Annotated in this window: 173 protein-coding genes, 1 tRNA gene, 1 pseudogene and 1 CRISPR repeat array (2 of these 176 only partly in view); of the genes and pseudogenes, 85 read left to right on the forward strand and 90 right to left on the reverse strand. The window is 40.7% G+C overall.

What is annotated here, in order from left to right:
* Positions 1-745, forward strand: the 3' portion of a protein-coding gene (locus tag TOL2_RS15065; RefSeq protein ID WP_014958181.1) for a sigma-54-dependent transcriptional regulator. It extends 617 nt beyond the left edge of the window; 745 of the gene's 1,362 nt are visible here — the last part of the coding sequence; its start codon lies off the left edge, out of view; the stop codon is at positions 743-745.
* A 115-nt stretch (positions 746-860) separates the two neighbouring features.
* On the opposite strand, the gene TOL2_RS15070 is transcribed toward TOL2_RS15065, so the two are convergent.
* The 7 genes from TOL2_RS15070 to TOL2_RS15100 all read right to left on the reverse strand — a co-directional run bounded on the left by TOL2_RS15070 (position 861) and on the right by TOL2_RS15100 (position 9,581).
* Positions 861-2,597: an aldehyde ferredoxin oxidoreductase family protein gene (locus TOL2_RS15070; protein ID WP_014958182.1), complete on the reverse strand. Its 1,737-nt coding sequence runs from the start codon at positions 2,595-2,597 to the stop codon at positions 861-863.
* Positions 2,598-2,619: 22 nt separating this feature from the next.
* Positions 2,620-3,786, reverse strand: a complete 1,167-nt coding sequence (locus TOL2_RS15075) for an iron-containing alcohol dehydrogenase (RefSeq protein WP_014958183.1) — start codon at positions 3,784-3,786, stop codon at positions 2,620-2,622.
* Between the two features lie 344 nt (positions 3,787-4,130).
* Positions 4,131-4,970, reverse strand: coding sequence for a formyl transferase (locus tag TOL2_RS15080; RefSeq protein ID WP_014958184.1), 840 nt, complete (start codon positions 4,968-4,970; stop codon positions 4,131-4,133).
* Positions 4,967-6,055, reverse strand: coding sequence for an ATP-grasp domain-containing protein (locus tag TOL2_RS15085; RefSeq protein ID WP_014958185.1), 1,089 nt, complete (start codon positions 6,053-6,055; stop codon positions 4,967-4,969). Before TOL2_RS15085 ends, TOL2_RS15080 begins: the two co-directional genes overlap by 4 nt.
* Before the next feature lie 56 nt (positions 6,056-6,111).
* Entirely contained in the window at positions 6,112-7,332 is a 1,221-nt protein-coding gene (locus TOL2_RS15090) for an MFS transporter (RefSeq protein ID WP_014958186.1), read from the reverse strand.
* A 25-nt stretch (positions 7,333-7,357) separates the two neighbouring features.
* Positions 7,358-8,509 carry a hypothetical protein gene (locus TOL2_RS15095; RefSeq protein ID WP_014958187.1) on the reverse strand — a complete coding sequence of 384 codons (1,152 nt, stop codon included), beginning with the start codon at positions 8,507-8,509 and terminating at the stop codon, positions 7,358-7,360.
* On the reverse strand, positions 8,502-9,581 hold the full coding sequence (locus TOL2_RS15100; protein ID WP_014958188.1) for an alanine racemase: 1,080 nt from the start codon (positions 9,579-9,581) through the stop codon (positions 8,502-8,504). The genes TOL2_RS15095 and TOL2_RS15100 overlap by 8 nt, the downstream gene beginning before the upstream one ends.
* Before the next feature lie 219 nt (positions 9,582-9,800).
* Here TOL2_RS15100 and TOL2_RS15105 point away from each other — a divergent pair, with 219 nt between their 5' ends.
* Positions 9,801-11,912 carry a methyl-accepting chemotaxis protein gene (locus TOL2_RS15105; RefSeq protein ID WP_014958189.1) on the forward strand — a complete coding sequence of 704 codons (2,112 nt, stop codon included), beginning with the start codon at positions 9,801-9,803 and terminating at the stop codon, positions 11,910-11,912.
* Between the two features lie 485 nt (positions 11,913-12,397).
* Here TOL2_RS15105 and TOL2_RS24325 read toward each other — a convergent pair whose 3' ends face one another.
* The 10 genes from TOL2_RS24325 to hisA form a co-directional block, all read right to left on the reverse strand.
* Entirely contained in the window at positions 12,398-14,308 is a 1,911-nt protein-coding gene (locus TOL2_RS24325) for a methyl-accepting chemotaxis protein (protein ID WP_014958190.1), read from the reverse strand.
* 15 nt (positions 14,309-14,323) lie between these two features.
* Positions 14,324-14,701, reverse strand: a complete 378-nt coding sequence (locus TOL2_RS15115) for a response regulator (RefSeq protein WP_014958191.1) — start codon at positions 14,699-14,701, stop codon at positions 14,324-14,326.
* Between the two features lie 218 nt (positions 14,702-14,919).
* A complete protein-coding gene (locus TOL2_RS15120) occupies positions 14,920-16,737 on the reverse strand; it encodes a sigma-54 interaction domain-containing protein (RefSeq protein WP_014958192.1) in 1,818 nt (605 codons plus the stop codon).
* An 89-nt stretch (positions 16,738-16,826) separates the two neighbouring features.
* A complete protein-coding gene (locus TOL2_RS15125) occupies positions 16,827-17,252 on the reverse strand; it encodes a TRAP transporter large permease subunit (protein WP_014958193.1) in 426 nt (141 codons plus the stop codon).
* Positions 17,249-17,593: a 2-oxoacid:acceptor oxidoreductase family protein gene (locus tag TOL2_RS15130; RefSeq protein WP_014958194.1), complete on the reverse strand. Its 345-nt coding sequence runs from the start codon at positions 17,591-17,593 to the stop codon at positions 17,249-17,251. The genes TOL2_RS15125 and TOL2_RS15130 overlap by 4 nt, the downstream gene beginning before the upstream one ends.
* Position 17,594: 1 nt before the next feature.
* Entirely contained in the window at positions 17,595-19,412 is a 1,818-nt protein-coding gene (locus TOL2_RS15135) for a thiamine pyrophosphate-dependent enzyme (protein WP_014958195.1), read from the reverse strand.
* Between the two features lie 134 nt (positions 19,413-19,546).
* Positions 19,547-20,506 (reverse strand): malate dehydrogenase, encoded by a 960-nt coding sequence (mdh, locus tag TOL2_RS15140; protein WP_014958196.1) that lies wholly within the window; start codon positions 20,504-20,506, stop codon positions 19,547-19,549.
* Positions 20,506-21,414 (reverse strand): malate dehydrogenase, encoded by a 909-nt coding sequence (locus TOL2_RS15145; protein ID WP_014958197.1) that lies wholly within the window; start codon positions 21,412-21,414, stop codon positions 20,506-20,508. The genes mdh and TOL2_RS15145 overlap by 1 nt, the downstream gene beginning before the upstream one ends.
* Before the next feature lie 336 nt (positions 21,415-21,750).
* Complete coding sequence (locus TOL2_RS15150; protein ID WP_014958198.1) at positions 21,751-23,250, reverse strand: hypothetical protein; 1,500 nt, start codon at positions 23,248-23,250, stop codon at positions 21,751-21,753.
* Between the two features lie 108 nt (positions 23,251-23,358).
* Positions 23,359-24,123, reverse strand: coding sequence for a phosphoribosylformimino-5-aminoimidazole carboxamide ribotide isomerase (hisA, locus tag TOL2_RS15155; RefSeq protein WP_014958199.1), 765 nt, complete (start codon positions 24,121-24,123; stop codon positions 23,359-23,361).
* 520 nt (positions 24,124-24,643) lie between these two features.
* Between hisA and ppdK the strand changes: the two genes are divergently transcribed.
* Positions 24,644-27,388 carry a pyruvate, phosphate dikinase gene (gene ppdK, locus TOL2_RS15160; protein ID WP_014958200.1) on the forward strand — a complete coding sequence of 915 codons (2,745 nt, stop codon included), beginning with the start codon at positions 24,644-24,646 and terminating at the stop codon, positions 27,386-27,388.
* Between the two features lie 51 nt (positions 27,389-27,439).
* Here ppdK and TOL2_RS15165 read toward each other — a convergent pair whose 3' ends face one another.
* Together TOL2_RS15165 and cfa are read right to left on the reverse strand one after the other, a co-directional pair.
* Complete coding sequence (locus TOL2_RS15165) at positions 27,440-28,411, reverse strand: NAD(P)/FAD-dependent oxidoreductase (RefSeq protein ID WP_014958201.1); 972 nt, start codon at positions 28,409-28,411, stop codon at positions 27,440-27,442.
* 65 nt (positions 28,412-28,476) lie between these two features.
* Positions 28,477-29,598, reverse strand: a complete 1,122-nt coding sequence (gene cfa, locus TOL2_RS15170; protein WP_014958202.1) for a cyclopropane fatty acyl phospholipid synthase — start codon at positions 29,596-29,598, stop codon at positions 28,477-28,479.
* 475 nt (positions 29,599-30,073) lie between these two features.
* Here cfa and TOL2_RS15175 point away from each other — a divergent pair, with 475 nt between their 5' ends.
* Both TOL2_RS15175 and TOL2_RS15180 read left to right on the forward strand, forming a co-directional pair.
* Positions 30,074-31,417, forward strand: a complete 1,344-nt coding sequence (locus TOL2_RS15175) for a sigma-54 interaction domain-containing protein (protein ID WP_014958203.1) — start codon at positions 30,074-30,076, stop codon at positions 31,415-31,417.
* A gap of 206 nt (positions 31,418-31,623) precedes the next feature.
* Complete coding sequence (locus TOL2_RS15180) at positions 31,624-32,001, forward strand: NifB/NifX family molybdenum-iron cluster-binding protein (protein ID WP_014958204.1); 378 nt, start codon at positions 31,624-31,626, stop codon at positions 31,999-32,001.
* A 167-nt stretch (positions 32,002-32,168) separates the two neighbouring features.
* On the opposite strand, the gene TOL2_RS25600 is transcribed toward TOL2_RS15180, so the two are convergent.
* Positions 32,169-32,882, reverse strand: a complete 714-nt coding sequence (locus TOL2_RS25600) for a cytochrome c3 family protein (RefSeq protein WP_014958205.1) — start codon at positions 32,880-32,882, stop codon at positions 32,169-32,171.
* A 203-nt stretch (positions 32,883-33,085) separates the two neighbouring features.
* Between TOL2_RS25600 and TOL2_RS15190 the strand changes: the two genes are divergently transcribed.
* The gene (locus tag TOL2_RS15190; RefSeq protein WP_014958206.1) at positions 33,086-33,430 is read left to right on the forward strand and encodes a cytochrome c3 family protein; all 345 of its coding nucleotides are present in this window, start codon (positions 33,086-33,088) and stop codon (positions 33,428-33,430) included.
* Between the two features lie 87 nt (positions 33,431-33,517).
* Entirely contained in the window at positions 33,518-35,437 is a 1,920-nt protein-coding gene (locus TOL2_RS15195; RefSeq protein ID WP_014958207.1) for a GAF domain-containing protein, read from the forward strand.
* Between the two features lie 121 nt (positions 35,438-35,558).
* On the opposite strand, the gene TOL2_RS15200 is transcribed toward TOL2_RS15195, so the two are convergent.
* Together TOL2_RS15200 and TOL2_RS15205 are read right to left on the reverse strand one after the other, a co-directional pair.
* Complete coding sequence (locus TOL2_RS15200) at positions 35,559-36,635, reverse strand: uroporphyrinogen decarboxylase family protein (RefSeq protein ID WP_014958208.1); 1,077 nt, start codon at positions 36,633-36,635, stop codon at positions 35,559-35,561.
* 175 nt (positions 36,636-36,810) lie between these two features.
* The gene (locus TOL2_RS15205) at positions 36,811-37,437 is read right to left on the reverse strand and encodes a cobalamin B12-binding domain-containing protein (protein ID WP_014958209.1); all 627 of its coding nucleotides are present in this window, start codon (positions 37,435-37,437) and stop codon (positions 36,811-36,813) included.
* 657 nt (positions 37,438-38,094) lie between these two features.
* On the opposite strand from TOL2_RS15205, the gene TOL2_RS15210 reads away from it, so the two are divergent.
* The 4 genes from TOL2_RS15210 to TOL2_RS15225 all read left to right on the forward strand — a co-directional run bounded on the left by TOL2_RS15210 (position 38,095) and on the right by TOL2_RS15225 (position 41,859).
* Complete coding sequence (locus tag TOL2_RS15210; protein ID WP_014958210.1) at positions 38,095-38,895, forward strand: methyltetrahydrofolate--corrinoid methyltransferase; 801 nt, start codon at positions 38,095-38,097, stop codon at positions 38,893-38,895.
* Between the two features lie 13 nt (positions 38,896-38,908).
* On the forward strand, positions 38,909-39,628 hold the full coding sequence (locus TOL2_RS15215) for a hypothetical protein (RefSeq protein ID WP_014958211.1): 720 nt from the start codon (positions 38,909-38,911) through the stop codon (positions 39,626-39,628).
* A 13-nt stretch (positions 39,629-39,641) separates the two neighbouring features.
* On the forward strand, positions 39,642-41,189 hold the full coding sequence (locus TOL2_RS15220) for an ASKHA domain-containing protein (protein ID WP_014958212.1): 1,548 nt from the start codon (positions 39,642-39,644) through the stop codon (positions 41,187-41,189).
* 106 nt (positions 41,190-41,295) lie between these two features.
* Positions 41,296-41,859: a DUF2889 domain-containing protein gene (locus TOL2_RS15225; RefSeq protein ID WP_014958213.1), complete on the forward strand. Its 564-nt coding sequence runs from the start codon at positions 41,296-41,298 to the stop codon at positions 41,857-41,859.
* Between the two features lie 203 nt (positions 41,860-42,062).
* On the opposite strand, the gene TOL2_RS15230 is transcribed toward TOL2_RS15225, so the two are convergent.
* The 4 genes from TOL2_RS15230 to TOL2_RS15245 all read right to left on the reverse strand — a co-directional run bounded on the left by TOL2_RS15230 (position 42,063) and on the right by TOL2_RS15245 (position 46,662).
* Positions 42,063-42,443, reverse strand: coding sequence for a DUF1667 domain-containing protein (locus tag TOL2_RS15230; RefSeq protein ID WP_014958214.1), 381 nt, complete (start codon positions 42,441-42,443; stop codon positions 42,063-42,065).
* Positions 42,437-43,672: an NAD(P)/FAD-dependent oxidoreductase gene (locus tag TOL2_RS15235; protein WP_198408341.1), complete on the reverse strand. Its 1,236-nt coding sequence runs from the start codon at positions 43,670-43,672 to the stop codon at positions 42,437-42,439. Before TOL2_RS15235 ends, TOL2_RS15230 begins: the two co-directional genes overlap by 7 nt.
* 10 nt (positions 43,673-43,682) lie before the next feature.
* Positions 43,683-45,152 carry an NAD(P)/FAD-dependent oxidoreductase gene (locus tag TOL2_RS15240; protein ID WP_014958216.1) on the reverse strand — a complete coding sequence of 490 codons (1,470 nt, stop codon included), beginning with the start codon at positions 45,150-45,152 and terminating at the stop codon, positions 43,683-43,685.
* 73 nt (positions 45,153-45,225) lie between these two features.
* Positions 45,226-46,662: a 4-hydroxyphenylacetate 3-hydroxylase N-terminal domain-containing protein gene (locus TOL2_RS15245; RefSeq protein WP_014958217.1), complete on the reverse strand. Its 1,437-nt coding sequence runs from the start codon at positions 46,660-46,662 to the stop codon at positions 45,226-45,228.
* Positions 46,663-47,240: 578 nt separating this feature from the next.
* On the opposite strand from TOL2_RS15245, the gene TOL2_RS15250 reads away from it, so the two are divergent.
* From TOL2_RS15250 to asd, 3 genes are all read left to right on the forward strand, one after another.
* The gene (locus TOL2_RS15250) at positions 47,241-48,374 is read left to right on the forward strand and encodes a succinate--CoA ligase subunit beta (RefSeq protein ID WP_014958218.1); all 1,134 of its coding nucleotides are present in this window, start codon (positions 47,241-47,243) and stop codon (positions 48,372-48,374) included.
* Between the two features lie 95 nt (positions 48,375-48,469).
* A complete protein-coding gene (gene sucD / locus TOL2_RS15255; protein ID WP_014958219.1) occupies positions 48,470-49,342 on the forward strand; it encodes a succinate--CoA ligase subunit alpha in 873 nt (290 codons plus the stop codon).
* Between the two features lie 42 nt (positions 49,343-49,384).
* Positions 49,385-50,491: an aspartate-semialdehyde dehydrogenase gene (gene asd / locus TOL2_RS15260; protein ID WP_014958220.1), complete on the forward strand. Its 1,107-nt coding sequence runs from the start codon at positions 49,385-49,387 to the stop codon at positions 50,489-50,491.
* A 157-nt stretch (positions 50,492-50,648) separates the two neighbouring features.
* On the opposite strand, the gene TOL2_RS15265 is transcribed toward asd, so the two are convergent.
* From TOL2_RS15265 to TOL2_RS15275, 3 genes are all read right to left on the reverse strand, one after another.
* Entirely contained in the window at positions 50,649-52,103 is a 1,455-nt protein-coding gene (locus tag TOL2_RS15265; protein WP_014958221.1) for an ammonium transporter, read from the reverse strand.
* A 20-nt stretch (positions 52,104-52,123) separates the two neighbouring features.
* The gene (locus TOL2_RS15270) at positions 52,124-52,462 is read right to left on the reverse strand and encodes a P-II family nitrogen regulator (protein WP_014958222.1); all 339 of its coding nucleotides are present in this window, start codon (positions 52,460-52,462) and stop codon (positions 52,124-52,126) included.
* A 253-nt stretch (positions 52,463-52,715) separates the two neighbouring features.
* Positions 52,716-53,813, reverse strand: a complete 1,098-nt coding sequence (locus TOL2_RS15275; RefSeq protein ID WP_014958223.1) for an NAD(P)/FAD-dependent oxidoreductase — start codon at positions 53,811-53,813, stop codon at positions 52,716-52,718.
* Positions 53,814-54,043: 230 nt separating this feature from the next.
* Between TOL2_RS15275 and TOL2_RS15280 the strand changes: the two genes are divergently transcribed.
* Complete coding sequence (locus TOL2_RS15280; protein ID WP_041279554.1) at positions 54,044-56,629, forward strand: hypothetical protein; 2,586 nt, start codon at positions 54,044-54,046, stop codon at positions 56,627-56,629.
* Between the two features lie 49 nt (positions 56,630-56,678).
* Here TOL2_RS15280 and TOL2_RS23740 read toward each other — a convergent pair whose 3' ends face one another.
* The 12 genes from TOL2_RS23740 to TOL2_RS15340 form a co-directional block, all read right to left on the reverse strand.
* A complete protein-coding gene (locus TOL2_RS23740) occupies positions 56,679-57,149 on the reverse strand; it encodes a hypothetical protein (RefSeq protein WP_014958225.1) in 471 nt (156 codons plus the stop codon).
* Positions 57,146-57,862: a DUF4198 domain-containing protein gene (locus TOL2_RS15290; RefSeq protein ID WP_014958226.1), complete on the reverse strand. Its 717-nt coding sequence runs from the start codon at positions 57,860-57,862 to the stop codon at positions 57,146-57,148. Before TOL2_RS15290 ends, TOL2_RS23740 begins: the two co-directional genes overlap by 4 nt.
* Positions 57,863-57,966: 104 nt before the next feature.
* On the reverse strand, positions 57,967-60,045 hold the full coding sequence (locus TOL2_RS15295) for a TonB-dependent receptor plug domain-containing protein (RefSeq protein ID WP_014958227.1): 2,079 nt from the start codon (positions 60,043-60,045) through the stop codon (positions 57,967-57,969).
* 312 nt (positions 60,046-60,357) lie between these two features.
* On the reverse strand, positions 60,358-62,409 hold the full coding sequence (brxL, locus tag TOL2_RS15300; RefSeq protein WP_014958228.1) for a BREX system Lon protease-like protein BrxL: 2,052 nt from the start codon (positions 62,407-62,409) through the stop codon (positions 60,358-60,360).
* An 11-nt stretch (positions 62,410-62,420) separates the two neighbouring features.
* Entirely contained in the window at positions 62,421-64,916 is a 2,496-nt protein-coding gene (gene pglZ, locus TOL2_RS15305) for a BREX-1 system phosphatase PglZ type A (RefSeq protein ID WP_014958229.1), read from the reverse strand.
* Between the two features lie 151 nt (positions 64,917-65,067).
* Positions 65,068-65,865: a hypothetical protein gene (locus tag TOL2_RS15310; RefSeq protein WP_014958230.1), complete on the reverse strand. Its 798-nt coding sequence runs from the start codon at positions 65,863-65,865 to the stop codon at positions 65,068-65,070.
* Positions 65,865-66,980 carry an AAA family ATPase gene (locus tag TOL2_RS15315; protein ID WP_014958231.1) on the reverse strand — a complete coding sequence of 372 codons (1,116 nt, stop codon included), beginning with the start codon at positions 66,978-66,980 and terminating at the stop codon, positions 65,865-65,867. The genes TOL2_RS15310 and TOL2_RS15315 overlap by 1 nt, the downstream gene beginning before the upstream one ends.
* 2 nt (positions 66,981-66,982) lie before the next feature.
* Entirely contained in the window at positions 66,983-68,131 is a 1,149-nt protein-coding gene (locus tag TOL2_RS15320; RefSeq protein WP_014958232.1) for a DUF262 domain-containing protein, read from the reverse strand.
* A gap of 45 nt (positions 68,132-68,176) precedes the next feature.
* On the reverse strand, positions 68,177-71,668 hold the full coding sequence (gene pglX / locus TOL2_RS15325; protein ID WP_014958233.1) for a BREX-1 system adenine-specific DNA-methyltransferase PglX: 3,492 nt from the start codon (positions 71,666-71,668) through the stop codon (positions 68,177-68,179).
* A 42-nt stretch (positions 71,669-71,710) separates the two neighbouring features.
* Positions 71,711-75,292: a BREX system P-loop protein BrxC gene (gene brxC, locus TOL2_RS15330; protein ID WP_014958234.1), complete on the reverse strand. Its 3,582-nt coding sequence runs from the start codon at positions 75,290-75,292 to the stop codon at positions 71,711-71,713.
* Positions 75,293-75,308: 16 nt separating this feature from the next.
* A complete protein-coding gene (locus tag TOL2_RS15335; RefSeq protein WP_014958235.1) occupies positions 75,309-75,920 on the reverse strand; it encodes a DUF1788 domain-containing protein in 612 nt (203 codons plus the stop codon).
* A complete protein-coding gene (locus TOL2_RS15340; RefSeq protein WP_014958236.1) occupies positions 75,917-76,552 on the reverse strand; it encodes a DUF1819 family protein in 636 nt (211 codons plus the stop codon). The genes TOL2_RS15335 and TOL2_RS15340 overlap by 4 nt, the downstream gene beginning before the upstream one ends.
* A gap of 280 nt (positions 76,553-76,832) precedes the next feature.
* Between TOL2_RS15340 and TOL2_RS15345 the strand changes: the two genes are divergently transcribed.
* Together TOL2_RS15345 and TOL2_RS24965 are read left to right on the forward strand one after the other, a co-directional pair.
* Positions 76,833-77,432: an LbetaH domain-containing protein gene (locus tag TOL2_RS15345; RefSeq protein WP_014958237.1), complete on the forward strand. Its 600-nt coding sequence runs from the start codon at positions 76,833-76,835 to the stop codon at positions 77,430-77,432.
* Positions 77,433-77,606: 174 nt separating this feature from the next.
* Positions 77,607-77,777 (forward strand): hypothetical protein, encoded by a 171-nt coding sequence (locus tag TOL2_RS24965; protein WP_158406125.1) that lies wholly within the window; start codon positions 77,607-77,609, stop codon positions 77,775-77,777.
* A 210-nt stretch (positions 77,778-77,987) separates the two neighbouring features.
* Here the strand turns inward: TOL2_RS24965 and nqrF are convergent, their stop codons facing one another.
* The 6 genes from nqrF to TOL2_RS15375 are packed head-to-tail and all read right to left on the reverse strand — an operon-like array spanning position 77,988 to position 83,749.
* Positions 77,988-79,199 (reverse strand): NADH:ubiquinone reductase (Na(+)-transporting) subunit F, encoded by a 1,212-nt coding sequence (nqrF, locus tag TOL2_RS15350; protein WP_041279555.1) that lies wholly within the window; start codon positions 79,197-79,199, stop codon positions 77,988-77,990.
* Between the two features lie 28 nt (positions 79,200-79,227).
* Positions 79,228-79,836, reverse strand: coding sequence for an NADH:ubiquinone reductase (Na(+)-transporting) subunit E (gene nqrE, locus TOL2_RS15355; RefSeq protein WP_014958239.1), 609 nt, complete (start codon positions 79,834-79,836; stop codon positions 79,228-79,230).
* Between the two features lie 9 nt (positions 79,837-79,845).
* Positions 79,846-80,478 (reverse strand): NADH:ubiquinone reductase (Na(+)-transporting) subunit D, encoded by a 633-nt coding sequence (gene nqrD, locus TOL2_RS15360; protein ID WP_014958240.1) that lies wholly within the window; start codon positions 80,476-80,478, stop codon positions 79,846-79,848.
* Positions 80,479-80,496: 18 nt separating this feature from the next.
* Positions 80,497-81,264: an FMN-binding protein gene (locus TOL2_RS15365; protein WP_014958241.1), complete on the reverse strand. Its 768-nt coding sequence runs from the start codon at positions 81,262-81,264 to the stop codon at positions 80,497-80,499.
* Positions 81,257-82,417, reverse strand: a complete 1,161-nt coding sequence (locus tag TOL2_RS15370; RefSeq protein WP_014958242.1) for an NADH:ubiquinone reductase (Na(+)-transporting) subunit B — start codon at positions 82,415-82,417, stop codon at positions 81,257-81,259. The genes TOL2_RS15365 and TOL2_RS15370 overlap by 8 nt, the downstream gene beginning before the upstream one ends.
* A 3-nt stretch (positions 82,418-82,420) precedes the next feature.
* A complete protein-coding gene (locus tag TOL2_RS15375; RefSeq protein ID WP_014958243.1) occupies positions 82,421-83,749 on the reverse strand; it encodes a 4Fe-4S dicluster domain-containing protein in 1,329 nt (442 codons plus the stop codon).
* A gap of 439 nt (positions 83,750-84,188) precedes the next feature.
* Here TOL2_RS15375 and TOL2_RS15380 point away from each other — a divergent pair, with 439 nt between their 5' ends.
* Positions 84,189-84,572: a hypothetical protein gene (locus tag TOL2_RS15380; RefSeq protein ID WP_014958244.1), complete on the forward strand. Its 384-nt coding sequence runs from the start codon at positions 84,189-84,191 to the stop codon at positions 84,570-84,572.
* 95 nt (positions 84,573-84,667) lie between these two features.
* Here the strand turns inward: TOL2_RS15380 and TOL2_RS15385 are convergent, their stop codons facing one another.
* Positions 84,668-85,198: a peptidylprolyl isomerase gene (locus tag TOL2_RS15385; RefSeq protein WP_014958245.1), complete on the reverse strand. Its 531-nt coding sequence runs from the start codon at positions 85,196-85,198 to the stop codon at positions 84,668-84,670.
* A 618-nt stretch (positions 85,199-85,816) separates the two neighbouring features.
* Here TOL2_RS15385 and TOL2_RS15395 point away from each other — a divergent pair.
* The 13 genes from TOL2_RS15395 (at position 85,817) to TOL2_RS15455 (ending at position 102,889) form a co-directional block, all read left to right on the forward strand.
* A complete protein-coding gene (locus TOL2_RS15395) occupies positions 85,817-87,097 on the forward strand; it encodes a (Fe-S)-binding protein (protein ID WP_014958246.1) in 1,281 nt (426 codons plus the stop codon).
* 34 nt (positions 87,098-87,131) lie between these two features.
* On the forward strand, positions 87,132-90,167 hold the full coding sequence (locus tag TOL2_RS15400; RefSeq protein WP_014958247.1) for an FAD-dependent oxidoreductase: 3,036 nt from the start codon (positions 87,132-87,134) through the stop codon (positions 90,165-90,167).
* 14 nt (positions 90,168-90,181) lie between these two features.
* Positions 90,182-90,613: a hydrogenase iron-sulfur subunit gene (locus tag TOL2_RS15405; protein ID WP_014958248.1), complete on the forward strand. Its 432-nt coding sequence runs from the start codon at positions 90,182-90,184 to the stop codon at positions 90,611-90,613.
* Positions 90,613-91,563 (forward strand): 4Fe-4S binding protein, encoded by a 951-nt coding sequence (locus TOL2_RS15410; protein WP_014958249.1) that lies wholly within the window; start codon positions 90,613-90,615, stop codon positions 91,561-91,563. The genes TOL2_RS15405 and TOL2_RS15410 overlap by 1 nt, the downstream gene beginning before the upstream one ends.
* 63 nt (positions 91,564-91,626) lie before the next feature.
* Positions 91,627-92,700: a 4Fe-4S dicluster domain-containing protein gene (locus TOL2_RS15415; RefSeq protein ID WP_014958250.1), complete on the forward strand. Its 1,074-nt coding sequence runs from the start codon at positions 91,627-91,629 to the stop codon at positions 92,698-92,700.
* Positions 92,697-93,542 (forward strand): FAD/NAD(P)-binding protein, encoded by an 846-nt coding sequence (locus TOL2_RS15420; protein WP_014958251.1) that lies wholly within the window; start codon positions 92,697-92,699, stop codon positions 93,540-93,542. The genes TOL2_RS15415 and TOL2_RS15420 overlap by 4 nt, the downstream gene beginning before the upstream one ends.
* Positions 93,543-93,615: 73 nt before the next feature.
* Positions 93,616-93,933 carry an IscA/HesB family protein gene (locus TOL2_RS15425; protein ID WP_014958252.1) on the forward strand — a complete coding sequence of 106 codons (318 nt, stop codon included), beginning with the start codon at positions 93,616-93,618 and terminating at the stop codon, positions 93,931-93,933.
* 21 nt (positions 93,934-93,954) lie between these two features.
* Positions 93,955-94,437, forward strand: a complete 483-nt coding sequence (locus TOL2_RS15430; protein WP_014958253.1) for a hypothetical protein — start codon at positions 93,955-93,957, stop codon at positions 94,435-94,437.
* An 87-nt stretch (positions 94,438-94,524) separates the two neighbouring features.
* A complete protein-coding gene (locus TOL2_RS15435; protein ID WP_014958254.1) occupies positions 94,525-97,599 on the forward strand; it encodes an FAD-dependent oxidoreductase in 3,075 nt (1,024 codons plus the stop codon).
* A 77-nt stretch (positions 97,600-97,676) separates the two neighbouring features.
* A complete protein-coding gene (locus tag TOL2_RS25810) occupies positions 97,677-98,447 on the forward strand; it encodes a hydrogenase iron-sulfur subunit (protein ID WP_014958255.1) in 771 nt (256 codons plus the stop codon).
* A gap of 220 nt (positions 98,448-98,667) precedes the next feature.
* Positions 98,668-101,379 carry a formate dehydrogenase subunit alpha gene (fdhF, locus tag TOL2_RS15445; protein WP_014958256.1) on the forward strand — a complete coding sequence of 904 codons (2,712 nt, stop codon included), beginning with the start codon at positions 98,668-98,670 and terminating at the stop codon, positions 101,377-101,379.
* Between the two features lie 20 nt (positions 101,380-101,399).
* Positions 101,400-101,894 carry an NADH-quinone oxidoreductase subunit NuoE family protein gene (locus TOL2_RS15450; RefSeq protein WP_014958257.1) on the forward strand — a complete coding sequence of 165 codons (495 nt, stop codon included), beginning with the start codon at positions 101,400-101,402 and terminating at the stop codon, positions 101,892-101,894.
* Positions 101,895-101,908: 14 nt separating this feature from the next.
* A complete protein-coding gene (locus TOL2_RS15455; protein WP_014958258.1) occupies positions 101,909-102,889 on the forward strand; it encodes a (2Fe-2S) ferredoxin domain-containing protein in 981 nt (326 codons plus the stop codon).
* Positions 102,890-102,988: 99 nt separating this feature from the next.
* Here TOL2_RS15455 and TOL2_RS15460 read toward each other — a convergent pair.
* A pseudogene (locus TOL2_RS15460) lies at positions 102,989-104,154 on the reverse strand (IS3 family transposase).
* 63 nt (positions 104,155-104,217) lie between these two features.
* Here TOL2_RS15460 and TOL2_RS15470 point away from each other — a divergent pair.
* On the forward strand, positions 104,218-105,183 hold the full coding sequence (locus TOL2_RS15470; protein ID WP_269764203.1) for an NADH-ubiquinone oxidoreductase-F iron-sulfur binding region domain-containing protein: 966 nt from the start codon (positions 104,218-104,220) through the stop codon (positions 105,181-105,183).
* Positions 105,184-105,700: 517 nt separating this feature from the next.
* Here TOL2_RS15470 and TOL2_RS15475 read toward each other — a convergent pair.
* The 7 genes from TOL2_RS15475 to TOL2_RS23750 form a co-directional block, all read right to left on the reverse strand.
* Positions 105,701-107,188, reverse strand: a complete 1,488-nt coding sequence (locus TOL2_RS15475) for a S1C family serine protease (protein ID WP_014958260.1) — start codon at positions 107,186-107,188, stop codon at positions 105,701-105,703.
* A gap of 194 nt (positions 107,189-107,382) precedes the next feature.
* Positions 107,383-107,682, reverse strand: coding sequence for a hypothetical protein (locus TOL2_RS15480; protein WP_014958261.1), 300 nt, complete (start codon positions 107,680-107,682; stop codon positions 107,383-107,385).
* 38 nt (positions 107,683-107,720) lie between these two features.
* Complete coding sequence (locus TOL2_RS15485; protein WP_014958262.1) at positions 107,721-108,461, reverse strand: hypothetical protein; 741 nt, start codon at positions 108,459-108,461, stop codon at positions 107,721-107,723.
* 18 nt (positions 108,462-108,479) lie between these two features.
* Positions 108,480-108,797 (reverse strand): hypothetical protein, encoded by a 318-nt coding sequence (locus TOL2_RS15490; protein WP_041279557.1) that lies wholly within the window; start codon positions 108,795-108,797, stop codon positions 108,480-108,482.
* Positions 108,784-110,139 carry a DUF4384 domain-containing protein gene (locus tag TOL2_RS15495; RefSeq protein ID WP_148278127.1) on the reverse strand — a complete coding sequence of 452 codons (1,356 nt, stop codon included), beginning with the start codon at positions 110,137-110,139 and terminating at the stop codon, positions 108,784-108,786. Before TOL2_RS15495 ends, TOL2_RS15490 begins: the two co-directional genes overlap by 14 nt.
* A 47-nt stretch (positions 110,140-110,186) precedes the next feature.
* Positions 110,187-110,528: a hypothetical protein gene (locus tag TOL2_RS15500; RefSeq protein ID WP_014958265.1), complete on the reverse strand. Its 342-nt coding sequence runs from the start codon at positions 110,526-110,528 to the stop codon at positions 110,187-110,189.
* A gap of 130 nt (positions 110,529-110,658) precedes the next feature.
* Entirely contained in the window at positions 110,659-111,480 is an 822-nt protein-coding gene (locus TOL2_RS23750) for a hypothetical protein (protein WP_014958266.1), read from the reverse strand.
* A gap of 141 nt (positions 111,481-111,621) precedes the next feature.
* Here TOL2_RS23750 and TOL2_RS15510 point away from each other — a divergent pair, with 141 nt between their 5' ends.
* The 17 genes from TOL2_RS15510 to TOL2_RS15590 all read left to right on the forward strand — a co-directional run bounded on the left by TOL2_RS15510 (position 111,622) and on the right by TOL2_RS15590 (position 130,942).
* Positions 111,622-112,380 carry a head GIN domain-containing protein gene (locus TOL2_RS15510; protein ID WP_014958267.1) on the forward strand — a complete coding sequence of 253 codons (759 nt, stop codon included), beginning with the start codon at positions 111,622-111,624 and terminating at the stop codon, positions 112,378-112,380.
* Positions 112,370-113,458 carry a flagellar assembly protein T N-terminal domain-containing protein gene (locus TOL2_RS15515; protein ID WP_041279558.1) on the forward strand — a complete coding sequence of 363 codons (1,089 nt, stop codon included), beginning with the start codon at positions 112,370-112,372 and terminating at the stop codon, positions 113,456-113,458. Before TOL2_RS15510 ends, TOL2_RS15515 begins: the two co-directional genes overlap by 11 nt.
* Positions 113,459-113,472: 14 nt before the next feature.
* Positions 113,473-115,479, forward strand: a complete 2,007-nt coding sequence (locus tag TOL2_RS15520) for a CsgG/HfaB family protein (RefSeq protein WP_014958269.1) — start codon at positions 113,473-113,475, stop codon at positions 115,477-115,479.
* Between the two features lie 8 nt (positions 115,480-115,487).
* On the forward strand, positions 115,488-117,500 hold the full coding sequence (locus TOL2_RS15525; RefSeq protein ID WP_014958270.1) for a fibronectin type III domain-containing protein: 2,013 nt from the start codon (positions 115,488-115,490) through the stop codon (positions 117,498-117,500).
* Between the two features lie 17 nt (positions 117,501-117,517).
* Positions 117,518-117,814 (forward strand): hypothetical protein, encoded by a 297-nt coding sequence (locus TOL2_RS15530; RefSeq protein ID WP_014958271.1) that lies wholly within the window; start codon positions 117,518-117,520, stop codon positions 117,812-117,814.
* Between the two features lie 48 nt (positions 117,815-117,862).
* Positions 117,863-118,534, forward strand: a complete 672-nt coding sequence (locus TOL2_RS15535; protein ID WP_014958272.1) for a response regulator — start codon at positions 117,863-117,865, stop codon at positions 118,532-118,534.
* Positions 118,534-119,940, forward strand: a complete 1,407-nt coding sequence (locus TOL2_RS15540) for a sensor histidine kinase (RefSeq protein WP_014958273.1) — start codon at positions 118,534-118,536, stop codon at positions 119,938-119,940. Before TOL2_RS15535 ends, TOL2_RS15540 begins: the two co-directional genes overlap by 1 nt.
* 73 nt (positions 119,941-120,013) lie before the next feature.
* Positions 120,014-121,432 carry a Do family serine endopeptidase gene (locus TOL2_RS15545; RefSeq protein ID WP_014958274.1) on the forward strand — a complete coding sequence of 473 codons (1,419 nt, stop codon included), beginning with the start codon at positions 120,014-120,016 and terminating at the stop codon, positions 121,430-121,432.
* Between the two features lie 57 nt (positions 121,433-121,489).
* Entirely contained in the window at positions 121,490-122,389 is a 900-nt protein-coding gene (locus TOL2_RS15550; protein ID WP_014958275.1) for an inositol monophosphatase family protein, read from the forward strand.
* Between the two features lie 56 nt (positions 122,390-122,445).
* Entirely contained in the window at positions 122,446-122,640 is a 195-nt protein-coding gene (locus tag TOL2_RS25615; RefSeq protein ID WP_014958276.1) for a hypothetical protein, read from the forward strand.
* 40 nt (positions 122,641-122,680) lie between these two features.
* The gene (ylqF, locus tag TOL2_RS15560) at positions 122,681-123,517 is read left to right on the forward strand and encodes a ribosome biogenesis GTPase YlqF (RefSeq protein WP_014958277.1); all 837 of its coding nucleotides are present in this window, start codon (positions 122,681-122,683) and stop codon (positions 123,515-123,517) included.
* Positions 123,514-125,586: a carboxy terminal-processing peptidase gene (locus tag TOL2_RS15565; RefSeq protein ID WP_014958278.1), complete on the forward strand. Its 2,073-nt coding sequence runs from the start codon at positions 123,514-123,516 to the stop codon at positions 125,584-125,586. Before ylqF ends, TOL2_RS15565 begins: the two co-directional genes overlap by 4 nt.
* Before the next feature lie 79 nt (positions 125,587-125,665).
* Entirely contained in the window at positions 125,666-125,947 is a 282-nt protein-coding gene (locus tag TOL2_RS15570) for a peptidylprolyl isomerase (RefSeq protein ID WP_332370613.1), read from the forward strand.
* 65 nt (positions 125,948-126,012) lie between these two features.
* Complete coding sequence (locus TOL2_RS15575; RefSeq protein ID WP_014958280.1) at positions 126,013-129,243, forward strand: YhdP family protein; 3,231 nt, start codon at positions 126,013-126,015, stop codon at positions 129,241-129,243.
* Between the two features lie 2 nt (positions 129,244-129,245).
* Entirely contained in the window at positions 129,246-129,734 is a 489-nt protein-coding gene (locus TOL2_RS15580) for a regulatory protein RecX (RefSeq protein ID WP_014958281.1), read from the forward strand.
* 16 nt (positions 129,735-129,750) lie between these two features.
* A complete protein-coding gene (locus TOL2_RS15585; protein ID WP_014958282.1) occupies positions 129,751-130,236 on the forward strand; it encodes an asparaginase domain-containing protein in 486 nt (161 codons plus the stop codon).
* Positions 130,237-130,519: 283 nt separating this feature from the next.
* The gene (locus tag TOL2_RS15590) at positions 130,520-130,942 is read left to right on the forward strand and encodes a PilZ domain-containing protein (protein ID WP_041279559.1); all 423 of its coding nucleotides are present in this window, start codon (positions 130,520-130,522) and stop codon (positions 130,940-130,942) included.
* Positions 130,943-130,991: 49 nt separating this feature from the next.
* Here the strand turns inward: TOL2_RS15590 and TOL2_RS15595 are convergent, their stop codons facing one another.
* The 5 genes from TOL2_RS15595 to TOL2_RS23755 form a co-directional block, all read right to left on the reverse strand.
* Positions 130,992-133,829 (reverse strand): M16 family metallopeptidase, encoded by a 2,838-nt coding sequence (locus TOL2_RS15595; protein ID WP_014958284.1) that lies wholly within the window; start codon positions 133,827-133,829, stop codon positions 130,992-130,994.
* Positions 133,830-133,837: 8 nt separating this feature from the next.
* Complete coding sequence (locus TOL2_RS15600; protein ID WP_014958285.1) at positions 133,838-135,778, reverse strand: peptidylprolyl isomerase; 1,941 nt, start codon at positions 135,776-135,778, stop codon at positions 133,838-133,840.
* A 247-nt stretch (positions 135,779-136,025) separates the two neighbouring features.
* Positions 136,026-137,906: a methyl-accepting chemotaxis protein gene (locus tag TOL2_RS15605; protein ID WP_014958286.1), complete on the reverse strand. Its 1,881-nt coding sequence runs from the start codon at positions 137,904-137,906 to the stop codon at positions 136,026-136,028.
* 259 nt (positions 137,907-138,165) lie between these two features.
* Positions 138,166-139,566, reverse strand: a complete 1,401-nt coding sequence (locus TOL2_RS15610) for a sigma-54-dependent transcriptional regulator (RefSeq protein ID WP_014958287.1) — start codon at positions 139,564-139,566, stop codon at positions 138,166-138,168.
* Positions 139,567-139,634: 68 nt separating this feature from the next.
* Entirely contained in the window at positions 139,635-142,061 is a 2,427-nt protein-coding gene (locus TOL2_RS23755) for an ATP-binding protein (RefSeq protein WP_014958288.1), read from the reverse strand.
* Between the two features lie 588 nt (positions 142,062-142,649).
* On the opposite strand from TOL2_RS23755, the gene TOL2_RS15620 reads away from it, so the two are divergent.
* The 12 genes from TOL2_RS15620 (at position 142,650) to TOL2_RS15680 (ending at position 162,668) form a co-directional block, all read left to right on the forward strand.
* Positions 142,650-143,114, forward strand: coding sequence for a chemotaxis protein CheW (locus tag TOL2_RS15620; RefSeq protein ID WP_051012569.1), 465 nt, complete (start codon positions 142,650-142,652; stop codon positions 143,112-143,114).
* A gap of 45 nt (positions 143,115-143,159) precedes the next feature.
* On the forward strand, positions 143,160-145,466 hold the full coding sequence (locus TOL2_RS15625) for a methyl-accepting chemotaxis protein (protein WP_014958290.1): 2,307 nt from the start codon (positions 143,160-143,162) through the stop codon (positions 145,464-145,466).
* An 84-nt stretch (positions 145,467-145,550) separates the two neighbouring features.
* Positions 145,551-147,920 (forward strand): ATP-binding protein, encoded by a 2,370-nt coding sequence (locus tag TOL2_RS23760; RefSeq protein WP_014958291.1) that lies wholly within the window; start codon positions 145,551-145,553, stop codon positions 147,918-147,920.
* Complete coding sequence (locus TOL2_RS15635) at positions 147,910-148,740, forward strand: CheR family methyltransferase (protein ID WP_014958292.1); 831 nt, start codon at positions 147,910-147,912, stop codon at positions 148,738-148,740. The genes TOL2_RS23760 and TOL2_RS15635 overlap by 11 nt, the downstream gene beginning before the upstream one ends.
* Before the next feature lie 38 nt (positions 148,741-148,778).
* Positions 148,779-151,949 (forward strand): response regulator, encoded by a 3,171-nt coding sequence (locus TOL2_RS15640; RefSeq protein ID WP_014958293.1) that lies wholly within the window; start codon positions 148,779-148,781, stop codon positions 151,947-151,949.
* The gene (locus TOL2_RS15645) at positions 151,946-153,625 is read left to right on the forward strand and encodes a response regulator (RefSeq protein WP_014958294.1); all 1,680 of its coding nucleotides are present in this window, start codon (positions 151,946-151,948) and stop codon (positions 153,623-153,625) included. The genes TOL2_RS15640 and TOL2_RS15645 overlap by 4 nt, the downstream gene beginning before the upstream one ends.
* Positions 153,626-153,650: 25 nt before the next feature.
* Positions 153,651-156,275 carry a hybrid sensor histidine kinase/response regulator gene (locus TOL2_RS23765; protein ID WP_232507954.1) on the forward strand — a complete coding sequence of 875 codons (2,625 nt, stop codon included), beginning with the start codon at positions 153,651-153,653 and terminating at the stop codon, positions 156,273-156,275.
* A 268-nt stretch (positions 156,276-156,543) separates the two neighbouring features.
* A complete protein-coding gene (gene fdnG, locus TOL2_RS15660; RefSeq protein WP_014958296.1) occupies positions 156,544-159,636 on the forward strand; it encodes a formate dehydrogenase-N subunit alpha in 3,093 nt (1,030 codons plus the stop codon).
* A gap of 16 nt (positions 159,637-159,652) precedes the next feature.
* Positions 159,653-160,366: a 4Fe-4S dicluster domain-containing protein gene (locus tag TOL2_RS15665; protein ID WP_014958297.1), complete on the forward strand. Its 714-nt coding sequence runs from the start codon at positions 159,653-159,655 to the stop codon at positions 160,364-160,366.
* Positions 160,367-160,604: 238 nt separating this feature from the next.
* Positions 160,605-161,480, forward strand: coding sequence for a formate dehydrogenase accessory protein FdhE (locus TOL2_RS15670; protein WP_014958298.1), 876 nt, complete (start codon positions 160,605-160,607; stop codon positions 161,478-161,480).
* A gap of 100 nt (positions 161,481-161,580) precedes the next feature.
* Positions 161,581-162,072, forward strand: coding sequence for a peroxiredoxin family protein (locus TOL2_RS15675; protein ID WP_014958299.1), 492 nt, complete (start codon positions 161,581-161,583; stop codon positions 162,070-162,072).
* The gene (locus tag TOL2_RS15680; protein WP_014958300.1) at positions 162,069-162,668 is read left to right on the forward strand and encodes a peroxiredoxin; all 600 of its coding nucleotides are present in this window, start codon (positions 162,069-162,071) and stop codon (positions 162,666-162,668) included. The genes TOL2_RS15675 and TOL2_RS15680 overlap by 4 nt, the downstream gene beginning before the upstream one ends.
* Here TOL2_RS15680 and TOL2_RS15685 read toward each other — a convergent pair.
* The 10 genes from TOL2_RS15685 to TOL2_RS15730 form a co-directional block, all read right to left on the reverse strand.
* On the reverse strand, positions 162,658-163,011 hold the full coding sequence (locus TOL2_RS15685; RefSeq protein WP_014958301.1) for a hypothetical protein: 354 nt from the start codon (positions 163,009-163,011) through the stop codon (positions 162,658-162,660). The genes TOL2_RS15680 and TOL2_RS15685 overlap by 11 nt on opposite strands.
* A gap of 3 nt (positions 163,012-163,014) precedes the next feature.
* Positions 163,015-163,494, reverse strand: a complete 480-nt coding sequence (locus TOL2_RS15690; RefSeq protein WP_014958302.1) for a MauE/DoxX family redox-associated membrane protein — start codon at positions 163,492-163,494, stop codon at positions 163,015-163,017.
* Positions 163,495-163,509: 15 nt separating this feature from the next.
* On the reverse strand, positions 163,510-165,207 hold the full coding sequence (locus tag TOL2_RS15695; RefSeq protein ID WP_014958303.1) for a rhodanese-like domain-containing protein: 1,698 nt from the start codon (positions 165,205-165,207) through the stop codon (positions 163,510-163,512).
* 23 nt (positions 165,208-165,230) lie between these two features.
* A complete protein-coding gene (locus tag TOL2_RS15700) occupies positions 165,231-165,821 on the reverse strand; it encodes a TlpA family protein disulfide reductase (protein ID WP_014958304.1) in 591 nt (196 codons plus the stop codon).
* 64 nt (positions 165,822-165,885) lie between these two features.
* Positions 165,886-166,614: a response regulator gene (locus TOL2_RS15705; protein ID WP_014958305.1), complete on the reverse strand. Its 729-nt coding sequence runs from the start codon at positions 166,612-166,614 to the stop codon at positions 165,886-165,888.
* A 10-nt stretch (positions 166,615-166,624) separates the two neighbouring features.
* Positions 166,625-168,544, reverse strand: coding sequence for an ATP-binding protein (locus TOL2_RS15710; RefSeq protein ID WP_041279562.1), 1,920 nt, complete (start codon positions 168,542-168,544; stop codon positions 166,625-166,627).
* Positions 168,529-169,743 (reverse strand): ABC transporter substrate-binding protein, encoded by a 1,215-nt coding sequence (locus tag TOL2_RS15715; protein ID WP_014958307.1) that lies wholly within the window; start codon positions 169,741-169,743, stop codon positions 168,529-168,531. Before TOL2_RS15715 ends, TOL2_RS15710 begins: the two co-directional genes overlap by 16 nt.
* Positions 169,744-169,876: 133 nt before the next feature.
* The gene (locus TOL2_RS15720) at positions 169,877-170,581 is read right to left on the reverse strand and encodes a hypothetical protein (protein ID WP_014958308.1); all 705 of its coding nucleotides are present in this window, start codon (positions 170,579-170,581) and stop codon (positions 169,877-169,879) included.
* Positions 170,582-170,658: 77 nt separating this feature from the next.
* The gene (locus TOL2_RS15725) at positions 170,659-173,868 is read right to left on the reverse strand and encodes a BTAD domain-containing putative transcriptional regulator (RefSeq protein WP_232507956.1); all 3,210 of its coding nucleotides are present in this window, start codon (positions 173,866-173,868) and stop codon (positions 170,659-170,661) included.
* Positions 173,869-173,993: 125 nt separating this feature from the next.
* Positions 173,994-174,692, reverse strand: a complete 699-nt coding sequence (locus TOL2_RS15730; protein WP_014958310.1) for a response regulator — start codon at positions 174,690-174,692, stop codon at positions 173,994-173,996.
* A 246-nt stretch (positions 174,693-174,938) separates the two neighbouring features.
* Between TOL2_RS15730 and TOL2_RS15735 the strand changes: the two genes are divergently transcribed.
* Entirely contained in the window at positions 174,939-175,820 is an 882-nt protein-coding gene (locus TOL2_RS15735; protein WP_014958311.1) for a hypothetical protein, read from the forward strand.
* 75 nt (positions 175,821-175,895) lie between these two features.
* Here TOL2_RS15735 and TOL2_RS23770 read toward each other — a convergent pair whose 3' ends face one another.
* The 3 genes from TOL2_RS23770 to TOL2_RS15750 all read right to left on the reverse strand — a co-directional run bounded on the left by TOL2_RS23770 (position 175,896) and on the right by TOL2_RS15750 (position 179,030).
* Positions 175,896-177,167, reverse strand: coding sequence for a hypothetical protein (locus TOL2_RS23770; RefSeq protein WP_148278128.1), 1,272 nt, complete (start codon positions 177,165-177,167; stop codon positions 175,896-175,898).
* A gap of 217 nt (positions 177,168-177,384) precedes the next feature.
* Complete coding sequence (locus TOL2_RS15745) at positions 177,385-178,116, reverse strand: transglutaminase-like domain-containing protein (protein ID WP_014958313.1); 732 nt, start codon at positions 178,114-178,116, stop codon at positions 177,385-177,387.
* Between the two features lie 32 nt (positions 178,117-178,148).
* Entirely contained in the window at positions 178,149-179,030 is an 882-nt protein-coding gene (locus TOL2_RS15750) for a FecR family protein (RefSeq protein ID WP_014958314.1), read from the reverse strand.
* Between the two features lie 233 nt (positions 179,031-179,263).
* Between TOL2_RS15750 and TOL2_RS15755 the strand changes: the two genes are divergently transcribed.
* From TOL2_RS15755 to TOL2_RS15765, 3 genes are all read left to right on the forward strand, one after another.
* On the forward strand, positions 179,264-181,531 hold the full coding sequence (locus tag TOL2_RS15755) for a CHASE2 domain-containing protein (protein WP_014958315.1): 2,268 nt from the start codon (positions 179,264-179,266) through the stop codon (positions 181,529-181,531).
* 17 nt (positions 181,532-181,548) lie between these two features.
* On the forward strand, positions 181,549-182,223 hold the full coding sequence (locus TOL2_RS15760) for a spermidine synthase (RefSeq protein WP_014958316.1): 675 nt from the start codon (positions 181,549-181,551) through the stop codon (positions 182,221-182,223).
* 63 nt (positions 182,224-182,286) lie between these two features.
* Positions 182,287-182,484, forward strand: coding sequence for a YwbE family protein (locus tag TOL2_RS15765; RefSeq protein WP_014958317.1), 198 nt, complete (start codon positions 182,287-182,289; stop codon positions 182,482-182,484).
* A gap of 49 nt (positions 182,485-182,533) precedes the next feature.
* Here TOL2_RS15765 and TOL2_RS15770 read toward each other — a convergent pair whose 3' ends face one another.
* A complete protein-coding gene (locus tag TOL2_RS15770) occupies positions 182,534-182,902 on the reverse strand; it encodes a cupin domain-containing protein (RefSeq protein ID WP_014958318.1) in 369 nt (122 codons plus the stop codon).
* Between the two features lie 287 nt (positions 182,903-183,189).
* On the opposite strand from TOL2_RS15770, the gene cas1 reads away from it, so the two are divergent.
* The 10 genes from cas1 (at position 183,190) to TOL2_RS15820 (ending at position 196,335) form a co-directional block, all read left to right on the forward strand.
* Positions 183,190-184,191, forward strand: a complete 1,002-nt coding sequence (cas1, locus tag TOL2_RS15775; RefSeq protein ID WP_269764204.1) for a CRISPR-associated endonuclease Cas1 — start codon at positions 183,190-183,192, stop codon at positions 184,189-184,191.
* A 1-nt stretch (position 184,192) separates the two neighbouring features.
* Positions 184,193-184,492 carry a CRISPR-associated endonuclease Cas2 gene (gene cas2, locus TOL2_RS15780; RefSeq protein WP_198408342.1) on the forward strand — a complete coding sequence of 100 codons (300 nt, stop codon included), beginning with the start codon at positions 184,193-184,195 and terminating at the stop codon, positions 184,490-184,492.
* A gap of 22 nt (positions 184,493-184,514) precedes the next feature.
* The gene (locus TOL2_RS15785; RefSeq protein ID WP_014958321.1) at positions 184,515-185,180 is read left to right on the forward strand and encodes a CRISPR-associated endonuclease Cas6; all 666 of its coding nucleotides are present in this window, start codon (positions 184,515-184,517) and stop codon (positions 185,178-185,180) included.
* A complete protein-coding gene (locus TOL2_RS15790; protein WP_014958322.1) occupies positions 185,177-187,027 on the forward strand; it encodes a TIGR02556 family CRISPR-associated protein in 1,851 nt (616 codons plus the stop codon). The genes TOL2_RS15785 and TOL2_RS15790 overlap by 4 nt, the downstream gene beginning before the upstream one ends.
* Positions 187,028-187,030: 3 nt before the next feature.
* On the forward strand, positions 187,031-188,023 hold the full coding sequence (cas7b, locus tag TOL2_RS15795; protein ID WP_014958323.1) for a type I-B CRISPR-associated protein Cas7/Csh2: 993 nt from the start codon (positions 187,031-187,033) through the stop codon (positions 188,021-188,023).
* A complete protein-coding gene (gene cas5b, locus TOL2_RS15800) occupies positions 188,023-188,733 on the forward strand; it encodes a type I-B CRISPR-associated protein Cas5b (RefSeq protein ID WP_014958324.1) in 711 nt (236 codons plus the stop codon). Before cas7b ends, cas5b begins: the two co-directional genes overlap by 1 nt.
* A complete protein-coding gene (locus tag TOL2_RS15805) occupies positions 188,720-191,122 on the forward strand; it encodes a CRISPR-associated helicase/endonuclease Cas3 (protein ID WP_014958325.1) in 2,403 nt (800 codons plus the stop codon). Before cas5b ends, TOL2_RS15805 begins: the two co-directional genes overlap by 14 nt.
* Before the next feature lie 48 nt (positions 191,123-191,170).
* Entirely contained in the window at positions 191,171-191,725 is a 555-nt protein-coding gene (gene cas4, locus TOL2_RS15810; RefSeq protein WP_051012435.1) for a CRISPR-associated protein Cas4, read from the forward strand.
* Positions 191,726-191,883: 158 nt separating this feature from the next.
* A CRISPR array of direct repeats spans positions 191,884-192,506; the repeat unit is 37 nt; unit sequence GTCTGAACGGCATATCCAGAAGAACAAGGATTGAAAC.
* 400 nt (positions 192,507-192,906) lie between these two features.
* Positions 192,907-193,458, forward strand: a complete 552-nt coding sequence (locus tag TOL2_RS15815) for a hypothetical protein (protein ID WP_041279565.1) — start codon at positions 192,907-192,909, stop codon at positions 193,456-193,458.
* Positions 193,459-193,644: 186 nt separating this feature from the next.
* Positions 193,645-196,335 carry an SNF2-related protein gene (locus tag TOL2_RS15820; RefSeq protein ID WP_014958329.1) on the forward strand — a complete coding sequence of 897 codons (2,691 nt, stop codon included), beginning with the start codon at positions 193,645-193,647 and terminating at the stop codon, positions 196,333-196,335.
* A 26-nt stretch (positions 196,336-196,361) separates the two neighbouring features.
* Here TOL2_RS15820 and TOL2_RS15825 read toward each other — a convergent pair whose 3' ends face one another.
* From TOL2_RS15825 to TOL2_RS15845, 5 genes are all read right to left on the reverse strand, one after another.
* Positions 196,362-197,210 (reverse strand): thiamine pyrophosphate-dependent enzyme, encoded by an 849-nt coding sequence (locus TOL2_RS15825; protein ID WP_148278129.1) that lies wholly within the window; start codon positions 197,208-197,210, stop codon positions 196,362-196,364.
* The gene (locus tag TOL2_RS15830) at positions 197,210-198,970 is read right to left on the reverse strand and encodes a 2-oxoacid:acceptor oxidoreductase subunit alpha (protein ID WP_014958331.1); all 1,761 of its coding nucleotides are present in this window, start codon (positions 198,968-198,970) and stop codon (positions 197,210-197,212) included. Before TOL2_RS15830 ends, TOL2_RS15825 begins: the two co-directional genes overlap by 1 nt.
* Positions 198,971-199,000: 30 nt before the next feature.
* On the reverse strand, positions 199,001-200,032 hold the full coding sequence (locus TOL2_RS15835) for an NAD(P)/FAD-dependent oxidoreductase (RefSeq protein ID WP_014958332.1): 1,032 nt from the start codon (positions 200,030-200,032) through the stop codon (positions 199,001-199,003).
* A 29-nt stretch (positions 200,033-200,061) separates the two neighbouring features.
* A complete protein-coding gene (locus TOL2_RS15840; protein ID WP_014958333.1) occupies positions 200,062-201,843 on the reverse strand; it encodes an FAD-dependent oxidoreductase in 1,782 nt (593 codons plus the stop codon).
* Positions 201,844-202,081: 238 nt separating this feature from the next.
* A complete protein-coding gene (locus tag TOL2_RS15845; protein WP_014958334.1) occupies positions 202,082-202,630 on the reverse strand; it encodes a hypothetical protein in 549 nt (182 codons plus the stop codon).
* A gap of 415 nt (positions 202,631-203,045) precedes the next feature.
* Here TOL2_RS15845 and TOL2_RS15850 point away from each other — a divergent pair, with 415 nt between their 5' ends.
* The 3 genes from TOL2_RS15850 (at position 203,046) to TOL2_RS15860 (ending at position 208,082) form a co-directional block, all read left to right on the forward strand.
* A complete protein-coding gene (locus tag TOL2_RS15850; RefSeq protein WP_014958335.1) occupies positions 203,046-203,903 on the forward strand; it encodes a YitT family protein in 858 nt (285 codons plus the stop codon).
* A 635-nt stretch (positions 203,904-204,538) separates the two neighbouring features.
* Positions 204,539-205,828: a PEP-CTERM sorting domain-containing protein gene (locus TOL2_RS15855; protein WP_014958336.1), complete on the forward strand. Its 1,290-nt coding sequence runs from the start codon at positions 204,539-204,541 to the stop codon at positions 205,826-205,828.
* Positions 205,829-205,988: 160 nt separating this feature from the next.
* Entirely contained in the window at positions 205,989-208,082 is a 2,094-nt protein-coding gene (locus TOL2_RS15860; protein ID WP_014958337.1) for a tetratricopeptide repeat protein, read from the forward strand.
* A 48-nt stretch (positions 208,083-208,130) separates the two neighbouring features.
* Here TOL2_RS15860 and TOL2_RS15865 read toward each other — a convergent pair whose 3' ends face one another.
* The 7 genes from TOL2_RS15865 to TOL2_RS15895 form a co-directional block, all read right to left on the reverse strand.
* The gene (locus TOL2_RS15865; RefSeq protein WP_014958338.1) at positions 208,131-209,177 is read right to left on the reverse strand and encodes an ABC transporter permease; all 1,047 of its coding nucleotides are present in this window, start codon (positions 209,175-209,177) and stop codon (positions 208,131-208,133) included.
* Positions 209,174-210,202 (reverse strand): ABC transporter permease subunit, encoded by a 1,029-nt coding sequence (locus tag TOL2_RS15870; RefSeq protein WP_014958339.1) that lies wholly within the window; start codon positions 210,200-210,202, stop codon positions 209,174-209,176. Before TOL2_RS15870 ends, TOL2_RS15865 begins: the two co-directional genes overlap by 4 nt.
* The gene (gene alaS, locus TOL2_RS15875; RefSeq protein WP_014958340.1) at positions 210,199-212,850 is read right to left on the reverse strand and encodes an alanine--tRNA ligase; all 2,652 of its coding nucleotides are present in this window, start codon (positions 212,848-212,850) and stop codon (positions 210,199-210,201) included. Before alaS ends, TOL2_RS15870 begins: the two co-directional genes overlap by 4 nt.
* A 26-nt stretch (positions 212,851-212,876) precedes the next feature.
* Positions 212,877-213,914: a recombinase RecA gene (gene recA, locus TOL2_RS15880; RefSeq protein WP_014958341.1), complete on the reverse strand. Its 1,038-nt coding sequence runs from the start codon at positions 213,912-213,914 to the stop codon at positions 212,877-212,879.
* 11 nt (positions 213,915-213,925) lie between these two features.
* A complete protein-coding gene (locus TOL2_RS15885; RefSeq protein ID WP_014958342.1) occupies positions 213,926-214,396 on the reverse strand; it encodes a phosphatidylglycerophosphatase A family protein in 471 nt (156 codons plus the stop codon).
* Positions 214,397-214,503: 107 nt separating this feature from the next.
* On the reverse strand, positions 214,504-215,712 hold the full coding sequence (larC, locus tag TOL2_RS15890; RefSeq protein WP_014958343.1) for a nickel pincer cofactor biosynthesis protein LarC: 1,209 nt from the start codon (positions 215,710-215,712) through the stop codon (positions 214,504-214,506).
* A 1-nt stretch (position 215,713) separates the two neighbouring features.
* Positions 215,714-216,853 (reverse strand): M20/M25/M40 family metallo-hydrolase, encoded by a 1,140-nt coding sequence (locus tag TOL2_RS15895; RefSeq protein WP_014958344.1) that lies wholly within the window; start codon positions 216,851-216,853, stop codon positions 215,714-215,716.
* Positions 216,854-217,362: 509 nt separating this feature from the next.
* On the opposite strand from TOL2_RS15895, the gene TOL2_RS15900 reads away from it, so the two are divergent.
* From TOL2_RS15900 to TOL2_RS15910, 3 genes are all read left to right on the forward strand, one after another.
* Positions 217,363-217,818: a hypothetical protein gene (locus tag TOL2_RS15900; RefSeq protein WP_041279566.1), complete on the forward strand. Its 456-nt coding sequence runs from the start codon at positions 217,363-217,365 to the stop codon at positions 217,816-217,818.
* A gap of 187 nt (positions 217,819-218,005) precedes the next feature.
* Positions 218,006-219,706 carry a PocR ligand-binding domain-containing protein gene (locus TOL2_RS15905; protein ID WP_014958345.1) on the forward strand — a complete coding sequence of 567 codons (1,701 nt, stop codon included), beginning with the start codon at positions 218,006-218,008 and terminating at the stop codon, positions 219,704-219,706.
* Positions 219,707-219,965: 259 nt separating this feature from the next.
* The gene (locus tag TOL2_RS15910) at positions 219,966-221,123 is read left to right on the forward strand and encodes a DUF2786 domain-containing protein (protein WP_014958346.1); all 1,158 of its coding nucleotides are present in this window, start codon (positions 219,966-219,968) and stop codon (positions 221,121-221,123) included.
* A 92-nt stretch (positions 221,124-221,215) separates the two neighbouring features.
* On the opposite strand, the gene TOL2_RS15915 is transcribed toward TOL2_RS15910, so the two are convergent.
* From TOL2_RS15915 to TOL2_RS15925, 3 genes are all read right to left on the reverse strand, one after another.
* Positions 221,216-222,826, reverse strand: coding sequence for a fumarate hydratase (locus TOL2_RS15915; protein ID WP_014958347.1), 1,611 nt, complete (start codon positions 222,824-222,826; stop codon positions 221,216-221,218).
* A 97-nt stretch (positions 222,827-222,923) separates the two neighbouring features.
* Complete coding sequence (locus TOL2_RS15920) at positions 222,924-224,225, reverse strand: malic enzyme-like NAD(P)-binding protein (protein WP_014958348.1); 1,302 nt, start codon at positions 224,223-224,225, stop codon at positions 222,924-222,926.
* Between the two features lie 63 nt (positions 224,226-224,288).
* On the reverse strand, positions 224,289-225,833 hold the full coding sequence (locus TOL2_RS15925) for an SLC13 family permease (RefSeq protein ID WP_014958349.1): 1,545 nt from the start codon (positions 225,831-225,833) through the stop codon (positions 224,289-224,291).
* 287 nt (positions 225,834-226,120) lie between these two features.
* Between TOL2_RS15925 and TOL2_RS15930 the strand changes: the two genes are divergently transcribed.
* The 4 genes from TOL2_RS15930 to TOL2_RS15945 form a co-directional block, all read left to right on the forward strand.
* On the forward strand, positions 226,121-228,628 hold the full coding sequence (locus TOL2_RS15930; RefSeq protein WP_014958350.1) for a PAS domain-containing sensor histidine kinase: 2,508 nt from the start codon (positions 226,121-226,123) through the stop codon (positions 228,626-228,628).
* A gap of 37 nt (positions 228,629-228,665) precedes the next feature.
* Positions 228,666-230,042 carry a sigma-54-dependent transcriptional regulator gene (locus tag TOL2_RS15935; protein WP_014958351.1) on the forward strand — a complete coding sequence of 459 codons (1,377 nt, stop codon included), beginning with the start codon at positions 228,666-228,668 and terminating at the stop codon, positions 230,040-230,042.
* A 240-nt stretch (positions 230,043-230,282) separates the two neighbouring features.
* A tRNA-Sec gene (locus TOL2_RS15940) sits at positions 230,283-230,380 on the forward strand.
* A 225-nt stretch (positions 230,381-230,605) separates the two neighbouring features.
* On the forward strand, positions 230,606-230,686 hold the 5' end (the start) of the coding sequence (locus TOL2_RS15945; RefSeq protein ID WP_014958352.1) for a hypothetical protein. Its footprint extends 174 nt past the window's final position; 81 of the gene's 255 nt are visible here — the first part of the coding sequence; its start codon is at positions 230,606-230,608; its stop codon lies beyond the right edge, outside the window.

Here is a 230,686-nt window from a genome sequence, read left to right on the forward strand (position 1 = left end):
TGCCACATTGCAGGAAGAATTGATCCGAAGCGAATTGTTCGGGTATTGCAAAGGCGCCTTTACAGGAGCCGAAGAATCCAGGACTGGCCTGCTGGGACTTGCTGACAAGGGAACCTTGTTCCTGGACGAAATCGGAGAACTCTCCGTGGGGGTGCAGGCTTCCCTGCTGCGGGTCATGGAAAATCAGACATTTCGACCCGTGGGGGATAAGAACGAAATAAAGGTGGATATCCGGTTTATCTTTGCAACCAACCGGGACCTTAAAAAATCGGTGGCAAAGGGAACATTCAGCGAGGCTCTTTTTCACAGGCTCAACGTGTTCACCATAAAAATCCTGCCGCTGCGCAAACGAAAAGAGGAAATCCCCGTACTGGTGGAATATTTTCTGGGCCAAATGAGTCACGGCACAGCCCCCTGCAAGGTTGCTAAAAATGCCATGCAGCACCTCATGGCTTATGACTGGCCCGGCAATGTACGGGAACTTCATAATGTCATAGAGCGGGGAATTATTCTTTCCGACAACAATATTATCACCGAACGCAGCCTGCCCCTTGAACTGCTTGAGACCATGGATGATATGGACACAGGTGTCCCGGGACAGTTTCCCAGCCTTAAAGATTTGGAAAAAAACCACATCATGAAAGTTCTCAAGCATGTGGATGGAAACAGATCCAAAGCAGCGGAAATACTTGGTATTAGCAGAAAAACCCTGTATCGCAAATTATTGGATGATATTGAACAATAAAATTCAAACCCGGTCAAACCGAATCAAAAACACAGGGGGATAAGAGAATCTCCATCCCCCCCCGGAACCAACAGCAATCACAGGATCAGTTTCATGACCTGATAGATGATCTGATTTAACCTACGGTAAATGTTTTTGCATCCTGAAGCTCGTCTTCGGTAAAGGTCCATTTTGTGTTATGGGGTGGAAAAGTTTGATTGAACATTTCAGGAAGCTGATCATCCTTTTTGGTGAATCCCGCCATGAGATTGAACTCATTTTCATTCTCCAGGATGGAAATTCCCAGTTTAACAACATCATCCGGTGTCAGGTCGATGTCATATTGAGCATTGAGCATGTCAACAATCAATTGAACGCCGTCTTCGCTGTCCAGGACAGCAAATGCAACAAACAGGCAAAGGCCTGCGGCATCAATTGCTGCAGTCGCAATCTGGAGGTTTTTAGACAATTCCACCTGATCATCATTTTTCAAAGGATCAATGGAACCGCCAACCCCCAGAATATTTGCTGTGACGCCATAACCGGCTGTATGGTCCGCCCCCATGGGCGATGTGGCATAGGTTACGCCAACCCCTTTTACAGATCTTGGATCATAAGCCGGCAATGCCTGGCGCTTGACCACGGGAACTCTGTCCACACCCAGGGCATCACCTGTAAAAGCCGCACCATTTCCAAGTATTTTGCCGTTGCCTGTGCCAAGGGCAATTTCTTTGATCAGTTCAATACAGGCCTTGCCGTCACCCCACTCAAGCAACCCGCCTTCCATTGCCACTCCCAGGGCCACACCCGTATCAATGGTGTCCAGCCCGTAATCATCACACAATCTGTCCATCATGGCAATATCATCAATTTCCCTGACCATGGTATGGGCTCCAAAGGCCCAAAGGGTCTCATACTCAAAGCCCGAGGTCAGATACTTGCCGTCTTTATCATGGTAAGCCTGGGAACATTTGATAACACAGCCCGGATGGCATCCTTCTGCAACAACACCCTGCCGTGCTTCAATGTTTTCAACCATTTTTTCGCCACTGATATCTGCTGCATGTTCAAACCGGCCTGTCCTGAAGTTCTTTGTGGGCAAAGCACCTGCCTCGTTGATAAGATTAACCAGCACGGCGGTTCCAAGACCCGGCAGGCCCTGGCCGGTTACCGGATGATTTTTTAGCAGTTCAACCCATTTTTTGTTGGCTGCCTTAAACGCTTCAGGATCTGCCTGGACAATTCTGTCGCATCCCTTGTCATCAACAATAATGGCCTTGATTTTTTTAGACCCCATTACCGCACCAAGCCCTCCCCTTCCCATGGCTCGACCAGGTCTTCCCTTGGGATCGGCCTGCTGAATGCTGGCGGCCTTTAAACGCTGCTCGCCTGCCTGGCCAATAGTCATAAGCCCGGTTTTTTTCCCGTACCGATCCCAGAGTTTCTCCATTACTTCATAGTTTCCCATGCCCGCATACTCATCAGCAGCAAGGATTTCAACACAATCTTTTTTTATCACGATCATTGAAAAAGTGTCATCATCAGGCTTGTCTTCCAGAACAAGAGCTGAAATACCAAGCCTTGCGAGTTTTTGTGAAACAAGTCCGCCTGAATTACTCTCTTTGATGCCATTGGTCAGGGGTGATTTTGACCCCACGGAAAGACGTCCTGAATTGGCGGCCGGTGTTCCGGTTAAAAGTCCGGGTGCAAAAACAAGTTTATTTGAACGGCCCAAGGGGTGACAGTTTGCAGGCACTTCATCCAGAACCATCTTAGAGGTCAAAGCTCTTCCCCCCAGACCGGCAAAAAAATCAGGAATGTCCTGAAAAACTGTTGTTTTGTCTTTGGTATTTATTCTAAGTATTTTACCCATAATCTTTACCTCTATTGTTCAATTATAACGCAGCCGTGTAAATACCCACAACATCATCCAGGGTAGGACGTCTTGGGTTGGTTGCTCCGCAGGCATCTTTTTGTGCATTTTCAGCCATGATCATAAGGTCTTCTTTTTTTACCCCAAGCTCTGTCAAATTTGCAGGGATACCCACATCTGCGGAAAGCGTCTTAATCGCGGTCAATGCTTTTTCTGCTGCATCCCGGACGGACAGTCCCGCGATATTTTCGCCCAGAGCAACGGCGATATCGGCATATCGCTGGAGGTTGGCGATAAGGTTGAATCTTGAAACATGGGGAAGCAGTATTGCATTGCAGACACCATGGGGAAGATCATAAAAACCGCCCAACTGGTGTGCCATTGCATGGACATGACCCAGGCTTGCATTGTTAAACGCCATACCTGCCAGATATTCAGCATAGGCCATTTTATCCCTGGCAGCCAGGTCATCGCCGTTGGCAACGGCCTGTCTTAAATTTTGTGCAATAAGCTCAATGGCCTTTATGGCACAGGCATCAGTGATTGGGGTGGCAATGGTTGAAACATAGGCTTCAACCGAATGAGTCAAGGCATCCATACCTGTTGCAGCTGTCAATGAGGAAGGCATCCCCATCATGAGAAGGGGGTCGTTAATGGCAATGTTGGGGGTTACGCGCCAGTCGACAATGGCCATCTTAACTTTTCTGCCGGTATCGGTGATAATGCAGAAACGGGTCATCTCGCTTGCGGTTCCTGCCGTGGTATTGACGGCAATAAAAGGAGGCATTGCCTTTGTGGACTGATCTACACCCTCATAATCGTGTATGGTGCCGCCATTTGTAGCAACCAGGCCAATGCCTTTTCCGCAGTCATGGGCACTTCCGCCACCCAGGGTGATAATCATGTCACACCCGCTCTTTTTGTAGAGGGCAAGACCCTCCTCAACATTTTTGTCTGTTGGATTTGGAATGGTTTCATCATATACAACAGTATCTGAATCCATCTCTTTTTTAATCATGTCACAAATCTGCTGGGTAAGCCCGGCAGCGGTAATGCCTTTATCCGCCACAAGAAAAGGTTTACTCACTCCAAGGCTTTTCATCTGGGCACAAATCTCTTTGTGCGATCCAACACCCATGAGTGTGACTGTAGGAATAAAAAATCCGTAAACTGCTTCTCCGTTTGCCATGTTACGCTCCTTAACTTAAGTTTATTTGTCAACTAAAAAAAACACTTGTTCAAACTTCATCGAGATTAATAGCAATATCAGGGCCATGGTATTTTTATTGGATATAAATTTATTTATTCGTTTTTATTTTTTTTTGGATAACAGCTTGAAATAAAAAGGCAATAATTTGAATAAAAAATTTAAAACTATTACCTTCAGCAGAAAAATTGGCCGGACTTCTTTCGAATTTCACGGCTGATTAGAGGGTCAATGTGACCCATTGCCGACATCGTGTTGAGTCAAGGAGAAACACTGTCATTAACAGGAGCGTCTGTTACAGAATACTGGAACATCAGGCCGTGTTTTTAATCGATAATAGTTTTGGAACACCATGTCACAGGGCTGAATCGGCCAAGCATGTCAAGATATTCCTGATTGTCTATTAATTTATGACCGTTCCCGGTAAATATATTGAATTCCTCAGAACCAGGGAAAGTATAATATCTTTTTTTCGACTCATCCTGTGGAAAAGTTTCAATTTTTTTTTGAATTTCATACTTTGCTAAAAATTGTTTAAAAAGATCAATGCCAAGGGGATATAATTGGCACATATGCCATAAAACAGATTTGGAATAATCAACCGGCATGGTTTTAATATCAACTATCGGACCAGTATCAATTCCTTCGTCCACAACCCGGTGCAAGGTACAGCCGACAGTAGCCTCTCCATTTAACATGGCCCTGAATGGAGCATATACGCCCCGGTATTCAGGTAAAGATCCCGGGTGTACATTGTATATACCGAAGCCGGGAATATCGATAATATTCTTCTTGAAGATAAAATCATTGCGAACGGATAAAATCATATCCGGATTAATGTTCCGGATATAATTTTCCCAGGCTTTGGAATTAATATCATCGGAAACCACAACAGGAATATGATATTTCTTTTTGATCTGATTAAAAGTAAGATATTCCGAAAAATATTCTTCTTTGTCATTTTTCTCAAGCAACGGAAATATCTGATGAACAAGCAAATCTCTTTCATAAAATATAAAATCGGCTGATTCCTTTACTTCTCTTTCTGCTGCTGTAAATTTATCACTGAGAATCACCGTGTAATCATGTGATTCAATATGTTTCAACAAATAGTTAAGAGCTATGCATCCTTCAAGATCACGCTTGATACAAATGATGATTTTCATAAAAAATTAAAATCAAAACGATAATCCGTCCTGATTTTTTTCCTGTTATATTCATTTTTAATAAAAATTTTTAACATATCATACACTGTACAGGATTGATATTTCTCTTTGTAAGCTCCGATAACTCCCCTTAAAGCCGGATCACAATTGTTCTCCAAAAAATAGATTTGTTTTGCCGGTGTAACAATAAAATCCATCCGTGACAAATTTCTGCAATCAACGTCTTTAAAAAGTTTTCGGGCAAAATCCTTTATCGATCCAATTTTTTCCTTAACATACACATCATGTCCGTCTGTTGCTGCCTTATATTTGTCCTGAGTATTTAAAAAATCATTTTCCGTAAAGAATTGTTTTACGGCCAGAATATCAACCTCACCATTTTTTTCCATGCAATAACAACCATATTCATCCCCCTGAATATATTCTTGTATAATGGCCCGGCGATCATACTCAAAAATATTTTTAGCCAGCTCTTTGATATCATCCTGATTCTTGTTGTTGCATTCAAACATCTTTACATAAATACTAGAACCCAGCGAATTGGGCTTTACAACAATTTTTCTGTCAGCAAATCCGGCAAAACATGAGTCCAGTTCTTCAACAGAAGAGATATAAGCCGTATCCGGAATTTTAATATCGGAATAATTAGCAGCAACGAACCGATCCATATGAAATTTGCTCTTGCATATATGAAAACTTAACGGCGTTCCAAACGTGCCTTTAATACCATAATTTTCAGCAATGCTTACAAATCGTCCATCCGTGCCGACCGGGCCGTCACACATCAGGTAAACAAATTCATTGTTTTCCCTGATCAGGAAAAAAGCATCAACAATGTCACAAGAAGCAGTCCTGCCGGGGTCAAAATAGAATGCTGCAGGTTTTTTTAAATCAACCGGCGACACCAGCACTCTGCCGTCTTGCAGTATATAGTAAGTGCTTGACACCTCAATTTCTTCATCAACTATAGATGACTGGATATCCATATAAAAGTTTTTAAAACTGAAAATACTGGCATCATGCTCTGTAGACTGGCCGCCAAATACAACAGCTATTTTTTCAGGATAGTTTATTTTTAATTCCATTTTAATTTCCATTTAGCATAAACAATTCAATTTTCATTCTGCAACTTAAATATTTCTTACGTTTCAACTTCTTTTTTTGAAACAAATACAAACAACAGGGTAAGGACAATATAAATTAAACCTATCATTGAAAGACCTTTTTCAATTTCTCCAGAGGCAAGTATAACGCTAAGCACAAGAGGCCCCAGTAAACACCCGATTCTATCTATTGCTCTATACAAGCTCATTGCCTGCCCGGCTCCGATTTCAGTGACGATGTTTTGCTGCAAAGCATATACGGTTCTTGCAGAGTGACCAATGGCTGCGGCAAAACTTAAGATAAAAATAACAAAAACAATTGCCCAAACCCCTTTAAAAAACAAAAAGCACAACATCCCTGATCCACCGATTAGGCCACTGATAATAATATAAATCCGCTTATCCTTAGTCTTATCCATAAGCGGGCCAAGCAAAGGGGAAATATAAATCATAAAAACCCCGTTTATCATTAAAATCCTTGCAATATTGGCCTGGGATGTCCCCATTCTGTCAAGGTAAATAGGGCTGATATAATAAAGGATGCCGATTAATGTAACAGCGGCGGGAAGACTTAACAGGACCAGCAGAGAAATGATATTTCTATTGGTCACAAACCTGAATATCAGTTTTAAGTTAGTTTTATATGACCTTGGTTTATTATTCTCCCTTATTTTTTCAGGATAATAATACGTCTTTTGCATAAATAAAATTGTGTAACCTATTGTGATCAGAGTAAAAAAAGCGGCCATGAAAAACACATTTTGAAATCCAAACCTTTCTGCCAGCATCCCTCCCACTGCGCCTCCACAAATACTTCCTGAATACATGCCTGCGCTCATTGTGGCAAACCCGGTTGTACGATTTTCTTCCCCTGTATTAGTGTATACAAACCCCATGTAAGACATGAACACAAGGCCGTAACCAAAGCCGTATAAAGCCCGTGACAAAATATACAGTTCAATCGAAGGTGAAATACCTGAAATAACCTGGGCTGATCCAGCCAGGAGTATTCCCCAGAAGTGGCTTTGCTGCCAGCCTTTTCTATCTATCCAGTATCCACCGACAAGAAAGGCAACAGTGGTAAAAAGCATGGAAATGGAAATGGGCATTCCCATGACATATGCTTTGGACAATCCAAAAATGGGAGCATATAAATCCTCAGCATACAGGGTAATGAATGATATCGGCAAATCTATTCCAAAACAGAAAAGAAACGCATCAGGTCTGATTAAAGAGTAAAGTTTTGATTTTTGTGTCATTACTGTTGAAATCCTGATTTCATTATCAAATAAAGATAAACATAAAAAAAAGCAGTTCTGTAATAAAAACTAATGAAATTAAAAGAACAGTAACACTGTCCATAATAATTTCAAATATTTTCTTTTGTATGGCAGACTTTGAAATCTGTATCTGTATATGCCCGCTGATCAATTCTTTAGATTTAAGAGTTCCTTGTAAAATCTGTTTTGATTCCATGTTATTTTCAATGGGGAAATCCTCATGTTTATCATATGCTGAATAGAGAAGTTGCATATCCTTATTTAAAACATTAATATTATCTATGTATGGAGTTGAATCGGCAATGGATTTGAGCCTTTCATCAATTTTATTCAGTTTGCAGATATTGATCCCGGCCGTTAAAAATTTTTCAATTTCTGTTGTTAACTGGTTTTGAATACCGAGAGTTTTCAAATGAATAATACCTACATATTTTTCATGAAAGTAAGTTATACTATAATAAGAATAAATCATCTGCCCTAAGCATAGAAACAAAAACAACAAGCAATACAAGCGTTTCCTCTGAAATCTCCCGGTACTAAAATCAAAAAGCCAGACCATGCTTGAAAAAAGCAGAACAGATACAACCAATGTGGTTTTTGCAAGCTTTTTTAAATTCCACTGTATTATTAAATTAAGAGGTTGTTTAACAAGTGATTCTTTAAAAGTAACATTGATCATCCCGGTAATTTCTTTTTTTTTGTCCCGGATTTCAAGGAAAATATAATACATACCGTTATGCAATTTTTTTTCAGTATTATACTTACATAGGATTTCTTTCCCTTGTAAATAATCAGGAATTAAATTTGACAGGATAACGGTATGAACTTTAGCCGAATCAAGGCTGTATAAGATTTCTCCACCGGGACGTGCAATGGATATGTCCGTAATATTTGAATTTTCCTCTTTAAATTGTTCCAATAACATATTTATCCCGTAAAATTCATGCAATTGTTTTCCAAATTTAATGGACAGTTCAATGGTTCTCTTGAGATTAACAGCAGCATCCCTGTATATGGAAATCACTGAATCCGTATACATCTTTTCAAAAGATGAAATACTTAAAATACCATTAAACGTATTTGCAACAATTAAAATACCTATTGCTATTACAAAAAACTTCCAGTTGTTTTTAAGGATATTAAAATAGTTATTCATCTGTCTGCTGTTTAAAAACAATACAGGTAAACGGGGAAATAAAACTTTGAAGCATGCTCATGTAATTCATTTTAAATTCTATAAAGTCACCTGGTTTCAAGTCTTCCCGGCTATCTGTAAAATCAATGACCGTATAATTGCTGTTAATACAGACAATATCCAAACCGACATTTACCGGCGTCAATCCTGCAGGATATGTGTCGGCAATGCCAAAATTCATTACGGCTCTCTTCCTTATTCCCGTATGCTTGAACTCAGGGTTGTATCCAAAGGCATTTTTACCAAGATTTTCAGGCAAATCAATTCTTTTTTCACTTGTTTCCAGCACATCACTTCTGAATATCAAAACATCGTCATACAAATTTTCATGTTTTTTATCAATGGTCGGGATATTGCCAAGAAAAATAGATTCGCCCAGCCTGATTTGATTGATTTTCTCCGGCAAAGGATTGGTCTTAAGATACTCCAGCATGACGGAACCGCCGACTGAAACGGTTTTAACCGGCAAGCTCAATTGCGTTTCAATCCGGGTTGCCAATTCCTGCAAAATATCAACATTCAAATGAGTTGGAATAATACCGGCACAGCACCCCAGATTGGTTCCGATTCCGGAAAAAACAAGCCGTAATTTTTTTATTTCATGTATCCGTTTTACCGTATCAACAACATTTTCAGGCAGGACACCTTCACGCAAATCACCTGTATCAACCATCAGGATAATATTGTGGGTTTTGTTCCGGGCAATCGCCACTTCATTCATCTTCTTGAGAACAGACAATTCAGAATTAAAACTGGTGCCAAAATACTGAATCATATCACCGAGTTCATGAAGGGATGGCAAAGATATAAAAACAGGCTTTTTTTGAAATACATTGTCGTAGTTTTTATTAACCGGCAGATTGGAGAATCCGATATTCTCAACCCCATTTGATATAAGTTCATGAAGGATAACGGAATCCAACCCCGGCCCCTTTAATATGCCTGTAATTTCAAGGCCCAGGCGATTACAATATTGAACTAAAAATTGTATATTATGTCTTAATTTTTTTATATCTATTGTTAGCTGACTCATAATTTTATTGCTATATCACAAAAAAAGTAAAAATTAATTGTTTTTACATAATATTGCGACGGCAAACTTTACTTTTTCTCAGCGTTCAAACCTTGTGAATCGGATAATATTGTGTTAGGAAACAGTCAATATTTTTCTTTTCTTTGTAACTATCTTGTATAACAGATATTTACAGAACAACGAATTTCAAAATTTTATTCGGTTCAGGAGGTATGTATCATGAAAGCATTAAATCTCAATTCCAAATTTATTTTATTTGCATTGTTAATTTCTGTTATTCCACTGGGATTTAGTTTGTTTCTATCAATTATGAACAATCAAAAAATGAGTTCCCTGTCAGTAGAAGAGTCAATGAAACTTGGGGATGCCGACATGACCCATATCGTTGAAAATGTTAATTCAATGTGCCTTGCACAAAATGGACTTGCCCAGGAAGTTATCAGCAATGCTCTAAAAACATCCCGTAATATTTTAGAATCAACTGGCAAGGTTACCCTTTCTATGGATGAAAAAGTAACCTGGAATGCTGTAAATCAATTCACAAAAACCGCAACCAGTATTGATCTTCCTAAAATGCTGGTTGGCGGACAATGGCTGGAAAAAAACCAGGACATGAACTCACCCTCAATCATTGTCGATAAAACAAGGGATCTGAGTGTTGAAACATGCACTATCTTCCAGAGGATGAACGAGAAGGGAGATATGCTAAGAGTTTGTACCAATGTACAAAAGCTGGATGGAAAAAGAGCCATAGGAACTTTTATCCCGGCTGTAAACCCGAATGGTTCACCCAACGCAGTCGTATCAACCGTATTAAAGGGAAATACATTTAAGGGTCGGGCATTTGTCGTAAATGCCTGGTACATGACAGCTTATGAACCCATTTATGATGATTCAAACAATGTCGTTGGAATATTGTATGTCGGCATCAAGCAAAAGACCCTTGAAAAAAGCCTGGTTGATGAAATTGTTAAAATCAAAGTAGGTCAAACCGGCCATGTTTATGTTCTCAATTCTAAAGGAGAATATATTGTTTCAAAAAATAACGAACAAAATGGACAAAACATCCTGGACACAAAGGATGGCGCAGGCAACTTTTTTATCCAGGATATTATTGAAAAAGCCCATGGTCTTGATGCAGGCAATACTGGCTCTCACAAATACTTTTTAAACAGAAATGAAAAACTGCCCCAGACTAAAATTGTAAAAATCAAATATTTCAAAGACTGGGACTGGATTATTGGCGTTGAAGCCTACGAAGAAGATTTTCTGGTGGTAAAAGATAAGATCATTAAATTGGGAAGACACTCAAACTATTTGTTTGTTATTGCTTCCGCCATTATTCTTGCAGCGGTAATGCTGGCTTCTTTTTTCTTTGCCAGAAGAATTACAAAACCGATTATGCTGACCACGGAAGGCCTGTATAGAGGAACTGATCAAACCTATCTGTCATCAACTCAGGTGTCGGATTCAAGTCAATCCCTTGCTGAAGGCTCATCAAGACAGGCTGCCTCAATCGAAGAAACATCCGCGTCAATGGAAGAGATATCCTCCATGACAAAACAAAATTCTGCAAATGCCTCTCAAGCCGATAATTTGATGATGGATGCAAACAAAGTAATAAATACAGCCACTGAATCAATGGAACAGGTTATAGCGTCTATGGATGATATTTCAAAAGCCAGTGAAGAAACCTCAAAAATAATAAAAACCATTGATGAGATAGCCTTCCAGACAAATCTTCTTGCCTTGAATGCCGCTGTGGAAGCAGCCAGGGCAGGCGAAGCAGGTGCCGGGTTTGCGGTTGTGGCCGATGAAGTCAGAAATCTTGCCATGAGGGCGGCTGATGCGGCTAAAAATACGGCGGAAATGATCGAAGGAACGGTTAAAAAGATCAACGCCGGTTCCATGCTTGTTTCTGCCACCAACAAGGCATTCAGCAAAGTTGCGGAAAGCTCTACCAAGGTCGGTCAACTTGTGTCGGAAATATCAAAAGCTTCCAAAGAGCAGTCAAACGGCATTGAACAGGTGACCAGTGCTTTTCAAGATATGGATAGAGTGATTCAGCAGAATGCAGTCGATACTGAAGAATCAGCCTCTGCAGCAGAAATAATGACCACCCAGACAGAACAGCTTCGTGAACATGTGGGAGATCTTGTCCTGCTAGTATCAGGAAAAAAAGATCAAGGAACTGCACTGAAGAACTACAGAGCAATAAAAACAATTTCTTCAAGGCCCGGCTCTTCCAAAAGAAAAAAAATTCTCCCTCGACGCCCTGAAAAAATCCGGGCGGTTAATTACCTCCCCGTTGACACTGATGAAGATTTTTAAGACGTTTACACAATTTTGAGCAAACTGCCACGGCCCAAGATCAAAAGTTATCCGGGTTGACCGGTTGAATCCATGGGCCGTTTGGCAAAAAATTTCACATAAAATCAATTTAATGAATTCTTTACATTTCCATCCAGCACCTCGCTAACAGACATGGCAAATTCTTTTTTACCGACCGGCTTCACCAGAATCTTGTCTATGCCCATGGAAGAAACCGAATGGGTGCTGATCTTCTCACTAAACCCAGTACATAAGATAATCGGTATATCAGGTCGAATTTTTTTTTAATTCAATATATGGGTATTATAAAATGTATGCAAACAATAGGTAATAACAAACAGAGCAATCGTAAATACCGATAACAGCCAGATTTTTTGTTTTTCCGTTGTTTTGAGCCTTATTTCTAAAATTGAATTTTGAGTATATTCCATTTTGTTATTAATCCCCATCAAGAAAAATGCTGATTTATCAACAATGCGTCGCGTCTAAAAATCTTTAAATTCATCCTCTTCAAAAGGGATAAGCTGTTCAGGTTTAACTTCATTTTTCAAAGAAAGCATGGCACGCTTTTTAACTGCAAATTCCTTTTCAGGGGCAAAAGATATGTTATGATTATTTTGAAATCCCCTTCCTGATATTCCTTTTGTTTTACCGGTAACAAGCGTGACAAGATCTTCAACATAATCCTTGAGCTGTTCTGCCTGGGCATTCATTTCTTCGGATGCAGAAGCCGACTCTTCGGCATTTGCCGCATTTTGCTGGACCACCTTGTCCATTTCACTTATGGCAAGATTAACCTGCTCTATACCATTGGCCTGTTCATCTGATGCGCCTGAGATTTCCGCAATAAGATCTCCGACCTTGACCGAGCTTTCCGCCACTCTGGCAAAGGCCTCATTGGTGCTTGACACAAGCTTTGAACCTTCACTCACTTTTTTGACAGTTCCTTCAATAAGTTCAGCTGTATTTTTTGCGGCTTTGGCAGACCTCATGGCAAGGTTTCTGACTTCATCGGCCACAACAGCAAACCCGGCACCTGCCTCACCTGCCCTGGCTGCTTCCACAGCAGCGTTCAAGGCAAGCAGATTTGTCTGAAACGCAATTTCATCTATGGTTTTTATGATTTTAGAAGTTTCTTCGCTGGCTCTGGAAATATCTTCCATGGAACGGGTGAGCTGATCCATGGATTCATTGGCTGTTTTTACGACTTTATTTGAGTCTTTCATCAGGGTATCTGCATGAATTGAATTTTCAGCATTCTGTTTTGTTATAGAAGACATCTCTTCCATTGAGGCGGATGTTTCTTCAATGGATGCCGCCTGCTGAGACGAGCCTTCTGCAAGAGACTGACTGGTAGAAGACACTTGGCCGGCAGCAGAGGCCACCTGACCTGCGCCCTCGCTCAACCCTTTAATAATGAAATTAACCGGACCGGTAATGCTTCTGGTAATCAAAAATGCAAATAATGCACTCAGTAAAGCCGCAATAGTGGCACCAAGAACTATAATTTTATTGGCAATTGAAATCTGATTTTCCATTTTTATTTTTTGATCAGCTCTTGCCTCCATACACAATTTATTGGCAGCCCTTGCGGCTACAACCATTTCAGCATCTATATTTTTTTGTTCTTTCATTATTTGTGCAAAAGTCTTAAAGGCTTTATCATATGCCTGTATTGCAGCAATAACAGCATTGATCTGTTCTATATTTTTATTGTTTTCAAACCGTGACTTCAAATCATTTGACAATTCAAATATCTTTACCAGGTTTTTATCAACACTATCCTTCCATTTGCTTTCTCCTGCAGATATGATGAACTCTTTCTCGTTTTTACGGCTATCCATAAACAAGTTGATCATTCGGCTGGCATCATCGGCCTTCTCAAGCCTGTCATCAATGACGTCATCACCTTCACCATTTTTTCTTGCTGCCGCAAGCTGCTGTTTTTGATCCGCCCGGATGGCCTCAGTCTGTGCCAAAGCCTCCCTTGCCCTGGACCGCATTTCTTCCATAGCCATAGCCTTTTGCCGATCTGATTTTTCATATTTTTTAAATGCAGCTGAATACATATTGACCTTTTCAATCACCTGGTCCATTTGATCTTTGTTGATTTGATTATTAAAATTGCCTTTTGTTTCCATAGCCTGCTCAACAAGTTTTTCAACAGTTTCTTCAACTTTGTTTATATAAGTTTCTCCACCACGAATAATATAATTTTTTTCATGCCGCCGGGCTTCCGAAATCGTTTTAACAATACTATTCATATCATCTGCCTTTTCCACCCTGTCAACAACTCCGGAAAGGCTTTTAAAACCGATAAAGGCAACTATACAAAGAAACATAAGAACAATGGCAAATCCAAACGCGATTTTTATCCCTAAACTCAAATTTTTCATTATGACACTCCTATTTTATATACTGATTTGCTGCTTAATATCATTTTTAATATGATCCAGTAATAATTTCAGATTTGCTGCTTCAATCGGCTTTACCATGTAGTATAAAATACCTTGTTCCCTGACTTTTTGTTCCAATTCGCGGCTGCTTTGCCCGGTCATGGTAACAATACCGATATCAGGATTCATGCGTTTAAATTTCGGGATCAAATCAAAGGCCATGTAATCAGGAAGCATTATATCCAAAAGGATAAGATCAAAATTTTTCTTTGAAAACAGTTCAAGAGCATCTTTACCGGTTTCTGCTGAATTTGTTCTGTATCCCCAACCGGATAATCTTTTTGTAATATAGTTTGTAACCTGAGGGTCATCCTCGACAATTAAAATTATCATAAAATCCTCCTTTATGTTTTAAAACACAGCAAAACCAATGCCAACAGGATATAAAATCGAATAACCACTTGAAAACAAAACTATAATATTAATTTTTGAGTACATAAGATTGAAATCAGAAAAAAATCCCATGTATCAGGACTGACACATAGGATATGAGGAAAGATATCTTAATATTCTGAAATTATTAACAAACAACAAATGTGTCAACACTGCAACTAATGTATCTGCATTAACCCATATTTGTTGATTTTTCTAAAGAGGGTACTGCGGGTGATGCCCAATTGAGCTGCCGTATTGATCCGGTGCCAGTTGTTCTTTTTCAATGTTTTTAATATGTGTTCTTTCTCACATGCTTCGACAAATTTGATTAAATCTTGATGCTCACTGCTGATCAGATCACAAGAGTTATCACTGTTTGTAGGCATATCATTCTTAACGTCTAAAAATTCAAACACACCGGTTGAAAAAAACCTGAGCAGCACGTTTTGAAGTTCCCGGACATTTCCGGGCCAGTCATAATTATAAAATTCACTTATTATATAATCAGGAACCCCGTCATATTGACTTGTTTTTGAAAACATCTGCGTAAAATGTTCCACAAGAAAAGGGATGTCTTCCTTACGTTCCCTTAACGGCGGTAATTTTATTGGAATGACCTGAATTCTATAATAAAAATCCTCCCGCATATTGCCCTTAAGCACTTCTTTTTTCAAATCCTTGTTGGTCGCGACAATAATGCGAAAATCAGCCATGCGTTTTTCATTGCTTCCAATTGGATTATACCCTCCTCCATCTATTGCCCTGAGCAACTTGGCCTGCATATTGAGTGAAAGTTCACCAATTTCATCTAAAAGCAGGGTTCCGTTATCTGCCAGATCTAAAAAACCATGCTTATCAATCACAGCACCTGTAAAGGAGCCTTTTTTGTATCCAAAAAATTCACTTTCCAACAAGGGTTCCGGAATAGCCCCGCAATTAATGGTTACAAAAGCATTATCCTCTCTATGGCTTAAATCATGAATGGCCTTGGCGACAAGCTCCTTGCCTGTTCCGGATTCACCAAAGACAGAAACATTTGCATCAGAATTGGCAGCGCTTAAAATCTGATCATATACATTCTGCATTGTTTTGCTTCTGCCGATAATATTTCTGAAACGGTATCTCTCTTTCAAAGAAGATCTGAGCAGAATATTTTCCTGGCGAAGCTGTTTGGTTTCCTCTATAGACGACACCTCTTTTTTCTTTTTTTCCGTCATGTCCCGGAGTGTACACAATAATGCACAAGAAGAGTTCCAGCTTATGACATTACGCTTCTCCTCCACCCATATTATTCTTTTGGTCTTGGAAACAAATTGGTATTCAATTGTATTTTGGACATCATCACTATCAGAAGTTATTATTGTGGATTTATCGTACTTGCTTATAAAATCACGGGAAATAAACCTGTTATATCTTTTACCAACAACATGTTCCGGCGAATCATAGCCTGCCATTGAGGAAAAAGCATTATTTGCAAACTTATACTCCCCGTCCTGAATGATAACTATTCCATCAGCAAACCGGTTGGTCAGTATTTGATATCGAGCCTCTATTTCTTTTAATTTTTTATTTGTTTGTATCCGTTCAATAATTTTACCCACTCTTTTGCAGACATTGTCAACGAGATCTTTTTCTTCTTTCTGGAAAGGGTCTTTATCAAGCGGGGATATTTCACGGGTATAATAAACTTCCAGAAATCCTATTTTTTTTCCCCCTGTATGTATTTGTGAAACCAATTTTAATTTTGTTGCTTTAAAAAACCTTGATTTATAGCTTATTCCATTAACACAAGCTGTTGCACAAGCGATGTCAGGATATCTAAAGCTTGACGGAACAATGTCAACCACAGATTGCATCAGATCGTCAATTGTAAGATTTTCAGTTTCAGCTACATTTGCTATGGAATACACGCAATGAAGCTCTTTAACTCTTTCTTTTAATTTTTCGCGTAATATTTTATTTGTCTGTTGATAGACAGAGACTTTTTTTTCCATTGTTTTATTATTTCCCAAAAGCCTTTTTTGTCAAGACAAGATAAGCGAAAAAAAACACTCTGATTTCAAACTTTTTTTAAGAGTTCTTTTTATTGTAAAAGTGTGGGCAAAAATGTAATGATCGCCGGAAAAATCATCAACAGGATAATACATAAAATATACGCCGGAAGAAAAAAAGAAACCCCCTTAAATACCTCTTTAAGCTCCGTTCCCTTGGCCATACCGGCAACGACATAGGTGGTTGCCCCGACAGGAGGAGTTACTGCACCCAAGGTTGTTACCACTGTAATGATAACCGCAAACCACACGGGATCACACCCGAGTTCTTGTGCCACCGGAAAAAAAATGGGAATGGTTATCAACAGCAGGGCCAGCGCATCCATAATAGCTCCGCCAACAGCATAAATCAAAAAAATAACCGCCAGCACAACTGTACCGGAAACCGGCAGAGATGCGACCCATGATGCAATATTAAATGGGATACGGGTCAGGGCAAGAAATTTTCCAAGTATCATGGCCCCTGCAATGAGCAAAAAAAAAATCTGTTTGACTCGATCCTGGAAGGACTGTTCACAACGCTGAATCCATTATCCTTTACCAGATATCCATGGTGATGAAAGGTCTCTTCTTTTAAGGCAATAAGTGCGTCAGCCTTTCCAGGCCGGATCAGCGGACCTGAAAAATCTCCAATCTTAAGATAGGAAATGACAATCCCGCCTCGCTGAGCCATACCATGTGTTTCCGATGTCAGCACCTTGTAATTTTCTGCCATGGCTGTCTCGGCCAGCAGCTTTGTGACAAACAGCACGCCCTGGCCGCCCAGACCACTTATTATGATTTGTTGTTCCACAGACATATTACCCCTCCTGATGATTTATAATAAGAGACCCTTTAGGGCAGACAAAGCTGCACACCCCGCAACCGCTGCACAGTGTATCATCCAGCGACACACAGGTTTCCTCCTGGTTCAATGAAAGGGCCGGGCATTCAAAATGGTTGACGCAATAGCCGCAACCATCACAGGAAGACTCATCCACAACCACCTTTTGAAAATCTTCTTTGAGGATTTTTTTGTCCATATTGAGCAGACACGGATATCTGGATATGACAACGGCAGGACCATTGTCCTTACAATAGTCACACGCTTGCTTGAGCAGATCAATCAGTTCGGGAAGCTTATACGGATTTGCCTGTTTACAAAAATTCACGCCGCAGCCTTGAACGATTTTTTCAATGCTCACCGAGTCACAGGCGTCTCCGGAAGCATCAAACCCCGATGCAGGGGTTGGCTGATGACCTGTCATGGCGGTTGTCCGATTGTCTAAAATCACAAGCACATAGGGTGTTTTTCGCACAACCGTTTCAATAAGGGCTGGAATCCCGGAATGAAAAAAAGTTGAATCGCCAATGGTGGCAATCACCTGGGGGTTTTTCTTATTGTTCTCATAGGCCAGGGTGAACCCGGAGGCCTGGCTGATACTTGCCCCCATGCACAGCACCGTATCCACTGCCCCAAGATTTATTCCCAGGGTGTAGCAGCCGATATCACTGGTGTAAATGCCCCTGGGCGCTGCTTTTTTAATGGCAAAAAAACTGGCCCTGTGGGGACAACCTGCACACAGGGTCGGACGTCTTCCGGCAATTGCAGGCGGTGTGATTTCCTGATAATCAAGATTGTAAAAAGATGCGATCAATTTTTCAATGGTCTCGGGGAAAAGTTCCCCGGCCCGGGATACAAACCCTGAATTTTTTCCTTTAACCTTTTTTTTGTCGGCAAGCTGCATCTCAATCACACCGGCGGTTTCCTCTATAACAAGGATATCTTCATAAGATTCAAGTTCCTCCATAAATTTCGTATGAAGAGGAAACGGCTGAAGAACCTGATACACCGGAATTTCAAGATCCAGGTCTTTTACAATATCCTTTGCACTGGCAGCAGCAACGCCTGAAACAACAATGGCTTTGCCTGATTTTTTTGCAGTGCCGCTCATAAGCGTCGGTTGAGTGGGATTCCAGGCCGCTATTTTTGAAAGTTTTTCTTCAAGCTCTTTGTGAAGGGTTAACCGGAATTTTGGCGTGGCAGCCCATCTTGCCGGATTTTTTTCAAATTCAGCTTCTTTTCTTTCATAAACGATGTCATCCATTTCCATGTTTTGACGGGTGTGACAAACTCTTGTGGTCGGACGAATCATCACGGGAATTTCAAAGGCTTCAGACAATTCATAGGCCAGGCCCACCATGTTCTCGGCCTGCATGGGAGAAGCAGGGTCCAGAACCGGCAGTTTTGCCATGACCGCCATGAGCCTGCTGTCCTGTTCTGTTTGAGAGGAATGGGGTCCGGGATCATCAGCGCTGATAACAATAAATCCGCCTTTAACGCCTGAATATACGGCACTCATAAGCGGGTCAGCCGCAACATTCAATCCCACCTGTTTCATGGCTACAGCGCTTCTTACGCCTGCCTGGCAGGCGGCATAGGCTGTTTCAAATGCTATTTTTTCATTCACTGCCCACTGGGCATGGACAGGAATATTATATTCTTTTTTAAAGGATACGAACGATGCAAGAATCTCGGAAGAAGGCGTTCCCGGATAGGCAGTTGCAATTTCGCACCCATTTTTGAGCAGACCGTATGCAAGAGCATCGTTACCCAACATCAGTTTTTGTCTGGTCATAATCTCCACCAAATTTAAATAATCAAATTTCATTTGCGTTTCTGCGGACAGTAACATTGCAGAGAATGAAATAAAAATCAAAGCTTTTTTGATTTTTTTACTTTTTGATCATCTTTAATTCAGTGGATAACACCCTATTCTGATGAATCCGATCCAAGCCCCGGCCGGTAAAAGCTTCTCAACGTCTCAACTCCTTTTTTCACCCCCAGGGCAGACTGGTCCAAAGCCTGTTTTTCATCCGGCGTCAGGTCCAGTTGAATAATTTTTTCAATGCCGTTTCTACCCAGCAGCACCGGCACCCCCAGGAAAACATCATAATAACCGTATTCGCCCCTCAGGTATGCAGACACCGGAAGCACCCTTTTCTCGTCCTTTACAATGGCCTCAACCATTTTGGCAACCGATGCGCCGGGCGCATAAAATGCACTGCCTTTTTTCAGAAGAGAAACAATTTCACCGCCCCCGGTACGGGTTCGGTCAATCAATTGATCAATGGTGGCCTGATCCATAAGCTCACTTACGGGGATACCATTGACCCTTGTATACCGTGACAGCGGCACCATGCTGTCACCATGCCCCCCCAATACCATGGCCATGACATCCCCGGGCCAGACATTGAGTTCTTGTGCAATAAAATACCTGAATCGTGTGGAATCCAGCACACCTGCCATGCCAATGACTTTTTTAAGAGCAAACCCTGACTCCTGAAGCGTTACCATGGCAATAATATCCAGGGGATTTGAAACCACAATAACAATGGCGTTGGGAGCGTATTCGGCAATGGCCAGGGATGCTTTCTTTGCAATCCCCACATTGATTTTCATCAAATCCATGCGGTCCATCCCGGGTTTTCTGGGAATGCCGGCAGTTATCACCACCACATCAGAATCAATAATATCCTTGTAATCATTGGTCCCCGAGATATGAACACTGTATTTTCTCATGGGTGCGGCATGAAGATAATCCAGGGCCTTTGCCTGGGGAAGGCCTTCAACCACATCAACCATGACAATATCAGCCAGATTTTTTTCTGCAATATAGTAAACGGCAGTTGCGCCCACATGGCCTGCTCCGATTATAGATACCTTATGCATTAGTCTGCCTCCTTTATGGTCTTGGCAATCAGGTCCGCAGATTTTTTCAACGTCTTTATCTGTGAATCTTTGAGCCGAGGTTGAATCACTCTTGAAATGCCTGTTTTATTGATCACACAGGGAAGGGATAAGGCTACATCCGAAATTTCAAACACCCCGGACAGGACATGGGAAACCGACAGCAACCGCCCGGTATCATGACAGATGGCTTCAGCAACTTCAGCAACCACGGCGGAAGGTCCGTAGTATGCTCCGGCCAGCCTGGCCAGGTCAACGATCAGGTTTCCGGCCTGCCTGGTTTTTTCAAATATCTCCTCCATCCGGTCTGATGATAAAAAATTATCCAGGGAGATGCCCGATACACTGCAGTAATCCTTTAATATAATCATATCATCCATGTGCCTGCCAATCACCTGGGCAGATACATTTTCCGTGGAAACCTTGAGTTCTTCGGCGATGAGAAAACGAAGCCTTGTGGCATCCAACACACCGCCAATACCCATGATCTGATTTGCCGGAAGACCGGAGATCCGGGCAAAAACCGTTGTCAGAAAATCCACGGGTTCGGTCACGATAATGACCTTGGTGTCAGAGCCTGTAATTTTTGATGCATAAACATCGATAATCTTTTTGTTTTCCCAAAAAAGTGCATCCCTTGTCATTCCCGGTTTTCGCACAGCCCCGGCAGTGATGATGATGATATCACAACCAAGGACGTCTTCGGGCCTGTCAGTACCTGATATTTGGGTACGATACCCCCGGATGGGGGCCGCTTCCATCATGTCAAGCGCTTTTCCCTTTGCCGTTCCTTTCCGGATATCATAAAGCATCACATCGTCCACCCCTTTTTCAGCCAAGAAAAAGGCAGTGTTTGCACCCACATTGCCGCTGCCGATAATTCCGATCATGGTATCCTCCTTTGCTGATTTACCTTAAAGGCCCACATTTTAAAACTCCACATTGATGAATGACTTGTCTGAATCTGATTAATTGAATGGAATCTTAGCTTTGCACTGAATTGTAACATACGACAATCAAATTCCATAATGCTGCTGATAATAAAAATTTTATTCGAAACAAACAGGAAAAGTCAAGAAATTATATCGGGTCCGGCTATTTGATTGCCGCACATCAAATAGCCGGATAAATTTATTTGGCGGGAGTACAAACCTTAAAATCAATGCACGCTCATCATATCACAAATCAGGTGCAGGCCTTTGAAATAAAATGTCTGCCCATTGAAGTTATGCGATTATGGTTGGGCTTAAAACTTTTTTTGCCTGAAGACATGTATAGCCGTTTTCATACAAAAAAGATTCAATTTGATCGGATATTTTAGATCCTTTTTTAATAATTCCCTGATCATGTAATTCAATAATCCTGAAGATCGCTTTTGACAAATAGGTAAACCCTAAAAATATTTTTTGGGCGCTTTTTTCCTTATTACCCAGAGTAACGTCACCTCTTTCGTCATAAATTGTCTTCAAATCCTTTTTGATTTGACTTACTTCATTATCATCTTCAGCCAATAAAACAGTACCATACAAGCAGAATTTAAATATAACTCCACCACCTTGTGCAGAAGACCCCAGCAGACTTTCCAGCCCCATAAAAGCATCCAGAACGGCATCCCGATCTGTCTGCGACACATAACTTCTGCCCCAATACCAAAATGCCTGTTTTAAATCAGGCAGTTGTTTAATTGCTTTCCGGGCTTTTTTCATTAATAGCTTAACTGAATTTAAATCTATCTCTTCAAAATTGTAAACCATGCCCCCACAGGTTCGGGTCTGCCTTCGAAAAACCCCATAAAAGCCGGCTGACAATCGATTGCCGATGGTGTCGTCATAAACAATCATGTCTTCTCTAAAACCGGTAATAGGCTTTTGCCCTGACATCAAGGCCCATTTGCAAAGATCTAAAGTATCACATATTTCATTTTCAATAAGAGTGGTTGCACGAACCTTTTTGTTGCCGATCTCATATGAAGTTTCAAGTAATTTAGGTAAAATGGAACCCGTAAATTCTATGAGAGCAACTTTTTCATTAAAACCATAGCGTTGCAGGTCAACATAATCGAATTTATCACGATGCTTTGAGATATAAATAAGCAGCTGCTTTGCTGAATACAGTTTTAAATAAATATTATTAGATAATTTATAACCTTTAAATTTTCCGGAATGATTCACATATAACAATGGGCATCTGGCTATATAAATAGTCTTTTGACTTACAATTTGCTCAACGATCTTATTTATTAAATTTATTTTTTTGGAAACCGGCAAATACCAAAGAGTTATGTTCGCATCTTTAGCCGCTTCATCATAGGCTTCATCACTTAAACTTCGTATTACAGGATTTTTAATATACTTTTCAAAAACCAAAGATTTCCAGGTGTTTTTATCCTGGTTTGAGTCTGTCAAAGTTATTTTAAAAGCACCTTTTTCCCACATATAGTCATAAAACTCATTTATCTCCCGTCCGTTTTCGGGTGCAATTATTTTTTTTGCTTCAATACGATCATAACAAGGAAAATTAAACTTTGAGATTGGAATATGAGTTGAATCAAGATCACAAATCCCATAAATTGTCTTTTCCACCATAGGCACTTTGATCTGTTTGTTTTTTAAAAACTCAAGATACCAGGTTATGGTTGTTTTAAGAATAATTTTAAGTTTTTCTTTTTCAATTTTCTTAAGCTTTATGTCAGGTAATGTCAGGGTATTTTCTTTTTTATTATTCATGATTAAATCTTTAATATCCGAGTAAAATCAATTTTTTTTATTTAGTGAACTATATGCAAATTAATTCAAAAGAGGCTGTTTACGAAAAAGAACATCCAAAGGATGAATTCAACAATTTTCCTTGTGCCATTTCACAACATCCTTATAAGAAATATCGCCCCCAAATATATCAAGAGCGCTACCAATGGTCAGATCAACCCTGTTTCGTCCCAAATGCTTAACTTTGTCAAGATCTGAAAAACGGTTTGCGCCACCCGCATAGGTTACAGGAATGGGAGAACAGGTTCCCAGCAATTCAACCAGATCTGTCTGGATTCCCTGCATCATGCCCTCCACATCAACCCCGTGAACCAAAAATTCATCACAATATGATGCCAGATGAATTATGGTTTCCGGGTTCACCACAACATCCGTATATTTTTGCCATCTGTCTGTAACTATCCAAAACTCTCCATTTTTTTTTCTGCAACTCATGTCAAGTACAAGATTTTCTTTACCAACGCAATCGACAAGGGTTTGAAGTTTTGCAAGGTCTATTTTTCCATTGGAAAACACATAAGATGTAACAATCACATGACTTGCTCCGGCATCAAGATATCTTTCTGCATTAGAAGGGGTAATTCCGCCGCCGATCTGTAATCCTCCGGGATAGGCTTTTAGAGCAGATAGCGCCGCATCCGTATTCCCAGGACCAAGAGATATGACATGTCCACCTTTCAGGTTGTCTTTCCTGTACATTTGTGCGAATTCTGAAGAGGCTCTTCCTGTTTGAAAATTGGTAACAGGAGACACCTTTTCCGATTCTTTCAGGGTCCCTCCGACAATTTGAACAACCTTTCCTTCCCGCAGATCAATACAAGGCCTGAATTTCATTATTTATTTTCCTTAAACAACAGAACTTTGAGTGTCGGTTAAATCTTAATACCCATTAATATTCATTTATATAAAAACGACATTTTTTTATTTGTACCATTTGGGTGGTCATGTACCGAGGTTCCAATCCAACAACTGAATTTAAAATCAAAACAGCCAATAAAAGGCTATTCATATCAAATATATTGTTTTTTGCAAGATCTATATTGTTATACAGGCAACAAAATTAGTTTTTTTCAGTTCCTTGCTTTATCCTTGACACAGAAATCCTGTCTTGTCATAATTCACCATTATTCCAATTCTTCCAATTATTCCAGTTTTTCCTTGTTGTGTATATTGATTAATATAGTTTTGTTTTCATGGTGTTGATGCTGAATCCAAAACGTTACCATGGGGAGCGACAATTTACTTTTAGCCTTATCCGGGACAACAAAACATAATATCCGGATACCTAATAATATCAATGATATGTATTTACAAGGGACTGGATTTTAAATAAATTTCTTTCAGGAGGTGATTTATGACAAAAAAATGGGTATACCTTTTTGACGAAATTGATGCAGCCCTTCAGTATGCCAATGATGACTGGGAAAAGGTTCGCGGACTCCTTGGCGGCAAAGGGGCGAATCTTGGTGAAATGACAAGGATCAATATCCCTGTGCCACCGGGGTTTACCATAACCACAGAGGCCTGTATTGCCTATCTTGATTCAAGCGGAACTTTCCCGGACCGGATGTGGGAACAGGTACAAGACGGACTTGCTGATCTGGAAAAACGGCTTTACAAAAAATTTGGTGACCCTGAAAACCCGCTTTTAATTTCCTGCCGGTCAGGCGGTAAGTTTTCCATGCCCGGAATGATGGATACCGTCCTGAATATCGGACTCAATGATCAAACCCTTGCCCGGCTCATCGCCATGAGCCGCAATCCCAGGTTTGCCTATGATTCCTTTCGTCGGCTTATCCAGATGTTCGGCAATGTTGTGATGGGAATTGATGATGCCCTGTTTGAGGATATCATTTCCAATAAAAGGTTACAGGCAGGGGTTAAGCATGACACAGAACTGGATGCCGACCATTGGAAGGCTGTTTGTGAAAAATTCAAGACTGTTTTCAGCAGGCAGTCCAGGCATCCTTTCCCAGAAGACCCGATGGAGCAGCTCAAACGCTCCATTGAAGCCGTGTTCAAAAGCTGGAATGGAAAAAGGGCCATTGACTACCGCAATGCCGCAAACATCCCCCACAACCTGGGAACGGCAGTAACCATTCAGGCCATGGTATTTGGAAATATCGGTAATGACTGTGCCACGGGCGTTGCCCTGACACGAAACGGTACCACAGGGGAAAATGTCATTGAAGGAGACTACCTGGTCAATGCACAGGGTGAAGACGTGGTAGCCGGCATCCGCCAGACCCAAAACCTCAAAGATATGAGCCGGGATATGCCCGAAACATACCATGAGTTTGAACGAATCGCAAAAAACCTGGAGGATCATTACCGGGAGATGCAGGATGTCGAGTTTACCATAGAAAAAGGAAAGCTCTGGATGCTTCAGACCCGGGACGGGAAACGAACTGCCCAGGCTGCCGTCCGCATTGCCGTTGAAATGACTATGGAAGGCATGATTTCCAAAAAAAAAGCTGTAATGCGCGTAACCCCGGAGCAGGTTGATTTTTTTCTCCATCCCCAGTTTGATCCCACGTCCTTGAAAAAAGCTGAACAAGATGGGAATAAACTGGCATCAGGATTAAATGTCTCCCCGGGTGCAGCAGTTGGCCAGGTCGCATTTGATGCGGATATTGCCCAGGCGTGGGCAACAAAGGAAAACAAAAAAGTGATCATGGTAAGACCTGAGACAAAACCCGATGATGTTCACGGCATGCTGGCCTCGGAAGGGATACTGACAAGCCGTGGCGGCAGAACCAGTCATGCAGCCCTTGTTGCCCGCCAATTCGGAAAACCGGCAGTGGTGGGCGTGTCGGATATTCTCATTGACATGAGCAATCGCAGCATGACGGTGAACGATCTTGAAATCAAGGAAGGGGACTGGATTTCAGTGGACGGAACATCCGGGGATATTTACCTTGGAAAGCTGTCCACCATTGTCCCGGACATTAAAGACCCATGGCTGATCAAACTGCTGTCCTGGGCAGACCAATTTCGTCACCTTGGTGTCTGGGCCAATGCCGATTATCCCGGGGATGCCAAAAGAGCCCTGGATTATGGAGCAGAAGGCATAGGCCTTTGCAGGTCTGAGCATATGTTCTTTGAAACAGAGCGGCTCCCCCATTTTAGAAAAATGATCATGACCGATTTCCCCCTTGAACGGCGGGAATCCCTGGAAGCCCTCCTGCCTTTTCAACGAGAAGATTTTGCAGGGCTTTTCCGGGTAATGGACGGCAAATCCGTTGTGATCCGTCTTATTGATCCTCCTTTACACGAATTTCTCCCTGATCATATCCAGCTTTTAAAAAATCTTTCCGACCTTAAACTTCAAATCCGTGACGCTGCCACTTTAAAACACCTGGATGATCTGCTCGAAGAAATCAGGGCAAAGGAAACATTGCTCAAACGGGTTGAAATCCTGCGTGAATCCAACCCGATGCTGGGTCTTAGGGGAGTACGCCTGGGGATTGTTATCCCGGAGCTTACATCCATGCAGGTCAGGGCTATTTTTGAAGCCGCATGCATGGTCATTCGTGAAGGCGGTTATGTAAAACCCAAAATCATGATTCCTCTCACCAGCCATGTAAATGAATTAAAACAGCAACGGCAGGTTCTGGAAGATGAGGCGGAAAAAGTCATGCACGAGCATGATATCCGAGTGGATTACAGCTTCGGGACCATGATAGAACTGCCCCGGGCCGCCCTGACCGCCGACCAGATCGCAGAACATGCTTCCTTTGTATCCTTTGGCACAAACGACCTGACCCAGACCACCTTTGGCATTTCCAGGGATGATGCAGAAACAGGATTTCTTGTGCAGTATATGGAGTCGGGAATCCTCCCTGAAAACCCCTTTGAAACCATTGACCGTGAGGGAGTTGGCAGACTGCTGCAAATCGCCATGGAAAAAGGCAGGTCTGTCCGACCGGATCTGGAATGCGGCATCTGCGGCGAACACGGAGGAGACCCCCAGTCAATACACCTGTGCCACGACTTGAAGCTTACCTATGTGTCCTGTTCCCCGTTCCGGGTTCCCATTGCCAGGTTGGCGGCTGCCCATGCAGCCATCCGGTCAGGCCGAGCAAAGCCTTCTATATAAGGATTTTTTGGGGATCATTAATGCCGGGAAACAACAAAAACTTTCCCGGCATTAAAAAAATTCTTTGTGAGACCTCTTGTTTTGAAAAATCATACCAGGCAGACTGAATTTTCCCAAAGATTCAACCCGGAACTCTTTTTTCTCGACAATGGCTTTTGCAGCCAGAATTCCACCGGCAATTGCCGCATGGATACCCTCTCCCATATCAAGTGTGGACAAACCGGCTGCATCCCCGATCACAAACACATTGTCCTTTTGACATTGGTTCATACGGTGGCGCAGATAGTAGGTATGACCTTTGGGCATTTCCGGAATTTTGTTGATCAATGAGAGCCTTAAAAGTTTTTGGGTAAAATATCTCCAATGATCTATAATGGTTGTGCCCTGTTTTTTCATTTTCAAAAATTTTCCGCCGATCCCGATATTTAACCAACCATTGCCCTTGGGAAGATACCAGGAATATCCAGGAAGTTTTTTGTCAAAAAACCAAATGTGGCATCGGCTGTCCTGGTAATCGCAAACATACTCTTGTTCAACTGCTGCAATCATAGACTTCATGGGTCTTTTTTCATCTTTGCTGAAAAAAACTCTGAACACTGGACAATGGGTGCCTCCGGCCCCAACAAGATATTGGCACCTGTATTGGTTATCAATAATATAAAAACCGTTCTTTTTAATGATTTTTTTAACTGTATGCGTATGCACAGGAACATTGGCCCGCTTCACCATCCAGTCATCAAATTCAACTCTGCGTATGGCATACTGACGTGTTTGAACCGGAATATGAACCCCGAACAGGTAAAAATGAATCCTGTCAACCGGATGAAGCAAAAAAGGATATTCCTGTTTTTTAAAATCAATGGCATTCAATGCCTTTGGGTTTATCCATCCGGCGCACAATTTGGAACGCGGAAAAGGCTTTCGGTCCAGGATAAGGATTTGTTCTTCTGCCTGCTTTAGTTTCCATGCACATGCAGAACCCGCAGGGCCTCCGCCGACAATAATTATTTTAGAATCTATCATTTGAATCTATTCTGTTAAACATATTCTGTTAAAAATATCAGTTGAGTCTATCATAGATGAAAATCTCAATTTATCCGGCGGTCCGGACGGGTCCTGCCGGGTTTGGTCATTACAATCTGCCATAATTGCATGCTTCGTGAACGGAATCCGCCGGCACAGCTTAAAAGATAATATGTCCACATCCTGTAAAACCGTTCATCGTATTTTTCTTTCAGACCTGGCCAGGCTTTTTTAAAATTCTCATGCCAGGCCATCAGGGTTTTATCGTAATCCTCACCAAAATTATGCCAATCTTCCACCACAAAAAGCCCTTCCATGGCTTTCCCCAGAAAAGCTATGGATGGCAGGGAGGAATTGGGAAAAATATACTTGACCGTCCAGGGATTGCAAATTTTACGGCTGACATTGCTGCCAATGGTATGAACAAAAGCAATGCCTTCATCCTTGAGCAGACGATTTGTCAGTTCCATATAGGCCCTGTAGTTCTTGTACCCGACATGCTCCATCATCCCTATGGAAACAACCCTGTCATACAACCCTGATGCGTTCCTGTAATCATCGAGCCGGATATCAACGGGCAGGCCCCTGCACTGTTTTTTTGCAAACGCAGCCTGTTCCCTGGACACTGTAAATCCAGTGACATGGGCATCATATTTTTGAGCGGCATACCGTGCAAACCCGCCAAACCCGCATCCAAGTTCCAACACCTTCATTCCCGGCTTCAGGCCGATTTTCCTGCATACCAGTTCCAGTTTGGCTTTCTGGGCCGATTCAAGGGTGTCTGCCGTCTCCCAATAGCCGCAGGTATACTGCATTCTTTTGTCGAGCATGGCCTGGTAAAGGTCATTGCCGACATCATAATGTTTTTGACCTACCATGAATGCACGATCAGGTTTCTGCAGGTTAATAATTCTGGCTTTTAAAATTTCCCATGTGGTGTTCCAGTCCTGACGAATCTTGTTTACAAGATCTGCACGAAGAATTTTATCAATAAACCTGTCAAGGGCTTTGCATTCCCACCATTGATCCATGTAGGACTCGCCAAGTCCCAGTGCGGCTTTGCTCAATACCCTTTGGTACAAATTATCATTTTTAACCTGGATATCATAGGGACGTGGCCCGTTAACCTTAATTCCCGCCATATCCATCAGACCATGAAAAGTATGTTTTACCTTATCATTATTCATGTCTTCCACCTTTTTTCCCAAATATGGATTCTAAAAATAATATAAGCAAAGATTTAATTGATCTTACTTGTTTAATTCTTTAATGACTCTGAATTATAGCATATGTATATAATCAATAACTAACTTTGGGTCAATAAAAGCATAAAAAAAAACAAAACCTAACCAAACGGCCCCAAAAAACAAAAAAGCTGTTTTAGAGATCAGCAGATAATGGACAGCAAGGATTTCAATGGTTGCAAATTTGCAAACATCGAAATTTTTTCCAACATAAACCCACCCCTGTTTTTAATTATTTTCTTTCATACTCTCATAAAAACAAAAGTCAACTGATTGTAAAATAAGCGGATATCTCCATAAAAAATAAAACAATATTTCTATTGCTTATAAAAACAAAAAGGTTAAAATGTATTGCAATATTGCAACCACTTGGTTAAAATACCGACTAATGAAACTAAAAAAACTTGGGCAGATATAAATGACAAATAAAAAAATATTCGGGCCGCTTACGGAAGATACCACTAAAGTGATTCTTGAAAGCATATCAGATGGTGTTTTTACAATAAATTACAACTGGGAAATCACATCGTTTAACCGGGCAGCAGAAGAAATAACCGGCATTTCGCGCAAGGATGCCATTGGCCGGCATTGCTGGGAAGTATTTCGCTCCAACATGTGTGAAAAAGACTGCGCCCTTAAAAAAACCATGGAGGACGGCAAGCCTTTTATCAATTCGTCCGGATATATTATTAACAATGAAAAGAAAAAAATTTCCATTACCGTATCCACATCTCTTTTGATTGATAAAAAAGGAGAAGTAATCGGAGGAGTTGAAACCTTCAGGGACAATTCCCTTGTTGATCAGCTGAGAAAAGAGCTTTCAACAAAATTTAAAATGGAAGATATTGTCAGCAACAGCGATGCCATGAAAAATATCTTTAACATTCTGCCCCAGGTATCTGACAGCGATTCTTCAGTTCTGATTGAAGGAGAGACGGGTACGGGAAAAGAGCTGCTTGCAAGGGCCATCCATAACATGAGCCACAGAAAAGACAAACCGTTTATTGCCATTAACTGCGGTGCTCTTCCGGACACGCTTCTGGAATCCGAGCTGTTCGGATACAAAAAAGGGGCCTTTACCAATGCCATGAAGGACAAACCCGGCCAATTTGCCCTTGCCGATGGCGGCACCATCTTTTTAGATGAAATTGGGGATACAAGCCCAGCTTTTCAAGTCAGCCTCCTTCGGGTTCTCCAGGAACATGAATTCACCCCCCTTGGTGCTTTGAGCCAGGAGAGAACAGATATCCGCATTATGGCGGCAACCAACAAAGACCTATCCGCTCTTGTCGCTCAAAATCAATTCAGGCAGGATCTGTATTATCGGATTAATGTTATCCGGCTTTCCTTACCACCTCTAAGGCATAGAATGGAAGATATTCCGCTTCTTGTGGATTGCTTTATCAAAAAAATGAACATTCACCAGGGGAAATTTATCCAGGGAACTGATAAAAAAGTTCTTAAGGCCTTTATGTCCCATGATTTTCCAGGCAATATCCGGGAACTTGAAAATATTATAGAGCATGCATTTGTGCTTTGCTCAGAGGGGCATATAAAGCTCAATCATCTACCCGGTTTTCTGTCATTGCCATCCAGTATCTCCAGCGAAAAAGACAACAATCCTGTCAAATCAGCACAGATAAAACTTATCACCGATGCCCTGGCACGCAATAATTATAACCGTAGTGCCGCAGCTAAAGACCTGGGTATCCATAAAAGCACACTTTTCAGAAGAATCAAGAAACTGGGAATGAGATTATAAGACTTTTTCTTTTACAATTGCAACGCCTGCAATTCAAATCGTCTTATTTATGCAACCCTTTTTATTATACAGGCTAAACCATTTGATTTGTTTTTTGGCTTAAGCTTTTGTTTTTTATGGTTATATGGCCAAATGCCACGTTTTTTTTTCATCCAGGCACATGCCTTGCAGTTCCTTAAAGCTTTCAGAACAAATGGAGGATATCATTGAAATTAGCCATAACAATCTGGGGAAACCGTATATCACCTGTTTTTGATGCTGCCGGAACACTGCTGGTAGCAGAGATTAAAGACCGGATGATCATAAAAAAAAAATATGCGTCTTTTAACCCTGAAACACCATCGGATCTTATAAAAACACTAAAAAAAATGAAAGTTTCAGTTCTTATATGCGGTGCTATTTCAACAAAACCTGCAGATTTGATTGTTGAAAGCGATATTAAACTCATCTCTTTTGTGACAGGAAATGCATTAAAACTTCTCGATAATATTGCCCAAAAACAAACCATTGAAAAAACATTTATGATGCCGGGATGCAGCAAACAATACTGCTGGCGCTACAAATCAAAAAAAATTCAGATTTAAGGGTACGGTCGGACTCTTCGTATAAAGGCCATGGCAGATCACTCTGCCACGACAAATAATTAAAGATATTTAATTTCAGCAGGTTAAAAGTTCTTTTATATAAAGTATTCCCGGATAAACCTCCGGTAAAAAGAACTGTGACAGGCGCGTACCAATATTCTTGATGCCTATTGCTTGGGATGACATTTTGTACAGGATACAGGTGCAGGTTCCTTGCCCTTTGGATCACCTTTTTCCTTGTTGTAATCCCTGTGGCAACCGATACAATTGGCATGAAGGGCTTCAAAATGATACCTGGCTATTTTTTCTTTTTTATCAAGTTTTTCACCCTTTATTTTTTTTGTCCCAGGGTGACAATCAATACATCCCTGTGGAATATCAGTCGCTTTTAAATCCAACGGATTTCCGGTTTCATCATGATGACAACTGCCACAGGCAATTAAATATTTTTCCACATGCTGCTTATGAGTAAATTGCACAATCCCTTTAGTGTGCTTTTCATACAAAGGATTATTCATTGAAATGATATCAATATTAGACTCAGTACCAGATTCAACTATTTCAGGCTTAATTGTTTCAGAATCTGTTTTTTCCTGAATTGATTGCTCTTTGATTTTGATTTCCAGGGATTGAACAGTTTTTTCTTCAGACGGGACATTGACAGGTTCAGAATGACTGGTCAAAGATTTTTTCACAATCAACTGATCTTCCACTGCCTTTGTTTTGTCTTTTTCATCAATATAAACTTTTGTCTGAGCTTTTTTTGATATTTTGTTATGTTTTTCAGTATCATGCAAAGAAATTGAGTAATAACTCAAAAAAAGAATGGAGATTAAAATAATCAAGAAAATAATATTTAGCCCTTTTGATTCACTGTTCACGTCTTCCCTCCTATTTAAAATATTTTAAAAAGTTTTTTATCCTCAGCAAATGCCTTTAACTTGAAATCAATTAAAAATCAAACAAATTTTTCTTTACACCACGGCCTGCAATTGATAATCAAATGCTATCCATACGAAATGGCTTAATTTTTTGATATCATTATTTTAACAGTACATTAATTCTAATGCGGATAGGATTGCTCATGAAACCATTAAAAAAAATCGTTATTCTTGTCAGTGTTATTTTCTTTAGCAGTATTTTCTGTGTGTCTGCACAAAATACCGGTAAAAAAACCATTCTATTAAACGGTGGTAAAAAGGGAAACATTAATTTTGAACATCATATGCACCAGGCTATTATCAATGATTGTTTGATCTGCCATTCTTTTTTTCCACAAAAACCAGGCTCCCTGGATGAATCAAAAGACAGCGGAACAATCAAAGCAAAACAGGTAATGAATACCGTCTGTATCAAATGCCACAGGGACATGAAAAAAGCCGGAAAACATTATGGGCCATTACAATGTTCCGGTTGTCATATCAAGTAGGCTTTCTTTTTGTCCTTTTTAACCTTTTTGTACTTGTTAAATTGTTGATACTTTTTTTAATGTTTTCAGTTTCCCCAAGGGAGGGTTATGGTTCAAAAACCCACATATGAAGAATTGCTGATCAAGATAGAATCCCTTGAAAAAGAAGTGCAAAATGTCAAAGAAGCCTATCAGGTTCAAACGGCTGAAAAAGAAAATCATCAAAGGTTTTTAAAATTTTTACCCTATCCCGTCCTGGCCAGGGATGCAAAGGAACGGGTCACCTATTTAAACCCTGCTTTTACCAAAACCTTTGGCTGGACATTAAAGGAGCTGAAAGGAAAAATAGGAAAAAATTATGTTCCTGATTCACTTAAAACCGAATTAAGGGACAAGATAAAAATGCTGCCATACAGCAAAAATGTCCTGCAATTCAACACCAAGCGGCTGACAAAAAATGGTGATATTCTGGATGTAGTCATTCGAATTGGTGTGGACAGAGATAAAAACAAAAATCCTGAGGGTGTGATTATTGTCCTAAAGGACGTGACCATGGAAAAACGGATCGACCGCAATCGCACGGCTATGAACCGCATCAGCAAGGTTCTCCCCCAATACCCGGGTTTAAAAAAGCTTCTTTTTTATGTGAATACCGAGATCAAAGAACTTTTAAATGTTGAGTGTGCCAATACAATTTTACTGGATGAAACTCAAAAAGAATTCTATTTTTTCAGTGTCATCCATGATGACCCGACAACACAAGAACATATTGAGAAAACTCGATTTGCAATGAGTGAACTTATGTCAGGCCAGGTCGTAAAGACAGGTAAGCCCATTATTGTTAACACCCCTTCCGACGACAGGCAATTATATCAATTAAGGAACCGGAAAATGGGATATAAAATAAAAAACTTACTCCTGGTTCCTTTAAAAAATAAAGACCGCATTATCGGTATACTGGCTGCTGATAATAAAAAAACAGGCGATTTTGATGAAACTGACCTGGAAACATTGAATACAATTTCGGCAACAGTTGCCCTCTCAATTGAAAATGCACGGGTTTCAAGAGAATTAAGAGAAGCTTATGAAGAATTAAAAAGCCTGAACCATGCGAAAGATAAAATGATCAGCCATTTGTCCCATGAACTGAAAACACCTGTAGCAATTCTTTTAAGCTCTTTTAAAATCCTTTCAAAAAGGCTGGCGGATCTTCCTGAAAAAACCTGGCAACCAACAATGGAAAGGGTTCAAAGAAACCTGGATCGGATTATTGGAATTGAAGGAGAGGTTTCTGATATTGTTGAAAAAAAAGATTTTTTTCAACATAAGATCTTTTCCCGTATCCTGGAGCAATGCCGTGATGAATTTGAATCTCTTATTGCAGAGGAAACCGGGGAAAAAGGGATAATTGCCAAAGTAAGCCGGAAAATTGAAGATATTTTCAGCAGTCGTGACCTTGTTGTCCAGGATATTTTTTTAAACAGGTTTGTTGAAAAAAGGATTAAAGCCATAAAACCTGATATGTCCCACAGAAATATCTCTTTGATTCCCCACCTCAAATCTTCTTCCCCGATTCGAATGCCTGTTGATCCCTTAAAAAAAACTGTAGATGGATTGATTCGAAATGCCATTGAAAACACACCGGATGGGGGAAAAATTGAAATTTTTGTTCATCAAAAAGGCAATGGCATGCAATTTGTGGTAAAAGACCATGGAATAGGGCTTACACAAGAAGCCAGGAAAAGAATTTTTGAAGGTTTTTTTTCTACTCAGGAGACCATGAATTACTCATCCAAAAGGCCTTTTGATTTTAATGCCGGCGGCAAAGGCGCTGATCTTCTGAGGATGAAAATATTTTCTGAAAAATATAACTTTAAAATTTCCATGACCTCACAACGCTGCCGGCGTATTCCAGAAAACATGGATACATGTCCAGGTTCGATACAAGAATGCCAGAATATTCCCGGACCTGAATGTGATGGCATGACAACGGTAACCTGTTTTTTTCCTTTCCCTGAAAGCAAATAAAATTTTATAACAGGACGAATAAACAAGCTGACCATGGCAGTTGTTCAAAAATCATCTAAAAATAAAACATACAGCTCACCCAGTCACAGGTGAGCCGTATGTTTTATTTTTTTTTCACCTGTTAATATCGACCGAATTGCTCGGCAGCATCCATCATAGCCATTACTTTTATGGGAGCGGCATCTGCGGGAAATTCACACCCCGGAGTCAGAATAAATCCGCCGGGATTGTCTTTGCCCTGTTCAATAGCCTCTTTGCATAATTGAACGACTTGTTCATATGGTTTTTCAAGAATTGCAATAGGATCAACATTACCACAAATAATATCATGATCTCCAAAGGCTTTGATCTGATCCGGAATTGATGTTTCAGGACCAAAAATCCAAATATATCTGCCGTGCCAATCGCATTCTTCTCTCATCTTGACATAGTAAGGAATATTTAAATTCTGATCTGCACATGGATGCATCAATGAGACACCAATGCCGAGTTCTTTTATTCTTTTGTTCACTTTTAAATTATAAGGATAAACCAAATCTTTAAATGTTACGGGTGAAATCATACCATTGGCTTCCAGTGGACCCGCCTGAAACGGCATACAGTGCTGAGCGCCGAATTTATTGACAAAATACTCCAGGGCATTGATAAACATATCGCTGACCTTGTCCATTAGCATATGCACCGCATCCGGCTCAGTAACCACCCAGGTTAAAAAGCTATTGGTTTCAGCCACCTGTGCCGCGGCTGAAAAAATACTTCCCGCCTGAAAACCGGCCGGCATTCCCATTGCAACACATCGTTCAGCGTTTCTGTCGGCAATGGCAAATCCCCCCGGCAGAGGGCCGTCAAAGGTTGGAACCTCCAATTTTTCAATATCTTCAAGGGTCTTTACGGGAGACTCAATAACATAAGGTGCCAGTTCACCACTTCCATCGGGCATACCCACTTTTCCGCCAAATTCCCAGGGGCCGCAGGCGGCATATCCGTAAAGAGGTGTTTGTTCATAACCATGCAGTCGCATACTGGCAAAATTAGCATCAAAGTAGTTGTCTCCGTCTGACCAGAACTCACCCGGGGGCATGCCCGCAATATTGGCTGCATATCCCTGAATAAAAGGAACCACCGGAACCCTGTCCGGTTTTTCCTGGCCCATTAATACCGCCATCATTCTTTCCGGTGGTGTCATTGATTTTGTCATCTTTGGTTCTCCTTGAATGATATGTTTAATGTTTCGGGTAGTCTGCATCCAAACAACTTAAGCAAAATTAATTCTATATTTTTTTATTTTTTCTAAAAAAATGATCAAACCATTTTACCTGGACACTGTTTTTTTCACCCGGATTCTCCCGTACTTGATTGTTTCATAACAAAAATTACATTTCCATAAGCCTTCTGGCAGCTTGAACTGCTTCCGGGCCATTTTCACCATACCCGCTTGATCCGATCCGTTCCGCAAATTCAATGGAAACAGGGGCACCACCCACCATGGTTTTAATGTCACTGACCTGCTCTTTCAGTTCTGCCACGATTTTTTCCATGGATGGCATACTGGTAGTCAAAAGGGAGGACAATGCAGCAATATCAGCATTGTTTTCCGAAATAGCCTTTACAAATGCTGCAGTATCATTATCCACTCCAATATCCACGACATTGAACCCTGCCCCTTCCAGCATCATGGCCACCAAATTTTTTCCCACATCATGCTGATCTCCCTTAACAGTACCAATAACAATGGTGCCTTTGGACTGGATATTTGTTTCAGCCAGGATCGGTTTTAAAACAGCCAGTCCATTTTTCATGGTCATGGCACCAATGAGCATCTCCGGTACAAACAGCGTACCCTCACTATAAAGCCTCCCCAACTCATCCATGGCAGCAATAAGTCCGTCCTGAATAATTTCGGAAACATCTGTTTCCAAAGCAAGTTCTTCTTGAACCAAACCTGCAATTTCCTTATGTTTAAAGTCCAAAACTGCCTGATAGATATCATTGACTGCCATCTTTTGCTTCTCCTGTTTATGCCCATTACTATTTAACGACCTTAATATTGAGGCAAATTCTAATCCTTAACCTTATTTTTTGTCAAGCACAATTACAAAAAAATAAGTTTTTTACCACAAATTTGACAGCTACAACTCGAACACATGCGCCAAAACCCCAGTAAAATAAACCATAATGCCACAACACAATCTTAAATGTACAATATAGTTTTAAGCACTCAATCAATTATTATCCAAATATTATTTTGAATCTTACAATAACCCTTATTTTTTCGAGCAGTATTCATAATAACATATCAATAAAAATCACAACCCTTGAAGTTATCCTATATTTTTTTATACACCAACAAAACAATATGCTATCAGCCTGTTATCCTTAAATTAATAATATTTCAAACATTACATGACATCTAAAAATACCAATATGTCTTTTTTTCAAACAACAAAAAAACTTGACAAAATTATTCTATATTGCTTGAATATGCCTCATAATAATATCAAATTCAATTCACTGACTGACAATTATTTAGTTTGATATTGGAGAATGTTCACAATTTTTAACAAATGAATTCAACCCAAAGAAGCGACAAGCAAAGCCTGTTAAATCCAGTAAAACTGCTGCCGTGAAGAATGGAATCAAAACAAGGGGTCATATAAATGTTTATCGTTATTGGAGAAAGAATCAATACCACCCTGGAACAAGTAAAAAAAGCAGTAGACAAAAGAGATGCTGCCTACATAACAAATGATGTAAAAAACCAAACAGAATGCGGTGCAACTTATATTGATGTGAACGCAGGTGCAGGAATAAGCCATGAAGAAGAAGACTTGAAATGGCTGATAGAAGTTGTACAAAAAGCCACTCACCTTCCTTTGTGCATAGACAGTCCTGATCCGAAAATTCTGGAAACAGCCTATGAGATGACTGACAAGCCTCCGATAATCAATTCAATAAGTCTTGAAAAAAACAGATTCAATGCAATGATACCATTCCTAAAAGGAAAAGATTGTAAAATCATTGCATTGTGTATGGATGATTCCGGAATGCCGAAAAATTCACAAGATATCATCCGTTGCGCAAAGACCATGGTTAAGGAACTTGAAGATATAGGAATCAAAAGGGATAATATTTTCATAGACCCCCTGATCCAGCCCATGAGTGTTGACGGCAATAACGGCACAATGGTTCTGGAGGCTGTAAGCGTGATAATGAAGGAGCTTAAAGGTGTCCATACAACCGGAGGGCTTTCCAACATATCCTATGGCCTGCCGAAAAGGAAAATAATCAACCGCAGTTTTCTTTTGATGCTTATGGCCAATGGATTTAATTCCGCCATAATGGACCCGACCGACAAAGATCTTATGGCTGCCTTAAAAACCGGAGAAATGATTATGGGAAATGACAATTTTTGTATGAATTTTTTAAAATCAGTTAGAGCCGGAGAAATAACAGCTTGATGTTATTTAAGTTATGAGCCGTTTCAATCCGCACCCCCAAGTTCTTAGTCATTTAAATGTTGCCATAACGTTAAATGATGTTTTAAAGCTGATTGAACCGTCAGGCCGTCACCCACAACTAATTGAAATCGCAGAGAAAACACTTGGTAAAGTTAAAACCATATGGAAACCAGCAGCCGTATACGGATGGTTTGAATTCCAACAGACAAATAGCGACCCTTTGTTATGCAGCCTTAAAGGCACTGATAGCCACAGCAATATCAGTCCAGGCTATGCCATTAAATTTTTGAGGCATGCCAGCCATTCACTTATATCTGTTTACACAGCCGGGCATGAATTTGAACTGCAATCCATAAAAGCATCCTCTAAAGGAGATTTTATGGAGGCTTATCTGATTGATCTCATTGGATTGCTAATTCTCAAACAAACAGAGCAGGTCATCAAAAAAATTGCCGAGAAACAGGCCCAAAAACTGGGATGGGGTGTAAGCCCCTTTCTAAGTCCGGGTTCAGTCAAAGGATGGGACATAGAAGATCAAACAAATCTGTGTTCACTTCTGCCCCTTGAACAAATCAATGTAAAAATCCGAAATGCTGTTTTATCGCCTTTTAAAACTGTTTCCTGTCTTATTGGTTTGGGGGTGGCATACAAAACAATTATTGTTGGAAGCACCTGTGAAGTTTGCACTAAGAATCATGACTGCCGGATGAAATTGATTCAAACTATAAATTAAGGAATTCATAAAATTGAATAAATATCATATCAACTTACTGCCCCATGGTAGACAGATCAACGCAAGATCAGGAAAAAGCATGCTGGAAGCACTCATGGATCAGAATATTTTTTTAAGATCCGATTGTGGTGGCAGGGGTACGTGTGGGAAATGCCGGATCAAAATTATTCCCACCAATGATCCGCCTGAATTTAAAGAAGCCTGTAAATTCATAGTTACAAAAAATACTGATATTGAAATTCCCGAATCATCCATGCTGTCATCCCATATAATCAGCAAAGCCCCGTTATCTTTGCCGACTGAGTTCAAAGACAAATTCAAAACCATTGACAAAAAAAACGAATATGGCATTGCCGCAGATATCGGCACCACAACCATTGCCATGTATCTTTGCAACACAGCAAGGGGCAAGACACTTTCATCCATCTCAGTAAAAAATCCTCAAGCCATATACGGGGATGATGTCATGAGCCGTATTGGCGCCATCTATCAAAAAAAAGAGAACCTTGCATATTTACAAAAAATCATTGTCAACGCAATGGAATGGGGGATCAAGAAACTTCTGGATTCGCTTGATTTTAAAGATGAAATGGTTTCAAGAATGGTGGTTGTGGGTAATCCCACAATGATTCATATTTTGGCTGGTGTTGACCCCAAATCCATTGGTCTCTCCCCTTACCACCCGGCATTTTATGATGCAAAAAATATTTGTTCAAATGATTTGAATTTTACTTTGAACAAATTTTCAATTCAGACATTGCCCCAGGTATCAGGTTTTATTGGCGGAGATATCCTTGGTGCAGCCATTGCAGTTGACCTTGAAAATCAACCGACCGGAACTTTGCTGGTCGATCTGGGCACTAACGGAGAACTTATGTTAAAGGCAAAAGACCATTTTTTTGCAGCGTCGTGTGCAACCGGCCCGGCATTTGAAGGGGCATCCTTGTCGTGCGGGATGCAGGCAGTTCCAGGTGCCATTAATCAGGTTAAAATCAAGAACAAAAACGACCTGCCTGAATATACATTTATCAACCCTTCACAATCTTTTGGATTAAAACCATCTGGAGTCTGTGGAACAGGTGTGATCAGTGCTGTGGCCCAGTTTTTACAAAAACAGATAATATCGGCCGATGGTGCCTGCAAAAAAGACATTCATTTTCCTTATGTTCTCGCCCCAAAAAGTTCATCTGCAAATGATTCTGACATTTTTATCACCCAAAAAGATATCCGTTCCGTCCAATTGGGAAAGGCAGCTTTGATTACCGGGATTGAATTTATCTTAAAGGAAGCAGGGCTTGATAAACCTGAAAAGATCATTATTGCAGGGGCCTTTGGAACATTTCTTGACAAAAAGGATATGATGACGTTGGGAATGATTCCGGTCATGGATCATGACAAAATTGTTATTGCGGGGAATTCAGCCGGAGCCGGAGCCGTAATGATCTTATGTGACAACTCTTTGCTTGATAAAGCAGCACAAATTGCAAACAAGGTTAAAGTTGTTGATTTTAACGCCAAACAGGACTTTCAGGACGTTTTTATCAAAAAACTTAAATTCTAAAAATTTAATATCTTTAAATCAAAAAGTTGTTGTTTTCTCAAAAAAATATATTTGTTTGTAATTATCCTGTTTGATTTTCAGAAAAAAAAAGATTACATATTGTCTCATGCTAAATAAAATAATAGAAAATAAAACAAAAATACACACTCGGGATATCCAGCTTGCCACATATCCCCATACCGATGGCCAGGTGATTGTTCACGGGGTCTTAAAAGACCAGAGATACACTAAAGTGTTTGATATCACAGGAGAAGTCAAAGAACCCGGAATCGTTCACCATCTGGATGTAAAACTGCTGATCAAACCTGATCCGCTTATGATAGAAGATGTCCAGGTACAGATGGTACATGTCCCTTTGTCCGAATGTACAGACACCCTTGATACTGTTGAGAAGCTCAAAGGTCTTGAAATAAAATCGGGATTTTCAAAAAGTATTCGGGATATCATGGGTGGGAAAAAAGGATGCAGCCATCTTTGCAATCTGATCATTGTGATGGGCCAGGAAATTGTCCAAGGCTGGCTGGCCCATGACAGAAGAAAAAAGCCATTGATTCCAAAAGATCTTGACAGTATCCGTGAAAAAAACTTTTTAATTGATTCCTGCCGGATGTGGACCCTGCAAGGCCCAAAAGTAAAAAGCCTTAAAAAAGCAATAGAATCAAATCAATAAAAGCAAATCAATCGGTTTGACAAAGATCCCCTGAAATTCATAAAAATAGTTTTTGGGGATCTTGGAATCGTTATTAGGCACCTGGACTAAAATTTCTTCTGATTTCAGCTTGTAAGAAGGCCCCTCAATCAGTGAAATTCCCTGCCATAAAGAGGAAGGAACACTTAGTAGTTCTTAAGCCTTAAAGCAGGTATCTGGTATCTTTAATTTACGGCAACAGACACATTTCTTGTGGCGATAATATTACAAGGCACACCTGCCGGATCTACAATGAGTTTATCCCCTATTTTTACAGGGGCCTTAACCGTCTTGTGCTTAATTGCCTCCATTACATCAAATATTTTGCCCAAAGGAATTGAAGCATCTGTTCTTACACTTACAAGCTCAAAATCCCCCTGGTCAACAACAACACTTGAAGCAATTGTCCGCATGGGATTTACAATTTCCTGTTTTGCCCACTCAATACCTTTGTCACAGGTACATCCGTTAACCTCCAGAACTTTTAATTCAGGTGTTTCTTCAATCAGTGCCTCTACCTGACAACCATTGGGACATACGATACAAACCAGATCTTTTTTTAACATTGAACACTCACCTCAAGTTTTTCTGCGTTTTCAATATTCTTTGCCTTGACCTTAACCCGGATCATTTCAGCAGGATGCAATCTGACCAGTTTTTTTCTTGCAACTTTTCTGTCCTTGTCTTTCACCATAATTGCCGCATTCTGCATTGGACGGGTAACCCGCAACGACAATGTAAAATCCTTTTTTCCACTGACTTTTTTGGGCAGTACATACCGGACATCCTGTTGTGTTTCAATGTGTATAAATGATTCTTCAGGCAAAGTCTTTTGATTTAAATATTGAACCGCACATTGACCTACCAGGGATGCCTCTTCTGAAACATGATCCACAAGGTCATGCACATGCAAAACATTGCCGCAGGAAAAAATACCCGGAATATTTGTCATATAATTATCATCTACAGATGCACCGCTTGTTGTAGTTTCAAGATTTACCCCGGCACCAAGGGAAAGTTCATTCTCAGGAATCAAGCCGACCGACAATAACAGCGTGTCACATGGAACAAACCGTTTTGTTTGTTCAATCATCTGAAAATTTTCATCAACTTGTGCAACCGTCACACCCGTGAGCCGCTCTTTTCCATGGAGTTCAAAAATAGAAGTACTTAAAAACAAAGGAATCCCGTAGTCGTTCAAGCATTGCTGGACATTTCTGGCAAGACCGCTTGGTGTTGGAAGCAGCTCAAAAACAGCCTCAACTTTGGCACCTTCCAGGGCCATTCTTCGTGCCATTATCAGACCGATATCTCCTGATCCTAAAATAACGACATTATTTCCAATCTTTATATTCTGAAGATTCACAAAATTCTGTGCGGCACCAGCAGTATAAACCCCGGAGGGCCGGGTTCCGGGCAAGGAGATGGCACCTGCTGTCCGCTCCCTGCAACCCATCGACAATATCACTGCTCCTGCTTGAATATTTACAAAGCCTTTTTTTGAACTGACACTGAGATTTTTATTTTTATCCAATGACAGCACAATGGTTTCAAGCATGACTTCAATACCAAGTTCATGAAATTCATCTATGAATCGCTGGGCATATTCAGGCCCGGTCAAGGCCTCCTTAAAAGTGTGGAGTCCGAATCCATCATGAATGCATTGATTGAGTATCCCGCCAAGGATCTTATCTCTTTCAATTAAAAGAATATCCTTTACCCCGTTTTTCCTGGCAGAAATCGCTGCAGCAAGACCTGCAGGGCCGCCTCCAATGATTACCAGATCACGTTTCATATGTTGCATCTTATACAAGTTCCTGACGCATTTTCCCTATAAACAATTGGGAATTCCTGCTGTTGAGTAAATAATCTTCAGGTTTATAGCCAAACTCCTTTTCCATGATCTGAACGATTCTGGGCAGGCAAAATCCGCCCTGACAACGCCCCATCATCGCTCTTGAACGATACTTGATGGCATTAATTGTTCTAACGCCCAAAGGATTGGAAATGGCATCCAGTACCTCTTTTTTGGTAATCTGTTCACACCGGCAGACAACTTCTCCATAATCCGGATTCTGGGAAACCAGATCTGCTTTTTGTTCATCCGGCAATTGGTGGAAATAACCGGTTATACCGGATTGAATACCGTTAAACCCGCCTTTTGGTTCCAATGTTAAAAGTTTTTCAACCATATCCTTGACCATCAGAGCAATGGCCGGAGATGAGGTAAGGCCGGGACTTTCAATTCCAACCAGGTTGATAAAGCCTTTGATATCATCACGGCTTTCAATAACAAAATCTTTAAACCCTCCAACTCCGGGTGGTGTCTGCTTGGCTCGTAATCCTGAAAAACTGCGGATAAAATCAGAAGTTGTCAGATTCGGCAACAGATCATGCCCCTCTTTTCTCAGCAAGGCCATGATATTGGCAGTACAGGCATAATCCTCGGGATCATCCTGGTATTCATTGCTAGGTCCTATGAGAATATTGCCTGAAACCGTATTGGTCAAATGGATGCCCAATCCTGCTTTTCCCTGGTGAGGTGCAGGATAAACAAGAACATTCAAAGTACCGTCCAGCCGTTTGTCCAAAATCAGATACTCACCACGGCAGGGATAAATTTTATACTCGTCTATGCCCAGCATGGTACAGATATCAGCAGAATAAAGGCCTGCGGAATTGATCAGCACTTTTGATCTGAACCGTTTGCCGGCAGCATTTACTTCAAACAGATCATCCTGCTTTTGGATGGAAGTTACGGCATGCCCCAGATAAAAATGACAGCCGTTTGCATGGGCATTTTCCGCCAAAGCAATGGTCAAAGAATACGGACAGATAATTCCGGTGGTTGGAGAATGAAGTGCCTTGATGCCGCCCACATTGGGCTGGATCTTTCGCATTTCATTTTTTTCCAGTATCTCCAGGCCGGGAACCCCGTTTGCAAGGCCTTGCTCCTTGAGCATATGAAGACTTTTGACCTCTTCTTCATCCTGGGCTACTGTTAATTTTCCCAAATAATTGATCTTTACCTTTAAATCATTGCAAAGATCAGCCATCATTGAATTCCCAAGCACATTTAAACGGGCCCTTAATGTTCCCGGTTTATAGTGAATACCCGAATGCAGCACACCGCTGTTTCTTGAACTTGTACCCATGGATACGTCAAGCTCTTTTTCAAGAACAGCAACGCTTATCGAATATCTGGACAATTCCCTGGCGATGGCGTTTCCAACAACGCCTGCGCCGATTATTATAACATCATATTGGTTTTCCATTTAATGCCGTCTATATCCTTTTGCTAAGACCGGCAAACACTGTTTGCCGGTCTTTTTATTATGATATAAAAACCTATCCTTCAATACCTGCAAGACGCAAAGCGGATCGCTTTTTGCTTTCAAGATCACTTTCCCTGAGAATTGTTACCCTGTGGGCTTCAGGAGATCCCCCGCCGTGAATATCGGAAATGGTATCGGCAGATTCCATAGCCATTTTTTCCACGAGTCGGAACATCTTGATTCTGTTTTCTACAGGAACACCTTCAACCGCCTTAAAATACCGTTTCAGCTTGGGACCAATCTCGGGATGCTCAAAATCCTTATCAGACGGCATATCCGCCACAAATCCACCGACAATATCAATCATAAGCCGAATACTTTCAGAAAGCTCTTTGCCTTCATGAATTTTGGAAGCATTGGATAAAATTGTATCAATAAAATAGGAACCTGATGCCTGTTGTTTTCCTTCATATGAAGATGCAAGACAGCAGCCGTAAAGTGTTTCCGCTCTGTGGATCATATCAATGACTTTTTGTTTGTGATGACCGACTTTTGAGGTTCCGTTGTAATCCATCAGTGTCAATGCAGCACCGATCATGCAGTCGATTTTGCCTGCCTTGCATCCGCCATGGCTCTGTCTGTGAAATGAAGAAAATTTGATCACCATATCAACGGCAAACTCTGTTTCACCGCACAGGAAAATTCTGTCATTGGGAACAAACACATTGTCAAATATCAACGTGGGACAATTTTTCGAATACCGAACGTTACCACAGTCAACCCCTTCAAGCTCACGGCCATCAAGGCTTGAACGACCAACAACATGGATAAGACCTTCGGCATCAGCAGGAACCGCAAATGCAACCGCATAATCCTCATCACCTTTTCTCATGGCACGGGTGGGTAGCACTATAATTTCATGGGATGAAAGAGATCCTGTCTGATGAACTTTTGCACCACTTACCACAATTCCGTCAGATCTGCGCTCAACAATCTTCAGGTACATTTCATCATCTGCCTGCTGGGTCGGGCCTTTGGATCGATCCCCTTTCAAGTCCGTAACCCCGGCATTTGCCGTAAGATCGTTTTTTTGCATGTACTTTAAAAATTCGATAAAATTCTGATTGTAGCTTGTGCCATGTTTTTGATCAACATCATAGGTCACAATTGACAAAGCCGAAAGGCAGTCAAGCCCGGTACAGCGCTGGTGGCAGGTTCCGACATGATTTGCAATAGCCCTGTTCAGCTTAACTCTGTGAACCAGATCATCAATTGAACCCGGCGGAAGGGTAAACCGGTTGACAGGCTCATTAATCAAAGGACTTGTGGTTATTGCAAGATCACGATATTCATCCATTTCGGCCACTTCATATGTCGCACCTGTCGCCTCAATGCCCGCCCTTAATCTTGGATTGTCTACAACGTCGGTAATTCGTTCACCAAACATATAAACAACAGGGTTTAGTTTTCGCAATGATTCAATATACTGATCTTTTGTCATAAGTCCCATAATAATTTCCTTCACTTTAAAAATTAATAATAATTTTATCTGATATGGAGTTTTGGTGATCTTGATAATAATGTTTAATATCAAGCCGAGAGGTTTTAGTTGGGTAAACTGAAGATAAAGAAATTAAATTTATACTAAATTCGTTCAATTTTTACAGTATAAAAATAAACAGCTGTTTTAAATAACATAATGCGATTTATTTTTAACTAATACTTAAATTCCAAAAACCACTATTCAACACGTCCATACATAAAATTTTTTTTGATCAACCAAAATAAAAAAATCGCTGAAAAACGATAGTAATTTTGCGTTGCCTGCTTCATTAATGCAAACAAAAAAATGGCTTTATTTTTTTTGCCTGGTGGCTCATCAAACCACTGTTCTTTTTAAAATATATTTTAACGACTTGTCAAGCGTTTTTATAACCACCTGATAATACATATTAAATATTGTCACGCATAATATTAACGATAATTTTTCATTGACATAACCCGTATTTTTTCTTAGATTTTTAAGTTGATTATTCAAAAAAAATATAAAATAAAATTCATAAAATTTGAATTTAACAGGAATTAATTATGAGATTACACGAGTATGAAGGCGCGGAAATTTTTGAAAAATTTGGCATACCGGTTCCAAGAAGAGGAGTCGTAAGAACTGTTGAAGGCGCCTTAAACATGGCGGATGAGATTGGGTATCCGGTTGTTCTTAAATCACAGGTACTTGTTGGCGGACGCGGGCTTGCCGGGGGAATCAAGATTGCCGACTCATCGGATGAACTTGAAATAATGACGGACGAGCTTTTGAATATGGAAATAAAAGGCTGTCGTGTCAAAGAGATAATGATCAGTGAAAAAGCAAATATTGCAAAAGAACTCTACATGGCCATCACGATTGACGGGTATTCAGGAAAACCCATTGTTGTTGTCAGCACTGAAGGCGGTGTCCATATTGAAAAAACCGCAAAAGAATCATCCGACAAGATCGCCTCGGCAATAATAGATCCAAAATTTGGATTTTACCCTTACCAGGCACAAAAACTTTTAAGGCAGCTTAATCTGTCCCCAAAACCTTTAACAGCCTGTTCCGACATCCTGGTGCGTCTTTACAAGGTGTTTGAAAAATACGAGGCCATAATAGCTGAAATCAATCCCCTTGTCATTTTAAAAAACGGTGGAATTGTGGCGGTTGACGCGGTTCTTGAAATTGATGACTCTGCCATGTTCAGACTCAAAAAATCCCTTTCATTGCCCAGTGAAAACCGAGCGGGAAATTCCCTTGAAAACAAGGGAAAAGAAATTGGGGTTACCTATGTTGATCTTGAAGGAGATATTGGATTGATTTCGTCCGGTGCAGGTCTGGGCATGGCATCAATGGATATTATCGGCAACAAATTAAAACCTTCAAACTTCCTTGAAACAGGCGGCGGTATAACAGCAGATCTTCTCTATAAATGCATGGAGTTGATCATGATGAAAGATTTGAAAGCCATCTTCATAAACATATATGGCGGCATCAATCCCATTCATGAAGGGGCTAAAGGGATTGTAAAATACATCAAAGAACATAATCTGACCATTCCTATTGTTGCAAAGGCTCTTGGAAATCACCAGGAGGAAACATGGGAAATTTTAAAATCCGGTGGTGTCCATGTTGTAACCGAAGCAGCGACTGAAACTGCAGTTGACAAGCTGATTGCCCTTCTAAAGTAATCGTCTGGTAACATAACAATTCAGCAAGACAGCAATTCGGCAAGACAATAATCTGCAGAACAAATGGACTGAAAAAATTAAATATAGAGGTAAAAATGAGTATTCTTCTTAATGATGATACCCGCGTAATTGTACAGGGAATAACCGGAAAAATCGGAAGTGTTCAAACCAAATGGATGCTTGATTACGGGACAAAAATAGTAGGTGGCGTAACACCGGGCAAGGGCGGCAAGACTGTTGAAGGTCTGCCGGTTTTTAATTATGTGGACGAGGCGGTGAAACAAACCGGCGCAAACGCCTCGGTCTTCTTTGTGCCGGCCATATTTGTTCTTGATGCTTTCCTGGAAACCGTTGATGCCGGCATTGACTTGATTGTCATAGTACCCGAACATATTCCGGTGCATGATGCAATGAAAATGAGGGACTATGCCAATGAAAAAAATGTCATAGCCTTGGGACCTACCACCCCTGGAATTTTATCTCCGGGTAAAGGGAAAATGGGCATCATGCCTGCTTCGCTTTTTGAGCCTGGCCGGGTGGGTGTCATTTCAAGGTCAGGAACCCTGTCTTATGAATTTGCCGGTATCCTTTCTGAAAAAAATGTTGGTCAAAGCACAGTTGTCGGCATGGGAGCGGATCCTGTTGTTTTTTGTAATTTACCGCAAATCCTTGAAATGTTTGAAAATGATGACGATACCGATGCTGTTATTGTTGTTGGTGAAGTTGGAGGAGAACAAGAAGAAAAAGCTGCTGATTTTATCGCCAATAATATGAAAAAACCGGTTGCATCCTTTATTGCCGGACGATTTTCCCCGCAAGGCAAAAAAATGGGGCATGCAGGTGCCATTGTCCGAGGGTCAGCAGGAACCTATGAAGGCAAAGTGTCCTCTTTTAGAAACGCTGGAGTAACCGTACTTGAATCTCCCATTCATGTGAATGACTGGGCTGAAAAACATAATTTAAGATAACCCTGCCCTTTACAGGGAACATTATAACCTAAGGAGAGGATAATGAAAAAAGTTGGAATTGTTGGTTGGCGTGGAATGGTTGGCTCCGTACTCATGGAAAGAATGATAACGGAAAATGATTTCAAACGCTTTACCCCTCTTTTTTTCACAACATCCCAGGCTGGTCAGCAAGCTCCGGATGTGGGCATCAAAACACCCCCGCTGGTTGATGCCTATGATATTGACCAGCTGCTGGACATGGATATTATCCTGTCCTGCCAGGGAGGATCATACACTGAAGAGATTCGGCCCAAGCTTGCCGCAAAAAACTGGGACGGATACTGGATTGATGCCGCATCCACTTTGAGAATGGATGATAAAAGCATTATCGTTCTGGACCCTGTAAACCGCAAGGTAATTGATAATGCTCTGTCCGACGGCATTAAAAACTATATTGGCGGCAATTGTACCGTATCCCTCATGCTCATGGCCCTGGGCGGGTTGTTTGAAAACAATCTGATCGAATGGCTGACTTCCATGACATATCAGGCAGCATCCGGTGCAGGTGCTAAAAACATGGAAGAGCTTGTGGCCCAGATGCAGACCATCGGCAATATGGCCTCTCCTGTTCTTGAAAACCCGGCCTCAGCTATTCTTGATCTGGACAAGAATGTCATCGAAACCATGAGATCCAATGATTTTCCCGTTCAAAACTGGGCAGTTCCGCTGGCTGCAAGTCTGATTCCATGGATTGACAGGGCAATGGACAATGGTCAGACAAGAGAAGAGTGGAAAGGATTTGTTGAAACAAATAAAATAATCGGGAGATCAGACAATCCCATTCCCATTGACGGTCAATGTGTAAGGATAGGGTCTATGAGATGTCACAGCCAGGCTTTTACCATTAAGCTGAAAAAAAATGTGCCGCTCAATGAAATCCAAGCCATGCTGGCTGAAAATAATGACTGGGTTAAAGTGGTTCCCAATTCAAAAGAAGACTCCATCAAAGATCTGACCCCGGCAGCAGTCACAGGGACATTGACGGTTCCTGTCGGCCGCATCAGGAAAATGAACCTTGGAGATGATTACCTGACTGCATTTTCAGTTGGAGACCAGTTGCTCTGGGGTGCGGCTGAACCGCTTCGCAGAATTTTGAACATTATTCTTTGATTTTAATTATTGTTTTACAGCATATTTTTTTCAAGCAAAGCAACAGATCTTGAAAAAGAAAATGTAAGCCAAAAGATAATATAAAATAAAAAACCTGTCACCTCATAATAAAAAAGGGTGACAGGTTTTTTATTGTCTTAACACCTCTTTGTCAGGTTTAAGTTTGCTTGATTAATTTTCCGGATGCAGAAGCAACAGAAACACCAGAAGCGCTATCAGAGCTATAAGCACAGGGTGCCTCCTTCTCATGCTTAGGACTGCCGGTTCCGCCAAAAATTCCCATGGTGCCGTGATTAATAGTGGTAAAATCAGGATATGCATTTCCCCCATGCTCTGTGGAATCCAGACCTTCCAATTCTTCTTCCCTGGATACTCTTAATCCTATTGTCACATCAATCAGTTTGAACAAAAGATAGGCCAAAGGGAATGTCCAGGCAAAACAGGATATGATCCCGGTTAACTGGACTGCAACTATTTTAAATGTCATGCCGTCCATATTAAAAATACCTGCGGCAAGTGTTCCCCAGGCACCGCAGACACCATGAACTGAAATGGCACCTACTGGGTCATCAATTCTGATCTTATCAAAAAACACAACTGAGAATACAACAATCACGCCTGCTGCGGCACCTATCATGATTGAGCTTGCAGGTGTCACATTGGCACATCCGGCAGTAATTCCCACAAGACCGGCCAGGGCACCATTCAAACTCATGCCGACTTCGGGTTTTCCAAACTTTATCCAGGATACCACCATGGCCATGATGGCACCTGCTGCTGCAGAAAGGTTTGTATTAACAAAAATCATGGCTATATCTTTGGATGCTGCAGTGGTTGACCCAGGGTTAAACCCGAACCATCCCAGCCAGAGGATGAAAACCCCTATGGCAGCAAGGGGTATGTTGTGTCCCAGTATGGGTCTGACTTTTCCCTCTTTGGTGTACTTTCCAAGGCGGGGCCCTAAAATCATGGCACCTGCAAGAGCTGCCCATCCACCAACTGAATGAACGACCGTTGATCCTGCAAAATCGATAAATCCAAGCCCTTCAAGCCATCCGCTTCCATTGAACAGGCTACCCCATGCCCAGCTGCCGAAAATCGGATAGATCAGCCCTGAAACTACCACGGAATAGATGAGATATCCTGAAAATTTGGTTCTTTCCGCCATGGCACCTGATACAATAGTGGCGGCCGTGGCGGCAAATACAGCCTGGAACATCCAGAATACCAGTACCCATGGGTCTTCGCCCACCTTGAAATCACTTAAAAAGAAACCGGATGTGCCGAAACAACCGGTCTCAGACACTCCAAACATCAGACCGAACCCGACAGCCCAATACACAATAGACCCCATGGAAAAATCCATCAAATTTTTCATCATGATATTGACGGCATTTTTAGCCCGTGTGAAACCGGTTTCAACCATGGCAAATCCGGCCTGCATAAAAAATACCAGCATCGCAGCAACAAGGGTCCATACATAATCCGCATGAGACTGCACCAGGGCAATGGCCGCTTTATTAGATGTTATGGTAGGTGCATCATCACCGGCCCAGACTACAGAAATTGAACATGCCAAACAACAAACAATTGTTAACGCCAACTTTTTCATTTTATTCTTCTCCTTTTCAACTATAATGCGTCGATACCGGCCTCATTAGTTCTGATTCGAATCACATCTTCAATGGGCATAATAAAAATTTTCCCGTCTCCGATCTTTCCTGTTTTTGCAGCGTCAATAATGGTTTTAACTACTTCATCAACCTGATCATCAGCCACAACAATCTTGATCTCGACCTTGGGAATAAAATCCGTCTGATATTCCGCTCCCCTGTAGATCTCCTTGTGACCCTTCTGGCGACCAAACCCTTTGACCTCTGAGATGGTCATTCCCTTGACATCAATTTTTATTAAGGCATCTTTTACTTCATCAACCTTAAACGGTTTAATGACTGCCAGTATGTTTTTCATTTTGCTCTCCTTTTATAATAATTAAAAAATCATTTGTATTTCTTTAGAGCAAAAGGAGTGCCACAATCAAAATGACAGCTATAAATAAACTTAAGTATTTAGAATAGAAGGATAATCAATACGGGAAAATCTTAAGAACAGAAATGAACTTAATAACATTTTTGTTGTTTTATCTACACAAAAATGTAACTAATTATTTAGATATAGTTATTTCATAAGGTCTTTTACAACAATTTTGCTATTTTTTAGATATTTATCGATTTTTTATTGCAGCAGCTTTGCCACAAAGAATTTGGGTGATGGTTTTTCCGTCTGCATACCCTTTTGAAAACCTTTTATGAACAAATGGAAAGGATACTGCCTTTAATGAAACGCCCGGGAACGTGTAAAACCAATTTGAACTTAAATCATAAACCCGCAAATCCGCCTGGATGGCTTTTAATTTTTCCCGATACAGATCCCTGGCTGACAATGCGTGCAGTTCTGATTCCAGGATGGCCCGGGCAGCTGCCTGCCCGCTTTTCACGGCAAAAAAGATCCCTTCTCCCAGCAGCCGCTCAGACAAACCTGCAGCATCCCCTGCAAGAAGAACTCTTTTTGAATCCGGTCTATACTTAAAGCCGCCCGTACAGATGGGATAACCTTTAACAGCATCAAGCCGTCTTGAATGAAGCTTTTCATCAGCATAGTCAAAAAGATGCTGAATCTGCAGCCTTGAATTTGAATCAACTGAATAATTCCCGATATTCACATGATCGTCTTTGGGAAAAATCCAGTAATAACCATTGAGAGACTTTGAAAAATCAAACTCCATGTGATACATGTCAGGCCTGTCGATCTTCACATCCGCCTCAATGGCAAATTGCTTTTGATAAAAACGGCCCTTTGAAACAAACCGCCGGACAATACTGTTGGCACCGTCAGCACCAATCAGATACGATGCCCTTAAATATTCCGAATCCGTATGGATTTCTACAAAAACCGGGGTTTCATTAATTGATTGAATCTTTTTTATCACCCTGAAATCCGCGCCCTTTTCCATAACCTTGTTTAAAGAAAAAAGATCCAGATCTTCCCTTTTGGTCATATAGCAAAGCGTGTTGTCATCTTTGATAAAAAATGACTTTTTATTATGCGGACTAATTTTGACGGTGCTGCATTCTCTTTTTACCATGGAAGAGATATCATACCTGAACAGATGATATCCCTTGGGTGTAATCCCGCCGGCACAGGCTTTTTTCCTGGGAAATTCATACTTATCCAGAATCAGCACCTTCAACCCTTTTAATAAAAGATCAAAAGCAGCCGCTGTTCCGGCAGGCCCCGCCCCTATGATCGCAACATCAAACATGACCTTTTCTTATCAGTTCTGAAATTCAAAAACAAGAAAACCCTGTAGAAGCCGGAAAAACAAAAAAAATCTATTAATATTTGATTTAAAATCATCGAAAATAGCCGTATTAACTTGCATTAATTCTCTTAACTTTGCTATCTTGACTCTTATTTTTATTGGCTAAAAACAGGTAAAATTAAACTCTTAAAAGGCTTGTCAGTGAGAATTTGCAACTGGCCGGAAAACTTATGAACGCATCAATTCCTCAAATAAAAAGCCGGGAAGATCAAAACATACTGTCAATGTTTCGTTCCAATCTAAAAATCCTTGAAATAATTTTAACAAAAAAACTTATTTCAAAAGGACAATATAAAAGCATTAGAACTATTTTAGAAGATGCTGTTAAACGAGGACAGCAATATACAATTGATAAAGCCCTTGAGTCCCAGAACTTCATTTCTCCACAGATCATTATCAAAGAACAGTTTAAATACAATCAGATTATCATAAAGCTTGCCCAACAACTTTTAAAAAATACGCTGATTCAGAAAAAAAACATTGAACAGGAAGATGAAGACTCTTTTCAAAAAAAGCTATCTGAACAAAAAGTTATTTTTTCAAATCTGCTCACGCAAATCACTGATGATTTTTTACAAAAAAGGGTTAAAAATATTGATATTATACTGCTTGAAACCGGACTGTTGGAGGCATCACAACTTGACTTTCTTCACAATGGCTTAAAGCATCTGGAAATCAAGGCCATGGACCGAAAATTCGGTGAAATAGCTGTAAAAAATAAATTTGTCACAAAAGATATTATCGACAAAGCCCTTGTTGATCAAACCCGGCTTTATCAAAAAAACAATAAAAATCATATCATTGGGGACATTCTGGTTCATAAAAAAGAGATGACCCCTGAAACCCGAGATGAAATTTTGTTGCTTCAAAACAGAATATTGGAAGAGGATTGGGAGGAAACCCTCAGATCCATCTGCCAATCAGCCATTGAAGAACAGGAAAAAAACGCTGTTTTTGGCGTGCTTGTTGTTAAAGAGAACTTAATGAATAAAGAAAAAATCAAAGAGGCTTTAAAACTCCAAAATTTAGAAAGAGAGGCTTATAAAAAGAGATATAGCGGCAACCCGAATAGCAAGAACCAAAACCCGGAACAAATCAACAAACCAAGATGGATAGGAGATATCCTTGTCGAAGATTTTGGTCTTTCTGAAAAAGACCGCAGAAAAATTGTTAAAAAACAAATGAAGACCAAAATTGAAATTATCAACCTGAAATTAGGAGGGAATATAAAAGACGCCCAGCGGGAAATGATTAATCAGCTGGATTCTTATTTTCAGCTGATCTATTCAAAAAACAGAATACAGGCGTATCTGCAAGTCAACAAAGAAATCCCCAGTTCAATGACAACAAACAATATAACACTCTGGTTATACAATAAAAAGATCACCTATGGTATCATCACCAATGCCATTCACAAGTTGCTTGAAAACAAAATCAAACCAGGCGAAAAAATAACCGTTGCCAGGGGAACCGAACCAATTCCTGAAAAATTTATCCCAAAAATAAATTTTACCTCACCAGACGCTCTGGATAACACACAAACATTTCCTCCCATTGTTTCAAAAGATTCAAATCTTCTGACACTCATCCGAATTCCGGGAGAATCAGGATTCAATGTCAACAGAAATTTTGTCATAGCTCCAAAAGGGGTGCCTGATATTACCAAAGGTTCCAATGTCATCAAAAAAAAAGATTCGTTTCTGGCAACCTGTGATGGTGTGCCGAACATTTCAGATAAAGGTGTTATTTCCGTTTCTCCCACTATCGTTATCCCGGCTGATTTATCCTGCGACAACCCTGCCATAAACCACGACTGCGATGTTGATGTTCATGGCATTGTAGACAAAAATGTCAAAATAAAATGCAGAACACTGACCGCTGATATTTTTAAAGGGCATGTTGTAACCAGTGGTGATGTGATAATAAAAAAACAGGCCGTCAATGCTGAAATCATTTCCCAAGGTTCTGTAACGATACCCTCGGTTCTCAACAGTACGGTGAATAGTGAAAAAAACATCCTGATAGAACATTCCAAATCAACGAACAGCACATCTTATAATAAAGTATCGAATTCGATCATTTCGTGTAATAATTTTTGTATTATCACTAACTCAAAATTACTTTCATCAATAATTCGAGCAAGAAACAAAATAATTCTTAGAAAAACCTTATTTGAGAGCAACTGCAAATTGATTGTAGGTGATTCTGTGGAGGTTGTCTCCTGCAAAACAAAAATAGAAAAGATTAATGCCACAATACAGGAATGGAATAGTGACATTAAAGTCATCCAGGAAAAGATGCGGGTTTTATTTGAAAACCTTGAAAAAAAAGACACCTCAGAAATTGAAAACGAAATCGAATCCATAAGCAAACAATCCCAAAAATCAAAGGATGATATGGACAAAATCCTTGACCTCAAAAAGACCAAAAGAAAATTAGAAAAAGAGTCAAAAAAGAAATATGATGAATATGGAGATCTGTTTATTGATATGTCAAACAGCATTTCTTCTTTAAAAAAGATGAAAATAAGCTCTGAAAAAGAAAAAGCGGAGCTTGGCAAAACCATATTGGCCTTGTACAAAGAAGACAAAAATATTCCTGTCATAGATGCCCAAAAAGCAACCCTTCCCAAAGGCTTGATTGTTCAGTTCAGGCATACCAATTGGAAACTTGATGCTGATTATACCGGATTTGTTTTAAGAGAAGACTTTAACGAAAAAAAACAGCAGTATGAAATAAAAAAACACCGATGGTAAAAACATTTCAGGCCAATTCCATACAGTTCATATGGAATTGGCTTCTGCGTTATTTATTATGCCCTTTCCAGGTTTGCAATCCCCAGAAAATGTTCAGCAATAAACTTAAGCCGAAAAATATTCTGAGCCACATGGAAGATTCGGCAAAAAGATTTTTTTTGTTTTGCATTACGTTGGGGGTCTTTTCACCAGGAACTGCTAACGGATTTACTGTTATTGTTGTATTCACAGCGTGCCCCATACCGTCATTGACTTTAATGCCCCACATTCCAGGTTTGTTCGGACAGAAGGCAAACCGACCCTCTTGATCGGTCCGGCCGTTTTGATATTCAACCTCCTTGTTTTCCGGGCTGAAAATCAGCACTTCTGAATAGCGCATGGGTTCTTTATCCGAATAAAAAAATTTTGCTGCAATGACTTGTTCTTCCATGACAAGAGAGTAGTCTGTGCCATGGGCAGCAGCCACGGCCGGCAAAGCCAAAGCAAATAAAACGAAAAATAAAAAAGTAAAAGTTTTCATGGTGTTACCTCAAATGTTAAAAAAGTCATAAACCTCAAAAAATCCAGTTCACTGTTGTTTTCAGCAGGAACATTGTGCCTGGCATAAAGCAGTTGAACTCCTTTATCTTTTAAATTGATTTGAGCCACACCGTTTTTATCGGTTTTAAACTCCTGTCCGCCCCTCATAATAATGGATGCCCCTGCCAGAGGATTGCCTTCATACAAAAGTTTAACAGAAAGCGTTTCACCTGGTTTTGCTCCAATTGGATCACTAATTGGAACCATTTCAAATTTTAATCCCAACGGCTTTTGATTCAAACTGGACGGCAAGAACAGGGTTTTTGAAAACTGTGTTGAAAAAAATGCACTTACAACTTTAAAACCGGCAGATTCAGCCTCCTGGCGGTTCATAAGTTTTTTACCCCTGGTTGTATTGACACGATGTCCCCATTTGCTGACAACACTGGCCATGGCAGCCGGTGTTTCAGTTTTGAAAACCACCTGCTCAGTCTCGTTGACCCGGTCAATGGATATTTGTTTTTCATTTTCGGCATACGCTCTGATTTCCGTGACACAGGCAGGATTATAGATGTCTGTCCGTTGCGTAATCATACCGCGCTTCACTGTGTAGCAGCCATTATCGCCTGCCTCAATCCATAAATGATGTGCATGGGATGCGACTGCAAAAAACAGTATGGAAAGCATTATTGTCAATGTTAGTAATTTTTTCATAAATTTAACTTCCTTTGTTTTTGAACTTTTTGATCAAACAGATTCCTGCCGCAACCGGTTTGGCAAGAATCCATTGATAGTTAATTGGTTTTTGAAAAAAACATTTAAAACTCGAATTTTAAACCACCCGAACATATGGTTCCCGGAGCAATGGCCTCATTGTCCACGCTGTCAAAAATATTCTCCACATTCAGGTAAACCGTCATCCCGTTAAAAAACCGGCGGGAAACACTTATATCCGCGCTCCAGAAATCGTCCGTATCCTGGGTAATTTCATCCACATTGTAGTATTTATCAATATAGTAATTCAATAGCAGGGTGGCATTGAAAAGCTCTGGATTCTGATAGGTTACGCCAGCGTGAAATTTGTGTTTGGGGTCATTGGTCAGATACTGTCCTTCTTCAAATGAATTGGCCTCATTTTCCTTGATTTTTGAAACATTCCAGGTGTAATTTGTGAAAATTGATACATTGCTTGCCGGATACCAGTTCAACTCCGCCTCAATCCCGTGCATTTCAACTTCGCTGATGTTGTCCAGAACGTATTCATTGTAAGTTTTACCCCCTTTCTGATAGGAGTTTGTCAGCCGGGTGCCGATATAATCACTGGCAAATGATTGATAAAATGTCAGGCGGCCCTGGAGCTTTTCCAGCAGCATTCTTTGTACACCGATATCATACGCCCATATCTCTTCGGGTTCCAGTTCAGGATTGGCATGCCGAAATGATCTGCCTCCACTTCGCACATGTACCTTGTAAAGCTCAAACAGGCTCGGCGCACGAAACCCCTTGCCGCCCGAGGCACGCAGAGTGGTTTTATCATCCAGGTGATAAGTAATGCCAAGTTTCGGTGAAAAGCTGCTGTCTTCATCTGATCCGTACTCGTTACTATAAGCCTCACCAGCATCCGGGTCATCATCCCAATTGGCACCGTCCCTGGTTTTAATCCAGTCATAGCGGGCACCCATATTAACAATCAATTGCTTTTCCATAAAATTAATATCCATATTGGCAAAAGGAGAAAGTTGCTGCTGGACGCCTTTTGCCCCTTCATCCCTGTTGCTGCCGACAAACTCGTCGTCATAATCCCAGCAAACATTTTTAAAAGCTGTTCCCAGGGTAAGCTTTATGCTGTCACTGATCGGCAGTGTGGTCTGCACGTCCGCACCCCATGTTGATGAAGGCGCATCTTCTCTGCGAAGAAGCGTTGCAAAATTATCCTTGGAACTGTCCTGGTAAGCGCTTTTGTCAGCCCGGTTGTAATACAGCAGCCCCTTAATGTCCATGTTGCCGCCTATTTGCCGGGTATAATTCATTGAGTACTGATTCAGTTGAAGTTCATCATAAAAAAATTGCCGCCCCTTACCGGTTTCATGATCATAATACAAGGCGGCAAAATCCAAACTTGAGACATCATCCAAATCATAGCTCACCTTCCCGAAAACTTTTCCGCTTTCCCTGTGCCTTTTGATCTCGTAGTCTTCAGGATCTTGCGTCATATAAAAACCGTCTGACTCCTCATACCCGCCGGCAATCAGCAGGCCGAAATTATTTATTGTCTGGCTGTGAAAGACATGGCCGGCATAGGTGTCTGAGGTGCCAGCCTCGGCCCGGACAGAGGTCTTGCGATTGATTTCGGATTTTTTGGTGATAATATGAATCACCCCGCCGATTCCTTCTGATCCATACATGGCAGACGTCGGCCCCCTGACAATTTCAATGCGCTCAATGGCCTCCTTGGGGATGTGTCCCCAGGCCACCCAGGCAATGGAGTTGTTAAAATTATCGTTTTGCGGCACACCGTCAACCAGAAGCAGAACCCTGTTTCCGCCGACACCGCGAACGGTGATGGGATTTGAAACCCCGCTTGTCTGTGTTGCAAAATGCCGGGTATTGTAGACCCCCGGAACGATGCGAATAATGTCTTCCACCCGCTCAAAAGGCGAGGCCATGATTTTTTCTTTTGAAAGCACTGTGACACTTTGTGCTGCGTCACTGACCAGTATTTCATTTCGGGTTGTGGATACCACGATTTCATCCAGGCTATAAATTTTTTCATTTTCAACGGAATCTCCGGCAAAAATAAAAACCGGAAAAGCCAGAAGGCCTGCAAGTAAAAGAATAAAATTTGATAAAAAAATTTTATTCCGGGTGGCCGCCTTTGCAAAAAAGATTCGGGGCATATATTCCTCCATTTAATTTTGATAGAAGTATTTGTTACATTGTCTGTTTTTCAGGCGGCTGTCTTTTCCCATAAAAAAAAACCACCAATCCAGTACCGGTTCACCGGGACACTGCCTTCGTGGCTTTGTATTTTTATGATGCTGCTTTATATTTATTTACACTGTACTTAAAAATATATCATCTTCATGATGATGCTTGGCGCATATTAATAAACCATTATTTTTTGTCAACCTGTTTTTTTATCATGCAAAAACATTTTATAATCAAATTGCTTTTGTTCTTATTTTTTATTCTTCCGCAATCCTTTGATATCAGCTGTCAACTCTCAAATAGGTGATCTCAAAAGCCTTGCAGGATCTATATTGCTGAAGCCGGTTGCTCAGGGAGAACGAATCATTCATTTCATAGTGCTGAAAAATATCAAGGCCCCGGTCTAATAGGATTTTCCAGCCATGGTCGGTAACAATATGCCGCGCATGGAGGATCTGGTTTTCATCAAATTCCCACGAAAATCTAACTCCGGCTATGGCGCAATTCTCCTGGATCTTCATGAAATTTTCCACCTGCTGCGGGCCTTTGAATTCATCTTCCGCCGTTATCAGGTGGACTTTCACTTCATCGTCTTTAGGTTTGATCTTGGCTATGGTTTCAAGAAACTCCATGAAGTTTCTGATCTGATAAAAAATACGGATATATGAATCTGTCACTGTTATTTTTCTGGCACCCTGGAGATACTGATCAAAGAGCTTGTCATATGTTACGCCACGTTGATTTTCTTGCACAATGACCTGTCTTTCTTTGAGTTCGGATAATTTTTCCTTGGCAGCGTCTTGAACATTGGGCTGCTCAAGTTGTTGCGGATCAATTTCAGTTTCAGATTCTTTGTCTTGAAACGAACCAAAATACTGAGGATACTCTTCCTCTTCAAGGCTCTTCACATGGATGGTTTTTCCACCATCATTGCAGGTGTATGCAAATCTTACAGCAGCATAGGTGGAATCAATTTTCATCAGTTGGTCTTTCACCCTTTTTCTGCCTTCAATTGCAAACTGCAGCACCTCTTTTATCTCTTTTTCAGTTGCCTCTTTGTGAGGAAATAAAATTTTCATCATGCCGGAAAAGGTTTTATTTATACCGTCCTTATCCCTGGTTGAAATATCGCTTACCAGGTTAAAGTGTTGAGCATACAGGTCTGAGTAATCATGGTTTCTGAGTGACCTTAAGATTTCAGCAAGATAGTCCACTACAAATCCATATCCATTGGAAAACATCTCTCCACGGATAATGTCCACTTCCCAGCCGGGAAGGTAAAAGTGGATTCTATCCAGGAACGCTGAATCATAATACTGTTCCGGCAATTCATCAAAGAGATCCGTGTGCTTGAGCATATACGGCAAAGTATGCCGGGTGTTTCCAACAAATACCATGGATGCTTCTGCACCGATGGTCTCCACCCCCCGGGAAAAGGATTTGTTGGCCATGTAATTTTTCATGATATCCACAAGTGCTTTGTTCACTCTTTTTTTCTTACCTGCAAACTCATCAAATGCAACTATATCCCAATATCCTACAAGGCCGATTTTACCGGAATTATTGTTTACAAACAACTTGGGTACGGTGATCTCTCCGCCTGATATCAGGATACCATGGGGAGAAAAGTCGGAAAAGACATGCGATTTGCCTGTCCCTTTTGGGCCAAGCTCAATCAGGTTATAATTTCGTTCACAAAATGGTATCAGACGGACCAATTGCAGAAGTTTACTTCTTTTGCCCAGCTTTTCAGGGTTAAAACCGATACTTTGGACCAAAAGGTCTATCCATTCATCCGTGTTGAACTGTTTTCTTGCGGCAATATAATTATCATAATTAAAATGCGAAAGCTGGATGGGTTTGAGTTTGTTGATGATCCAGGGTGAGGTTGACTTGTCCTCGAAATGTTCATACTCCATATCCACAATGGTCCAGACCCCGCTGACAAGAAGTTTGGGATGTTTTTTTACCGTATCTGAATCAACTAAAACTTTTTTGATCCCCAGATTGGCAAAAGATGCTTCATATACATCTTTTGCATCATTAAGGGCAACACTGACTTTATCAATAATCTTATGACGGCCTTTCTCCCTGATAACAGACTTGATCAATCCTGATTCATTCCGATGAACATAGTGCTTTCTTAAGACATCTTTAACAGTATCAATCCCTGTTTTGATGCTTTCTTCATCTGCCGTGGCACAATACTGCCCCAGCAGATATTCAAGAACATAGGAAGGAACAATGGCGTTGCCTTTGACTGTTTTAACCAGATCTTTTCGAACAACGAGTCCTGAAAAATGTTCATTTATCTTGTCATCAAGCGCTGTCATAATAGTTATCCCTAAAAGTCAAAATCACTGGTAAATGATCTTCTTATCACATAACGTGCTGATTTATATTCTTTAAAGTAAGCGGTTCCCGGCTCCTTTTCTTCAAGGCGCAAATAGACCTCCTGTTCATTCTGGTCATCAGCCTTTTGGGTCAGGACAAACCGTATTTTTAATTCTCTTTCTCTTGGATTTTCAGAAGTGAATTCAAAGTTCAGATTGTGGCAGTCTGAAACAAGATCGTTATTTTTTGAATAGATCCCGGCCCGCAATGATCTTGATTGAACTTTATCCGTAACCGGCTGAGCCTGATAAAAAATTACTGCGAACTGGCCGGTGGTTATAAACGATGTAGATCCGCTAAAGATATCAATACCCACTTTGGAGATATCACTCGTCCGTTTTTTATGGATATTGATGACAGGAACAACCACTTCCTGCAATGTTGCCCCCCCATGAACAAACCTGGAGCCAGACCCTTTTAACCGTAATCTGTTAATGGATTTGGGTATCTGGATTTCCATATCACCTTCAATACCGGCTTGTTTTGCAGTAAAGCATTTCATGCCGGTACTCTGTGGCAAGTCTTTACCAAGAAGGAAACGCCTGTCACGATGCAACGCCTCTATGCCGGAGATATCAGTGCCAAGAAAATCACTGTCTTCAAGCACCCGATCCTGATAGATAAACCCATGATCCGAAGTCACTAAAAGATTGGTGGCATTGGCTGAAACCAGTTTCTTTATAATTTTTATTAACGCCTCAAGGGTATCTTCAGCCGCATTAAAAACCCGGCCTTCCGACTCTTTTTTGTCTCCGGTGTCATCAATCAGATTGTGATAGACATAAACCACATCATGTTCCCGAAACAGTTCTCGGCATTCGGTTTTATTCATTCCCATGAGTTCATCCGCTCTCATGGCCCTGGCTGCTCCGCTTACAGCATTCTGGAGAATCTTTGATCTGTTTTCCGTGCCTTGAGTGCTTTTCCCGTCCACAAAAACTGTGGTTGAATGATTGTCTGAAAACCGTATGTCCTTGTTGGGCAACAAAGATGCCATGCCCAACTGGGTGAAGCTGGGAAGTGTGGTCAGCATTGGGGAGATTTTGGCATCAAACCTGTCTTCCTGTCTGATACGGCTGAGAAGTTCATGCCCGATTTCATACCGCAGGGCATCTGAGATAATAACAAACACTTTTTTTTTGTCGTTAAGAAAGGGGACCACCTGTTGCTGAAAAAAGTGTCTTTGAAATTCTATACGGGTTTTGCCCCAGCAGTCACATTTATCAACCTGATTCTGCCAATTATTATTGACCGTCAGCAGATAATTATTGGAATACATATTTTCAACCTTATCTGAGAGCGCCTTGAGCATTGAGACCTGGCCCGATTGTCTGGTATGGAAAATATATTTACGATAAAGCTGATCAAGGCGATACCAATAATTGGCATACTTGGTTAGCCCATCATCCATGGATTCGATGGCAAATTCAGTCTCATCCAGAAATTTGATGAACCGTGCCCCATAATCAATGGCCTGGTAGAGAGCTTTGTATGTTTTGTACCAGTGACTTAACTTTCTTTTTCTGATTAAGCGTTCCCGGTCACCGGATGAAACAGTCTGATCCACAACACTCTTGACCAGATCGCTTAATATTTTCAGATCCACAAGTTCAAAGTAATCAATCTCCTCAAGAGACGCGATGTCTCTTGTCTGAAGATCTTTTTCAATGGCCAGGATATCGGCACATTCTTTTGATAATGTTTCAAACGCCTTCTGATGTTTAACACTGTCTTTCCAGCGTTTGAGAAATACCAATGCATCAGGAACAAGATTTGAATCATTGCCCAGACTCATGTCGTAGCATGATTTAAACAGCCTAATCGTAAAATCCTTAATCCCGGGTGAATCAGATGTATAACCAAAACTCAATTCCAGCCGGTTCCACAAAAATGCGTCAAGACCACTGTTTTCAATAAGCTTTAGTTTCTCATCCTTTTTAACGGCAGATTCGGAAAGAAGATTTTCAAGAATATCATCTAGCCGTGGCTCTGATGCTGCACATACGGCAAGCATCTTTATCCTGACAGCATTTTGTGTGTCATCGGACGCAAGGATCTTTTTTAATTTTTCTTTTCTTTTAGCGGCGTTAAAAAACACAGCATGATCATTGACAATATCGACAAATTCAATGCCCAGACCAAGTTCATTAAGCCGGAGGGCTGACTGGTCTGCCCTGAATTCTCCAAATGCCAGTTGAACATCTAAAAGCCAGTTGTCCAGATCTGAAGGGGCCTCTGCTTCATGGTATAAAAGAAACTTCTTGTCCGGTTCTTCCCGAAGGATTCGATGCTTGACCCTGAACTCGTTATTGTTCAATTCAATTTTTTCAATGTCTTGGAATTCAAGTTCTTCATAATCTTTGCGTAACTCTTTTTTTGCATCGTACCAGAAGACAATTCTGTGTTTTTTAAATATTTTTTCAAGGGATTTGATTATCTGCGTCATCTTAATCCTGTTAAAACTTTATAGGTTCATTTAAAGGTTCAAAATCAGCACTATTTTTGAACCTTTAAATTCTTATGCCCTGTGCCTTTGTACTTTATCTTTGGTTCTTTTTTAAATTTAAATCTTTATGAGTACTAACCTTCTGATATTATCATTTTTCTTTAACTCTGCTGCTTTCATCGGTAAAATTAAGCTGTGTCAGTTTCTTTAATTTTTTGTCAGAATTACATTCAGAAATATTGTCGTTTAGTAATTTAAGATTATTCCAGAGCTGGTTATAATTTGCCCTGTTGATTGACAGGTTAGTAAAATTCTTTTTACAGTCATTGCAAAAAATCAGGTTTGAAAACTCAATATTCCTTTTATCCCAAAGAAGAGTACCCTTTCTACTGCTCTCTTTTCGCTGTTCTTGAAGCTGCTCAAAATGCCTTTTCCAATGTTCAACCCTGGCTGCATTTTTTGCAACACATTTTTTTTTCTCTATCTCTCCATTTTCATCAATTGTATCCCACAATAAAGCGATCCCTGACAAATCCCAAAGATCACTGCTTAAAAAACTGACGGCGACCGCATCAAGCATAAATGCAGCACCAAGGGAAGGCGTTTTGACTGTATTATCTGATGCCAGACAGAATTCCGATAATTTGAAGTGGTCAACACAATTAATATCGTCAATGGGGATTTGAGGGATATCTGTACTGGATATCAGGGATTTAATACGCATGGAATAATCCCTGTCCTGGTTTTTTATCCATTCCCGCAGAAAATAGTTATCAGACAGCAGAATGTTATACCAGTGGCTGTCAAATTGTTCACTCACACGAATGGGACTGACTCTGGCTTGAAATGCAACTTTAACAACCTGAAAAAAGTGAATCAGGTGGTTATTCGCATCAATTTTTGTTTTAAACGGGAGAGATTCTTCATTAAGGATCAGAAACTCATGCATCACAGATGCCCCAGCAACTTATCAAGATTCTTATCCCATTCATCGAAAAAACCTTCAGGCCATTCATCCAGCCTTCCATTTTTATCAATAAAGGGTTGTATCATATCGATTGTATGTTCAATATTATTTAATTGTTTGAAAAAATAAAAAAGTGATATGTTTTCAGGCTCAATTAATTTAGTCAATACCGCTATCCTGGCACCGTTTAAAAAATGATCACTATGGGTCTCAACAATAATCTGTACCCCCTCTTGAGCAGCCCTGGCCATAAGCTTTGCCACTGCTGACTGCCCTGCAGGATGAAGATGAGCTTCAGGATTTTCAATAATTATCAGATCTCCCTTTTTTGATGCAAGTATGGAAGTAACGACCGGCAGAACATATGTTAACCCGAATCCAACATTCTCCGGTCTGAATTTTTCAGTATACCCTGTTCCGGTTTCAAACTCGTAATGAAGACTTGCCTGATTTATATCTTCAATTACATTGGCAGTAATTTTAATTCCCGGGGTAATTTCAGACATCCAGGCATCCACCTGGGCAAGCAGGGTGGCACTTTTGGCTTTTTCATGTAGTAACTTTTTATTTAAAAGCTGTTTTGCACCATTTTCAAAAAGATAGTGGGCAGTATATTCACCATTGTTACCCAGTGAATTAAGAGTTTTTACATCATATTCTGAAACCGGATAACTGTTTTTTGGGCCGGTTCTTTCTGCTGCCAGATATTGAAAATTATCAGAAAACAAAGCTTGTGAGAAATCAAATTTGTCAGGTGTCAGTTTATTTATTGGTTGTAGATTAGATTTGCTTTTATAATTAAAACTGATATCAAGGTTTTTCTTATCTTCCCATTCAAGAACAAAAGAAAACATCTCGTTTTCCGCATCTATGGATAAAGCATCTTTTCCCTTTCCGACATTTATATAGCTGCCGTTAAGCAACAGCCCCCTGTCTGTTAAAACCTTCTGTTCAAAAGACTGCCTGAGCAGAAGCATAACCTGGATTAAAGATGATTTACCCATGCTGTTCAAACCTGAAACAAGGGTCAGGTTACTTAAGTTTAGTTTAATATTTTTAAGAATTTTATAGTTCTCAATGGTTATGGAGTGAAGCATTTTTATGCCTCCTTGACAATAGATTGAACGACCTCATTTACTTTATTGAAACGAAGTTTTACATTATCAGAATATGTAGTAGAAACAGTTATTGCATTATAAAACTCAATGTTATTCAATAAATTTATAAATTTTTGAACACTCTTTTCTTTTCTTGCTTTTAAAATTTCTCTTTCATCATAGGGCAGCAAAGAAAAAACAGTGGTAACAACTTCAAATAATGCCCTGTTGATCATCTTTTTTGACTCTTTTTTAGCAAGGGATTTTCTAAATGCATCAGCTCCAAACAGTTCCCAAGAGAGCATGACAGCATTTTTAAAATCATTTTTTAATGTATCCAATACCTGCTGATCAAGGGTTCCCAGGGTCTCCATGGTATTATTTAAGTGTTTTATCATGGGTTCTCGGTATTGGTTAAAATCTGTAAGTCTGAATGAGACAAATCTTAAAATCAACTCTTTATCCAACATCCTTCTTGAAGAAGCCATGACACACTCTTTAAAATACTCAGCATCGGCAATACTGCTTAAAAAAATTGAAGCCTGCCCATTATTTGCATTCTGGCTTAATGCATGTCGAATTTCCTGGGGATTCAGGATAAGCCCCCCGGTATTAATACGGTAAAAAAGACTGTATTTAACATTTTTTGGAGTTCCAGGCTTTATAAGATAGAGAGTAACAGGAGCCTCTTCAATTCTACGTTGATAAGCTCTTGGCAGATCTGAATATTTTTTAGTATCAAGTTCTTTTATAAATTCAAGCCCTTTAAGCTTTAAGGCATTATCAACAACAAACTTCTTAATGGTTGAAAGCCGTTGAAGTCCATCTACAACCACCCACTTTTCATCTATTGAAGCATCAAAATAGAATGCAGGGATCGGAAGTTTGATAAGAAGTGATTCAATCAAACGGCACTGAATTTCATTTTTCCAGAGATTTGCAGTTCGCTGAAAATCAGGATTAAGATCAATCTCATCGTGTTTCAACCTTTTAATCAAATTATCCATAGTTGTCTGCTGTATCTGGATATCAATTTGTTTGGGATCAAAAGGTTCTTTTAAATCAGCAATTTCATTGTCAAGATCTTCCTGTTCTTCTATATCAAACTCCATTGTATCCTTATCCTGCAAGATTGTTTTTATCTCTTCCATATTTCATTTGTTCTCCCACAATAGCTTATGTCTTAAAACTGCATATCAACTCAACCCTGCAATTTTTTTAAGCGCTTTACCAAACTTTGGGTAGTTTACCTTTACTCCATCATCAAGGTCAATTTCTATCTGTTTTGTCGCCAGGGGATAGAGGATATCCCGTTCATATTCATTCACCTCATCCAGCACCTTTTTGATTTTTTCGATCTCTTTTAAGGCCTTTGTTTTTTCTCCTTGAGAAGCAGATGTGCTGATACTGATATTTTCAAGGTTGTCTTTTCTGGCAGCCAGCTTGGTTCTAAACTCCCTGAGGTAATCATTGAGGATTATGGAAACCGTATCCGGCCTGTATCGGTGCATGTAGATCAGGGCATTGAAGCTGCCCTTTGGCGATGAAAACATCCAGTATATGGGGCGTTTTTTGTACATTTTCACATGATAGGTGTAAAAATCTTTGAGAAAGAATTTTCTGATATCCTTGCCAATGGCTTTTTCAATAAACTCAAGGTTTTCCGTGTAGTGTTCTTCTCCGAATGTTACTTTTAAAAATTTTTTGAATCGTTCGGCTATGTCATCTGTGAACCAGTCAACGTCCATGATTGGGATTACGTTGTCATCGTCTGGGATAAATTTTGGTTCGGGTATTTTTGCAAGGTAGTTTTCTATCGTTTCTCCTTGGTTTGCTAATACCAATCCTTCTCGATCCAATGAATAACGGCCAAACATGCAACCTACAGAATATGAAATAAACTCTTTAATGGTGTCTGATAAGAGCTGTTTTTCAAGAGCCTTATCGCTTTTATTTTCACCATAACGATAATATGGATTACAGGTTAAAGAAATCTCCGATATTGGCACATTTGATGACAACTCATTCTGCAATTCATACTCTTGAAGTAGAATTCGATTATTCTCTTCTTCAAGTTTTTGAATTTCCACTGTTATATCTTGCCACAAAGATCTTAATTTTATGTAAGATTTTTCTATTTTAGTTGATAAAGGATAATTTGGAATAGAAAATTTTATTGACTCTTTTTCTCCACAAATCAAAGGTAAACATTTAAAATCCCAAGATGTTTCATAAGAATCCCAATCAAATTTTGATAGTTTAATACATCTTGCTATGATAAATTCAATATCTTGCTTTGTTTTTTTAAATGGTAATTTTGCTACTTCACCGACACCATAATGTAAGGTCGGATTCATTAAATCCATATATTGTTTGGCCACATGAGAACAAAGTAACCCAACAACAATTTTTGCCTCTCTACCGCTTGCAACGACAATTGATCCTGTATTTTCAAACACAGAGCCTGATGGAAGATACCGTGCCGCAAAAAAAGATGTACTTATATCACTCCATGTAACACCTGATTTAAAGTAATGGATTGGACTTCTTACAGTAGATCCTGAGAAATTTTTAATTTCTTCTCCATCATCAGCCCAGTTAATAACACTTTTTCTATTACCATACCATTTTCTTACTGTTCCTCCATCATTGTGAGGGAACCACTTTAGTCCGTTAAATTTTCCATTTTGCGCTGTAAAATTTATGTGCCCAATTTGGCATTCAAACCAGTCTCTTACGAATCGTTTCTTATCTCCCGAGGTCAAACCACTTTTTACATGAAAAATATCTCCCAGCTTGGGCAAACTAAATCCATTTAGAATATTCTCACTAGCCCAATAAGCCAATTGTTGCCCAGGGATTTTATAAAAAGCTTTAATTGATTTATTGAATAGTAATTCACCGCTATTAGCGTTCTTCTTAAAAATATTTTTTTTTTCAAGTTCATTGCGACCTTCAATGAGCCTTAAATATGAACCATTATAATCGATCAAATTTGATTTTTTTATAACAAAGGCCGTTGTTGAAACTACTTCACCGCCAATACTGTCAAAACCTCTTGCTCCAATATGCGCCATTGTTAATAGTGGATAATGAGTAATTACATTTTTACGAAATTTTTCAAATGAAGTTAAAAACATCCAACTGTGCATGGTTATCATGGAAACCAAGCCTTTCCCAAGGCTCATATCTATATTACGTTCGATAAACATCGCACATAAATCTGCCCTACTGTTTGGGTAATTATCCTTAACCCAACGTCCTAACCGACTATTCATTCCTTTGCCCATATACGGCGGATTAGCAACAACAACATGATATTTAGGGCTAAGATAGTCTGCCTGTTTTAAAACTTTCAAAACCCTCTGATGAATACTCTGAAGAAAAATATCATCAGATACTTTTTTCTCGTCTAAAAGACTCAATACATCAGGGATATTTGTTAATTCAGGACGAATCAATGAACCAAAATTATCCGCTTCCTCAAACTGATACAGTAAAGTTGAAAGATCCATGGTAAAAAGATCAGGGGCAACTGCATCCATATAACTTTTAACCTCATGCTCTTTAAAAGACACATTTTCAAGGACACAAATATTTGGCTGCACATTCTTTTTAAAGAAACGACGATACTTTTCTCTTGCTTTCATAAACAATGCAAAGGCTGCAAGCTCTCCTGCCCGTTCATCAATCTCAATACCGTATAGATTATTTTCAAGAATGAGCTGTGGAATTTGAGGGGCATCATATCCTTGTTCTTCATAAATGGCATAAAGAATTTCAAACGCATACACCAGCATGTGACCGGAACCGCAGGCAGGATCGCATATTTTTATCTCTTCCGGAGATTTGATCACAAGAAAATCTGTTTCTTCCTGCTCCGGCTTAATATAATATTCCATTTTATCAACAAGCCTGGAGTCTGGATGATTCAAAATCCACAAGCGTCCAAGAGAATTTTCCACCAAATACCGGACAATCCAGTTGGGTGTGAAAAGCTGTGTGGCTGCAGGAATATCTTCCGGTGTCACTTTTTTATTTTTTTTAAGCCCGGCAAACACCTCATCCTTTTTTTCCGAGATATAAAACTGGTACAGCCAGCCAATCACTTCAACATCAGCACAGGCCTCTTCGGACAGGGCTTCACGGGTAGCGGTCAAGATTGAACTGTCTGACAACAAATCATCGGGCATCAACAGTTCTGTAAAGTCTGCAATCTTTTCAAACAGGAACGGCATAATGCTGTTGTAATCGTTACAGACTGCGACCAGCAGCATCCGGTATGCTTCCTGCTGTGGCTCCGGGCTTGGAATGGTTTCATTGAGCAGGCCAAACACTTTTTCTTGATCAATTCTCAACCCGTCATCAATATTGCCCTGCTTGGCTTCCATCAAGATTTCCGGCTGGGAGAACCCCCGGGCAGGTGATACCACACCCATGGCGGTATATCTGTTTGCATCCATGAACCTTAATGCGCAAAACCGGTTGAACCAGATGTAGGCCACTTTTTCTATTACCTGGTCGCGGGATGTCCGGGAGATTTTTTTTTCAAGATCTTTTACGGCTTTTTCCCGTTCTCTTCTGGCCGCACTATTGGTATCCAGCACGATGGACAGCTTTGTTGCAACCATGTCTATCAATTGTCTTCGCGCATTCTGTGCAAATTGTTTCAGCTTTGATGTGTTCAATTTTAATCTGCTCCGTCAGGATCTTCTGCTATTAAATTCGTGTCAAACCTGTACACGTTTTCCAGCGTTTATTTCCCGGATAATGGCTTTTTTGAGTACGGACAAATAGTCTTCTACTTCAAATTCATTTTCAATCCAGGCTTTGGAATAATTCACTTCAATTTTTTTGATACCCACCACTTCTTTGACAGGTTCATTTTCTTTTTCTTTTGGCTTTGCCAGCCCTTCTTTTATTTTTCCTTTTCCAAGGCAACTGTCTTCAATAGAAGTTTCATAGTCTGTTTGATCTGATTTGGACGGTTTGGAATCAGGTGATGCCGGTTTCGGTCGGCCAAGGTAACTCAGCTTGCTTAAGATGTTATTGTATTCATCATCTTCAAACCGGCGCAGGGCGTCACTGATCATGGCGATCAGGGTCTGATCCTGCAGTGTCTCAAGTTGTGTTTCAAAAGGTTTTTTCAACTCATCCTGAAGGCTGGCAGACAAGCGTATAAAATCTTCCATGCCGATCATTTTATTGAGCAGGCTATTGATCTTGTCAATTGCCACCTGTCGGGTTGTTTTAAGTTTTTCATCCAATTTATCAGACACTGTTTCAACCAGGGATTTAACCCGACTCATCTTATTGTTTTTGTAACAACTGCTATCCTTTAATATGGCAAGAATCTGGCCGGATTCATCCCCGTCAATATAAGAAAAATTATGCTCCTGGCGCTTTAAAAAATTGACGGCATCATCATAGATCGTTTTCAAGGGGCCATTCATGAACCTTTGAATAGGATCAACTACATCTTCTTTCATATCCAGCAGGCTGTCTTCAATTTTGTGCAAATCGGTTAAAAAGAAAGTATAGGGTTTTGCCTTGAGTTCTTTGAGTATTGCTGTAATTTTCTCCAACCCGGCCAGGAATGGATATTTATGGCTTTTGGCAACAAGCCCTGACAGTGACTCAATTTTTTCTTTAATGGCTTCTGTTGTTTCTTTGCCAAGCGCTTTTGCTTCTGTAGAGGATGTCGGGCTGTCAAAGAATTCTTCGTAAAATTGTTTCAGGCTGCGGATCTGGGCTGCGGTAAAATCATTTAAAGGTTCAATGATCAGGTTTGAATGGACATGGGTATTTAACAATGCTTTTTCAAGCTGGTCATCTTCAAGGATATTACTGTCAAAATTCAACTCCACCTTTCCTGCTGCACAGAGTTTGGCTGCGATGCACAAAACAGCGGCATAATACCAGCCGTAGGATTTTTTCTCAAACCGTTCAATAAGGCTTTTGACCGTGGTTCTGATACCGTTTTTTTTGTTGGCTTTAACAAATGACAGCATCTCCTGTTCTGCTTCACTGAGAAGCGTTACATCATCACCAAACAGATTCCCGCTGTCCTTCAGGCATTTGGAAACATAGCTTTCAGTATAGGTAAAATCTTTAAGCATCTTGAGATTCGGGTAAGTTCTGACAATCAGGTCATGGAATCCTTTTATGATTCTTGCCTGCGGATCTGTACCGCCGATATCAACCAGATTGGCATTGATAAACAATTTTGCTTTACCAAGAAGGTTTTCAATATGCTGTTTAAGATCGTTATACCGTTCCTGGTTCTGTAAAGTTTTGTCTGTTAAGATTCTTTTGATGGATTCTTGCTGGGTGGTGGAGATGTTTTGGCGGATATATTTATTGGTTCTTTCATTCATCAGAAGATCACGCATCATGCGTTCATCCGGGGGCATAATCACCAGAAGCTCATCTCTTCCGGCCGACTGCATTTTCAGGACTTGTTCATTGTCTGCATTCTCATTAAAGGGGCTTATGACATGGACGCTCAGTTCATGTTCCCGTCCAAACAGCTTGTCATCCATCTTTCTTGAAAATGGATAGTCCTGGCCATTTTGGTCATATCGTATCTTTCGCAGTTTTATGATGGTGTCAAAAACGATTTTATACAGGTGGTCATCTACAGCAGAGGCTTCAATGTCTGTGTTTTTTATTTCTTCTTCAACATCCTTTTCTTCATCTGTCAAAAATTCAAATACCTGGCCGTTTCTCCGGATATATGTCTGCTGCTCAAGAAGGTTCAATGCTTCAGTCAGGTTCTTGTTCAAATGCCCCATGTCCTTGTTAAATTCATCCAGCATCAGAACCGTAAGGTTTCTTTGTGTGGCCCTGAATTCTTTAATGTATTTTACAAGAAACAGTGCCTTGAGAACCTGTACTGCAAATTTATTGTCCAGATGTCTTTCAGCAAGCTGTATGGATCTTTGGATCTGGGCTTTTAAGGCACTTCTGATTCCTTCAAACATGAGATCAAATGTGGCAAGCCGGCCCACTTCATAGTCTGAAATGTGAACCGCCACCTGCTGAAAAACCCCGAGCATAGACCGTTCTCCAACAGACCTGTGCTTTCCTTCAAAGGCGTTGTGCATGGACAGATTCTGGATGGCTGTCTGAAATAAGATGAACTGATACGGTATAAAAGGATATGTATGGATAAAGTGGTCCTGATCTTTAAAATTTCTGTATAGCTGGGCACCGTCTGCAAAATCAAACAGGGTTTTTAAATTATTAACCTGATCATCATACACTTTGGACAGTTTATGAATCCCGGTATCATTTTTTTGCAGCAACCGCTTCCGGATAACTTCAGCCACATCCGCACTGGTCAGTTTCATCCTGTTCTCAAATCTGGCCTGGATTTTTGAAAAGTCGTTGCTCTGCTGCTTGTTCATTTCACCGACAAGTGTATTCATGTCCTCCTGAGCCGTCACAATGATCCAGGCTCGCCCACGGCTTTTGGTTGCAAGGCTTTCTGCTATGGTCTGAAGATTGGTCATCAGCTTGACATTGTCCGCAACATATTGGCCGACTTCATCCACAAAGAAGTTTAACCGGAAATTGGTTTCCTGCGTTTCAATATAGCTGTTAACCTGTTCGGCAAAGTCTTCAATGGACAGACTGTAATCACTTCGATATTTATCAAGTATAGCCGTGACCTCTTGACCGGTTACGCACTGGTATGCTTCGTCAATATGGGCTGCCACACGTTTGGCCCTCATCCTTCCCCATTCCCAGTCTTTTGAGGACGCTGTTTTAAAGGCATCTTTAAATTTATCCAGCAGGTTGTCCCGGTCAAGTTCTCTTTCAAACTGGGCAATATAGGCCTGTTTCCCATAATATCCGCAGGATTCGTCAAATACTTTTACAAATACCGCCACCAGCGCATCTATTTGAGTCTTGCTGATCACATCCGCCTTTTGATCAATATTGAACAGGATGCTTTTTGAAGGAATGCTGACAGCTTTTTTCAGGTCACCTTTAAGGATCTGATTATCGCCGCATTTGGGAAGTATAATGTCCAGTACTTTTGCCCCTTCAACCTCACGGTTTTCCATGAGCAAGGCCAGTATCTTCAGCAGATGGGACTTGCCGGACCCAAAGAAACCGGATATCCATACGCCATTTGCTCCGTCATAGTTGTTATATGCGTCAAGAAAGGATTCCAGGCGCTTTTCAACTTCATTGGTTAAAACATATTCTTCAACTTCAAGACGCAGGCTTGCTTGATCATCTGCCTTAATGACACCTTCTATGGATCTGTCTACCGGTTTTTCAAATATGGTTTTTAATGCCATTTTCAAGTTCCTTAAATCAAATCTCGCAGTGATATATATTGAATGCTCTATAATATTTGTCATCGTGCAGCCTGCCAAACAAATCCAGGGATGCGCCTGATTCCAGTGAATGGGTATATTCCCCCGGAAAAAACATGACCATGGGGTGGTTCTTGACTGTGCTTTGCAAATTATTCAAAACATTATGAGACCGGATATAGGGGTATACTTCACCTGCACCGGACATAAAAACAACATCGTGATCTTGTTCTGTTATGGTTTTTGCGATTGCAGGCACCAACACGGTTTCAATATCCAGAATGGACTGTAACTCTTCTTTTAACTCATCTTTGGTCATCTTGGACTCTTCTTCCAGATACCATTCCCAGTCACCATTTTCTTTCAAGATCTCAACAGATATGTCATATAAATTGATCTCCAGAACCTGAACGCCGGTTTGTGACAATTTGTTGGTCAACTGTTTTAGCATCCTTTCCATTTCAACAGCTTCGGAAGGTCGATATGGACAGATAAAAAAAGGAACTTCATTTCCAAGTCCCTGTTTTTTTAAGAATCGATCACTGCTGATCAGTGTCTGAAGATGTTTGAATCTTTCCGGTATTGGTTGTGTTTGCGTATCAACAGTCATTTTATAAACTCCTTGAAATCTGTATCTGAGACCGGCAGTACAAGATATATCCCGGATTTGTCAGTGAACAAAGCCCTGGCAACTCGTTTGGTTAATATTGCGGGCAGTATTATGTTCCTCTCTGATGTGATCTCCGCTTGCCGGAGTATTCTGAAAAGAACCTGTTTGAGTTTTTTTTTTGTTGAGTCTTTGAGCTTTCCCAGATTTTTGTGCCATTCAGCTTTGGTGTCAAAAAAAATAGTATAGTCTTCGTCTGTTATAGAATAGTTCATGAGTAAAAACTTTTCCCGAATTACTTCAACAGCAAAATCACGGATAAAATCATACCGTTTACAAACTGAAATCCAAAGAATCTGGAGTTGCTCCTGCCTTGAACCGTCGTGAATTATTTTTAATTGTTCCGAAGAAAGATTTTTTAGACGGGAGAGTACTTCACGGCATATCCTTTCAAGAGAATTGCTTGTCCTTGCCTGGAATAGGTTGGTTTTTAATATTTTTTCCCGGACTTTTGCCCAGTCTTTAATTTTCAAATATAGCTCTGCTGCTGAGACGGATTCTTGATAAAACAGTCCTCCAACGGTAAAAGACATTCGATATTTTGGTAATGAACCGTTTTTATTATGTAACCCCATTGATAAAAAATTTCATTCCCCTTTCTAACATGCAACCCAGAATCAATTGATACATCCTTTGATTCAACAACTTGAAATCCGTAGGTGATCCTTTCTGAAAAAGTCAAAATTGTCAATATCTATTCCCTTATAGTTTGATTAAGGGCGTCCCTCTTTTCCACAGAAATAAAAATGTTTATATTGTTGACCTTTTTATGTAAAGTGGAATAAAGGATAGGAAAGCGGAAACGATCATCAATTGAACCTTAACGCAAAGCACATATGGAAAGGAGTGATCATTATGGTAGATTTCTGCAGTAACATCCGACCTAATACAGTCGGAGACAGGCCCCAAATTCATCCTTCTGCCTATATTGACCCTGCGGCTGTAATTGTCGGGAATGTCCACATAGCACAGAATGTTTTTGTAGGTCCAACGGCTGTCATCCGGGCAGACGAACCAGGACCGGACGGTAAGGTCTGGCCCGTCACAATAAACGCTGAAACAAATATCCATGACGGGGTGAATATTCATGCTTCAGGAGGAAGCTCGGTTGAAATAGGGTCCCGGGTTACTTTGGCCCACGGTGTAATCATCCACGGACCGTGTACCATCGAAGATGAATGTTTTCTCGCACTTCGGGTCACGGTTTACAATGCCGTTTTAAAAAAAGAAACATGGGTTGGCCTTGGCACAATGATTATGCATGTGACGATTCCTTCCTACACCATGATACCTGCCGGAACGATAATTCGCTCCAAATCAGATGCTATCTATTTCCGGACTGTGAATAAAAAAGAATCCAGATATCACCAGGCCTCTTTAAATGCAACTAATAATTTACGGGAGGGGTATCTGGCACTTGCCAGGGGAGAAAATTTGAAGGATTTAAAAGAATAATTGAAAGAGCATAACCAGGATAGATGTGGCAGCGTCAAAATCCTTTTCTGCTACATCATTAATTAAGCACCGTACAAGGGTGATTCTGTTCTCCAGAGAAGCGGCTGCCACTTTTTTTCTGGCTATTGAAAGCATCGGCTCTGCCGGATCAAAACCGGTAAAAGACCAGTCTCAATGCTTACTCAGTTAAGCGGGGACAACCGACTGCCGGAACGGTTCAGAACAAGAGCCCTGGTATCCCTGGGAAGCCGAATACGGTTCCGGTTAAAACTGGAACCGTATACCAGAGAAGAGCTTCTGGATTACATGGATTACTGGGTGTGTCCCACCTTTTACATAATATGATCGTCTCATTCAAAAAAGAAGGTTCAAAATCAGCCTGAAATCGAATTTTATGAAAATTTGATCGCTTTTTTACTCTTGGAGTGATGTATAGCAACCCTTTTTCCGGATCGCTCTCAATCAAAAATCATCTGTTTTATCAGCAATACCCATCCTTTGGCAGCAGGCCTTATAAATGTGATTAAAAAAATTTAATAAAAAATTGTATATTTTCTAGAATTTATCGAAAAAAATCATGTCGTCTTCCACGCCGAGATCGTAAAGCATATTGATAATGGCATTGATCATGGGGGGCGGACCGCAAAGGTAATATTCTATTTGCGTGGGATCTTCGTGTTTGCACAGATAGGCCTCGCACAGATGGGTGTGAATGAACCCTGTCATGCCGGTCCATCGGTCTTCTTCATCCGGGTTTGAAAGGGCGACATGATAGGTGAAATTATCGTGCTGCCGCTCAAGATCCTTGAAAACATCATCATAAAACATCTCTTTTAAAGATCTGGCTCCATACCAAAAAGATATCTTTCGTTTGGTATGAATTCCGTCCAGCTGATGAAGAATATGGCTTCTTAAAGGAGCCATACCTGCACCGCCGCCGACAAAACACATTTCATTGTCCGTCTCCTTTGCCATAAAATCGCCGTATGGACCGCTGACAGTTAACTTGTCACCGGGTTTCAGACCAAAAACATATGAAGAGCCAAACCCGGGCGGGATGCCTTCCGTACCCGGCGGTGGTGTTGCAATTCTGACATTCATCATCATGGTTTCATTATCATGGGGAGGATTGGCCAGAGAGTAAGCCCTGAATCCCTGTTTAATACCCTTTGCAGTTAGTTCCAGGAAATTATATTTTTTCCATTCACTCACATATTTGCTTTCAATATGAAAATCCTTGAAAGTCAAGTCATACTCGGGCACGTCAATCTGAACATAGGCACCAGCCTTGAAATCAATGGGGATTTCGGGTTTAATGACCAGCTCTTTGATAAAGGTAGCTACATTATGATTTGAAATGACCGTGGCATCCACTTTTTTAATACCGAATATGGACTCGGGTACTTTAATTTTAAGATTATTCTTTATTTTCAACTGGCAGGACAAGCGCTTTCCGGCAAGCTTGTCTTTCCTTGTCAGGTGGGCCAACTCCGTGGGAAGAATACTGCCCCCGCCGTCAGTGACCTCACACTTGCACATACCACAGGAGCCTGAGCCGCCACAGGCTGACGGCAAAAAAATCTCTTTTTGGGACAAAGCAGATAAAAGTGACGGGTTACCTGAAATCTTGATTGGCTCATCTGTATTGTCATTAATTGTGATTTCAAACTCACCCTTGCTGGTCACTTTTGATTCAACAAATAGCAGCACAGAGACAAGAATAAAAATAACACCTGAAAAAACCAATATGCTTAAAAAATACAACACTTTTCGCCCTCCTTTTTCGCCCTGTCTGCTAAAGGGTGATCCCTGAAAACATCATAAAAGTCATGGCCATGAGTCCAGCAATAATCATGGTGATGCCGAATCCGTCAAGCCCTTTGGGAACATCTGAGTATTTGACCTTGTTTCTGATAGCGGCCATTGAGACAATGGCCAGCATCCAGCCGGTTCCCGAACCTGCCCCGAATACAATTGATTCTACAAATGTATAATTTCTTTCCACCATGAACAACGAGGTTCCAAGGATGGCACAATTCACTGCGATCAAAGGCAAAAACACTCCCAGGGTGACGTAAAGCAGTGGAGAATACTTGTCGATTATCATCTCAACAGCCTGAACAAATGCGGCAATAACGGCAATAAAGGTGATAAATTTTAAAAAACTCAAGTCAAGATCGGGAAAACCTGCCCATGCCAATGCGCCAGGGGCCAGAAGCCCGTGATAAACAATCCAGTTAATGGGGCTTGTCAGCGTCAAAACAAAAATAACTGCAAATCCAAGGCCTGTTGCGGTATCAACATTCTTTGAAACCGCGATAAAAGAACACATCCCCAGAAAATAAGCCAGAAGAATATTACCGATAAATACGGAATTGATAAACAGACTGAATAGATCACCCATAGCTGATTCCTACCTTTCTTCCTTTGATATTCCGGGCAGACTGTTTTTCAGCCAGACCAGCAAACCGATAATAAAAAAAGCACCAGGTGCCAGCACCATCAAACCCATGTTCTGATATCCGGCATCAAATATGAATTGCGGAATAACATTGAATCCGAAAAATTTACCCGACCCTAAAAGCTCTCTTAAAAACGCTACACAGACAAGAACCAGGCTGTAGCCCAGTCCGTTTCCAAGCCCGTCAACAAAAGAATCAAGCGGTTTATTGGCAAGGGCAAAAGACTCTGCTCTTCCAAGAACAATACAATTGGTAATGATAAGCCCTACAAAAATCGACAATTGTTTGGAAATATCATAGAAAAAAGCCTTCAAAATCTGGTCGGTGACAATAACAAGGGACGCAATAATGGCAAGCTCTGCAATGATCCTGATATTGGACGGAATTTTTTTTCTTAAAAGAGAAATCAGCAGGCTCGAAAAGGCCGTGACCAGTGTCAAGGCAATTCCCATGACAATAGAAGTCGACATTTTGACGGTAACGGCAAGGGCGGAACAAATACCTAATATCTGGTAGGCAACTGGATTCTCCTTCCATATGCCTTTTGCCAGGATTTCCTTATAGCTTGTTTTTTCTTCCGACATTGATACTATCCTTTTGAGTTATTTTAGATCCTTTGGGTTCATATCCTTTGGGTTTGTATTTTCCGATTGCGCGTCTTTTTTGGTTTTAAGCTGTCTTTGCCTGAAGGTAATGGATACGGGATCATAAGAAACCAGGGTCTTTTTTATGCCTTCCGACAAATATTTACCGGTCAGCGTCGCCCCTGAAATCCCGTCCACATAATGCTCCTGCAGATCCCTTGGAAGATCTTGCGCCTTTCCCTTGGCAATGCCCACGGAAACAAATTGATTCTGCGCGTTTAATATTTTTTTGCCTTTAAAATTTTTCCTGAACCATGCGCTTTCTATCTCGCCGCCAAGACCTGGAGTTTCCGAATGGCTGAAAACCGAAAATCCTGACACGGTTCGACCATCGGGTTCAAAGGCAAGATATCCTTGTATTTTTCCCCATAACCCCCGGGAGTTGATGGGAAGGATATAGCCCTTTATGACCTCGTTATCCACATAAAGATACAGGCTCAAGGAATTTGAAACATAGGTTTCAATAATCTGTCCTTGCTTGTCCACCATAACCTCTTTGATGTGGGCATCATACAGACTGTTGATCTTTTCTTTAGAGATTTTTTTTGTGCCGATCAAATCAACGGATTTAAGGATATTGGTTTTTCGATCCAGTTCCATGTTGACCATTTGAAATCCTTTTAACCCGACTGCGGCAGCCGTGATCATCAGACTGCAGATGACAGAAAGCAGCAGGGCAAACAAAATAACATTCTTTTTGCTGTTTTTATCTGTTTTCTCAGACATTTGGTATCCTTTTTGATGCAATATATTTAATCACGATATGATCCAGCAAAGGAGCAAACACATTCATAAAAATAATGGCAAGCATTATGCCTTCGACAAATGCCGGATTGGCAACCCTTATGGTAACGGTCAAAAAACCGATAAGAAATCCGAATATCCATCTTCCAGGATTCGTGCCGGGCGCACTGACAGGGTCTGTGGCCATAAACGAGATACCGAAAAGAAATCCGCCTGCACAAAGATGGTACAGCGGACCGGCATCAGCCCAGGAATTAATGCCTCCTGGAATCAAATAAAAAATAACGGCTGTCACAATTAATCCGGCAATACCGCCTATAATAATTCTAAAGTTGGCAATCCTGGTGATGATAAGAAACAGGGCACCGACAAGACAGCATGCAGCTGACGTTCCGCCGATACTTCCCGGTATCAGGCCCCAGAAAAGACTGGATAATGTGTATCCTGAACCAGCCAGAGCAGTTGTTATTTTTTCACCTTCCGGGGCTAAAATTGCCAGGGGGGTCGCCCTGCTGATACCATCTACAGAATTTGCAGCCGCCACCCAGACATCACCGGAAATGGAGATTGGGTATGAAAAATACAAAAAAGCTCTCCCGGTCAGGGCTGGATTTAATATGTTCCTGCCTGTACCGCCAAAAACCTCTTTGCCGATCACAACACCGAATGAAATCCCTAATGCCACCTGCCATAAAGGAATGGTGGCCGGCAGGGTCAGTGGAAACAAAAGCCCTGTGACAAGAAGCCCTTCACTGATCGAATGCTTGCGGATGGAAGCAAACAGGGTCTCCCAGAAAAATCCCACAGCATAACTGACAAGGATAATGGGAACTACATATCGGGCTCCTAAAAGAAACGCATGGAGAATTGTGTAGGATTCTCCGTTGGCAATACCGATCTGATACCCTGTATTGTACATACCAAACAAGGTGACCGGAAGCAGGGACAAAATAACAAAACTCATATACCGTTTCAGGTCAAGGCTGTCCCTGACAAACGGCGTATGCTTGTTTTTGGATGACGGTAAAAAAAAGAAGGTTTTTGTGGCATCAAAAAGCGGTTCCAGCCGGTTGAATTTTCCCGAACCTGTAAAATGCTTTGCGCTGGAATCTATCAGTTTTCTTAACGGATTCATAACCTATTGTTTATCCTTGTAATGAGAGTCCATTCCATCGGACAAAATTTTTGTCAATTCTATTTTTGAGGGACAGGCATAGGAACACAGGCCACACCGGCAGCAATCCAGAAGCCCGTAACTCAAGGCATCTTCAATATCATCGCTCATCAAAGCCTTCATGATAAAATTGGGCATCAGGTCAACCGGACAGATTTTGGTGCAATACCCGCAATTAATACAGGCTCTTTGCTCACCATGAAGGGTGCAGTCAAGATCTTTAGGAGTACGGGTCAGACAGGATAAAAATGTTTTGGACACCGTGGGTTTGGTTAACCCGGGTTGAATAAACCCTAAGAATTGCTCTTTTTTAGGGTCAGGAATAAGGTTCAAGGTAGTATCAAAAAAACCAATGTGGGATTGGGGATCAACTGATCTGCCGTTGAACCGGCCCGTTGTTATAATATTGTTATCCTCTATGCGCCCCACAATATTTTTAACGGATGTACCCTGACGAATAATGATATGGGGTTTTTTATCCTTTGGCCGGGTAACGGTTACCACCCTTTTCACAGGATATGTACCGGTTAAAAGAAATTTTACCACCAGTATAAGGTGTTCTGCTGAAATGCACCAGGAAAGGTTATCTTCTTGGGATGTTTTCAAATGATAAAGAACCACACCCGGATCCCATGCAGGATAAAAATCGGGAACCGTATGGGTGATATGTTTTTTAAATCCATTCAATCTTTCCAGGCTGCTTTGCCTTGAAGTCACTATGATCTGTTTTGAAAACCGTTTTAAAAGTTTTATACCCAGTTCAAAGGTGACTGTTTCATTTTCAAGCACCGCCCAAGGCTCAGGGGAAAAAGGATCATTCCCGTTTAAAGAAACAATAATCATGGGTGGTTCATGGGTTTGGCAGGCTGTATCTTTTGAGGGAAATTCCCGGAAACACTGCCAGAGACCGCCTTGCTGAAGCTGCTCTATGATTTGGGGTATACCAATTTTTTGAATACTATCTGAAGACAAGGGGTCAAACCGGATAAACTCATCTTTTTTTTCAAGACAAATGACAACTTCTTTTAATCGCCGTCTTTCCCCGAAAACAATCTGCTTGACAGTTCCTGTTCCAGGTGACACATAAACAACACTCGTATTGCGTTTATCGCAAAAAAGTGGAGTCCCTGTTTTTACAGGATCATTTTCCTTTACCAGAAGTTTTGGACGGATATACGGGATATCCATTGCTGATAAAGCTATGGTTTCAGGTTCCGGCATATGAATAATACTCAGATCCGGTATCCCGGCAAGCTGTGTTTTAAATCCTTTTGAGAGTTTGATATGTTTCATGAATCAAAAGTCCGTTAATAAAAAATTACGTGATTGTAAAATGATTCACCATTTTGTACTATTTGAAACGATGCAATGCCGGAATGTTGCAGTCACAACCTCTGACGCAGCCGTAAAACTTGATCTATAGTCCGGACACCTTAGTTTGACAGCCATTTCAACATCCTTATCCCGAACGATTGGGCGACATGGATTTTAATTTAGCACAAATGACTTCAGGGTACAATCCGAATAATGCATGTACAGATCCGGCATTAATTTTTAATCTTGATTTTCCCCTTAAGGTTTTATAAAAAAGTCTTACAATTTCACACAAAGATTTTCAATCTTTGTTGTAGGCAAATCTTAAATAAAATATCGGATCTGCCCGTAGCCGTCATTAAAAAATGATGGCTTATTATTTTTTGAAACAATTAGCCCAAAAAGGATTAAAATTATAATGAATCAAGCTGTATTAAAACAATTATTTACACAAGATTATCTTGACACGCTTCTACCAAAAGAAACCAGTGACAAGTTTTTTGAGGCACTTTATGGGGATGCATCAGATGGTGCATATGATATCCGGCTTGAATTCATCTCTGCCCATAACAAACGTATTGTTTTAGCATTCAACCTTATCAAGAGACCTGGAAAATGCCTGGTGTGCAGTCTGACATACGGTCTTCCCAATGTTTTTATCCGCCATCCTTTGATCAACATAAAGGGTATGATAAAAAAAATTGAAGAAAAAGGAATTAAAATAAAAAACTGGCAATTGGGCGATACTGAAGAAAACAGCAACTCACTTCATATCATTCCTTTTTTTCTGGACATGGAATAACGATCATTTTTTGACAAAAAAAGCCGGAACTGTGATGCACAGATCCGGCTTTTTTTTATACAGTGTAACCCTTTTACTTTGTAACAGGATTTTTTTCAGGCTTTGGGCAGCTTGGGAAATTGTTTTGTGATAATTTTATTCCACTCATCCAACTGAGGTTTCACCTGTTTGAACAGTGAACCGACATTTCCTTTAATGGTTATTTTATCAATGGTATCACCCTGGGCAATGCTGTCCACAACTTTCTGGTCTTCATCACTTTCAACCACACCAAACACCGTGTGCATGCCGTCAAGATGAGGGGTCGGGCCATGTGTGATAAAAAACTGGCTGCCGTTTGTTCCAGGTCCTGCATTTGCCATTGAAAGAATGCCGGGTTTGTCATGCTTGAGGTCTTTTTTAAATTCATCTTTAAATTTATAACCAGGATCACCCATTCCTGTTCCGTATGGGCATCCGCCCTGGATCATGAAGTCGGCAATAACACGATGAAATTTAAGGCCGTTATAATATTCTCTTTTTGCAAGATTTGCAAAGTTACCGCAGGTAAGGGGGGTCTGGTCGGCAAATAATTTTATATTTATCGTACCTTTGCTTGTTTCCATAATCGCTGTTAAGTCAGGCATATTTTCTCCTTTTTAATAACTGCCACAGGCAAATTTGGTTTTTTATTTAAGATTTGCCCGCAACTAAAATTGAAAAGTCTTCTTATATTTTTTTGAAGACTTTCATATAAAAAAATAAATCTGGCTGAAAATTAAGGATTTGTTTTTGTTTGTCAAATAAAAAAAGAGCGGATTAACCGGACAGGCGAATCCTCCCGCATCTTGTTGCAGTTTTAAAAAAAAAGCTTTAAACCTTTTGTTAAACGCATAAACTAATCATCAAAAACAATATATGTTATTATATATTTCTATAATTACGACTTAAATGATTTATATTATCAATTTGCTAAATCCAAAGCTTTTTTATATTCAAACGAGGATATTAATGTTCAACATGCTGGCTGTGCCATTCAAACGAAAGAATTTGGCAGGCCACACAATTTTAACGGAGAAAAAAATGCGCCACTTTCCCAAAAAACACTGAGTGTTTGAAATAAGCACTGCCCGTGCCTGGCAGATGCAATTGTGTTTTGGGGAAGCTGTGACTGCCTTCTGATCAATATTCGGCATACAATTGGTTCCCCCTTACAGGTTCATGGGTTTTAAATTGAACTTAATTCATCCTTGGAGGGATATATTATGCTGGATATACTGCAACTCAATAAAAATAATAATGGAATCAGGCAAAAGGTCAAAGAACTGGTCCCGGACGGCAACTTAAGTGCCTGCCTGACCTGTGGTGCCTGCTCAAGCGGCTGCCCTGCCACGGGCCTGATGAGTATGGACCCCAGAAAATTTTTGCGCATGGCTGTTTTAGGCATGGATACAGAACTGGAACGCCATCCCTGGGTATGGGCCTGCACAATGTGCAACCGGTGCTATGATGTCTGCCCCATGAAACTCAACATTCCTCAGCTTGTTTTTTACCTGCGCTCCCAGTGGCCCAGGCAAGAGCGGCCAAAAGGAATTTTAGGCTCCTGCGATCACCATATCAATTCAGGGGGCGGTGCCATGGGTGTTCCGCTTGAGGATTTTAAATTCACCGTGGATGACCTGGCCGAAGAGTGCCGGGAACAGGAAGGATTTGAAGATCTTGAGGTGAGTATAGACCGGGAAGGCGCCTATTTTGCCCTGAACCAGAACTCAAGAGAGCCGGTAACAGAACCGGACGAACTGCTCCCCTTATGGAAAATCCTTCACAAAGCAGGTGCTGACTGGACCTATTACTCAGAGTACTGGGGCGGTGAAAATTATTGCATGTTTCTTGCCGATGACCCGTCCTGGGAAAAAATCATCCGTGCCCAGGCTGAACATATCGACAACCTGGGGTGCAAAGTCTTTGTAAACACCGAGTGCGGACATTCCTTTTATGCTGTCTGGAGCGGACTTCAACGCTTCAACATCCCCCACAAATTCGAGTTTCGACACATTGTTGAATACTATGCCCAATGGATTCGGGAAGGCAAACTTGATGTCAATTCAGACTGGAACAAAACCGGCATCAAATTTACGGCCCAAGACCCGTGTAATGTGGTGAGAAAATCCCTTGGTGACCGGTTTGCAGATGACTTGAGATTTGTTGTCAAACAAGTTGTGGGAGAAGAAAATTTTGTTGAAATGATGCCGGGCAAATCCAACAACTACTGCTGCGGTGGCGGTGGCGGTGCCCTACAGGCAGGATACACCGACGAGCGAAGGCAATACGGAAAAACCAAATTCGAACAGATCATGGCAACAGGTGCCACTTATGTGGTTACCCCCTGCCATAATTGTCATGCACAGATTGAAGACTTAGCCCATGCCCATGACGGAAACTACCACACGGTTCACTTGTGGACCCTGATCTGTCTTTCCATGGGGATTCTTGGTGAAAACGAACGAATCTATCTTGGACCTGACCTGGCAGAATACGGACTGTAAAACCAAAAAACAATTTTTCCAAGGAGAATTTCATATGAACTCCAAACATCCCCTTGGGTCGGTCCTTGTTGCCGGAGGCGGCATTGCCGGAATCCAGGCCGCCCTTGACCTTGCCGACTCGGGATTTTATGTATACATGGTTGAACAAAGCCCTGCCATAGGCGGGGTCATGGCCCAACTGGACAAAACCTTTCCCACTAACGACTGTTCCATGTGCATCATGTCACCCAAGCTTGTGGAAGTGGGAAGGCATATCAATATCGAACTTGTCACTCTGGCATCCATTCTGGATATCCGCGGTGAAAAAGGCGATTTTATGGTGGATATCTTCCAGAAAGCCAGGTATGTCGACATGGACAAATGCGTGGGCTGCGGTGCCTGCGTGGAAAAGTGCCCCAAAAAAGTGGACGACATTTACAACGAAGGGCTGATCAAGCGCAAGGCGATTTATGTTCCTTATGCCCAGGCTGTCCCGTTGAAATATGTTATTGATCCTGAGAACTGCATCAAACTGACCCGGGATAAATGCGGTAACTGCGAGAAAGTCTGCCCGGCGGATGCCATCAATTATGAAGACACGGACAAGACCCATACCATCAATGTGGGTTCTGTGATACTGGCACCCGGTTTTAAACCTTTTCATCCGCAAGATTCTCTTGTTTATGGATGGGCTGCCTCAAAAAATGTGGTGACCTCCCTTGAATTTGAGCGCCTGCTTTCAGCATCCGGCCCCAACCAGGGCCACATTGTGCGCATGTCCGACCACGAAACCCCAAAAAGCATTGCCTGGCTGCAATGTGTTGGGTCCCGTGACGTCAATCAATGCGATAATGCACATTGTTCATCTGTTTGCTGCATGTATGCCATCAAGCAGGCCATCATCGCCAAAGAGCATGACCCGGCATTATCATGCACCATTTTCTATATGGACATGCGAACCCACGGCAAAGGATTTGAGGCCTGCTTCAATGAAGCAAAAGACAAGCATGATATCCGGTTTGTCCGTTGCAGGGTTCATTCGGTCAACCAGTCCCTGGACAACCCAATGCAAACACTTGTCTATTTTGATGATGAAACAGGCGAATTATCAAGAGAAGAAGTGGATATAGTCGTCTTGTCCGTGGGCATGGAAATTGATAAGAAAACCAAAACCTTTGCCGAAAAAATCGGAATTGAACTTACAGACCAGGGATTTTGCAAAACCCAATCTTTTACTCCCACTGCCACAAGCCGGGACGGTATTTATGTGTGCGGGGCCTTCCAGGGGCCCAAGGACATTCCGCAATCAGTGATAGAAGCCGGTTCAGCCGCCCTGTGTGCCGGAACTGCCGTGTCCGAAGCCCGGGGCAGCCTTGTGAAAACCATTGAAGAAATCCCGGAAAGGGATATCACAGGTGAGGTGCCCAGAATCGGTGTATTTGTCTGCCATTGCGGCATTAATATAAGCGGCGTGGTGGATGTACCTGCTGTTCGGGACTATGCTGCTGCCCTGCCCTTTGTGGAATTTGCCGATGACAACCTTTATTCCTGCTCACAGGACGCTCAGGAGATTATCTCCGGTATCATCCGGGACAAAAATCTTAACCGGGTGGTCGTGGCCGCCTGCAGCCCCAGAACCCATGAACCGCTTTTCCAAGAGACACTTGCCTGTGCAGGCTTGAACAAATACCTGTTTGAAATGGTGAACATCAGGAACCACAACTCCTGGGTTCACAAGGATAACCCTGAGCAAGCAACCCAAAAAGCCATGGACAGCGTTGCAATGGCCGTATCCAAGGTGGCGCTTTTTGCGCCGCTCAAAGAAGAAAGCCTTTCCATCAACAAAGGGCTTCTGGTCATTGGCGGCGGTATTTCCGGCATGACGTCAGCATTGTCCATGGCAAACCAGGGCTTTAGCGTGGATCTTGTGGAAAAAGAAAACCAGTTGGGAGGACAAGCCCGCCATATTTTTAAAACCTCAACCGGTGCTGATGTTCAAGAGGCTTTAGAGATCATGCGTTGTTCCGTTATGACCCATACAAATATTCAAGTACACCTTGAAACCCAGTTGTCCGAAGTCAAGGGCTTTGTGGGAAATTTTACAACCACGTTGACCACGGATTCCGGCGAAACCGTTGTGGAACACGGAGCCGCCATAATTGCCACAGGAGCGGCCGAATACAAACCCGACGAATACATGTACAAAAAAGATCCCAGAGTAATGACCGGTCTGGAGCTGGACAACGGAATCATGCAGGAAAATCCAGGCATCATGACTGCAAAAACAGCGGTATTCATCCAATGCGTGGGATCAAGACAACCGGAAAGGCCCTATTGTTCAAGGATATGCTGCACCCATTCCATTACATCCGCTCTTCATTTAAAACAAATCAACCCAAAAATGGACGTATATGTTCTGTACAGGGATATCCGCACCTATGGCGAAAAGGAACTGCTATACCAGGAGGCCAGAGAAAAAGGCGTTATTTTTATCCGGTATGATCAGAACAACAAACCCATGGTCACAAAAGGCGACAAACACCTTGATATTGTTGTAACCGACCACATCCTCAAATCCCCTGTTCTGATCAAAACCGATCTTCTGGTATTAGCCAGTGCTGTTGTGTCCCGCCGGGACGACGCCCTTGCACAAATGTTCAAGGTGCCCATGGACAGTGACGGTTTTTTTGCAGAAGCCCATGTCAAACTGGCCCCGTCAAATTTTGCCGTGGACGGGGTATTTTTGTGCGGGCTTGCCCATTATCCCAAACCCATTGACGAATCCATTGCCCAGGCCCAGGCAGCTGCTGCCGGAGTAAGCCGGCTTTTTGCCAAAACACAGATCAAAACCCTTGGCAACACCGCTGCCGTAGACACAACCATCTGTAGTTCCTGCGGAGTCTGCATTGAGGTGTGCCCCTACAATGCCCCCTTCTTTATTGAAGAAGGTCGGGACCAGGGAAAAGCCGCTGTAAATTCCGTGCTTTGCAAAGGATGCGGAGTGTGTGTGGCCTCCTGCCGCTCGGGAGCTTCAGGGCTCAAGGGATTTGAAGAAGAACAGATCATGGCCATGATTGATCATGCCTTTTAACCGGAGCTATTAATATGAAAGAATTTGAACCCAAAATCATCACTTTTCTGTGCAACTGGTGCAGCTATGGCGCTGCCGACTTAGCCGGTGTCAGCCGGTTCCAATACCCCGCTAACATGAGAATCGTCAGGGTTCCCTGCTCCGGCCGGGTATCTGCAAAAATGATCCTCTATGCAATCCGCAACGGTGCGGACGGCGTCTGGATATCAGGATGCCATCCAGGAGACTGCCACTATATTGAAGGCAACTATTATGCCCGGCGCAAATTTACCCTGCTCAAGGAACTGCTGGAATATACCGGACTTGAACCCGGACGGCTGCAATTTTCATGGATTTCCTCGGCCGAAGGAGTCAAGTTTGCAGACATAGCCCGGCAGGTGATTGAAGAGATCACACAATTAGGCCCTGCCTGCCACCTTGTCAAAACACTTCCCGAGGTGGCCTGATGAACAAGATAACCCAGAATATCAGAACCCTGGCAAAACAATTGCTGGAAGAAAAAACCGTGGACAGTGTCATCGGATTTCAACAGGCAAGTCTTGCCCACATGACCCGGCCTTTTATGGCAAAAACCATTGAAGATGCTCAAGAGCTTGTGTTTAACTGCAACTGCCGCATGAACCTGACCAACTATCTTTCCGGCTTGAAAAACAAGGTAGGTATTGTTGTCAAAGGGTGTGACAGCAGAAACCTGGTCACCCAGCTTATTGAAAACAGAATCAACAGGGATCAGCTGTATATCATCGGAGTTCCATGCACCGGGCTTGCAGATAAAACAAAGCTGCTCAATACGGCAAAAGGCCTGGACATCGTGTCTGTGGAAGATGACAATGATACCATTGTGATAAAAACAGACAATTGTTCAATGTCCATTGAGAAAGAGGAGATACTGCAAGACAATTGCAGAACATGTATCCGGCACAACCCGGTTATCCATGATGTACTGGCAGGCCCGGCTGTCCCGGAATCCGAAATTCAAGACCGGTTCAAAGATGTCGAAAAAATTGAAGCTTTAAACCCTGATGATAAAAAATCCTTTTTTGAAGACCTGCTTGATACTTGTATCCGCTGTTATGCATGCCGGGACGCATGCCCCCTGTGCTATTGTCCCACCTGTTTTGTGGATGAATCCCGGCCCCAGTGGGTGGGCAAGACAACAGACCCTGTGGATACACGGACCTATCATCTGGTCAGGGCCTTTCACGACGCCGGTCGGTGTACGGACTGCGGGGCCTGTGAAGCAGCGTGCCCCATGAATATCCCCATACGAGTCTTTACCCGGAAAACCATAAAAGACTGTGTTCAGTATTTCGGGGTTGAGGCTGGCATGGATGAAACACTGCGGCCTGCGCTGGACAAATTCAGCCTGGAAGATCCGCAACCTTTCATCCGGTGACGGATTTTTACATCTACAGTCTTGCCAAGACTTTAGAACCATATCAGACATAAAGGATATATCATGGAAATGATCAGCATACATAAAACCAACCTGGCAGAAGCCATGGCCAAAGCCCAGAAGACCTATACCCTTGCAGGCCCGGTAGCAACCCTGCACGGCTATACTTTCAGAGAGCTTGAAAAAGGCGAACCCCCGGATTTTAACTATACCCATACCTATTTATCCCCAAAGGCAGTTGTTTTTCCCCAATCCGAACTTTTGTTCCATTTCAAAGGAACAAGCATGGGGAATATACCTGCCGGTCTGTCCCAGCCGCCCATAAATTCCCCTTCCAGGGCGGCTGTGGGCATCCGGCCCTATGACGCCAAAGCTATCAGGATGCTGGCGTACAATTTTGACACCACTGAATTTCAAGACCCCTATTTTATGAACCATTATAAAAACCTGACCCTTGTGGGGCTGGCTGAAAAAAATCCAGACCCTGCCAATTTCAGCACCAGCTGTGGAACAGGCCCTTTTGATGAAACGTATCTGGATATTTTGCTGGTGGATACAGGAGATGAGTTTACAGGAAAAATCCTTACCCCAAAAGGCAAAGCCTTTGCCGATACCGCCGGTTTCACACCGGCAGATCCGGGCATGGCTGAAACAATCAATGCATTAAAACACGAGGCTGAGGCAAAGATTGCATCCAATCCGGCCTTTTTACCCCAAAAAGTCATGGAAAATTTAAAAACCATTGCAAACTTAGAAACCCTGGACCTGTACAATGCACCGATATGGGAAGATCTGGCCTTTGGTTGCATCAACTGCAGCACCTGCACCTTTGTCTGCCCGACCTGCTGGTGCTTTGACATTCAAGATGAGACAGACGGTCAAGAAGGTGTCCGCATCAAACTGTGGGATTCGTGCATGTCCGATCTTTATTCAACCCATGCTTCAGGCCACAATCCAAGGGAAAAGGGGTGGCAGCGCTTTAGAAACCGATTCATGCACAAACTCAAATATTTTCCCGACAAATACGGCCATGGAGTTATGTGCGTGGGATGTGGCAGGTGTATCAGTTCCTGCCCTGCCGGTATTGACATCAGAACCATAAGTCAAACCCTGAACCAGCTGGAGGCGGTCAAGTGAAAAATCCATACAAACCTTTTCCGGTAAAAATAGAAGACATTAAAACAGAAACCCATGACAGGTCCCTGAAAACTTTTACTTTTATCTTTGATCACAAAGAAGATGAAAACGCCTTTTCCTATACACCCGGTCAGTTTGCCATGCTGTCCATCCCCTGTGTGGGAGAAATCCCCATCGGCATTGCCTCGGCTCCCTGCGAACAAGGTGCAGTAAAATTCACCGTGTTTAAGACCGGAAAGGTAACCTCTTTTTTGCACAACATGAAAAAAGGGGATGAGATGGGCATTCGTGGTCCCTTTGGCAATGGGTTTCCCTTAAAAGAGATGAAAGACAAAAACCTGCTTATCATCGGCGGAGGCTTTGCTTTCACCACGCTGAGATCCTTGATAAAAACCCTGCTTCAACCCGGTGTACGCAAAGATTTCAATCAGATTGACGTGGTCTATGGAGCAAGAAATCCTGGCATGCTGCTTTACAGGGAGGAGCTTGCGGACTGGAACAAAAGAGATGATATTCACATGCATATCACAGTGGACACAACAGATGATGAAAACTGGCCGTACCATACCGGTTTTGTCCCGACGGTTGTGCAAGAATGTGTTCCGAGAAATGACAATAACACCATGGCCATAGTCTGCGGCCCGCCGGTCATGATCAAATTCACCCGACCGGTTCTCACAGACCTTGATTACAGTGATGAGGAGATTCTCATGAGTCTTGAAAACAGGATGAAATGCGGAATCGGCATGTGCGGCAGGTGCAACATCGGCAAAGAACTGGTGTGCAAGGACGGCCCTGTTTTCACACTTGAAGAACTCAACCGGACACCCGGAGAATTTTAATCCAATTGAACAGACAAACAAACAAAATTAAAGGTCTGTTTGCCCTTTTAACAAATCAAAGGAGATACTCGATATGATCACAGTCAGCAAATCAGCACAAGAACAGGTAAGTGCATATTTCAAAAACAACCAACAAGATCCCCAGCCGATAAGAATTTTTGTTACAAGCACCTGCAGCGGCCAATCGCTTTCCATGGCCCTGGATAAGGTAACCCCGGAAGATTCGGTTTTCACACATGAAGGGGTGGATTACATAATGGAAACATCGCTTCTGGAACAGGCCAAACCGGTTGAAGTAGAGTATACGGGAACAGGCTTTAACATTACTTCAAAACTTGAATTAGCCGGTGGCTGCGGATCTTGCGGCAGCAGCGGCTCCTGCTGCGAATAAACCGTAAAAGGGGAAAAAATCATGATCGCAAATATACGGGTACATTCAAAAGTGGAAAAAGCCATACAACAGATGGCAAATCAGGACAATGCCCCGAAAATAGCCGCCTTAAGAGCCCAAAAAATTATCGATACCCTGATCAAAGGCTGCCGTATCTCCCATGTTGGAAAATTTTCCAGGAAAAAGGATCTGCGGATAAAAAACGTGTTCAAATTCAACCTTGGAAAAGGGTATCGGCTGGTAAGCATCAAAGAGCAGGATATCTTGTATATTCTGTTTATCGGTGACCATGACCAGTGCGATCGGTGGCTTGACACATACAGAAAAAAAAGGCCCCATAAAATACCTATTCCCTTAAACATATATGGTGTTTCAAGTCTGAATAAAAACAACCCCAAAAAACTTGATTACCAGGATATAAAACATGATGACGCAAAATATTTACCTGAAATCACACAAGAAGATCTTCGAAAAGTATTCTGCGGCATTGTAAGTAATTCCTGATTCTGAATACGATAAAAAAATCAAATCCAGGCATTGGCAACACAATGCCTGGTATCGTACCCCAATCAATTTAAAAAATGGTGAACTATGGAAAACATATCAGTTAAAAAAAATTTTGGCGACGTAATGGTCGTTGGCGGAGGAATCAGCGGGATTCAGGCATCTCTTGATCTTGCCACTTCAGGATATAAAGTGTATCTGGTTGAAAAGTCACCCACCATCGGCGGCAAGATGGCCCAGTTAGACAAAACCTTTCCCACCAATGACTGCTCCATGTGCATTGAATCTCCCAAGTTCCTTGAATGCAAACGCCATCCCAACATAGAAATCATGACCTTGACTGAAATTAAAAATGTTGAGGGAAATGCAGGAGATTTTAAGATAACACTGATCAAAAAACCCAGATACGTTGATGAGGAAAAATGCACTGGTTGCACAAGTTGTACGGAATATTGTCCAATTGAAGTTTCAGACCCTTTTAATCAGAACATATCGAAAAACAAAGCTGTTCATATGTTCTTTGCACAGGCAATTCCCCTTACTCCTTATATAGATGAAAAATGTGTTTACCTTGACGGTGAACGGTGTACCATCTGCCTTGGAATCTGTAAAAATGACGCCCTGGATTTTAACCAGGCACCTGAGACCATAGAAGTCCATACAGGAGCCATCGTTCTGGCCTTGGGCATTGAGCCTTTTGACCCCATGCTCAAAAACGATTACGGATATGGAATAATGCAGAATGTAGTAACCAGCCTTGACTATGAGCGGCTGTTATGCGCCACAGGGCCTTATGAAGGAGAAATCCTGCGCGCTTCCGACAAAAAACATCCCCACAAAATTGCCTGGATTCACTGCGTTGGTTCCAGACGGGTCACCCCCGGCGACAACAGCTATTGTTCCGCAGTCTGCTGCACCTACACACAAAAGCAGGTGATTTTAACCAAAGACCATGATGAGAAAGTTGAATGCACAATATTCCATAACGATATACGCTCCTACAGCAAAGGATTTGAACGATTTTACCAGAGAACGGAAGATCTTCCAGGGATTCGCTTTATCAGAAGTTATGTCTCTGTTGGAAGAGAAATTCCGGAAAGCAAAAACGTAACTCTCAGATACGCAACTGACGAAGATGGCGTTAAAGAAGAGGAATTTGATATGGTGGTATTGTCTGTGGGGCTTGAGCCGCCTGCAGATTATAAAGATCTGGCAGACAAATTCGGCATTGAACTCAACGCCCACGGATTCTGCAAAATAAATCCTGCCAACCCCATTGAAACAACCAGGCCGGGCATTTTTGTAAGCGGAGCTTTTCAGGGTCCCATGGATATTCCTGAATCGGTTTTCACCGCCAGCGGGGCCTGTTCCCAGTGCGGAGAACTGCTGTCCTACAGAAAAGGCCGGCTGTCCAAAGAAAGGATATATCCGGAAGAAAGGGATATCACGGGAGAAGAACTTAAGATTGGGGTTTTTGTATGCCATTGCGGTGCCAACATCGGAAGAATTGTCAATGTCCCTTCAGTGGTTGAGTATGCCCTGACCCTTCCCAATGTTGTCTATGCACAGGAACAGCTCTTTTCATGTGCAACAAATTCCGCCCAGGAAATAACAGACATGATAAAAGAAAAAAACCTCAACCGTGTAATCGTGGCTGCCTGCACCCCCAGAACCCATGAACCTGTATTCCGGGACACTTTGAGGGAAGGCGGTATCAATCAATATCTTTACGACATGGTAAACATAAGAGAACATTGCTCATGGGTACACTCTAAAGAGCCGGAAGAAGCCACTCAAAAAGCAAAGGATTTACTCCGGATGTCCGTATCACGGACCAAACACCTGGAACCGTTAAAGGAATTTGATCTGCCGGTCAACAAGGCGGCAATAGTTGTGGGCGGCGGTCTGGCTGGCATGACCGGTTCTCTTAGTCTTGCCAACCAGGGGTTTGAGGTTCACTTGCTGGAAAAGGACTCCCAATTGGGGGGAATGGCCCGGCGTCTTCACACCACCATTGATGGAATGGATGTTCAAGCCTATATGAATGATCTGATACATCAGGTTTATCAAAATCCCGGAATCCATGTGTCCCATGAGACTGTCATCAAGGATGTTGAGGGGTATGTGGGCAATTTTGTCACCACGGTGGAAACAGAAGGCAGAATTAAAACCATCAAACATGGTGCAGCAATCCTTGCCACAGGTGCGGCCGAATACAAGCCTGACGAATACCTTTATGGACAAAACGACCAGGTACTCACCCAGCTGGATCTGGAAGAAAATATTTTTAAAAACGATGAGCGGCTTACCAATGCCGAAAGCCTTGTGATGATACAATGCGTGGGCTGCAGAAACCAGGAACGAAATTACTGCTCCCGGATATGCTGTACCCATGCAATAAAAAACGCCCTGAAATTAAAAGAAATAAACCCTGAAATGCAGATTTATATTCTGTTCAGGGATATGCGAACATATGGATTTAATGAAGATTACTACAGGGAAGCGGCGCAAAAAGATATACGGTTTATCCGTTATACTCAAAAGGACAAACCCGTGGTGGAAGCTGTGGATCAAAGCGGCCAGCCTGTTTTAAGAGTAACCGTTCCAGATCCTGTTTTAGGCCGGAAAATTGAATTGGACGCAGACCTGCTTGTTCTGTCCGCTGCTGTTATTCCCCCGGCAGACATTGAGGATGTATCCAAATTATTCAAGGTGGCGTTAAGCCCAGAGGGATTTTACCAGGAAGCCCATGTAAAATTAAGACCTGTCGACTTTGCCGCAGAAGGCGTTTTTCTTTGCGGTGCAGCCCATTATCCCAAGCATATATCCGAATCCATTAACCAGGCATATGGCGCAGCCGGGCGGGCTGCAGTGCTTCTCTCACAAGACACGGTCACGGCATCCGGTTCTGTTTGCGAGGTGGATGAAGACAAATGTATCTCCTGCGGAGCATGCATCACAGCCTGTACCTATGGTGCCATACAATTTCATGACACCCCGAAAGGCAAAAAGGCCGAGGTTATTCCTGTTCTGTGCAAAGGGGATGGTCTGTGTAATGCAAAATGTCCTGTGGACGCGATCTTTCTAAAACATTATACTGATGAGGAAATTTTGCATCAGGTTGACGCTCTGTTTTCAAATCCTGAGACGGCAATTGCCTGACAAAAAAGGAATCAGCCATTCCAACTAAAACAGGCAAACTTAAACAGGCAAACTTAAAAAAAGCAAAGGAATTCAAAATGAATAGACAAAAAAATATTACGCCCAGGATAGTCGGTTTTTTATGTAATTGGTGTTGTTACGGAGGAGCGGATCTTTGCGGTGTATCCCGGTTTCAATATCCCCCTTATCTGAGGGTTGTACGATTAATGTGTTCCGGCAGAGTTGATCTGAAATTTATACTACGAGCATTTTCCAATGGATCAGACGGCGTGTTTGTGGGTGGTTGCCATTTGAATGACTGTCATTATAATCCAGAGGGCAATTATGATGCGTTAATCATGTCCAAAATATGCATAAAACTATTGGAACATATAGGGATCAACCCTGAAAGGTTCAGGCTTGAATGGGTATCTGCAGGTGAAGGAATCCGTTTTGCAGATATCATGAATGAATTCAGCCGCAAGATAAAGCAATTAGGGCCTCTTGGCACAAGCGAAGGAATAGACAAAAAAGAACTGGCATTTAAACTCGAAGCTGTTGGAAAAATGATTCCATACATTAAACTTTGGGAAAGAGAGCGCCTGAGAATACCTGTCAGAAGTGAAGAAGCATATGATAATTTTTTTGCCGGCAAAGATCTGGACAGATTGTTTGATGAAACAATTGCAGACAAACTGGCAGTCAGCCAGATCATGCTGCTCTTAAAAGACACTCCCCTTTCAACAAACGATATCAGTGAAAAACTGCGCCTTAATCCATCAGAGATATCCAGGCACATGATCAATTCATCACGGCATGGCATGGTAAAATATGATACGGCAAGCAAATGTTATCAGCGAGTCCAGTGATAAATGGGTTTACCAAAGAATTTTGGTAAAGAAGACTATTAGGAATAAAGTCTTGTCGAAGTCAATGGCTGGACAAAACTCGTTAAGGAATGCTTTGCCTCACGCTCAACATCCTATCTGCAGGATGCGTTTATACTGACCCAGTCTCTTTCATTTCACTTATACCATTCCGCTGTTGGTTGGAGGTGATAAAACAACAATTTGACAGGACATGTATTTTATGAAAACAAAACAAACCATTACAATTAATGGAAAGGTTTTCCCCTTTAAAAAAGAAGAAACAATCCTGGAGGCGGCAGAAAGAAATGAAATTTTTATTCCAACACTCTGCCATTTGAAAGGAACCACCCCCACGGGTGCCTGTAGAATCTGCATGGTTGAGGTAAAAGGGGCCCGCAGCCTTGTGGCATCCTGCGCTGCCCCCGCTGAACCTGGAATGGAGGTAAAAACAGAGTCAAATGAAGTAATCCGGTCCCGAAAACTGACCCTGGCCCTCATGCTTTCGTCGGGATACCACGACTGTCTTTTGTGTCCGGCCACAGGAAAATGTACCCTCCAGGCCCTGGCCTATCGCTATAATGTCAACGGACGACGTTTTGAAACTTCAAAATCCCGTTATCCCCTGGAAAATATCAATCCATTTATCATCCGGGATTTTTCAAAATGTATTCTTTGCGGCCGGTGTGTCCAGGCCTGCAATGATGTTCAGGTAAATAATGCCATTGACCTGGGATACCGGGGAGTTGCAGCTAAAGTGGTAACTGCCGGGGACAGAACCCTGAAGGATTCAGACTGTGTTTTCTGCGGAGAATGTATCCAGGTCTGCCCGGTAGGAGCCTTATATCCCAAGGATGCCCTGCACAAGCCCAGATACGGGGAAACCGAAAAAGTCAGAACCACCTGTAGTTATTGCGGGGTGGGTTGCCAGATGCACCTGCATATAAAAGATAACCGGGTCCAACGGATCACCGGGGCAGATACCGCTCCAAACAACGGCAGCCTGTGCGTCAAAGGCAGATTCGGATATGACTTTATCCATTCAGAGGAAAGGCTTACCCATCCTCTGATCCGTGAAAAAGACGGATTTAGAAAAGTCAGCTGGGATGAGGCCCTCAAAAAAATTGCGGATCATTTCACGAAAATTAAACTCCAGGACGGACCGGATAAAATGGGAGTGCTGGTTTCAGCAAGAATGACCAACGAAGACAATTACATTGCTCAAAAATTTGCCAGAACGGTCCTGAAAACCAATAATATCGACCATTGTGCCCGGCTGTGCCATGCATCCACAGTTGCCGGCCTGGCAGCATCTTTTGGCAGCGGTGCCATGACCAACCCCATTGCCGACATTGAAAATGCAAGGGTCATCCTGGTAACCGGGTCCAATACCACGGAAACCCACCCGGTACTCTCCGGTTTTATCAAAAGGGCCGTAAAATTCAACAAGGCCAGGCTCATTGTGATTGATCCTCGGCAGATCACCCTGACCCGATTCGCAGAAAAATGGCTCCGGCCGGAACCGGGAACCAATGTCGCATGGATCAACGGTCTCATGCATGTGATCCTCAAGGAAAATTTACATGATCCCGATTTTATCCGGCAGCGGACTATTGACTTTGACAAGCTCAAGAAAAGCCTTGAACCTTATACCCCTGAATATGTTGCATCCCTGACCGGAATTAAGGAAAAAGCCCTGATTGAAACCGCCCGAATTTATGCAGCGGGAGCACCGTCCAGTATTATTTACTGCATGGGCATTACCCAGCACTCATCCGGTACCGACAATGTCAAGGCCCTGGCCAATCTGGCCATGCTTTGCGGCTATATGGGGATTGAAGGCGGCGGCGTCAACCCGTTGCGGGGACAGAACAATGTTCAAGGAGCCTGTGACATGGGCGGTCTTCCCAATGTTTATCCCGGATACAAGCCCGTAACAGACCCAGTTGTCAGAGCTGATATGGAAAAGGCATGGCAGGTTGCCGACCTTTCCCCCATACCAGGAATGACGGTAACCGAAATGATCCCGGCAGCCGCAGAAAAAAAGATAAAATCTCTTTATATCATTGGTGAAAATCCCATGGTTTCAGACCCGGATATCGGCCATGTAAAAAAATGCCTGAAAAATCTTGATCTCCTGGTTGTTCAGGATATTTTCATGACTGAAACGGGAAAATTGGCTCATGTAGTACTGCCTGCAACCTGTTTTGCTGAAAAAAACGGCACTTTCACCAATACGGAAAGACGAATCCAGCGGATCAGAAAAGCGGTCTCCCCGCCGGGAAATGCCTTGGGGGACTGGCAGATTATCTGTAGGTTAGCTGGACAAATGGGAATGGGCATGAGCTATAAAAACAGCCGGGAAATCATGGATGAGATCGCTTCGGTCACTCCGTCCTATGCCGGGGTGACCTATGAACGGCTTGAAGAAAAAGGAATTCACTGGCCCTGTCCGCAAAAAGATCATCCGGGCACACCAATTTTGCACCAGGAAACCTTTACCAACGGCAAAGGTGTTTTTCACGCTATTGAATTCAGAGTACCGGCGGAAGAAACCTGTCCGGAATATCCTTTAATATTGACCACCGGCCGTCTACTTTATCAGTATCACACCGGCACCATGACCATGAAGACGGCAGGCCTGAATGAAATTGCTCCTGAAAGCCATATCGAAATTTCATCTGAAGATGCTCAAAACGCTGGTTTAAGAGATGGAGAAATAGCAGAACTGTCTTCAAGACGAGGGATGGTAACTGCCCGGATAAGCATTTCCCCAAAAGCGGTTAACGGTACTGTTTTCATGCCTTTCCACTATGCCAGGGCTGCTGCCAATGTATTGACCAACACAGCTTTGGATCCTGTTGCTAAAATACCGGAACTGAAAGTATGTGCCGTAAAATTGCGCAATATAAAACCCAGTAGCATAATTTATTAAAAATACGGAGCAAAATCCATATGAATCTTGAAAGATACCATTGTCATGAAGATATCACTGAAATAATGTGGGAAAAAATTGATATTATCATTGAGACCTATAAAAACACGCCGGGTGCGGTGATTACTGTGTTGCGGGAATGTCAGAATATTGTCGGTTACCTGCCGTGCGAACTGATTGATCATATTGCAGCCGGCATGAATCTGCCCGGAAGCGAAATTTTTGGGGTGGCATCCTTTTACTCTCTTTTTTCACTGACACCCAAAGGGCGACATACCATCAAGGTCTGCACCGGCACAGCCTGCTATGTAAAAGGCATCCGGGAATCCGTCTCCAGAATCGAAAATGAATACAACCTTAAAGAAGGCCAGACAACGGATGACCAACGTTTTTCCCTGGAATGCGTACGATGCCTCGGGGCCTGCGGCCTGGCCCCGGTCATGGTTGTAGGAGATGATACCCATGGAGACATAGCAGCAGAAAATGTCATTAAAATTTTGGATGATTACAAATAAAAAAGGCCATACCGATGAAAAGACTGACGGAAAAAAAGCTGACAGCTCTCAGGGAGAAAAAAAAGAAGCAACAGTCGGCTACTGAACGGAGCAAAGTTTTAATCTGTGGCGGGACCGGCTGCCATGCAACCGGTTCTATTGCTGTTAAAAATGCCCTGACAGACGAAATCAAAAAAAAGAGCCTGTCAAAAAAAGTTGATGTCATTGAAACCGGGTGTAATGGATTTTGTGCCCTTGGTCCTTTAATGGTTGTGGAACCTGATGGCATCTTCTACACAAAACTTTCCTGTGAAGATATCCCTGAACTGGTTGAAGAACAACTGATGAACCACATCACTGTGGACCGCCTTTTGTTCAAAGATCCGATCACAAAAAAGCGAATCGCAAGACAGGATGACATTGCTTTTTTCTCTCACCAGATGCCCAGGGCACTTAGAAACAAGGGCTTGATTGATCCGGAAAACATTGACGATTATATTGCTCAGGACGGGTATCTGGCTCTTGCCAAAACACTCAACAAAATGAGTCCGGAACAGATTGTGGATGAAATGAAAAAATCCGGCATCCGGGGACGGGGAGGTGCGGGATTTCCCACAGGCTTGAAATGGGATTTTGCCCGGCAAAGTAAAGAAGAAGTTAAATATGTCCTGTGCAATGCAGACGAAGGTGATCCAGGAGCTTTCATGGACCGAAGCATTCTGGAGGCAGACCCCCATTGTCTGCTGGAAGGAATGACCATTGCAGCCATAGCTATACAGGCTTCTAAAGGCTATATTTATTGCCGAACCGAATACCAGCTGGCCATCAAAAGATTGGAAATCGCTATTACCCAGGCTAAAAGTTATGGACTGCTGGGAAAGGATATCCTGAATACAGGGTATAGTGGACCCCAATGTCAAGACAGTTTTTCATTCAATTTAAGCGTCATTTTCCATTTTGAAAATGTTCGTAATTCTGTGTCACGGTTCGGCGTTCAGATTTGCTTCGGCGACTAGCGGAAGTGGAAACCAGGCCCTGAGAATGGGCACCCCAAAATCTGCCCGTCGGAAGGTGTTGGTTTCCGCTGGAGCGGGTTTTTCGGTACATCGTTTTCATCATCCCACCAACCTCAACTGATTTTTACCATAATATATTTCGGCTGGCGTTTGCCCGTTAAAACTCTGGTGAGGTCGTTCATGGTTGTAAAAATTGAAATATTTTTTCAAGGACTTGCGCAGCTGCTCAACGGATTGAAATTCGTTTACATAAATTTCTTCATATTTCACGCTGCGCCATAGCCGTTCTATGAAAATATTGTCCATACACCGGCCTTTCCCATCCATACTGATTTTAATGTCCTTATCTTTCAATACTTTTGTAAACTCGTGACTTGTGTATTGAGATCCTTGATCCGTGTTGAATATATAGGGGGTCCCATGACATCGCAGTGCCCTTTCCAGAGAGGATATACAAAATTCCTTGTCCATGGTTATAGAAAGTTCCCAAGAGAGGACATAACGACTATGCCAGTCCATGACCGCCGTCAAATAAACGAAACCACCAGAAAGTGGGATATAGGTTATATCCGTAGACCACACCTGATTTGATCTGGTTACATCAAAAGTTCTCAAAAGATATGGATACACTTTATTTTGGGGATGAGCCTTACTGGTATTCGGCTTCGGTGCAATGGATTGAATTCCCATTTTCCGCATCAATCGCTGAACCCGTTTTCGGTTAATCTTATATCCTTTGCGTCTCATAATATTGCGCATTTGGCGGGTACCATAGAACGGATGATCAGTATATTCAATGTCAATGAGTTTCATTAGCTCAAGATTTTCAGGCGTTTCCTGTTCCCCCCGGCTTTCACGGTAATAGCTGGAACGAGGCAGTCCTATCAACTCACATTGCCTTTGAATACTGATTTTAGAGTGCTTGGATTGAATTCGCTGTTTTTTTTCTTCAATACTCATTAAAGGTGTCCGGTGTTTTTTTTTAACCAATCCAGTTCAACCTGGAGTTTACCAACCGTTTGATAAAGACAGTCTCGCTCAATTTCGGCTTCTTTGGTTTGTTTTGCCTTGCTATTGCCAAAAACCAATGGCAGGGCTTCTATGGCTTCCTTTTTCCACCGATTTACAAGACTAGCATGAATGCCGAACTCAGAGGCTATCTCATTGACAGTTTGATTTCCTTTTATGGCTGCCAATGCGACCTTGCTTTTTAATTCTTTACTGTAGTTTTTTCGTTTCAAAATATCCCCTTTCTGGACTGTTATATTTTATCTTAACACATTGTCCAGTTTTCGGGGTCCACTATAGGGTTTAACTTTGATATTGAAATATACCAGGGAGCCGGTGCCTTTGTTTGTGGTGAAGAAACTGCATTGATGCGCTCCATTGAAGGAAAAAGAGGGATGCCCAGACCAAGACCCCCTTTTCCGGCACACAAGGGGTTGTGGGAAAAACCCAGCATACTGAACAATGTAGAAACCTTTTCTAATGTACCCCAAATCATATGGAACGGCGGTGACTGGTATGCAGGTGTGGGAACCGAAACCAGCAAAGGCACCAAAGTATTTGCCCTTTCAGGGGATGTGAACAATATCGGTCTGGTAGAAGTACCCATGGGTACTACTCTCAGAACCCTGATCTATGACATCGGCGGTGGTATTCCGAACAAACGCAAATTCAAAGCCGTGCAATTGGGTGGTCCCTCGGGAGGCTGTATTCCCGAACATATGCTGGACACCCCTGTGGATTATGAGGAAATCTCAAAAGTCGGTGCTATCATGGGATCAGGCGGGGTCATCGTAATGAACGACCGGACATGTATGGTCGATATGGCCCGCTTCTTCATGGACTTTATCCAGGATGAATCCTGCGGCAAATGCACCCCCTGCCGGGAAGGTACATACCGTATGCTGGAAATTTTAAATAAAATATGTGACGGAAACGGACAGCCAGAGGACATCACAAGCCTTGAAGAACTTTCCCATGTGATCCACCAGAGCGCTCTTTGCGGTCTGGGCCAGACAGCGGCTAATCCGGTACTTTCCGCATTGCGGTATTTCAGGGAGGAATTTGAAGCCCATGTTAATGAAAAACGCTGCCCTGCAAAACGTTGCTTGGCCCTGCTTAAGTTTAAAGTAGATCCTGATTTGTGCAAAAAATGCGGTCTCTGCTATAAAAGCTGTCCAGCAGATGCCATTGAGTGGAAAAAGAAAGAAAAGGCCTTTATTAACCAGAATAAGTGTATCAAATGCATGAGTTGTTTTAGTAAATGCAAATTTGATGCAATTTTTTAAGCTATTCGCCTTGTAGTCTTTATGGCAGTGTCTGCGCCACCTATCTCTCCAATCATGATAATAATGAAAACTTCAAGAAAAGATTATAGTGACGGTAAAAGAACTGATACTCACTGAAAAATATTTTTCAATTAAACAGGACAGTTCAATTGAAAATTTTCGGAAAAGGGATAAAATGCAATCAGTGCAAAATCAACCTGCATCCAGATTAACACTTATTGAATTTTGATTCCATTTTTATGCAAAATAACTGCCACGGGCAGACCTGGTCTTTCACCTTGGTTTGCCCACAACAAAGATTGAAAGTCGCTGTTTGGATTTTTTGAAGACTTTCATATAAACTTCTAACATGTTAGAATCAAGACTCTTTCATTTTTTTGTCGTAGCAGCTCAATCTGCTATTGCCGTTAGTGGCTTTTGGAATCATTATACAATTGATTGAGAACGGTTAAAACCTTTTTGTTTCTGGCTCTTGTCAAGGTTAAGTTAAACTCAATTAACACTGTTAACAAAACCATTATAATCCAGCAGATCGATCAGAAAAAATTTTATATTTTTTAAGTATCCTGTTATCAGCTTCTTTAACTGCATGGCTGTTAAGGATGATTTTAAATCCTTTGATATCTTCAATTACATGATAGTCACCATTCCAGGTTTCAAAAGCTGATACCAGGTCTTCCATGACATTAATTTTTTTGCCGTTTACCTTTGAGATGATTCCATTAATAAATTCATGGTAGCCGACATTTACTTCATCTGCCAGAACCTGCACCAGCAGAACAACCTCTTTTCTGTCCTGCCGCTGTTCTTCATTATAAAAAAGATTCAGCAACTCTGTTGGTGCATTCAAATAAAAATTATTTGCTCCACCGTATTCATAAAGATAATTCAATGATAACACTTCAAAAACCAGTCCGCCTATGATGTAAAACCTTGGTTCAGTTTCATATTGTCTGTAGGGGACAAGCCTACAGCAGTGAAGAGGTTTTGATAAAGTCAAATTTATGTTAATCCGTTTTCCTTTTCTTAGCACCAATAGCGAAATTTTTTCGTTAATTTGTTTTTGTTGCAGTGCAAATCCAAGATAGGTCCGCTCTCCTTTTCTAAATTCGATCGTGCCGTCATTTTCAATATTATAATGATCAACTTTCAACAGCACGTCTTCTGACTCAAGTATTCCTAAAGCCGGGGAATCAGGGAAAATTGAATTCACCAGAACTCCTGTATCGGACTGTTGCATTTGATAATGATTTCTCATATCGGAATTTTCAAGTTTCTGCATGGAAACACCTAATTCCGGTATGCCATCAAGTCGACCATCAACAATATCCTCTAAAAAACGTTTGATCCCCGGCACTGGAATCATGTAACCGATATTCTCTATTTGTTCACCAAAGGCATTTTGAAAAGCGATTCCAACAATTTTTCCATTTTTGATAACAGGCCCACCGCTGTTGCCGGGGTTGATTGAGGCATCAAGCTGGCATGCAAGCAGATAAGCTCCACTGTGTTTGTATTCTTTATGCTCGATTCTTGAAATAACCCCCCTGGTTATGGAAAGTTTATCTCCACCTTCAGGGAATCCATAAGCAAAAACCTCTTCTTTGATTCTGGAAAATTCACCAAATTCAAGGGGGGTAATTTCATTGAAAAAAGTTTTGTCCTTAATCCGAAGTAACGCCAGGTCACTTTTATGATCAATGATATCAACAACAGCTGTGTAACGTTTGGCCTGACCTGATTTTCGTACCTGCAAAAAAGTATTGTTACAGACTACATGGGCATTGGTGAGAATTCGGTTCCCTTTTATAATAACGCCGGACCCGTGACGTGATTGCAGCCCTTTCATCTGCCATGGTTCGTGATAATTGTATTCATTATATACGACATAAATTTTAACCACAGTATCTTTTTCCTCAGCATGTGTTATCCCTACAGTAATCAATAAGAATAAACAAAAATAGGTAAAAGCTTTTCTAAAAAAGGCATAGTATATTTTTTTCATGGATACAACAAACCTATAGCAATGGCAAAAACGGAATGCTTTGAACTGCAACGGGCAAATCTGATATTTTATTCAGATCTGCCCAAAACAAAAATTGAAAGCCTATGTGTAAATTTTTTAAGACTTTCATACAAAAAAAACGAAAGGAATAATAAAATAAAAAATTAATGAATTTAAAGACCTATAAAAGCCCATTATTTCATGCTGGTGAAAGTTTTTTTAAGATTATTTGTAAATATAACAGACTCCTTATCTTTAGAATACTTAAAGAAACGACTGTAAACGGTTTTTGTTTCGCCCGTGGCAGTATCTATAACAAAAGCCCCCACCAATGAGCCATTATCAATGGGTGTTGCCCATGAAGACAGTTGAAACCGACCGTAATTTGGAGGTGGTGGTGCTTGGGTAGACCCGATAAACAAAAGGAGTATGAGAACAGCAAAAACCCCCATAAAAAAGAATTTTGTTTTATAATTAACGGAATAAGCTTTCATAAACACAGTCCTATCTTAAAATTTTGAATTGATCTTATTTATTTTTTAACCTGGGCAAAATCATCTTCATAAGCTCCAACACCTTGAACTTCAATGGATTCTTGATCAATGCCCAAATCCCTGCCAAGGATGGTAGATGCTTCTGTAACGTTGAGTTTCATATTTATAAAAGCATCTCCGGTTTCTTCCCAACCGTAATCCACAACTTCCGCCAGGTATAATGTCGCCAGCAATTTTGTTTTGATGATATCTGATTTTAACAGGTAATTTTCAACACTGGTTTTTGATTCCACATTCATTCCAACCAATCGCCTGGTAAGTTCTCTGTATCCGTCTATTTCAGCAACCCTCAACGCAGCAAGGGGGCCGGCGTTTGCCGGAGTTGAGGTGCCGTATCCAACTCGTCTGAAAACTTTGTTCTGCAAATTCATTTCGTCACCGTCAATATTGGTAATGGAACTGAGTTGTACACTTGCGGCTACTTTGGCAATATCTTTTTTTGAATCATATTCTATGTTCTCGTATTTTATTCCGCTGATAAAAGCCTCTGTTTTTGATTCGGTAACACTTTCATAATTTGCAGCTACCATGTTTTCAACCGATTCCGTAGCGCGGATTTTAAGACCGTAAATAGATTCTACCAAAGCTCTGGATGCTTGCATTTTTGCTGCCATAATGCTCATCAGTCGTTTGTTTCCAGCCCATGCTGTGGGAACACAAACAAAAACAATTAAAATAAGTGTTAATGCAAAACTAAAGATTTTTTTTTCTGTACTCATTGCTTAATGCCTCGATAATCATTTAAGGGTGTCGGGGGGTCTTAATCTTTTTTTGTCCGAAGGTGTTATTTCTATGTTTTTTTCAAGAATGGTAATATTGGGTCCTGTTTTTTCATTTTCAATAACAGTTGCCTTGAATTTTATTTTGCCGGATTTCGGAATTTTGATCTCCTGATTAATGATAACTTTGTTGAGAGTGTTGAGTTCCTCAACTCTTTCTTCAACATGTTGCTTATTACCTCCCCAGACATCAGAGGTAATACAACATGTTATAGCCGAGAAATTCACCATGACGGCAAGAATCAGGAATAAAAATTTTTGTTTACCACTCTTCATCGCTTATCATCCTGCCTATTCCTGTCGTTTTTTGCCTCTTCTTTGCTTGGGCGGTTGGAGCGGCAGCAGCTTGGGAGCTTTTGTCAGGCTGTTTTGATACAGTAGGTGCAACTGATGCTTCTGGTGCTTTGTAACTGGCTGTTTCCTGTTCCTGGACAAGAGTACTGGCTGTTGCCACTTCATCCTGTGAATCGGACTGCTGTTCCACCAGTATTTGAGTGTTCAGAAGATTTCGCCTGGCCAGCGTTCTTTCATCAATTGGAATTCCAGTATAAATATTTACAAAAGTATCCAAATCAATTGTTTTGCTGCCCATGGCAAAAGAAGGGGAAAGCTTTTGAAGAGCCATAACCGTTGGATTGTCTAATTGACCTGAGAGTTTTAGATCATTGCCATAGAGAAACATCCATTGCTGAACCGTAGAAATCCGTTCTTCATCGTTCAGGCTGTAGTAGTATCGATTGATCTGTTTTATCACCACAGGGTCGGGATCTGAATCATCACCAAGGAGTTTCCAATATGGGAGGACAAGATATTTTCCAATCATCTGTATCATGCTGACTTCTACCAGAACACGAACGGCAGCATGGCGACCCTGAACTTTTTTAATAGACCCTTTTCTTCCAAAAGTTGGACCAAACAATGTAATTCCCAGTTCTTTTTCCCTCAACGCCTTATGGACTTCCATACTGTTCACGGTATTCATTCTTGGAATGCCTGCCAGAGTTTTAAAGTCAAGCATATTAAAATCCAATGTAATTCTTGCAGTTCCTTCTTTTCCGCTGTTACCATAATCAAATCCTACGGTGTTGGCGGGTGTCCAGCTGGGTGCATTGGTAAAAGACGCTTCAGCACCGATATCGGTTCCATCTCCACGGGTAGTGAGTCCCCTGTCAAATTCAGTAATTCCACCGCTGACAACAACTTCCGGAATAAGCTTTCCTTCAAAATTAGAGTAACCCGTGACATTCATGTTTTGGATATAAGCAGGATCATAAGGAATATAGAGTACATTTCCCCCGATTGAATTCAGTGTGCTTTTAAGAATTTCCGTTATATCACGGGGGATTTCACCACCAGTTGATCCTGATGTGCCTGTATTGTCTCCAACCGGATCGCTTTGAATCCTAAGTTCCCCTGTGGCATAAATTTCTGTCATCAATCCTAATTCGTTAAGTGTTTCCGTATACGAGGTGAGCTTTACTTCGGGTTGTGATTGCTGAAGTGTAACATCAACTTTTGCAGGGTCAACCGATACGCAGGAAAACATTGAAAAGCAAACACAACTCAAAAACAATCGGCAAACTAATTTATAACAGAATTTAGCATTTATCTTTGTCATAGTCGATCCTTGGCTTTTTAATTCTCTCATTCTCTTAAGTCAAAACGCTATTCAGCAATCAGTGTTTTATCACCCTTGCTTTCATCAATAATAATAATGTCGCCCTTAACATTGCTGCCGGCCCCCATAACAACACTATTCATGTTGGCATCTCCGCTTCCGGATGAGGTTCCGTTAGCTCCACCGCTTTTTTGGCGGACAAGGGCCCTGCTTTTTGCATTCATTTTAATAAAATTTATATTTCTGTCTTTTTTACCAAGCTCATCCCATTTGTTTATGGAATCATCCGTATAACTTGACATCCCATCATCAAGATCATTGCACCATGCATTGCCGGCAAATAATACAAGAGACAACAAAAGAAAGATAAAAATGCATATATTTTTCATGGTTAATAGTTCTCCCTGTTAAGTGTTATATAACCCTATTATATGTGCGAATAAATTTATCATTTCCGTTCCGGGATGACACATGTCTGAATATAACATTTGTCATCCCCGTATATGGCAAATTACAAGGTTATTCGATTTCAACAGATCCCATGTTGGCGGTATTGCCTTTTCCAATGGCAATGTTAGCAGCATCTTTTACATTGGACTGGTTGATAACAGCACCCTTAACAGCGGAATTGTTAATGTTTACAGATCCCATATTAGCAGTATTGCCTTGTCCAATGGCAATGTTAGCTGCATTTTTCACATTGGATTTATTAATAACAGCGCCTTTCACAGCGGATTGTTCAATATTCACGGAACCCATGTTGGCTTTATTGCCTTGTCCAATAGCAATATTAGCAGCATCTTTTACATTGGATTGATTGATGACAGCACCTTTTACCGCAGATTTTTCAATATTCACGGAACCCATGTTGGCTTTATTACCTTGTCCAATGGCAATGTTAGCAGCATCTTTTACATTGGACTGGTTGATAACAGCACCCTTAACGGCGGAATTTCTAATATTTACAGATCCCATATTAGCAGTATTGCCTTGTCCAATGGAAATGTTAGCAGCATCTTTTACATTGGATTTATTAATAACAGCCCCTTTTACAGCAGACTGTTCAATGTTCACGGTTCCCATATTGGCTTTATTGCCTTGCCCAATGGCAATATTAGCAGCATTTTTCACATTGGATTGATTGATGACGGCACCTTTTACAGATGAATTTTTGATTTTTACAGATCCCATGTTGGCTTTATTGTCTTCTCCAATGGCAATGTTCGCAGCATCTTTTACATTGGATTTATTAATAACAGCCCCTTTTACGTTTGAACCGGCAAAGGATATACTTGTCAGAACAAACAACCCGAAAATAGTTAACGCAATAATCTTTTTCATGATGATTCGCCTCTCCTTAAATTTTAAAATTGAAATTAATTACTTTTACCATTCTTATTTATATGCTATGTGCTATGTGCTTATAATATAAATTGATGAGAGATTGCAAATAAAATTTATGAGGAATTGCAAATAACAACGATGAAACAACATACAATTTTCACAATATATGCCTTTTCAGTGACCCTGTTGACAGTTTGGTGTTCTGTTTTTGTTATCCCAAACTGTGCATTTGCCATGAATATAGTCATCAACAAAGATTTTGTTGAAATGAACCGGAGTGATGGTAAAATTTCTTCAGGGACAACCACGAATTGTATTGTGGGGAACGGCTTGCTGAAAAAAGAGAAAAGAGATCTGTCGTTTTTTAACGAAATCAATATCAACGGGACTTTTGATGTTAACATTGGATTACAAAAAAAACAGTCAGTTGAAATTTTATGTGATGAGAATCTTCTTTCCCAAATATCCACTCGGGTTTCAGATGGCGGCTTGCACATTAATACCATAAAATCAGTTTGTCCCAAATCCGGATTGACAATTAATATTTTCTTGCCAAATCTTGAGTCCCTCAATTGTAGTGGAGCCAATAGCATTGTTGTTGAAAACATGAATAATGATCATTTTTTTCTCAAACTGGATGGCGCAAATGATGTCCGCATCTCCGGAAAAACGCATCAATTTAATATCGAAATTCTGGGGGTCGGAGATCTTCATGCAAATCGTTTGCAGGCTGAGACCGTTACCATAGAGTCACAAGGCTCAAGCGATGCCTACGTTTATGCTTCAAAAAGGCTGCAGGTAACTTTGATGGGTGCAGGGGATATTTATTACTATGGGGAACCGGTGCAGATCGATTCCCGGATTGAGGGTGTGGGGGATCTGATAAATGGTGAGTAAGCTTAACATGAGACTGTTTTGTGTATTGGTCATAACAATTGTGGTGATACCATTGCACCTGTGGGCAGGAGAAAGAGTGACTGCTAAAGGTATGAGTTTTTTTGAAGAGGGCAAAGAGACCATAGCCAGGGAAAAAGCCTTGGATGAGGCCAAAAGGGCAGCTCTTCAAAAGGTTATGGGAAGTTATATTAATTCAATGACTGTTGTTGATAATTTTCAACTGCATGAAGATAGAATTATCAGCCATTCGTCAGGATATGTTAAAAATGTTACCGTGATTGATGAAAAAAAAAGCAGCCTGGGAACCCTTGAAATTACTATCCAAGCTGATGTTGAGTCCGCCGATGTTAAGGATGACTTGCAACGGTTTCAAGATATGTTGAGTTGGCAGCGCAATCCAAGGATCAGTATTGTTGTTCAACCTGGTATTGTAAAAAAATATTTGCCGGCTGCAACTAAAGCTGCCAACATCTTGACGGGCAAGCTTCAGCAAGCGGGCTTTAAGGTGCTTAAATTTTCTGAACAGACCCGGAACAAGGTAGGGCTGCTGGTGGGACTTACACTTGAACAATCTGTAAAGACATCAGACTATCAGGGAATGTCGATTTCATTGAATGAAATAGGTTTGACTGCTGATATGTTCAGACCTGGAGATCAGGAAATTCTTGCTTCGTCAAGCGCCATCCGGTCCATTCCAGGTGAAAACAGCCTTACTGTACTTGATAAAGGTGCCCGGCAGTGCATTGATGCCATTTGGAAAGAATTAAAAGATAAATTGCTGCTGCAGTATGAAAAAGAACTTTACAATGATCGCGATATTTATCTGACATTGAAAAATCTAAAATCGCAATCCAAAGCCATTGAAATCCCTGAAATTTTAAAAGCCGGTATTACAGGGGTTAAGGGATGTTCTCTGTTAACATTCGATGGGAAAAAAGGTGAATATAACCTGCAGTTTCGCGGACGTCCCGAGCATTTTATCAATGAGCTTGAGATGTCCTATTTTCAAAATACAGGTTTTCAGTCAAAAATTGAAACATATACGGGAAACAGTATTGTATTATTAATGTTAAATTAGTTTTGGAGGTATCCATGGGCAGGAAGATTAATCGTTATAAACTCATTTTTGCAGGTCTTATTACAATTTTTATTCTCGGTTGTCAAACCGGTTCAAAGCATTACGAGTCAGCAATGCAATTAAATGAGGCGGGTAATTACAGCAATGCAATTGCTTATTTGGAAGAAGCGATAAAACTTGAACCGAATAATCAAAAATACATTGCAGCTCTTGCAGATATTAAAAACAGCCGAGTAAATATCCATCTTTCCAAAGCCATGACCTTGCTGGACTCTTTACCTCTTACCATAAATTCCCTGTCAGAAGCAAAAAACTCAATATCAAAAGCCCGGGAAATAGATTCTGAAAATAATAAAGTGAAAAATATTTCAGAAAGATACTCTAAATTAGAAGCATCTTTTTACAAAGAAATTAAAGAAGAATATCAAACCATAAAACAGAACATGACTTCAAATGAATGGGATTCAGCTTATTTTAATCTGCAGCAGCTGCAAAGCAGATTTCCTTCTTATGAGGATACTTTCCAGTTAATGTCAATCACTATAGATAAAGGTGCTGAATATTTTTATAAAATAGCTAAAGACAGCCTTGTTAAGGATAATCTTTCCAAAGCCATTGAAAATGCCAATAAGGCAATTGCTTTGAACATGGATTATGCCCCGGCCAGGGAGATTCTTGATCTGGCCAGGGAGAGGGATAATTTGAAATATTTTGTGCGCAAAGGGGCTAAAGCGGCATCTATCAAAAACTGGGATGCTGCCATTTCCTATTATAAACGTGCCCGTGAATACGAGCCTGACAATAAGGAATTGGAACAGCTGGTTGATCAGGTTTATGTTCTTGCGTCGAAATATTATATTCAAAAGGCTGGTCAGAACATTGATCATGGATATTTATTGAGGGGGCTTGAAAGTTATGAAAAAGCTGTGGAATATGCCCCTTCAAAGGATAATTATTCCCTTCAAAGTTTTCGCCAGCGATTTTCACAACTGGCCGGCAATGCCGCCAACATGTTTCAGAATCAGGGGAATTTTGGTTCTGCATGGTATTGGTATAAAAAAATAGAAAACATGAATAAAAATTATCCTGATATTTTTTATTCAATACAAAAAATGGAAGATGAAATCAATGCCAGGATTAAAAAAGCCATTGCCGTTTTTGACTTTGGCAGTCCGTCAGATTACAAAGATGCCGGGGTTATTGTTGCAAATAATTTAATTACCTATCTTTTTAATTCGGCAAGCAAGGATATAAAGATTCTTGAGAGGGAAAACCTAAAATCAATACTGGAAGAGATGAAGCTTGGTCAAGTAGGTGTGGTTAATCCCGATTCTGCACAGGAAATGGGAAAAGTTTACGGTATTAACGTCGCCATTATGGGAAGTGTTTTACTTTATAACGTGGAATCATACCAGACAACTGGCAAAAAAACCGTAAGGTATAAAACCGGCACAAAAATTATTGATAATATTGATTATTTAAACTGGCAGGCAAAAAATCCTGTGCCGTCAAAAGAACAGATAGCCACAGCTCCTCCTGCCAAGATAATCGAGGATGTTTTTACGCAAAAAGATTATGAAGTATCACAGCATAAAAAAAATGGCTTTGTTCAATTATCATTTAGAATTGTTGATGTTGCAACCGGTGAAAATATTAAAGTCGATACCATTGAAGTTAAAAAAGAAATTGTTGATGAAGGCAGTGCAGGGCTGGCTGAGGCAAATATCAAGTATGATCCCCTTGAAATTACTACAGATATAGACCTGCTGCAGGATCTTACAAATACGGCAGTCTCCGAGTTGGGCCGGGAGGCTTTGAAACCCTTGCAGTATATGGAAAAAATTTATTTTGACACCGGCGAGAATTTTTTAAAACGGCGCAACACCATTGACGCAATTGAAAATTATATCAATGCGATTTTTGATGAAAAAATGAAAATGATTTCAGGTTCACCCATCACGGCGGAATCAAACAGTAAAATTCATGATATCTTTTATAATTTTCAAATCTCTGAAGGATAATCATAGAAATGCATCTGATTAAAAAAAGAGCCTCCTGTTTTTTTCTGACTGTTTTACTGTTGAATTCTGTGGGAATATCTTGTGCATTCTCAGAACAAAGTGCCCTTGCAATTTTTAATTTAAAAGCAGCCAGCATTGATGCCATGGGTTATAATAATGAGATAATATATAATTTAATCTCAGCCCTTGACAAGGAAGGGTCGATCACTGTTATGCCGATGCGTGAAATGCAGGAAATGCTTTTTAAAAATGGTGTTTCACAAAGTGATGACAATTCCCTGGTTTTAAAGGCAGGGAAAGTTTTAGGCGTCAGATATATCTTTTTTGGCAGTGTTGAAAAAAAAAAATCAGATGCCATTATTCATTCTGTTTTTAAGTTAATGGATCTTCATTCAGGAAGGGTTGTATTGAATGAGAAGGCTGATATTGTAGGAAGGGACGGTATTCGAAACAGGATGTCACTACTGGCTAAAAATATCGGCTCTGTTATAAATAAAAATATGAGCAGTGTTCCCGGACCCGGATCATTGGATTATTCTTCCACCTCACTTAACATACCGACTGTTACCATTTCAAATATCAGTGCAAAACCATCCCGAAAAGGGATTATATTGTCCTGGAGTCATGATCCTTCAACAGAAAATATTACTGGTTACCATATTTATCGTTCGGAAAATGCTGCTGGGCCGTTTCAGTTCATAGGAAAAGAAATTAAAACCGAATTTAATGATGAAACCGTTGCAAAGGACAAAAAGTATTTTTATCGAATCGGCCTGTTATTATCTTCAGGCAAAGAAATCAGGAGTAAAAAGGTTGCCATGGGGATAAAAACTTCCAAAGCAATGCCGTTTTCTCCTTTGATTATCAAAAAGACAGGGTTTGCCCAAAGAACCGTGATTGAATTTATTCCTTCAATATTAAATTCTAAGGGAAAATTTACAATCAAACACTATAAAGTGTACAGAAAAAAGGGAACTGGTGAATGGCAGCTTATCAAAACCATCAATAAAAAAAATTCTACGATGAATTACAATTATACTGTGGAGGATACCGTTGGCTTAAAAGACAATACGACTTATATCTATGCGGTGTCCAGTATTGCTGATAATCTGGTTGAAAGTGATCTTTCAGTTCCGGTTGAGATAAAGACCATGGAATCTCCTGAACTTTTCCTTGTGAAGGATAATTTGTTAAGACGCATTGATCTTTCATGGAAGCCTGTAAAAGGTGCAAAAGCTTACATCCTCTACAGGAAAACAGGTGATGAAGACTGGAAACAAATAGATAAAATTGACTGTAATAAGCCCTGCACATATCAAGACAAAAAAAATAGTATTGACGGTACCCTATATCAATACAGATTGACTGCATTTGATGGCGTAGGGCAAACTTCTCCGGTTAATAAGGTACAAGGTACTACCAAGGCGTTGATTGATTTTCCACAAAATTTTAAAGCTCTGGACGGACTTGTAAAACAGGTGAAGCTGACATGGGATAGTGTTAAAGACAAAGATGTCGGAGGGTACACCATCTATAGAAAAACTGCTGGTGAAACTTTTGAAAGGATCGCTGAGCTAAAGGGTTATAAAACCAATAATTATCTGGATAAAAAATCAGGGCTGCAAAAACTTTTGGATGGAACCGAATACACCTATTACATCACAACCTTTAATTTATTCAAAGTTGAAGGCAAACCTTCTGAAACAATAAGTGCCCGGACAAAATCAATACCGCAAAAGATAAGGGGGATTTCCGTGAAGGGACAAAACGATTCAATTGTTCTTCAGTGGGAAAAAAATTTTGAGCCGGATATAAAGCATTATACTATTTTGCGAAAAAAAGGTAATATGACCTGGATCAAAATAAAAGAAGTCGGATCTGAAATACTGGAATATATTGATCGTGATTTAAAACCAGGGCTTGAGTATCAATATTCAATTTTTGCAACGGATATTGATAATTTAAAAGGTGATTACTGTGAAAGCAGTAAAATTTTAAGCCCTTTACTCTATGATAACTAAACTATCAAAGGTTTGATATGAAAAAAACTGTCAGCTTTATTTTTTGTTTTTTATTGATTAGTTCTTCCCTGGCGTTATCTACAGATTTAAATTCAACACCGTCTGATAAAACCGGAAATTATGAATTGTATAATGGGGTTTACCACTCCGCATTAATTCAAAAAAACCAGTCAACCAAGTTTTTAGAACAAAAGCTTTTCAGGATTAATACTACAACAGGAGAAACATGGATGCTCATTGATGTTATGAAAGGTGGGGCAGATATCAAGTACTGGAAAAAAATTACAGATGGGTATCCTGTGGACAAAAAGTGATTTTTTAAAATCAATTATTGGATTTGTTTTCCTGACAAGAGGGCCATTATGAGAATTCTTGTTGTTGAAGATGATAAAAAAATTGCTGAATTTGTCCAAAAGGGACTCAAATCATCAGGTTTTGCAGTTGATCATGCCATAACAGGAAGCCAGGGGTTTGAAATGGGGTTTGATGAACCCTATGATGCCATGATTGTTGATATAATGCTGCCGAAAATGGATGGCATCTCCTTGATAAAAAAGTTACGGGAACAAAAAAATAATACGCCTGTAATTATTTTGAGTGCCAGGGACAGGGTGGATGACAGGGTGAATGGCCTTCAAGCCGGCGCTGATGATTATCTTACCAAACCCTTTGCTTTTTCAGAACTTCTTGCAAGGATACAGGCCCTTATCCGACGTGCCGGAAATATTGCGGATCCAGTGAATCTTTCCTATGCTGATTTAAGCATTGATATCCTGAAGCGTCAGGTAAAACGAGATAACAAGCCCATAGAAGTTCAGCCTCTTGAGTTTTCTCTTCTTGAATATTTGCTGCGTAACAAGGAACGGGTGGTTTCAAAAACCATGATCATGGAACATGTCTGGAACTATAATTTTGATCCCATGACCAATGTTGTTGAAGCGCGAATCTGCAGGCTGAGAGATAAAATTGATAAAAACTTTGAACCCAAATTGATTCATACGGTAAGAGGTGCGGGGTATGTACTCAAAGTTTAATGTGGTATAATATTTTTAACACAATAGCATTCAGATTAACTCTCTGGTTTACAGGAATTTTCAGTATCTGTTCCAGCTTTGCGTTTGTTTTGTTTTATTTTCTTGCCACTCAAACCCTTCAGACTCAAATTGATCAGGAATTGTTGGATAATGCTGCTAAATTTTCTGCCGTTATTCGCAGAAACGGGTTGATGGGTGCAAGAGAGCTTGCTGTTGTAGAAGCCCAGGCAGCCGGTGAAAAAATGATCTTTTTCAGACTTGTCTATCCAACCGGTGAAGTCTTTGCCTCTTCTCACATGTCTTATTGGAAACATGTGCATGTCAGCAAACATGTGTTACAACGTCTTATCTCAAATAAAGATAATGTTTTTGAAACCGTTCGTGTTGCATCAACCCCCAAAAAAGCCAGAATCCTTTATAGTTATGTTGCAGGAAATGCCATTTTACAAACCGGAATTGCAATGGATTCTTACATTAAATTTTTATCAGCCTTTAAAAAGGTTTTCATCAGTGCAATGGGATTTATCATTATTTTTTCTGCAATTTCCGGCTGGCTTCTGGTTCGAAAAGCCTTGTCCGGTGTAACGGCCATCACAAAAACCGCTCAAAATATTACCGGCAACAATCTTGACGCCCGGGTAAAAGGAACCGGCAATAAAGATGAGCTTGATCATCTGGTAATAACCTTTAATTCAATGCTTGACAGAATAGAGGAACTTGTAAAAAGTATCAGGGAGATGAGTGATAATATTGCCCATGATTTAAAAAGTCCGATTACGCGAATCAGGGGGTTTGCCGAACTAACACTGATTCATGAGGAAAATCTGGAAGACTACCGGACCATGGCTGCCAATACGATTGAAGAAACCGACCGTCTTTTGGATATGATCAATACCATGCTGGTAATTTCAAAGGCTGAGGCCGGGGAGGAGGATTTTGAGTTTAAGAAAACCAATCTTTCTCTAATGGTTAAAGAAGCCTGTGATCTTTTTGCTCCCCTTGCAGAAGACAAGCATATTGAATTTTCTCAAATCATCCAGGACCAGATCTTTATTGTTGCAGATATTAGAATGCTGCAAAGGGCGTTTTCCAACCTGCTGGACAATGCCATTAAATACACCCCTGAATATGGAAAAATAACTGTTATCACATCTTTAACAAATAATGAGGTGTCCATAAGAATCGAAGACACAGGAATCGGTATTGCACCTGAGTATGTTGAAAAAATATTTGAAAGATTCTACCGGGCAGAGTCCTCCCGAACAAGTGCCGGAACCGGGTTGGGCCTGAGCCTTGCCAGAACAATTGTCCGCCGGCATAAAGGCGATATTCGAGTTGAAAGCAGCCAGGGAAAAGGCGCTGTTTTCGAGATGAGATTACCATTTAATAATTTTAAGGTCATTTAATCGTCATATTTATGTGTTATTATTACAATCAGTGGAAAAAAATATTAATGTTAATAATTTAAGGGAGGGTATTATGAAACAGATAAATAAATTATTGATTGCCGTTATTGTGTTTGGCTTATTAAATACGCCGGTCATGGCTAAAAACAGTCATTCAAATATCAGGATGGTGCCGGCAAGTTTTTCAGAACTTGCCAAACAGGCAAAACCGGGGGTTGTAAACATACAGACCGTTAAAAATATTGAAGGTGGCGGAAGGGTTTATAAACATTTTTTCGGCCAGCCATTTGGTGGAAACAGAGATATGTTTGATGAATTTTTTGCTCCTTTTTTTAATCAAAGACCGGAAAACAGAAAAGAAAGCAGCCTTGGTTCAGGTTTTATTATCAGTAACGACGGTTATATTGTAACCAATAATCATGTGATTAAAGATGCAGATAAAATAAAAGTTATTTTGCATGATAAAACCGAGTATGATGCAACAATAATAGGGAATGATCCCATGACGGATCTGGCGCTCATTAAAATTAAGGCAGAAAATTTAATGCCCTTAAAATTTGGAAGTTCCCTGGAAGCTGAAGTCGGGTCATGGGTGGTGGCTATCGGCAGTCCATTCGGACTGGAACAAACTGTAACGGCTGGGATTATCAGTGCAAAAGGAAGAATTCTTGGCTCCGGGCCCTATGACGATTTCATTCAGACAGATGCTTCTATTAATCCGGGTAATTCAGGTGGACCATTACTGAACATTGATGGTGAAGTCATCGGGATCAATACAGCAATTATCAAATCAGGCCAGGGCATTGGGTTTGCGATTCCCTCGGACCTGGCTACGGGTGTCATTGATCAACTGACGGAACAAAAAACGGTTTCACGGGGCTGGATGGGGGTGGCGATTCAGAATGTCACTGAACAACTGGCAGAATATTATGGCATCAAAGAAACCAAAGGAGTATATGTTGCCAAGGTATATGAGGATGATCCCGCAGATAATGCAGGGATAAAAGTCGGTGATGTTATCTTTCAGATCAATGATAAAAAAATTGAATCCTCCCGGGATTTGACCTTGACCATTGCTGCATCATCTGTCGGTGAAACAGTTAAAGTCAAGCTGATACGAGATGGTAAAGAAAAAATGATCAAAGTTAAACTTGGCAAAAGACCTGAACAAGATCCTGACAAAGCAAAAATAATGGATGAGTATGACTCGTTTGGGTTCGGGTTGAAACAGATGGATTCAGATATGGCAAAAAAATTGGGTTATCCTGAAGATATCAAAGGACTTGTTGTGACAGACATAGAATCCGGCAGCCAGGCCTCAAAAACATCTGTCCGTCGTGGAGACCTGCTCATGGAAGTTGACCGCTACAAAATTGACACCATTGAAGACTATACTCAGTATTTAAAAAAAATAGCTGCGGGCAGGACGGTTCAGCTGCTATTCAGAAGAGGTAACAGCCATGTCTTTGTTGTGAGTTTTGAAAAATCATAGCTTAGCCATACAAATGGTCTTTTATTTAACGGCATTCCTTCCTTTATGATGGTCGGAATGCCGCAGATAATCGCATATAGAAAAGAAAGAAACGAGTATTGCAAACATATTGGGAATGAGGTGTTTGCCTTTGAAAAAACCGGACTGATATGCCATAATTCAAAAATATTAAATTTCAACAAATCGGATGACACATTGATATTATTTTTAAAAGATCTTATTAAACAGGCAGGCGCTATCTGCATTAAAGAGCAATCGCTTTTAAAACCGGCTGATGTAAAATTTAAAAACAAAAAAGATTTGGTAACCATAACCGATAAAAGGGTAGAAGACTTTATTGTCAAAAAGATCAGGACAAAATATCCTTCACACGATGTCTTGGGTGAGGAAACAGGCAAAACAAATTTTTCTTCAGATTATCTATGGATCATTGACCCCATAGACGGAACCACCTCATTTTTTCATCAACAGCCTTTTTACTCCGTCAGTATTGCCTTGCAGTATAAGGGTCAAACCATTTGTGGTGCTGTTTATGCGCCACGTCTGGATGAATTATTTTATGCAGACAAAGACAAAGGTGCTTTCTTAAATGATTGTCCAATCAATGTTTCAAAAACAGACCGGCTGATTAATTGTGTTATGGCAACAGGATTCGCATGCTTGAGGGCAAATCTTAAAAAAAACAACCTTGAATATTTCAACAAGATTGTTCCCAGGTTAAGAGATATTCGACGGTATGGTTCTGCAGCCATTGATCTTTGCTATGTGGCATGCGGCAGACTTGACGGATTTTGGGAGATGAATTTAAATATTTATGATATTGCAGCAGGGGTTTTTATTGTTGAACAAGCAGGTGGTAAAATCTGTGATTTCAAAGGCGAACTTAATTTTCCCGAACAGGGGATCGTGGCAACAAACAAATATATACAAAACAATCTACTTGAAAATTTCAAATAAATCCATACCTTGTGAAAAACAATGTGCCATAAAAAATGCTTTATCACTGGAGAACCATGACCGTTTTATTTTCATTTATTTTTATTTCCAGTCTTATTTTAGGATTTGTCTATGGGTGGTTAAAGCACTTTTCAGGATTTCAATTGCTTATCCCTGTAATTATTGGAGGATTCTTCGGCAGTTGCATGGTTGCAATCGTATTCACTTATCTGTATTTTACTCATGTTGAAATCAAAAAAGATAAAGGCTAAAAGATAAAATTGACCCATCTAAAAAAGAGAACGAAATAACATGACAATTCAATGGTTTCCAGGACATATGCTTGAAACGGAAAACCTGCTTAAAAAAGTCATATCTAAAGTGGATGCTGTTTTGGAAATTTTAGATGCCAGACTGCCGCAGGCAAGTGCCAACCCGTTCGTGAATAAAATCTGCAAAGGCAAGTTCAGATTAAAAGTGTTGAATAAAAATGATCTTGCAGACCCTGAACAAACAAAATTATGGCTTGATTATTTTGAAACAGAAAAAAAGGTTCCTGCTGTTTCCATATGCGGGACTCAAAGATCCCAAACCTATGCTGCATTAAATTATTGTGTGAGTCAAATTAACAGAAACAGGGCCAGAAAATTGAAAGTAATGGTGTTAGGTATCCCCAACACAGGCAAATCAACTATTTTGAATTCTCTGGCAGGCAAAAAAATTGCAAAAACCGGAAATGTACCTGCAATCACACGACACCAGCAAAGAACCAGCTTAAACAATAACATAGATATCTATGATACACCCGGAATATTATGGCCGGTGATAGAGCCAAAGCAAAAAGCATATATCCTGGCAGCAAGTGGTGCAATATCTGATACGGCCATTGATTATACGGACATTGCATTTTTTGCAGCCACGCTTTTAATAAAAAAATACCCTGATTTATTGATGTTGCGATATCCTTTCCTGGAAACTTTGCCAGAAGATGAAATCATGCTGATTGAAAAAATCGGTTCTGCTAAAGGATGTTTGAAAAAAGGCGGTATAGTGAATTTACAAAAAGCCTCCGAGGTATTAATCCGTGAACTTAGGTCCGGTAAAATAGGAAAAATAAGTTTTGAAACACCAAAGGATATTGAATTATGACGATTAAACCCATAAAAAATAATTATCTAATAACTTTATTCCTTTTAAAATATTTTTTATCCGTACTCATCCTTTTATCATATTCATCACCTGTGTGGGCAGACATTGAAAAACCCATCAAACCAAATTTCGAACACGCTTCTCAATGCATTAAAATAGTACGGACACTTGAAAGATATCATTATCTTGAAAAAAAACTTGATGATAATATGTCATCAATTATTTTTGACCGATACCTGAAACGACTTGATCCCGGCAAATTATTATTCACCCGGGAAGATATTCAATCATTAAAAAAATATCAATCCCAGCTGGACGATGACCTGAAAAGAGGGAGCCTGACTATTGCTTTCAAGATATTTAATTTATACATGGAGCGGTCCAGACAACGACTTGAATACATTTCTTCCATGATACCAACATGGGAAAAAAATTTTGATTTCAGTAAAAATGACTCCATGATCATAGATAATGACGTGCGCAAATGGGAACCCGACAGCAAAGCCCTTTATTCTTTGTGGAGAAATGATCTGAAAAATCATATTATTACGATGATTCTGGATGATCAGGAAAACGCTTCAATCACTGAAACGCTTGATAAGACATATTCAAGCCGTCTCAAACGATTATTGCAAACCAACTCAAATGATATTTTTCAAATTTTCATGAATAGTGTTACCATGGCTTTTGATCCCCATACGCAATTTTTTCCTCCCAGGGCTTCCGAGGATTTCGATATCCACATGAGTTTATCGCTTGAGGGTATTGGCGCGGTTCTTCAAAACGAATATGAATATACCAAAGTTGTACGCTTAATTCCCAAAGGACCGGCTGACAAATCAAATTTACTCATGCCCGGTGATAAAATTATTGGTGTGGGACAGGGAGAAACAGGGGAGATTAAAGATACAATAGGACAAAGGATTGACGATGTTGTCAAACTAATCAGAGGTCCCAGGAACACAGTGGTACGACTAAAAATCATACCTGCTAAAAAAAGCAATTCAACCCGGACAATTAAAATAAAAAGAGATCAGGTTAAATTAGAAGAACAATCTGCAAAAAAAAACATCATAACCCTTGATCACAACAATCACCCATTGAAAATCGGTGTAATTGAAATTCCCAATTTTTATATTGATTTTAATGCATTTTACAGAGGTGATAAAGATTATAAAAGCACAACAAAAGACGTTAAAAAATTACTTGTTGAACTAAAGAATGAAAACATTGACGGATTAATCATTGATTTGCGGGACAATGGCGGCGGTTCATTAAAAGAAGCCAATGAACTGACAGGACTTTTCCTGAAGTCAGGCCCAACAGTACAAATTAGGACAAAATACAGGATTACGCGATTATATGATGATGACCCAACCATTGAATATTCCGGCCCTCTTATCGTATTAATCAATCGAATGAGTGCATCGGCTTCCGAAATTTTTGCCGGTGCCATTAAAGATTATCATCGGGGCGTGATTGTCGGTACAAGAAGCTTTGGTAAGGGAACTGTTCAAGAATTACAGCCACTTGGAAAAGGCAAATTAAAACTTACCAGTGCAAAATTTTATAGAGTTTCAGGCAAAAGCACTCAAAATCTTGGGATTGTACCGGATTTGAGTTATCCGCAACTCTATAAGATTGAAGATACGGGAGAAAGCTCTTTAGAAGGTGCCCTCCCATGGGATACAACAATCAAAACGTCATATAAAGCCTATCGGTCGCTTCAATTAATGAATGAGAAACTGGATACCGGTTACCAAAAAAGATCGCTTAAAGACCCAGGTGTAACTTATCTTAAAAAAAGAATCGAAATTGCATCAAAAATAAATTCTCAGACCTCCATCTCATTAAACCTGGATGCCCGAAAATCAGAAAAAAAACTGTTCGAGCAATCAGAACTTGATGTTGAAAACAATTATTTGATATCTATCGGCAAAGCACCAATAGAAAAATTCGATCCTGAAACTACAAAGATAAATGACTTCAAAGAAATTATGATGAATCAAACCCATCTTGTAATGGCGGATTTTATTGAGCTTTCCCATGATTTTGATTTTTCATGGTAATTGTTATATCTTGATAATTATAAAATGATTTACTACACTCAAAAAAAGTTGACATTAACCAGAATAGATTAAAGGAGAAATGATGGCAAAAGCCAGCGCCAGGCACATACTCGTAAAAGATGAAGCATTTTGCAAAGAACTTATTGATAAAATAAAGAATGGTGAGGACTTCGAAAAATTGGCCAAAGAACATTCAAAATGCCCTTCAGGAAGAAATGGTGGAGATCTGGGCGAATTTGGCCCAGGCCAGATGGTTCCTGAATTTGATACGGTAGTTTTCAATGAAGAAGTCGGCATAGCTCATGGACCTGTTAAAACAAATTTTGGATTTCATATCGTTGAAATCACAAGCCGCAGCTGACAGGCTATAAAAAACCGAACGGCCCAGGGTTTATGTTAACCTGTGCCGTTCGATTAATCCGTATAATGATAACTTCTCTGAAAATTGGAATTAAAAGACCGGTTTTTTACGGCATTGTCTTAATTCTTGTTCTATTATTCTCCTCTCTTTTTACAGTTAACCGAGTCATCAATACCTCTTATATTAAAAATAAAATATCTTCTTTCATATATCAAAAAACAGGCACCCGGATTGATGGTTCCAGATTTTTTATTACCGTCTTTCCACAACCAAGCCTGACCATAGATAAGTTTAGTTTCAATGCCGACAATAAAACTGATATCAACATTAAATTATTAAAATTAAATTTCAACAGCCAGGCTATTTTTCGCGGTAAAATCAATATCAGCCAGATCATAATCAGTCAGCCTGAAATTAAAATCAGCACTCCCCAAAAAAATCTCTTCATGATACCAATTGATTTTTCGGTTTCAACACATACTCAAAAATTAAAAAAAATCTTTGATTTTTTACCTGAACACCAGGATGCTGTCAAAATTACGTTCAATAATTTCTCATCTTCTTATTTTAGACGGATGGATGGATCAATATATCTGTCTAAAAAAGACGACACCATTTTACGAATAACCATAAAAGATATCAGATTCAAATCTTATGATATTTATAACGCCTCTTTTGATCAAAACATAAATGTGGATTCCATTGAGCTTGATCAGTTAAAAACTATTGTAACGCTTAATTCAAAGGATGAAATCCAAGGACAATGTAACTTCATTGCCCCAAAAATAAAGTCAAAAAACAAAAAGATCCTTTTGGATTCAGACTTTATCGAGTCGGTTTTTAAATTGTCTGATAATTTTTATCAAATTGATACCCCTTCGTTCAAACTCAATTATCCTAATGGGTCTGTGGCAATTTATTTTGCAAACGATCAAATCAAAAAAAAATCAAACATACACTTTATTGGAACCAATATTCATATCAATAAGGCAAAAGAGATGTCATTATTGTTTTTCAAAAACAATAAGATCACCCGAAGTTTGTTTCAAATTCTGAATAACGGCAGAATTCCCAAAATTGATGTCTCGTTTCAAGGCAATGGCTTTAAAGATCTTTTTACCGGGAACCACTTAAAACTTAAAGGAACGATTGACAACGGTCTGGTACATATTCCGAAAACAAATTTGGTTGCCTCACATGTGTTTGGGGATGCCCATATTCAAAATGGCATTCTGGATATCAATACAAACAAAGCAGTTATTCAAAGTTCAGTCATTGAAAAAGGACGTCTCAGCGTCGACCTTTTAAATTATGAGGATCATCCGTTTCAAGGAGAGTTTTTACTTGACGTTGATCTTACAATGATGCCCCAAACCTTGATATCCCTTTTACCCAACACACTATTGGCCAAAGAATTATCAATGGTTCATGATGTAAAGGGGCGATCAAAAGCCAAATTAAATCTTTCTTTGGAAACAATGTCCCATGATCTTAAGGTTCAAATCACTACAGCTGATTTTTCTGTCACAGGCAATTATGATCGGATTCCAGGTGTTATTGCCCTTGAAAACTTAAGGTTTGAATATAAACCTGATAACATACGCCTCAATGGTCTCACAGGGATGATAAACAACAGCAGGATTTATGATCTGAATACGGTGCTTGATTTTAAGGATCAAGCAAGGATAAGCATCCGGTCAGGCTCTGGTATAATCAACCTGGAATCAATGATCCCCTGGTTGATGTCCTATAAAAAAACCAGAGAGATGCTTTCTTGTGTCAAAAACGGAGGCGGTAAGCTACAAATCACCTCAATGGATCTATCCGGCCCCATATTAAAACCGGACCAATGGAAATATAATATTACCGGTAACGGTTTTGGAATTGATATCACAACACAGTGGAATCAGGACCAAATAGAAAACCTGTCCTGCCAATTTCAGGTATCGGATAATTTTTTAAATTTAAAAAAAATTCAAGCGACAATAAGAAACCTGTCGTGGATGGAACACTTTATTAAAAAAAAACATTTTGATAGTATTTTGGTTCCATTTGATTTGGAAAACGGCTATTTTCATACCGGCACAAAGCAATCTTTTTTCAAAAGTAATCTTAACTTCACGACAGGACCTAAACTCTATATTGATCTAAAAGGTAAAACCCTTGATTTATCGGCCTTAAATACCATTACGTTTCTTGAAGAAGGAGTCTCAAACGCTTGTATAACGTTTAATCACAATACAGAAAAGCCCTTGTTTGATTTTAATGGGATTTTAAATACAACAACATTAAACAAAATTGTTATACCGGACAGTTACTGGGCAAAAAAAATCAATACCCTAACTAAAGGGCAACCCACATTAATACATACGGATAAAAATTCCAATTTACACATCATCACCCGGCAAATAAATCTAAATTCACCCCTGTCTCACTTCGGGACATTCCCGTTATACAATCGTCTGTTACCAGCCAAGCCAATTTATTTTAAAGCAGATAGACTGGTTACTGAGAAACTGACCTTTACACAAATCGACACCAAGGTTTCTTTTGAAAAAGAACATTTACACATCAACTTGAACACCGCTTTCTTATGTGATTTAAATACAAAAGGGTATATTAATTTAAAACAAGAGTGCATCGAAGGTGCCTTTTCGTTTGAGGCCCATAACAAGGCCAATATTCAAGATCTATTGACCTGTTTTCTTCAAACAAATGACTTGATTGACGGTCGGTATTCTTTAACCGGTAATATTCTGTTGGATAGTCCTTCAAAAGACGTATTAAATCAATTAACCGGTTCATTCACATTAACTGCTGAACAAGGGCGCATTTACAAATGGACACTTCTTTCAAGAATTCTTTCTGTTTTAAATGTTTCAAAACTTTTCAAAGGGAAGATACCCAATGTGACACAAACAGGATTTGCATATAAAAATATTTCCATTGAAGCGGATATCAAAGACAGCAGAATTCACCTGACCAAAGCCGTAATTGACGGGAAAGATATGTTGCTGATATTCAATGGGTGGATTGACCCTGCAAAAGATCAAATGGATCTGACCTGTCTTGTTGCTCCGTTTAAAACAGTTGATCTTATTGTTGAAAAAATTCCTGTTATTAATACGCTTCTTGGCGGACGGCTCATATCAGTTCCGTTAAAAGCCACTGGAAAACTTTTTGATCCTGTTGTTACCCTTTTACATCCGTCTGCAGTGAGTGACGGCCTTATCAATATAATGTCCAATATTTTAAACACTCCTGTCAAATTATTGGATAAACTATCCAAAGAGTGATCATGAAAATAATGGATTCATTTTCCAATAATACTAAAAAAATCGGACCTCCTTTAAATATGGCGATAAAATACTTAGCCTATCAACCGAGAACTGTTTATGAAATACAAGAATACCTTAAAAAAAAAGGGATCAGTGAAGATTTTATAAAAAAAATTATTGAAATTTTATTGGAAAAAAAATATTTAGATGACAGGTATTTCGCAAAATTTTTTATAGAAACCAAGGCAAAACACAAACCAAAATCGAAATTCGCATTTCGATATGAACTCAAAAAAAAAGGGATCAACCCGTCAATCATTGACGCTGTTTTAACGCACTATGATGATCAGGATCTGGCATTAAAGTCGGTAAGACCAAAAATAAAAACATGGCACAGACTTGATAATAAAACATTTAAAAAAAAGATGATGAATTTTTTGCGGTACAGAGGGTTTAATTATGATATATGCCTGGCAACGCTGACCCATTTTATAGAATCAAGAGACTGAATGAAAGAGAGCCAAAATGGAAATTAAATTTATTGCTGTAGGCGGAACCATCGACAAAGTATATTTTGATTCGTTAAGCAGATATGAAATAGGAGAATCCAATATTAATGATATTTTAAAAGATGGAAGGATAAATTTTAAATACAAGGTGTCTTCCATATTAAAAAAAGATTCTCTTGATATGACGGATCAAGACCGGTTAATCATCCATCAAGCAGTACAAGCCGAAATTAATGACAAAATCATCATTACCCACGGCACTGACACCATGATTGAAACAGCAAAAGTGCTGGCCGACATTAAAAACAAGGTCATCGTCCTGACCGGTGCCATGGAGCCTGCAAAATTCAAATCCAGCGATGCAATTTTCAACATCGGTTTTGCTGTTGCCGCAGTTCAAACCTTACCCCATGGGGTTTATCTTGCCATTAGCGGCAAAATTTTTACACCTGATAATGTAATGAAAAACAGGATCTTAAAACAATTTGAGGAAAAAATGTAATTTTATAAGAAATAAAATACATACTTTTATAACTAATTTTTCCAAAAATGCATAAAAATTTAAATTACCTTTTGTATCAAGAATAAAACAAAATCCCATCACACTGCCCTGAAAAAAGCCAAAAACAAACTTTGATAAGCTTATTTTTTCTATCCCATATAAAATTTTTTCATACGATTTATCATACAGTCAACCAATGTATTTAAATGGCACAATTTATGCTCTAATTAATTTAAGAAATTTAAAGAAAAATTTAATATAGCTATAGCTATGAAAAAAGAGGATGCTTTTTGTGGGCAGAAAAAGAACCGTTGATAGACGAAAAAACAAAAGATACAAGGCTGAAGAAGGTGCTTACGCAGCCATAAGCCCAAATTCCAAAAAATTAGGACAGATAATTGATATCAGTATGGGCGGTCTTACATTCAAATATATTGATACAAATGCGGATGATAATGAGAATGAAAATCTTCCGGAAGAAAAGATCTTTTTAAGCAGCATGGGATATTATGTAGGCGATCTTCCTTTTAAGATTGTTTTAGACTATGAAATAAAAAATGCACCCTCATTCAGTTCAATGAAAATCAGAAAAATGCATGTACAGTTTACCGACCTAAGTTTTAAACAGCTTTTTGATCTGGATTATTACCTTAGAAATAATGTTTCCGGACAAATAAAGAAGCTGCCCCCGCAATACAAATCCTAATTCATATAACAATTGCCTTCCTCTTATAAATCCATTTAAAAATCAATTTTTATTGCTTATGAGTTTCCGGTTTAATGTAAATTATAGCGCTTCTATTGTTATTCAGATATTTTTTTGCAAGCAATATCAAATCATCCCTGGTGATTGATTTGTAGTCATCCGTCATATTTCCGGACCAATCAAATTTTTGTGGATAATTTGAAGCATTGGCCATGACGGAATTTAACCAGTAAGAATTGGTTTTTCTAAGAACTTTCAGATGATTTATAACCGGTTTTAAGGCAAGATCCATCTCTTTTTTTGAAATACCGTTTTCAGTTACGGCATTGATAATATCTTTAATTTTATTGAAAACGAATTGATGACTATCATTTTTTACACTGACAACCATATGCAGTATGCCATAGCCATTAAAGCTCATCGAGGGATCATTATACACATAAGGAGAATATGTTTCACCAAGTTCCTCTCTTATAACGATTCTCAATCTTTCTGAAAGAACCCTGGATAAAACAGATAGCCTGCGAGTTTGCCTGATATTCCAAAAATCATCTGTTGGGAATGCGACATGAACAACGCCTGTATTCATTTTTGTATCCATTTTCAGTTCAAGATGTTCACCTTCCGGGAAATATATTTTACCTGTATTGATTGATTTAATAGGAAAACTTTGTCTTTTTTGAATCGCTCCAATATAGGTTGAAGCAAGATTTATTATATTTTCAAAATCAAAATCTCCAATAATGGATATTTCAACCGGTGAACTTTTAAAATATGGAATCAACCAATCTTTAATATCATTCAGTGTATACTGATTAATCGTCACAGGCCGGGGCAACCCAAACCGGGTATCGTTTCCGGCAAGAAAAAGATCTCCTGTTGTCCGCATAATGCCTTCAGGTGTTCGTATGCGGCTGTCATACTGCTGTTGATACCTGGTTTTCGCTATATCCAGAGCTTCAACCCTGAATCCTGGATCATTAAGATAATGATAGATGAGTTGAAAAACAAGCTCAGCTTCTTCAGGGTTAGCAGACCCGGATAAAGAAAAATAATTTTCATTGATCTTGAATCCCATCGTGACCTCTTTGCCGGCAAGGGATTGGTACAACTCATCCGTATCAAGCTTTCCTAATCCGCCTGACTGAAGCACACGCTCAGTAAGTAAGGATAAACCCGGTTTTGAAACAGGCACTGATTTTTTTCCCTGGCCAAAACAAACCTTAAAAAGAATTTCATTTTTTTTAAAATCTGTTTTTTTTAAATTTAATCGAATATTATTTTTAAAATCAATAACCGTGATACCAAGATCTTTAACATTATCTTGCCTTGACTTGATGCCGTGTTTAGAAAACGGCAATTCAAGATATGGGAATTTCTTGGATTCAGGATCTTCATACCGTGTAATTTTATCGTTGTAACTGTTCTTATAAACATCAAGAATGTTTGCTTCAGGTGCCTGCGCTATATGGGCATTGCCTGATACAAGCACAAGCCGGTGATCTTTTGCCCATGTCTCTTTTAGCGCGTTATGGGCATCCTGCAATGAAATTGATTCAATATAGGGTTTTAAAAAATCCATTCTCTGTTTCGGAGATAACAGCAATCTTTTTTGATTTATAGCTGTCAAAATTTTTCTGGAAAGATCAGAACTTTTTTGTGATTCTGCAAGATTTTGCTGTTTTTCAAGCGAGGAAATGAAATCCGCCTTGACTCTATCCAGCTCCGTTTGCGTAAAACCAAATAAAAGACCCTGTCTCAAGGTTTTTTCAATCTGCTCAAGACCCTGTTTCCACCTATCGGGTTGACAAACGGCACTAATGGCCGATATTGAAAGGTGACGCAAATATTTTCCTGAAAAAACAGATGCTTCTGAAAAATCTGCCGTTTGCTTGCTGACCATTCTCGATAATCGATTCTGCAATATGGAATCTGCTATATGGTTTAACGTTCTTTTTTTCAGGAGATCCGGGGTTTGTGTTTCAAAAGGTTCCCAGGAAATTGTCTCAATTGTGATATCAGTACTGCCGGCTTCGGGCTCATAATGATAAAAAGGTTTTACCCCTTTATGTTCTTCCCATTTGGTTGATAAAGAATGTTTCAAAAAAAAAGTGCGGGGTTTGAGTTTGGAAAATCTTTTGGTTATCATGGAAAGAACCGTTTGCCTGTCAAAGTCACCCACAACAATCAACGCCATATTATCAGGCCGATACCACTGGTCATAATATGCGTTCAACAATTTTCGATCTGCTTTTTTTATGACACTGTCGATCCCAATTGGTAATCTTTCAGAAAACAATGAACCCGGCAGTTCAAATGCCAGTTTTTTTTTAAAGGTACGGTACGATACCGAGTCTCGTTCCCTTTTTTCCGCCATAATAATGCCGCGTTCACGATCAATTTCAGCATCCAAAAGAAGTGCCCCCTTTGCATAGTCCTGTATGACGACAAAGGCATCATCCATTTGCTGATAGTCTGCGCTGGGCAAAGACAGATCATAAACCGTATTAAAAAAAGAGGTATGGGCATTGGCATCCGAGCCGAAATCCATACCAATAGATTGGAAATATTCAATTAATTCACCTGGCTTATAATGTTCTGACCCGTTAAACAACATATGTTCCAGATAATGGGCAACACCTTGTTGCTCATTTGTCTCATGCATGGAGCCGGCAAAAACATTCAGATGAACGTTAACCCTGTCTTCTGGTTTGGAATTCTCCATGAGGATATATTGGAATCCATTGGAGAGTACTCCATAAACAATTGCAGGATCAGTTTGCATGCCGTTATCGGGATCAATAACAACATGTCTGGGGGTAACACACGAAGCTAAAAATAAAAATCCTAAAACAATAATTTTAAGAGTACTATTGCGCCTTATCACGATACCCTTTAATTCAAAAATTCAGGATCATAATTGATTTCACACTGTTTTTTTAATTCAGCCATCCATGCCTGAAACGATTGGGCCTGTTTTCTCCAGATAATTTCATCTTTTATACTGTTAATATTTTCTGAAATTTCAGATTCTTCGGGTAATTGTCGTTCTTTTAAACCGATAATACAAAAACCGCCTGAAGTTTTAATTATTTCAGGATAAATTGTGTTATTATTATTCAATGAAAAACTTGCCTGGATAAATTCAGGAGAATTACCTACTCCTTCGACATTGCCGTTTCTTATAAATAATTCCGTGGATTTAATGTTTAGTTTATGGTCATTAGCCAACTTATCCAATATTTTTTTTACCGATTTTTCTGTATCCAGTACTTTGGTGTCTGATTTTTTTATCTCAAGGGCTTTGGTGAGATACAACTGAGCATCTTCTTTTGCCCGTGCTATTTGCATTTTTGTCTTAAGCGCTTTTCGAACCCTGTCTTTTACAATATCAAGTTCCTGAACAACAGGATCAATCTTTTTAACCACCTTGATCAAATAATAAGAGTCACCAAATTGTTTTACATCACTGATATCATCCAGAGGAAGCTCAAAAGCAGCCCTTGCAAAGCCTTTATTATCAGCAATATTAATCCCTTCTCCAAGGATACTGAACTCTTTGGTTGTAATGATGTTTTGCTTGGCGATAAGGGCGACCTGTTCTAAATCGTCTCCGTCAATCACGGCATCAAATGCTTCCCCGGCTTTATCGTAAGCTAAATTCTGCAGTTTTTGTTGTTTCAGCTCTTTTTTAATTTTTTCCGAACTCTGGGCCAACGTTTTAGTGGAAGCATCAAATTTGGCTATGATTTTAATGATATGCCAGCCAAATCGAGTTCGCACAGGAGTACTTATTTCACCGGCCTTCATAGCAAAGGCCTTGTCAGCAAAAGGTTTCACCATACTTTGTTTTTCAAACACACCCAGGTATCCTCCGTTCTCTTTTGAAGGCCCTTCTGAATATTGTTTTGCAAGCAGTTCAAAATCCTGTCCTTCATCAACAGCCTTCACATATATTTCCCGGGCTCTTTTTTCTGTTGCCTTAACAACTTCTTCTTCGGCATCTTCACTGACTTTAATTAAAATATGCCTGGCTTCAATTTTTTGTGGTATTTTAAATTGTTCCGGGTTTTGTTCGTAATACTCTTTAATATCGGATTCTGTGACACTTACGGTATCTTTATAATCTTCAGGAGAAAATTTCAAATACACTGCCTTGATTTTAGGCTCAGATTTATATTGATCTTTATTTTCAATATAAGACGCTTTGATCTGGTCTTCATCCGGATGAATATCTGAATAATCTTTAGGATCAAACAGCAAATAATCAACTGCAATTTTTGTATTTTGAAATAAATACCAGTTCCTTGCTTCAAGGTCTGATACATTCACAGCACTCAGCACCATATCTTTAATCTTTTGCTGTCTGATTGAATTGATTTGAAGCTCTTCAAAAATTTCAGGATTCAAAGAATTCAAACTTAAGACTTTTTTATACTGCTCTAAATCAAATTTTCCATCTTTTTGAAATGCTTTAATTGAAAGCAGAGTTTCTTGAAGTTCTTTATCAGAAACATTAATCTTGAGTTTGTCGGCCTGGGCTAAAATTATTTTTTGTTCAATTAATGAATCAAGCGCCTGTTGTTTTACATTAAGTGCTTTCAGAATATCATCATTTAAATTTTTTCCAAATCTTGCCCGCATTTGATCAACAATCGACTTATATGCCTGCTGATACTCCTTTATGGTAATCGGGTCATCATTGATAGTTGCAATTGAATCATTTCTTTTTGTTCCGAATGATCCCACACCGAGAAACACAAACACGATAACAATGATCCCAAGAAATAATTTAATGATCCAGTTTCCGGTATTTTCACGCAAGTAACGCAGCATCAATATTCTCCTTAACTCTCCTGTAAAATAAAACTCATTATGATTAAACAAAATGTATTATAGTAGCTTTTCATAAAAGCCTGTGTCAAGATTATTATTAGGAGTGCGATCACCCCGGTCTTTTCTGTAAAAAGTATAATTGATATCCTTTTGCATTAGTATTAGTGGCTTTTGGAATCATTATACAATTGATTAAAACCTTCTTTGTTCTGACTTGTCCAGGTCAGGTTTTATATTTTATACAGGATTAAAAATCTTCAAACGACTCATTTTCATCAAAGGGTATAATTTGATTCGATTTGATTTCTTGTTTACTGGTAGCCGTTATTTTGTTTTGATTTAAGCCAATAGAATGAGATTTATAAGAAAAGAAGGGGGCTTTTTTTTTGTTTATCAAAACATTTGTCCTGTCTTCTTTGCCGCTCACCAAAAGAACAAGATCAGCCACATAATCCCTTAGTTGTTCTGCCTGGGAACTCATCTCTTCTGATGCGGAAGCGGATTCTTCAGCATTGGTGGCATTTTGTTGAACCACTTTGTCCATTTCGTAAATAGCGTTATTGACCTGATCAATTCCATCAGACTGGTCTCTGGATGCTTCTGAAATTTCAACAACCAGATCACCAACCTTACTGCTGCTTTCAGCCACATCCCTAAAAGAATCGCTGGTTTTTAAAACTATTGCTGATCCATCGCTGATTTTTTTTACAGTATCTTTAATCAACTCTGCCGTATCTTTTGCAGCATTAGCAGCCCGCATGGCAAGATTTCTGACCTCATCTGCAACGACGGCGAATCCTGCTCCGGCTTCGCCTGCACGAGCAGCCTCAACGGCAGCATTCAATGCCAGAAGATTTGTCTGAAATGCAATTTCATCAATTGTTTTGATGATCTTGGAAGTTTCTTCACTTGCTTTTGAAATATCATTCATGGAAAGAGTAAGTTGTTTCATTGATTCATTTGCCTCAGTAACGACATGATTTGCCTGTTTCATGAGACGGTCGGCATTGCTTGAATTTTCAGCATTTTTCTTTGTCATTGAAGACATCTCTTCTATTGATGCAGAAGTTTCTTCAATAGAGGATGCCTGCTGGGAAGAGCCCTCTGCAAGAGACTGGCTGGCAGAGGATACCTGAATCGAAGCTGATGCAACCTGGTTAGCCCCTTCTTCCATTCCGTTGATAATCCTGTTGATTGGATTCACAATTGACTGTGTAATTAAGAATATTATTGCTGCAATAATAATAACGCAAACAACACCGATAATAATGCTTGTGTTACGCATCTGATAAACCGGAGCAAAAATTTCAGCCTTGTCTGCTGTTGACGCAACTATCCAACCCAAATTCGGTTCTTCTGCAAATGCAACTGTTTTATTAACACCTTCAAAGCTATAGTTTATCAGCCCTTTTTTTTGTTTCAGCATTTGGCGGCCGAAATCATATTGACTGATATCCAGTGTTAATATCTTTGATTTATCCGGATGGGCCAGTATAATTCCCTCATTACTGCTGATATATGCATATCCTGTTTCTCCGACTTTTTCGGAATCAACAAATTCTTTTGTAAAATGATTCAAATTAATGGCTCCAAAAAGCACGCCTACTATGGTATTTTTTTGCTTAACCGGATAAGAGATGCAAAAGACAGGATTTCCTGAAACTTTGCTTTTGATTATGTCTGAAACAGATACCTTTCCTGAAAAAGCTTCTTTAAAATAACTCCGATTTGAGATATTCATTGATCCGATCATACCGGTTTCAGATGACGCTATAATCTTGCCCCCTGGACCAGCCAGGGCGATAAGTTCAAAAAATGTACTGTTCCTTTTGATTTTTTCCAAACGACGATTTGCTGTGCTTTGTATGCTCTCATCTTGTAATGATTGGTTCGCAGCATCTGTAAATATGGTTTCTTCACTGAAATTATTTAAATCATTTCTCCGTTCCATGATCCAATTGCCAAGTTGCTTTGAAATTGAACCGGATACATATTCCACCTGGCCTGCAATTGAATTTTCCAGGGCTTTGCTGGATTTCATGTATGAAACAACTGACATCAAAATCAAACAAAGTATGGTTGTTGTCACAGTTGGAATAAGAAATTTATATTTTAAGCTGAGTTTCATAAAAATTTTCCTTTAATTTGTTTTTATAATTTTTGTCTGAACCGATTGGTTTAAATTTTTTATTACTATGTACTCTCTTTGCTTTAGCCGTTTTATTTTCAGCTTGATTCCAATGATTATTATTTATAATTGTTTTTAGATTTTATTAACAGTAGTCATCAATTTCCCTGCCAAGGCAATAAATATAAAATCATTTTATATTGCAAGTGGTTACAAAATTTATCCAACCAGGCAGAATGTCACAAAAATATGACACACATTAAACTCCTTTTATATTATACTGTTGCAAGAGACGGTAAATATGACCTCTTGAAAGCCCGGATATCCGGCAGGTTTCCTTAATATTTCCTTGTGTGACCAATATCAGATTCTGAATATATGCATGTTTTGTGTTTTCAATATGATCTTTTAGCTTTGGGATGCTGCCGATTTTTTTTTTGTTTGGAAAAAAAGGTGGCGTGTGTGTGTTGGCTTTGTTTTGAGCTTTGATTTTATTTCTGATGTTAACTGCCCGAATATTTTCAGGCAGGTGATGAGGAAAAAGTGTTGTGCCGTCACCTGCCTCGCTGAAGACCAGATCTATTGTATTGAGAAGTTCCCGGACATTTCCAGGCCATTCGTACAATTTAAGTTCTTCTAAAAATTCCCGGGACATAGTACAATTTTTTCCGGAAAGATCTTTTTTGCTATTGAGATGATGTTGGGCAAGAATGATGATATCTTCTTTGCGGTCTTTTAATGGAGGCAGGTGAATATTCATGGAAAATAATCTAAAAAAAAGGTCTTCTCGGAATTTGTTTTGTTTCACCATGTCTGCTATATCACGATGTGTTGCGCAAATCAGCCTGAAGTCACTTTTAACTTCTTTTTTGCTGCCAATGGGTCTGAATATCTTTTCCTGAAGTACTCTGAGAAATTTTTTTTGAACATCTAAAGGGAGTTCACCCACTTCATCCAGGAACAGGGTTCCCTTATCAGCCATTTCCATTAAGCCTGTTTTATCAGAATCAGCCCCTGTAAATGCACCTTTTGCATGGCCAAACAATGTGTTTTCAACAAGATGTTCAGGCAACGAGGCACAGTCAACAACCACAAATTCTTCATGGAATCGTTTACTGTTGTCATGGATGGCCCTTGAAAAAAGCTCTTTACCGGTTCCTGTCTCTCCTGTGATAAGGACAGGAAGATCATTATGGGCTGCCGTTGAAATTTTATCCAGACAGTTTGAGATTAATCTGCTTTTGCCAATAATAGCTGCACAGTTAATCTGTTTTTCCGGGCTTTTTGCCTGTTTTTGCCTGCGATATTCTAATGCTCTTTCTAAAGCAAATTTAAAATCTCTATGGGATTCTCTTTTTGAAATATAATCCCAGGCGTTAGACCGCATTGCCAACTCTGCACCGTCAATATCTTCATCCGCCGTAATAATAATGATTTCCGGAGCCAATGGTCGCTGTTTTATGATTTCTATAGCGTCCAGGCCATTGCCGTCCGGCAAATTTACATCCAGAAAAACAATATCAATATATTCAGAAATTATTTTATCCAGTCCCTCTTTCAAAGTCAGTTGATAAGATGCGGAATAACCCATTCTATTAAAAACTTTGGATAAAAGTTTACATATCTGTTCGTCATCATCTATGATTAATACGTTAGGCATAATTTTTTTTATCTATTAAAAACAAATTAATCTCAAGAGTTTTTTTAATCTCCCGATGTTGTAAAAAGTTAGTATTCTTTGCTTTCATCTAAAACAGACCTTATCGTTTCTGTAAATTTCGATTTGATTATGGGCTTAAACAACAATCCTTTCACTCCGATTGACCTGGCTTTTTCCGGACTTATCCGTTCGCTGAACCCGGTACAGATGATGACAGGAAAACCGGGAATGATATTCATGATTTTATGTGCAAGCAGATCCCCTGTCATGTCCGGCATTGTCATATCCGTAATAACCAAATCAAACCGGTCAGGATTTGCTCTTATAAGTTCCACTGCCTTCAGGCTGCTGTCTTGTGTTTCCACCTTATATCCTAGACGTTCAAGCATTGTTTTTTCAAGCCTTAAAACCTGATGTTCATCATCCACCAGAAGGATTCGTTCATTTCCCCGGGCATGAATAATCTTTTCTGCTTGAGGGTCAGATATGAATCTTTGTTTGATAGCAGGGATATACACATCAAAGGTGCTGCCCTCACCCGGGCTGCTTGTTACCTTGATTTCCCCTTTGCAGTTTTTTACAATCCCCTGGACAACAGACAGTCCTATTCCGGTTCCCTTTCCCTTGGGTTTTGTAGTAAAATAAGGATCAAATATTTTTTCTAAAGTCATTTTGTCCATACCTGCTCCGGTATCACTGACAGAAAGCCAGATAAAAGGTTCAATGCAGGGTTTGCCACAAGGAATGAATGTTTCATGGAAGAGATCCGTTTTTTCTGAATTTTTAAGCTTTATGGTCAATGTTCCTCTTGAATCTTGTATTGCATGGTAGGCATTGGTAATTAAATTCATGGCCACCTGATGGATCTGTATCGGGTCAGCCAGAATCATCAGGCAATCAGGATCAATCTCTTTTTTGATTTTTATTGATGTCGGAATGGTCGAGCGGATCAGTTTTATCACTTCCTTGATAATTAAATCCGGTTTTAAAGGCATTAACTTTTGATCTGTCTGGCGGCTGAATGTCAGTATCTGTTTCACAAGATCTTTTGCCCGCCTTGCACCGATCAAGATTTCATTTACACTTTCCTTATACTGACTGTCCTGTGGAAAGTCTTCAACCAGCATTTCCGCATACCCGATAATTGGAAAAAGGATGTTGTTGAAGTCATGGGCAATGCCGCCGGCCAGCGCACCAATTGCCTCAACCTTCTGAAGTTGTTGAAGTTGTTTTTCCAGTTTTTTTCTTTCATGTTCCGCTTTTTTCTGATGGATTAAAATCATTACATTTGTAATCAATGCTTCAATTTGTTTTACGTCTTCTTTGGTATACTCATCGGGTTTGTTTGCCACGACTGTAATAAGCTCAATACCATCTTTCCCAACGGTTGGGACTGAAAGAAATCGTTTTATCCTCACATGGCCTTCGGGCAATCCTGATTTTTCTTCATGTTTTGCCGCATAATCATTTATGATGACAGGTGCTTTTTTTTTGATTGATTTTGACCAGAAACCAGCAGTTTTGACGGGAAATTTAATTGGTTTATCAGTTACATTGCACTCAATCATTACTTCCGGAGACATCGAATATAGAGTCATTTCACTTTCATCATGATTTAAAAATCCTATATAAGCATATGGACTATGGGTAATTTTTTCAATTTCCGCCAAGGCATAATCACATATTGTTTTTAGAGTTTCATTACCCATGCTGGCGATTTTCCAAAGCGCTTCCAGCCTTATTCTTAATTCTTGTTCATTTTTTTGTTTTTTGATAAGTTCGACTTCTGCCAGTTTGCGTTTGGTAATATCTTCTGTTATTGACAATAATTGGGGCGTACCCTCAAAAGTGATAATGACACCGCTATACAGGCCATAAAATATACTCCCGTCTTTTTTATGAAAAACAACCTCTAAGGCATTAACCTCTCCTTGCTTTATCAATAGCTGCTTTAGATGGTTTCGATCATCAACTGATATAAATCCCAAATCAGATGAGGTGGTTCCGATGGTTTCTTCCCTGGTGTATCCCGTGATCCTGATAAAATTTTCATTTACATCTATGAATTTGCCCTCATCTATCGTGGTGATTCCCATACAAATTGGACTTTTATAAAATATTTTAAAAAATTTTGGGGATGCATTGGACAGATTCTTTTTATGTTCCAGTTCTGTGGAATCTGTTGTTTTAACCGTTTTTTGTAATTTTTCAGAAACCAGGGCTCCGGCGCAAATGCCAAAAGTTATACCTCCATAGGCAGCAGCAAGTCCGACCAGAATGACTCGGCCATCCTTCATAATTATCGGCAGTATTTCAATATAGGTCATCACGCCGATCCCGGCGATTACTGAAAATGAGGCCCCCATGGCCATATTTTGAATGGTTGGTATTGTGGATTTGAGATGAGACCACAAAAATCCGAATAAAAAAGAAAAAGAAAAAAACAATGAAATTTTTGGAGAAAGACTTTTAAATAAGGCGCTTATAACATCCATGATGTTGTCCATTCTAAAATAATATATTCAACAAATTAGAATTGTTTTGTGATTAAAACCATAACTTGTTTGAATTCTAATTAGAGTATTTTCTCTTATCACTAATTCTACTTATTAGAAATAAAAATTATAAAAATATGGATTTGATAGGCAAAACTTCAAAACAAGGAGAGGAGTCTCATTTTTGTGACAGTCTCATTTTTACGACAAACCCTACAATTCAATATATAATCAATAAATTTAATATATTAACATTGCATATGACAATTCATGATGCAAATTGTCATATTTTTGTGACAATTTGTCGGGTTTGTTAAATTTTGTAATCAATTGAAATAAATCAGATTTTCTATCTGATTACTTTGGCATGAAAATTGAATTAGTTTGAATTGGTTTGAAATTGATTTAAGTAATTATTGATAAAATCAAAGTTTAAGTCAGAGTTCAACAATCAACATAAAAGAGATCTATGAATAAAATACTTATTCAATAAAATGCAATACAAACCTTAAACAGGAGAAAAAGCTTGTGGAATCACCGGGCAGTTTAAATCAAGACAATTTAAATCAAACAATTCAGACAAAAATCATGAAAACAGGCAAATATCTGACCTTTAACCTTGTGGAGGAAGAATACGGCATCGGTATTCTTAAAGTCAAAGAAATCATAGGGATGATGCCGATCACTTCAGTCCCCCGAACGCCTGATTTTGTCAAGGGTGTTATTAATTTAAGGGGAAAAGTGATTCCCGTTATTGATCTTAGATTAAAATTCGGCATGAACTCCATACCGTATTCAGACCGGACATGTATTATTGTTGTCGAGGTTGATTCAAATGACATGACTGTTCAAATCGGTATAGTTGTGGATTCCGTTTCTGAAGTATTAAATATTAGTGAAGCAGAGATAGAAGAAACCCCGGCCTTTGGAACCAGACTTGATACCACTTATATAATGGGAATGGCAAAGACACAAGGTGGTGTAAAAATTCTTCTGGATATTGATCATGTATTGTCAAATGAAGAATTAATGGGGCTTAAAAAAACTGTCTGATCATTTTTTCAGATCACAAAACAAATTGAAAAAGGAAAAATAAAGATGAAGAAATTTGGCATTGGGATAAAGATTGCTTTGGGATTTGGTCTGATAATCGCAATTTCATGCATACTTGGAATGATGGCCATTTGGAATATGCATAATGTACAGAATCAAAGCACTATACTGGCCCATGAGTATGTCCCTGAAGTTGATGTCGCGGTAAAAATAAGAGAAGCTGCCAATCAAGTAATGTTCGCAATGAGAGGGTATGGATTTACAGAGGATGAAAAATTTTATAAAAATGCCCAAAAAGCGACGATATCCTTAGAAAATGCTTTAGCAAAAGGCCGCGACCTTGAGGCACAGTCTCCTAATTTAAAAAAGCTAAAAAGTCAGCTTGAAGCTGCCACTCAAGCGTTTGATGAATATAAAAAACTCATTTCTCAAACAGTTGATTTTAATTCTGAGTTGGCAAAAAACAGAGAAACTCTTAATTCATCTGCTGAAAAATACATGAAAAACTGTGCGCAATTTCTGGACGGACAGAATACGGCATTCAAAAAGAACCTGACTGAACGTCAAAATAAAATCACAATTGTCACGGATGTTGTCGAGCAAGGAGCCCTTGCCAGGATTAATAATTTCAAGGCCCAGGTATCAAAAGATATGCAACTCATGAAAAAAGCTGCAAATCATATTCTTGAAACAAACAAAAAATTAGAGACCATAAGACCAATCACCCGTAAACCTGAGAATATCAAACAGATAAATGCCATTCAAACTCATGCAAAAAACTATGCTGAAGCCATGGAAGGATATATCAAAACAAATGAGACAAGATATCGCAGAGAAATGGATGCGGCTGCAGGTCAATATACCGAAAATTGTGAAGCATTCCTGAAAAGCCAGCACAACGCACTTACAAGGGAAATGCTGGAACGCCAAACCAAAATCAATTTAGCAAATGATATCATTGACCTTGGCAATATTACGCGGGTAGGAGTTTTTAAATCCCAGGCATTGCGCAGTCCCAGTATAATGGAAGATGCATTAAAAAATTTTCAAAAAATTGATGAAAAATTTAACAGTCTTCAACAGATCACCCGAAATGAAGCTGATCTTAACCGGATTAAAGAGGTAAGTACCGCAGGGAACAATTATCAAACTGCAATGAAGGATTTTCTTAACAACTGGCTTGAATTACAACAATTGGCAAACAAAAGAAATGTTGTTGGCTTATCGGTTATTGATGCCTGCAAGACAACTACTGATGCAGGACTGCAGGCAACGGACAAAGTTGCAAAAGACACGGTCTCTTCTCTTGATAATGCGTCGACAATGATGATTGTTGGCTTTATTGCGGCTCTTATGGTCGGTATAGTATCTGCTTTTTTTATCATCCGAGGCATTACACGCCCTGTTAACAATATCACCAAAGGCATGAATGAGGGATCAAACCAGGTTGCTTCTGCCGCAATTCAGGTGTCTTCTGCCAGCCAATCCCTTGCAGAAGGCGCTTCTCAACAGGCCGCAGCCATAGAAGAAACCTCTTCATCCATGGAAGAGATGGCTTCCATGACAAAGAAAAATGCTGAAAATGCATCCCAGGCCGATAATCTCATGAAAGAGGCCGGTAAATTTGTAAAAAGCTCCAATGACTCCATGGAGAAACTGATACACTCCATGGAAGATATCTCAACTGCCAGTGAAGAAACGTCCAAAATCATCAAAACCATCGATGAAATCGCTTTTCAGACAAACCTGCTGGCCCTGAATGCAGCGGTTGAAGCTGCCAGAGCCGGAGAAGCAGGGGCCGGGTTTGCCGTTGTGGCCGATGAAGTCAGAAATCTTGCCATGAGAGCTGCAGATGCAGCCAAAAACACGGCTGAACTCATTGAAGGAACGGTAAAAAAAGTAAATGACGGCTCCGAACTTGTGTCCACGACAAATAAAGCCTTCAGCCAGGTAGCTAAGGCTGCAGCCAAAGTGGGGGATCTGGTCACGGAAATATCAGAAGCATCCAAGGAACAGTCCAATGGGATTGAACAGGTGAACAATGCCATTGCGGAAATGGATAAAGTCGTTCAGCAGAATGCCTCAACTGCCGAGGAATCCGCATCAGCAGCTGAAGAGATGAGCGCCCAGGCAGAACAACTCAGGGATTATGTTGGTGACCTTGTTATGCTGGTAACCGGTGATAAAGACCAGACTATTGCGTTGCCGGACAAAAAACGGGTAAAAGCCATTTCTTATACATCGAATGCAATCAATGCAAAAAAAAGCAAACGCATTGGTCATAATCCAAAAGAAATAAGGCCTGAACAGGTGATAACATTTGATGAAGAGAATGCGTTTGAAAATTTTTAATTCTGTACAGCAAACAAAAGGGCAGGTATTGCCTGCCCTTTTAACTTTTAAATTTATGGTATTATAAATTATCGGGTTGCGACCATGAAAGGAAAGGATATGCACATCAAGCGCCATACTGATGACCTAACTGAAACGTTATCTATTCAATCATTTGAGGAGCTTTTTGATATCTCAAAGATACAGAATATAAAGGTTATACAGGATGCATTTACCAGACCTGAAGGATTATCAAACTGTATTCAATCCGATGCCGTGCTTGGAAAATCACACACAAAAAAATCTTCAGTCCGGCACTGCTTGAATACCGGACTATGGAATCCAGATACAAGTATCAATATCGATAAAAACCATATTGCCAAATGGCTGACTGATCAGATCAAAAATGATCACACACTCAAAATAAAAATAATGGCATATGTAAAACGATTTAGGGCTGATCAGGAAGAATTTAAAAAAGCACTTGAAAAATTAACCATAATGCCGTTGGAGCAGTTTGAACAAGTTAGCGAGTCCTTATTTTTAATTACAGATCAATTATCAGAACTGGCCTGTCAAAAATCAGAACTGAAAAAAATTGTATTAAAGCAAAAGCAAGCTGAAGATCAATTAAAGGTTTATAAAAACCATCTTGAAGAACGGACTGCTGAATTAGAAAAGGCCAATCAACTCCTGAAAAAAGAAATTGATCATGCAAACAAGATAGAAAAAGAACTGAAACAAAAAAATGAATATCTGTCCGTACTTTATGATACATCTCTTGGAATGTTCAGCCGTCTGAATTTATCAAAACTCTTAAACTCTATTATTAAAAGAGCATCCGATTTAACTCAAATACCGGATGGGTTCATACAAATCTATCACCCCTTGGAACATATTCTGGAGATAAAGGCTGGCTGCGGCAAGTATTCAGGATTAATCGGCAAAACCTTAAAGCCTGGTGAAGGTCTTTCCGGAAAAGTGTGGGAAACCGGGGAATCCATACTATTAAACGATTATCAAAACTGGATAGGAAAAACGTCTGATCCTCAATTTGATTTTGCCACATCCATTATCGGAGTTCCCTTAACATCAGGATCAAATATCAAAGGAACCATTGGACTAAGTCATCATGTAAACGGCAAAAAAATCGGACAGGAAACCACTTTCATCCTGGAACATTTTGCTGAACTTGCCTCCATTGCCATTGATAAAGCAAATTTGTTTGAAAGCATGAAAACAGAGCTTGAAAAAAAGACAATTCTTGAAAGCGAACGTCAGGAGATGGAATCAATGCTGAGGCAATCGCAAAAGATGGAGGCCATTGGTACGCTCGCAGGCGGCATTGCCCATGATTTTAATAATATCTTATTCCCAGTCATTGGATTTGCCCAGATGATTGATCAAGACCTGCCCTACGGCAACCCCATGAAAAGTCAAATCAAAGGAATTTTAAACGGAGCCTGCCGTGCAAAAGAACTTGTTCAGCAAATTTTAACATTCAGCAGGCAGACAGATAAAGAATATCAACCCCTCAGAGTACAGTTAATCATAAAAGAACTTTTAAAGTTATCAAGGTCAACCCTGCCTGCCAGCATAAAAATTTCCAATGATATTCCAAATGATGTGGGTATGATCATGGCAGATCCGACCCAGATTCATCAAATTGTAATGAACTTGATCACCAACGCCTTGCATGCAATGGAGGAAAACGGCGGAGAGCTTACGGTTAAACTCAGAGAAATTGATTTTGAAAAAAATACGGTTCCTTCACCGGATCTGGCACCTGGTCCATATATTTGTCTTGAAGTAACCGACACTGGTATCGGAATGGATGAAATCACAGTAAAAAGAATTTTTGAACCTTATTTTACAACCAAGGAAAAAGGCAAGGGAACAGGTTTAGGGCTTGCCGTGATTCACGGCATTGTAAAAGATTATCACGGGAAAATTATTGTTCAAAGCTCCCCTGATAACGGCACCTCTTTTTTTGTTTACCTCCCATGCCTTCACAACCCAAGAAATCAAATTGTTCACAATATTCAACCAAGCCATAAACTCAATGGCAATGAACGTCTTCTTGTCGTTGATGATGAAATCCCTATCACTATCATGCTTAAAAAGATACTGAGCTATTTTGGTTACCATGTCAGTTCTTACAGCAACAGCATTGAGGCCCTTGAGGCATTTCGCAATTCTCCTGAAAAATATGACATGGTAATAACGGATATGACCATGCCGAATCTCACAGGAGAAAAACTTATCATGGAATTAAAAAAAATACAGCCCGCCATTCCCGTAATATTATGTACCGGATTCAGCAAAAAAATAGCAGACGGCAGAACGATTAATGTTAAGCCGAATAAAATCCTGATGAAACCTGTATTAAAAGACGACCTGCTAACAAGCATCAGGGAAATTTTCGACAGCAGTACAGGTACGGCAATGGAGCAAATTCAATACCATGCGTCATGAATTTGAATCTATTCTTTGTTATTTAAATAAGACACACGGATTTGATTTTTCTGCAAACCGCTATTCCTCACTTGAACGGAAAATAAACAATAGAACTGCATTTTTAAAAATCATGGATGCTCAAAGCTACATCAGATATATTGAAGCGCATCCTGAAGAATTAATTACCCTGATAGACCTTTTGACAATAAACGTCAGCCGTTTTTTCCGTAATACCCTGACCTTTGAACTGATTGCAAAAAAGATGCTGCCGGCAATGATTGCAGAAAAAACAAAAACCAAAGACCTCTGTCTCCGGGTCTGGTCTGTCGGCTGTGCCGAGGGTGAAGAACCTTATTCCATAGCCATTCTGATAAATGAAACAATAGAAAAAGAAAAAAATGAATTTGATGTCAATATTTTTGCAACTGATGTTAATCAAAAAATATTACAAAAAGCCCGGGAAGGCATCTATCATTTTGATCAGATTAAAGATATTAAATATGGACTATTATGCAAATATTTTACCATTAAGGATGACACCTATATCTTGAGTCCAAAAATAAAAAAAATGGTCGATTTTTCTTTTTATAATGTTATTGATCCCAGGACATATGTTCCACCGGAAAGTGTGTTTGGAAACTTTGACCTGGTTTTGTGCAGGAACCTGCTGATATATTTTAAGGCAGAACGTCAGTCTATTATTTTTGACAAGCTGATTCGCTCCCTTTCGCAAAAAGGCTGCCTTGTATTGGGCAAGGCGGAAAAAATGCCTGTCAAATTTAAAAAATATTTTTCCAAAGAGAATAATTATGGTCATATTCATCTAAAATATTCCTAACAAAAGATATTCCAGAATGCATTAAAGGAGCCTCAATAATGAATCTACTGAACAATCTCACCATTAAAGCCAGGATGCTTCTGGCCTCTGCCGTGATGGTCGTTCTGTTTATTGTGTTTAGTGTGATATCAATACACCAAATGGGGGTATTGGGCCAACTTACATCAACATTATACAATCACCCCCTTAAAGCCTCAAATGCGGCACTCAAGGCCAAGGCAGGAATCATAAGCATGCACAGAAGCATGAAAGATCTGTCAACCGCTCCAACCCCACTGGAAATATCCCGGGCAAGTCACATCGTACAAACAGAAGAAAAAAAAGTGTTTCAGGAACTTTTTACCATTAAATCACTTATACTGGGACAGGAAGGAAAAAAACTGGTTGAAGAAACCATAGAATTATTTGCAGGATGGAAACCCATCAGATTAGAAGTAGGAGAAATGGTTTTTGCCGGAGATACGAATGGTGCCAACAGGATAACCCGTGGAAAAGGAGCCGATTATGTTGCCCGTCTTGAAAGAAAAATGTCAAACCTTACATTCTGTGCCTTTAACAATGCCGACGCGTTCATGAAAGAGTCCCAAAAAATTGAAAATACTATATTAAAACAAACTGTTTTTTTTGTTTTAATTCTGATTCTAATCGTTTTGACCATTAGCTTTTTTATCGTTACAAGTATTGTATCAAGCCTGTCAGACTTAAAAGATACGATGATAAAAACCACGGAAACAGGAAAACTTATAAAAGCTGCGATCAAAGGAAACAATGAAATCACGGAAATGTCCAAACACTTTAACGGGCTTGTTGAAAAGCTCAAAGGCCAGTTTTGGCATAGCGAAGGCCGCAACATCCTTAACCGTGAGCTGTCAGGAGAGCTGACCTATAACCGGATATTGATCCAAAGCATAGAATATACTGCCCGATATGTGGATGCCTGCGCCGGGGCGCTTTATATTTTCGATAAAAAAAAGGCGGTGTGCGAACTCAAATCTTCTTATGCACTTGTTGAAACCAAACAATTTTCCAAAAAATTTAAGTTTGGGGAAGGCATTGTCGGCCAGGTGGCATTGGAAAAAAAACCTATTCTGCTGAAAAACATTACCCGGCAGGATGCCCTGGGACAATCCGGAACATTGTGCGAAAAGCCTTCAAGCATATTTGTCCTGCCCCTTTTTTATGAAGAAACTCTGCACGGGGTTCTTGAAATCGCATCCTTTGAAGAAATAAGCCGGATAAAAAAAGAATTTTTAATATCAGCTTCTAAAATCATTTCCGTGGTTTTGCATACTGCCTCCCAGAAAGAGCAGATAAAAAGTCTTTTGGCAATTTCCCAGGATGCCAATGAAAAATTACAGGTACAGGCTGAAGAATTGCAGGCACAAACCGAAGAATTACAGGCCATGAATGAAGAATCCCGGCAACAGTCAGAAGAACTCAGAGAGCAAAACCTGGAATTAGAAGCTCAGCAGCAGCAGTTGGAGGAAGCCAGTCGCCTGAAAAGTGAATTTTTATCCAATATGAGCCATGAACTCAGGACACCTTTAAATTCGGTCAATGCATTATCCCGTGTATTAATTTTGCAGGCAAAGGAAAAGCTTTCCAGAGAAGAAGTCAATTTTCTTGAAATTATTGAGCGTAACGGAAAACATTTATTATCCCTTATTAATGATATCCTTGACCTTTCCAAAATTGAGGCAGGGAAAATGGACATCAGCTTGAACCATTTTTCCATAAAAAACCTTATTGAAAATATCATAGAAGGAGTAGAACCCCTTGCAAGGGAAAAAAAATTAAAATTACTAAAAAAGCTGCCTGAAGATCTTCCTGAAATGGAAAGTGATGAGTCAAGAATCTTTCAAATATTGCAGAATATAGTGGCAAATGGAATAAAATTTACTGCACAAGGCAGCGTGATTATATCTGCCGAAAAGAATAATGATAATATCTGTATAAAAGTAAAAGATACGGGAATCGGCATGTCAGATGCAGATATAATGCATATTTTTGATGAATTCCGTCAGGTGGATGGCGCTTCAACCCGAAAATTTGAAGGTACTGGGCTGGGGCTTGCCATTGCCAACAAAGCCGCTAAAATGTTAGGCGGCAGTATCAGTGTAAAGAGTGCAAAAGGCCGGGGCTCAACCTTTACCATAAACCTTCCAGTCAAGTATGCGGAAGCAAAAAATATCATGGACTCCATAGAACCATCTGCTGCCACACCAATTGTAAAAACAGGTATCAAAGCAGACAAAGCCTTTAAAATACAAGGCCAAGGCAGCTTTACACATAAAAATCAAAGACCAAACATACACATGGCCAATGACATAAAAGCTCAACCTGAAGATGTAAACCGCCATAAAATTCTTTTAGTGGAGGACAATGATGCCGCAATCATTCAGGTTAAAAAAGCATTAGAAACCATTGGACTTGCTGTGGATGTAACCCGAGGCGGGCAACAGGCGCTTGAATATATGGTGAATACGATTCCCGACGGGATTATCCTGGATTTGATGATGCCGAATATTGACGGTTTCAAGGTTCTTGAGAGCATCAGGGGAACCCAAAAGACAAAAAACATACCTGTTTTAATTTTAACGGCAAAAGATTTGACAAAACAGGATTTAAAACGGCTCAGTTCCAATAATATTCAGCAACTTGTACAAAAAGGGGACGTTGACAGGGAAGACCTTCTGCATAAAGTAAACCTTATGTTTGAAGATAGTTGTGCGCCCTTAATTGCAAAAGAGGAACTTACCCCTGAAAATTTTACAACTGACGATTTTACAGATGATGCATTCTGTTCTTTAGAAAAGACACAGAATGTGCCTGTAATTCTTGTGGTGGAAGATAATCTTGATAATATGACAACCATCAAGGCTATCATTCGTGGAGAAAAGACCATAATAGAAGAGGCTTTTGACGGCGAACAGGGATTAAACAAAGCAATGCAATTAATTCCTGATTTAATTTTATTGGATATTTCATTACCAAACATAAATGGGTTAACAGTGGTTAAGAAATTAAAAAACAATGCAAAGACAAAACATATTCCGGTTATTGCCCTGACAGCCCAGGCCATGAAAGGAGATAAGGAAGAAATAATCCGGGCGGGTTGCGATGATTACCTTGCAAAACCCATTGATCCGGAACAACTTCTGGAAAAAATCAAAAAACGGCTTTCAAAAACAAATAAGGAGATCGCATGAGCAAGGTATTAGCTATAGATGATAACCCGGATAATTTAATATCTGTGAAAGCATTACTGAGATTATTTATTTCCGACTGTGAAATTATCACTGCAACATCCGGTAGAGAAGGAATACGAAAAGCAATATCAGACCAGCCGGATACCATCCTTCTGGATATTCACATGCCTGAAATGGATGGATTTGAGGTGTGCCGCAAATTAAAGATTTTACCCAAAACCGCCAACATACCCGTTGTGATGCTGACCGCTGTCAAAACCAACACTGAGAACAGGATCAAAGCCCTGGAACTGGGTGCTGATGCTTTTTTGACCAAGCCGATCAATGAAGCGGAACTGGCAGCCCAGGTAAAAGCCATGCTTCGAATTAAAAAAGCTGAAGACATTTTGCGCAAAGAAAAAAAACAGCTTGAAGAGATCGTTCAGCAACGAGTGAATGAACTTGTCATTACAAATGAACAACTGCGAATAGAAATTTTGGAAAGAAAAAAAGCTGCGCTTGAAAAAGAAAAATTTGAGAAACAACTTCAACAAGCCCAGAAAATGGAGGCAGTTGGTGCATTGGCAGGTGGAATTGCCCATGATTTCAACAATATTTTGTTCCCATTAATCGGATTTGCAGAACTCTTAAAAGAAGATATTCCCCCCTCAAGCAATCTTAACGAATCAGTGGATGAAATACTGCACGCTGCCTCCCGGGCAAAGGATCTGATAAAACAGATTCTGTCGTTCAGCCGGCAAATGGACCAGGTAACAACGCAGACAAAAATTCAAACTATTTTAAAAGAAGCCACAAAACTTTCAAAATCCATCATCCCTTCTACAATAACAATTACACAGGACATTGACAACAATTGCAAACCTGTTTTAGCGGATCCGACACAAGTACACCAATTAATCATGAATCTTGTAACCAATGCTTTTCATGCCATGCAGGATTCCGGAGGCATTTTGTCTGTAATCCTGAAAGAAAGGCCGTTCACTGCCTCCCCCCTTTCAGGCAGAAATATTTCTCCAAAACGGTTTGTCTGCTTAACCATTAAAGATACCGGTGTGGGTATGGATAAAAGTATTTTAAACAAAATTTTTGACCCCTACTTTACGACCAAAGGATTAAACAAGGGTACAGGGCTTGGATTATCTGTTGTCCACGGTATTGTGAAAAAATTAAAAGGAGAGATTATCGTCAATAGCATACCAGGTAAAGGAACTGTATTTGACATTTATTTGCCGGTTTATCAAAAAGAAAGCACTGATACTTTAGAATTCCCTAAACAGGCATTGCCAAAAGGAGAAGAAAGAATTTTACTTGTTGATGATGAGGCACCTGTTATCAAAATTGAAACCCAAATGCTGGAACGGTTGGGATATCATGTCATCTCAAAAAACAATTCTTATGAAGCTCTCTCATTATTTTTATCACAACCTGATAATTTTGATGTAATCATAACTGATATGACCATGCCGGGATTAACAGGCAAGCAATTGTCCCAAAAAATACTTGATATAAACCCAAATATTCCCATTATCATGTGTACCGGATTTAGTGATAAAATAGACCAAAATTCTGCAGAAAAAATGGGTATCAAAGCTTTATTAAAAAAACCGATCCTATTATCAGATTTGGCATATACAGTCAAAAATATTCTAAAAAAGACCAAAACCTGTGCAGCATAATAAAACCAAATTTTTAATGGGGATTTTGCTTTTCATTGGCCTTTATATTGTCAGTGCAAAAAACTATCTGTTGTTCCATACTCTGGCCGAGCTTTTTTCAACCGCCGTCATCCTTGGAATGTTCACGCTTATCTGGTATTCACGGTTTACCATTAAAAATAAGGCCTTGGTATTTTTAGGAATCGCTTATCTGTTTGTTGGAAGTATTGATCTTTTCCACACACTTTCCTATCAAGGGATGGGAATCATCGATAAAAGCTGGGGAGCCAATCCTGCAACCCAGCTTTGGGTTGCAGGAAGACTTATGGAAAGCATCAGTTTGCTCTTGTTTTTACTTTTCTTTAAAAAGAAAATAAACATACCACTGATTGCAGGGATTTACTTTCTGATTACAATCGTCATACTGAACGCTGTCTTTTTATTGAAAATTTTTCCGGATTGTTACATTGAAGGTATCGGACTTACTCCATTTAAAAAGACAATTGAATACATTATCTGCATCATCCTCATCTGCACATCAGGCTTGCTTTATAAAAAGAAAAAAAATTTTGCTCCAGATATATATGTACTTTTTGCCGGGTCATTGATTTTAACCGTTTGTGCTGAATTGTCATTTACATTTTATATCAGTGTGTATGATTTTTTCAATCTGATGGGCCATTATTTTAAAATCATTTCATTTTTTCTGATTTATCTTGTTTTTGTGAAATCAGGATTACTGGCGGCAGACCAGGCATTGATAGAAAGTGAAAATCATTACAGAAAACTTTTTGAAGGATCAAATGACGGGATTATTCTGTTTGATTTTAACGGCAACATAATACGAAGCAATTCAAAGATACAGGAGCTGCTGGGATACTCTGAAAAAGAATTTTGTCATCTGCAGATCAAAAACATTCATCCTTCATCAGAATGGGACATATCCGACAAACAGATAAAAAATGTAATTGATCAAGGCAAAACAAAATTTGAATCCAAATATCTAAAAAAAGACGGAGCCATTATTGATGTTGAGGTCAGCGGAAGCGTTATTGACCGAAAAAAGAAGCTTATCTTAGGCATTTTCAGGGATATCACGGATCGCAAAACAGCGCAAAAAAAACTATGGGAATCAAATGAACTTTTTAAAAAAGTATTTAACAGTCAAATTGATGCCATATTTGTATTTACTGCGGGAATGCTTAGGATTGCTGTTGATTGTAACAAAGCTGCAACTGAACTTTTCGGGTATACGAAAAAAGAAATTATCAACAAACCCGCCGGCAAATTTCATGTAAACGAATCTTATTTTAAAAATTTTGAACATCAATTATATTCCGAGACAAACAAAACAGGCGTTTTTCAACTCCATGACTATTATATGAAGAAAAAAGACGGAACGATCTTTCCCACAGAACATACGGTTCTGGAAATAAAAAACGATTCAGGCAAAAGAACCGGATGGATAAGTATTGTCAAAGACCTTACCGAACAAAAAAAGATGCTGGAAGAAAAAGCCATTTTGGAAACAAAACTTCAACACGCTCAAAAAATGGAGGCAATTGGTACTTTGGCAGGAGGTATTGCCCATGATTTTAATAATATCCTTTTCCCTTTGATCGGTTTTGCGGAAATATTAAAAGAAGATATTCCCAAAGAAAGCCCTTTACAGGAATTAACCGACGAAATCATGACAGCATCGCTTCGGGCCAGGGATCTTGTAAAACAGATCCTGACCTTCAGCCATCAAATGAATCAGGAGATTACCCCCTTAAAAGTGCAATTAATTTTAAAGGAGGTGATAAAACTGACAAGTAACATATTCCCTTCAACCATAAATATTGAGATGGATATTGACGATACCTGCAAAAAAATTCTGGCAGATCCGACCCAGATCCATCAACTCACCATGAATCTGATTACAAACGCTTATCATGCCATGCAGTCATGCGGCGGCACCTTATTTATATCATTGAAGCCGGTAAAATTTAAATACGACACAATCCCGACTGCTGATTTTTTACCGGGTGATTATATCTGTTTGAGTATTGAAGATACCGGTTCAGGGATAAAAGAAGAAATTATGGATAAAATTTTTGACCCCTATTTTACAACCAAAGGTGTCGACAAAGGAACTGGACTTGGATTATCCGTTGTTCATGGAATCATAAAACAGTATAAAGGCGAAATTATGGTTGACAGTATACCGGAAAAAGGAACCTGTTTTAAAATTTATCTGCCTGTAATTGAAGAAACAGAAGAAACAACTGTTAAACCAATACCCAGAAATTTACCCAAAGGGACGGAACGTGTTCTTTTGATTGATGATGAACCCCCTGTTTTAAAAATAGAAAAAACAATGCTTCAGCGGCTTGGATACCATGTCGTGACGGAAAGCAACTCAGCAAAAGCCATAGACTTATTTAAAACCCAATCTGACACCTTTGATCTGGTTATTACAGACATGACCATGCCGGAAATTACAGGAGATATGCTGTCTAAAGAAATAATAAAAATAAAACCGGCGATCCCGATTATTATCTGCACCGGGTTCAGCGAAATCATCACTGCACAAAAAGCCCGTGAAATCGGAATAAAAGAATTCTTAAAAAAACCGGTTGTCCTGTCTGATCTGGCACTGTCCGTGAGAAATGCTTTAGAACAAAAATAAAAGCCTAAAAAAACTCAAGACAATTCATCTAAAAAGATATCAAGTGTCAACGCATATCGCGACGAAAAAAACTTACCAGGACACACCGGAATTGTAACCTTTTTGTAACCCCCCTGTGCTATTAAAATAGTACTGCCTCGGGTAGATATGATATTTCAACTGCCAAGAGCAGACGTGGTATTTCATCTTTTAAAATCGAATATTTTTCAAAAACTGATGCAATAACGGAAAGATTCTTAATTCTACAATTTTCAAGGAGGCTTTTTCGATGAAACTCAACAGACGAGACTTTATCAAAATTTCAGGAGCCACTGCTGCCGGAGTTGCCGTCAGCGGTCTGGGATTTGATCTGTCACAGGTCAAATCCCATGCCGGCCTGCTGAAAACCCAGTATGCCAAGGAAAGCACAACCATCTGCTGCTATTGTGCAGTGGGATGCGGTGCCATTGTCCACACCAGCAAACGGGGGGACGGCAGGGTTATCAATATTGAAGGTGACCCTGACCATGTCATCAACCGGGGGGCTTTGTGTTCCAAAGGCTCATCTTTGAAACAACTCACGGAAAATGAAAACCGCCTGACCGAGCCTATGTACCGGGCACCCTACTCAAACAAATGGCAGACCGTTTCCTGGGACTGGGCCCTGAACACCATTGCCAACAGGGTCAAACAAACCAGGGATATGACTTTTGAAAAAACCAATGCAAAAGGTCAGACCGTCAACAGGACAACCCGTATCGCTTCTTTAGGATCGGCAGCCATGGATAATGAGGAATGCTGGATCTATCAGGCCTTGATGCGATCATTGGGCCTTGTCTATATCGAACACCAGGCCAGGATCTGACATAGCGCAACTGTAGCGGCTCTGGCAGAGTCGTTCGGACGCGGTGCAATGACAAACCACTGGATTGATATCAAAAACAGTGACTGTATTCTCATCATGGGCAGCAATGCTGCTGAAAACCACCCTGTCGCTTTTAAATATGTCACCCAGGCCATGGAAAACGGAGCAAAACTGATCAATGTTGACCCGAGATTCACACGGACATCTTCAAAGGCGGATATCTATACCGCCTTAAGATCCGGAACAGATATTGCCTTTCTGGGCGGCATGATCAAATACATTTTAGACAACGACCTTTACAACAAAGAATATACGGCAGCCTACACCAATGCCCCCTTTATTGTGGGAAAATCCTACGGATTTAAAGACGGGCTGTTTTCAGGGTATACAAAGAATGAACAAGGCCCTGCCCTGGGAAGTTACGACAAATCCAAATGGGCTTTTGAAATGGACAACAACAAGGTTCCTAAAATGGACCGAACTCTGAGTCACAAGCGATGTGTGTTCCAGCTTTTGAAAACCCACTACAGCCGGTATGACATTGATACGGTCTCCAAAGTTACCGGAACCTCAAAAGAAGATCTTTTAACTGTCTACAAAACCTATGCACAAACAGGAAAAACCGGGACAGCCGGAACCATCATGTATGCCATGGGATGGACCCAGCATACTGTCGGGACCCAGAACATCCGTACCATGGCCATAATCCAGCTGCTGCTGGGCAACATGGGTGTTGCAGGCGGAGGTGTAAACGCCTTAAGGGGAGAATCCAATGTTCAGGGATCTACGGATCACTGCCTGCTGTGGCATATCTGGCCGGGGTATCTTAAAACCCCGCAGGCTTCCAATGACAGCCTTGAGGCCTACAATGACAAATGGACGCCCAAAAGCAATGATCCCTTGTCCGCAAACTGGTGGAGCAATTATCCCAAGTATTCGGTGAGCCTTCTCAAATCATTCTTTGGAGAAGCCGCCACAAAATCCAACCAGTTTGGTTACAACTGGCTGCCCAAAGTTGATGACGGTGCTGTATACTCCTGGTTTGATCTGTTTGATGCCATGTATAAAGAAGAGATCAAAGGTTTTTTTGCCTGGGGCCAGAACCCTGCATGTTCAGGCTCAAATGCCTCAAAAATCAGGAAAGCCATGGAAAATCTGGACTGGATGGTCAATGTCAATCTGTTTGATAACGAGACAGGTTCTTTCTGGAACGGCCCGGGTACAACTCCTTCTAAAATCAAAACAGAAGTATTCATGCTTCCGGCAGCGGTTTCCGTTGAAAAAGAAGGAAGCATCACCAATTCCGGCCGCTGGATGCAATGGCGGTATCAAGGCCCCAAGCCTCTTGGTGACAGCCGTCCTGACGGAGATATCATTGTTGAACTGGGTCATCGCATCAAAAATGCATACAAAAAATCAGGCGGTGTATTTGAAGAACCCATCGTGAATTTAAAATGGGATTATGACACCAACGGCGTTTATGATCCCCATAAAGCAGCCAAACAAATCAACGGGTATTTTATAAAAGACACGACCATTAAAGGCAAAAAATTCAAAAAAGGCACCCTGGTCCCCAGCTTTGCCTTTCTACAGGCAGACGGATCAACATCTTCAGGCAACTGGCTGTATTGCAACTCATATACGGAAAAAGGAAACATGTCCGCCAGGAAAAGCCAAAAAGATGCACCCAACAATATCGGACTTTATCCCGAATTTGCATGGTGCTGGCCGGTGAACAGGAGAATCATCTACAACAGGGCCTCGGTTGATCCCAAGGGACGTCCCTGGGACGAAAAAAACTGGGTCATTAAATTTGCCGGCGATGAAAAAGGCGGCAAATATGTTTCCCAAAAATGGATTGGAGATGTGCCTGACGGCGGCTGGTATCCCCTTGAAAACCCGGACGGCTCCAAACGCTCTGATTCCAAACTGCCTTTTATCATGCAAAAACATGGTCATGGACAGATCTTTGGCCCGGGAAGGGCTGACGGTCCTTTTCCCGAACATTACGAACCCCTTGAATGCCCGGTGGAAAAAAATTATTTCAGTTCCAGAATGGTCAGCCCCACGGCAGCGGTTTACAGCACAAAGGCGGATACTCATGCCACCTGTGACCCAAGATTTCCGTTCGTTGGCACCACCTACCGGGTTTCAGAACATTGGCAGACAGGGCTCATGACCCGGCCCCAGGAGTGGCTCATGGAACTGCAGCCAAATATGTTTGTGGAAATGAGTGAAGAACTGGCCAAGCTTCGGGGAATTAAAAACGGGGAGAGGGTAAAGGTCTCAAGTGCCAGGGCAAGCGTTGAGTGTACAGCCATGGTGACCAAGAGATTCAGACCCTTTAAAATCGGATATTCGACCGTACACCAGGTGGGAATTCCCTGGCATTATGGCTGGCGATGGCCGTCCACAGGGACGGAAGAAAGCGCTAACCTTCTGACGCCTCCGGCCGGGGATCCAAACACCAGGATTCCGGAAACCAAGGCCTTTATGGTCAATGTGACAAAACTTTAAAGGAGGTGATGACGATATGTCTAAATCAATTTTTATAGATACAAGCATCTGTTCTGCCTGCAGGGCATGCCAGGTCGCCTGCAAGCAATGGCATGATCTTCCTGCTGAAAAAACAGTCAACAGGGGAACCTTTCAAAACCCGGAAGATCTCTCTTTTTCTACTTACAAACTTGTCAGAATGAATGAAGAGATGATTAACGGGCGCCTTGAATGGCTGTTTTTTCCGGATCAGTGCCGGCATTGTGTGGATGCCCCCTGTCTTGAAACCGCATTTGATGAGACAGCCATCTATCGAGACCCTGCAACCGGAGCAATTTTATATACAAAAAACAGCATAAAGCTTGATGCCGAGGAAATCATTGGATCATGCCCCTATAATATTCCCAGAAAAGCCGGGGACGGCACCCTTGCAAAATGCGACATGTGCAATGACCGGGTTCATAACGGCCTGAAACCAGCCTGTGTAACTGCCTGCCCCACAGGGGCCATGATGTTTGGGGAAAGAGAAGAAATTCTTGAATTTGCCCAAAAAAGACTGGGTAAAGTAAAACAAAAATTCCCAAAAGCCATGCTTTTGAATCCAGATGAGGTGAATGTGATCTATCTGGTTGCGTTTGCTCCGAATCTTTACTCTGACTATGCCGTGGCAAGTGCAAACCGAGGCGGTTTAAGCCGCAGTGTCGCCCTTCGAAAAATGATGGGGCCTTTTGCCCGAATGATGAGGGTTTGAATTGATGATGCTTGTTTAAACCGCTGATAAAAATCTAACCGGCTGAAATTTTTATTATGCCCGGGAGAACCTTAAAAAAGATTTCCCGGGCCTTTTCCCAACTACCACGGGCAGACCCGGCCATTTTTTATAATAATCTGGTCACCCTGGTTTGCCCACAATAACCTAAAGGGCTGAAACCAAAACATGAAAGTGCTGTTTGGATTTTTCAAGACTGTCATATAAAAAGGAAACGGACATGATAACCATAGAACAGTTGAAACACTCTTCCGACCTGATCAAAAAAACAAGGCCTGCTTACCAGCCGATTCTTGACTTTTACAGCCAGGTTTTTATCGCCCAGGAGCAAAGCCGTCAGGATATTGTGTTACCCCCTGTCGTGATTGATCAGGATCTGCTGAAAATAAAACAAACAAATAAAATGCCGTTAATTGATCAGTCAGAATTTTTAATTGATTCAAAAGCAGCCGGACAATTGTTTGATAACATCTGCGACCTTGCTGTTGACTTTGCACCAAAACTGTCAGCCAATGCCAAATTCCTGAAAAAAATAGATCTGGCACACTCCTATCATCTGAACACACTTTTTTCTGTTATCCTGAATAACCAGAGTTCAACCCTGCATGATCTGTCAAGGCTTTGGAATATACCCGAACATGAACTTATATTTTTCGGGTATAGCGCTATTGCCCCAAGTATCTGGATTTGCGCAGAACAGCTTGAAGCCTATCTGATTGATATGCCGGACCCTCCGAAAGGGTACTGCCCCATCTGTGGCAATTATCCGGATATGGCCTTTCTGGACAAGACGGGCAAACGGCATTTAAAATGTTGCTTTTGCGACCATGAATGGGAAACAAAACGCATGGGGTGTACTTTTTGTGAAAACAACGACAATAATATGCAGCATTATTTTTTCAATGATCAGGAAAAAGAGTATCGGGTAAACCTGTGTGACCATTGTCACAATTATATTAAGTTAGTTGATTTAAGACAAATGGACCGCACATTTTATCCAAAACTTGAGCAGGTCACCACACTTCACCTTGACATGAAAGCCAGGGAAAACGGATATACAAGTTACGGAGTACTATCCAATGATGGATCTAATTAAGCATTTTTTGTTAATAAAAACCGCCTTTAAATGTCAGTTGATTATATTTTTCCTGTTATCATGGGGGCTTATTTTTCCCGGGCAGGGAGGCTGTAGGGCTATGGACAAAACACTTGATTTCACCCTACCCTCCCCGACAAATGAGACTCACAGGATCTATCTTGGACTGTTGAATGACAATCGGTTTTCCCTGGGACAAATCAAAGCGGAGATTGTCATCATTGAAATTTTTTCCATGTATTGTCCAATATGCCAGCGTGAAGCAGACAATGTGAATACCATGTTTAATCTGATTCAAAACAGCCCTGTGCTGAAACAAAAAGTCAAATTGCTGGGCATTGGCTCAGGCAATTCAACATTTGAAGTTGATTTTTTTAAAAACAGATATTCCATTGAATTTCCCCTTTTCAGTGATCCTGACTTTTCCATTCATAAAAAAATTGGCGAGGTCCGAACCCCCCATTTTTTTGGGGTAAAGATAGAAGCAAATGGAGAACATACCATTTTTTACTCTCAATCCGGTGAGGTATCTGATCCTGAAAAATTTCTCAAAACCCTTTTAAAAGATTCAGGTTTAAAACAACAGCCATGAACAGTAAAAAAACATTCATTGTTGGTATCCTTATCTTGCTTATCGGGTATAGTACATCCGCCAACACAGGGTCTGTAGCCTATGGAAATAAAATCTACGACCCTGGAAAATTAAAACCCGTGGACAGCCGGTTAAAGGTAAAAATTGGAGACAAAGCTCCTGATTTTGTATTACCCTCCATCGCAGGAAAACCAGTGCGCTTGAGCAGCTTTCAGGGGAAAAAAAACCTGATGCTGACCTTTATTCCTGCGGCCTGGACCCCGGTCTGCTCAGATCAATGGCCCGGATACAATATTGCACAGGATTTGTTTGAACAATATGATACACACCTTCTGGGGATCAGTGCAGATAATCTGCCCACCCTTTTTGCCTGGACCCGGGAAATGGGAGGACTCTGGTTTGAAGTATTGTCGGACTTCTGGCCCCACGGTGATGTCAGCAGTGCCTATGGAGTGTTAAGAACAGACGGGATGTCGGAACGGGCTATTTTCCTGATTGACAAAAAAGGAATCATCCGGTTTATTTATGTGGATGATATTAATCGCCGCCCTGATCTGGGAATGATTGTAAACCAACTAAAAAAACTCACTTTTTAAAGCGAATTTTCCCCATACCCGGCAAAACAAACTGGATGCCAGTCTCATCAATGGTTCCTTCAATAACCCCGCCGGACCTGGTATGCAGGCGTATCTTGTTTCGGTGCAGATCCCAGCGGAATGCGGCATTATCAGTGTCAATGGACCAGAACCCCTTGCCGTCAGCCAGAAGTTCCAGGCTTGCCGTTACAGAACCGGCTGTGTTTGTGTTAACTGCGGTATATTTGCCCACCAGTTTTTCTCGCTGACCACTGCACCCGCAAACAAAGGCGGTTATCACGAAAACCGATATTAACAAAACCTGTATTAACCTGATATATGAATTCATAACATTACCCGGCATAACTTAGATCTCCTTTGCAAACCAGTCAAATTTTCTTTCCATCCGAAATACAGCATCATAAAAAAAAACATGCACTGCCATGGCGACCCAGATAAGATCCCTTGCCAGGGTAAGCCAACTTATGGCATCGTCCATGGTATGAAAGCAACCACAACTTATGGGGGAATCTCTGAGCAGGTTAACTGCTATGCCCACGGTAAACAAAACAAGAAGTGATCCTGTAACTGCAATGGCGGAACGGACCCGAATACCGCACACCAGAAGAATACCGCAAATCAGTTCAATCCAAGGCATGACAATGGCCATAAAATTCACAGACCAGTATGGTGCAATACGATAACCTGCAATAGTTTCGGCAAATTCAGCAGTATAATTAATTTTGTACATACCGGCATAAATAAACAGACCTGCAATATAAAGCCGAAACACCAGTGCCAGCCAGGGATGCGTAACAATGGTCTTCGCAGATACACATATATTCATGGTTCCACTCCCATCCTATTTTTTCTCCCACTCCTTGATCCCGCCAGGAAATACAACGACATTTTCATGTCCTCTTTCCAAAAGATTGAAAGCCGTTTCCTCGTCGTACCTGCGGCTGATATTGCGGCCATACACCACAATGGGACGGGTAACGTCAGTCTGACTGAACCGCATCATATAAATAAAATCAAACAAAGACGGAGGCAGGTTCTGTGCCCCGGCAATGTGACCCTGGTTGAAAAATTCAGCAGGCCGGGCATCAACAAAAATGGCCTGGCTGTTTTCAAACAATTGACGGGCCTGATCAACGTCCACATGTACCATTGCCGGACGAAGCCATTCTTTAGGAATAACATTGATGCGGCCCGGGCTTGCAAAATTATACACCAGACCCAGAACAATGCCGGCAATGAGGATCAATACAATATCCCTGCCGGAAACCTTCCAGGATTGTGCCATTGCCTTTGCAATGGCAGCCTTGATATGCTCGCCGGCTTTTTCAAGCCTGGCAATGGTACGACTGCTGTCAGAGAGCGCTTTAATGGTATTTTCCAACTCAATATTCTTTTGTTCCTGTTCCAGATGAAGGCGTTGAATGGTTTCAAAAGACTTGCTGTTTTTGAGAAACACCAGAAAATTTTTTGCAAAAGCCAGAAGCAATTCGCGCTCTTTTTCACCGTACGGCACCTGTATTATCCGGTGGTCAAGGCCAATAACCCCCATGGCAGGTTCATCCACTTTAAAAATAAGACCAAGGGCTATTTCAGGCAAAAACGGCTTAAAGCAATCCATTTGCTGACGGGATAAAACAGCGGCCTGCATCGGTTCAAGCTGCAACGCCCGGTTAGAGGCAAATGCATGCAACATACCCGCCTGAATCTTTTCTTGCAAAAATTCTGTTTTTCCAGGCAGGTCAAGGTTACGGCAGGTCGAATAAGCTTTTCCCAAAGCTTTGTCAAAATAATAAATATATCCCCCGCCTGCACCAAAAATCCCCAGCAGCACCATCAGGAAAGAATCTATAATACCTTTGCTTTGTTTGAGTCCACTGAGTTCATTAAAAATATCATTAAACCCGGAAAGACGAAAAAGCGTTCGATCCAGATCTTTTTTGGCCTTTTCCACATCATGGGCCAGGTCCACTGCCCGATCCTCGGCTTTATCCAGATCTGCTTTCAATTCCTGCATCCTGCGCCGGATAGCAAGGGATTGCAAAGCAATAATCATAGTGTCGGTCAGGGTCAAACAAAAATTGAGTTCATCATCCTCATAAGTATCACTGATAATTTTGGGACCCAGGCCGATACTCCCAAAAATATCTTTGCCCATGCGCCAGCCGACCAGGATTTGAATCCCGATATCCGTCAATTGAACCTGATGGTTCTGATCTGCTTCCATAATACGAAGATCCGTCTGAAATGGGTAGAAAGTGGTTTGCAGCAAGGAAAAATACTGTTGGTTAAGAAAATAAAAATTATTTTCAACAAAGGCAATTGCTTCAGCATCAATTCCACGGCTGACCATTTCAACTGTTTTTTCCTCAGAACTGTTGATACATGAAAAGCCACAAGTGACTCCCAGGGTGCCAATGGCAGTCAAAAGGGCTGCCTCGATTATTTTTTCCTGGGAGTCTATACGGCTGAACTCCAGGCGCGCATCACAAATGGATTTACGATAAAAATGCCGTCGGTAACCTGATGATGAACCGTTCATGCTTCAGGCTCCTGTTTTTTTCTTTATTTTTTGATGACCGGTGTTTTGTCTGCCAGTTGTTTAAGCGTGGCAAACAAACCGTCCATGTCCTGAATAAGCCCCAGATGAGCATAACGAATCTGTCCGTCTTTAGTGACCACAATGGTATATGGAGTAAGCGGCTGGTTCAGTTTTTTATGGGCATTAAATTTTTCATCCGGCAGGACCGGGTATGGAACCCGTGACGTTTTCATATAATACGCCACTTCCATGGGCGTAGCACCGGCTGAAATACCCAGAAATTTTATTTTCCCGGACAGGTCGGCATTTTTACTGATCCTGTGAAACAATCTGTTGATGTGGGGTCTTTGTTTGTGGCACACAGGACAATAAACACCGATAATCTCAAGCACTATAACGGCTGCATCAATATCCTGAATTAAAAACAAGGATTTTTCACCAATGCCCAGATATGCACTGTCATTTTTCGAGACAGGAGCCGTCAGACTCATTTCCGGCAATTTTTCACCCTGTTTCGGCGGCGTACCGCAAAAAACGTTTTGCGGCTGCAAGGCAAAAAAAAGTACCAGAATCAAAAAAACGCATATTTTATTTTTCCTACAAACCATGAACATAATTGCCTCCATTATAAAAACCCCAGAAACTAAAACCAAATACCCAGAAACTCAATACCCAAAATCACCCGGCCGCAAGATATGATGTTGCATCGGCTTTGCTGGTAAAAACTTTGGCAAACCGGGTGATACCCACCATTTTAAAAATCTCCTGAAAATTTTCAGAAATACCTGAAACAGCCACTTTCTGATTCTTTTTTTTGCTTTTGGAAAGCAATTGAATCAAAACGGCAATGCCCGCACCATTGATGGAGGTGTTTTCATTAAAGCTCAGCATGATATGGGCTGAATCTTCGGCTCCTGCCTGGTCATATGCCGCCATCAGCTGTGCTTCCGCCGCGGCATTGATATTTCCCATAATTTTGATGATCCTGATGTTGCCCTCCATATGGTATTGAGCAAGCGGAACAATGGTTTTTATGAGGCTAAGCCTCTCCTTTGCCCTGTGCAGTGCAGCATCCAGAGCAGACCGGCTGATGGGCTTATTGATAAAATCTGTGGCCTCGTGATTCAAGGCATCAACTGCCAGGTCCATGTCCCCATGACCGGTCATAATAATCACTTCGGTTTCCGGGGCTTGGCCTTTGATTTTATCCAGAACTGCAAACCCGTCCATTCCGGGCATCTTGATATCTGTAAACACAATGGCAGGCTTTTGGGTTTCAAACAATTTTATACCCTCCATGCCGTTTTCAGCCAGCAGCACATCATGTCCATAGGCCTTTAAAAAAAGCTTGAACATATTGAGAGTTGGTTTATCGTCATCAATTACCAATACTTTAAGTGGTTTCATTTATATTGCCTCATGTGGCTGCCGGAAAACTTAACCGGAATGTGGTTCCCTGCCCCTGAACGCTTTCGATGTTGATCTTGCCCTCATAATCCTCAACAATACCTCTGGAAATGGACAGTCCCAGCCCCATTCCCTCACCCATCTGTTTGGTTGTAAAAAAGGCCTCAAAAATCCGTTCATTTAATGCAATGTCAATACCGATCCCCGTATCTGAAACCGCTACAATAACCTGATCATCCCTGGCATATGTTTCTATCAGGATGCGGTTGTCATCATCCGGCACACCTGTTTCCAATTTCTGGTTGATGGCATCCCTTGCATTGGTAATCAAATTGAAGATCACCTGTTCAATGCGGTTATGATGGGCAAGTATGGGAGGGATATCATCGTCTATTTTAAGTTGAATATCAATATTTTGCAACCGAAGCTGTCTGCCTATAATGTCTATAACATCTTGAACCGGCTTGTTAATGTTGACCTTTTCCTTTGTAAAATCCGCTTTGCGGCCAAAATCCCTGAGACGGCGGATGATATCAACGGCCCGGTCAACCTGGCTGCTGACCTCTCTTACGATCAACAGCAGATCCTTATCCGGGATCTTCTCTTTTTTTTCAATCATCATGTCAATAAATTCATTGCCCATTTTGATGGCGTTTAAGGGCTGATTCAATTCATGGGCAATCCCTGCGGACATCTCCCCCAGGGTGGTCATTTTACTGGCCTGAATAAGCTGGTTATCCTTTTCCACCATCTCCGTGATATCAGTTGTGGCCAGAATAAGCGCATCTTTTTCCTGGTATCTGACAGGGCATGCATGGACATTCACATAGAGAAGCCCCCCCCCTTTTTTGTTGCATTGTACCTTGGAACCTACAGTGGTGATCTTTCCAGCATTCTGTGCCTGAAAATCAGCCTGATGAACCTTATCCAAATCTAAAGATCCAAGATCAGTAAAGGTTTTTCCAATCAACTCTTCTTTTGTATATCCATAGGTTGCTTCAGCACTTGGATTGGCGCTGAGAACCCTTAAGGTTTCACGGTCAAGTACAAAAATGGGATTAGGGCCGCCTGCAAAAAGGGAACGGTACTTGTTGTCTGACTCCTTAAGTTTCGCCTGTGAATCCATGATGCGGTTGGTCATGTTTACAAATGAATTACTCAGCTGCCGGACCTCATCTTTGACACCCGTATAATAACCTCTGCATTTATCACATTGCTCCTGTTTGTCCGAAAATTTATCTGCGATCTTACGGCTCAAAGTTTGTGTAATATCAAAGTTACCACGACTGATCTCATCAGACACCTTGATCAGCTCCGTAATGGGCCGGGTGATATATTTGGACAGGTGATGACTGATAATGAAAAACAAAATGGTCACAGCTGAAACAAACCCCAGAAATGTAGTGCGCAGCTTTCCGATGAGCTGGTCAATGTGTTGTTTCTTCAAACCCACATGCACCGATCCAATGCGGTAAATACCTTCGGTTACCGGCACTACGACATCATAGACATACTTGCCGGTAAGGCGCAGCAACTTGACATCATAAGATTTTTCCGGCCCGACAGGGTTGACATCGAGCAATTCAGCAGGAAAGTCAGTGGTAAAAGTATGGGCAAGAATCTTATCCTGCTTGTCTGTTATATAAACATAACCCACAAGGTTTTTTCGCACACCCAGCCGGGCATCGAAAATCAGGCTGATCAATTCGGGAATATCCTCGGTTAAAATGTAGCCCCTGCTGCTTTCTGCAATGCTGTGACCAATGCCCAAACCCCTCTCCTTAAGCTCGGAGGTCAGGCTGGAAATAAGAACCCATCTTGTAAAAAGGGCAATAAGAACGCTGATCAGCAAAATAACAGTTGTAGTGAAAAAGAAAATTTTGTTCTTCAGATTTGTGTTTTTCACGCTGTTGATCAATCGTCTAACCATACAAATTTCCCGTTTTTCAGGTATGTAAAGTACACCCTTTCCAATCCCTGGTGATCTTGAGAATTAAAAGACAATGGATTGGCAATTCCCAGGTCAAGCTGCCGTATCGTTTCAATGGCATTGATGAAATTTTCACGATCAAGATCCCTTCCGGCCCGTTTTAGTCCTTCCACAAACACTTTTGCATTAATATAGCCTTCCAGGCTTACAAAATTGGGGTCATCCAGGGGGTAGTATTTTTTGAGCAGATCAATGTATTCTCTTGCACCCCAGAGAGTTTCATCAGCCTTGGACACTTCAGGCGGTGGAACCACCTGAGTCACTATGATCTGTTCATCCGTATACCCCAGTATCCTTGCCAGCTCATCAGCCCCCACAAAGGAAACATTATAAAACACAGAAGAAAACCCCTTTGATCTGGCCAGCCGAATAAATTTGGCACACGGCTCATATGTACCGATCATCACAACGGCCTGAGCTTCTCTGTCCATGATTTTTTCAAGACCTTCTTCCACATCCAGGGTGCCCCGAATATATGAACCCGTTGCAACCGGCACCAGCCCGTAAAGTTTTAACGCGATTTCAGTTCCTTTTAATCCGTCAAAGCCGTAAGCATCATACTGATAAAACACGGCTATTTTAGACAGTTTCATTTTTTCCACCAGATGTTTTACCGCAGCACCGGTCTCCTGGTAATAGGATGCACGCACATTGATCAGATACCGTTTAAGCGGCTCCCTTAGAGCATTGGCCCCGGTAAACATCCCCAGAATCGGAATTCTTGCGTCCTCCACCAGTGGAACAATCTTAACCGTAGTGGGGGTTCCCACATATCCGAACAGACAAAAAACCTTATCCTGAACAATGAGCTTCTGGGTATTGGCGACGCAACGGGGGGGATCATATCCGTCATCATAGGCGATGAGCTTGATTTTGCGTCCGTGAATCCCCCCATTGTCATTCACATGATTTAAACAGGACAAAGCCCCGTGAAGAGTTTGTGTGCCAAGATATCCGGCATGCCCGCCAAGGGCCAGTGATGATCCGATGAGTATCTGATCACTTGTCACCCCGGATGTTCGGTAGGTTGTCAGCCGTGGATCATCGCTATCCGAACAGGAATAAAAGAAAATCGACAGGATAAAAACGATTCCAAAACATATGATTCCAAAATGTGTTATAGTTTGTTTGTTTTTCACAAGGCTTCGATCCCCCTTATAGGTTCCGTATTATACCATGTAAAAGAAATTTGGCAATGTTTGCAATAAAAACATCCTTATACAAAGCTATTCTTGCTTCCTGCTCACTTCGAAACCCAACACCCTTTAACGCCTATTTTTTACGATAATATTTTAAGAAATCAGGGTCTTTTTCAATAAAAATCCGGGTCGTCATACTGCCTTTTGTGATACCGTTTGTTGCAGTCGCTGTGATTTGATGCTCCCCTACAGACAGGTGAACAGCTATCTTGTTTCCTTTTCCCAGTTCGCCGTCAACAAGACTTTTCCAGACAATGCTGTCGGAAAAATCACCGGCAACCGACAGGGCAACCCCTTCAAGAAGGATGGGCAAATCAGATGTATTAAAATACTGGCCGTATCTGGGAGTCCGTATAAAAACCTCGGTTGAATTGTCGTCTTCAAGGCTGATGTCTTTGGATAATTTCATAAATTCATCAAAATGAATCTTTGGAATAAACTCCAGTTTTTTCTTCAAATAGTATAACCGTACCTGTTTTTTTATTTCAGACAGATTCTGATAATCAGATTTTTCATAGGCATTGAATTTTTTTATGATTTCAATAGCCTTTTCATACTCTTTTGCGTTGTATAATTTCAGCAAACGATTGTATTGATCATCTATATTTGCAATAAATTGCTGTTTTAATCTTTGAGTTTCAATCTGTTGGGTTTGCTTTTTTATTGATTCAGCTCTTAAATCAATGATCAGTCTGAACACCAAGGCAAATAAAACAAAAAAAAATATGGCTAAAATAAACACAGTTTGAATGAAATACGATTTTTTACCGAACAACATAAGTTTTATCAACACCCTTTATTTATTTAAAATTCTGTGTAGTCTAATGAATAAGATTTCATCCGTAAAGAATTTTTTTATAAGGATTTTATTTTAAAATAAATGCCAACTGTCTGCTCATCCGGTTCTGTTTCAAGGTCTTTTTTTAATAATGACCGGCATTCTTGAAACAGATCAAGTGCCTTGTTTTTCTGACCTGAATCTGCATAAAGAATCATCAGGTTCTGGTATGCCGGCTCATAATATGGCTCTTGCTCAAGAAGAAGCATCCAGGTTTCCACGGCTTTTTCAATTTGATCCATCTCTTCATGAAGCATGGCTTTTTTTTGTAAAAACTCATTGTATTTTGATTTAAAAAATTTTCTTTTCAAAGAGATCCATTCCAGATATGGTTCTTCGGCAAGATAATCGCCATTATAAATTTTAACTGCTTTTTCATACAGTTCCAGTGCAGTTTTATACTGGTTGTTTTTTTCACTTTCCACGGCCTCGGCACCAAGGGCCATAAACTCATCAACATCCAGCGTTACAAGTTCAGGATCAAGAGACACCAAACCTGCCTTTTGAATAATATAAGAATATCCGAATTCTTTTCTGGTATTGGGTTCTATTGCTTTTCGCAAACGATGAAGGTTGATTTTAAAATTTTTATTTCCAGCCTTTGGCGAAGCCTGGGGCCACAAATCATCAATCAGAATTTCTTTTGGAATATCCCTTGAGCCATGAAGAACGATTGATTTGAGCAGCAAGATGGGTCTTGTTCCTTCAAATACTTTATTGTCCAGTACTTTATTGTTGCTTAAAACATTAAATTTTCCAAGGGTTTCTATCCTGATTCCAGGCAAAAGCCTTTTATATAATGGTTTTAAATTTAATGGCTTGAAACTTTCAATAACCCCGGAGTTATGACCTTGATCACCTAAAGCCAAAACCTTGTCAATTCCTTCAAAAATCCGTACTGGATCACAATTTAAAATCAAAGACAACACATAAGACTCAAAAGATTTTATTTTATCATATGCTATCATCAAAAGAAGTGCCTTGATCAACAACTGTTCACTGATTAAAGGAAAAAACAGATATCCGTTCAAAAATGCTTTTTTAAGTCCACAGCTTAAATATTTAAAAGCAGCCATAGGCTCATTGCTATGCCAGGATATCAACCCCATAACAAAACAGGTTTCACAACAGCTCAAATCAGACAAAATTTGCTCGAAATATTCCATAGCCGGAATCAAAACTTTGCCGGCTGCTTTAAAATCCCCTTTCCCAAAAAGGATTATCCCTGCCAGTTGCTGTGCCAGAAAATGATGAATATCTCCTTTTTTTACCGGATCAAGTTCTCTTAAAGCACTTTGGATCTCTTTTTCCGCCAGGACAAATTTTTCTTCCTGTAAAAGACTTAAGGCCTTGATCCGGTGGGCAATGCCTTTATAAAAATCATTTCCTTCCAGGATTGAAAAATCATTCAAATGTTCTGTCATCTGACGTGCATCATCAAACCGCTTTGTGTAAACCAGATGCAGGGCTTTGGCTTCAACAAATCCCGGATAAAGAAAAATCAATCCGAATTTCTCTATATCTGCTTCAGACCTTGCCAGCAACTGCCTGGCATGCTCAAACCTGCCGTTTTTAAGGGCAAAATTGATATCAACAATGCTTTTCAGCGCCCTGTATTCAGGATGACGGCCTTTATTTGTCATTTTTTTTGTTTTTAACAGCATTTGTCGTGCATTTACAAAATCCCCTGCCTGAACATATCCGAATGTCATGGTAATGGATGCATTGAGTATCAGGTCAGGATGATTGATCTGCCGACCCAGAAGAATGGCATTTCTACAGGCTGACACCCCTTTGGGGATATTTCCGTCACCCGCGATATACCCCAGGCCGATCTGTTGCCACAAAAGGGTTCTTGCCCACGAATAACGATTTTTTTGACAAACCTGCCGAAGGTATTTTTCTCCTTTTTTAATCCATGTCAAAATCATATCGGATGGTTGACGGACAAACACCGCAGCCTCAATGAGATATCCGACAGACAACATCATACCCCGCATATCATGGAGCTGCTCAAACAACACAAAAGCGCTTTGAAAATCCCTGATATTTTTCTTTCCGCCCTTGATTCGCCGGGTCATGGTTTTAAAAAATATCAACCATGGATCATGTTGTACCATTTTATCCGGAATGTGGCAGATCCAGTTTTCAAGACTTGACATCTTCCCGTTAATCACATAATCCGTGCCTTTGATCTTAATAATACGAACAATATCTGAAAAAGCCTGTGCTTCAATAAAATAACTCATTGCCTGTTCATGGTCTTTTCTTTCCCAGAAAAATTGTCCGGCTTTCTTATTAAGCATTTTACAGGCTTGACTGCCCTTTTTCCTTAAAAGATCCTGCAACAAAAAATCCCTGAACAGGGTATGGTATTTAAATTCCGGCATACTGCCGGCTGATTCGATTCGCTGGATAAACAGATTCCTTTTTTCAAGTTCAGTTAAAATTTCCAGAGCGTTACAGGAGCCAAAAACATGTGTCACCACCTCAAGATCAATTATGTCCAGGATGGATGTTTTCATTAAAAACTCCTGAATCGGTTCAGAAAGGGAGTCATAAATCTCCTGGGAAAAAAAGTTAAAAACTTCCGATGATAACTGATCAGGAAGGTGTTTCAATTGTTTAAACTGTTTTATTGATTCCGATACCAGGGTAAGTCCTCCGGCCCAGCCATCCGTAATTTCTTGAATTTTTTCAATATCAATGGCATCAGCCCTGGGTTTACCGGAAAAAAACAATCTGGTCTCAACAAGGTTAAAGGCCAGATCCTCATTATCAAGCACAAAGATATGATGATCCATCTTAAGACGGGGAATATTAAAAGGCGGCATACTCCTGGACAAAAGAAAAAATTTTAGTTTTTCAAACCTGCTGTTAAGAATGACCTTGATCAGTTGAAAACCCGAGGATGTCTCATCAATGGATTCAAAATCATCCAAAACCATAATCAATGGGGAGCAAAGCTCTTGAAACATAATGGACAAACCTTCAACATGCCTTAATACACCCTTTTCCGTTCCAAGTATGCTGTTGGAAATACACATGCCCGTTTCCCCTTTGTTGAATCCGAATCTCTGCTGGATTCCCCCGGCAAGTCGATCAAACAATTTGGTATGGTCACGGTCATCCGATGAAAGGTGAAACCACAAAACAGATCCGGGTGACTGTTGAAGATAAGAAGCCACAAGGGTTGATTTTCCCTGGGCAGCCTGCCCTGTAATCAAAAAATTCTGCTTATGAAAATTTTCGTCTAAAAGCAGGAAAAGTCGATGTCTCTTAACAGCATCTGGAATATAAGGAGGACTGTATCGGGTCATCATGATATACCTTTGAACTGATTCATTTGAACCTATTCATTTGCCTGGACCTCTTTAAGGGTTGCCATCTTGTCAATCCCGGCCATCTGAAACACCCACACATAATTGCAGGACAGATTTTCAATAATGACGGAAACCTTGTTTTGCTTTAAATTTCGCACAACCTCCATTAAAAGGGAGATACCGGAACGATCAATAAAAAAAGCGTCATCGAGTTTCAGGCAGACCGCTTTGACATCATCAAATGATCCGGTTTTAAACGCCGAAATAAAAGTTTTTTCTGCTGATGCCGTCAGCCTTCCTTTCATAAAAATGGAAAGGTATCCGTTCCTTTTTCTTTCTGAAAATTCAAAGGGCATGTTTCGGGGCATTAATTTTCTTTTTTCTGCCCGTGCCAGGGCGGAATTTAATGCCTTTCTCTCAACCGGTTTGTTGATAAAATCCGATGCATTCAGGTCAAGAGCTTCCAAAGCCTTTTCCATATCTCCATGGCCGGTGATAATAATAACTTCAGATTCTATTCCTGTCTTTTGTATCCGGCGCAGCACTTCAAGGCCATCAATTCCCGGCATCTTTATATCTGTAAACACGATCTCAGGGGAAATCTCGGCAAACAGTGCCAGTCCCTTTTCCCCGTTTTCTGCCGTATAGACCTCATATCCATAGGCAGTCAGGAAAAGCTTAAACATCGAAAGGGTTGGTTTTTCGTCATCAATGACTAAAATTTTCATTTTCTTTGCCTTTGCTTCATCTTTGCATGATATTTCTATTTACATGGGCTGGTGCAGAAAACGAATCAATATATTAGAATCAAACCATAAAATAGTGCCGCAAGAATGTCAAACCCTCAAACCGGTATTTGCATTTAATCTCTTTTCCAGTTTGAAACAAAATTTGACGGGGACAAATTTAAAATCTGTCCCCGTTCCGCTATTCTAAACTTGTAAATTTACAAAAAAACCAGTAAAAAATTGATCATGAATAGAACAACCGACATAAGAGACAGGGCCTATTTATCCGGAAGCCAGGTTCAATCGCTGAACTTTATAAAGGATTCAGGCCGCTACATATTCCGTAAATTTTACCGTTCAGGATTAAGATCTCATATTTTTGAAGTTATAAGGGCTGAAGATGTTCTCAAGGAAACTCAAGGTGAAATAACAAATGGCATAAGGCTGTTTCCCAGGGCCAAGCCTCTAAAAATATTCAGGATATTACGAACCCGGTTTAAAAATAAAGCTGCTGTTTTTAACGAGATAAAAAAATATAACCTGCTGTTTAAATTTATGGGTCCCGAGCTTATTGCACAATCCGAAGAATTTATTGTTGACTATACAGGCACGGGAAAAAGCCGGATTATTCTGTGCGGACTTCAGGAATATATTGAAGGTGAAATACTTGACCCCTGGAGAATATTTGGCAAAAACTACTTAATTGATTTGTTCAAATCCACACAAACCGATGAATCCCAAAATCAGGCAGTGGCTCGAAAAGCCCGGAATAATATTGCGAAATTTGTCAAACGGATACGGCATATGATTGATGATACACGATATATTCCCGACCTTGCCGGCATCGGCAACCTGATATTAACCCGTGATGGAGATCTTAAACTGGTTGACATTAATAATATTGTTGAGATCAAACTTGACGACAATATCCTTATTGATGACAAAGGATATCCGTCCTGTGATGTATCAGTTGAAGTTCTGTCAATCCTTGAACGGAATATTCTTCAAAAAGACATACAAACAAATGATCCCCTTTACCGATTTTTTTTGTCATCAGAAAGAAAAAAAAAGGTAAAGGCGCTTGAAAAAAAATTTTATAAAAATCTGGAAAACCGTTTGCTATCTTAATGCTGATCAAGAGATTCTTTTTTGGGCACTCTTGCTTTTAGCTATATGTTCACTCATTGAAGGTTTCCATGACCTTCAGCTTTTTTTATGCATGATTTTTTTTCCCTCTTCTTGAATCTGCTTTATCGCTTCTTTGAGTTTTTCTATCCTTTGTTGCATCTTTTCCAGAAAAGTATAAATGGTAACCGGTTCCGGTTCTTCCCGGGATGACAGTTTAATTCCAATAAAAAACGGGTTGATATTTAAACTTTTGGCACGGTTTGCTTGCATGGAAATAAAGGATTGTGGTTCAGGGCGGGTTACGGACAATCTTTTTTCATCCTCTTTTGTATGGGCTGCCATGTCAAGCTGATAGATATAATGAACTTCTCCGCTCTCCTTTACATAAACACCTGTCTGGTTGAGTTCTCCTTGCAGGCGGTTCATGTCATCTGTAAAAGAAAACCCGGTTTTTAAAGAATGCAGTGATATGGCACCGATTCCAGCCTGTTTCAGGCTGATCATCCTGTAGTCTCCTGCTTGATCTGGAGTCCATATGGAAAGCCTTTCAAACACCTCGTCATTTTCATCTATCCACATGTTGCCGTCCTTGTCGAATTGTGCAAGTTCGAAAAAACCGTTTCCTGTTGACGGGCCGAAAAGTTCCGTGCCATCGTCTATTTTTCCGTTCATATCATGATCCAGTGCCAGAAATCCGCTGCCTTTCTTAAGACTGGCGATATCTTCTGTTTCTCCATCCGCATTCAGGTCAAAGGAGAACAATGTATCGGAAAATTCCGGGGGACTTCCGTTAAACGTGATCACAATGGGATCGATCAAGGGATTTTTCATGATCATCTCTGATGCTGATTTAAAGCTTCTTTCCATCTGAAGTTGTATGTTGAAATTAATTTCACGACCGTCTTCTGTTCTGATCATCCCTGATGAGAAAAGAGTTGCCTCTTCTTTTTCAAAAAGAGTATTCACTTCCCGAAAAGTTACTTCAAGTGGTTGACGAATAAAATTTTTAGAGGGCGTGGAAATAGACTCAACAGCCTTTATGGAAACATCGCTTTGAGTGAGACTGCTGACCATTGAGGCAAGAATCGTTTTTTGTGCCGGGCCTGGGTCTTTTCCATTTTTATTTAAGGGAATACGGCTAACCAGGGATTCACCTGAAAGGCTGAAATATTTTGCAGACATATTGAGATTGCTTGCCGTTTCAGAAATGCTAACCCGGTCTTCCACCAAAAATCCGTTACTGCTCAAATTTTTTGAGGCACCCGGCAGTCTGCTCTGTTTAACTGTTTGCTCCCTTTTAAAACTGCGGGAATAATCCATGTTGATAGCGAAATCCGTTATTTTCATATCATCTGCCTCCCATGTTTGAAATCTGTCATAAACTGCCACGGGCAAACCTGATATTTCTTCTTGATGTGCCCACAACAAAACATGAAAGTCGCAGTTTGAATTTTTAAAGACTTTCATACAATGAAAGATATGTTATAAAAAACAGTTGATTTTATATCGGCTTTTAAGGGAATAATCTTAAAAAAAACGCTACGCGTTTTGATGTAAACTTGGATTATCTCAAATCAAATTCCAAAGCAAACGCTTGATAGAGCTGAATGACATCAGATAATTTTTTGATCCCCACATCAAAAAAATCCCTCACCCGAATGACAAAGCACTCTTTTCGGGGAAAATTTTTCAGATCCGTATCATAATCCTGGTAAAGAATACAGTACACAGGATCAAACAGATACCACTCTTTTTCCAGATACAGTTCAATGAATACATGCCCACTGGGAATTATCAACTCATTGGTTTTATAAGCTGATATCCAATCCATATTCACTGTTAAAACCATCCTGGCAGGTATTGCCAAAGCCCTGAAAAGCGCCACCTCCACCACTGCAAAATCAGAACATCCCCCCAGAACACCGTCCTTAAAAATTTCATCGGCTGTACGCATAAAGGCTTTGTCGAGATACCAATTGTCAAATCTAAAATTATACCAGATATAATCAATCGCTTTATGAAGCAATTCCCGCCGTTTTTGTCCTTTGATCTGTTTTTGACCTTTGATACGGTTACATGCCTGCCGGATCAAAGAGGTTTCCCTGGTTTGCGGCCCCTCTTTGAGCCAAAATATTTCCCGGGCACAAAGCGGATGGTCATTATAAGCAAGATACTCCAAAGAATTCGTATGGCCCGCCGTATCAAGGTGCCCACATCCTGTTAATAACCATAAAAAAATGACCGGAAAAACAATCGAAATTCCCCGGTCATTCATGAACCTGGCTTTATAAAACATTTTTTATCAGCAAGATTTGTTTTGATAAAAATTTAAAATCGATTAAACTCCGGCGGCATTGACAATATCGCAAGTTCAGGACCAACAGTATCCAGCACGCCGTCAGCCTCGGTTTCTCCGATAAAGATAGCGCTCCCCGCAGCAGCCCCTTCAATGGCTCCGGCAATGGATAAAGGGCCTATGATGGTTGTTCCGCCAATAGTGCCGGTCAGCCCGACAGTTGATGCGGGACCCGTAAGCACGGTTGTGATTAGTTTTTCAGGAACTGATATACGGGACTTCTTTGCCGGACTAACATAAGCTATGAACCGTCTAAAGGCAGATGTCACCTTGCCCTCTTCTGCCGGGGCCACGGAAACAACAAAATCGGTTCCCCTGACACCACATACTGCTGTCTTTGTTTTGACGGTAAAATCAGGTTTTCCTGATATTTTTTTAACAATAAACCTGGCACTGCCCCAAATCAAATTCATTACAGTAGAACGTGTATTTAAGATCGAAGAGTATTCTGATTTGGTTATGGTTAATTTAGCCTGAGGTGCCAGCGACAATACACTTTTATCATTCATTAACGCATTAACACGAGATTTGGGAAATGTGATCAATGTATCTTTAGCAACCAATGGATGATCATTTTCCAATCGATATGCTGTTTTTTGCCCAAAATGAATCACATACGCCTCTCCCTGGACTTGCTGAATCTGTCCGACTTTTTCATTTTTTCCCTCAACAAAATCGGCACTAATGATTACATCTTCCGAAATAAGAGGTGTATCAGGCTCATATGATTTAAATTTTTCAAGCAATTTATGACCCGATTCCGCACTGCAAACAACAAAGATCCCAAACAGCAAGAGCATTACCGGAATCAACAGGCAACACACAATCGCTTTTTTTTCAATTATCGTCTCCACGGAGCCTCCTTATTATAATAATATCAACATAAAAACAAGCACCGGCTTCAACCAAAATCAATGATGCATAATTCAACGTACTTAGTTCAGAAATACTCCATATTGTCAAGAACAATAAGTCTTTACATATTGACTTCACAAAACTTCTCCACTATACGAATGCTTTGGGAAAACTGTTGAGACAGACAATTATTGTCATACATCCGCCTGTTCAATTTTCGGAGACTGGTTACATGAATTCCAGATTAAAACAAATTTTTATCCGAATCCGACCGTTTGGTATTGCACTTGTTGTTGTTGTTTTATGTATCCTGGCCATGTCCCAGAAATTTTCTTTTTTCGAATATATGGAATTGAAAACCATTGATTTGCGATTCCAGGCTAGAGGGAATATTCTTCCCGGCAATAACATAGCACTGGCAATGATTGATGAAAAAAGCCTGACACAGGAAGGCAAATGGATGTGGCCGAGGTCTAAATTAGCAACGGTTGTAAATAAATTATCAGAGGCCGGTGCAGCTGTCATTGCCTTTGATATCGTTTTTTCAGAACCGGATGAAAAAAGTCTTTCAAAACATATCCATCAAATTGAAAAGATTTTGACTGAAAAAAATATTAAAAACAATGCCCTTTCCGGCTATTTGGAAGAACTCAAATTAAGTACGGATAATGATTATCTTTTAGCCCGGGCCATCCAACAGTCCAAGTCCAAAATAGTATTGGGTTTTTTTCTCCAGATGGAAGCACGGGAAGTCAGCCACCTTAAAGCCAAACAATTGAATTTACTACAGGAGCTTGCCCATCCTGCAACTTATAAAATCATTAAATACAACAACATAAAAGCAATGGAATACCCATTTTTAAAAGCTGTTGCCCCCCATGCCAATATCCGGCAGATATCCTTGAGTTCGCCCTATTCCGGTTTTTTTAACATAGTTCCCGACCAGGACGGTGTGATCAGAACATTGCCAACCCTGATCAAATTTCGTGACGATATGTACGCCCCGCTATCCATTAAAATATTGAGTGCTTATTTAGAAGAGGAGCCTCAGGGAATTATAAGCGATTACGGAATCACCTCTTTTTCAATTGGTCAACAGATTGATTTTCCCACAGATGAAAAAGGAATGCTATACATCAATTATAGAGGCGGGGAAAAAACTTTTCCCCATCTGAGTGTTACCGATATTTTAAATAATAAGATCGACAAGTATGCAGTGAAAGACAAAATAATTATTATCGGGGCAACAGCCGCCGGTATTTTTGATGAGGTCAGCACACCTTTTGATGCTGTCTATCCAGGGCCGGAAATCCATGCAAACATTATTGACATGCTTTTGAACCAGGACTATTTGTATAAGCCGGAATGGCTTGATATTTTAACAATTTTCACCATGATTGTTTTTGGGCTTGGCATTGGTATTCTCTTACCAAAACTCGGTGTTTTGGCAGGTGCCTGTTCCGCTGTCGGCATCTTTAGCGGCTATATCCTTTTTTGCCAATATCTGTTTACAAGCCATGGATGGATTTTAAATATGGTTTATCCTCTGGCGGTTATTCTAATCATATATTCCGTCATGACTGCTCACACTGTATTTATTGAATCCGGCCAGAAACGGTTTATTAAAAATGCCTTTTCTACTTATTTGGCACCGGCAGTTGTAAAACAATTGATGGATAACCCCGACACTTTGGTCCTGGGAGGTGAAAAACGAAAAATAACCGCTTTTTTTTCCGATATTCAATCGTTTACCCGTATCAGCGAATCATTACAGCCCGATGAAATTGTTGCATTGCTCAATGAATTTTTAACGCAAATGACGGATATTATTCTGAAACATAACGGCACGGTCGACAAATTTGAAGGGGATGCCATCATTGCCTTTTTTGGTGCGCCGGGTGAGGTGATCAACCAGGAAGAAACCGCATGCATAGTCTGTTTAAAAATGCAGCAGCGGTTATCAGAACTCAGGAACAAATGGAGAGAACAAGGCAAGCCAGAACTGCACATGAGAATCGGTATGGACACAGGGACTGCGGTTGTCGGCAACATGGGGTCACAAAACCGAATGGATTATACCATGATGGGTGATACCGTTAATATTGCGGCCCGTCTTGAAGGAGTCAACAAGATGTATGGCTGCTACACTCTTGTCAGTGAAAATACATATATCCCGGCTGCGGCCAATAACGCTGTCTTTGGACGGGAAATAGACTCGGTTTTGCTGATGGGCAAAGAAAAGCCCATTGTCATGTATGAACTCATTGGATTTACAGATGATATTGATGACGATACAAAAGCCATGGTTCACCATTATTCAAAAGCATTGCAAGCCTATAGGAAACAGGAATGGAGTACAGCCATTGCTCTATTTAAAAAGGCATTATCAATATTTCCAGAAGACAAACCGAGTTTGACCCTGCTTCAGCGTTGCCGGGAATTAAACGCTTTGCCGCCGTCCAAAAACTGGAACAGCGCCTTTAAACTGACATCCAAATAAAAAAAGGAAAAACAGATATGATCCCATGGGAAGAAATCGACCGGGCAAAAGTCCCCGGACAAAAAGAAGATGTTACACTGCGCAAGAGAGGCACGGAATTCTCGATCCGAACCGCAGAAACAGAACTGATGAACAGCCGACTCCACGGTTCTGAAGAGGCACTGGCTGAACTCACCTGCAGCCGTATCCGACAAAAATCCGGCCTGAAAATCCTTATCGGAGGTCTCGGCATGGGCTACACACTGGCGGCAGCACTTGAACACTCAGGGCCGGATGCACTCATAACCGTATCTGAATTGATCCCGGCTGTGGTCGGATGGAACCGTAAATATTTAGGGCACCTTGCCGGAATGCCTTTGAATGATCCACGAGTGTCGGTTAAAGAAGAAGACATAGCAAAAACCATCAGAGAAAAAGAATCCTTCTGGAATGCCATAATTTTAGATGTCGACAACGGACCCGAAGGGCTTACCCGAAAAGCCAATGACCTGATATACGGAAGGGCCGGTCTGGAAAAATCCTTTCGGGCTCTTTGCCCCGGAGGTATCCTGGCCGTCTGGTCTTCCGGAGCAGATGAGGCATTCACCCGCAGATTGAAACAAGGAGGATTCAAAACAGAAACCTTAACCACACGAGCCCGCAAACCTGCAAAAGGCAGCCGTCATACAATCTGGCTTGCAAGAAAACCCTGAATGAACTATACCCTGATGTATACCACACTATTTTGAGCCATAAGGCTGGAGGAGAGATATAAAATGAGTACCGGAACAAAAAGAGCTGATATCATAGCCGGCCTGAAAGTTTCCATTGTATTAAAACAGGACCAGAGAACCGGGAAGCTTACCCAGGGAATTGTCCGGGATATTCTTACAAAATCTGCCACACATCCCCACGGGATAAAAGTTCGCCTGGAAAACGGCCAGGTGGGAAGGGTCAAAACCATTCACACCTGACCTCAAATCAATGTTTTGAAAAAAATCAAAAACACCGCCTGATTTTTAATTACAGGCCGTCGATGCCGACAGGTTGTTTCACAACGGTTAACAGCATTTTAAACCGGGAACAGGCACTGACGGAGTGAGGGACATTGGCTGGCATGACCACTGACTGTCCTTTTGATGCCTTGATTTTGCTGCCGTCAATATTTATCAGGGCATCGCCATCAAGTACTTGAATCATTGCATCGCCGGGTGAGGTATGGGCACTGATCTCCTCATCCTTGTCAAAGGCAAACAAAGTTATATTGATATGGGGCTTGCTTGAAAGGGTTCGGCTTACCACTCTTCCTTCTTCATAATCCACCAGATCAACCAGGTCAACAGGCGTTGAAAAAGGAATGTTCTTGATTAACCGGGTATCTTTATCGGTCATGATGATCTCCTGTTTAAAAGTAAGATGTTTCTTTCGTGTTTTAAGTTTCATTGAATATAATCATGGTTCAGTAATCTTGCAAATGTTTGTCTTTGCTGTATATCACCAGCCACTTCTGCGATGTTAACCGCGACGAATTGATTTGAAACGATTATTTTGGTTGACTTCCATTCATGATAGAAGGATTATGGCTGAAAATTCAAAGTAAGAATTGTCTCACAATCATAGCTCATAGTCAAAAAATGTGAAATTGAGCGAAAACAAGGAGGCCTGCCATTCAAGTCGTTATAAATTCACCCGGCACTATGATCAAGCAAAAGGATGAAATTTTTCGCTTTCAAAATAAGGAAAACAGACTGGATCTTTCACCCATGAAGGTTGAATCCATTATTATTTCAAACAAGGCAATGATAAGCACCCAGGCGATATCACTCGCCCTTGAAAATAACATTGACCTGATTTTTCTGGATCATTATGGTTTCCCCATCGGAAGGGTATGGTTCTCAAAGATGGGATCAACCGCCATGATTCGCAGGCAACAGCTTGAAGCCGCCAATAATGATCAAGGGCTCAGGCTTGTAATGGATCTGGTAAAACAAAAGCTGAATAATCAGATCTCATTTTTAAAAAAACTCAAATATGCCAGACCTGAAAAAAAAGAATTATTCCAGGCCCCTGTTCACACCATCCAGGGGTCGCTTGACGCCCTGGAACAGGATTTGCCGAATCTTGAGGATTCCAGGTCGTTGATCATGGGGCTGGAAGGGGCGGCAGGGCGGGCATACTTTTCCTGTTTATCAAAAGTCATGCCTGAAAAATACCGGTTTAAAGGCCGTTCAAAACGCCCTGCGTTAAATCCTTTTAATGCGGTTTTAAATTATTGCTATGGAGTGCTTTACAGCAGGGTTGAAAAAGCCTGTATCATTGCCGGTCTTGATCCTTTTGTGGGATTTATGCACACAGACAATTACAATAAAAAATCCATGGTGTTTGATCTGATTGAGCCGTTCAGGATTTTTGCAGACCAGGTGGCTGTTTATTTTTTTACCGGCAAAAAAGCCAAGGATGACTATTTTGACATGCAATCCCATTCCTGCAGCCTGAATACCAAGGGAAAACCCATGGTGATTGATGCTTTGAACCGGCATCTGGAAGAAAAAGTCCGGTATCGCAAAAGAAATGTAAAACGAAAACACCTCATCAGCCATGAAGCCCATAAACTTGCAAATATTCTTCTTGAAGACGAGGGGCTTGAACATCCGGACTGGCTGGATATAAAGGAGTTTTAACATGTCAACAATGCTTGCGTGGATCATGTATGATATTGCCTCCAACAAAACAAGGGGCAGGGTAGCCAAACAATGTAAAAAATATGGTCTGACACGGTTTCAGAAAAGCATATTCCTGGGCAAACTGGATATCAACCGGTTTGATGAACTCGCACAGATGTGCCAGGACGAGATAGATGAGGAAACGGACAGTGTTTATCTTTTCCCGTTCTGCCAGGATGATTTCAGACGCATCCAGGTTCTTGGCCAGGGCTTTGATAAGAAGCTGGTCAATGATGAGATTTTGTCTAAATTTTTTTGATCGATAACAGGGTAAAATTTAAATGAAAAAAGCAATTCTCTATTTTAACAATATCAAGCTCAATTCTTCCCAAATTCACAAATTGCGGGGATATGTGGGTAATGTGTTTGCCGAACATGACTTGATTCATAACCATGATTCTGTAACCGGGAAAAGTATCTACCGTTATCCCTTGATTCAGTTCAAAATAATAGACCATGATCCGTGCATCATTGCCTTGACTGAAAAAGCGGTTCAGGTTTTTACTGAAATATTTATGACCTTGGATGAAATTGTTATTGATGGAAAAGTCATCCCCATTTTTGAAAAAGATTTGAAGGTGGAAAGCGTGGAATTTGGTTTTTCCAGTGAAACCTTCATGTATGAGTTTGTTTCACCCTGGGCCAGTTTAAATCAGAAAAATTTTAAAATATTTATCACCCTTAAAACCGAGACAGAGAAAACTGAACTTTTGAAGAGGATTTTGATTGGTAATATTTTATCCATGTCAAAATATCTTGGGGTGCATCTGGAAAAAGAACAGCAGATACAAACCAATCTTCAACTGAAACCGGCAAAAGTGATACTCAAGGGAAAACAAATGATGGGCTTCAAAGGACTATTTAAAACCAATTTCAGAATTCCGGATCACCTCGGACTTGGAAAATCCGTGTCCCGTGGTTTTGGAACCATAAGGAGATTGATATGATAAAAGCCATTGCCGAACTTGGCCGGTATGCCAAAGAAAATAACCCTGAAATGACAGCTTTTGATATCTGGCTTGAGGATTCCTATGATAACGGTAAATATGACATTGTATTTTTTGTTGTGTTGAAAAAGGATAATGAGCAGTCAGATTGGAGATATAAAAAAATTGATATCAGCGAAAACGGTAAACACTTAAAAAATAAATTGATTTATAAGCGGGGATCTCCAAGGGGAACTGATAAAACCCCGACGGCAAAAGTTGCTAAAAGTATTGCCAGCACCTTTCGTCAAAAAATAAAAGCCTGGTTTGAATCAAAAAAAGAGGCATCATTTCTCAAAGATTCGGAAAAAGAGTTTTTAAATCAAGTTTTCGAGTTGCTCTCCACCGATGAAGAGCGGATCATTAAGGATCTTGAAGCGCAATACGAATTAATTGATGCAAAAGGGGTTGTGCTATCATTACAGTTTGTTGAGAATTCTGATTTAAAATATATCGGTGATTTTGATTTCTTCTCAGGGTTTATTGTACAGGAAAGCAAAGCTGCTTATAAATTTTCAAAAACATTTAAAAAACATTCATTTTCCAATGATAAAGTTTGTTCCGTTTGCAATAATTTAAAACAAGAGGTTTTCGGTTATTTCACGTCCTTGGGGTTTTATACGGTGGATAAGCCCGGTATGGTCACTGGTGGATTCCGTCAGGATCTAAGCTGGAAGAATTATCCGGTATGCCTTGATTGTGCCCTTGATATTGAAAATGGAATCAAATTTAAAGAAGAATTTTTTGATTTCAGGTTCTATGGATTCAGATATTACCTCATCCCTACAATTATCAATGACAAGGGAAAATTTGAGATTATAGATGCCATTACTGACTACAATCCGGATCAGAAAATAAACAGCAAATCAAAAGAAGCAGTTCTAAACCCTGATGAAGAAGTTTTTGACCTTTTAAAAGATTATCAAAACCATGTTCACTTTAACCTGTTATTCTATGATAAACCCAATAAAGGTGTCTTCAGAATTCTTGAAAACATAGAAGAAGTGCTTCCGTCAAGAATCAGGTTGTTATACGAGACAAAAGAATATGTGGACGGTCTGTTTATATTCAAGAATCCTGAAAAAGACGGCAAAAGGATTTTCAGGTACAGTTTTGGAATATTAAGGGATTTTTTTCCAAGGGATAAAATTCGCGGGAATCATGATAAAGATTTCCTTCAAATTGTTCGTAAAATATTTTCAGGCTTACCTGTCCAGTATGATTTTCTTGTTACCCATATTATGCGGGCGATCCGAAACCGGTTTGTGAATAACAATAATTACTGGTTTCAAGCCTTAAGCGGATTCATGATGTTAAATTATTTTTACAAACTTGGCTTATTAAATTGTTTTAAAGGAGCAGATAATATGACACCAGATTTTTATAAGTCTTTTGAAATCAGGAAAACAGATGATTATGAAGAAAAAGTCGATGGATTTTTTGATCAGTTTAATGATTTTTTTAAGACCAATGAAAAACGGGGGATTTTTCTTTTGGGTGTATTAACCCAATTATTATTAAATATTCAAGAAAAAGAAAGAGGTTCTACACCCTTCAGAAGCCAATTAAAAGGTCTTAAAATGGATAGCAGTGATATTACGGGCCTTTTGCCGAAATTGGTTGAAAAATTGGAGCAATATAAAAAAAACTATTATATGAAATTGGAAAAATTGATTTCAAAATATTTTATTTCATCAGGTGACCATAAAAGCTGGAATCTTACAATAGATGAAATGAATTATGTTTTTGTCCTTGGAATGAACTTATCTAAATATTTCAAAATTATAAAAGAGCAAAAGGAGAATTAGAATATGTCTGAATTTAAAAATAGAACTGAATTACTGTTTCTGTATGATATTGAAAACGCCAACCCAAATGGTGATCCAAACGATGAGAATAAGCCGAGGATTGATGAGGAAACCGGAAAAAATATTGTAACAGATGTCCGTTTGAAGCGAACCATACGGGATTATCTGTTTGAAAAGGGTAATGATATTTTTGTTCAGGAGAAAATTTACGATGACGACGGTCATATCCAGGATGCAAAGCTTAGAGCTGCGGACTATCTTCCGGATGATCCGGAAGAATTGTCCCAAATGTCTGCGGAACAGCAGAAAAAGGAAATTTCAAACAATATTTTAAAGGACTGCATTGATGTAAGGCTTTTTGGCGCAACAATTCCTTTGGATCTAAAGGTGAAAAAAGGAAAAAAAACAGACAATGTATCAGGCTCTCTGACGTACACCGGTCCTGTTCAATTCAGAGTAGGCAAATCTTTGCACTCAGTAAAACTGCAATTTTTCAAAGGCACGGGTGCTTTTGCATCAAAAAAGGATGTAACTAAAAAAACATTCAGGGAAGAATATATGCTTCCATATTCCTTGATTGGATTTTATGGTATTGCAAATGAAAATGCAGGAAAACATACCAATCTGACTGAAGATGATATCATGCTTTTAAAAAAAGCAATGTGGAATGGCACCAAGGGATTGATCTCAAGATCAAAGTTTGGACAGATGCCCCGTTTGCTTCTTTCCATCCGTTACAATGAACCGGATTTTTTTATCGGTGAACTGGATAATCTTGTTCACTTGAAATCTGAGGTCTTTGACACGAAGATACGCAGACCTGAAGATTATATTATCGATATTTCAGAGTTGGTCGGTAAAATTGAAAAAGTGAAGGATAAGATACATTCCATTTCTTTTATAGTAGATGAAAAAATGCAGTTTAGTTTAAAAGGAGAAAAAGTAAAGTTGTCAGACCTCGGCAATTTTACGGACGAAGCAACTGAGGTGCTGTAATGACAAAAGTGTTGGTGTTTAAGCTATGGGGGGACTATGGTCACTTTAAGAAGTTTTATACAACCACCTCTCCGTTGACTTTTGAATTTCCCCCGCCTGTTACAGTTTTAGGAATCGTTTCTGCCATTATCGGCCTTGACAAAGATTCTTATCTTGAAAATTTTATAGACCCGACAAGGTGTCACCTGGCAATCGGTTTGGAGCGTCCGGTTAAAAAAGTCCGATGGACTCAAAACTTGATAGATACAAAAAGAAATTTCTGGAAAATTCATAATAGAACGCAAATTAGAACCGAGTTTCTAAAAGATCCGGGGTTTAAATTTTTTTTCTCACACAAAAATCCTGAAATATATGATCAGCTGAAAGAGAATCTTATGGCCCACAAATCATATTATACGATTTCCCTTGGATTGAGTGAGTTGCTGGCCGATTTTGAATTCTGCGGTGAACAGACAATCACTCCATCAACAACAGATGAATGGCAAAGTATTCAATCGGTTGTTCCTTGCTCTGCTTTACAGGATGATCAGTCCATTGATTTTGAAGAAGGAAAAGAAATTTTCAAAATCAGTTATCCTGTTGAAATGATTCCGAACAGGGTGGTTACCCGTCGAGAGGATGTTATTTTTGAAAGAAGGGGCTTGCCTGTTACCTGCCGTGTTAAAGAGGTCTTTAAAACAGAGGAGGGAGAAAAAATTGTTTTCTTCTAAGCTTTATTCCCACCCGGATATCTCGCTTATTGATCATCTTCAAAATGTAGCAGATATGTGTGAAGAAAAATTTTTATCTCATCAAACCGGACTGGATGACTTTTTTGAAAAAAAGTCATGGCAAAAACTCATTTGGATAATGGGATTTTGCCATGACTTTGGTAAGGCCACCTGTTTTTTTCAGGCATATTTGGCAGAAAAGGATGAAAAAATCAAGGCGGGAATGAGGGGAAAAAAAGAGACCAACCATGCCTTGATATCAGCCGTCTTAAGCCATTTTATTCTTTGCAGCATCGTAAAAAAATCTAAAAACAGGAATGATTTGTGGGAGATAATGCCGTTTTTGATTTTTATGGCTATCAAGCGGCACCATGGGAATGTCAATAATGCAGTCAGAATGAACAATGCTAAAGAAGATGAAAACGAGCTTGATATCAAATATGAGTATATTGATAGACAGTTTGACAATATTGATACGGATGAGTTTGAACACTTGCTGGCTTTGTTGGAAAAGAAAAGTGGAATTAATTTAAACCGGTCTGATTTTCCTGAAAGTCTGTCCAAGTATTTTAAACAAAATATATTACGGGGTGAAAAAAAAAGGATAAAAGCGGTTGATAAAAAGATAGAGTATTATTTTATTTTTCAATATCTTTTTTCCCTTCTTATTCAATCAGACAAAGAAGAAGCCATCTTCAACAGGCGGTTTGAATTTAAAAGAAAAGATATCCAAGGAGATATTGTAAAAAACTATATTAAAGATAATTTTGAGTCCCCTAAAACCGAAATGAACATCATACGGGATAACATTTTCAACGATGCTGACAAGACTGTGTCGTGTATTGATCTAACTTCTGATAAAATTTTCTCATTGAATGTACCTACAGGAACCGGCAAGACTTTTACATCTCTTTCTGTCGCTTTGCAATTGCGGACAAGGCTTGAAAATGAAAAAAAACAATTCCCCAGAATTATATATTCGTTGCCGTTTACAAGTATCATTGATCAAAATTACAAGGTTTTTGAAAAAATATTTACAAAGCCAGATTCAGATATTTTAATAAAACATCACCATTTGGCTGATGTGTTTTTTAAATCTGAAAATCATGAATTTGACACGAATGAATCCAAGTTTCTCATTGAAAGCTGGGAATCTGAAATAGTAGTTACAACCATGTTCCAATTATTTCATTCTGTGCTTACAAACCGGAATCGGATGCTTGTGAAATTTGAAAAATTTGTAAATTCAATTGTACTTTGTGATGAGATCCAGTCATTGCCATACAAATATTGGAAGTTGGCAAAAGCAATAATGACATGCCTTTCAAAGACATTTAACATTTATTTTATTTTAATAACAGCAACCCAGCCAAAAATATTTAATGAAAATGAAATCGTTGAACTCGTCCCAAACAAATCAACGTATTTTTCAAAGCTTGACAGAGTGGATATTACTTTTGAGAAACAGCCAGTGACGCTGGAAGATTATAAATTATTATGCAAAACCGCAATAAATTCAAACGAAGAATCCTTCCTGTTTGTCATGAACACGGTGAACTCTGCATTAGAACTGTTTGAGAGCCTGTCGGCATCTGGTTGCGATGCTGAATTTTTCTTTTTGGCTACCAATATCGTTCCGGCGGACAGGCTTATAGCCATTCAGGAGATTCAAGATTCAAAAAAAAGGAAAATAATTATTTCAACTCAAATGATTGAAGCAGGCGTTGATATTGATATTGACAATGTATGGCGTGATATGGGGCCTTTGGAATCAATCAATCAAGTTTGCGGAAGGTGTAACCGGAATTTTAAACAAGAAAAGGGCAAAGTGAGAATTTTTCAGGTTCTCAATGAAGCCCACAACAATACGCCGTTTGAAAAATATATATATGGTAAAAATCCCCTTTCAATTCATCAGACAAGAGAAATCATTGCCGGTAAAGAGACTGTCAGTGAAACAGATTTTTTGAATAATATGGATCAATATTACGAACAGATACAAGCAAGGCTTAGAGATGATGATTCCGTGGATATCATTAATTTCATGAAAAATTTGCAATTCTTAAGTGTTTTTAAAAATTTCAAGCTCATTGATGAAGAAAATTATGAAAGAAAAGATATTTTTATTGAACTGAATGAGGTAGCTGAAGAAGCTTGGAGAAGATATATTGAGATAAGGGAGATTCAGGATAAAATAGAGCGAAAACTCAAATTTTTAAAGATTAAAAAAGTATTTTATGATTATATAATATCTGTTCCTGCAAATTTTGTTAGTGAAAAAGAGTATGGCGATACAAATTTTGTTTATATTAATAAAGAGATGCTGCCGGTTTGTTATGACAAGAAAACTGGTTGGATGAGAAAAACTGAGGATGTTTATACGTTTTAAATCTCTTTTTTTTGTCATGGAGGTAATTGTATTTTAACGGCAACCCATATCCTACAATATTTATTTTGCCCCAGATTTATTTATTTTGAAAATGTTTTGGATATTCCAGAGAATCAAGGTTCAAGATTTAAAGTGGCAAAAGGACGGGAAATACATAAAAAAATCAGGAAAACAAATCCTGAATATTTACGTACCAAGCTTGGTGTGATTAAAAAAGAGAGTGATGTTTATTTGGACAGTGATTCAGGAATATGCGGTATTGTTGATGAAATTTTGTTTATGGCGGATGGGTGTGCAGTGCCATTGGACTACAAATATGCCGAATTCAAGGATCGGATATTTGAAACATACCATTTTCAGTTGGTTTTTTATGGGAAATTAATTAAAGAGAATTATGGTGTGCCCGTTAATGACGGGTATATCGTTTATACGCGTAGTAAAAATAAATTGGTTCGTGTCGATTTGAAAAAGAAAGATTTTGAAAAATTAAATGATACAATTGAAGAAATCGATGTAATTATTAAAAATGGAAAATATCCAAAACCAACAAAATATAAAAAACGGTGTATTGACTGTTGCTATAAAAATATTTGTGAAAGCTGAAAAAAAGTTGATTAATGCTATAAATACAAATACCTATCATTTCTTTGGTGACTTGGAAATAATGAAGAATCCAATAATATTGGTTAAAATTTATATTATATTGTTCTTTGAAAATTTGTTTAACATATTTAAAATTAAAGGGAATTTTAAGAAATGAAGTCTGAACGGCATATCCAGAAGAACAAGGATTGAAACCAGCAAGCTTAAGGGGCGAGGCATTAAAATAGTTGTTGTCTGAACGGCATATCCAGAAGAACAAGGATTGAAACCAGCCAACTATCTGGGTATGAATATTGCCGAAATGTTGTCTGAACGGCATATCCAGAAGAACAAGGATTGAAACCCAAGTCGCCTTTATCAACGGTGATCGTCGGCTCTGGTCTGAACGGCATATCCAGAAGAACAAGGATTGAAACATGTCGGTGAGGGCCTGATTTTCGAGACTCGTGTGGTCTGAACGGCATATCCAGAAGAACAAGGATTGAAACCCGGAAGGCCGCCACCCTCAGCGGTTGTTGAGTTCGGTCTGAACGGCATATCCAGAAGAACAAGGATTGAAACAACCTGGGGCGGCTTGTATAGCGCCCAAACCCATAAGGTCTGAACGGCATATCCAGAAGAACAAGGATTGAAACTGAGTTGATAAAAAACCGCACTGTAATTTTCAGCAAGTCTGAACGGCATATCCAGAAGAACAAGGATTGAAACCATGCTGTAATCTGTTCCGGTGTTGTCCAATTCACAGTCTGAACGGCATATCCAGAAGAACAAGGATTGAAACTGTGTCAATCAAAACGTCATATAGCTTGAAATCTCCTAAAACAGAAAAAAAGCATAAAGATAAAATGCCTGCAAGCAGTTTGGGGTAACATTTATCTCATGAAAGTACTTGAAGTCAATACAATTCAAATGTGTTTGCTCCGGGCTCATTTTGATAAACCCTTGAATTCTATGCTCAGTCAGTGTACAATTTAAAGATTCGGTTTGGTGGTATGTTTGCATAAAAGGCAGCTTACCTGAAAAAATGCCAGGCTTTTTTAATATATTTAGAATCTTTGATCACTGCATTTTAGTGTTGAATGGGTTATATCAATTTCGTTTGTTGTTTGCCTGAAGCCGGAAGGATTTTTCATCTGCTAAGTGATTTAAGAGTGTATCAATTTTCAAGACAAGGAGAAAAGATGGACCCCAATAAATTTAGAGAATCCAGACAGGAAATCAATCGGTTATGCGAAAATATTAATGTATTAATTGAACAAAATGCGCTTGAAGCCTCAAAGGAAGGTTACCAGGAGGTAACCACCCAGCTGGATACACTGAAACCCCAGGCTGAAGGTGAAATCCAGAAGCGTTCCGTAAAAAATCTGAGTGTAAAAATTGGGGCTTTGGCAACCTATATTGACAAATTGAAACCCGAAAAAAAACGGGCAGCCGGAAAAAAAGGAACAAAAACCGCTATAATCTGGGATGAAGAACGTGTGGGTCAACTGTCAACTGCTTTTTTAAAAAAATTATTCGCCAATATGGGAAATGATTCAGATGCCAAGGTCTGTTTCGGAACCACAGGCAAGGGTATAAGACCCAGCTATCAAATTGAATTCAGCGATCAAAATATTATAGCTTTCAGCGGATCAGGCCACAGCCCCCAGGAAAAAACTCTTTCAAGTGCTGCAAAAAAACTATCCCAACCCTTTCCCCACGAGCTAATTGCTTCAATCCTGCGCGAAAAATGAAACAATAGATAAAACAACAGACAAAGTGCGGGGGAAAAGATCCCCCCACTGACCACTTTGCCTGTTTTTACAGTCCTGACATAATTTGTACATCCTGCGCAAAATCATATGTCAAACAAATTGACAATCCGCCCTGAATCATGCATAACATGATCCTTTTTAAAAACAGCTACAGAAGATTATCCAATGCATCAATTCATTACAGGCCAGAGATGGATCAGCCAGGCAGAACCTGAGCTGGGTTTAGGAACCCTTATTAAGGTTAATGACAGAACAATATCCATTAGGTTTGATTCAAGTGACTGCACCCGGCAATATTCACTCCAATCCGCGCCCCTAAAGCGCGTTGTTTTCAAACCCGGAGATGAGATTCAATTAAAAGACAATAAAAAACTGATCGTCCAAACTCTGTCGGAATCAGAAGGGCTAATCTATTATTCAGGAAAAGAAACCATTGTTTGTGAAAAAGACCTGTGTGATACGATTTCATTTTCCATGCCCCAGGACCGGCTTTTTGCCGGGATCACAGATTCCAGCAAACTGTTTGATTTGAGGTACAGGCTGTTAAAGGCCAAAGCTGACTATGACGCATCCATGGTAAAAGGGTTTTTGGGTGGCCAGGTGGAACTGATCCCCCACCAGTTTTTCATTGCAGACAAGGTAACCACACGGTATATTCCAAGGGTTTTGCTCTCCGATGAAACAGGCCTGGGTAAAACCATCGAAGCATGCCTTATTCTCCATAAACTGCTCATAACCCACAGGGCGCAAAGGGTATTGATTGTTGTCCCGGAATCCCTGGTTCACCAATGGTTTATCGAATTGTACCGCAAATTCAACCTGTCTTTCATGATATTTGATGCAGACTGGTGCGAAAGCCTTGAACAGGAAAGCTCAAGAACAAATCCTTTTTTGAACCGGCAAATGGGTATTGTCAGCATAAATTTTCTTAAAAACAAAAAACGCCAGACACAAATCATTAAGGCGGGTTGGGACATGGTTGTCATTGACGAGGCCCACCATATTACGGACGATAAAAAAACCTATGAATTTATTCAAACACTTGCCAGAACAACATTCGGTTTGATGCTGCTGACAGCCACACCGGAACAGATGGGAATTAAAAATCATTTTCTTCATCTTCAACTGCTTGATCCGGAACGGTATTTTGATTTTAACACCTACCTTGATGAAACCAGCCAGTATAAAAAAACCATCCATACGGTCACACAATTGATAAAAAAAGAGAAAAATACGGATCACATTCTTGATTCCTATGGTCCCGGCAGGGTAATTTTTCGAAACAAAAGAGATGTGATCAAAGATTTTCCCAAACGAGTGGCCCATTTAAAACCCCTTGCGGCAACAATCTCTCAAATAAAGGCTGCAAACCGGGAATTTTTTGATACCAACGAGACCAAGGCTCATGTATTCTCGGATGACCCAAGAATATCCTGCCTGGTTGAATTGATAAAACAAAAAAAGAAGCTCCTGGTGATTTGCAGTTCTAAAGAGAAGGTAAACGCCATTGCAAAAGCTGTTGCAAACCATATTTTTGTTGATGTGGCCAAATTTGATGAAACCATGAGTCTTTTACAGCGGGACAGAAATGCTGCCTGGTTTTCCAGAAAAGACGGCGCAAGAATTCTTATCTGTTCTGAAATCGGCAGTGAGGGAAGAAATTTCCAGTTTGTGCATCACCTGTTCTTATTTGACCTGCCCCACAACCCGGAACTTTTAGAGCAGCGAATAGGAAGGGTTGACAGGATCGGCCAGAAAAGCGATATCCAAATTCATGTACCCTATATCCTTGGAAGTGTTTATGAAATCCTGGCACGATGGTATATGGACGGCTTGAACCTGTTTGCCGGAAACATCAACGGAAGTCATTTGATCTATGAAAAATTCAAACCAAATCTTTTCGACCTTTTCAGCCGCTCGGCAGAATCAGCTGCTGTTAAAGCATTTGTATTGGAAAAATTGATTGAAGAAACAAAGGCCTATTGCATCAAAGTGGACAAAAAACTTGCCCATGGTAAAAACATCCTGCTTGAAATGAATTCATTTAAACCGGAATCTGCTAAAAAAATCATTGACCATATCACCCGGACAGAAAAAAACAATGCTTTTGACGATCTTTTGACCATGGTTCTGGATCATTATGGCATTGAAATTGATTTTATTGACAAAACCATCTTCAAACTGAATTCAACCACCATGACGGACGAAAAATTCCCGGCACTGACAAGCCTTTCCAATGCAATGACATTTAACAGAAAAACAGCCATTGCCAGGGATGATATTGATTTTTTCTCCTGGGATCACCCTTTTGTCCAACAGACCTTTGAATATTTTATCACCAATGATACAGGTTCTTGTGCAACAGCTCTTTTAAACAGGCAGCAAGGTCCGGGGATTTTACTGGAAACAATTTTCATACTGGAATGTATTGCTCCCGGAAATTTGAACATGGAAAGATATTTAATGCCCCATCCCATTCGCATTATTGTGGATCATGAAGGCCGTGACACCAGTTTGGACAATAAATTTACAAGTCTTTCAAGCAAACTGAAAAAGGATCAAAGCACCTGGTTCATGGACATGGAACCGGTAAAGCAGGTACTGATCCCTTCCATGATTGAAAAAAGTGTTTCAATTGCCGAAAATCATTGTGAAAAGATGATAAAAAAAGGACAAAACCGGATAAAAGATATCCTTGGCAAAGAGATTACCCGGCTTATGCAATTACAAAAAATAAATCCCGATATAAGAACAGCGGAAATCAAACTTGCCCGGAACCGTATGGAATCTCTTTTAAAATATCTGGACACATCCCGGCTCAGGATGGATGCAGTAAGACTGATCCGCGTTCAATAGCCCGAAAATTTCGGGTTAATCATCACTTAATCATCACGGTTCAAGTGCCGCAGAATCTCCTGGTAATGGGGTCTTTGCTTGTCCTGGAAAAAGATCCCGCATCCATAAGGTTCATTTTCAGCAGCCCGCATGGCTGTCTCCATGTTCTTTTCCTCTATGCGGATATTTAAATCACAAACATTTTCTTTCAGATTCTTCCAGGTCCTGTTTTCCTTGTCAAATGTCACGCAGGGGGTCAAAATCTGGATAAAACTGAATCCCTGGTGCAGGATACCCTCTTTTATGATTTCCTTGAGCCCCTGGGGATTGCCAGCATATCCTCTTGCCACAAAAGATGCGCCATAGGCCAGAGCAAGCTTGATGGGATTAAGCGGCGTATCCGGATTTCCAACAGGATGGGAACTGGTCCTCATTTCATAGGGGGTTGTTGAAGACGACTGGCCTTTGGTCAGCCCGTAAATGGAATTGTCAAACAACAAAAAGGTGATGTTAATATTTTTCCGTGCCACATGTGGCAGGTGACCGCCACCGATTCCCAATGCATCTCCATCTCCTGCAACAGCAAATACGGTCAGATCTTCCCTGGCAAGCTTCAATCCCGTTGCCACGGGTATGGATCTGCCATGAAGGGTATGAAACCCGTAGGAGTTAATAAAAATCGGGGTTCTCCCGGAACATCCTATACCACTGACAGTTACAATATCTTCTTGTTTCAGTGCAAGTTCCCGGCAGGCCCTGTACAAGGCATCAACAATTCCAAAATACCCGCACCCCGGACACCAGGTCGGCAGATCCGGTGACCTGTATTGTAAAAAATCAACCTTTCTGACCATGTCTAATTTTTCATCCAAATATGCTGATCTGATCTGTTCCATTACATTTCCCTCATCTTTTGAAGAATATCCTCTGAAGCCATTGGACGGCCGGTAATAAAATTGAGTCTTTCAACAGGTCTTTTAATAATTTGAGTTGCAAACCCGGCAAACTGCCCTGAAAAATTCAATTCAGGTATGAGAATTTTTTTACATTTACCTGAAAATTCCAGCAATAGTTTTTCCGGAAACGGCGACAGCATCATGGAACTGAAAGCTGCGGCATTGATCCCTTCCTTTTGAGCAGACATGACCGCCTCGTGGGCAGCCCCGGCTGACGACCCCCAGGAGATCACTCCAATATCAAACTCATCCTTACCGTTTAGCGACATCTGGGGTTCAGGCGCTTCCGACAATACTGCATTGAATTTTTCAAACCGTTTTTGGGTCATCTTCAGGTGACCTGCCTGGCTGTAATCAGGCCTGCCATATTCATTGTGTTCAAGCCCGGTTGAAAAAAATATCCCTCCTGGCGTACCAGGAATTGCACGAGGTGAAATCCCGTTTTCAGTGATTTTGTACCTTTTATAGTCTTTAAGCGCCTCTTTATCCGGGGCAATATTTGCATCCAGGTATTTTTGAGGCGGTTTTTGGGGCCTGTCAATATTCTTGATACTGTTGGACAGAAAAAAATCAAGCAGCACCACCACAAGGGTCTGATATTTTTCAGCAAAATACAGCGCCAGGACAGTGGCATCATAACAGGACTTTGTATCCGTGGGTGCAAGGACAATCCTCGGGCAATCCCCTGTCCCGCCTGATACGGCAATATTAAAATCACTCTGCTCGGTCTTGGTCGGCATTCCTGTAGACGGGCCCGCCCTCTGAGAGTCAATAATAACAGCCGGCACTTCCGCCATAACCGACAATCCTGTAAACTCCGTCATCAGAGCAAACCCCGGCCCGGATGTGCCTGTCATGGCGCGTTTACCGCCAAACCCGGCACCAATGACAGCACCAATGGCACAAATCTCATCTTCCGTCTGCAGCAGGACACCCCCATGTTTTGGCAATTCTTTGCTCAAGATTTCCATAATTTTTGTGGCAGGAGTGATAGGATATCCCGCATAAAAACAGAGGTTGGCATCCAGCGCAGCCTGTGCCACCAGTTGATTGCCGTTGATAATGAGCTTTTCTTGTTGCTCTGGCAATCTTACATCTTCAAAAGAATAGGAATCAATTTTTTTAATATTCTCTTTTGTCCAGTCATATCCTTCCAGAAAAGAATTCACATTGGAATCAATCACAACCTGTTTCTTTTTTCCATAACGCGTTTTAATGGAATCGGTAAACCGGTCTTTATCCACACAAAAAAGGGCGGCAAGCGCCCCAAGAGCAACCATATTCATTCCCCTGGCATTTCCGGCTGCTTTATTGGCCAGCATATTCAAGGGAATACCATAGGAAACAATGCCGGGTTTTGCCCACCCCACCACACTCGTATCTTCCTCATGGGGTCTGGGCGGCTGGCTGTCAAATATCAAAACACCGGTTTGCTTTAACGAAGGCAGCTGGGATATGGAATGTTTGTCATTTAAGGAAATCAAAACATCGGCAAACTTTCCCGGAGAATAAATAGGGTCGGAACTGATCCGTGTATGGGCCACACATTTTCCAAACCCTCTTATTTCAGCAGGATACGAATCAAAAGACATGATCTCAAATCCCTGACCGCTCATAAACCTGCTCAATATTTCCCCGGCGGAAATGGTTCCTTCTCCTGCACTGCCGCAGATCTCAATAACTATATTAATATCTTTCATGAATTTATGATCCTTGTTTGCGCATTATCGTTATAGCTCATCATCAATATCTTCCCACCAGGTGGTCTTGATTTTTACGCCTTCCAAATCAAAATATTTTCTGCCTGTAGATTCGACAACCTTATGATCACCCAGAAGGTTCAAGGCTACGGTCTCTCCCTGGGCCACGGCATTGGGCCATCCAATGGAGACGGTATAGCTTTGAATGTCCCGGTTGTAAATCTGGGCACATGATCCGCATGCATAAATACCGTCAATATTTGTCCTTAAATATTCATCCACAAGAATACCGTGATCCGTATCAATCCCAGATCCTTTTGCGAAATCGATATTGGGGCTCAAACCGTTAAACGAGAACACCATATCAACATTTTTTTCAATCCCCTTTTGCGTCTTTACCCGGTATGATCCGTTTTGAGCATCAATTGTTGATATATCATCTTTCACAATAATATCTGAGGTATATTTTGAAAGGCTTCCAACGATCTGCTTCAGCATGGCATCGGTTAAATTATAAGGCCAGAATGCATTGGGATAGATCAGGACGGTTACGGTTTTTCCCATGTCAGTCAACATTCTTAAAAATTTAAACCCCACAAGATCACCGCCGAAAACAAAAAAATCCTTTGCTTTTTGAATTTTTTCTTTGTACTCAATCACGTCCGCATATGAGGTGACAAATTTCAAATGATCTGAATAACGGGACATGGACGGCAGAACCCTTGCCCGGCTTCCCGATGCAATGATGAGCCTGGAATAGCTGATTTTTTCCATGTGCTGCAAAAAAAGAGTTTTTGAATCCGGATCAATTCGTTCCACTGCCTGTCCACACCGAAGCCTGATATTTTTTTTCCGATAGGATTCCAGGGATGTTACCATGAGTTCTTCTTTGTTGATCTCACCGGCAATAAACCGGGTCAGCTTTGGTTTATAATAAAAAGCAATACACTCATCGGAAATAATTGTGATTCTGGCATCTTTATTATTTTCACGCAAAATTGCGGCAGCATGATTTCCTGCAGGTCCGTTTCCAATGATCACATAATGGTCTTTGAAAGGCATGATTTTCCCCCAAACTTAGGTATCAATTTTTATGTATCAATTTCAATGAGTTCAGTCTTTGTCACACTGATGCAATCCATGGGGCAGACAGCCACGCAATTGCCGCACCGGATACATTTATCATTGTCAATGGCTATGGAGACAACCTTGTTCCAATCCTTTGTTTCCAGGTATGTGCCATAAGTGCCATCTGCATTGATCGGTACATCTTTGATCATTTTAATACAGTCTTTGGGTGCCACATCAATGCATAACGAACAATAGATACAGACCAGCGGATCAATCTCATATTTCAAATTGCAAAGATAGCATCTTTTGGCTTCTTCACGGGCCTGATCATCCTTGTAACCTGTTTCCACCTCATTGGTGGATTGAGAAAATCTTTCTTGCATATCAAGGGTATTCATCCCGACCTTGCCGATAAAATCATATGATCTCGGCCTGTCTGTTGTTTCATGGTTCTCAAGCCTGACAACGGTCTGCTTTCTTTGTTCACCAATCAAATATTGATCAACAGCTCTTGCACATTTCCTGCCGCCTGCAATGGCTGAAATGACATCAGAAGAGCCGGTCACAAAATCGCCTGCTGCAAAGACTCCATCAATTGATGTGTTATGCCCCTTTTTATCCAGCCCGCCCAAATCGCGGGAAACCATATTCCCATCCGGGGTCTGACCCAATGCTGCAATAACACAATCTGCAGGAATTAAAAACCGGGAATTTTCTATGGGAACAGAAACTCGATAAGGCGGGGTATCGCTTGTTTCCATGCGGGTTCGTACAAATTCAACGGCAGTGACCTTATTATCGATCCCTATAATTTTTGAGGGCTGAACAAGACTGTAGGTCTTAATGCCTTCAAACTGTGCTTCATGTTTTTCAGTCTCATCAATCCGCATATATTCAATGGTTTTACGGATATTAATGCTGACATCGGTGCTGCCAAGCCGAAGGGCGGATCTTGCACAATCAACAGCGGTAAACCCGGCTCCGATAACCACCACCTTGTCTCCCACAAAGGGTGTTTGCCCTTCATTGACCGCTTTCATAAACTCAAGCCCGTTGTGAACATTTTCAAGTTCTTCACCCGGAATATCAAGTTTTCTCGGACTTACACATCCTGTTGTCACCACAACGGCATCAAAATCTTTTTTCAACTGATCCAAGGAGATATCAGTGCCGACAGCCGTATTTGTTTTTAATTCAACTCCCAGCCTGAGGATATTTTTGATTTCAAGCATGAGCAGATCCCGTGGCAGCCTGAATTCTGGAATCCCGTACATCAGCATACCACCTGGTTTTTCCATGCTTTCAAAGATCACCACCTTATGCCCCAGACCGGCAAGATCATGAGCGGCTGCCAGTCCTGCCGGACCAGAGCCGATAATGACAACTTTTTTATCTGTGGGTGCATAAAGCGCCTCAATAATCCTATGCGAGGCAGGTTTTAAGTCGGCACAGGATCGTTTTAAATGACAAATCCCCACACTTTGACCATTATCCGGTTCGCCATGGCGACAGGCTGATTCACAAGGCCTTGAGCAGATCCTTCCCAAAACACCAGGCAGGATATTGGCACTGCGGTTTATTTCATAGGCCCGGCCATATCGTTTTTCATAAATGCACCGGATATAGCCCGGAATATTTGTTTGGGCAGGACAGGCATCCTGACAGGGAATGCTCTTGGCGACCTGACCAAAATCCCTGACATCGGTTGAGTAAACAATCTGTTTTACAGACTGGGCGGAATAAATCTTATTTTTATCCTGAAAGAGTTTTTCTTCTTTGGAATAAAGATCTTTTTTTTTCAATATTTACCCCCTAATTCATAATAACTAAAAATTGGGATTAGAACAGCATGGCTTTATCATAATTAAGCAACATTAAAAAATTGATCTTTCACCATAAAAATTGGGTATCAAAATTAATGACTGACAGGCAATCGCAAAAAAAAAACGATACACGTTCAATTTAATGGAGAAACGAAAAAGAGTGTACCGTTTTCTACAAAGTCTGTCAAAAAAATTTTACCGATCCAAACACGTTGATTTATGCTGTAAAGGAACGGCTGAAAAGATCTTCAATCGCTTTTTCACCTTCTTTGGAAAGATTTCTGGTTCCTGTACCACAAAAAGTTTTATGTGAAATCACAGGTTCATCCGCTACCCATTCATCCCCTTTCCATGTGTACCACCCATTTTTTCCCTGATCAAAAACACTGACAGGTCTGTTAAAAAATTTGGCAAGTTCAACCCCCCAGCCGGTTCCGCCTTTAACTGTTTTATCAGATTGAATCCAACCGACTGCAACCACCTGATACCCTTTGTTAACCATATGAAAGATAACCTGAAAAACTTTTCTGATCTTATCCGCCCGTGAATATCGCCTTCCCATTCGCGCAGAAACGATTTCCATGCTGATATTGCCTTTTTTCAGTTCCTCTTCGCTCAGCAGTGTAATGTTTTTATCCCGCGAGGGTCTGTGACCTTCAAATGAAAAATTAATTTCATTGATGCCATATTTTTCCGCGCATTTACCAAAAGTTTCTTCTGCACCTTTCAGTCCGCCACTGTAGATACTGCATTCGTTATTGTTCATTTTATGATTTCTCCTCATTTTAACGTTCTGTTAACATAAATTTAGATTTTCCTTACAAACTGCTACGGGCAGACCTGGTCTTTCGCTCAAATTTACCCACAACAAAACAGGAAAGTCACTGTTTGGATTTTTGAAGACTTTCATATAAAAAAATATTTTGTCTTCCCGTGTTGTAACACGGCAACAATTGAACCTCATCTTAAATACAAGCTTTTGTCTCAAAGAAATATTTTACGGTTTACCGGATGCAAGCTCTGTTTTTTTTGAACAGGCGAAAGTAAATAAGCGAATTTGAAAATTTATGCAAGTGTTTTTTTAAAAAGAATAAAACCAGGTTGTCTGACCCCAAAAAAAACATTGCTTTTTCATCCATTTAATAATAATAGAAGCATTTTCAAAAAATTAGGACAATCACATGAAATTACAAAACTTAACCTATTTGATCCCCTGGAATCTTTTTTTAATCACACTGGGAAGTATTATCTTTGGTATCGGACTCAAAGCCGTTGTGATTCCAAATCAAATGATTACCGGCGGATTTTCAGGTGCAGGAATTTTACTTTTTTATTACACCAATTTTTTAACACCCGGCACCTGGTATTTGATTTTAAATATCCCTGTATTTATTCTCGGATGGCTGTTTATCAGCAGGCGATTTTTATTGTACAGTCTCTACGGAACAATTGTACTGACCCTTGTCATTGATTTAATCCAGATTGAGTTTCCCATCAAGGATCTTGTGCTTGCCGTATTAGCGGGCGGAACGCTAACCGGCGCAGGTTCCGGCATTATCTTTCGCTCCCTTGGATCTGCCGGCGGCAACGATATTATCTCCGTTATTTTAAACCAGAAATATGCCGTCCGTATCGGGACATACAATTTTGTTTTTAATTTTGTTTTATTCCTTTTTTCCTTTGGTAAAATGGATACAAATCTGATTTTATACTCCATGGCCATGAGTTATATCTCCTCCCAGGTGATTGAATATTTCATGACCCTGTTTAACCAGAGAAAAATGATTTTTATTGTTTCAAACAATCCCAGACAAATCTCACATGAAATAATGAACAAACTCAAACGGGGAGTAACTTTTATAAAAGGAGAAGGAGCCCACTCAGGACTGGAAAAAGATATCATCCTGACGGTTGTCAATACGTTTCAGATCAAACGAATTGAAGAAATTGCCTTTGCAATTGATCCGGATGCGTTCTTGATTACGGAAAACACCTTTAATGTTCTTGGAAAAGGATTTTCCAAACGTAAGGTTTATTAATAAGGAATAAAACAAAGCTTATTACAATTTGTGAGCCATCTACCAGGTATTAATTGTGATAAGACTCTTCGAATTTAACGTTTACGGACGCAATTGCCTATAAGTACCAGAGCATAAATAATTCCAAAAAATATGAAAGACACCAAATCATCTAAAAAAATATCGGATTAATTTTGGCCTGGTACTTATTCAGACTATTATTACGCTAAACCCTGTTCGCTTTATTTAATACGTCTATGTAAAAATTTTACTATTTTTATGTATTTTTTTTCACATTAAACCAGGTTGCCCATCACACCACACCCATAAAATCGAAGACAGCCAATGATATCAAGTTTTTATAGCAATACGATTAATTGGCACGTAAATTGCTTAAATATTATATAAACAGCTACTTTTCTGCCTGTATCCCTCTATTATGTTTCCACCATATCCCCCTCATATTCGAAATCAAATTTTTATCTGTTGCAATTAAATAGTTCTGTACTTTTTTTAATAAAAATTTTTTATGAATTATTTTTCATGACGAAAGGAGGTGAATAAAACTTTATGAGGCAATGTTACAAGGATATTGATTTCATAATATCCATCTCACAAACTTAAATTATATTTATATACTGAAAAAAGGAAGAAATATGAAAAAATTTTTATTAATACTTTTAGTTACTTTGCTGCTGCCATCCATTTTAATGGCAGCAACAGAAGCTGAAAAAAGGACAGCTATCGACAATGGTTTAGCCTATCTCGCTACAACCCAAAACGCCAATGGTTCATTCGACGGTGGAGGATTAGACTATTTGATATCCCAGACCGGATCAGCTCTTCTTGCCTTTTTGGAGGAAAAAGACAACTGGGGCACAAATGCAGCCGCATATCAGACGGTAGTGGACAAAGGCCTGAGCTATCTTCTGGAAAATGCCAATGTGGTTGGTATCACTCCACAAACGCACGGTAATCCGGACGGTGACGGCAACGGAGTGGGTGTAAAGTTTTATCCGGGTGTAATTAATAGTCGTGACACCTATGTCACAGGGCTCGTGCTTCCGGCCATCGCCTCTTCCGGGACGCCGGATGCACTGGTAACAACAGGACCATTGGCCGGCAGGACCGACGGAACCGGTGCAGGCGGTGCATGGACATATAAAGACGTGGTACAGAACACCATTGACTACTTTTCCTTTGGTCAAACTGAAAACGCCGGCACTATGGATGGAGGATGGAGATACTATGCCAATTATGGCAACTCCGATCAATCCACCACCCAGTGGCCGGTTATATCATCTCTATACGCCTCCAAGATGGGCGTCTCCACCCCCGGCTTCGTGGGAACCGAACTGGACAAATGGATCAACAATATCCAGTATCCTGATGGAGGAGCTGGATATTATCCTACCGATTACGGCACCCGCTATGGCGAGATGAACGAGACCGGCGCACTGCTCATCGAACAGGCTTTCCGGGGTTTGGGTGTTGGCAATGCAAATGTTGATGCAGCGTTAGCTTACATCAACAGTGGTTGGCTATGGTCATTAGGCTCAGGCGGCAGCTATGACGGGAATTTTGGACATCCATATGCCATGTGGGCCATTTACAAAGGCCTTGATTTGACCATCGGCCGTGATGACATGACCACCATCACCAATCTCCATGGCGATCCAGGCGATGTGGACAACCCGTCCCACGGGTGGAACTGGTGGGAAGATTATTGCGAAAGCCTTGTTAGCAGCCAAGCCGCTAATGGTAGTTGGGCAGGCTATTCCTCTTGGGGGACGGGTCTGGCGACCCCTTGGTTCATCAATATCCTTGCAGGCACTACAATTCCAGATGGCAATGGGGAAAATATAATCCCAGAACCTGCAACCATGCTCCTTTTTGGACTTGGACTGCTGGGAATAGCCGGAATTTCAAGAAGAAAAAAGAACTAACTTTATCCGATTATTCACACAGGGAAAGCAGGCGATTTTCTGCCTGCTTTCCCTGTAGTTCCTGTTGTATCGATTTTTATTAATATTATAAAAAGCTCAACTCCAGATAACATAGGTTCTAAATAGCTGCTATAACTCACCATCTTTGAAAGGAATTAAAATGTTTCTGATAAGAAAAAAAACTTTTTTCATCTTAATTGTATTAATCTTTTATTCAGTTCCATGTTCGGGTGTCCAAATAGTTAATGACAGCATTGTTCAACCTGATTCATTCTCAACAGATGATTTTTCAACCCTGGAACCACATATTGATTCCAACACCCTTGCCATTACGATTGCCGTTGAACGGCTTAGGCAGGGACGGCTTAAACAAGCATTTGAGTATGCCCAAGCCACCCTTTCCCAAAACCCTGAAAACATTTCCGGTCATGGAATTGCCGGGGTTGTTCTTGCACTTAAAGGGCAGAAGGAACAGGCCCGAAAAAAATTAAAGTTTTTTAAAAATCATAAGCAGGAAATCTTTTTTCCTGAATTGATCAACGCCATTATAAATGCCCAGGAAGGGAATCTTAAAAAAGCAGAAAAACACCTGGCAGCCAGTTTGAAAAAGCAGCCTGAGCATCCGGTTGCCTTATATTACAAGGGCAGCCTGTTTCTTACAAAAAAACAGTATAAATCCGCTATCACAATATTTGAAAAGGTTATCCGATTTCAGCCTGAATTTGTTCCTGCCCTGGAAGGACTTGGCAGGGCTTTTCTGATGCTAAAAGACGTTGAACAGGCAATAGTATATTATGAAAAAGCTGTTACGCTTGAGCCTGAAAATTTGCTCTATCGAAGGCAGCTTCTAACCATTTATCAGAAAACCGACAAAAAAGAGCTTGCCAACAAACAGATCAGGGAGATGCTCTATTACACGCCCGGTGTCAAGCAGGGATATCTTAAAAAAGGCAGACAGCTTTTGGTTATGGGTGCTTATGAAGAGACTGCAACCCTTATGGATAAAATTTTAAATATTTACAAAGATGTCCCGCTTGCCTTTTACATAAAGGCTGCTGCTCACAGCAACTTGAACCAAACCGAGAAAGCGGTTAACAACATTAACAACTTCCTTGACGCCCAACAAAACTCAGCCATGACACACCATTATGCAGGCATGTGTTACATGGTACTCAAACAGTACAAAAAAGCCGAAGACCAATTTATAAAAGCGATATCTATAAATCCTAATATGGGAAAAAGCTTTGTGCCCATGATAATTATTGAGCAGCTTAACGGCAATTTCATAAGGGCTTTAGAAGGATTAAGCCTGGCAGAAAAAGGCGGAGAACCCGCTAATCTTATTGATTTTCTTTCTGCCCATATTTTTTTACAGCGAAAAAACGATCCAGCCTTTTTCCAGAAAATGGAAACCGGGGTCAAACTGATCCCAGGGCTGAGACAGAGCAACACTCTATCACTGCCGAATAATAAAAATAGAGATTTTTTTGCAGAAAATCGAAACTTGATGGTACTTTTTTTCTATAACGGCTGGTATGGTAAAACATTAAAAACAAGTCAGGCCCTGCTTGAAAAAAATCCACAGGATCGATTTGCCCTTTATTACAAGGCCTTATGCGAAACTGCACAAAATACAAACATGGATGGTATCAGTTCATTTAATGCATTGCTTAAATTGGAAAAAAACCTATATTCAGCGCATATGGGGCTTGGGCAACTTTATTTAAAAACATTTGACCTGAAAAATGCTGAGAATGCCTTTAAAAAAGTTATTGATATCAATCCATCCTATGGCCCTGCTTATGCTGCTCTGGGAGATACTTTCCAAATGGATGACAACAATGAAAAAGCCATAGAAAATTATCAAAAAGCCATAGAAATAAATCCACAAATCTTGAGTGTCTATCCAAAGCTAATCATCCTCTTGTCAGAAAAAAAAGAAACTATATCTCAAGCAGCACGATATTCTGAAAAACTTAAAACATTTTCTCCAAAAGATCCGTATTCAATAGATGCAATCGGTTGGATCAGCCTGAATCTTAAAAAAACAAAAAAAGGATTTGAACTGATTCAAAAAGCCCACAAGTTATTGCCTAATGATCCAATAATCCTTTATCATCTTGGGATTGCATATTATCAGTCAAAAAATTTAAAGGCCGCTGAAAAATATTTACAAGCTTCAATTGAACGTTCAAATAACTTTCCAGGATACAATCTTGCCATGAACGTTCTGAAAAAAATAAAGTCAGATTAAAAGAATTTTTATATTCGAATATTTAGTATTGGCCCGGATCAAAAACAACTATTCATAAAAGGTGTGCAGTTTCGGGTCAAAGGCCTCTCTTATGCCTTCACCGATAAAGGTGACGGTCATCAGGGTGACCACAAGGGCAGCCACCACAGAAGAGACAATCCACCAGGCATCCATGTTCTGCCAGCCCTGTGAAAGCAATTCCCCCCAGGAAGGTGTAGGAGCCGGCAGGCCGAATCCCAGGTAATCCAGGGATGTTAAAGAGACGATCCCCCCTGAAATGGCAAAAGGCGCATAGGTCACTATAACGGATATGGTATTGGGGATGATATGCTTGAATATGATTCTGGCGTGGGATGCTCCAAGGGAACGGACAGCCAGGATATATTCTTTTTCTTTTTCTTTATATGTAATGGTTCTCATGACCCAGGTAATGCCGATCCACCCGAAAAAGGCCATGATCAAAACCAATATCATAAAACTGGGGATCACAACCGAAGCAATGATGATGATCACATATAAAAACGGAATATTATTCCAGATTTCAATTATCCGCTGAAAAATCAAATCAAATTTACCACCGAAATACCCCATGGAACAGCCAATGGTAATGCCGATTGTATAGTTCATGATCAAAAGAACAACAGAAAAAACAATGGCCGTCCGAAATCCGTATACCAGCCGTGCCAGGATATCCCTGCCCACATTGTCGGTCCCAAAAAAATGCCGTTCCTTAAATGAGGGGGCAAACGGCGGATAAGAGTTTTGCTTAAGATCATTCTCATACGGGTTATAGGGAACCGGGGGCAGGATCACAAAATCAGATGATGCCTGAGCTTGACACTTTTTTTTAAGATCCCGGTAATTGGTTTCATACTCATATCCCAAATCAAATTCAGACCCAGGGATCATTTGTGTATAGGTTGGAAAATAAAATCTGCCGTCATAATATACCAGCAACGCCTTTGAGTTGATAAACACCTCGGCAAAAAAAGAGATGAACATCATGACCAGAAGAATAACAAATGACCAGAATCCCCTTTTAATGGATCGAAACCGCTTGATCTTTTTGATGGTAACAGGATTCAAGGATATCATTTAAACCTCACCCTGGGATCAACAAAGGCAACACAAATATCGGATAAAATATTGCCGATCATGAACAAGACAGAAGAGATCACAAGAATTCCCATGACCACAGGATAATCCCGGTCAAGAATGGATTCATATCCTAAAAGCCCCATCCCATTGATATTAAAAACTTTTTCAATTAAAAATGATCCCATTAAAATAATGGAGATATTGTTTCCAAAGCTTGTGGCTATGGGGATCAGGCTGTTTTGCAGGGCATGGTTGAGTACGGCTTTTTTAAAAGAAAGTCCCTTGGCTATGGCGGTCCTGACATAATCGGAAGACAAAGAGTCCATCAGGGTGTTTTTCATCAACAGCGTCATCACGGTAAAAGAACCGATAACATAGGAAAAAAGCGGAAGAATGGTATGCCAGGCAATATCCATCATTTTTTCAATTGGACTCATCTCCTCAAACAGTTCGGACACAAGCCCGCCCAAAGGGAAGACATCATAATTGGATGCAAACAGAACCAGCATAAGTACGCCTGCCACCCAGCCGGGAATTGCATACCCCATGAAAATAATGATGGACGTGATGTTATCAAAACCGGTTTTATGGCGGACGGCCTTTGCCATGCCAAGTGGGATGCAGACCCCGTAAATCATGATCAAACTTAAAATACCAAAATAAAGGGAGATGGGAATGCGTTCTTTGATCATGTCCCAGACCGGGTCATAATATCGTGTGGATTGCCCAAGATCCGCTCTTAACACCTTTGCAAGCCAGATAAAATAACTGGTTAAAACGGGTTTATCAAACCCGTAATACTCTTTTAACTTTTGAATCTGTTCTTCGGAAAGAGGCTGTCCATTGTCCGGGCCGGATGTTGTAGATGATCCGCCCTGGCCCGTCTGCATGGCCCTTGCATCGGAAATGATCCGTTCAATGGGACCGCCGGGCACAAAACGGGTGATGGTAAAAACCATGATGGTGATACCGATAAAAGTCGGTATCACCAGCAACAATCGCCTTATAAAATATGCGGTCATGACATTGTTTGATAAACCGATTCCAGTGCCTTGTCCAGGTTTTCAGGTTTTGTGCCACCGGCCTGGGCCATATCTGGCCTGCCCCCGCCTCCGCCACCGACTATTTTTGCAGCTGTTTTTACAATATCACCGGCTTTGAACTTTTTTGTCAAATCGTTTGTGACAACACTTATCAACAAGGCTTTTCCATTGGATTGGGCACCCAGAAGGATTACCCCGGAGCCGATTTTGTTCTTGAATTTATCTGCCAGGTCCCTTAACTGGGAAGGATTTTCAATCTCCACCCGCTTTGAAATCACTTTGACCCCGTTGATTTCCCGGATGGCATCATCCATATTTTCAACAGACTTTGATGCCATTTTTGCTTTCAAGGATTCCAGTTCTTTTTCAAGGTTTTTCTTATCCTTGACCAGAGCCTCAACCTTTGAAACCAAATCCTCTTTAGCACCTTTTAACAGACCGGCTGCAGATTCAATAAGGCCTTGCTCTTTATGAATATAATCCAGCGCTGTCTGACCTGTTGCAGCCTCGATTCTTCTTACACCAGATGCGATTCCGCCTTCGGACAAAATTTTAAACAGCCCGATATCACCGGATTGTTTTGTATGGGTTCCCCCGCAAAGCTCCCGGGAAAAATCCCCCTGAGACACTACCCGTACAACATCTCCGTATTTTTCTTCAAACAATGCAGTGGCACCTTCTTTAACCGCATCATCCATGTTCATCTCTTTGGTTTGAACGGGACAATTTTCACGAATCCTTTGATTGACCTCATTTTCAATGGCCAAAAGGTCTTGTGTGGAAATAGATGAAAAATGGGTAAAATCAAATCTTAACCGGGTATCTGTTACAAGTGAACCCGATTGTTTGACATGTTCTCCCAGAACCTTTCTCAAGGCGGAATGAAGGATATGGGTTGCTGTATGATTCGCAGCCGTGTTCTGTCTTTTCACGGCGTCCACGGTAAGGCTGAATAGATCCCCTTTTTTTGCCGAACCTTTTTTGACCATCCCTTTGTGGATAAAAAGCCCGCTGGGATCTTTGACCGTATCCGTAATCCTGATGACACAATTTTCATTTTCAAATATTCCGGCATCACCTGCCTGTCCGCCTGATTCCGCATAAAAAACAGTGGAAGCGGTTACAATTTCTATGGAATCACCCGGCGTTGCCGCCTCAATCTCTTTATCGTCTTTTACAAGGATAAGAACTTCGGATGTTCCAACAATCTTGTCATAACCTTGAAAATCGGTTTTCACTCCTTGTGATGTCAAAGCTTTATAGGCATCGCCAACCCCTGTGAACTTTTTAGTGGACCTGGATCTTGCCTTTTGTTCTGCCATTGCCCGGTCAAACCCATCCATATCAAGATTGATCTGCATATCCTTGACATGATCTTCAATAATATCAACGGGAAATCCAAAGGTATCATAAAGTTTAAAAATCACTTCCCCGGAGATGGTGGAATGATTGTTTGATTTTATATCGCCTGATTTAATATCACCCGATTTAATATCTTCCAGAGTGGCTTCCAGCAATTTCATGCCGGTATCAAGGGTTTCAAGAAATTTTTCTTCTTCATTTTTCACCACGTTCAAGATAAATGCAGAAGACTCTTTCAGTTCTGGATAGGCCTGGTCCATAATTTTAAAAACCGTCTGTACGGTCTCGTGCATGAAAGGCTTGACAAGCCCGATACTCCTTCCGTACCGGATGGCCCGCCTCATGATTCGGCGCAGCACATATCCCCGGCCTTCATTGGAGGGCAGCACCCCGTCACTGATCAAAAACGCGGTGGCCCGGGAATGATCGGCAATAACTTTCATGGCCACTTCAACCTGGTCTGATTCATGCCTTTTTTTATTGGAAAGTTCCCCGACTTTTTCCATGATGGGAACAAACAAATCAGTGTCATAATTTGTTGGAACTCCCTGAAGAACGGAAATTACCCGTTCCAGTCCCAGGCCAGTATCAATACTTGGTTTGGGCAATGGGGTCATATTGCCCTGTTCATCTCGTTCAAACTGCATGAAGACAAGGTTCCACAACTCAAGCCATCGGTCACAGTCACACCCCACGGCACACTCTTTAGCACCACACCCGAATGCCTCTCCCCTGTCAATATGAATTTCACTGCAAGGCCCGCAAGGCCCGGTATCTCCCATGCTCCAGAAATTATCCGCTTCCCCAAGCCTTACGATTCTTTCTTCCGGTACGCCCACCTGGTCCCGCCAGATGCCATATGCCTCATCATCTTCATGAAACACGGAAACCCATAATTTTTCTTTGTCAAATCCATACCCGTTGGTGAGCAGGTCCCAGCCGAAATCAATGGCTTTTTCCTTGAAATAATCACCAAAGGAAAAATTACCCAGCATTTCAAAAAAGGTATGATGCCTTGCCGTATAACCGACGTTTTCAAGATCATTATGCTTACCACCGGCCCTGACACATTTCTGGGCAGTTACCGCAGTTGAATATTCCCTTTTTTCATCTCCTGTGAACACTCGTTTGAACTGAACCATTCCTGCATTCACAAATAAAAGGGTGGGATCATCCTGTGGTACAAGGGAGGAAGACCTTACATATTGATGATTGTGTTTTTTAAAATAGTCTATAAAAATCTTTCTGGCATCATTGCCTGTCATGTTACAACTCCTAATTCACTGATATGTTACGCTTTGACTTCTTTGTCCTGGTTTTCTTTTACGGCAGGCTCTGAAAGCCCAAGCTTCTCACGAACCTTTTGCTCAATTTTTTCAAATATATCCGGGTTATCGATCAAAAAAAGTTTTACATTCTCTCTTCCCTGGCCGATTCGTTCGCCTTCAAACGAATACCATGATCCGCTCTTGTCCACAATTTCAAGTTGAACCCCCATATCCAGCAGGTCCCCGGTTCTTGAAATGCCCTCGCCATACATGAGATCAAACTCAATATCTTTAAAAGGAGGCGCCAGTTTGTTTTTCACGACTTTAACTTTGGTTCGGTTCCCAATGATTTCCTGGCCGTCTTTAATCGGAGCCGCCCTTCTGATTTCAAGGCGCATGGATGCATAAAACTTCAAGGCGTTCCCACCGGTTGTGGTTTCGGGATTGCCATAGACCACACCGATTTTCATCCTGATCTGGTTGATAAATATAAGGGTAGTATTGGTTTTACCGATGGTCCCGGTAAGCTTTCGCAAGGCCTGGGACATCAGCCTTGCCTGCAGTCCCATATGAGAATCTCCCATATCCCCTTCAATTTCAGACCGGGGAACAAGCGCGGCTACAGAGTCCACGACCATGATATCAACCCCGCCGCTTCTGACCAGCATATCAGCTATTTCAAGAGCCTGTTCCCCTGTATCGGGCTGGGATATCAGCAGTTCGTCGCAATCCACCCCCAGCCGTTTGGCATATGCCACATCCAGGGCATGTTCGGCATCTATAAAGGCGGCAATCCCGCCGCACTTTTGTGCCTGGGCAACAGCATGAAGAGCCAGGGTAGTCTTTCCGGATGATTCAGGACCGTAAATTTCAATCACCCTGCCCCTGGGATATCCGCCGACCCCAAGGGCTTTATCCAGAGCCAGGGAGCCTGTTCGTATGACCGGAACGGCTTCAATGGCCCGACCGCCCAGTTTCATGATAGATCCTTTGCCAAACTGACGTTCAATCTGGCTCATTGCCGTTTTTATGGCTTTATCCTTTTCCGAATTTATTCCCATCCCTTTTTCTCCTAAAATATACCCGATAAATATAGAATTCTTAAAACAATTGCAGAAAAAACACCTGCCATAATATCGTCCAACACCACTCCTGCTCCCCCTGAAAAATTATTTTCAAAATATTTAACAGGTCCGAATTTCACAATATCAAAAAAACGGAATATAAAAAAACCGGCTGCAAGCGTAGAAACAGAAATATGAGACGGAACTATTGACAAGGTCACTACATACCCTGCAATCTCATCAATAACAATACAGCCAGGATCTTTCTTTCCCAGTATTTTTTCAGCCTGATCCGCAACATAAATGGCACCAAGGATAACACTCACGATATAAAAACCATAAAATGATGGTGAAATGATTAAAAAAACCAGAGCAAAAGGAACCGCCGCAAGAGTGCCGAATGTACCTGGTGCAAAAGGGATTTTACCGGTAAAAAATCCTGTGGCAAAAAACATTATTATTTTATTATTTAAAATCATCTGGCAGTTCTATATTCTGCATCATCCCCTGTCAAGAAAATTGGATCAAGAAAATCAGGTCAAGTGAATTGAATCATAAGGAATCTGATCAAAAATTTTGTATCAATTTATATCAAGGGGGCGTTGTCTAAAAGAGAGTTGACATCACATAAAACTTGGTTATACACATCTTTGAGCGGTATCTTTTTTTTCTTTGCCACCTTTTTTGCAGCCTCATATTCCGGAACAAACCTGATACTTTTGTCAGGATTGGTTATCTTTTTCACCTGCATTTTTCCAAACAAGGTATCAATAACAGCTGTTTCCCTTAAGAGAAAGGATCTTTCACATTCATGATATCTCACGCCGATTGATGTGGTCTGGGCAAGTATAAGGCGAACAATATGATCAAGATTTTCTTTACGGCACATCACCTCAATCTGGGTCCCCGGCCTGTTTTTCTTCATCTGAACCGGAACATAACAGACATCCAGTGCCTGATTTTCAAACAAAGTCTCCATCAAAAATCCTGAAACCTCGGGACTCATGTCATCCACATTGGTTTTTATCACATAAATGGTTTCTTTTTGAATGTTTGTATTCTCCTGTTTCTGATCTTTTCTCTCTTTGCCCAATACAATGCGCAGCAAATTGGGAAGAGTTGAGCCGGTATCTCTTTTGCCCGAGCCATAACCGACCTGTTTGACGATCATTTCCGGCATACCTCCGAATGAAGCTGCAAGAGTGCAAATAATAGCTGCTCCTGTGGGGGTTACAATTTCCGTCTTTGCATCGGACGGTTTTACTGGAATATCTTTTAAAATGGCTATGGTTGCCGGAACCGGAACCGGTATCTTTCCATGTGAACAGGTTACAAATCCTGACCCTAACGGAATACAAGAGGCATAGACCTGTTTGATACCCAGATATTCCACGCACAAAAAAGAGCCGAGAATATCAACAATGGAATCAATGCCGCCGATCTCATGAAAATGAACCGTTTCAATATCTTTGCCATGAATGGCAGACTCGGCCTCTGCTATTTTTTTAAAGGCCAAAAGGCTGTTCATTTTTACTGTTTCAGACAGCGAACAGGTTTCAATCAAGGTTTTAATATCTTTGTAGTTCCTTGATGATGCGTCTTTTTCAATGACATCAACCACAATGTCCATTGCTTTTAAGTGGTGTTTATAGACAATACTTGTCTTTAATTCAAAGCCGTTTAAAACTCCGGATAATTTTTCGTTCAACCAGTCAACTGGTACGCCAAGATCCAGGAACGCTCCAAGAGTCATATCCCCGCTTATACCGGAAAACATATCAAAATAAGCAATCATCTCAGGACAAGCCTCCTGCTGCATGAACCTTTAGAATCTCCAGCACCAGCCGTGCTGAATTTTCCATATCCTTGATGTCAATGGATTCATTCAGGGTGTGAACATCCGTCATTCCGGTTCCCAAAACACCGGCAGCAATACCGCGGCTGAAAAAGATATTGGCATCTGCGCCACCGCCTATGGTTTTGCTTTCCATGGGAATGCCGATATTGTTTGCCGCTTTCCTGGCAAGCTTAACAACCTTGTGGTCTTCAGAAATATTTGTAAGGGGAAAATCATTCTCAACAACGGCTTCTATCCGGGGAAGATCCGAATTGCCATCAAACTCCTCGGCTGCAACATAAAATGCATCGACAATCCAATCCGTAACATTTTTCAGTTTTTCCACATCATGACTTCTGACTTCCCCGCAGATTTTGACAAACTCAGGAACAATATTGGTGGCAACTCCTCCTTTTATGGTTCCAAGATTACAGGTGGTCTCTTCATCAATGCGGCCCAACTTGAGTTTGGAAATAGCTTTTGAGGCAACGGCAATGGCATTGATACCGTTTTCAGGCGCTGCTCCCGCATGAGCCGCCCTTCCATAAACCTTAAGGGTGATCCTGTTGGCAGCCGGGGCTTTTGTGACAATCCCTTCCGTATCGGTTGAATCCAGTATATATCCGAATTTTGACTCTATTAAAGAATAATCAAAATTTTTTGCACCTAAAAGACCGATTTCTTCACAAACCGTAAAAACAATTTCAACCGGCGGGTAATCCATTTTATTTTCAATGATCACGTCCATGACCTCAAGAATAATGGCAAGGGCTGATTTATCATCCGAACCCAAAATGGTTGTTCCATCGCTTTTAAAAATACCGTTTTCAAACAGCACTTTTATACCTTTTCCAGGCCCAACCGTATCCATATGACCGGACAAGAAGACAGGGTCTGCATCAACGGTTCCCTTGAACCTGGCCACAAGGTTTGAACAATCGCCTTTTACCGCTTCCTTTGCCGTGTCATAACAAACTGTTGCTCCCATCCCAATTAATATTTTTTCAAGTTCCAGCGCAACATTTCTCTCCTGCCGGGAAAGAGAATCAATTTCAACAAGTGCTTTAAACCGTTGAGCCAGTCTTTGTGAATTTATCATTTATTCATCCTTCAGTTAATCGAACGTCATAAACGCAAATTGATAAATCAAAGAAATAATATGTACTAAAAATTTTTTATTAATTCCATCATTAATTGTGAAAATGGCATGTTATGACCGGTCAGACATACCATCATCCCATATCAGTTTCTAAAGCTTCCTTTAAAAGGTACAATGCTTACACCAAATTTCTTCAGAAGGTTTTCTATTTTAAATTTTGCAAAATATTCGTTGAGCATTAACAATTTTTAAAGTTTATAATTTGATTTTTTTGCCCGGTCAGGTTATTATCAAATTCGATTATTTTTTTTTAAAATTTATTAGTTAGCGCCAAACAAAAAAATGCCATAAAAAACGAAATTTATTAATTTTATTGATCATTTAAATATGTTACATTTAGCCTTTCCTGCTCTTTTTATGACCTGCAATTAAAGTAATAATATTGAAATAATTACTGAACTGTTGGGACAAAAAAAGTGACATAAAAAAATAAATGTAAGCAGTTTATTATGCCCATTAAAAACAAACATATGATTGGCGGCGATACGGGAAGCAACCTTAAAGGTCAAAGTCTTACAAATCAAAGCCTGACAGCGGAATTAAACTGTCTACTATCAGTTGTTTTAGCCAAACGGCTTCATCAAATCATATATCTGCATATGCTTGAAATATGGCTGATCCCCGCGAAGTCTCAGCAAATATTTAATGCTATATGCAAACTTTTACATGATGTGCCGCAGGATAAATCTCGTAAAACATTTCATTATTTGTATCGCGAAAAAATTCTTGAATTTTTCATGCGATTAGAAAAATGCGAAATCAAAGTAGTTAAAGACGATTCTCTCCTCTTGCTTACGAATGCTTTTCAATTGCATAAACAACATAAAATCAATAAAGGCTTATATCTTGGAACTACAGGCCACTGGTTGAACCATCACAAAAAACCTCCATCAGTGATATCCTGACCTCAGGAGATTAATCGAAGAAAAAATCAGGATTGAAAACAAAAACAGGTAAAGGATACTGGCTTATCTTCATGATTACATTTTGCATTATACCGCCATTTAATGTAATCTAAATCATGATGGATTCAGTAAAATTAAAATAATGTTAAAAAGAACTCCTTCCTTAATTTACAAATCGGGTTGTAAAATGGAAAATTACCGATTATCCGAACTGCTTGATTTAGCTGCCGTCCAAAATATGGCGGATGCAAATTATGAAGCTACGGGTATCCCAACCGGGATAATTGATGCCTTTGACAATTCACTGCTGGTTGGCGCAGGCTGGCAGGAAATATGCTGCAATTTCCACCGTGCCAACAAAAAATCATTAAAACAATGTCAAACCAGTGATAATTTTATTAAAACTCGCCTTGTTAAAGGTGAGGCTTGCTGCTATAAATGTAAAAATGGTCTCTGGGACATCGGAATCCCTATCATAGTTACAAATCAGCATCTGGCAACACTGTTTTTGGGACAATTTTTTTATAAAGAAGAGCCTTTTGACCGGAATTTCTTTATTCAACAGGCAAAAAAATTCGGTTATGATCTTGACGGCTATCTTACAGCACTTGATAAAGTACCGGTATTAAAGCGTAAAAAAGTCGAATATATTATTGAGTATAATAAATCACTGGTAACCTTTTTAACGGATCTTGCGGAGAATTCCATCAAGAAAAAAATAGCAGAGGGTGAAGTCAATCACCTCCGCAACTATCTGTCTAATATTTTTGATTCCATGCCGTCTGTTCTTGTCGGTGTAGATGATGAATTTAAAGTAACTCAATGGAATAGAACGGCTTCAAAAATAACGGGGATCTCTGCCAATGATGCTAAAGGAAAAATTTTTTCAGACGTGCTGCCCGGTATGAACATTGAAATGGAAACAATAACTGAAAGCATTCAAGCCCGTGAAACCAGACATCTGCTGAAAAAACCACGCAAATTAAAAAATGAGACCTGTTACGAAGATATAACCATCTACCCACTGATCGCCAACGGCATCAAAGGAGTGGTAATTCGTATTGATGACGTAACTCAAAATGTTCGCATGGAAGAGATGATGATTCAAAACGAAAAAATGCTTTCTATTGGCGGATTGGCGGCCGGCATGGCACACGAAATTAACAATCCCCTTGCAGGGATGCTCCAGACCGCTAATGTAATGTCCAATCGATTGATCAATTGTGAATTGCCGGCCAATCTGGATGCAGCCCACAAGTCAGGTACCACAATGGAAAACATCAAACAGTTCATGGAAATCCGGGGAATTTACAACATGATAAACGCCATCAACAAATCAGGCCAGAGAGTATCAAATATTATTGACAACATGCTCAATTTTGTACGCAAGAGCGATGGACGGTTTTCTTGTTTTTCCATTTCCGAACTGATTGATAAAACACTGGAACTGGCAGAATCAGACTACGACCTTAAGAAAAAATGTGATTTTAAACGAATTGATATCAAAAAAGAGTATGCAGACAACATTCCTCCTGTGCCCTGCGAAGGTGCTAAAATTCAGCAGGTGCTGCTGAATATTTTCAGGAACGGTTTCCAGGCAATGCAGGAAAACAAAGAAAACAAGCCCCGGTTTATCGTTCGGACATGGTGTGAAAAGAGTCAAAAAATGGTCTGCATTGAAATAGAGGACAATGGTACGGGTATGGATGAGGGGACAAAAAAAAAGATATTTGAACCTTTTTTTACAACCAAACCGGTGGGATCAGGCACTGGGCTTGGCCTTTTTGTATCATATTTCATCATTACTGAAAATCATGGCGGTCAAATGGAAGTCGACTCAACCTTGGGGCAAGGCACAAAATTCATTATCAGGCTTCCTATCACATAAAAAAAATATTCTTGATGATGCTTTTTATACATATCATTTGATCTCAAGTTTTGTAAATTTTCAAAATCTGGATGAGGTTCTGATATAACTTAAGTCCGAAAGTTGAGATTTGCTTTTAATACTCCTTTACACATATTATGAATACTGATAATAAAAGTGCTTCGGCCCATCCGGATGACAGTATAACAACGTCTGAAAACCCATGTTTTCTTGTCTGTCCCGGCCTGTGCCAGCACAAATATTTTTTAAGATATTGAAGATGATTATGATTGATACCATGAAAAAGCAAGTGGAAGATATGGAAATCAGATGGGCAAAACAACTTTACAGGGAACACAAAAATATTTCCTGGCAATACGGAATCGATCTTACTCCCCCTGCAATCAATATCTCTTCCGGCAGAAAAGAGCTTGGTTTATTGAATCATGGAACAAAAACGCTTTCGATCTCAAGTCATCTTATCCAGACTGAAGCCTGGGATATTGTAGTGGAGGTACTGAAGCATGAGATGGCGCATCAATACGTTTCCGAATTTTATGACAATGCAGATGGTCATGGCAAATATTTTAAGAAAGCCTGTAAAAAATTAGGGGTGCATCCGGCTTTTGTTGCGGGCAGCAAGGATTTTCATAAAACGCTGCAGGAATTCAAAGGAAGCTTGCCGCCTGATGCTCAAAAAATGTTAAGGAAAGTTGAAAAACTGATGGCCCTGGGGCAATCCAGTAAAGAGGCAGAGGCCCAGGCAGCATCCAGAAAAGCCAATTACCTGCTTAACAAATACAATCTTCAGAGAATTAATGCTCATGATGATAATCCGGATATCAAATACCTTACAATCTGCCATAAAAAAAAACGCATTGAAAGTATTCAAAGAGCTATTTTGTCTATTTTAAGAGACTATTATTATGTAAACTGTATCACTTCAGATACTTACAATGCCCAAGACGATACGGTTTATCGATGCATTGTCCTGATTGGAAAAAAAGAGGCTTTAATCGTTGCAGAATATGTTTACCATTTCCTGCTTGATACAGGTCGGACACTTTGGCAAAGCTTCAAAAAGAAAAACAACGCCAAAAGAGGAGATAAAGTTTCTTTTGATATGGGGTTTATTGCCGGGATTGAACATAATCACAAATTGATGTTTGAAGATTCAATCATGGAAAATTCAAATAGTAAGGGCAATATTGACACGACCCTGCCCGTAAAAGCGACCAAGGCATTAATGACTCAACATCATGAAGAAATCTGTAAAGAAAAATCACGGCTGTTCCCAAAATTATCAACCGTCCGATACGGCAGGCATCAAGCTTCATCAGGTGCCTTCAAAGAAGGGTTTAACAATGGTAAAAACACTCATATAAAAAAAGGGGTGTCCAACCGGGGAACAGGGATATCCGGTTTTTTAGAAGCTTGATTATTCCCCCTGTGTCAGGAGAAAACAAATAAAGGCCCCCGGCGGAAATCAAACATATCCGCCAAGGCCGTACCGTTAAAAAACAGGTTTAATCACAGAAGATCCGCATAAAAATCATTGCCTTTATCGTCAACAATAATAAAGGCCGGGAAATTTTCTACGGTGATCATGTAGACCGCTTCCATCCCCAACTCTTCGTACTCGATGATATGCGCCTTTTTAATGAAGTCTTTTCCGATCCGGGCAGCAGGCCCGCCGATGGAGCCCAGATAAAACCCGCCATGGATCCTGCAGGAATTTGTGACTTGGTTTGTTCTGTTGCCCTTGGCCAGCATTATCATGGAAGCACCCTCTTCCTGGAAGACGGGCACATAAGGATCCATTCGCCCTGCTGTTGTGGGGCCGAATGATCCTGAAATTTCTCTTTCAGGCCGTTTGGCAGGGCCGGCATAATAGACAATATGATTTTTCAAGTATTTGGGCAGGCCTTTGCCTGCTTCAAACCGTTCCATGAATTTTGCATGGGCAATATCCCTTGCCACAACAATTTGTCCGGTTAAAGCCAGCCGTGTGGAGACCGGATACCTGGACAACTCCGCCCGGATCTCATCCATGGGCCTGTTCAGATCAATATGAACCGCTTCTTTCATGTCGGGTTCTTTTTTCGGCAGGTATTGGCCGGGATTTTCTTCCAGCTGTTCCAGAAAGACCCCATCCTTTGTGATTTTCCCCTTGATCTGGCGATCGGCTGAACAGGAAACCCCCAGACCGATGGGACAGGATGCCCCGTGCCTCGGCAGGCGGATCACCCGCATATCAAGGGCAAAATGCTTGCCCCCGAACTGGGTGCCGATGCCCAATTCATGAGACCGGGCCAACACTTTTTTCTCAAGATCAATATCCCTGAACGCATGGGCGGTGTCACTGCCCCGGGTGGGAAGAGAATCCAGGTATCTGGCGGATGCCAGTTTTACGGTCTTCAGATTGAGTTCCACAGACGTGCCGCCAATGACAAATGCAATATAATATGGCGGGCAGGCCGATGTCCCAAGCCCTTTCATTTTTTCCACCATAAAATCGATCAGGGTCTGTTCCGATTTCAATATGGTTTTTGTCATCTGGAACACATTGGTTTTATTGGCTGATCCGCCCCCTTTTGCCATGAACAGGAACTTGTATTCATCGCCCTGAACAGCTGTGATATCGATCTGGGCTGGCAGGTTGGTCGTGGTATTTTTCTCTTCATACATGGTAAAGGGCGCATTCTGAGAATATCTCAAATAATTTTGTGTATACACATTGAATACGCCTTTGGACAATTCTTCCACATCATCGGTCCGGCTCCAGACCTGCTGCCCTTTTTTTGCCATGACAATTGCGGTTCCCGTGTCCTGGCACATGGGATACACTTTCCCCGCTGCAATGACGGCATTTTTCAACAATTCCAAAGCCACATACCGGTCATTGTCGGAACTTTCCGGATCATCAATAATCTGTCTGAGTCTTTCAAGATGCTCCGGTCGGTAAAGATGGGCCACATCCTTAAAGGCTTTTTCAGCAAGCAGGGTCAGTGCCTGTGGTTCCACCATGAGAACATCTTTTCCGTCAAATTTGTTTATCCCGACATATTCCCCGGTAAGACAACGATATTCCGTCGTATCCTTTCCCAAGGGGAACATACGTTCATATATAAACTCATTCATGTTGCTGTCACCTTTATATAATACAACAGCCAGCGGGCCATTTCCTGCCCGCTGCCTGATTTTCTTTTTTATCCCGAGCCGGCCTGCCGGCAGTTAATCAGTTATCCATCGTGCATTCACACCAGAATTTTTCCATTCTCTTTCTCAAGGATGCGGCATATGCTTCCCAGTCATTGATGTTAATGGTGGCAAGCCCCTCCTCAATGGCCGCTTTGGCCACGGCAACGGATTCCCACTCAATTACCCTGGGGTCAAAGGGTTTGGGAACAATATACTCCCTGCCAAAAGCAAACGCCTGGCCGTTATAGGCTTTCTTGACCACTTCAGGCACCGGCTGTCTGGCCAGATCTGCCAGTGCCCTGGCTGCGGCAAGCTTCATCCCCTCTGAAATCTTGCTTGCCCCCACGTCCAGAGCGCCTCGAAAGATAAAAGGAAAGCCCAGTACATTGTTGATCTGGTTGGGATAGTCGGACCGGCCCGTAGCCATGATAACATCATCCCTTGTGGCCGTGGCCAGTTCATAGGTGATTTCAGGGTCAGGGTTGGCCATGGCAAATACCATGGGATCATTGGCCATGGAGAGGAGCATCTCGGCAGTCACAACATCTTTCTGGGATACGCCGATAAATACATCCGCACCTTTCATGACATCTTCCAGGGTTCTATGTTCCGTTTCCAGGGCAAAGATCTCTTTGTACTTGTTCATACCCTCTTTACGGCCCTTATAGATAACCCCTTTGGAGTCGCACATGGCAAGGTTTTCATATTTTACACCAAGGGAGACCAAGAGTTTAGCACATGAAATACCGGCGGCACCCGCACCGTTAAAGACCACTTTGATATCTTCAACTTTTTTGCCGGTAATTTCCAGCCCATTGATAAAACCTGCCGAACAGATGATGGCAGTACCGTGCTGGTCATCATGGAAAACAGGGATATTGCAGATATCAATCAGGGTTTCTTCAATCTCAAAGCATTCCGGTGCCTTGATATCTTCAAGATTGATACCGCCAAAGGTCAGTTCCATGATTTTGACAATATCTATAATTTTCTCAGGATCTTCGGTGTTGAGCTCAATATCAAAGACATCCACATCGGCAAATCTTTTGAACAATACTCCCTTTCCTTCCATCACCGGCTTGCTGGCCAGGGCACCGAGGTTCCCAAGCCCCAGGATTGCCGTGCCGTTGGAGACCACAGCCACCAGATTCTGACGGCAGGTGTGCAGTCTTGCAGTATCGGGATTGTCTGCAATATCCCGGACCGGCAGGGCAACCCCAGGTGTATATGCCATGGAGAGGTCTTCTGCGGTTTGACATGGCTTGGTAGGCATGACCTGAATTTTACCTGCAACCGGGGTACAATGATAATCAAATACATTCTGTTCAAATTGTTCCATTTGTTCACAATCCTTTGGTTAATTAAAAACTATTAAAAAAAATAAATGGTAACGGGTTTAATTTTAATTTGCACTTAACAGGGCCCACTGGGGAATCTCACCAGGAAAAATGGCAAACACCATGGTACCCAGGGTGAGGAATATTCCGGTGATGACAATCACACCGATAAAGTTGATCAGAACACCGGCCTTGACCATTTCGAACATTCTGATTCGCCCGCTGCTGAAGACAATGGCATTGGGAGGTGTTGCAATGGGCATCATAAAGGCACAGGATGCGGACAGGGTGGCCGGAACCAGCAGCATCAGGGGATTGATTTTCATGGCCACGGCCATGGATGAGAGGATGGGCAGAATCATCTGGGTTGTAGCGGTATTAGAGGTCAATTCCGTAAGAAAAGTAAGGGTTGTGCAGATGCTTGCAATCATGGCCACGGAACTTGTCCCCTCCAGGATCTGGAGCTTGTTGCCGACAAATTCCGACAGGCCTGACACCTGGAATCCTTTGGCCAGGGCGAAACCGCCGCCAAACAGGAGGATGATTCCCCAGGGGATTTTGGAGAAAATACGGGTGTCAAGGATGGTGGCACTTTTCGCATCTTTCCGGGTGGTGGGCAAAAAGAAGAGAAACATGGCCATGGTGATGGCAACCGTGCCGTCATCCACGAGTTTTGGAAACGGCAGAAGGGAGGCCCATCCGGGAATAATGGCAAACCCCAAGTTCAGATCCTTTCTGAAAATCCACAGCAGGGCGGTGGCGGCAAAGACTATCAACACCTTCTTCTCTTCGGGAGAAATGGGACCCAGCTGCCTGTACTCTTTTTCAATAACGTAGGGATCCACCTTTACATGGGAAGGGGTTCTGTAGAACACCTGTGTCAAAAGGAACCAGATAATGGCGATCATGACAACGGAGAGAGGAAGGGCCATGAGCATCCAGGTGCCAAAGGAGATGGACAAAGCCATGGGAAAGAGCTGCTCAAAGGTCCGGGTCAGAACAAGGTTGGGCGGGGTGCCCACAAGGGTGGCCGCTCCTCCCATGGATGCGGCATAGGCAATACCGAGAAGCAGGGGCATGGTAAAAGTCTTGGTGTCTGCTGCCGAGAACTCCTCTTCCATTTTAAAGACAATGGAGAGGGCAATGGGCAGCATCATCACTGCGGTGGCTGTATTGGAGATCCACATGGAAAGAAAAGCCGAAGCCATCATAAAACCAAATACGATCCGAGCAGGGCCGCCGCCGATGGTTTTTACGGTCAGCAGCGCAATCCGCTTATGAAGGTTCCATTTTTCCATGGCAAGTGCAATGAGAAATCCCCCCATGAACAAAAAAATGGTGCTGTTGAAATAGACAGCTGCGGCAGATTTTCCGGCCATGATGCCCATGAGGGGGTAAAGCACAACAGGTAAAAGGGATGTGGCTGCCATAGGGATGGCTTCAGTGACCCACATGACCGCCATAAATCCTGCAATGGCTGCCATTCGGGTCACTTCCGGTTCTGCCGGGTCCAGATTCATCATCCAGATAAGGGCAAAAACAATGGGACCGGCAATGAGACCCATCACCTGCATTTTTGATCGTCTGTTCATCGCTTTGTGGGATTCCATGGTATCGTCCTCCAAAATTAAGGGTGTTTTTTAAGGTGTAGCCAGTGTGATCTATACAGTAGCAAAAGGCGTACCACTGCCTGAAAAGCCTTTCAAGAAGCCTGTAATAAGAGGAATGGTGTGATTTTAAGAAAAACATAACGAAAGATAAAAGACCAAAATCCACCGATAAACGGCGAATTTTCGCCCTTTCATTTCCATTGATTTACAGGACGGTTATTGATATTGATTAGATAGCGTTTTTTTTCGTGAAAGCCGTCAGAAATATTAAATTTACTGGAAATTGCATGAAATTTGGTATTCGTAAAAAATTTTTAACCGGTTTTCTGATGCTCTCCCTTCTCCCCCTGATAGCGTTGAGCTTCTATATCCGGGCTCACATTGATTCTGTTTTCAATACGCTTTTGGAGCGTAACCGCACCGCCCTGACAAAAAATTCAATGTCCCTGCTTGAAGCCCGGGCCCAGGCCATTGCAGCCCAGGTGGAACAATTATTGTCTGCCTGTGTTGATGATTTAAGGATGCTTGCCACCCTTCCTGCCGACCCATCCATTTATCTTGATTTTGAAGGCATTCACCAGAGAAAAATATGGTATCTGTCCCGGACCGGCCGGGAAATGAGAGAAGAGAAACCCCTTTACCGTGAAGTGACCTTTATCGATGCTCAGGGTGTGGTAGAGATCCAGGTTGAAAATAGACGGCTTGCCTCCCCGGGACAAAAGGTCTCCACTGTTTTCAACACTGATTTCGGTCTGGAAGATTATTTCAGCCTGGGCCTGGCCCTTAAGGATAATGAAATTTATGTCTCCCGTTTAACAGGGTATCACATCAGCAGGAATGAACAGCTCAATGGGGCTGCCAATGTGGAAGAGGCATCAGGTGGAAGGACTTATGAGGGAATCATTCGATTTGCCGCAAAAAAAATGGACAAAGGCATCTGCCAGGGCGTTGTCTCCCTGGCTCTGGATCACCGACACCTGATGGAATTTACCCAGCATGTTCTTCCCTTTGGCAACGGGGAAGTCCTTTTTCCAAACTATGAAAGCGGCAATTATGCTTTTATGTTTGACGATGAAGGCTGGATTATCACCCACCCGAAGCTCTGGGATATACGAGGCTTTGATGCCAAAGGAAACCTGATTGATCCGACATCAGATGCCTATGGTGAAGAAAATCTAACGAAAGGACGGTTTCCCTTTAACCTGCTCCATGTGCCGTTTGTACATGAAAACTACCATCATATTGCCCAACAGGTGATTGCGGGAAATTCAGGTGTTAAGGAGACTGCCAGTGTCAAGGGAGTCTCCCGGGTGCTTGCCTATGCACCAGTGATATTCAACCATGGGGTGTATGAAAAGAACGGATGCTTTGGCGGGGTGACCCTGGGGGCGCAGACCGATGAATTTCACCGGTCGGTGGCGCAGACATCGGCTGAGATTGATTTCATGATTAAACGGTTGTCCGGCAAAGCCATCCTGCTTATTCTTTTTATCGGTGTTCTGGTTGCCGCCATTGCACTGTTTCTGGCCAAAAATTTTACCACCCCCATTGTCCGGTTGACGGAAAAGGTCAATGAAATCAGTTCCGGAAATTATGATGTAAATATTGAAATCAAAAGCAGGGATGAACTGGAAATTCTGGGCGGGCAATTTACAAAAATGGGAAGCCGTCTCAAACAGCATGAACAGAACCTTGTCCGATCCCTGGATGAACTCAGACAGCATGTGGATCTGCTCAAGAGCATCCATGCCGGCATGCTGAGCAGTCTTGTTGTTTTTAACAGGAACGGAAAGATTCTTTCTGCCAACCCCCGTGCATTTGATTTTTTCAATCTGTCCCAGGAAGAAATGCTGAAAAGTGATATTCAGACCCTTCTAGCACCTTATCCCGAGTTGATGGCCCTGACACAAAAGAATCTCAAGGACAAGGAAATCCATGGGGAATCCCTGGAGGTTAAGCTGCCCGGAGGAAAACAGATGTATCTGGAAACCTCCATCTCCAATATCCGGGGAGAGATGGAGAAAAGTGATCCGTCAACACTGTTAATCTTCCGGGATGTGACCAGGAGAAAAAAGATGGAGAGACATATCCGCCGCTCCGACAAACTGGTTTCTTTGGGCATTCTGGCCGCCGGCATTGCCCATGAAATCCGAAATCCCCTGACCGGCATCACCCTGATGCTGGATGATCTCCATGACCGAATTGCCAACCGCACCAATGACAGACTGCTCATCCAGCAGGCGCTGGAAGAAATAGAAAAACTTGAGAATATTGTCATACGACTGCTGGAGTTTGCCTCAAGACCCGGTCATGCGCCGGTATTGGAAGATATCAACCGGGTGGTGGCGGACACCCTGTTTTTTGTCAAAAAACAATGCAAGCAAAAGGGGGTTACCCTTCGAAGTAAAACCACACCCGGGCTTCCCCGTATTCCCATTGACCGGGAGCGTATCCAGCAGGCCCTGTTGAATATTGTTCTCAATGCCTTGAATGCACTGGAAAAGTCCAGGGAAAAAGACTCCGGCCGGGAGGATGAAATTCTTATATCCACCTGCCTTGTTAACACATCGGAAGAAAAAATAGTCGTACTTTCCATCCGGGACAACGGACCTGGAATTGCCGAAGAGGATATGGATGCCATATTTGACCCTTTTTTCAGTCATAATGCCGACGGATTCGGTCTGGGGCTATCCATCACCCATACCATCATGGAAGAGCATGGCGGCACAATTACGGTTGAAAATAAACCCGGCGGCGGTGCCTGCTTTCAGCTCCATCTGCCGGTCGTACAATAAAGAAATTTTGAGAAACCATGATTCCGGGTAAATAAAAATGAAAAATGTTCTTGTTGTGGATGATGAAGAGATCATCAGGGAAAATCTGTTCCGTATTCTCACCGAGGAACAATATGCGGTTTCCACGGTGGCCACCGGTAAAGCGGGACTTGATTTTATCAGGCAAAATGAGGTGGATGTGGTGCTGTTGGATCTCAATCTCCCTGATATCCATGGCATTGAAGTACTGAAAAAGGCACGGGACCTGGACCCGGAACTTCTGGTAATCATCATCACCGGGTACGCCTCCATAGAATCGGCTGTGGATGCTTTGAAGCTCGGGGCCTATGATTACATCAAAAAGCCCTTTAAAGCCGATGCCATCAAACTGATTCTCCGCCTTGCCATGGAGACCCGCCAGCTGAAAAAGCAGGTGGGTGTTCTGAAAAAAAGTCTCAATCTTCCCGATAAAACGGATGTTGTTGCACAAAGTCCCCAGATGAAGATCATTCTGACCCAGGCCCGGGAAGTGGCCCGGCATGAAGGAGCAAATGTTCTTATCACAGGAGAGAGCGGCACGGGCAAAGAAGTGGTAGCCCAGGCCATTCATCAGGCAAGCCCCCGCCGTGACATGCCCCTGGTAATTATCAATTGCGCGGCGCTTCCTGAAAATCTTCTGGAGAGTGAACTTTTCGGACATGAAAAGGGAGCTTTCACAGATGCGGTAAAGCAGAACAAAGGTTTTTTTGAAATGGCCCAGGGAGGAACGGTTTTTCTGGATGAAATCGGGGAAATGCCGGTTCAACTCCAGGCAAAACTTTTGGGGGTGCTGGAACGTAAAAGTTTCAGAAGAATCGGAGGAAGGCGTGATATTAAGACCGATGTGAAGATGATTGCTGCCACCAACATTGATTTCAAACAGGCCATTGCGAAAAAAAAATTCCGGGAAGACCTTTATTACAGGCTCAGTGTTTTTCCGATACATATCCCCCCCTTAAGGGAGAGGACTGAAGATATTGTGGCCCTGGCCAAAATATTTTTAAACAAATTCACAAAACAGTTTCACAAAAGATTCCAAGATATGGAGGCGGATGTAAAGGAGAAGCTCATGCAATACAGGTGGCCCGGAAATGTAAGAGAGTTGAGGAACGTCTTTGAGCGAATCTGCATCATGCACAACGATATCGCCTTGAAACGTTCACATCTTCCCCCAGAAATTGAGGATGCCATCAACAAAAAAACATCGAATTCAGATGCGTTTCTGGAAATTCCGGAAGATCTCTATGACATCGAATCGGTGCTGGAGGAGGTGACTGCCCGCCTGATCACCCGAGCCTTGAAAAAGTGTCAGGGAAACACCACCAAGGCAGCAAAACTTCTGGGTATCCCCCGTGGGACATTACGCTATAAGATCAGCAAATTAAAAATAATGTGAGAAGAAGTTACCGCTCTCTTCAAAGTGTAAAGAAAAGGACGGCTGTATGTCTTCGTGATATGAGAGTCAGAACTGTAACTGAAGTATATATCGAAACAAGTAACAGTGGATGTTGTACAAACAGAAATAAATCCTCAGTCCATTTCATATAAATATAGTGAGACACACAACATTAAAATTGCCAAAAAAGGTTGACAAACAGGCCTCCTCAGATATACTGTACCTCGTTAATACGATTGCGGAAGTGCGCGGCTCACTGGTGGGGCCCTCGGACTTCAAATCCGATGTGGGGCGCTAGAACCGTCCCGGGTGGGTTCGATTCCCATGCACTTCCGCCATTTCTTTTTTAAATTCTCCAAAATTTCAAAGTGTTAGACTACAGTCCTTTTGTATCCCCCCCCTTAAAACACCTACAGGACACCTACAAGTTATTTTGCCCGATATTACAGGGTATACAAGATTTATTTACAAAATACTGATGTCTTCTCCACGTTATAAACCGCCCTGAGTATCTCCTGGTACCGGTTAATTTCAAACTTCATATTATTAAAACGGAGTCGAACATGGGCAAAGCCAAACGATTAAAAAGTTTAAGAAAACAAAAAGAATCAAAGCAAAACCGAATGACGCAAGAACAGGCAGAA

Origin of the sequence: Desulfobacula toluolica Tol2, from assembly GCF_000307105.1 — a bacterium.
Lineage (GTDB): Bacteria > Desulfobacterota > Desulfobacteria > Desulfobacterales > Desulfobacteraceae > Desulfobacula > Desulfobacula toluolica.

What these genes read in the sequence shown, in the direction of transcription:
- TOL2_RS15070 (WP_014958182.1), bottom strand. Translation starts at nt 2,597, where the DNA reads ATGGGTAAAATACTTAGAATAAATACCAAAGACAAAACAACAGTTTTT.
- TOL2_RS15075 (WP_014958183.1), bottom strand. Translation starts at nt 3,786, where the DNA reads ATGGCAAACGGAGAAGCAGTTTACGGATTTTTTATTCCTACAGTCACA.
- TOL2_RS15080 (WP_014958184.1), bottom strand. Translation starts at nt 4,970, where the DNA reads ATGAAAATCATCATTTGTATCAAGCGTGATCTTGAAGGATGCATAGCT.
- TOL2_RS15085 (WP_014958185.1), bottom strand. Translation starts at nt 6,055, where the DNA reads ATGGAATTAAAAATAAACTATCCTGAAAAAATAGCTGTTGTATTTGGC.
- TOL2_RS15090 (WP_014958186.1), bottom strand. Translation starts at nt 7,332, where the DNA reads ATGACACAAAAATCAAAACTTTACTCTTTAATCAGACCTGATGCGTTT.
- TOL2_RS15095 (WP_014958187.1), bottom strand. Translation starts at nt 8,509, where the DNA reads ATGAATAACTATTTTAATATCCTTAAAAACAACTGGAAGTTTTTTGTA.
- TOL2_RS15100 (WP_014958188.1), bottom strand. Translation starts at nt 9,581, where the DNA reads ATGAGTCAGCTAACAATAGATATAAAAAAATTAAGACATAATATACAA.
- TOL2_RS15105 (WP_014958189.1), top strand. Translation starts at nt 9,801, where the DNA reads ATGAAAGCATTAAATCTCAATTCCAAATTTATTTTATTTGCATTGTTA.
- TOL2_RS24325 (WP_014958190.1), bottom strand. Translation starts at nt 14,308, where the DNA reads ATGAAAAATTTGAGTTTAGGGATAAAAATCGCGTTTGGATTTGCCATT.
- TOL2_RS15115 (WP_014958191.1), bottom strand. Translation starts at nt 14,701, where the DNA reads ATGATAATTTTAATTGTCGAGGATGACCCTCAGGTTACAAACTATATT.
- TOL2_RS15120 (WP_014958192.1), bottom strand. Translation starts at nt 16,737, where the DNA reads ATGGAAAAAAAAGTCTCTGTCTATCAACAGACAAATAAAATATTACGC.
- TOL2_RS15125 (WP_014958193.1), bottom strand. Translation starts at nt 17,252, where the DNA reads ATGATACTTGGAAAATTTCTTGCCCTGACCCGTATCCCATTTAATATT.
- TOL2_RS15130 (WP_014958194.1), bottom strand. Translation starts at nt 17,593, where the DNA reads ATGTCTGTGGAACAACAAATCATAATAAGTGGTCTGGGCGGCCAGGGC.
- TOL2_RS15135 (WP_014958195.1), bottom strand. Translation starts at nt 19,412, where the DNA reads ATGACCAGACAAAAACTGATGTTGGGTAACGATGCTCTTGCATACGGT.
- mdh (WP_014958196.1), bottom strand. Translation starts at nt 20,506, where the DNA reads ATGCATAAGGTATCTATAATCGGAGCAGGCCATGTGGGCGCAACTGCC.
- TOL2_RS15145 (WP_014958197.1), bottom strand. Translation starts at nt 21,414, where the DNA reads ATGATCGGAATTATCGGCAGCGGCAATGTGGGTGCAAACACTGCCTTT.
- TOL2_RS15150 (WP_014958198.1), bottom strand. Translation starts at nt 23,250, where the DNA reads ATGAATAATAAAAAAGAAAATACCCTGACATTACCTGACATAAAGCTT.
- hisA (WP_014958199.1), bottom strand. Translation starts at nt 24,123, where the DNA reads ATGAAATTCAGGCCTTGTATTGATCTGCGGGAAGGAAAGGTTGTTCAA.
- ppdK (WP_014958200.1), top strand. Translation starts at nt 24,644, where the DNA reads ATGACAAAAAAATGGGTATACCTTTTTGACGAAATTGATGCAGCCCTT.
- TOL2_RS15165 (WP_014958201.1), bottom strand. Translation starts at nt 28,411, where the DNA reads ATGATAGATTCTAAAATAATTATTGTCGGCGGAGGCCCTGCGGGTTCT.
- cfa (WP_014958202.1), bottom strand. Translation starts at nt 29,598, where the DNA reads ATGAATAATGATAAGGTAAAACATACTTTTCATGGTCTGATGGATATG.
- TOL2_RS15175 (WP_014958203.1), top strand. Translation starts at nt 30,074, where the DNA reads ATGACAAATAAAAAAATATTCGGGCCGCTTACGGAAGATACCACTAAA.
- TOL2_RS15190 (WP_014958206.1), top strand. Translation starts at nt 33,086, where the DNA reads ATGAAACCATTAAAAAAAATCGTTATTCTTGTCAGTGTTATTTTCTTT.
- TOL2_RS15195 (WP_014958207.1), top strand. Translation starts at nt 33,518, where the DNA reads ATGGTTCAAAAACCCACATATGAAGAATTGCTGATCAAGATAGAATCC.
- TOL2_RS15200 (WP_014958208.1), bottom strand. Translation starts at nt 36,635, where the DNA reads ATGACAAAATCAATGACACCACCGGAAAGAATGATGGCGGTATTAATG.
- TOL2_RS15205 (WP_014958209.1), bottom strand. Translation starts at nt 37,437, where the DNA reads ATGGCAGTCAATGATATCTATCAGGCAGTTTTGGACTTTAAACATAAG.
- TOL2_RS15210 (WP_014958210.1), top strand. Translation starts at nt 38,095, where the DNA reads ATGTTTATCGTTATTGGAGAAAGAATCAATACCACCCTGGAACAAGTA.
- TOL2_RS15215 (WP_014958211.1), top strand. Translation starts at nt 38,909, where the DNA reads ATGAGCCGTTTCAATCCGCACCCCCAAGTTCTTAGTCATTTAAATGTT.
- TOL2_RS15225 (WP_014958213.1), top strand. Translation starts at nt 41,296, where the DNA reads ATGCTAAATAAAATAATAGAAAATAAAACAAAAATACACACTCGGGAT.
- TOL2_RS15230 (WP_014958214.1), bottom strand. Translation starts at nt 42,443, where the DNA reads ATGTTAAAAAAAGATCTGGTTTGTATCGTATGTCCCAATGGTTGTCAG.
- TOL2_RS15235 (WP_198408341.1), bottom strand. Translation starts at nt 43,672, where the DNA reads ATGAAACGTGATCTGGTAATCATTGGAGGCGGCCCTGCAGGTCTTGCT.
- TOL2_RS15240 (WP_014958216.1), bottom strand. Translation starts at nt 45,152, where the DNA reads ATGGAAAACCAATATGATGTTATAATAATCGGCGCAGGCGTTGTTGGA.
- TOL2_RS15245 (WP_014958217.1), bottom strand. Translation starts at nt 46,662, where the DNA reads ATGGGACTTATGACAAAAGATCAGTATATTGAATCATTGCGAAAACTA.
- TOL2_RS15250 (WP_014958218.1), top strand. Translation starts at nt 47,241, where the DNA reads ATGAGATTACACGAGTATGAAGGCGCGGAAATTTTTGAAAAATTTGGC.
- sucD (WP_014958219.1), top strand. Translation starts at nt 48,470, where the DNA reads ATGAGTATTCTTCTTAATGATGATACCCGCGTAATTGTACAGGGAATA.
- asd (WP_014958220.1), top strand. Translation starts at nt 49,385, where the DNA reads ATGAAAAAAGTTGGAATTGTTGGTTGGCGTGGAATGGTTGGCTCCGTA.
- TOL2_RS15265 (WP_014958221.1), bottom strand. Translation starts at nt 52,103, where the DNA reads ATGAAAAAGTTGGCGTTAACAATTGTTTGTTGTTTGGCATGTTCAATT.
- TOL2_RS15270 (WP_014958222.1), bottom strand. Translation starts at nt 52,462, where the DNA reads ATGAAAAACATACTGGCAGTCATTAAACCGTTTAAGGTTGATGAAGTA.
- TOL2_RS15275 (WP_014958223.1), bottom strand. Translation starts at nt 53,813, where the DNA reads ATGTTTGATGTTGCGATCATAGGGGCGGGGCCTGCCGGAACAGCGGCT.
- TOL2_RS15280 (WP_041279554.1), top strand. Translation starts at nt 54,044, where the DNA reads ATGAACGCATCAATTCCTCAAATAAAAAGCCGGGAAGATCAAAACATA.
- TOL2_RS23740 (WP_014958225.1), bottom strand. Translation starts at nt 57,149, where the DNA reads ATGAAAACTTTTACTTTTTTATTTTTCGTTTTATTTGCTTTGGCTTTG.
- TOL2_RS15290 (WP_014958226.1), bottom strand. Translation starts at nt 57,862, where the DNA reads ATGAAAAAATTACTAACATTGACAATAATGCTTTCCATACTGTTTTTT.
- TOL2_RS15295 (WP_014958227.1), bottom strand. Translation starts at nt 60,045, where the DNA reads ATGCCCCGAATCTTTTTTGCAAAGGCGGCCACCCGGAATAAAATTTTT.
- brxL (WP_014958228.1), bottom strand. Translation starts at nt 62,409, where the DNA reads ATGACAGCGCTTGATGACAAGATAAATGAACATTTTTCAGGACTCGTT.
- pglZ (WP_014958229.1), bottom strand. Translation starts at nt 64,916, where the DNA reads ATGACGCAGATAATCAAATCCCTTGAAAAAATATTTAAAAAACACAGA.
- TOL2_RS15310 (WP_014958230.1), bottom strand. Translation starts at nt 65,865, where the DNA reads ATGCATGAGTTTCTGATCCTTAATGAAGAATCTCTCCCGTTTAAAACA.
- TOL2_RS15315 (WP_014958231.1), bottom strand. Translation starts at nt 66,980, where the DNA reads ATGCTTCACTCCATAACCATTGAGAACTATAAAATTCTTAAAAATATT.
- TOL2_RS15320 (WP_014958232.1), bottom strand. Translation starts at nt 68,131, where the DNA reads ATGGAAGAGATAAAAACAATCTTGCAGGATAAGGATACAATGGAGTTT.
- brxC (WP_014958234.1), bottom strand. Translation starts at nt 75,292, where the DNA reads ATGGCATTAAAAACCATATTTGAAAAACCGGTAGACAGATCCATAGAA.
- TOL2_RS15335 (WP_014958235.1), bottom strand. Translation starts at nt 75,920, where the DNA reads ATGACTGTTGATACGCAAACACAACCAATACCGGAAAGATTCAAACAT.
- TOL2_RS15340 (WP_014958236.1), bottom strand. Translation starts at nt 76,552, where the DNA reads ATGGGGTTACATAATAAAAACGGTTCATTACCAAAATATCGAATGTCT.
- TOL2_RS15345 (WP_014958237.1), top strand. Translation starts at nt 76,833, where the DNA reads ATGGTAGATTTCTGCAGTAACATCCGACCTAATACAGTCGGAGACAGG.
- TOL2_RS24965 (WP_158406125.1), top strand. Translation starts at nt 77,607, where the DNA reads ATGCTTACTCAGTTAAGCGGGGACAACCGACTGCCGGAACGGTTCAGA.
- nqrE (WP_014958239.1), bottom strand. Translation starts at nt 79,836, where the DNA reads ATGGGTGATCTATTCAGTCTGTTTATCAATTCCGTATTTATCGGTAAT.
- nqrD (WP_014958240.1), bottom strand. Translation starts at nt 80,478, where the DNA reads ATGTCGGAAGAAAAAACAAGCTATAAGGAAATCCTGGCAAAAGGCATA.
- TOL2_RS15365 (WP_014958241.1), bottom strand. Translation starts at nt 81,264, where the DNA reads ATGTCTGAGAAAACAGATAAAAACAGCAAAAAGAATGTTATTTTGTTT.
- TOL2_RS15370 (WP_014958242.1), bottom strand. Translation starts at nt 82,417, where the DNA reads ATGAATCCGTTAAGAAAACTGATAGATTCCAGCGCAAAGCATTTTACA.
- TOL2_RS15375 (WP_014958243.1), bottom strand. Translation starts at nt 83,749, where the DNA reads ATGAAACATATCAAACTCTCAAAAGGATTTAAAACACAGCTTGCCGGG.
- TOL2_RS15380 (WP_014958244.1), top strand. Translation starts at nt 84,189, where the DNA reads ATGAATCAAGCTGTATTAAAACAATTATTTACACAAGATTATCTTGAC.
- TOL2_RS15385 (WP_014958245.1), bottom strand. Translation starts at nt 85,198, where the DNA reads ATGCCTGACTTAACAGCGATTATGGAAACAAGCAAAGGTACGATAAAT.
- TOL2_RS15395 (WP_014958246.1), top strand. Translation starts at nt 85,817, where the DNA reads ATGCTGGATATACTGCAACTCAATAAAAATAATAATGGAATCAGGCAA.
- TOL2_RS15400 (WP_014958247.1), top strand. Translation starts at nt 87,132, where the DNA reads ATGAACTCCAAACATCCCCTTGGGTCGGTCCTTGTTGCCGGAGGCGGC.
- TOL2_RS15405 (WP_014958248.1), top strand. Translation starts at nt 90,182, where the DNA reads ATGAAAGAATTTGAACCCAAAATCATCACTTTTCTGTGCAACTGGTGC.
- TOL2_RS15410 (WP_014958249.1), top strand. Translation starts at nt 90,613, where the DNA reads ATGAACAAGATAACCCAGAATATCAGAACCCTGGCAAAACAATTGCTG.
- TOL2_RS15415 (WP_014958250.1), top strand. Translation starts at nt 91,627, where the DNA reads ATGGAAATGATCAGCATACATAAAACCAACCTGGCAGAAGCCATGGCC.
- TOL2_RS15425 (WP_014958252.1), top strand. Translation starts at nt 93,616, where the DNA reads ATGATCACAGTCAGCAAATCAGCACAAGAACAGGTAAGTGCATATTTC.
- TOL2_RS15430 (WP_014958253.1), top strand. Translation starts at nt 93,955, where the DNA reads ATGATCGCAAATATACGGGTACATTCAAAAGTGGAAAAAGCCATACAA.
- TOL2_RS15435 (WP_014958254.1), top strand. Translation starts at nt 94,525, where the DNA reads ATGGAAAACATATCAGTTAAAAAAAATTTTGGCGACGTAATGGTCGTT.
- TOL2_RS25810 (WP_014958255.1), top strand. Translation starts at nt 97,677, where the DNA reads ATGAATAGACAAAAAAATATTACGCCCAGGATAGTCGGTTTTTTATGT.
- fdhF (WP_014958256.1), top strand. Translation starts at nt 98,668, where the DNA reads ATGAAAACAAAACAAACCATTACAATTAATGGAAAGGTTTTCCCCTTT.
- TOL2_RS15450 (WP_014958257.1), top strand. Translation starts at nt 101,400, where the DNA reads ATGAATCTTGAAAGATACCATTGTCATGAAGATATCACTGAAATAATG.
- TOL2_RS15455 (WP_014958258.1), top strand. Translation starts at nt 101,909, where the DNA reads ATGAAAAGACTGACGGAAAAAAAGCTGACAGCTCTCAGGGAGAAAAAA.
- TOL2_RS15475 (WP_014958260.1), bottom strand. Translation starts at nt 107,188, where the DNA reads ATGAAAAAAATATACTATGCCTTTTTTAGAAAAGCTTTTACCTATTTT.
- TOL2_RS15480 (WP_014958261.1), bottom strand. Translation starts at nt 107,682, where the DNA reads ATGAAAGCTTATTCCGTTAATTATAAAACAAAATTCTTTTTTATGGGG.
- TOL2_RS15485 (WP_014958262.1), bottom strand. Translation starts at nt 108,461, where the DNA reads ATGAGTACAGAAAAAAAAATCTTTAGTTTTGCATTAACACTTATTTTA.
- TOL2_RS15490 (WP_041279557.1), bottom strand. Translation starts at nt 108,797, where the DNA reads ATGAAGAGTGGTAAACAAAAATTTTTATTCCTGATTCTTGCCGTCATG.
- TOL2_RS15495 (WP_148278127.1), bottom strand. Translation starts at nt 110,139, where the DNA reads ATGACAAAGATAAATGCTAAATTCTGTTATAAATTAGTTTGCCGATTG.
- TOL2_RS15500 (WP_014958265.1), bottom strand. Translation starts at nt 110,528, where the DNA reads ATGAAAAATATATGCATTTTTATCTTTCTTTTGTTGTCTCTTGTATTA.
- TOL2_RS23750 (WP_014958266.1), bottom strand. Translation starts at nt 111,480, where the DNA reads ATGAAAAAGATTATTGCGTTAACTATTTTCGGGTTGTTTGTTCTGACA.
- TOL2_RS15510 (WP_014958267.1), top strand. Translation starts at nt 111,622, where the DNA reads ATGAAACAACATACAATTTTCACAATATATGCCTTTTCAGTGACCCTG.
- TOL2_RS15515 (WP_041279558.1), top strand. Translation starts at nt 112,370, where the DNA reads ATGGTGAGTAAGCTTAACATGAGACTGTTTTGTGTATTGGTCATAACA.
- TOL2_RS15520 (WP_014958269.1), top strand. Translation starts at nt 113,473, where the DNA reads ATGGGCAGGAAGATTAATCGTTATAAACTCATTTTTGCAGGTCTTATT.
- TOL2_RS15525 (WP_014958270.1), top strand. Translation starts at nt 115,488, where the DNA reads ATGCATCTGATTAAAAAAAGAGCCTCCTGTTTTTTTCTGACTGTTTTA.
- TOL2_RS15530 (WP_014958271.1), top strand. Translation starts at nt 117,518, where the DNA reads ATGAAAAAAACTGTCAGCTTTATTTTTTGTTTTTTATTGATTAGTTCT.
- TOL2_RS15535 (WP_014958272.1), top strand. Translation starts at nt 117,863, where the DNA reads ATGAGAATTCTTGTTGTTGAAGATGATAAAAAAATTGCTGAATTTGTC.
- TOL2_RS15540 (WP_014958273.1), top strand. Translation starts at nt 118,534, where the DNA reads ATGTGGTATAATATTTTTAACACAATAGCATTCAGATTAACTCTCTGG.
- TOL2_RS15545 (WP_014958274.1), top strand. Translation starts at nt 120,014, where the DNA reads ATGAAACAGATAAATAAATTATTGATTGCCGTTATTGTGTTTGGCTTA.
- TOL2_RS15550 (WP_014958275.1), top strand. Translation starts at nt 121,490, where the DNA reads ATGCCGCAGATAATCGCATATAGAAAAGAAAGAAACGAGTATTGCAAA.
- TOL2_RS25615 (WP_014958276.1), top strand. Translation starts at nt 122,446, where the DNA reads ATGACCGTTTTATTTTCATTTATTTTTATTTCCAGTCTTATTTTAGGA.
- ylqF (WP_014958277.1), top strand. Translation starts at nt 122,681, where the DNA reads ATGACAATTCAATGGTTTCCAGGACATATGCTTGAAACGGAAAACCTG.
- TOL2_RS15565 (WP_014958278.1), top strand. Translation starts at nt 123,514, where the DNA reads ATGACGATTAAACCCATAAAAAATAATTATCTAATAACTTTATTCCTT.
- TOL2_RS15570 (WP_332370613.1), top strand. Translation starts at nt 125,666, where the DNA reads ATGATGGCAAAAGCCAGCGCCAGGCACATACTCGTAAAAGATGAAGCA.
- TOL2_RS15575 (WP_014958280.1), top strand. Translation starts at nt 126,013, where the DNA reads ATGATAACTTCTCTGAAAATTGGAATTAAAAGACCGGTTTTTTACGGC.
- TOL2_RS15580 (WP_014958281.1), top strand. Translation starts at nt 129,246, where the DNA reads ATGAAAATAATGGATTCATTTTCCAATAATACTAAAAAAATCGGACCT.
- TOL2_RS15585 (WP_014958282.1), top strand. Translation starts at nt 129,751, where the DNA reads ATGGAAATTAAATTTATTGCTGTAGGCGGAACCATCGACAAAGTATAT.
- TOL2_RS15590 (WP_041279559.1), top strand. Translation starts at nt 130,520, where the DNA reads ATGCTTTTTGTGGGCAGAAAAAGAACCGTTGATAGACGAAAAAACAAA.
- TOL2_RS15600 (WP_014958285.1), bottom strand. Translation starts at nt 135,778, where the DNA reads ATGCTGCGTTACTTGCGTGAAAATACCGGAAACTGGATCATTAAATTA.
- TOL2_RS15605 (WP_014958286.1), bottom strand. Translation starts at nt 137,906, where the DNA reads ATGAAACTCAGCTTAAAATATAAATTTCTTATTCCAACTGTGACAACA.
- TOL2_RS15610 (WP_014958287.1), bottom strand. Translation starts at nt 139,566, where the DNA reads ATGCCTAACGTATTAATCATAGATGATGACGAACAGATATGTAAACTT.
- TOL2_RS23755 (WP_014958288.1), bottom strand. Translation starts at nt 142,061, where the DNA reads ATGGATGTTATAAGCGCCTTATTTAAAAGTCTTTCTCCAAAAATTTCA.
- TOL2_RS15620 (WP_051012569.1), top strand. Translation starts at nt 142,650, where the DNA reads ATGAAAACAGGCAAATATCTGACCTTTAACCTTGTGGAGGAAGAATAC.
- TOL2_RS15625 (WP_014958290.1), top strand. Translation starts at nt 143,160, where the DNA reads ATGAAGAAATTTGGCATTGGGATAAAGATTGCTTTGGGATTTGGTCTG.
- TOL2_RS23760 (WP_014958291.1), top strand. Translation starts at nt 145,551, where the DNA reads ATGAAAGGAAAGGATATGCACATCAAGCGCCATACTGATGACCTAACT.
- TOL2_RS15635 (WP_014958292.1), top strand. Translation starts at nt 147,910, where the DNA reads ATGCGTCATGAATTTGAATCTATTCTTTGTTATTTAAATAAGACACAC.
- TOL2_RS15640 (WP_014958293.1), top strand. Translation starts at nt 148,779, where the DNA reads ATGAATCTACTGAACAATCTCACCATTAAAGCCAGGATGCTTCTGGCC.
- TOL2_RS15645 (WP_014958294.1), top strand. Translation starts at nt 151,946, where the DNA reads ATGAGCAAGGTATTAGCTATAGATGATAACCCGGATAATTTAATATCT.
- TOL2_RS15665 (WP_014958297.1), top strand. Translation starts at nt 159,653, where the DNA reads ATGTCTAAATCAATTTTTATAGATACAAGCATCTGTTCTGCCTGCAGG.
- TOL2_RS15670 (WP_014958298.1), top strand. Translation starts at nt 160,605, where the DNA reads ATGATAACCATAGAACAGTTGAAACACTCTTCCGACCTGATCAAAAAA.
- TOL2_RS15675 (WP_014958299.1), top strand. Translation starts at nt 161,581, where the DNA reads ATGGACAAAACACTTGATTTCACCCTACCCTCCCCGACAAATGAGACT.
- TOL2_RS15680 (WP_014958300.1), top strand. Translation starts at nt 162,069, where the DNA reads ATGAACAGTAAAAAAACATTCATTGTTGGTATCCTTATCTTGCTTATC.
- TOL2_RS15685 (WP_014958301.1), bottom strand. Translation starts at nt 163,011, where the DNA reads ATGCCGGGTAATGTTATGAATTCATATATCAGGTTAATACAGGTTTTG.
- TOL2_RS15690 (WP_014958302.1), bottom strand. Translation starts at nt 163,494, where the DNA reads ATGAATATATGTGTATCTGCGAAGACCATTGTTACGCATCCCTGGCTG.
- TOL2_RS15695 (WP_014958303.1), bottom strand. Translation starts at nt 165,207, where the DNA reads ATGAACGGTTCATCATCAGGTTACCGACGGCATTTTTATCGTAAATCC.
- TOL2_RS15700 (WP_014958304.1), bottom strand. Translation starts at nt 165,821, where the DNA reads ATGTTCATGGTTTGTAGGAAAAATAAAATATGCGTTTTTTTGATTCTG.
- TOL2_RS15705 (WP_014958305.1), bottom strand. Translation starts at nt 166,614, where the DNA reads ATGAAACCACTTAAAGTATTGGTAATTGATGACGATAAACCAACTCTC.
- TOL2_RS15710 (WP_041279562.1), bottom strand. Translation starts at nt 168,544, where the DNA reads ATGGTTAGACGATTGATCAACAGCGTGAAAAACACAAATCTGAAGAAC.
- TOL2_RS15720 (WP_014958308.1), bottom strand. Translation starts at nt 170,581, where the DNA reads ATGTTGTTCGGTAAAAAATCGTATTTCATTCAAACTGTGTTTATTTTA.
- TOL2_RS15730 (WP_014958310.1), bottom strand. Translation starts at nt 174,692, where the DNA reads ATGAAAATTTTAGTCATTGATGACGAAAAACCAACCCTTTCGATGTTT.
- TOL2_RS15735 (WP_014958311.1), top strand. Translation starts at nt 174,939, where the DNA reads ATGAATAGAACAACCGACATAAGAGACAGGGCCTATTTATCCGGAAGC.
- TOL2_RS23770 (WP_148278128.1), bottom strand. Translation starts at nt 177,167, where the DNA reads ATGAAAATAACGGATTTCGCTATCAACATGGATTATTCCCGCAGTTTT.
- TOL2_RS15745 (WP_014958313.1), bottom strand. Translation starts at nt 178,116, where the DNA reads ATGTTTTATAAAGCCAGGTTCATGAATGACCGGGGAATTTCGATTGTT.
- TOL2_RS15755 (WP_014958315.1), top strand. Translation starts at nt 179,264, where the DNA reads ATGAATTCCAGATTAAAACAAATTTTTATCCGAATCCGACCGTTTGGT.
- TOL2_RS15760 (WP_014958316.1), top strand. Translation starts at nt 181,549, where the DNA reads ATGATCCCATGGGAAGAAATCGACCGGGCAAAAGTCCCCGGACAAAAA.
- TOL2_RS15765 (WP_014958317.1), top strand. Translation starts at nt 182,287, where the DNA reads ATGAGTACCGGAACAAAAAGAGCTGATATCATAGCCGGCCTGAAAGTT.
- TOL2_RS15770 (WP_014958318.1), bottom strand. Translation starts at nt 182,902, where the DNA reads ATGACCGATAAAGATACCCGGTTAATCAAGAACATTCCTTTTTCAACG.
- cas2 (WP_198408342.1), top strand. Translation starts at nt 184,193, where the DNA reads ATGTCAACAATGCTTGCGTGGATCATGTATGATATTGCCTCCAACAAA.
- TOL2_RS15785 (WP_014958321.1), top strand. Translation starts at nt 184,515, where the DNA reads ATGAAAAAAGCAATTCTCTATTTTAACAATATCAAGCTCAATTCTTCC.
- TOL2_RS15790 (WP_014958322.1), top strand. Translation starts at nt 185,177, where the DNA reads ATGATAAAAGCCATTGCCGAACTTGGCCGGTATGCCAAAGAAAATAAC.
- cas7b (WP_014958323.1), top strand. Translation starts at nt 187,031, where the DNA reads ATGTCTGAATTTAAAAATAGAACTGAATTACTGTTTCTGTATGATATT.
- cas5b (WP_014958324.1), top strand. Translation starts at nt 188,023, where the DNA reads ATGACAAAAGTGTTGGTGTTTAAGCTATGGGGGGACTATGGTCACTTT.
- TOL2_RS15815 (WP_041279565.1), top strand. Translation starts at nt 192,907, where the DNA reads ATGGACCCCAATAAATTTAGAGAATCCAGACAGGAAATCAATCGGTTA.
- TOL2_RS15820 (WP_014958329.1), top strand. Translation starts at nt 193,645, where the DNA reads ATGCATCAATTCATTACAGGCCAGAGATGGATCAGCCAGGCAGAACCT.
- TOL2_RS15825 (WP_148278129.1), bottom strand. Translation starts at nt 197,210, where the DNA reads ATGGAACAGATCAGATCAGCATATTTGGATGAAAAATTAGACATGGTC.
- TOL2_RS15830 (WP_014958331.1), bottom strand. Translation starts at nt 198,970, where the DNA reads ATGAAAGATATTAATATAGTTATTGAGATCTGCGGCAGTGCAGGAGAA.
- TOL2_RS15835 (WP_014958332.1), bottom strand. Translation starts at nt 200,032, where the DNA reads ATGCCTTTCAAAGACCATTATGTGATCATTGGAAACGGACCTGCAGGA.
- TOL2_RS15845 (WP_014958334.1), bottom strand. Translation starts at nt 202,630, where the DNA reads ATGAACAATAACGAATGCAGTATCTACAGTGGCGGACTGAAAGGTGCA.
- TOL2_RS15850 (WP_014958335.1), top strand. Translation starts at nt 203,046, where the DNA reads ATGAAATTACAAAACTTAACCTATTTGATCCCCTGGAATCTTTTTTTA.
- TOL2_RS15855 (WP_014958336.1), top strand. Translation starts at nt 204,539, where the DNA reads ATGAAAAAATTTTTATTAATACTTTTAGTTACTTTGCTGCTGCCATCC.
- TOL2_RS15860 (WP_014958337.1), top strand. Translation starts at nt 205,989, where the DNA reads ATGTTTCTGATAAGAAAAAAAACTTTTTTCATCTTAATTGTATTAATC.
- TOL2_RS15865 (WP_014958338.1), bottom strand. Translation starts at nt 209,177, where the DNA reads ATGATATCCTTGAATCCTGTTACCATCAAAAAGATCAAGCGGTTTCGA.
- TOL2_RS15870 (WP_014958339.1), bottom strand. Translation starts at nt 210,202, where the DNA reads ATGACCGCATATTTTATAAGGCGATTGTTGCTGGTGATACCGACTTTT.
- alaS (WP_014958340.1), bottom strand. Translation starts at nt 212,850, where the DNA reads ATGACAGGCAATGATGCCAGAAAGATTTTTATAGACTATTTTAAAAAA.
- recA (WP_014958341.1), bottom strand. Translation starts at nt 213,914, where the DNA reads ATGGGAATAAATTCGGAAAAGGATAAAGCCATAAAAACGGCAATGAGC.
- TOL2_RS15885 (WP_014958342.1), bottom strand. Translation starts at nt 214,396, where the DNA reads ATGATTTTAAATAATAAAATAATAATGTTTTTTGCCACAGGATTTTTT.
- larC (WP_014958343.1), bottom strand. Translation starts at nt 215,712, where the DNA reads ATGATTGCTTATTTTGATATGTTTTCCGGTATAAGCGGGGATATGACT.
- TOL2_RS15895 (WP_014958344.1), bottom strand. Translation starts at nt 216,853, where the DNA reads ATGATAAATTCACAAAGACTGGCTCAACGGTTTAAAGCACTTGTTGAA.
- TOL2_RS15900 (WP_041279566.1), top strand. Translation starts at nt 217,363, where the DNA reads ATGCCCATTAAAAACAAACATATGATTGGCGGCGATACGGGAAGCAAC.
- TOL2_RS15905 (WP_014958345.1), top strand. Translation starts at nt 218,006, where the DNA reads ATGGAAAATTACCGATTATCCGAACTGCTTGATTTAGCTGCCGTCCAA.
- TOL2_RS15910 (WP_014958346.1), top strand. Translation starts at nt 219,966, where the DNA reads ATGATTATGATTGATACCATGAAAAAGCAAGTGGAAGATATGGAAATC.
- TOL2_RS15915 (WP_014958347.1), bottom strand. Translation starts at nt 222,826, where the DNA reads ATGAATGAGTTTATATATGAACGTATGTTCCCCTTGGGAAAGGATACG.
- TOL2_RS15920 (WP_014958348.1), bottom strand. Translation starts at nt 224,225, where the DNA reads ATGGAACAATTTGAACAGAATGTATTTGATTATCATTGTACCCCGGTT.
- TOL2_RS15925 (WP_014958349.1), bottom strand. Translation starts at nt 225,833, where the DNA reads ATGGAATCCCACAAAGCGATGAACAGACGATCAAAAATGCAGGTGATG.
- TOL2_RS15930 (WP_014958350.1), top strand. Translation starts at nt 226,121, where the DNA reads ATGAAATTTGGTATTCGTAAAAAATTTTTAACCGGTTTTCTGATGCTC.
- TOL2_RS15935 (WP_014958351.1), top strand. Translation starts at nt 228,666, where the DNA reads ATGAAAAATGTTCTTGTTGTGGATGATGAAGAGATCATCAGGGAAAAT.